General features: G+C 55.5%; 232 protein-coding genes, 1 other RNA gene and 2 pseudogenes (1 of these 235 cut by a window edge). 99 read left to right on the top strand and 136 right to left on the bottom strand.

Features of this window, described 5'->3' with window-relative positions; all coding sequences use genetic code 11:
- Window positions 1-25, top strand: the 3' end of a protein-coding gene (locus FHI25_RS08710; RefSeq protein WP_210516866.1) for a glycosyltransferase family 41 protein. Its footprint begins 2048 nt before the window's first position; the window shows 25 of its 2073 coding nt (coding positions 2049-2073); the start codon falls outside the window, past its left edge; its stop codon occupies window positions 23-25.
- Between the two features lie 23 nt (window positions 26-48).
- On the opposite strand, the gene FHI25_RS08705 is transcribed toward FHI25_RS08710, so the two are convergent.
- Window positions 49-684, bottom strand: a complete 636-nt coding sequence (locus tag FHI25_RS08705) for an HAD family hydrolase (protein ID WP_210516864.1) — start codon at window positions 682-684, stop codon at window positions 49-51.
- A gap of 203 nt (window positions 685-887) precedes the next feature.
- Here FHI25_RS08705 and FHI25_RS08700 point away from each other — a divergent pair, with 203 nt between their 5' ends.
- Entirely contained in the window at window positions 888-1763 is an 876-nt protein-coding gene (locus FHI25_RS08700) for an AEC family transporter (protein ID WP_064790184.1), read from the top strand.
- A 24-nt stretch (window positions 1764-1787) separates the two neighbouring features.
- Here FHI25_RS08700 and FHI25_RS08695 read toward each other — a convergent pair whose 3' ends face one another.
- Genes FHI25_RS08695 through glmM form a run of 4 tightly spaced genes read right to left on the bottom strand, consistent with a single transcriptional unit; the run spans window position 1788 to window position 4937 of the window.
- Window positions 1788-2138, bottom strand: coding sequence for a hypothetical protein (locus FHI25_RS08695; protein WP_210516862.1), 351 nt, complete (start codon window positions 2136-2138; stop codon window positions 1788-1790).
- 9 nt (window positions 2139-2147) lie between these two features.
- The gene (locus tag FHI25_RS08690; protein ID WP_210516860.1) at window positions 2148-2690 is read right to left on the bottom strand and encodes a DinB family protein; all 543 of its coding nucleotides are present in this window, start codon (window positions 2688-2690) and stop codon (window positions 2148-2150) included.
- Window positions 2691-2740: 50 nt separating this feature from the next.
- Window positions 2741-3538, bottom strand: a complete 798-nt coding sequence (gene thiD, locus FHI25_RS08685; protein ID WP_210516858.1) for a bifunctional hydroxymethylpyrimidine kinase/phosphomethylpyrimidine kinase — start codon at window positions 3536-3538, stop codon at window positions 2741-2743.
- 49 nt (window positions 3539-3587) lie between these two features.
- Window positions 3588-4937, bottom strand: a complete 1350-nt coding sequence (glmM, locus tag FHI25_RS08680; RefSeq protein ID WP_210516856.1) for a phosphoglucosamine mutase — start codon at window positions 4935-4937, stop codon at window positions 3588-3590.
- Window positions 4938-5194: 257 nt separating this feature from the next.
- Here glmM and FHI25_RS08675 point away from each other — a divergent pair, with 257 nt between their 5' ends.
- Together FHI25_RS08675 and FHI25_RS08670 are read left to right on the top strand one after the other, a co-directional pair.
- The gene (locus FHI25_RS08675; RefSeq protein WP_246879068.1) at window positions 5195-7216 is read left to right on the top strand and encodes a sensor histidine kinase; all 2022 of its coding nucleotides are present in this window, start codon (window positions 5195-5197) and stop codon (window positions 7214-7216) included.
- 50 nt (window positions 7217-7266) lie between these two features.
- Complete coding sequence (locus FHI25_RS08670) at window positions 7267-9210, top strand: 7TM-DISM domain-containing protein (protein ID WP_210516852.1); 1944 nt, start codon at window positions 7267-7269, stop codon at window positions 9208-9210.
- Window positions 9211-9244: 34 nt separating this feature from the next.
- Here the strand turns inward: FHI25_RS08670 and FHI25_RS08665 are convergent, their stop codons facing one another.
- The 15 genes from FHI25_RS08665 to FHI25_RS08595 all read right to left on the bottom strand — a co-directional run bounded on the left by FHI25_RS08665 (window position 9245) and on the right by FHI25_RS08595 (window position 23851).
- Window positions 9245-10033, bottom strand: a complete 789-nt coding sequence (locus tag FHI25_RS08665; protein WP_008891387.1) for a response regulator transcription factor — start codon at window positions 10031-10033, stop codon at window positions 9245-9247.
- 262 nt (window positions 10034-10295) lie between these two features.
- Entirely contained in the window at window positions 10296-11411 is a 1116-nt protein-coding gene (folP, locus tag FHI25_RS08660; RefSeq protein ID WP_210516850.1) for a dihydropteroate synthase, read from the bottom strand.
- A gap of 13 nt (window positions 11412-11424) precedes the next feature.
- On the bottom strand, window positions 11425-13368 hold the full coding sequence (gene ftsH, locus FHI25_RS08655; RefSeq protein ID WP_210516848.1) for an ATP-dependent zinc metalloprotease FtsH: 1944 nt from the start codon (window positions 13366-13368) through the stop codon (window positions 11425-11427).
- Between the two features lie 85 nt (window positions 13369-13453).
- Window positions 13454-14824 carry a tRNA lysidine(34) synthetase TilS gene (tilS, locus tag FHI25_RS08650; protein WP_210516846.1) on the bottom strand — a complete coding sequence of 457 codons (1371 nt, stop codon included), beginning with the start codon at window positions 14822-14824 and terminating at the stop codon, window positions 13454-13456.
- Window positions 14825-14928: 104 nt separating this feature from the next.
- Entirely contained in the window at window positions 14929-15984 is a 1056-nt protein-coding gene (ybgF, locus tag FHI25_RS08645) for a tol-pal system protein YbgF (RefSeq protein WP_210516844.1), read from the bottom strand.
- Window positions 15985-16137: 153 nt separating this feature from the next.
- Window positions 16138-16632: a peptidoglycan-associated lipoprotein Pal gene (gene pal / locus FHI25_RS08640; protein WP_008891382.1), complete on the bottom strand. Its 495-nt coding sequence runs from the start codon at window positions 16630-16632 to the stop codon at window positions 16138-16140.
- 129 nt (window positions 16633-16761) lie between these two features.
- Window positions 16762-18132: a Tol-Pal system beta propeller repeat protein TolB gene (tolB, locus tag FHI25_RS08635; RefSeq protein WP_063087186.1), complete on the bottom strand. Its 1371-nt coding sequence runs from the start codon at window positions 18130-18132 to the stop codon at window positions 16762-16764.
- A gap of 41 nt (window positions 18133-18173) precedes the next feature.
- Window positions 18174-19082: an energy transducer TonB gene (locus FHI25_RS08630; RefSeq protein WP_210516842.1), complete on the bottom strand. Its 909-nt coding sequence runs from the start codon at window positions 19080-19082 to the stop codon at window positions 18174-18176.
- Window positions 19083-19089: 7 nt separating this feature from the next.
- The gene (gene tolR / locus FHI25_RS08625; protein ID WP_040824151.1) at window positions 19090-19542 is read right to left on the bottom strand and encodes a protein TolR; all 453 of its coding nucleotides are present in this window, start codon (window positions 19540-19542) and stop codon (window positions 19090-19092) included.
- A 2-nt stretch (window positions 19543-19544) separates the two neighbouring features.
- Window positions 19545-20276, bottom strand: a complete 732-nt coding sequence (tolQ, locus tag FHI25_RS08620) for a protein TolQ (RefSeq protein ID WP_008891378.1) — start codon at window positions 20274-20276, stop codon at window positions 19545-19547.
- A 7-nt stretch (window positions 20277-20283) separates the two neighbouring features.
- The gene (locus tag FHI25_RS08615) at window positions 20284-20745 is read right to left on the bottom strand and encodes a YbgC/FadM family acyl-CoA thioesterase (protein ID WP_246879015.1); all 462 of its coding nucleotides are present in this window, start codon (window positions 20743-20745) and stop codon (window positions 20284-20286) included.
- On the bottom strand, window positions 20745-21806 hold the full coding sequence (gene ruvB / locus FHI25_RS08610; protein WP_008891376.1) for a Holliday junction branch migration DNA helicase RuvB: 1062 nt from the start codon (window positions 21804-21806) through the stop codon (window positions 20745-20747). Before ruvB ends, FHI25_RS08615 begins: the two co-directional genes overlap by 1 nt.
- A complete protein-coding gene (gene ruvA / locus FHI25_RS08605) occupies window positions 21803-22498 on the bottom strand; it encodes a Holliday junction branch migration protein RuvA (RefSeq protein WP_210516840.1) in 696 nt (231 codons plus the stop codon). Before ruvA ends, ruvB begins: the two co-directional genes overlap by 4 nt.
- Window positions 22495-23070 carry a crossover junction endodeoxyribonuclease RuvC gene (gene ruvC, locus FHI25_RS08600; protein ID WP_051007649.1) on the bottom strand — a complete coding sequence of 192 codons (576 nt, stop codon included), beginning with the start codon at window positions 23068-23070 and terminating at the stop codon, window positions 22495-22497. Before ruvC ends, ruvA begins: the two co-directional genes overlap by 4 nt.
- 34 nt (window positions 23071-23104) lie before the next feature.
- The gene (locus FHI25_RS08595) at window positions 23105-23851 is read right to left on the bottom strand and encodes a YebC/PmpR family DNA-binding transcriptional regulator (RefSeq protein ID WP_120225029.1); all 747 of its coding nucleotides are present in this window, start codon (window positions 23849-23851) and stop codon (window positions 23105-23107) included.
- 483 nt (window positions 23852-24334) lie between these two features.
- On the opposite strand from FHI25_RS08595, the gene FHI25_RS08590 reads away from it, so the two are divergent.
- Together FHI25_RS08590 and FHI25_RS08585 are read left to right on the top strand one after the other, a co-directional pair.
- Window positions 24335-26509, top strand: coding sequence for a methyl-accepting chemotaxis protein (locus FHI25_RS08590; RefSeq protein ID WP_210516838.1), 2175 nt, complete (start codon window positions 24335-24337; stop codon window positions 26507-26509).
- A 374-nt stretch (window positions 26510-26883) separates the two neighbouring features.
- The gene (locus FHI25_RS08585; RefSeq protein WP_210516836.1) at window positions 26884-29121 is read left to right on the top strand and encodes a methyl-accepting chemotaxis protein; all 2238 of its coding nucleotides are present in this window, start codon (window positions 26884-26886) and stop codon (window positions 29119-29121) included.
- An 81-nt stretch (window positions 29122-29202) separates the two neighbouring features.
- Here the strand turns inward: FHI25_RS08585 and FHI25_RS08580 are convergent, their stop codons facing one another.
- The 4 genes from FHI25_RS08580 to FHI25_RS08565 all read right to left on the bottom strand — a co-directional run bounded on the left by FHI25_RS08580 (window position 29203) and on the right by FHI25_RS08565 (window position 31062).
- Window positions 29203-30018, bottom strand: coding sequence for a TIGR00282 family metallophosphoesterase (locus FHI25_RS08580; protein WP_210516834.1), 816 nt, complete (start codon window positions 30016-30018; stop codon window positions 29203-29205).
- A 127-nt stretch (window positions 30019-30145) separates the two neighbouring features.
- A non-coding RNA gene (gene ssrS / locus FHI25_RS08575) (6S RNA) lies at window positions 30146-30306 on the bottom strand.
- Between the two features lie 144 nt (window positions 30307-30450).
- Window positions 30451-30792, bottom strand: a complete 342-nt coding sequence (locus FHI25_RS08570) for a cell division protein ZapA (RefSeq protein ID WP_210516832.1) — start codon at window positions 30790-30792, stop codon at window positions 30451-30453.
- 3 nt (window positions 30793-30795) lie between these two features.
- The gene (locus FHI25_RS08565) at window positions 30796-31062 is read right to left on the bottom strand and encodes a hypothetical protein (protein WP_210516830.1); all 267 of its coding nucleotides are present in this window, start codon (window positions 31060-31062) and stop codon (window positions 30796-30798) included.
- 676 nt (window positions 31063-31738) lie between these two features.
- Here FHI25_RS08565 and tkt point away from each other — a divergent pair.
- The 11 genes from tkt (at window position 31739) to FHI25_RS08510 (ending at window position 43008) form a co-directional block, all read left to right on the top strand.
- Entirely contained in the window at window positions 31739-33721 is a 1983-nt protein-coding gene (gene tkt, locus FHI25_RS08560; RefSeq protein WP_210516828.1) for a transketolase, read from the top strand.
- Between the two features lie 113 nt (window positions 33722-33834).
- Window positions 33835-34842 carry a type I glyceraldehyde-3-phosphate dehydrogenase gene (gap, locus tag FHI25_RS08555; protein WP_210516824.1) on the top strand — a complete coding sequence of 336 codons (1008 nt, stop codon included), beginning with the start codon at window positions 33835-33837 and terminating at the stop codon, window positions 34840-34842.
- Window positions 34843-34969: 127 nt separating this feature from the next.
- Entirely contained in the window at window positions 34970-35692 is a 723-nt protein-coding gene (locus FHI25_RS08550) for a spermidine synthase (RefSeq protein ID WP_210516821.1), read from the top strand.
- Window positions 35693-35703: 11 nt separating this feature from the next.
- Entirely contained in the window at window positions 35704-36135 is a 432-nt protein-coding gene (locus FHI25_RS08545; protein WP_210516819.1) for a hypothetical protein, read from the top strand.
- A 68-nt stretch (window positions 36136-36203) separates the two neighbouring features.
- The gene (gene thiE / locus FHI25_RS08540) at window positions 36204-36845 is read left to right on the top strand and encodes a thiamine phosphate synthase (protein WP_210516817.1); all 642 of its coding nucleotides are present in this window, start codon (window positions 36204-36206) and stop codon (window positions 36843-36845) included.
- A 166-nt stretch (window positions 36846-37011) separates the two neighbouring features.
- On the top strand, window positions 37012-37578 hold the full coding sequence (gene efp, locus FHI25_RS08535) for an elongation factor P (protein ID WP_008891362.1): 567 nt from the start codon (window positions 37012-37014) through the stop codon (window positions 37576-37578).
- A gap of 54 nt (window positions 37579-37632) precedes the next feature.
- The gene (locus FHI25_RS08530) at window positions 37633-38442 is read left to right on the top strand and encodes an inositol monophosphatase family protein (protein WP_210516815.1); all 810 of its coding nucleotides are present in this window, start codon (window positions 37633-37635) and stop codon (window positions 38440-38442) included.
- Between the two features lie 267 nt (window positions 38443-38709).
- Complete coding sequence (locus FHI25_RS08525; protein WP_210516813.1) at window positions 38710-39924, top strand: OmpA family protein; 1215 nt, start codon at window positions 38710-38712, stop codon at window positions 39922-39924.
- A gap of 12 nt (window positions 39925-39936) precedes the next feature.
- Window positions 39937-41121 (top strand): hypothetical protein, encoded by a 1185-nt coding sequence (locus tag FHI25_RS08520; RefSeq protein WP_008891359.1) that lies wholly within the window; start codon window positions 39937-39939, stop codon window positions 41119-41121.
- A 4-nt stretch (window positions 41122-41125) separates the two neighbouring features.
- Entirely contained in the window at window positions 41126-42289 is a 1164-nt protein-coding gene (locus tag FHI25_RS08515) for a peptidoglycan -binding protein (RefSeq protein WP_210516811.1), read from the top strand.
- 146 nt (window positions 42290-42435) lie between these two features.
- The gene (locus FHI25_RS08510) at window positions 42436-43008 is read left to right on the top strand and encodes a hypothetical protein (RefSeq protein WP_210516809.1); all 573 of its coding nucleotides are present in this window, start codon (window positions 42436-42438) and stop codon (window positions 43006-43008) included.
- Window positions 43009-43184: 176 nt separating this feature from the next.
- Here the strand turns inward: FHI25_RS08510 and FHI25_RS08505 are convergent, their stop codons facing one another.
- Window positions 43185-43838: a peroxiredoxin gene (locus FHI25_RS08505; RefSeq protein WP_210516806.1), complete on the bottom strand. Its 654-nt coding sequence runs from the start codon at window positions 43836-43838 to the stop codon at window positions 43185-43187.
- 329 nt (window positions 43839-44167) lie between these two features.
- Between FHI25_RS08505 and FHI25_RS08500 the strand changes: the two genes are divergently transcribed.
- The gene (locus FHI25_RS08500; RefSeq protein ID WP_210516804.1) at window positions 44168-45358 is read left to right on the top strand and encodes a benzoate/H(+) symporter BenE family transporter; all 1191 of its coding nucleotides are present in this window, start codon (window positions 44168-44170) and stop codon (window positions 45356-45358) included.
- A gap of 28 nt (window positions 45359-45386) precedes the next feature.
- On the opposite strand, the gene sulP is transcribed toward FHI25_RS08500, so the two are convergent.
- The 5 genes from sulP to FHI25_RS08475 all read right to left on the bottom strand — a co-directional run bounded on the left by sulP (window position 45387) and on the right by FHI25_RS08475 (window position 51291).
- Window positions 45387-47153, bottom strand: coding sequence for a sulfate permease (gene sulP, locus FHI25_RS08495; RefSeq protein ID WP_210516802.1), 1767 nt, complete (start codon window positions 47151-47153; stop codon window positions 45387-45389).
- Between the two features lie 65 nt (window positions 47154-47218).
- Window positions 47219-48892 (bottom strand): bifunctional protein tyrosine phosphatase family protein/NAD(P)/FAD-dependent oxidoreductase, encoded by a 1674-nt coding sequence (locus tag FHI25_RS08490; protein ID WP_210516799.1) that lies wholly within the window; start codon window positions 48890-48892, stop codon window positions 47219-47221.
- A gap of 24 nt (window positions 48893-48916) precedes the next feature.
- Window positions 48917-49801, bottom strand: a complete 885-nt coding sequence (locus FHI25_RS08485; protein ID WP_210516790.1) for an MBL fold metallo-hydrolase — start codon at window positions 49799-49801, stop codon at window positions 48917-48919.
- Window positions 49802-50023: 222 nt separating this feature from the next.
- Window positions 50024-50677, bottom strand: a complete 654-nt coding sequence (locus FHI25_RS08480) for a Crp/Fnr family transcriptional regulator (RefSeq protein WP_210516787.1) — start codon at window positions 50675-50677, stop codon at window positions 50024-50026.
- 167 nt (window positions 50678-50844) lie between these two features.
- Complete coding sequence (locus FHI25_RS08475; protein ID WP_210516784.1) at window positions 50845-51291, bottom strand: VOC family protein; 447 nt, start codon at window positions 51289-51291, stop codon at window positions 50845-50847.
- 392 nt (window positions 51292-51683) lie between these two features.
- Here FHI25_RS08475 and FHI25_RS08470 point away from each other — a divergent pair, with 392 nt between their 5' ends.
- Window positions 51684-55169, top strand: coding sequence for an indolepyruvate ferredoxin oxidoreductase family protein (locus FHI25_RS08470; RefSeq protein ID WP_210516782.1), 3486 nt, complete (start codon window positions 51684-51686; stop codon window positions 55167-55169).
- Between the two features lie 45 nt (window positions 55170-55214).
- Here FHI25_RS08470 and FHI25_RS08465 read toward each other — a convergent pair whose 3' ends face one another.
- The 8 genes from FHI25_RS08465 to FHI25_RS08430 all read right to left on the bottom strand — a co-directional run bounded on the left by FHI25_RS08465 (window position 55215) and on the right by FHI25_RS08430 (window position 62671).
- Window positions 55215-56393, bottom strand: coding sequence for a patatin-like phospholipase family protein (locus FHI25_RS08465; protein WP_040824236.1), 1179 nt, complete (start codon window positions 56391-56393; stop codon window positions 55215-55217).
- 402 nt (window positions 56394-56795) lie between these two features.
- Complete coding sequence (locus FHI25_RS08460) at window positions 56796-57266, bottom strand: cache domain-containing protein (protein ID WP_008891347.1); 471 nt, start codon at window positions 57264-57266, stop codon at window positions 56796-56798.
- A gap of 79 nt (window positions 57267-57345) precedes the next feature.
- The gene (locus FHI25_RS08455; RefSeq protein ID WP_210516775.1) at window positions 57346-59046 is read right to left on the bottom strand and encodes a HAMP domain-containing methyl-accepting chemotaxis protein; all 1701 of its coding nucleotides are present in this window, start codon (window positions 59044-59046) and stop codon (window positions 57346-57348) included.
- A 36-nt stretch (window positions 59047-59082) separates the two neighbouring features.
- Complete coding sequence (locus tag FHI25_RS08450; protein ID WP_210516772.1) at window positions 59083-59520, bottom strand: hypothetical protein; 438 nt, start codon at window positions 59518-59520, stop codon at window positions 59083-59085.
- Between the two features lie 296 nt (window positions 59521-59816).
- Entirely contained in the window at window positions 59817-60263 is a 447-nt protein-coding gene (locus tag FHI25_RS08445) for an MmcB family DNA repair protein (protein ID WP_064780616.1), read from the bottom strand.
- Between the two features lie 78 nt (window positions 60264-60341).
- Complete coding sequence (locus FHI25_RS08440) at window positions 60342-60587, bottom strand: DUF2312 domain-containing protein (RefSeq protein WP_007090950.1); 246 nt, start codon at window positions 60585-60587, stop codon at window positions 60342-60344.
- Between the two features lie 112 nt (window positions 60588-60699).
- A complete protein-coding gene (locus FHI25_RS08435) occupies window positions 60700-61869 on the bottom strand; it encodes a carboxylate-amine ligase (protein ID WP_210516770.1) in 1170 nt (389 codons plus the stop codon).
- 1 nt (window position 61870) lies between these two features.
- Window positions 61871-62671 carry an N-formylglutamate amidohydrolase gene (locus tag FHI25_RS08430; RefSeq protein WP_064790113.1) on the bottom strand — a complete coding sequence of 267 codons (801 nt, stop codon included), beginning with the start codon at window positions 62669-62671 and terminating at the stop codon, window positions 61871-61873.
- A gap of 294 nt (window positions 62672-62965) precedes the next feature.
- Here FHI25_RS08430 and FHI25_RS08425 point away from each other — a divergent pair, with 294 nt between their 5' ends.
- Window positions 62966-63715 (top strand): FadR/GntR family transcriptional regulator, encoded by a 750-nt coding sequence (locus tag FHI25_RS08425; protein WP_064780615.1) that lies wholly within the window; start codon window positions 62966-62968, stop codon window positions 63713-63715.
- Between the two features lie 44 nt (window positions 63716-63759).
- The gene (locus FHI25_RS08420) at window positions 63760-65022 is read left to right on the top strand and encodes a glycerate kinase (protein WP_210516768.1); all 1263 of its coding nucleotides are present in this window, start codon (window positions 63760-63762) and stop codon (window positions 65020-65022) included.
- A gap of 10 nt (window positions 65023-65032) precedes the next feature.
- Here the strand turns inward: FHI25_RS08420 and otnI are convergent, their stop codons facing one another.
- From otnI to gcvA, 3 genes are all read right to left on the bottom strand, one after another.
- The gene (gene otnI / locus FHI25_RS08415; RefSeq protein ID WP_210516766.1) at window positions 65033-65824 is read right to left on the bottom strand and encodes a 2-oxo-tetronate isomerase; all 792 of its coding nucleotides are present in this window, start codon (window positions 65822-65824) and stop codon (window positions 65033-65035) included.
- Between the two features lie 79 nt (window positions 65825-65903).
- Entirely contained in the window at window positions 65904-67163 is a 1260-nt protein-coding gene (locus FHI25_RS08410; protein WP_210516764.1) for an NAD(P)/FAD-dependent oxidoreductase, read from the bottom strand.
- Window positions 67164-67299: 136 nt separating this feature from the next.
- Complete coding sequence (gcvA, locus tag FHI25_RS08405; protein WP_210516762.1) at window positions 67300-68208, bottom strand: transcriptional regulator GcvA; 909 nt, start codon at window positions 68206-68208, stop codon at window positions 67300-67302.
- Between the two features lie 123 nt (window positions 68209-68331).
- Between gcvA and FHI25_RS08400 the strand changes: the two genes are divergently transcribed.
- The 4 genes from FHI25_RS08400 (at window position 68332) to hemN (ending at window position 71445) form a co-directional block, all read left to right on the top strand.
- Window positions 68332-69021, top strand: a complete 690-nt coding sequence (locus FHI25_RS08400) for an NAD(P)H-dependent oxidoreductase (RefSeq protein ID WP_210516760.1) — start codon at window positions 68332-68334, stop codon at window positions 69019-69021.
- Between the two features lie 153 nt (window positions 69022-69174).
- Window positions 69175-69603, top strand: coding sequence for an HIT family protein (locus FHI25_RS08395; RefSeq protein WP_210516758.1), 429 nt, complete (start codon window positions 69175-69177; stop codon window positions 69601-69603).
- A 60-nt stretch (window positions 69604-69663) separates the two neighbouring features.
- Window positions 69664-70020: a DUF3088 domain-containing protein gene (locus FHI25_RS08390; protein WP_064790101.1), complete on the top strand. Its 357-nt coding sequence runs from the start codon at window positions 69664-69666 to the stop codon at window positions 70018-70020.
- A gap of 69 nt (window positions 70021-70089) precedes the next feature.
- Window positions 70090-71445, top strand: coding sequence for an oxygen-independent coproporphyrinogen III oxidase (gene hemN / locus FHI25_RS08385; protein ID WP_210516756.1), 1356 nt, complete (start codon window positions 70090-70092; stop codon window positions 71443-71445).
- A 54-nt stretch (window positions 71446-71499) separates the two neighbouring features.
- On the opposite strand, the gene FHI25_RS08380 is transcribed toward hemN, so the two are convergent.
- Both FHI25_RS08380 and FHI25_RS08375 read right to left on the bottom strand, forming a co-directional pair.
- Window positions 71500-72450, bottom strand: coding sequence for a DMT family transporter (locus FHI25_RS08380; protein WP_210516753.1), 951 nt, complete (start codon window positions 72448-72450; stop codon window positions 71500-71502).
- Between the two features lie 82 nt (window positions 72451-72532).
- Entirely contained in the window at window positions 72533-73522 is a 990-nt protein-coding gene (locus FHI25_RS08375) for a mitochondrial fission ELM1 family protein (RefSeq protein WP_210516751.1), read from the bottom strand.
- 302 nt (window positions 73523-73824) lie between these two features.
- On the opposite strand from FHI25_RS08375, the gene FHI25_RS08370 reads away from it, so the two are divergent.
- The 8 genes from FHI25_RS08370 (at window position 73825) to FHI25_RS08335 (ending at window position 83190) form a co-directional block, all read left to right on the top strand.
- Window positions 73825-75777 (top strand): ATP-binding protein, encoded by a 1953-nt coding sequence (locus FHI25_RS08370; RefSeq protein ID WP_246879012.1) that lies wholly within the window; start codon window positions 73825-73827, stop codon window positions 75775-75777.
- A gap of 47 nt (window positions 75778-75824) precedes the next feature.
- Window positions 75825-77174, top strand: coding sequence for a sigma-54 dependent transcriptional regulator (locus tag FHI25_RS08365; RefSeq protein WP_210516747.1), 1350 nt, complete (start codon window positions 75825-75827; stop codon window positions 77172-77174).
- A gap of 322 nt (window positions 77175-77496) precedes the next feature.
- The gene (locus FHI25_RS08360; RefSeq protein ID WP_064790094.1) at window positions 77497-78489 is read left to right on the top strand and encodes a TRAP transporter substrate-binding protein; all 993 of its coding nucleotides are present in this window, start codon (window positions 77497-77499) and stop codon (window positions 78487-78489) included.
- A 43-nt stretch (window positions 78490-78532) separates the two neighbouring features.
- Entirely contained in the window at window positions 78533-79102 is a 570-nt protein-coding gene (locus FHI25_RS08355) for a TRAP transporter small permease (protein ID WP_008891328.1), read from the top strand.
- A gap of 22 nt (window positions 79103-79124) precedes the next feature.
- Window positions 79125-80534, top strand: a complete 1410-nt coding sequence (locus tag FHI25_RS08350; protein ID WP_008891327.1) for a TRAP transporter large permease subunit — start codon at window positions 79125-79127, stop codon at window positions 80532-80534.
- A gap of 165 nt (window positions 80535-80699) precedes the next feature.
- Window positions 80700-81212, top strand: coding sequence for a DinB family protein (locus tag FHI25_RS08345; protein ID WP_210516745.1), 513 nt, complete (start codon window positions 80700-80702; stop codon window positions 81210-81212).
- A 198-nt stretch (window positions 81213-81410) separates the two neighbouring features.
- Window positions 81411-82628, top strand: a complete 1218-nt coding sequence (locus FHI25_RS08340; RefSeq protein ID WP_210516743.1) for a Bcr/CflA family multidrug efflux MFS transporter — start codon at window positions 81411-81413, stop codon at window positions 82626-82628.
- Between the two features lie 52 nt (window positions 82629-82680).
- A complete protein-coding gene (locus tag FHI25_RS08335) occupies window positions 82681-83190 on the top strand; it encodes a DinB family protein (RefSeq protein ID WP_210516741.1) in 510 nt (169 codons plus the stop codon).
- Window positions 83191-83217: 27 nt separating this feature from the next.
- Here the strand turns inward: FHI25_RS08335 and FHI25_RS08330 are convergent, their stop codons facing one another.
- The 3 genes from FHI25_RS08330 to FHI25_RS08320 form a co-directional block, all read right to left on the bottom strand.
- Window positions 83218-84003, bottom strand: coding sequence for an enoyl-CoA hydratase-related protein (locus FHI25_RS08330; RefSeq protein ID WP_210516739.1), 786 nt, complete (start codon window positions 84001-84003; stop codon window positions 83218-83220).
- Window positions 84004-84119: 116 nt separating this feature from the next.
- Window positions 84120-85844 (bottom strand): SulP family inorganic anion transporter, encoded by a 1725-nt coding sequence (locus FHI25_RS08325; RefSeq protein WP_210516737.1) that lies wholly within the window; start codon window positions 85842-85844, stop codon window positions 84120-84122.
- A gap of 128 nt (window positions 85845-85972) precedes the next feature.
- On the bottom strand, window positions 85973-86245 hold the full coding sequence (locus FHI25_RS08320) for a helix-turn-helix transcriptional regulator (RefSeq protein ID WP_210516735.1): 273 nt from the start codon (window positions 86243-86245) through the stop codon (window positions 85973-85975).
- 262 nt (window positions 86246-86507) lie between these two features.
- Here FHI25_RS08320 and FHI25_RS08315 point away from each other — a divergent pair, with 262 nt between their 5' ends.
- Complete coding sequence (locus FHI25_RS08315; protein ID WP_210516733.1) at window positions 86508-87197, top strand: orotate phosphoribosyltransferase; 690 nt, start codon at window positions 86508-86510, stop codon at window positions 87195-87197.
- A gap of 86 nt (window positions 87198-87283) precedes the next feature.
- On the opposite strand, the gene FHI25_RS08310 is transcribed toward FHI25_RS08315, so the two are convergent.
- On the bottom strand, window positions 87284-87904 hold the full coding sequence (locus FHI25_RS08310) for an NAD(P)H-dependent oxidoreductase (RefSeq protein WP_210516731.1): 621 nt from the start codon (window positions 87902-87904) through the stop codon (window positions 87284-87286).
- Between the two features lie 93 nt (window positions 87905-87997).
- Between FHI25_RS08310 and FHI25_RS08305 the strand changes: the two genes are divergently transcribed.
- Window positions 87998-88630: a TetR/AcrR family transcriptional regulator gene (locus FHI25_RS08305; RefSeq protein WP_210516729.1), complete on the top strand. Its 633-nt coding sequence runs from the start codon at window positions 87998-88000 to the stop codon at window positions 88628-88630.
- Window positions 88631-88693: 63 nt separating this feature from the next.
- Here FHI25_RS08305 and FHI25_RS08300 read toward each other — a convergent pair whose 3' ends face one another.
- Both FHI25_RS08300 and FHI25_RS08295 read right to left on the bottom strand, forming a co-directional pair.
- Window positions 88694-89407 carry a glutathione S-transferase family protein gene (locus tag FHI25_RS08300; protein WP_210516727.1) on the bottom strand — a complete coding sequence of 238 codons (714 nt, stop codon included), beginning with the start codon at window positions 89405-89407 and terminating at the stop codon, window positions 88694-88696.
- A 39-nt stretch (window positions 89408-89446) separates the two neighbouring features.
- Window positions 89447-89818 carry a VOC family protein gene (locus tag FHI25_RS08295; RefSeq protein ID WP_210516725.1) on the bottom strand — a complete coding sequence of 124 codons (372 nt, stop codon included), beginning with the start codon at window positions 89816-89818 and terminating at the stop codon, window positions 89447-89449.
- 119 nt (window positions 89819-89937) lie between these two features.
- On the opposite strand from FHI25_RS08295, the gene FHI25_RS08290 reads away from it, so the two are divergent.
- From FHI25_RS08290 to FHI25_RS08265, 6 genes are all read left to right on the top strand, one after another.
- Window positions 89938-90813, top strand: coding sequence for a LysR family transcriptional regulator (locus FHI25_RS08290; protein ID WP_210516723.1), 876 nt, complete (start codon window positions 89938-89940; stop codon window positions 90811-90813).
- A gap of 192 nt (window positions 90814-91005) precedes the next feature.
- Window positions 91006-91614: a hypothetical protein gene (locus FHI25_RS08285; RefSeq protein ID WP_210516721.1), complete on the top strand. Its 609-nt coding sequence runs from the start codon at window positions 91006-91008 to the stop codon at window positions 91612-91614.
- Between the two features lie 157 nt (window positions 91615-91771).
- Window positions 91772-92614 carry a universal stress protein gene (locus FHI25_RS08280; RefSeq protein WP_210516719.1) on the top strand — a complete coding sequence of 281 codons (843 nt, stop codon included), beginning with the start codon at window positions 91772-91774 and terminating at the stop codon, window positions 92612-92614.
- A gap of 608 nt (window positions 92615-93222) precedes the next feature.
- Window positions 93223-94440, top strand: coding sequence for a 5-aminolevulinate synthase (gene hemA / locus FHI25_RS08275; RefSeq protein ID WP_210516717.1), 1218 nt, complete (start codon window positions 93223-93225; stop codon window positions 94438-94440).
- 233 nt (window positions 94441-94673) lie between these two features.
- Complete coding sequence (locus FHI25_RS08270; RefSeq protein ID WP_008891313.1) at window positions 94674-95213, top strand: hypothetical protein; 540 nt, start codon at window positions 94674-94676, stop codon at window positions 95211-95213.
- Window positions 95214-95285: 72 nt separating this feature from the next.
- Complete coding sequence (locus tag FHI25_RS08265; RefSeq protein ID WP_210516715.1) at window positions 95286-95792, top strand: N-acetyltransferase; 507 nt, start codon at window positions 95286-95288, stop codon at window positions 95790-95792.
- A gap of 26 nt (window positions 95793-95818) precedes the next feature.
- Here FHI25_RS08265 and FHI25_RS08260 read toward each other — a convergent pair whose 3' ends face one another.
- Window positions 95819-96562: an SDR family oxidoreductase gene (locus tag FHI25_RS08260; protein WP_008891311.1), complete on the bottom strand. Its 744-nt coding sequence runs from the start codon at window positions 96560-96562 to the stop codon at window positions 95819-95821.
- 190 nt (window positions 96563-96752) lie between these two features.
- Between FHI25_RS08260 and FHI25_RS08255 the strand changes: the two genes are divergently transcribed.
- Entirely contained in the window at window positions 96753-97460 is a 708-nt protein-coding gene (locus FHI25_RS08255) for an SOS response-associated peptidase (RefSeq protein WP_246879010.1), read from the top strand.
- Between the two features lie 61 nt (window positions 97461-97521).
- On the opposite strand, the gene FHI25_RS08250 is transcribed toward FHI25_RS08255, so the two are convergent.
- Both FHI25_RS08250 and FHI25_RS08245 read right to left on the bottom strand, forming a co-directional pair.
- Entirely contained in the window at window positions 97522-97701 is a 180-nt protein-coding gene (locus FHI25_RS08250; RefSeq protein ID WP_210516713.1) for a hypothetical protein, read from the bottom strand.
- A 225-nt stretch (window positions 97702-97926) separates the two neighbouring features.
- Window positions 97927-98784: a universal stress protein gene (locus FHI25_RS08245; protein WP_064790082.1), complete on the bottom strand. Its 858-nt coding sequence runs from the start codon at window positions 98782-98784 to the stop codon at window positions 97927-97929.
- 602 nt (window positions 98785-99386) lie between these two features.
- On the opposite strand from FHI25_RS08245, the gene FHI25_RS08240 reads away from it, so the two are divergent.
- On the top strand, window positions 99387-99695 hold the full coding sequence (locus FHI25_RS08240) for a metalloregulator ArsR/SmtB family transcription factor (RefSeq protein WP_008891308.1): 309 nt from the start codon (window positions 99387-99389) through the stop codon (window positions 99693-99695).
- Between the two features lie 81 nt (window positions 99696-99776).
- On the opposite strand, the gene pdxH is transcribed toward FHI25_RS08240, so the two are convergent.
- Entirely contained in the window at window positions 99777-100397 is a 621-nt protein-coding gene (pdxH, locus tag FHI25_RS08235) for a pyridoxamine 5'-phosphate oxidase (RefSeq protein ID WP_008891307.1), read from the bottom strand.
- A 146-nt stretch (window positions 100398-100543) separates the two neighbouring features.
- Between pdxH and FHI25_RS08230 the strand changes: the two genes are divergently transcribed.
- From FHI25_RS08230 to FHI25_RS08220, 3 genes are all read left to right on the top strand, one after another.
- A complete protein-coding gene (locus FHI25_RS08230; protein ID WP_008891306.1) occupies window positions 100544-101020 on the top strand; it encodes an RT0821/Lpp0805 family surface protein in 477 nt (158 codons plus the stop codon).
- 216 nt (window positions 101021-101236) lie between these two features.
- Complete coding sequence (locus tag FHI25_RS08225; protein WP_210516711.1) at window positions 101237-102166, top strand: J domain-containing protein; 930 nt, start codon at window positions 101237-101239, stop codon at window positions 102164-102166.
- 171 nt (window positions 102167-102337) lie between these two features.
- The gene (locus FHI25_RS08220) at window positions 102338-103681 is read left to right on the top strand and encodes a mechanosensitive ion channel domain-containing protein (protein ID WP_210516709.1); all 1344 of its coding nucleotides are present in this window, start codon (window positions 102338-102340) and stop codon (window positions 103679-103681) included.
- Here the strand turns inward: FHI25_RS08220 and FHI25_RS08215 are convergent.
- Window positions 103678-105036 (bottom strand): YihY family inner membrane protein, encoded by a 1359-nt coding sequence (locus FHI25_RS08215; RefSeq protein ID WP_210516707.1) that lies wholly within the window; start codon window positions 105034-105036, stop codon window positions 103678-103680. The two genes, FHI25_RS08220 and FHI25_RS08215, sit on opposite strands and share 4 nt — an antisense overlap.
- Before the next feature lie 204 nt (window positions 105037-105240).
- On the opposite strand from FHI25_RS08215, the gene fabI reads away from it, so the two are divergent.
- From fabI to FHI25_RS08180, 7 genes are all read left to right on the top strand, one after another.
- Window positions 105241-106071: an enoyl-ACP reductase FabI gene (fabI, locus tag FHI25_RS08210; RefSeq protein ID WP_008891298.1), complete on the top strand. Its 831-nt coding sequence runs from the start codon at window positions 105241-105243 to the stop codon at window positions 106069-106071.
- 83 nt (window positions 106072-106154) lie between these two features.
- Window positions 106155-107258: a chorismate synthase gene (gene aroC / locus FHI25_RS08205; RefSeq protein WP_210516705.1), complete on the top strand. Its 1104-nt coding sequence runs from the start codon at window positions 106155-106157 to the stop codon at window positions 107256-107258.
- Between the two features lie 48 nt (window positions 107259-107306).
- Window positions 107307-108557, top strand: a complete 1251-nt coding sequence (locus tag FHI25_RS08200) for a hypothetical protein (protein WP_210516703.1) — start codon at window positions 107307-107309, stop codon at window positions 108555-108557.
- A gap of 182 nt (window positions 108558-108739) precedes the next feature.
- On the top strand, window positions 108740-109354 hold the full coding sequence (locus FHI25_RS08195) for an intradiol ring-cleavage dioxygenase (protein ID WP_210516701.1): 615 nt from the start codon (window positions 108740-108742) through the stop codon (window positions 109352-109354).
- A 143-nt stretch (window positions 109355-109497) separates the two neighbouring features.
- Entirely contained in the window at window positions 109498-110115 is a 618-nt protein-coding gene (locus tag FHI25_RS08190) for a TetR/AcrR family transcriptional regulator (protein ID WP_210516692.1), read from the top strand.
- Between the two features lie 40 nt (window positions 110116-110155).
- Window positions 110156-110632, top strand: a complete 477-nt coding sequence (locus tag FHI25_RS08185; RefSeq protein ID WP_210516690.1) for a DUF2269 family protein — start codon at window positions 110156-110158, stop codon at window positions 110630-110632.
- A gap of 130 nt (window positions 110633-110762) precedes the next feature.
- Complete coding sequence (locus FHI25_RS08180) at window positions 110763-111191, top strand: heme-binding protein (protein ID WP_210516688.1); 429 nt, start codon at window positions 110763-110765, stop codon at window positions 111189-111191.
- 34 nt (window positions 111192-111225) lie between these two features.
- Here the strand turns inward: FHI25_RS08180 and FHI25_RS08175 are convergent, their stop codons facing one another.
- Both FHI25_RS08175 and FHI25_RS08170 read right to left on the bottom strand, forming a co-directional pair.
- Window positions 111226-111966: a TlyA family RNA methyltransferase gene (locus FHI25_RS08175; protein WP_210516686.1), complete on the bottom strand. Its 741-nt coding sequence runs from the start codon at window positions 111964-111966 to the stop codon at window positions 111226-111228.
- 62 nt (window positions 111967-112028) lie between these two features.
- Window positions 112029-112706, bottom strand: a complete 678-nt coding sequence (locus FHI25_RS08170; RefSeq protein ID WP_008891290.1) for a GntR family transcriptional regulator — start codon at window positions 112704-112706, stop codon at window positions 112029-112031.
- 318 nt (window positions 112707-113024) lie between these two features.
- Between FHI25_RS08170 and dctP the strand changes: the two genes are divergently transcribed.
- The 7 genes from dctP to FHI25_RS08135 all read left to right on the top strand — a co-directional run bounded on the left by dctP (window position 113025) and on the right by FHI25_RS08135 (window position 120878).
- On the top strand, window positions 113025-114032 hold the full coding sequence (gene dctP, locus FHI25_RS08165) for a TRAP transporter substrate-binding protein DctP (RefSeq protein ID WP_063087123.1): 1008 nt from the start codon (window positions 113025-113027) through the stop codon (window positions 114030-114032).
- 107 nt (window positions 114033-114139) lie between these two features.
- Window positions 114140-114829 carry a TRAP transporter small permease gene (locus FHI25_RS08160; RefSeq protein ID WP_210516684.1) on the top strand — a complete coding sequence of 230 codons (690 nt, stop codon included), beginning with the start codon at window positions 114140-114142 and terminating at the stop codon, window positions 114827-114829.
- A gap of 12 nt (window positions 114830-114841) precedes the next feature.
- Window positions 114842-116158, top strand: a complete 1317-nt coding sequence (locus FHI25_RS08155) for a TRAP transporter large permease (RefSeq protein ID WP_008891287.1) — start codon at window positions 114842-114844, stop codon at window positions 116156-116158.
- Window positions 116158-117474, top strand: a complete 1317-nt coding sequence (locus FHI25_RS08150) for a malonyl-CoA decarboxylase (RefSeq protein WP_008891286.1) — start codon at window positions 116158-116160, stop codon at window positions 117472-117474. The genes FHI25_RS08155 and FHI25_RS08150 overlap by 1 nt, the downstream gene beginning before the upstream one ends.
- 12 nt (window positions 117475-117486) lie before the next feature.
- Window positions 117487-119013: a malonyl-CoA synthase gene (locus tag FHI25_RS08145; protein WP_246879009.1), complete on the top strand. Its 1527-nt coding sequence runs from the start codon at window positions 117487-117489 to the stop codon at window positions 119011-119013.
- 266 nt (window positions 119014-119279) lie between these two features.
- On the top strand, window positions 119280-119987 hold the full coding sequence (locus tag FHI25_RS08140) for a YkgJ family cysteine cluster protein (protein ID WP_210516680.1): 708 nt from the start codon (window positions 119280-119282) through the stop codon (window positions 119985-119987).
- 102 nt (window positions 119988-120089) lie between these two features.
- The gene (locus FHI25_RS08135; RefSeq protein WP_210516678.1) at window positions 120090-120878 is read left to right on the top strand and encodes an SDR family oxidoreductase; all 789 of its coding nucleotides are present in this window, start codon (window positions 120090-120092) and stop codon (window positions 120876-120878) included.
- Between the two features lie 77 nt (window positions 120879-120955).
- Here the strand turns inward: FHI25_RS08135 and dxs are convergent, their stop codons facing one another.
- From dxs to FHI25_RS08105, 6 genes are all read right to left on the bottom strand, one after another.
- Window positions 120956-122875: a 1-deoxy-D-xylulose-5-phosphate synthase gene (gene dxs, locus FHI25_RS08130; RefSeq protein WP_210516675.1), complete on the bottom strand. Its 1920-nt coding sequence runs from the start codon at window positions 122873-122875 to the stop codon at window positions 120956-120958.
- Between the two features lie 114 nt (window positions 122876-122989).
- Window positions 122990-123958 (bottom strand): alpha/beta fold hydrolase, encoded by a 969-nt coding sequence (locus FHI25_RS08125; protein WP_210516673.1) that lies wholly within the window; start codon window positions 123956-123958, stop codon window positions 122990-122992.
- 24 nt (window positions 123959-123982) lie between these two features.
- Window positions 123983-124864 carry a polyprenyl synthetase family protein gene (locus tag FHI25_RS08120; protein WP_210518229.1) on the bottom strand — a complete coding sequence of 294 codons (882 nt, stop codon included), beginning with the start codon at window positions 124862-124864 and terminating at the stop codon, window positions 123983-123985.
- Window positions 124865-124907: 43 nt separating this feature from the next.
- Entirely contained in the window at window positions 124908-125171 is a 264-nt protein-coding gene (locus FHI25_RS08115; protein WP_008891279.1) for an exodeoxyribonuclease VII small subunit, read from the bottom strand.
- A 139-nt stretch (window positions 125172-125310) separates the two neighbouring features.
- Window positions 125311-126243, bottom strand: a complete 933-nt coding sequence (locus tag FHI25_RS08110) for a histone deacetylase family protein (protein ID WP_210516671.1) — start codon at window positions 126241-126243, stop codon at window positions 125311-125313.
- 307 nt (window positions 126244-126550) lie between these two features.
- A complete protein-coding gene (locus FHI25_RS08105; protein WP_210516669.1) occupies window positions 126551-126799 on the bottom strand; it encodes a hypothetical protein in 249 nt (82 codons plus the stop codon).
- A gap of 133 nt (window positions 126800-126932) precedes the next feature.
- Between FHI25_RS08105 and FHI25_RS08100 the strand changes: the two genes are divergently transcribed.
- On the top strand, window positions 126933-127250 hold the full coding sequence (locus FHI25_RS08100) for a metalloregulator ArsR/SmtB family transcription factor (RefSeq protein WP_008891276.1): 318 nt from the start codon (window positions 126933-126935) through the stop codon (window positions 127248-127250).
- Between the two features lie 77 nt (window positions 127251-127327).
- Here FHI25_RS08100 and FHI25_RS08095 read toward each other — a convergent pair whose 3' ends face one another.
- The 4 genes from FHI25_RS08095 to FHI25_RS08080 all read right to left on the bottom strand — a co-directional run bounded on the left by FHI25_RS08095 (window position 127328) and on the right by FHI25_RS08080 (window position 131939).
- Window positions 127328-128182, bottom strand: a complete 855-nt coding sequence (locus tag FHI25_RS08095; RefSeq protein WP_210516667.1) for a DUF1849 family protein — start codon at window positions 128180-128182, stop codon at window positions 127328-127330.
- Window positions 128182-129114, bottom strand: a complete 933-nt coding sequence (locus FHI25_RS08090) for an SPOR domain-containing protein (RefSeq protein WP_246879008.1) — start codon at window positions 129112-129114, stop codon at window positions 128182-128184. The genes FHI25_RS08095 and FHI25_RS08090 overlap by 1 nt, the downstream gene beginning before the upstream one ends.
- A gap of 185 nt (window positions 129115-129299) precedes the next feature.
- Window positions 129300-131087 (bottom strand): aspartate--tRNA ligase, encoded by a 1788-nt coding sequence (gene aspS / locus FHI25_RS08085; RefSeq protein WP_210516665.1) that lies wholly within the window; start codon window positions 131085-131087, stop codon window positions 129300-129302.
- Window positions 131088-131402: 315 nt separating this feature from the next.
- Window positions 131403-131939, bottom strand: a complete 537-nt coding sequence (locus FHI25_RS08080; protein ID WP_246879007.1) for a histidine phosphatase family protein — start codon at window positions 131937-131939, stop codon at window positions 131403-131405.
- Between the two features lie 201 nt (window positions 131940-132140).
- Here FHI25_RS08080 and FHI25_RS08075 point away from each other — a divergent pair, with 201 nt between their 5' ends.
- The 4 genes from FHI25_RS08075 to FHI25_RS08060 all read left to right on the top strand — a co-directional run bounded on the left by FHI25_RS08075 (window position 132141) and on the right by FHI25_RS08060 (window position 137226).
- Window positions 132141-134288 (top strand): RNA degradosome polyphosphate kinase, encoded by a 2148-nt coding sequence (locus tag FHI25_RS08075; RefSeq protein ID WP_210516661.1) that lies wholly within the window; start codon window positions 132141-132143, stop codon window positions 134286-134288.
- 46 nt (window positions 134289-134334) lie between these two features.
- Window positions 134335-135816 (top strand): exopolyphosphatase, encoded by a 1482-nt coding sequence (ppx, locus tag FHI25_RS08070; RefSeq protein ID WP_210516659.1) that lies wholly within the window; start codon window positions 134335-134337, stop codon window positions 135814-135816.
- A gap of 97 nt (window positions 135817-135913) precedes the next feature.
- Window positions 135914-136255 (top strand): hypothetical protein, encoded by a 342-nt coding sequence (locus FHI25_RS20580; RefSeq protein WP_246879006.1) that lies wholly within the window; start codon window positions 135914-135916, stop codon window positions 136253-136255.
- Window positions 136255-137226 carry a DUF1835 domain-containing protein gene (locus FHI25_RS08060; RefSeq protein ID WP_210516656.1) on the top strand — a complete coding sequence of 324 codons (972 nt, stop codon included), beginning with the start codon at window positions 136255-136257 and terminating at the stop codon, window positions 137224-137226. Before FHI25_RS20580 ends, FHI25_RS08060 begins: the two co-directional genes overlap by 1 nt.
- A 23-nt stretch (window positions 137227-137249) precedes the next feature.
- Here FHI25_RS08060 and FHI25_RS08055 read toward each other — a convergent pair whose 3' ends face one another.
- Window positions 137250-138164 carry a LysR family transcriptional regulator gene (locus FHI25_RS08055; RefSeq protein ID WP_210516654.1) on the bottom strand — a complete coding sequence of 305 codons (915 nt, stop codon included), beginning with the start codon at window positions 138162-138164 and terminating at the stop codon, window positions 137250-137252.
- A gap of 101 nt (window positions 138165-138265) precedes the next feature.
- Here FHI25_RS08055 and FHI25_RS08050 point away from each other — a divergent pair, with 101 nt between their 5' ends.
- Window positions 138266-139132 carry an SDR family oxidoreductase gene (locus FHI25_RS08050; RefSeq protein WP_210516652.1) on the top strand — a complete coding sequence of 289 codons (867 nt, stop codon included), beginning with the start codon at window positions 138266-138268 and terminating at the stop codon, window positions 139130-139132.
- Between the two features lie 339 nt (window positions 139133-139471).
- Here FHI25_RS08050 and FHI25_RS08045 read toward each other — a convergent pair whose 3' ends face one another.
- A complete protein-coding gene (locus FHI25_RS08045) occupies window positions 139472-139936 on the bottom strand; it encodes a DUF1348 family protein (protein ID WP_210516649.1) in 465 nt (154 codons plus the stop codon).
- A gap of 106 nt (window positions 139937-140042) precedes the next feature.
- Window positions 140043-140591: a carboxymuconolactone decarboxylase family protein gene (locus FHI25_RS08040; protein WP_210516647.1), complete on the bottom strand. Its 549-nt coding sequence runs from the start codon at window positions 140589-140591 to the stop codon at window positions 140043-140045.
- Window positions 140592-140788: 197 nt separating this feature from the next.
- Between FHI25_RS08040 and FHI25_RS08035 the strand changes: the two genes are divergently transcribed.
- On the top strand, window positions 140789-141367 hold the full coding sequence (locus FHI25_RS08035) for a TetR/AcrR family transcriptional regulator (protein ID WP_210516645.1): 579 nt from the start codon (window positions 140789-140791) through the stop codon (window positions 141365-141367).
- Window positions 141368-141444: 77 nt separating this feature from the next.
- On the opposite strand, the gene rnd is transcribed toward FHI25_RS08035, so the two are convergent.
- The 7 genes from rnd to FHI25_RS08000 all read right to left on the bottom strand — a co-directional run bounded on the left by rnd (window position 141445) and on the right by FHI25_RS08000 (window position 148743).
- Complete coding sequence (gene rnd, locus FHI25_RS08030; RefSeq protein WP_040824125.1) at window positions 141445-142608, bottom strand: ribonuclease D; 1164 nt, start codon at window positions 142606-142608, stop codon at window positions 141445-141447.
- 115 nt (window positions 142609-142723) lie between these two features.
- Window positions 142724-143812 carry a succinylglutamate desuccinylase/aspartoacylase family protein gene (locus tag FHI25_RS08025; RefSeq protein ID WP_082923579.1) on the bottom strand — a complete coding sequence of 363 codons (1089 nt, stop codon included), beginning with the start codon at window positions 143810-143812 and terminating at the stop codon, window positions 142724-142726.
- 17 nt (window positions 143813-143829) lie between these two features.
- Entirely contained in the window at window positions 143830-144735 is a 906-nt protein-coding gene (gene rimK / locus FHI25_RS08020; RefSeq protein ID WP_120225095.1) for a 30S ribosomal protein S6--L-glutamate ligase, read from the bottom strand.
- Between the two features lie 399 nt (window positions 144736-145134).
- Entirely contained in the window at window positions 145135-145635 is a 501-nt protein-coding gene (locus FHI25_RS08015) for a RimK/LysX family protein (protein WP_210516643.1), read from the bottom strand.
- A gap of 90 nt (window positions 145636-145725) precedes the next feature.
- A complete protein-coding gene (locus tag FHI25_RS08010; protein WP_120225096.1) occupies window positions 145726-146448 on the bottom strand; it encodes a DnaA/Hda family protein in 723 nt (240 codons plus the stop codon).
- A 35-nt stretch (window positions 146449-146483) separates the two neighbouring features.
- Window positions 146484-147578, bottom strand: a complete 1095-nt coding sequence (locus tag FHI25_RS08005; protein WP_064780553.1) for an AI-2E family transporter — start codon at window positions 147576-147578, stop codon at window positions 146484-146486.
- A 40-nt stretch (window positions 147579-147618) separates the two neighbouring features.
- Complete coding sequence (locus FHI25_RS08000; protein ID WP_349237984.1) at window positions 147619-148743, bottom strand: DUF2066 domain-containing protein; 1125 nt, start codon at window positions 148741-148743, stop codon at window positions 147619-147621.
- A gap of 358 nt (window positions 148744-149101) precedes the next feature.
- Between FHI25_RS08000 and purM the strand changes: the two genes are divergently transcribed.
- The 4 genes from purM (at window position 149102) to FHI25_RS07980 (ending at window position 151686) form a co-directional block, all read left to right on the top strand.
- Window positions 149102-150175, top strand: a complete 1074-nt coding sequence (gene purM, locus FHI25_RS07995; protein WP_210516640.1) for a phosphoribosylformylglycinamidine cyclo-ligase — start codon at window positions 149102-149104, stop codon at window positions 150173-150175.
- Window positions 150163-150837, top strand: coding sequence for a phosphoribosylglycinamide formyltransferase (gene purN, locus FHI25_RS07990; protein WP_210516637.1), 675 nt, complete (start codon window positions 150163-150165; stop codon window positions 150835-150837). The genes purM and purN overlap by 13 nt, the downstream gene beginning before the upstream one ends.
- Before the next feature lie 178 nt (window positions 150838-151015).
- The gene (locus FHI25_RS07985) at window positions 151016-151414 is read left to right on the top strand and encodes a hypothetical protein (RefSeq protein WP_210516635.1); all 399 of its coding nucleotides are present in this window, start codon (window positions 151016-151018) and stop codon (window positions 151412-151414) included.
- Between the two features lie 143 nt (window positions 151415-151557).
- Window positions 151558-151686, top strand: coding sequence for an aa3-type cytochrome c oxidase subunit IV (locus tag FHI25_RS07980; RefSeq protein ID WP_210516633.1), 129 nt, complete (start codon window positions 151558-151560; stop codon window positions 151684-151686).
- 54 nt (window positions 151687-151740) lie between these two features.
- Here the strand turns inward: FHI25_RS07980 and FHI25_RS07975 are convergent, their stop codons facing one another.
- Window positions 151741-152295, bottom strand: coding sequence for an ATP-binding protein (locus FHI25_RS07975; protein ID WP_246879005.1), 555 nt, complete (start codon window positions 152293-152295; stop codon window positions 151741-151743).
- A 332-nt stretch (window positions 152296-152627) separates the two neighbouring features.
- Between FHI25_RS07975 and FHI25_RS07970 the strand changes: the two genes are divergently transcribed.
- Together FHI25_RS07970 and FHI25_RS07965 are read left to right on the top strand one after the other, a co-directional pair.
- Window positions 152628-152765 (top strand): aa3-type cytochrome c oxidase subunit IV, encoded by a 138-nt coding sequence (locus tag FHI25_RS07970; RefSeq protein WP_114129841.1) that lies wholly within the window; start codon window positions 152628-152630, stop codon window positions 152763-152765.
- 175 nt (window positions 152766-152940) lie between these two features.
- On the top strand, window positions 152941-154992 hold the full coding sequence (locus tag FHI25_RS07965) for a methyl-accepting chemotaxis protein (protein WP_210516631.1): 2052 nt from the start codon (window positions 152941-152943) through the stop codon (window positions 154990-154992).
- A gap of 109 nt (window positions 154993-155101) precedes the next feature.
- Here the strand turns inward: FHI25_RS07965 and ndk are convergent, their stop codons facing one another.
- Window positions 155102-155524: a nucleoside-diphosphate kinase gene (ndk, locus tag FHI25_RS07960; protein ID WP_008891250.1), complete on the bottom strand. Its 423-nt coding sequence runs from the start codon at window positions 155522-155524 to the stop codon at window positions 155102-155104.
- A 427-nt stretch (window positions 155525-155951) separates the two neighbouring features.
- On the opposite strand from ndk, the gene FHI25_RS07955 reads away from it, so the two are divergent.
- From FHI25_RS07955 to FHI25_RS07925, 7 genes are all read left to right on the top strand, one after another.
- The gene (locus FHI25_RS07955; protein ID WP_210516629.1) at window positions 155952-157853 is read left to right on the top strand and encodes an ABC-F family ATP-binding cassette domain-containing protein; all 1902 of its coding nucleotides are present in this window, start codon (window positions 155952-155954) and stop codon (window positions 157851-157853) included.
- 249 nt (window positions 157854-158102) lie between these two features.
- Complete coding sequence (locus tag FHI25_RS07950) at window positions 158103-158489, top strand: metalloregulator ArsR/SmtB family transcription factor (RefSeq protein WP_210516627.1); 387 nt, start codon at window positions 158103-158105, stop codon at window positions 158487-158489.
- Window positions 158489-159001 (top strand): SRPBCC domain-containing protein, encoded by a 513-nt coding sequence (locus FHI25_RS07945; RefSeq protein ID WP_210516625.1) that lies wholly within the window; start codon window positions 158489-158491, stop codon window positions 158999-159001. The genes FHI25_RS07950 and FHI25_RS07945 overlap by 1 nt, the downstream gene beginning before the upstream one ends.
- Window positions 159002-159251: 250 nt before the next feature.
- Window positions 159252-160901 carry an MFS transporter gene (locus tag FHI25_RS07940; RefSeq protein ID WP_210516623.1) on the top strand — a complete coding sequence of 550 codons (1650 nt, stop codon included), beginning with the start codon at window positions 159252-159254 and terminating at the stop codon, window positions 160899-160901.
- Window positions 160902-160996: 95 nt separating this feature from the next.
- Window positions 160997-161725 carry a thioredoxin family protein gene (locus FHI25_RS07935; protein WP_210516621.1) on the top strand — a complete coding sequence of 243 codons (729 nt, stop codon included), beginning with the start codon at window positions 160997-160999 and terminating at the stop codon, window positions 161723-161725.
- A 15-nt stretch (window positions 161726-161740) separates the two neighbouring features.
- Complete coding sequence (locus FHI25_RS07930; protein ID WP_210516619.1) at window positions 161741-161890, top strand: hypothetical protein; 150 nt, start codon at window positions 161741-161743, stop codon at window positions 161888-161890.
- A gap of 184 nt (window positions 161891-162074) precedes the next feature.
- Window positions 162075-163382 carry a calcium-binding protein gene (locus FHI25_RS07925; RefSeq protein WP_210516617.1) on the top strand — a complete coding sequence of 436 codons (1308 nt, stop codon included), beginning with the start codon at window positions 162075-162077 and terminating at the stop codon, window positions 163380-163382.
- Between the two features lie 121 nt (window positions 163383-163503).
- Here FHI25_RS07925 and FHI25_RS07920 read toward each other — a convergent pair whose 3' ends face one another.
- The 3 genes and pseudogenes from FHI25_RS07920 to FHI25_RS07910 form a co-directional block, all read right to left on the bottom strand.
- A complete protein-coding gene (locus tag FHI25_RS07920) occupies window positions 163504-164304 on the bottom strand; it encodes a MetQ/NlpA family ABC transporter substrate-binding protein (protein WP_210516615.1) in 801 nt (266 codons plus the stop codon).
- 88 nt (window positions 164305-164392) lie between these two features.
- Window positions 164393-165052 (bottom strand): methionine ABC transporter permease, encoded by a 660-nt coding sequence (locus FHI25_RS07915; protein WP_210516613.1) that lies wholly within the window; start codon window positions 165050-165052, stop codon window positions 164393-164395.
- A 108-nt stretch (window positions 165053-165160) separates the two neighbouring features.
- A pseudogene (locus FHI25_RS07910) lies at window positions 165161-165883 on the bottom strand (ATP-binding cassette domain-containing protein); the annotation flags it as partial.
- Window positions 165884-166382: 499 nt separating this feature from the next.
- Between FHI25_RS07910 and FHI25_RS20725 the strand changes: the two are divergent.
- From FHI25_RS20725 to FHI25_RS07895, 3 genes are all read left to right on the top strand, one after another.
- On the top strand, window positions 166383-167249 hold the full coding sequence (locus FHI25_RS20725) for a hypothetical protein (RefSeq protein ID WP_210516609.1): 867 nt from the start codon (window positions 166383-166385) through the stop codon (window positions 167247-167249).
- Window positions 167250-167361: 112 nt separating this feature from the next.
- Window positions 167362-169587 (top strand): protein-arginine deiminase family protein, encoded by a 2226-nt coding sequence (locus FHI25_RS07900; RefSeq protein WP_210516607.1) that lies wholly within the window; start codon window positions 167362-167364, stop codon window positions 169585-169587.
- Between the two features lie 30 nt (window positions 169588-169617).
- Window positions 169618-170235, top strand: a complete 618-nt coding sequence (locus FHI25_RS07895; RefSeq protein ID WP_210516605.1) for a hypothetical protein — start codon at window positions 169618-169620, stop codon at window positions 170233-170235.
- Between the two features lie 153 nt (window positions 170236-170388).
- Here FHI25_RS07895 and FHI25_RS07890 read toward each other — a convergent pair whose 3' ends face one another.
- Complete coding sequence (locus FHI25_RS07890; RefSeq protein ID WP_210516602.1) at window positions 170389-171051, bottom strand: TetR/AcrR family transcriptional regulator; 663 nt, start codon at window positions 171049-171051, stop codon at window positions 170389-170391.
- Window positions 171052-171286: 235 nt separating this feature from the next.
- On the opposite strand from FHI25_RS07890, the gene FHI25_RS07885 reads away from it, so the two are divergent.
- Together FHI25_RS07885 and FHI25_RS07880 are read left to right on the top strand one after the other, a co-directional pair.
- The gene (locus FHI25_RS07885; protein WP_210516600.1) at window positions 171287-172243 is read left to right on the top strand and encodes a homocysteine S-methyltransferase family protein; all 957 of its coding nucleotides are present in this window, start codon (window positions 171287-171289) and stop codon (window positions 172241-172243) included.
- Between the two features lie 49 nt (window positions 172244-172292).
- Complete coding sequence (locus tag FHI25_RS07880; protein ID WP_210516598.1) at window positions 172293-172898, top strand: GNAT family N-acetyltransferase; 606 nt, start codon at window positions 172293-172295, stop codon at window positions 172896-172898.
- A 34-nt stretch (window positions 172899-172932) separates the two neighbouring features.
- Here FHI25_RS07880 and FHI25_RS07875 read toward each other — a convergent pair whose 3' ends face one another.
- Both FHI25_RS07875 and FHI25_RS07870 read right to left on the bottom strand, forming a co-directional pair.
- A complete protein-coding gene (locus FHI25_RS07875) occupies window positions 172933-173388 on the bottom strand; it encodes a DNA polymerase III subunit chi (protein WP_062953774.1) in 456 nt (151 codons plus the stop codon).
- Window positions 173389-173473: 85 nt separating this feature from the next.
- On the bottom strand, window positions 173474-174943 hold the full coding sequence (locus FHI25_RS07870; protein WP_063087077.1) for a leucyl aminopeptidase: 1470 nt from the start codon (window positions 174941-174943) through the stop codon (window positions 173474-173476).
- 243 nt (window positions 174944-175186) lie between these two features.
- On the opposite strand from FHI25_RS07870, the gene FHI25_RS07865 reads away from it, so the two are divergent.
- Window positions 175187-176419, top strand: a complete 1233-nt coding sequence (locus FHI25_RS07865) for an NnrS family protein (protein WP_210516596.1) — start codon at window positions 175187-175189, stop codon at window positions 176417-176419.
- Between the two features lie 11 nt (window positions 176420-176430).
- On the opposite strand, the gene FHI25_RS07860 is transcribed toward FHI25_RS07865, so the two are convergent.
- From FHI25_RS07860 to FHI25_RS07845, 4 genes are all read right to left on the bottom strand, one after another.
- Complete coding sequence (locus tag FHI25_RS07860; protein WP_210516594.1) at window positions 176431-176895, bottom strand: GNAT family N-acetyltransferase; 465 nt, start codon at window positions 176893-176895, stop codon at window positions 176431-176433.
- A gap of 112 nt (window positions 176896-177007) precedes the next feature.
- Entirely contained in the window at window positions 177008-177406 is a 399-nt protein-coding gene (locus tag FHI25_RS07855) for a cupin domain-containing protein (RefSeq protein ID WP_210516592.1), read from the bottom strand.
- A 39-nt stretch (window positions 177407-177445) separates the two neighbouring features.
- Window positions 177446-178537 (bottom strand): AmmeMemoRadiSam system radical SAM enzyme, encoded by a 1092-nt coding sequence (gene amrS, locus FHI25_RS07850; RefSeq protein WP_246879004.1) that lies wholly within the window; start codon window positions 178535-178537, stop codon window positions 177446-177448.
- Between the two features lie 33 nt (window positions 178538-178570).
- Window positions 178571-179227: a hypothetical protein gene (locus FHI25_RS07845; RefSeq protein ID WP_210516587.1), complete on the bottom strand. Its 657-nt coding sequence runs from the start codon at window positions 179225-179227 to the stop codon at window positions 178571-178573.
- A gap of 83 nt (window positions 179228-179310) precedes the next feature.
- Between FHI25_RS07845 and amrB the strand changes: the two genes are divergently transcribed.
- The 3 genes from amrB to cysQ all read left to right on the top strand — a co-directional run bounded on the left by amrB (window position 179311) and on the right by cysQ (window position 182078).
- Window positions 179311-180771 carry an AmmeMemoRadiSam system protein B gene (gene amrB, locus FHI25_RS07840; RefSeq protein WP_210516585.1) on the top strand — a complete coding sequence of 487 codons (1461 nt, stop codon included), beginning with the start codon at window positions 179311-179313 and terminating at the stop codon, window positions 180769-180771.
- A 12-nt stretch (window positions 180772-180783) separates the two neighbouring features.
- Window positions 180784-181167: a DUF2750 domain-containing protein gene (locus tag FHI25_RS07835; RefSeq protein WP_008892232.1), complete on the top strand. Its 384-nt coding sequence runs from the start codon at window positions 180784-180786 to the stop codon at window positions 181165-181167.
- Between the two features lie 95 nt (window positions 181168-181262).
- Complete coding sequence (gene cysQ / locus FHI25_RS07830) at window positions 181263-182078, top strand: 3'(2'),5'-bisphosphate nucleotidase CysQ (protein ID WP_210516583.1); 816 nt, start codon at window positions 181263-181265, stop codon at window positions 182076-182078.
- Between the two features lie 28 nt (window positions 182079-182106).
- Here cysQ and FHI25_RS20720 read toward each other — a convergent pair whose 3' ends face one another.
- A complete protein-coding gene (locus tag FHI25_RS20720; protein ID WP_282597583.1) occupies window positions 182107-182235 on the bottom strand; it encodes a hypothetical protein in 129 nt (42 codons plus the stop codon).
- 270 nt (window positions 182236-182505) lie between these two features.
- On the opposite strand from FHI25_RS20720, the gene FHI25_RS07825 reads away from it, so the two are divergent.
- The 3 genes from FHI25_RS07825 to FHI25_RS07815 all read left to right on the top strand — a co-directional run bounded on the left by FHI25_RS07825 (window position 182506) and on the right by FHI25_RS07815 (window position 185738).
- Window positions 182506-183501 carry an L-threonylcarbamoyladenylate synthase gene (locus tag FHI25_RS07825; RefSeq protein ID WP_210516581.1) on the top strand — a complete coding sequence of 332 codons (996 nt, stop codon included), beginning with the start codon at window positions 182506-182508 and terminating at the stop codon, window positions 183499-183501.
- Between the two features lie 12 nt (window positions 183502-183513).
- Complete coding sequence (locus tag FHI25_RS07820; protein ID WP_210516579.1) at window positions 183514-184926, top strand: FAD-binding oxidoreductase; 1413 nt, start codon at window positions 183514-183516, stop codon at window positions 184924-184926.
- 62 nt (window positions 184927-184988) lie between these two features.
- The gene (locus FHI25_RS07815) at window positions 184989-185738 is read left to right on the top strand and encodes a DUF4336 domain-containing protein (protein ID WP_210516577.1); all 750 of its coding nucleotides are present in this window, start codon (window positions 184989-184991) and stop codon (window positions 185736-185738) included.
- A 15-nt stretch (window positions 185739-185753) separates the two neighbouring features.
- On the opposite strand, the gene FHI25_RS07810 is transcribed toward FHI25_RS07815, so the two are convergent.
- The 8 genes from FHI25_RS07810 to FHI25_RS07775 all read right to left on the bottom strand — a co-directional run bounded on the left by FHI25_RS07810 (window position 185754) and on the right by FHI25_RS07775 (window position 193908).
- Complete coding sequence (locus tag FHI25_RS07810) at window positions 185754-186665, bottom strand: DMT family transporter (RefSeq protein WP_210516575.1); 912 nt, start codon at window positions 186663-186665, stop codon at window positions 185754-185756.
- Between the two features lie 157 nt (window positions 186666-186822).
- Complete coding sequence (locus FHI25_RS07805; RefSeq protein ID WP_210516573.1) at window positions 186823-187674, bottom strand: HAD family acid phosphatase; 852 nt, start codon at window positions 187672-187674, stop codon at window positions 186823-186825.
- A 169-nt stretch (window positions 187675-187843) separates the two neighbouring features.
- On the bottom strand, window positions 187844-188158 hold the full coding sequence (locus FHI25_RS07800) for an acylphosphatase (protein WP_210516571.1): 315 nt from the start codon (window positions 188156-188158) through the stop codon (window positions 187844-187846).
- Between the two features lie 39 nt (window positions 188159-188197).
- Window positions 188198-188581 carry a DUF1244 domain-containing protein gene (locus tag FHI25_RS07795; RefSeq protein ID WP_210516569.1) on the bottom strand — a complete coding sequence of 128 codons (384 nt, stop codon included), beginning with the start codon at window positions 188579-188581 and terminating at the stop codon, window positions 188198-188200.
- Window positions 188574-189308 carry an HAD family hydrolase gene (locus FHI25_RS07790; protein WP_210516567.1) on the bottom strand — a complete coding sequence of 245 codons (735 nt, stop codon included), beginning with the start codon at window positions 189306-189308 and terminating at the stop codon, window positions 188574-188576. Before FHI25_RS07790 ends, FHI25_RS07795 begins: the two co-directional genes overlap by 8 nt.
- Window positions 189309-189589: 281 nt before the next feature.
- Window positions 189590-190273, bottom strand: coding sequence for a hypothetical protein (locus FHI25_RS07785; RefSeq protein WP_210516565.1), 684 nt, complete (start codon window positions 190271-190273; stop codon window positions 189590-189592).
- A gap of 80 nt (window positions 190274-190353) precedes the next feature.
- Window positions 190354-192354 (bottom strand): acetyl-CoA carboxylase biotin carboxylase subunit, encoded by a 2001-nt coding sequence (gene accC, locus FHI25_RS07780; protein WP_210516563.1) that lies wholly within the window; start codon window positions 192352-192354, stop codon window positions 190354-190356.
- A gap of 21 nt (window positions 192355-192375) precedes the next feature.
- Window positions 192376-193908 (bottom strand): acyl-CoA carboxylase subunit beta, encoded by a 1533-nt coding sequence (locus FHI25_RS07775; RefSeq protein ID WP_063087055.1) that lies wholly within the window; start codon window positions 193906-193908, stop codon window positions 192376-192378.
- Between the two features lie 349 nt (window positions 193909-194257).
- On the opposite strand from FHI25_RS07775, the gene FHI25_RS07770 reads away from it, so the two are divergent.
- A complete protein-coding gene (locus FHI25_RS07770) occupies window positions 194258-195223 on the top strand; it encodes an ABC transporter ATP-binding protein (RefSeq protein ID WP_210516561.1) in 966 nt (321 codons plus the stop codon).
- A 25-nt stretch (window positions 195224-195248) separates the two neighbouring features.
- Here FHI25_RS07770 and FHI25_RS07765 read toward each other — a convergent pair whose 3' ends face one another.
- Window positions 195249-197420 (bottom strand): diguanylate cyclase, encoded by a 2172-nt coding sequence (locus FHI25_RS07765; RefSeq protein ID WP_210516559.1) that lies wholly within the window; start codon window positions 197418-197420, stop codon window positions 195249-195251.
- Window positions 197421-197838: 418 nt separating this feature from the next.
- Window positions 197839-198552: an ATP12 family protein gene (locus FHI25_RS07760; RefSeq protein WP_246879003.1), complete on the bottom strand. Its 714-nt coding sequence runs from the start codon at window positions 198550-198552 to the stop codon at window positions 197839-197841.
- Window positions 198553-198835: 283 nt separating this feature from the next.
- Here FHI25_RS07760 and FHI25_RS07755 point away from each other — a divergent pair, with 283 nt between their 5' ends.
- From FHI25_RS07755 to FHI25_RS07745, 3 genes are all read left to right on the top strand, one after another.
- Window positions 198836-199858 carry an ABC transporter substrate-binding protein gene (locus tag FHI25_RS07755; RefSeq protein ID WP_064780519.1) on the top strand — a complete coding sequence of 341 codons (1023 nt, stop codon included), beginning with the start codon at window positions 198836-198838 and terminating at the stop codon, window positions 199856-199858.
- Window positions 199859-199956: 98 nt separating this feature from the next.
- Window positions 199957-200742 (top strand): ABC transporter ATP-binding protein, encoded by a 786-nt coding sequence (locus FHI25_RS07750; RefSeq protein WP_063087049.1) that lies wholly within the window; start codon window positions 199957-199959, stop codon window positions 200740-200742.
- An 18-nt stretch (window positions 200743-200760) separates the two neighbouring features.
- On the top strand, window positions 200761-201531 hold the full coding sequence (locus FHI25_RS07745) for an ABC transporter permease (protein WP_210516548.1): 771 nt from the start codon (window positions 200761-200763) through the stop codon (window positions 201529-201531).
- A gap of 82 nt (window positions 201532-201613) precedes the next feature.
- Here the strand turns inward: FHI25_RS07745 and FHI25_RS07740 are convergent, their stop codons facing one another.
- Entirely contained in the window at window positions 201614-202438 is an 825-nt protein-coding gene (locus tag FHI25_RS07740; RefSeq protein WP_210516546.1) for a dienelactone hydrolase family protein, read from the bottom strand.
- A 281-nt stretch (window positions 202439-202719) separates the two neighbouring features.
- On the opposite strand from FHI25_RS07740, the gene FHI25_RS07735 reads away from it, so the two are divergent.
- Window positions 202720-203334 (top strand): HAD family phosphatase, encoded by a 615-nt coding sequence (locus FHI25_RS07735; protein WP_210516544.1) that lies wholly within the window; start codon window positions 202720-202722, stop codon window positions 203332-203334.
- A gap of 26 nt (window positions 203335-203360) precedes the next feature.
- Here FHI25_RS07735 and FHI25_RS07730 read toward each other — a convergent pair whose 3' ends face one another.
- Both FHI25_RS07730 and FHI25_RS07725 read right to left on the bottom strand, forming a co-directional pair.
- Window positions 203361-203834, bottom strand: a complete 474-nt coding sequence (locus FHI25_RS07730; protein WP_197145335.1) for an SRPBCC domain-containing protein — start codon at window positions 203832-203834, stop codon at window positions 203361-203363.
- Window positions 203821-204519 (bottom strand): HAD-IA family hydrolase, encoded by a 699-nt coding sequence (locus FHI25_RS07725; RefSeq protein ID WP_008892208.1) that lies wholly within the window; start codon window positions 204517-204519, stop codon window positions 203821-203823. The genes FHI25_RS07730 and FHI25_RS07725 overlap by 14 nt, the downstream gene beginning before the upstream one ends.
- A gap of 230 nt (window positions 204520-204749) precedes the next feature.
- Here FHI25_RS07725 and FHI25_RS07720 point away from each other — a divergent pair, with 230 nt between their 5' ends.
- Complete coding sequence (locus FHI25_RS07720) at window positions 204750-205016, top strand: hypothetical protein (protein ID WP_063087045.1); 267 nt, start codon at window positions 204750-204752, stop codon at window positions 205014-205016.
- Window positions 205017-205110: 94 nt separating this feature from the next.
- Here the strand turns inward: FHI25_RS07720 and FHI25_RS07715 are convergent, their stop codons facing one another.
- The 5 genes from FHI25_RS07715 to FHI25_RS07695 form a co-directional block, all read right to left on the bottom strand.
- On the bottom strand, window positions 205111-206214 hold the full coding sequence (locus FHI25_RS07715; RefSeq protein ID WP_210516543.1) for an RluA family pseudouridine synthase: 1104 nt from the start codon (window positions 206212-206214) through the stop codon (window positions 205111-205113).
- Window positions 206211-206603, bottom strand: coding sequence for a fluoride efflux transporter CrcB (gene crcB / locus FHI25_RS07710; protein ID WP_063087043.1), 393 nt, complete (start codon window positions 206601-206603; stop codon window positions 206211-206213). The genes FHI25_RS07715 and crcB overlap by 4 nt, the downstream gene beginning before the upstream one ends.
- A gap of 131 nt (window positions 206604-206734) precedes the next feature.
- The gene (locus FHI25_RS07705) at window positions 206735-207256 is read right to left on the bottom strand and encodes a DUF1499 domain-containing protein (protein ID WP_210516541.1); all 522 of its coding nucleotides are present in this window, start codon (window positions 207254-207256) and stop codon (window positions 206735-206737) included.
- 200 nt (window positions 207257-207456) lie between these two features.
- A complete protein-coding gene (locus FHI25_RS07700; RefSeq protein WP_063087040.1) occupies window positions 207457-208062 on the bottom strand; it encodes an NAD(P)H-dependent oxidoreductase in 606 nt (201 codons plus the stop codon).
- Between the two features lie 118 nt (window positions 208063-208180).
- Window positions 208181-209494: a replication-associated recombination protein A gene (locus tag FHI25_RS07695; RefSeq protein WP_008892202.1), complete on the bottom strand. Its 1314-nt coding sequence runs from the start codon at window positions 209492-209494 to the stop codon at window positions 208181-208183.
- Between the two features lie 469 nt (window positions 209495-209963).
- Between FHI25_RS07695 and FHI25_RS07690 the strand changes: the two genes are divergently transcribed.
- Window positions 209964-211193 carry an MFS transporter gene (locus FHI25_RS07690; RefSeq protein ID WP_246879001.1) on the top strand — a complete coding sequence of 410 codons (1230 nt, stop codon included), beginning with the start codon at window positions 209964-209966 and terminating at the stop codon, window positions 211191-211193.
- A 66-nt stretch (window positions 211194-211259) separates the two neighbouring features.
- Here the strand turns inward: FHI25_RS07690 and FHI25_RS07685 are convergent, their stop codons facing one another.
- From FHI25_RS07685 to tuf, 29 genes and pseudogenes are all read right to left on the bottom strand, one after another.
- Complete coding sequence (locus FHI25_RS07685; RefSeq protein WP_210516539.1) at window positions 211260-212717, bottom strand: DegQ family serine endoprotease; 1458 nt, start codon at window positions 212715-212717, stop codon at window positions 211260-211262.
- Window positions 212718-212905: 188 nt separating this feature from the next.
- On the bottom strand, window positions 212906-213337 hold the full coding sequence (gene rplQ, locus FHI25_RS07680; RefSeq protein ID WP_008892198.1) for a 50S ribosomal protein L17: 432 nt from the start codon (window positions 213335-213337) through the stop codon (window positions 212906-212908).
- 197 nt (window positions 213338-213534) lie between these two features.
- The gene (locus FHI25_RS07675) at window positions 213535-214551 is read right to left on the bottom strand and encodes a DNA-directed RNA polymerase subunit alpha (RefSeq protein ID WP_008892197.1); all 1017 of its coding nucleotides are present in this window, start codon (window positions 214549-214551) and stop codon (window positions 213535-213537) included.
- A 123-nt stretch (window positions 214552-214674) separates the two neighbouring features.
- Window positions 214675-215067: a 30S ribosomal protein S11 gene (gene rpsK, locus FHI25_RS07670; protein ID WP_008892196.1), complete on the bottom strand. Its 393-nt coding sequence runs from the start codon at window positions 215065-215067 to the stop codon at window positions 214675-214677.
- Between the two features lie 15 nt (window positions 215068-215082).
- Complete coding sequence (rpsM, locus tag FHI25_RS07665; protein ID WP_008892195.1) at window positions 215083-215451, bottom strand: 30S ribosomal protein S13; 369 nt, start codon at window positions 215449-215451, stop codon at window positions 215083-215085.
- A gap of 119 nt (window positions 215452-215570) precedes the next feature.
- Complete coding sequence (locus FHI25_RS07660; protein ID WP_008892194.1) at window positions 215571-216215, bottom strand: adenylate kinase; 645 nt, start codon at window positions 216213-216215, stop codon at window positions 215571-215573.
- Between the two features lie 29 nt (window positions 216216-216244).
- A complete protein-coding gene (gene secY / locus FHI25_RS07655) occupies window positions 216245-217591 on the bottom strand; it encodes a preprotein translocase subunit SecY (protein WP_120225141.1) in 1347 nt (448 codons plus the stop codon).
- Window positions 217592-217671: 80 nt separating this feature from the next.
- Window positions 217672-218157: a 50S ribosomal protein L15 gene (gene rplO / locus FHI25_RS07650; protein ID WP_008892192.1), complete on the bottom strand. Its 486-nt coding sequence runs from the start codon at window positions 218155-218157 to the stop codon at window positions 217672-217674.
- Window positions 218158-218186: 29 nt separating this feature from the next.
- Window positions 218187-218381, bottom strand: coding sequence for a 50S ribosomal protein L30 (rpmD, locus tag FHI25_RS07645; protein WP_007091489.1), 195 nt, complete (start codon window positions 218379-218381; stop codon window positions 218187-218189).
- A 6-nt stretch (window positions 218382-218387) separates the two neighbouring features.
- Complete coding sequence (gene rpsE / locus FHI25_RS07640; RefSeq protein WP_008892191.1) at window positions 218388-218963, bottom strand: 30S ribosomal protein S5; 576 nt, start codon at window positions 218961-218963, stop codon at window positions 218388-218390.
- An 11-nt stretch (window positions 218964-218974) separates the two neighbouring features.
- Window positions 218975-219328 carry a 50S ribosomal protein L18 gene (gene rplR, locus FHI25_RS07635; RefSeq protein ID WP_008892190.1) on the bottom strand — a complete coding sequence of 118 codons (354 nt, stop codon included), beginning with the start codon at window positions 219326-219328 and terminating at the stop codon, window positions 218975-218977.
- 11 nt (window positions 219329-219339) lie between these two features.
- Entirely contained in the window at window positions 219340-219873 is a 534-nt protein-coding gene (gene rplF, locus FHI25_RS07630; protein ID WP_008892189.1) for a 50S ribosomal protein L6, read from the bottom strand.
- A gap of 12 nt (window positions 219874-219885) precedes the next feature.
- Complete coding sequence (gene rpsH / locus FHI25_RS07625) at window positions 219886-220284, bottom strand: 30S ribosomal protein S8 (RefSeq protein WP_008892188.1); 399 nt, start codon at window positions 220282-220284, stop codon at window positions 219886-219888.
- 12 nt (window positions 220285-220296) lie between these two features.
- Window positions 220297-220602, bottom strand: a complete 306-nt coding sequence (gene rpsN, locus FHI25_RS07620; protein WP_008892187.1) for a 30S ribosomal protein S14 — start codon at window positions 220600-220602, stop codon at window positions 220297-220299.
- 13 nt (window positions 220603-220615) lie between these two features.
- Entirely contained in the window at window positions 220616-221155 is a 540-nt protein-coding gene (gene rplE, locus FHI25_RS07615) for a 50S ribosomal protein L5 (protein WP_008892186.1), read from the bottom strand.
- A gap of 11 nt (window positions 221156-221166) precedes the next feature.
- On the bottom strand, window positions 221167-221484 hold the full coding sequence (gene rplX, locus FHI25_RS07610; RefSeq protein ID WP_008892185.1) for a 50S ribosomal protein L24: 318 nt from the start codon (window positions 221482-221484) through the stop codon (window positions 221167-221169).
- Complete coding sequence (gene rplN, locus FHI25_RS07605) at window positions 221484-221852, bottom strand: 50S ribosomal protein L14 (RefSeq protein WP_008892184.1); 369 nt, start codon at window positions 221850-221852, stop codon at window positions 221484-221486. The genes rplX and rplN overlap by 1 nt, the downstream gene beginning before the upstream one ends.
- A gap of 34 nt (window positions 221853-221886) precedes the next feature.
- A complete protein-coding gene (rpsQ, locus tag FHI25_RS07600) occupies window positions 221887-222120 on the bottom strand; it encodes a 30S ribosomal protein S17 (RefSeq protein ID WP_008892183.1) in 234 nt (77 codons plus the stop codon).
- Between the two features lie 26 nt (window positions 222121-222146).
- A complete protein-coding gene (rpmC, locus tag FHI25_RS07595; RefSeq protein WP_008892182.1) occupies window positions 222147-222347 on the bottom strand; it encodes a 50S ribosomal protein L29 in 201 nt (66 codons plus the stop codon).
- 6 nt (window positions 222348-222353) lie between these two features.
- Window positions 222354-222773, bottom strand: a complete 420-nt coding sequence (rplP, locus tag FHI25_RS07590; protein WP_008892181.1) for a 50S ribosomal protein L16 — start codon at window positions 222771-222773, stop codon at window positions 222354-222356.
- 12 nt (window positions 222774-222785) lie between these two features.
- Entirely contained in the window at window positions 222786-223472 is a 687-nt protein-coding gene (gene rpsC, locus FHI25_RS07585) for a 30S ribosomal protein S3 (protein WP_008892180.1), read from the bottom strand.
- Window positions 223472-223852, bottom strand: a complete 381-nt coding sequence (rplV, locus tag FHI25_RS07580; RefSeq protein WP_008892179.1) for a 50S ribosomal protein L22 — start codon at window positions 223850-223852, stop codon at window positions 223472-223474. The genes rpsC and rplV overlap by 1 nt, the downstream gene beginning before the upstream one ends.
- A gap of 2 nt (window positions 223853-223854) precedes the next feature.
- Window positions 223855-224133, bottom strand: coding sequence for a 30S ribosomal protein S19 (gene rpsS, locus FHI25_RS07575; RefSeq protein WP_008892178.1), 279 nt, complete (start codon window positions 224131-224133; stop codon window positions 223855-223857).
- A 16-nt stretch (window positions 224134-224149) separates the two neighbouring features.
- The gene (gene rplB, locus FHI25_RS07570) at window positions 224150-224977 is read right to left on the bottom strand and encodes a 50S ribosomal protein L2 (RefSeq protein ID WP_008892177.1); all 828 of its coding nucleotides are present in this window, start codon (window positions 224975-224977) and stop codon (window positions 224150-224152) included.
- Between the two features lie 4 nt (window positions 224978-224981).
- Window positions 224982-225284, bottom strand: coding sequence for a 50S ribosomal protein L23 (locus FHI25_RS07565; RefSeq protein ID WP_008892176.1), 303 nt, complete (start codon window positions 225282-225284; stop codon window positions 224982-224984).
- Complete coding sequence (rplD, locus tag FHI25_RS07560; RefSeq protein WP_008892175.1) at window positions 225281-225901, bottom strand: 50S ribosomal protein L4; 621 nt, start codon at window positions 225899-225901, stop codon at window positions 225281-225283. The genes FHI25_RS07565 and rplD overlap by 4 nt, the downstream gene beginning before the upstream one ends.
- 5 nt (window positions 225902-225906) lie before the next feature.
- Window positions 225907-226623 carry a 50S ribosomal protein L3 gene (gene rplC, locus FHI25_RS07555; RefSeq protein WP_008892174.1) on the bottom strand — a complete coding sequence of 239 codons (717 nt, stop codon included), beginning with the start codon at window positions 226621-226623 and terminating at the stop codon, window positions 225907-225909.
- Window positions 226624-226639: 16 nt separating this feature from the next.
- Window positions 226640-226948, bottom strand: a complete 309-nt coding sequence (rpsJ, locus tag FHI25_RS07550; RefSeq protein ID WP_008892173.1) for a 30S ribosomal protein S10 — start codon at window positions 226946-226948, stop codon at window positions 226640-226642.
- A gap of 120 nt (window positions 226949-227068) precedes the next feature.
- Window positions 227069-227248, bottom strand: a pseudogene (gene tuf / locus FHI25_RS07545) (elongation factor Tu); the annotation flags it as partial.

Genomic DNA, 227248 nt, shown 5'->3' with positions numbered 1-227248 from the left:
GAACTTTTGTCTTGGCAACGGTTAGACACGGACGGCGTGAAACGCGCCCTATTGCCGCGTTGTGAGGATGTGATCAACCGCCATTGCCAGATCATCGGCAATAAAATCGGCTTCCTGGGCTTCGGGCAGGATGGCTTCCTTTGCGCCGTGGCCGGTTCTGACCATGATGGCCTTTGTGCCCGCCGCGTGCCCGGCACGGATATCGTTGATGCGATCACCGATCAGGACGCTTTCCGAGAGGTTGATGGCGAACTCGTCACTTGCAGCCAGAAGCATGCCGGGTTCTGGTTTGCGGCACGTACTTTCGCGGCGGTAATCGCCCTGCCCGCTTGGATGATAGGGCGAATAATAGATGCCCTGCACCGATGCCTTGTGATCAGACAGCATGGAAACCAGTGCCTTGTGGATTTCAAAAAGCTGGTCTTCGGTGAGATAGCCCCGCGCCACACCGGACTGGTTGGTGACGACAATCACCGGGATGCCCGCGTCATTGAGGCGTTTGATCGCCTCTGCCGTGCCGTTGATCAGTTTAAGATCGGCAACGTCTGACAGGTAGTGGACTTCCTCGTTAATCACCCCGTCCCGATCCAGAAAGACAGCCGGAACCGGGTTGCGTTGATCGCGAAAGCGCGGCGCCGGATCAATCAGGTGACGTTTGACAGTGTCGTGGATGGAGCCGTTCATCACAGGCCTTTTGCATGGTCAAGTTTGGCCAACAATGGCGCAAAGGCCTTTGCAAAAGCAAGTCTTCGCAAGCCACAACCGACTTTTGCACAGTGCGGAAAAGAAATTGGTATTACCATTATTCACTTGCAGAGCAACCGGGGGACGTGCAATTTCGGTTCAAGTTCACGCCCCATAAAAGAACTATCAAGGAAAAGCGTCTGATGTTTGCCGATATTTTTGCGATTTTGGCCCCGGTTTTCATCACCACCGGACTGGGATATTTCTGGGCCCGTGCTGGCAAACATTTTGACACCAACCTTGTCACATCCATTGTCACCTATTTCGCGACACCCTGTCTGACCTTTGCCGCCCTTGCGACGGTGGAGCTTGGCGGTGATACGCTGGTTCTGATGGGAACGGCCGCGCTTGCGGCCAATGTGATCTTTGCCCTGATCGGCTGGCCGGTGCTTAAGGTCTTTAACCTGTCGCCGCGCACTTATCTGCAATCACTGACATGGCCAAATGTCGGCAATGTTGGCTTGCCGCTTTGTATGCTGGCCTATGGGCAGGAAGGCTTGGCGCTTTCGGTGGCGTTCTTTGCCGCCTATGTCGTGATCCAACTGACCATCGGGGTTGCGTTCGTATCGGGCAGCTTTTCGATCAAGTCGCTGGCCAAGATGCCGATCATTCCGGCAACCCTGATTGCCACGGGCTTTCTTGCCACTGAAACGCCGGTGCCCGAATGGCTATACAACACTACCAACCTGATCGGGCAACTGACCATTCCGTTGATGCTGTTTACCCTTGGTGTGTCGCTGGCGAAGCTGCGCCCGGTCAGCCTTGCACGCAGCACGGCACTGAGTGTGCTGCGTCTGGGCATGGGCTTCGGGGTTGGTTTGGGTCTGTCGGAAGTCATGGGACTGACCGGCATGGAACGCGGGGTTGTGATCCTGCAATGTTCGATGCCGGTTGCGGTGTTCTGCTATCTGTTTGCGCAGCTTTATAACCGCGAGCCGGAAGAAGTGGCTGGCGTTGTCATCAGTTCAAGCTTCCTGGCTGCCATCGCCCTGCCCGCATTGCTTTGGTACGTGCTGTAGCCTTCGACCGCACAGGACAACTGATTACTTGACTATCAGGCGGTATTCACCGCCGGTGCCATCATCCTTGTCGGCATAAAATCCGATGGCGCATTCAAAGCGACCCTTTTCAAGGTTGGGGTCGCCCTGCGCGGCCGCCTGTTCCATGACGTGATCGCGGCAGGCCGTGAGATCGTCAAAGGTCGCCTCGGATATCTTGACCCGGGTCGGTTGACTGATATCGGGGACATAGACCGCAGTCACATGTTCCCAAGGTGCGGCATCATCGGGCCAAAAAAGATCGGCAACATGACGGTGCGGGTTGCCGAAACTGACGACGGCCAGAACGGCGATCCCGCCAGCCAGAATCGCACGGCGCAGCATTCTTGTATTCATCGGTATCCTTTATGCGCCTTTGCGACCAAGGGCCGAAAAATCGAAACTTGGCATCGGCGCATCATATTCAAGATGGTAATCATCAAGGATTGGTGGTGCCTGACCGGTGACGGCCAGAAGCGCATGCACCTGCCCGCGTTGATGGGTTTGATAGACAAACAGATGTGACAGGATATCAGCCACGGTTTCAAGCGTCTTGCTGCCGTCTTCGCGGACCAGTTCGACCGCCCGGATGGCATCCTTGTCATTGAGCTGTTCACAATACGCCATCAAGCGCATATCCGCATCACGCTGGGCAGAGGCCAGTTTATCGATGGCACCGAACGGCATTTCGGTATCAAGGCATGCCCGACCCCGCCTGCCATCGACCAGCGCATCAAGATAATACAAGTCATTGGTCAGGATATGGTTCAGCGTTTCAAGAATAGAGGCGGAAAAAGGCGTTCGTTTGGAGGCGAGCTCGCCATCTGTCAATTTCTGACAGGCTCCATACAAACGGTGATTTGACCAGGCGTTGTTACGCGCCTGATGGAAAAACGATGTGCCCGGCATAGCTTAAGTGTCCCAACTTTCAGCGCCCTGTCACATTCGTGTTGAATTATTCAACCGGTCACAGGATGCGCATGGTTTAGCGGACCGTTTCCTTTGCCAAAGTCCGGTGCGGTTCGGATGGCTTCACGGACATATGCCCGCGCACGGGCAACGGAATCACTTAATCCCATGCCCTGAGCCAGCCCGGTTGCAATGGCACTTGCAAGCGAGCAGCCCGTACCATGATTATTCTCGGACGGAATGCGCGTATCTTCGAAACCTTCGATATCGCCATCCCGGCGCCACAAGATATCGACGATTTTGTCCCCGTCGGCGTGACCACCTTTTATCAGGACGGCCTCGCAACCGAGATCACCAATTTTGTGCGCTGCAGCAATCATATCAGCTTCGCTGGTGATTTTCATACCTGATAACACTTCGGCCTCTGGAATATTTGGTGTCAGCACGGTGGCAAGCGGGACCATATGGGTGATAAGGGCCTCGACCGCGTCTTCCTGAAGCAGGCGCGAACCGCTTTGCGATACCATCACCGGGTCTACAACGACCGGAATACCAGCAGACTTTGATTTGATAAATTCCGCCACAGCGGTAATGACCGGGACCGAATGCAGCATCCCGGTTTTAAGCGCATCCGCGCCAATATCATCAATCGTCACGGTGGCCTGATGAACGATCATGTCCGGATCGATGCCAAGAACATCGAAGACTCCGGTGGTGTTTTGCACCGTGAGGGCCGTTATCGCAGTTGCAGCATAGCCACCAAGAGCCGTCACCGATTTGATATCGGCCTGAATTCCGGCCCCACCGGAACAATCCGACCCGGCAATAATCAAGACACGACCCTTCATACGACCCTTCCTTATCCTGCAGATATCAGGTTTTCGTCAAAATGACCGGTTAACCGGCAACGGCGGTGATTTCGGCAACGATGCCATCAACGATCTGTTCGACCTTAATCGCGTCATCACCTTCGGCCATGACACGGATCAGCGGCTCGGTGCCAGATTTACGGATCAGGATACGACCATCACCGTTAAAGGCGCGCTCGGCCGAGGAAATGGCTTCAATCACGCTGCTTTGTGCCAGCGGATCGGAACCCGCACTGTAACGAACGTTTTTAAGGATCTGTGGCAGCGGTTCAAACACACGGCTCAGTTCGGATACCGGGCCCTCGCGGCTGGCAAGAACGGCCAGCACCTGAAGGGCTGCCAACAGGCCATCGCCGGTCGATGCGAAGTCCGACAGCACGATATGGCCGGACTGTTCACCGCCGACATTGCAATCAAGGGCGCGCATCTGTTCGACAACATAGCGGTCCCCGACCTTGGTGCGGATCAGACGGACATCATTGCTTTCAAGATAACGTTCAAGACCAAGGTTCGACATCACAGTCGCTACCAGCGCGTTGCCGCGCAGCTGACCGGTGCGTTTCCAGTGGGTTACGACAAGGCCCATCAACTGATCACCATCGATCAGATGGCCTTTTTCATCACACATCTGAACTCGGTCAGCATCGCCATCAAGGGCGATCCCGACATCGGCCTTTTCGGCCAGAACCCGGTCACACATGGTTTTGGTGTAGGTTGAACCACACTGATCATTGATGTTCAGACCATTCGGGCTAGTGCCGATTTCAATGACGTCGGCCCCAAGTTCACGCAGAACCTTGGGCGCGACGGAGTAACCGGCCCCATGGGCGCAATCAAGCACGATGCGCAGACCTTCAAGCGTGACCGTGCCCGGCAGGGATGATTTGACGGCCTCGATATAGCGGCCCGGCGCATCATCGATGCGTTTGGCACGGCCCAGCGCGTTGGCAGGTACCAGTTTGCCCGAAAGGTCGCTTTCCATCAGGGCTTCGATTTCAAGTTCGACCTCGTCCGACAGTTTGAAGCCATCCGGGCCAAACAGCTTGATGCCGTTATCCTGGAACGGGTTATGGGAGGCAGAGATCATCACACCGATATCAGCACGCATCGATTTGGTCAGCATGGCGACCGCCGGGGTCGGCATCGGACCGACCAGCATGACATCCATCCCCATCGAGGTAAAACCGGCAACAAGGGCCGGTTCAAGCATGTAGCCCGACAGTCGGGTATCCTTGCCAATCACGACCTTGTGGCGGTGATCACCACGGGTGAAATAATGGCCAGCAGCCATCCCGACTTTCAGGGCGACTTCTGCGGTCATCGGCGCTGTATTGGCAGTTCCGCGAATGCCATCGGTGCCAAAATACTTGCGGCTCATATTCTGTGTCTCTGCTTGCTTTGCGGGCATTATGCCCGGTCAATTCATTCTGACTGCCGGTTATATCAAAGTAGCGGCGCAATGCCACCGGCAATCGGCATATTTCAGCGCCTATTCTAGTGCCAAACTGGCAATCAATCCGTTAACAGGCAAACACGGCGATATTCGGATAAAAGCGATGACCTTCGGTCAAAAACCCGCTATCACAAGATGAAGGGGCTGAAACCGGGGGAATTTTGCGCAGCATCCGCTTGAATATGTTTCTTTTTGCGATGTTGATTGTGACCGCGTCCGGCATTTTTGCCGTTTACGGACCCAAAATCGCTGCGCATGAGATTGCCAAAACACTCGTCCTGCCACCCAGCGGACCTGCGGAAGTTATCAATCTGAACCGCTATCTGACGCGTTTGGTGACAGACCGCAAAGTGGAAAGCGCATTTAAAATCCCGTCGATTGCCGAATCTGAATTCGCCTCTGTCCTTGAGGCACGCGGTCCGGGCTATACAGACCGCACCATCTGGTATCGCGCGCTGGTCAAAATCGTTGATCAACCCGGACGAACGGGAAGAAGCGCCTTTATCGATATCGGACAGGTGTATCTGAATGATATCGAGATCAGCATCCTGTCGAATGACGCGCGTCAGATCATCTGGCAGGAGCACCTCGGCGACCGAATTCCAAGAGCCAAGGGCGGCCAGCATAATCTTTCGCACGTTGCAGAATGGCCGAAACTGTCACTTGGCGAGTATTGGCTGGTTATCGAGGTCAATACCAACAGCGCCCATGTCTTTGAGGCCGAACTCCTGCCCGATACTGCGCTGATCACCAAATCGGGCAGCAACAGCTTCATCAAGGGAGCAACCCTTGGTGTTCTGCTTCTTGCATTCGGGATTTATTTCGCGTTCGGCGTGATGTCGGGGGATCGTTCCGTTCTTTGGTATTCGGGCTATATCTTCGCGCTGTTTCTGATTTCGTTCGGGGTGACGGGCTACGCCCAACTGATTTTCAAACCGTTCTGGTCGCTGGCCTCGGACTTCGTGACGGGAACCGGAACGGCGTTTGCGCTTGGCACAAGCATCATGATGTGGAGCTATATGACCCGTCTTGATCGCGAGAACCGACCGCTGTTTCGGATCATGGTCGGGTATTCGGTTCTGGCGATGGCAGGTTTTCTGACCGCCACATCGGACTGGTATATCCTGTATGCCAAAGTGTTTTTCGGGCCACAGATATTCCTGCTTGCGGTTTTGCTGATCAATCTGATGTATCGCGGATATCGCCAGAAGCACACATTCCAGATGAGTTATTTGATGGTCGCGCTTGGTGTTCCGACCATCGGGGCGATGGCGCATTTGCTGTTGCTGATCGGTTGGTTGCCGGTCAACGGATTTACCACAAGCATCTTTGCCCTCAGTTCGTTTATTCAGCTTGTACTGGTGGCCATCGCCATGGCCTATCGCACCTATGGTGTGATCAACCGACGTGTTGATGCCCTTGCATCCGGCCAGCGGGCCGACCAGCTTGCCAGTGAACAGCGCACCTTTATCACCATGCTGTCACATGAATTCCGCACCCCGCTTGCGATTATTCAGCGCTCTGCTGAAATCCTCGGACTACATTTGCAAAAGGAACCTGAAAGCGTTCTGAATCGGCTGTCGACGATCCAGTCCAATGCCCGGCAGCTTTCGGGCCTTGTCGATGCGTTCCTGACCAAGGAAACCCTTGATAGCGCGACATTCACCACCACGCGGGAAGCGGTTGCCTTCGATGCGTTTCTGCGCGATTTGATTGCACAGCGCCAACGTGAGGTCCCCGGTCAGAATATCAGCCTGATCCAAAGCGACGTGGTGATCGTCGAAATTGACCGGATCCTGATGGAACGTGCGCTAATCAACCTGATCGAGAATGCGCGAAAATATGCGCCGGGTGCCGCCGTCTGGATTTCAGCCGAACGGGCGGCCAATGGTTATGTCTATATCCGGGTTGTCGACGAGGGCCCGGGCATCGCCTCCGACGATTTGCAGAATGTTTTGAACGCCTTTTACCGCGGACGGGATTCGGTCAAAATCCAAGGTGTCGGGCTTGGTTTGCATCTGACCAAACGCATTATCGAGGCCCATGACGGGTCCCTGTCGATCAGCGTCGGTGAAGAAGGCGGGACAACAATCCTGATCAAACTTCCTTATGACCGCGACATGACGGTGCTTAGGAACAGTGAAAGCAGGGCGGGCTTCCCACTTGGTTATACCGAGACGTTACATGACGGGGAGCGGCCATGACGCTCAGATCGCGTCGTTTCATTGCGTCAAAGACACATTCTAGGTCTGCCATGGCTGCAGCGTCGGCATTGGCGTTGCTCTTCATAGCAACCATGGTTTTGATGCCATGGCATATTGCAAACGCGCAACCTTCGGTGACGCCGGAGGGTGATCAGGATCATTTGATTCTGCCGGGCAATGTCACAGAACCGATTGAGATCACCCGGTTTGTTGCGTCCTTTGCCGACACCACACGCAAGCTTGGCCTTAAAGAAATCCAGGCTCTGCCAGATACGGCCTTTCAGCGGTCAAGTGCCATACCGTCCTTTGGTTATACCCGCGATGTGATCTGGCATCAGCTTGATCTCACCATCACCAATGACATGACGAAACGTGCCCTGCTTGAAATCGGCCCGAACTATCTGAATTTTATTGATGTATTTTTGACTCCCGATGGACTGGGTGATCCGGTCTGGCATACCCGTCTTGGCGATCATGTACCTGCCAGCGCGCGCCAATATGGCGGACGAACACATATTGCCGCCCTGCCCCTGATGAAGCCGGGTAATTATCGCCTTTATGTCCGGTCGCAAAGCAATAGCGCCAATCTGATCTGGGTGACACTTTGGCCGGCAACCGACCTTGTTTCCTCGCTGTCCTTTCGTGATCTGGCATCGAATGTTTTCTTTGGCTTCGTTCTAGCATTGGGGTTGGCCTATCTGGCGCTTGGTCTGATTGCGCGGGATCAGATGGTCGTTCTGTACAGCATCTGGGTCGTGGCAATCGGTATCACAGCGGCCGTCGTCAATGGCGTGGTCTTAAGCGAGCTAAGACCGGAAACACCGTGGCTTAATGACTTTTTATTGGGAACATCCAACATCATTACCTATGGCGTGGCGGTGTTCCTTTGGCTCTACATCATCGACGCCCAAAAGAAGTATCCTTTGGCCTACAAGATATGTTGCGCGTACGGTTTTTTCGTTCTGGCCTTTGCGGCCGGGGCCACGACCGATCTGTACACAATCTTTGGCACCTATATCGTGCCAAGCCATTCAGTCTTTATGGCCATCATGTGTGCAATTCTGATCAAACGTGCGTTTGAGGATGCCCACAACCCGCGCTACTGGGCGCTCCTTGTGGTTCTGGCGCTCCCGACCGGGGCGGCAATCATGATCCAGCTTGCCCTTTCTGGGGTGATCGAAGCGACCAGATTGCGTCTGGAGCTGCACAGCTACACCTTGATGTTCCACCTTGTCGGGATGGGCATCATCATGACGGTGCGGTTGTCCCGCATGGACAAGGAACGCGTCACTGTCGTGCGCAAGGCAGAAGAAACCACCTCGCTGGTCGAGGAACAACGCAAACTGATTTCGATGCTGTCGCACGAATTCCGAACGCCGCTTGCGGTTATCCAGCGATCATCGGAAATGCTGATGCTGCGTCTTACAAGCCACAAGGATGACGTTCTTGAACGCTTGCGCCGCATCCAACTTCAGGCTCAGAAATTGGCGCGTCTTGTCGATATTTTCCTGACCAAGGACGGTATTGATACCCAGGAACTGTCACTTGCGCGCAAGACGGTTCCGATCAACCGTTTTCTTCAGGAATTTGTTGCCCAGACCACACGCGAAGGTGCTGAAGTTCAGGCCGTATTGAACAGGACCGCAGGTCTCGAGATCTTTATCGACGAAACCTTGATGGGACTTGCGATCACGAATCTGGTCGAAACATCACGCCGCTTTGCACACGGGGCACCAATTCACATAAATGCACACCGGCATTCCGAGATGCGGGTCGAAATCAACATCCCCTGCCGTGGCGAAGAACTTGATGAAGAGGAGATCGTCATGATTTCCGATGCCCTTTTCAGGCGCGATATGGAATCCCAGTCATTGCAGCGCGCACTCGGGCTGCATATTTCTCAACGTATTGTCGTTGCCCATGGAGGATCGCTCACCCTGCGCCGGAATAGCACACGTAGCATCGAGCTTTGTCTGCTTTTACCGTGCGAGTAGCTGGAAGTATTGATTCAGGTGGGAAGCAAACGGATCAGGAAGCCTCGGCCTCGCCAGCAATGGCAGCGGGTGACGTAAAGGCATAGCCACGACCGTAAGCCGTTCGCACAGGCAGTTCTTCACCGATTTCCTTGATGATTTTCTGACGCACGCGACGGATTGCCGTATCCAGATTACGACAGTTTTCGGCCGTGTCGGCCTTACCCAAGGCTTCGACGATTTCAGGGCGCGTCAGCCACGCCCCATTGGCATCAATCAGGATCTTGACGATGGTGCGTTCCGTCGCCGTCAATTTGGCCTCATTGCCTTGGGGATTGCACAGGGTCCAGTTAAGCATATCAAGAACCCAGCTATCCTCGGGAATTGCCGTTTCAGCCGCCGCTTCGTTATCTGAGCGTGACGCGCGGCGCAGAAGCGGTTTGAGGGCGGCTTCGATCACCGATAGCGGACTGTCCTTCGTCAAATAGACATCGGCACCGGATTTATAGCCGGTCAGATGATTGTCCATTCCCGAAAGCGAGGTCAGCATCATGATGCCGCAGTCAACGGTTTTGCGGACATGCTGAGCCAGCTCATAGCCATCCGCGTCGGGCAGCATAATATCAAGAATGACCGCATCAGGTTTACGCGCAGCAAGTGCGCGGTAAAATGCAGCACCGGTTTCACAACCGACCACATCGAAACCGCACATCTCAAGATACTCACACAGATCCTTGTTCAGATCGGTGTTATCTTCCACGACATATACACAGTGCGTCATAGCATTCCAGCCAGACCTGACATCAGCAGGGAACGGCTGCGTCAGACCGCCAATCTCGTTCATCTAAAGACCTTCGCGTTCGCTTGTTGTCCAACCATCAACTGTGACTTTGATGTCACTTTTGTTTGATACCTATTGGTATGTGGTCAAAGGACCGATTCTGCAAGTATCAACCTTAAATGGTCAGAAAATGCCAGAATCGAACTTGCCGCAAAAAAGCTCGCAATCGATCAGAAGCCAAGCCTGCTTGCGATTGCGAGCCATGTTTTAAACGATGTCGATAAAATTACAAGCTATACGTGCATACGATGCGCCAAACACACCGTCAGACAATAGATGTGGAACTGGCCACAGAAATCGCCTGCACGGTTTCGGGCACATCATGCACGCGGATCATCTGAACCCCGTGACGCCATCCATTGACCGCAGACGCGATTGAACCACCCAGGCGCTGCTTCGGGTCGGCCTTGGGATCAATCTTGCCGATGAATGACTTGCGCGAGGTTCCCAGCAGGATCGGGCAGCCCAATCCATGGAAAATGGCCAAGCGCGACAGCAGTTCAAGATTGTGCGACAACGTCTTGCCAAAGCCGATGCCCGGATCGATGCAGATGCGATCGCGTGAAATACCCGCCCGCTCGCAGCTTTCGATGCGATCGAGCAGATAGTCATAGATATCAAGCACCGCGCAATCATATTTCGGGTCGGCCTGCATGGTGCCCGGTTCACCCTGCATATGCATCAGCATCACAGGGTTGCCAGACGCGGCTGCAACTTCCATCGAGCGTTCATCGCCCTCAAGGCCCGTCACGTCATTAATGATCGCTGCACCGGCCTCAATCGCGGCTTCCATCACGCCCGCGTGGCGGGTGTCGATCGAAACGACGTGCCCCTTGGATGCCAGTTCGCTGATTACCGGCACCACACGATTGATTTCCTCGTCCTCGGACACGGTATCGGCACCCGGGCGGGTTGATTCGCCGCCAACATCAATGATTGATGCGCCCTGCTCTATCATCGCCATGGCGCGGGCCACAGACTGATCGGTGGTGTTGTAATCGCCGCCATCGGAAAAGCTGTCCGGTGTGACATTGATGATGCCCATCACATGGCAGGACGCCATATCAAGCCCGGCATAGTCCGGGCGTTTGGCCATCAGGCGGTCCAGCACGGCATTGATTTCATCAACCCGGCCACTGTTTTGCACCCAGCCTTCAAGGGCGAGGAGCGGCAAGATCATGCTTTCAGCACCACCACCTTCGCGGCGGCGGATGATTTCAAGTGCCGAGAACCCCCGGCGTGATCCGGCGAGTGGCAAGGTATTGGGATCATCGGCATGGTCGATGAAACCGGTCGGTGCGTAGTAAAGCGGTCCTTCAAAATCGGCAAAGCCCCGCACATCGGCGGGGCTTCGCAGGACCGATCGTTTGATCTCGTCCATCAGTCTCTTTCTGTTAGCTTCCCGGTTGCGGTTCCGGGGAAAGGTCCCCGCCGCCGTCACCAGGGTTATCCTTGCGGGTACCGCCGGTGCTTGGCACCGTGGAGCGACGTCCGCCACCTGCATCCTTGCCGCCACCGGAAGAATGGCCCGGACGGTTGATTTCCTCGCCGCGCAGCAGCGCGTCGATTTCCTTGCCCGACAGGGTTTCATATTCCAGAAGACCTTTTGCAAGCTTGTGCAGGTCATCAAGATGTTCGGTCAGAACGCGCTTGGCGAATTCATAAGCCTCGTCAGAGTAACGACGGACTTCTTCGTCAATGAGTTGTGCTGTTTTTTCCGAAACGTTTTTGTGCTGGGCAACGCTGTGACCAAGGAACACTTCTTCCTGGTTATCAACGTATTTGACATTCCCAAGCTTGTCGGAGAAGCCCCACTCGGTCACCATCTTGCGCGCATATTGCGTCACCATGTTGATGTCCGAAGATGCCCCCGTGGTGACCTTGTCCTTGCCAAAGATGATTTCCTCGGCAACGCGGCCACCCATGGCAACCGCGAGGTCGGAAATCAGCTGTTCGTAGGACTTGGACACCTGATCACGTTCCGGCAGACGCATCACCATACCCAGTGCGCGACCGCGCGGGATGATGGTGGCCTTGTGGATCGGATCAGACGCAGGCGTATGAAGTGCGACCAGTGCGTGACCACCTTCGTGATAGGCGGTCAGCTTCTTCTCGTCATCGGTCATGATCATGGAGCGACGTTCAGCCCCCATCATGACCTTGTCCTTGGCGTTTTCGAAATCAGCCATGGTGACAACGCGCTTGCCAAGACGGGCAGCAAGCAGAGCTGCCTCGTTAACAAGGTTTGCCAGATCCGCACCTGAGAAGCCCGGGGTACCACGTGCAACAGTGCGCAGATCGACATCCGGGCCCAATGGAACTTTACGCGCATGAACACCAAGAATACGTTCACGGCCTTCCAGATCCGGGTTCGGCACGACGACCTGACGGTCGAAACGCCCCGGACGCAGCAATGCGGGGTCCAGAACGTCCGGACGGTTGGTAGCAGCTACCAGGATCACACCTTCGTTGGCTTCGAAACCATCCATCTCGACAAGGAGCTGGTTCAAGGTCTGTTCGCGTTCATCGTTACCGCCGCCAAGACCGGCACCACGATGGCGGCCCACAGCGTCGATTTCATCGATGAAGATGATGCAAGGTGCGTTTTTCTTGCCCTGTTCGAACATGTCACGCACACGCGATGCACCGACACCAACGAACATTTCAACGAAGTCAGAACCCGAGATGGTGAAGAAAGGAACGTTTGCTTCGCCGGCAATCGCACGCGCCAGCAGCGTTTTACCGGTACCCGGAGGACCGACAAGCAGCATGCCTTTGGGGATTTTACCGCCAAGGCGCTGGAACTTCTGCGGATCGCGCAGGAAGTCGACGACTTCTTCAAGCTCGCTTTTGGCTTCTTCAATACCGGCGACATCTTCGAAGGTCACGCGGCCGGACTTCTCGGTCAGCATCTTGGCCTTGGACTTGCCAAAGCCCATGGCCTTGCCGCCGCCGCCCTGCATCTGGCGCATGAAGAAGATCCAGACACCGATGATCAGAAGCATCGGGAACCAGCTGATCAAAGCGCTCATCAACGGAGACAGGCTTTCTTCAGGCTGTGCGATGATGCGCACGCCCTTGTCGTTCAGCTTTTCAACGAGGTTCGGATAATCCGGGGTGTAAACATTAACAGAGCGACCGTCGCGCGTTTCTGCAGTCAGGTTGTTGCCCTGGATGGTGACTTCGGAAATCTGACCTGAATCCACTTCGGCCAGGAAGTCCGAAAATGCCAGCGACGACTGACCGGACCGTCCGGAGGGCGACTGAAACAGGTTAAACAGCGCCACCAAAAGGATGGCGATAATAACCCACAGTGCGAGATTTTTTCCCATATTCATTCCAAGCTACTGGTCGCAATTTGTGTGTGCCGTGACGCAAAACTTCCTGCGCAGGGTCTGACAATCAAATAGTCATAAGCCCCGCTTACGCAAGTAGGTTGTCGGGTTTCGGTGACGATTTGAAACCACTTTCCCACAAAGGTACTTGCGGCGCAAACTGCCAACTGCCACCAGACGCAATCAGGCCCCTGCCCAGAGGCCGTCTGCAACCGGCGGCGGATAGTACGTCGGAAAGCTCCGAAACCTCAAGCCCGCCAACAGATAACAAGCCTTCTTTATCGTAGAGTGCAGGCATGGATGCAAGGGCCGCGCGCGGTAAATTACCAATAAATGGTGCAATTTCGCCCAATGCGGCGCGAAAAGACTTCGTGTGAAACACATCACAAAGGCCAAGCGGGGCGATCCAACGTCCAGTTTGCCCCGACAGATCAGCGTCATCTGCCTGCCATTCGAAGCGATTATCAAACCGCACAACCAAAGATCGTGTGAGTGATTCGGCATCCAACGCAATCGGATCCTGCGCCATTCGACCAAATTCGCGATAAACGCAAATCCCGCCTTTCCGACCGTGCAAGACGCAGCCGCCCAGACTGATGCGGGCTGTTTTATCCGCACCACGGCGATCAAGCGCACCGCGTAATTTATCAAGTGCAGGCATATATCCTGCGCCCCCCACCGTACGCACCACCTGCCCCAGTGCATGGATCGCAGCGTTGCGATCCGTTTTCGGATCCAGCAGCACATCCGGATTAAGGATCGCAACCCCGTTCGCGTGCAGGGTCACCGCCCCGGCCAGCAATCGACCAATGCCCGTTTCAATATCGCGGCGCGCCGATGCGTCGGCGGTTATATCGGGCGGGTGTGATGCCCCCGCCTCAAACGCCTTGCGCACGCGCACACGCTCGAACTTTTCGTCGATGTTGGAAGGATCTTCGATCCACGCCTGTCCGCGTGTCTTCAGGGTCGCCACCAAGTCGGCCTTGGCAACGGCCAAAAGCGGTCGCAGCACCCGGCCATGTCGCAGGTAGCGCCGCGCAGACATTCCCGCCTGCCCAATCGGGGTCGTGCCGCGATCGCGGCGCATGGCAATGGTTTCGCGTTGGTCGCCTGCATGATGGGCAACCAATAGATGAAAAATGCCGGTATCACGCATCAGGTCATCAAAAATCTGATAGCGGGCCTGGCGCGCCTTTTCCTGCACGGCACCTTTTGGCTTTTCACCCTGCCAGTGTTTGGTGATGTGTTCGATGTTATGGCGGGCAAGTTCGGTAGCAACCCAGCGGGCCTCGTCAGAGGCGGCCTTGCGGAGACCATGGTCAACCGTAACGGCGACCACCCGCCCGCCTTGTGCCTGACACCAGTCATGGGCCAAAAGGGCCAGCGCCATGCTGTCAGCCCCGCCCGAGACACCAACAAGGATTTCAGGGGCGGTTTCAAACGGGGCGAACGCCATCATCAGTCTATCAAAGGCAACGGCGTCCAGTGGAGATCCTCCGGACGCCGTGTTTTGATTTTGTGATGTCGTAAGGTTGCCGATCATCGGTCTGTCATACGCAGGGTTTACTGCGGACATCCACGGTTCTGGCGTTCCTGACGGGCGCGATCCAGAACGACGTTCGAGGCGTTCGGGAAGTTGTCGATCAGGTGACCAAAGGCCGTGCAGGCATCTTCATTCTTGCCGAGATTGGCCAGCGACATGCCAAGCTTCAGAAGGTTGTCTGGTGCCTTGGTGCTGTCCGGGTAGGTCTGGAAACCTTCGGTAAAGGCGATGGCAGCATTTTCATACTGGCCGCGCACGTAATAGGTTTCACCCAGCCAGTATTGCGCATTGCCCGCCAGCGGATCGTTGGGATGGTTGCTGACGAAATTGCCCAGCGCCTGTTCGGCGGCCTGGAAATCCTGTTTGCGCAGAAGACCAAAGGCCTCGCGGTACTGTTCTTCAGGTGTGCCGGTGGTTGCCGACGCACTCTGGGTTGGCGCGGATGCGTTGGAGGCAGCAGCCCCGCTTGGGATTTGCGGCGGCTGGCCTTCGCTTTCAATCACGCCAAACAGCTGGGTGCCACGGTCATTCAGGGGCTCACCCGAACCGGCAGCCCCCGGTGCGGCGCTGTTGGCGGCAGAGTTATTGGCGCCCTGTGTGGCCGTGCCCGCTGCAAGCGGTGCATTTGCCCCACCGGCATTTGCGCCACCGGTCGCAACGCCGCCGCTTTCAAGCTGGTTGAGGCGGAAATCAATATCGGCCACCAGACGTTCCAGGCGGTCTTCCATCTTGCGAATGCGGTAGTCGAATTCTTCAAGCTGACCGGTCAGCTGGGTGGTCGTGCGTTCCAGTGCGCTGATCTGGACCTGTTGGCGTGCGGCAGCCGGGGTTGCAGCCCCGCCGCCATCACCAGACGAGACAGCGACCTGTGCGGCGTCACCGGTGCCTTCGCGATAGACATAACGCTGCAAAAGATCGAGGTCCTTGCGCAGTTGTTCTAACTGACGCGACATGTTGGCGTCTTGCGCGCGAACCGGTTGGGACCCGAGTGATGTCATGCCAAACACAGCTCCGACGGCAAGGGCCATCAAGATATTGCGGTTCTTTGGCGAAATGGCGGATCGAACGCGGATCATTTTCGGGTCCTTTTTCGTCAATTCAGTCTTTGAAGGTTCACTATGGAAATACCTGTCGTGACTTTCAAACATTTTCAGGCGGCAAAAATAAGGCGCCTGCCCCAAACGGGACAGGCGCCTTGATCGTCAAGTCAGGCTTTCACCTGCACGCGCTTAACGGATAACCGATACAGAGCGGCGGTTTTTAGCCCAGCTTTCTTCGTCATGGCCAAGAGCAACCGGGCGCTCTTTACCATAAGAAATGGTCTCGATGCGCGACGGGTCGATGCCCAGAGCGATCAGGTAATCTTTGACCGAGTTCGCGCGACGTTCGCCGAGTGCAAGGTTGTATTCACGGGTGCCGCGCTCGTCGGCATGACCTTCAACAACAACTTTGTACTGCGGATATTTCTTCAGCCAAGCAGCCTGCAGTTCGAGGGTGCGACGTGCTTCACCGGCAAGATCGTATTTGTCGAAACCAAAGAAGACGCGGTCACCAACGTTGACAGCGAACCACTCAGGGCTGCTTTCAGCCAAAGAAGTCGAAGTCGATGCGCTGGAAGAAGTGCTTGCACCGTCGCCACCAGTGGTTGCCGTGCTATCAGGTGCAGTTTCACAAGCAGCCAGAAGAGCGGCAGCAGCAAAAACGCTCAGAATACGAAGTTTCATTTAAGTTTTCCCCTTAACACCGGACGCATTCGCCCGAGGTTGGTGTTTTCCATGTCTCGCGACACCGAAAATGCCCGCGATTAAAGCGAATCGCATTCAGTGCTTCGCGATGACTATACTCTTGAGATATCAGGGAATCAAGGGCGACCATGCAGGATCCGACCCATCCGCCGGTGTAACGATCTCTCGCTCGTTATAACCGGTAAGATCAATCGAATACAAACGATAGCGATCCTTGGTCCCGTCCCTGGACGGGTGCTGGCGGTAGTACATCAAAACTCGACCGTTCGGTGCCCATGTTGGTCCCTCAACGAGGTAACCCTCGGCCAGCAGCCTTTCTCCACTGCCGTCTGGCCGCATGACGCCGATATAATAACGACCTCCTTCGGATTTGGTGAATGCGATCAGGTCTCCGCGCGGCGACCAGACCGGTGTGGCATAACGTCCACCACCGAAGCTGATGCGCTGTACGCCCCCACCATCGGCATTCATCACATAAAGTTGTTGTGCCCCACTGCGGTCGGAGTTGAACGCAATGCGAGACCCGTCCGGAGAATAGGAAGGCGAGGTATCCACGGCCGGATGGCGCGTCAGTTGACGCTTTTCACGCGTGCGCAGGTCCAGTCCATAGATTTCACTGTTCCCGTCAAGCGCTTGTGACATCACAACCGAGTTCCCGTCTGGCGCGAATCGGGGCGCAAAGGTCATCCCCGGAAAATCGCCCAGCAATTCCAACTCACCGGTATCAATATCCAAAACATAAACGCGCGGCTTGTCGTTGAAGTACGACATATAAACCACTTCCTGTGCCGTCGGCGAGAAGCGCGGGTTCAGCACGAGGAACCGTCCATCGGAAAGGAACCGGTGGTTTGCACCGTCCTGATCCATGATGGCCAGTCGTTTGGTCCGGTTATCGGCCGGACCGGATTCCGAGACGTAGACAACGCGCGTATCGAAATAGCCGGTTTCACCGGTAATACGTTTGTAAATCTCGTCCGCAATCTTGTGAGCAATCCGACGCCAGTTGTTTGGCTGCGTACGATACGCAACGCCAGACATCTGGGTTTCAGCCAAAACATCCCACAGGCGGAATTCGACACGCAGAAGACCATTTGGTTCGGTCACAACACGACCGTTCACCAGGGCCTGCGCATTGATGGCCCGCCATTCGGCAAAGTTCGGGTTCACCGCCAATGATGCAGCACTCTGAATGAATGCCTTTTCATCAATCGGTGCAAACAGGCCCGAACGTTCGAGATCTGCGGCAATCACCTGGGTCATGTTCTGACCGATCTCGGTTTCGGCAACGCCCTCGCCCGGGAAGCGGGTGACGGCAATTGGCATCGGTTTCAGTTCGCCCCGGGTAATATCAATCCGGAGTTCCGCCTTTGCCGGCGACATGAACCCGACATTCAGGCCAGCGACAACGGCAAGGGCGCACAGTGCCGCGACACTGCCTTTAGCCCAAAATCGTTTTATTGCGTTGGTCTTGATCGTCATCCTGCCTCGCTATTTTCCACGCGTGTTCAAGAACTTGGTCGTTAAAGGCCCAGCATTTCACGCATGTCAAAATTGAACGTGAATGTGCGCCACATTTCGTATTTATCCAGCGGCAGTTTTAGAGGACTGCATTGCGGATTTAGCACTGCTCGAAGCGCACTTTCTGCAATCGTACGGCGGGAAGTGTCACCCTGGATTTCGTTCAGATTGCTAATCCGCGCCAAACGGACGGTTCCGTCCGGGTTTGCGCTGACATGAATTTCAACTGCAAAGTTGCCCGCTTCCTTGGCCCCGGCCGGGGGGCTCCAGCATTTTTCGATCTGACGTTTTACGGCATCAAGCTCGCTCATGGTCAGATTGGCATCAAGCCTGGTCGCCACAACCTCGCTGGCATTTTCTTCCGGCGTTTCGTCTGGCTGTTGTTCTGGTGTGGCTTCTGCCGTTTCCTTAAGTTTGCTGACATCCTTAAGAACGCTCATGAGATCGCGTTTCTTCGGCTCTTCCTTTTTCGGCTCCGGCTTTTTGACCGGTTCCGGTTTCGGCGGGGTCGGCTTGGATTCCGGCTTTACTGCGGCAAGCTCAGTCGGCTCCGGTTTCGGCTCCGGCTCTTTTTTAACGTCTGGCGTCGGAACCGGTTCCGGCTTTGGTGTCGGTTTTGGCTCAGGCTTCGGCTCTGGCTTGGGCTCCGGTTTTGGTTCGGGCTTCGGCTCAGGCTTGGGTTCCGGCTTTGGCTCCGGTTTCGGGGTCGGCTTTGGTTTCGGTTCCTCTTTGGGTTCCGGTTTTGGCAAAGCCTTGGTCGGGGCCGCGGAAAATTCGTCCACTGTCACGACTTCAACCGAAATGGACTGCAATTCCAACGGTGTTTCATCAAACAGATCGGGCAGCCCAAGCCACGCCACCAGAAACAGGACAGCGTGCAGACCAAGCGATATGAGAGCGTAACGCAGCATGATTCGTTTACGAACCCTTTGCCGGCAATTCGGCGATCAGGGCGACTTTGGTGAAACCGGCATCCTTGATCAGGCCCATGACTTCCATCACACGGCCATAATCAATTGTCTTGTCCCCGCGGACAAAGATGCGGGTATCGGCCTTGTTGTCGGTAATGGCGGCAAGCTTTTCGGTCAGGGTGTCCTGCGCGATTTCGCTATCCATGATGTAGATCGTGCCCTCGGCAGAAACCGACACCACCAGCGGCTCATCCTGACCGGTCATCGGTGCGGCACTGGTTTCCGGCAGATCAACTTCGACCCCGACCGTCATCAGGGGTGCAGCAACCATGAAGATCACCAGCAACACCAGCATGACGTCGACCATCGGAGTGACGTTGATGTCACTCATCGCCGCCCGCCGGTTACTCCGGCGACCTCGACGGCGTCCTCCGCCTGATTTGGCAAGCTGTGCGCCCATAATCAGTCTCTCGTGTCGTCAAGTTGGCGCGAAAGGATCGAGGAGAACTCGTCCACGAAAGCTTCGAGGCGGTTGCTGTAACGGTTCAGGTCGCTGGAAATCTTGTTATAGGCAACCACAGCCGGGATCGCAGCAACAAGGCCCATGGCCGTTGCAAAAAGGGCCTCGGCAATACCCGGTGCGACAACCGCAAGCGAGGTATTTTTTGATGCCGCGATCGACTGGAACGAAACCATGATGCCCCAGACCGTGCCGAACAGACCAACAAACGGTGCGGTCGAACCAACAGATGCCAGGAAGGTCATATACCGTTCCACCCGGTCCATTTCACGACCAAGGGTAATTTCCATCGATTTTTCAAGGCGTTGCTGAAGGCGGGCACGCATGGTGTCACCATGGACACCCTTTGCGTTCGAACGACGCCATTCACGCATGGCCGAAACAAAGATGGCTGACATCGGATCGCGCGGCTTGTCAGCGATGCGATCATACAGATCTTCAAGTGATCCACCCGACCAGAAGGCTTCTTCGAAGGTATTTGCCTGGGCGCGCAGTTTGCGCAGTCGCAGGATTTTCTCGAAGACAATCGCCCAAACCCAGACAGAAGCCAGCAAAAGACCGATCATCACTGTTTTGACGACCAGCCCAGCCTGCATGAAAAGTCCCCAAAGAGACATATCATGTGCCATGACCGACTGCCCCAGCGTTACCGCGTCGACCACTTGATTTTCCATATTCCCGTCAGTCCTTTGTCACATCAAGACAACTATTAAATACTGTTCTTAGTTCGTCGGGCAGACGTTGTGCCCGAAGTTCTTCCAACGACATGCAGGCGAGATAAATCTCGATCACCACCAGTTCGTCGTCGCCCCGCATAATCTTTTGTTCAAAACCAAGCGATGCGCCCCCAACCTTGATCACCCGGCTTTCGACCGTAATACGGTCTTCCAAAAGTGCCGGACGTCGAAAGTCGAGCGTACACTGTCGAACGGCTATGGCAACTTTGTGGCGTTCTGCAATATTTCGATTGGTAAAGCCCAACAGGTTAAGCATCGCTGAACGTGCCCGTTCGGCGAATGCCAAATAGTTGGCGTGATAGACAACGCCACCGGCATCGGTGTTCTCGTAATAGACAATCAGCGGATAGATATGCCGCTTGCCTTCGAAGCGGCCAAGAATGGCGTCGTGATCATGTTGGGCCATCAGGATTCTTCCCCCGCCTGCCCGTCAAACAGATCGGAAAGCGGCATCCCGCCCGCCTGGCGTGGCGGGGTCAGACCAAGGTGCTTAAAGCCCTTAACACCCAGCATGCGCCCGCGCGGGGTGCGCTGGATCAGGCCCTGTTGCAGTAGATAAGGTTCGATTACGTCTTCGATGGTATCGCGTTCTTCGGACAGGGCGGCGGCCAATGTGTCGACACCGACCGGACCACCGCCATAGTTGCTGGCGATACAATTAAGGTAACGGCGATCCTGGCTATCGAGGCCAAGGTTATCGACCTCAAGCCGGGTCAGGGCCGCGTCGGCAATGAATTTGTCGACCGGCGATTTTTCAGCCACGGCGGCAAAGTCACGCACACGGCGCAACAGACGACCGGCGATACGCGGGGTGCCGCGTGACCGACGGGCAATTTCCATCGCGCCTTCTTCGGTCATGTCGAAATTCAAAAGCCGCGCACCACGGGCAACGATGCTGACCAGTTCTTCGGGCTCATAAAAACGCAACCTAAGCGGAATACCGAAACGATCACGGAGCGGCGTGGTCAAAAGACCCGAACGCGTGGTGGCACCCACAAGCGTAAAGGGCGGCAAATCAATCCGCACAGAGCGCGCAGCAGGACCTTCACCGATGATCAGATCAAGCTGGAAGTCTTCCATTGCCGGATAGAGGATTTCCTCCACCGCCGGGTTCAGGCGATGGATTTCATCAATGAACAAAACATCGCGCGGCTGAAGATTGGTCAGAAGGGCTGCAAGGTCACCGGCCTTGGCAATCACCGGGCCGGATGTTGCGCGAAAGCCAACACCGAGTTCACTGGCAACGATTTGCGAAAGCGTGGTTTTGCCAAGTCCCGGTGGGCCAAAGAACAGGACATGGTCCATGGCTTCTTCGCGCGCACTGGCAGCCTTGATGAAGACATCAAGGTTTTCACGGACTTCTTTCTGGCCGGTAAAATCGTCAAGCCGACGGGGACGCAGCGATCCATCCTGATGATCTTCTTCGCGGCGTTCACCACTGAGCAGACGGTCTTCTTCTTCGCTCACGCGCTAAGCTCCTTTAGTCCCAGACGGATCAGGGTATCGATCGACTTGTCGTCGCCCGCCTGCTGGGCGGCCTTGCCCACCGCACCAAATGCCTCGGACCGGCCATAGCCAAGATTGACCAATGCCGATACCGCGTCTGCCAAAACGACGCTATCATCTACAACCGGTTCGGCTGGCGCTGTGTCGATGCTCACATCTTTGGTGGCCTTGGCTGATTTCTTTGATTTTGCGGCTGGTTTTGCATCTTCGACGGCGGGAGCCGCCGGGGCCGCAACCGGGCCAAGGTTCAGTTTTGCGGCCTTGTCTTTCAGTTCGCCAACAATACGGGTTGCGACCTTGGGGCCGATTCCCGGTGCGCGGCAAAGGGCCGTGGTATCCTGGGCGGCCAATGCGCGCAAAAGATCAGTGGGCGTCAGAACCGACAACAGGGCAAGTGCAACCTTGGCGCCAACACCCTGAACGGTGGTGAGCAACGCAAACCATTGCTTTTCGGCGTTATCGGCAAAGCCATAGAGATTAATGTGATCTTCGCGAACGTGGGTTTCGATCATCAGGCCGGCATCGCCGCCCTTGGGCGGCAGCATCGAAAGCGTGCGGCGCGAGGCAAAAACCAGATAGCCCACGCCGTTGACATCGATAATGACGCTGTCTTCGCCGATGAAATCCACAATTCCGCGCAGTTTGGCGATCACCTGTATTTTCTCCCGTTTCGTGTTGGGTGTGCTGCCATCGAATTGGCCAGCGACCGGTTCCCGGCATGTTGCGCGTGGCATATGGCAACCGCAAGAGCATCTGCGGCGTCCGGCCCGGCAATGTCACATCCCGGCAGCAGGGTTGAAACCATCATTTCGACCTGCTGTTTGGCAGCATGACCGGCACCAACCACAGTCTTTTTGACGGCATTGGGTGTATATTCCGTTACCGGAATGCCACTGCGCGCCGGTGCAAGCAGTGCAACACCACGCGCCTGCCCCAGTTTCAGGGTCGAAACCGGGTTTTTATTGACGAACGTTTCTTCAACTGCGGCCTCGTCGGGTGTCCAGATCCGGATCACTTCGATCAGGCCGGTGTGCAGTTGATCAAGGCGTTCGGCAAGGGTCAATGACTGGGTGGACGTCACCACGCCATTGGCAACATGGCGCATACGATTGTTATCGAGGTCAATGACGCCCCAACCGGTTCGTTGCAGACCGGGATCAATCCCGAGCACTCTGACCACTACATCCCCCAAAAAAGCGGGTTCCAGATACAAAACACCCGCCATTCAAAAGCGAAAGGCGGGTGTTGGCAAATATTAATTAGTTATCGAGACCAGCGACGATTTCGTCGGTCCAGTTAACGTTGGTCCAGACATTCTGGACGTCGTCGTTATCTTCAAGCACATCGACAAGTTTCATGATGCTTTGCGCCTGTTCGACCGAAATGTCGGCTTCGGTGGTGGCACGGAAGACCAGCTTTGCGCTTTCCGGATCGCCGAATTTCTCGGTCAGGGCTTCGCGCACAGCGTTAAGGTCTTCGATCTCGGTATCGATGACGTGGTTCTGATCATCGGACTCCGCATTCGCAGCACCTGCTTCAAGGGCTGCTTCGAAGATTTCGTCAGCATCGGCCTTGTCGATCGGATAGACGATTTCGCCGACACGGTTGAACATGAAGCCGACTGAACCGGTTTCACCCAGGTTGCCGCCATGCTTGGTGAAGGCAGCACGCACTTCGGATGCGGTACGGTTACGGTTGTCGGTCAGTGCTTCGACGATGACGGCAACACCAGCGGTGCCATAACCCTCGTAGCGAACTTCTTCGTAGTTGTCGCCCTCGCCTGCACCGGTCGCCTTTTTGATGGCACGATCGATGTTGTCCTTGGGCATGTTCTGGGCACGAGCCGCAGAAATCGCCGCACGCAGACGCGGGTTGCTGTCGATGTCTTCGCTGATTTTCGCGGCAACAGTGATTTCACGCGCGAGTTTGGTGAAGATCTTGGCGCGCTTTTTATCCTGCGCACCTTTGCGGTGCATGATGTTCTTAAATTGGGAATGGCCGGCCATAACCTGTAACCTGTCGTCAATGAATTCGAAGTGGAACGGTATCGGGTGATACCACGCCGGTCATACGGGCGTTCCCTGACAGACCAGCCCGTCCGGGCATGTGCAGGATGACACATTCATATCTGCGACATACGCGAACGAAAATTTCGACCGCTCCTATATCCTGTTTACCCAGCAAGGTCCAGCCATGCTTGGCGAGATCGCCAAATATCGGGCGTAAGGGTCAGGTTTTTGGGACTTAATGCACCGAAATCATGACCAACCTATCCGGGGATAGTCGTGCACTATACGCGGATAGATGTTGCAGACGTCTTGATATTCTTTCATTAATGTTCTCTGGTGTAGATATTAAACTAAAGCAGAATACTCTCAAGGGCCAAACTGTCGCCTAACGCAGGACTGCATATGATCCTGCGGTGCCAGAAACAACCGGAATGGACAAAGAAGCCATACGGAAACAGCCAGGAAAAAAGGTTAGATAGAATGGGAACTAAATTCGGGGTCCAAAGCAAACTTTTGATATCGTTTGCTGTGGTCGGATTGATGGCAGTGATTTCTGCCATTGTCGGTGCTATTTCCTTCAATCAGTTCGGTAGTGCGCTTAATACCATTACCGAAGAAAAGCTTCCGCCGATTGCCGCGGCTCAGTCACTGGCAACCGGAAGTGCCGAAATTGTCGCCATTGCGCCACGCATCGTGGCCGCTGCCAATCCGGAAGAAGAAACCGCGATTAACGACGAACTTGCGGTTCGTCTTGAAGAGCTTAATGTCCGCATCGCTGAAATTGAGGCGACCGGCTTTATGCCCGCGGTAATTGCAAGCATCAACGACAATCGCGCCCTGCTTGAGGATAACCTCAAACAGCTGCATGAAGTGACCCAGGAACGTTTCCAGATCAGCGACGAAAAAGCCGCGAAACTCGAAGAGTTCCAGAATCTGGCGAAACGGTATGGTGACACCCTGAAGCCGGTGCTGTCCTATACCCAGAACGACATCGCCCAAGGCAGCGAATACGCCTCGTCCTTTGAAGAAGACCCTTCAAAGAAATACAGCGCGGACAAAGAAGAAATTCTTGAGTCCTTCCAGAAGTTCGCATCAGCGATCGAGACGCGCACGCCGATCCTTGATATCGAGCGTCTGGGTTCTGCCGCATCAAACATGATCATTTCCAGCACCACGGAAACCCAGGCGGTGCGCCTGTCGATCATTCCGGTGCGTATTCGCGGAACGTACACCGATGCGCTGAGCAAGCTTGAAGAGCTTGATAATGATCGCCTCAAGGCATTCTATGTCGATCTGATCGACAAGATGCAGAAGCTTTCGGTTGGTGAAGGTAGCCTGCCTGAACTGCGCAAACGTGAACTTGAGGCCACCGAACAAAGCCAGGCGCTGGTTGTGCAGAGTGGCGAATATGCCAACGCAATGCGTAACAGCGTTGCCGAACTGGTTGCCGGTCTGAATGCAGAAGTCAATGATGCCGCCGCCCAGGCAAAAGTTGTCGAGAAACAGAGCCTGACTGCCCTGTTTGTTGTCGCCGTCGCAGCCATCATTATCTCGCTTGCGATTTATGTGCTGTATGTGCGTGGCAACGTTCTGCGCCGTCTTGGCGGTTTGCAGAAAACCATGGTTCAGCTTGCTGATGGCAACCTTGATGTCGTCGTGCCATCCAAGGGCAATGACGAAATCAGCGCCATGGGCCGTGCGGTTGATGTCTTTAAGGACAACGCCCTTAAGGTCCAGGCCATGCAGGCCGAGGAAGAACGCCTTAACCATGAACGCAACGAAGCACTTCGTGACGAGTTGCTGGCACTGGCCGATACCCTGCAGAACGAAGTTGAAAGTGCCGTGAACGAAATCGCGGCCCTTGGTGATCAGCTTCAAGGCGTTTCCGGTCAGATGACGTCAAGTGCGGAACTGGTTTCGGGTCAGACCGAAGAAGTTGCAAGCTCTGCACAGGAAGCGACCGGCAACGTTGAAACGGTTGCCGCTGCGACCGAACAGCTGTCGGCATCGAATGCGGAAATCAACCGTCAGATGGCGGAATCGACCCGTATCTCGAACGAAGCATCCAACCGTGCACAGGAAACCAACGAACTTGTGGTCAGCCTGTCGCAGTCTGCAGACCGCATTGGCGAAGTGATCGCACTGATCACCGACATTGCCGAGCAGACCAACCTTCTGGCACTGAACGCCACCATCGAGGCGGCACGTGCCGGGGATGCGGGCAAGGGCTTTGCGGTTGTTGCTGCCGAGGTCAAAAACCTTGCCAACCAGACGGAAAAAGCCACCGAGGAAATTTCTGGCCAGATTTCGGGCATTCAGAAAGCCACCGGTGAGTCCGTCAATGCCATCGGCGATATCGGCCGTATCATTGAAAACATCAATGAGATCGCGACCACCATCTCGGCCGCGGTCGAGGAACAGGGTGCCGCCACCGACGAGATCACGCGCAACGTGCGCGGGGCTGCGGATCGCACGCGTTCTGTATCGGCCTCGATCAACGAGGTTGCCAATGAAACCAGCAAGACAGGCGAACTGTCCAGTCAGGTTCTGGCAACTGCACAGGATGCATCGCAGAAGGTCGAAAACCTGCGTTCGCGGATCAACGGCATTCTGGATGATCTGCGCAAACAGGCACATGATCGCGCAGCATCCTGATCACAGGCAAAACTTGATGACAAAAGGCCCGCCATTGGCGGGCCTTTTTGTTTGACGGCAACACTGAAAAACATCGCCTTGCGGGCTGAAAAAGCACAGGCGTCGCAAAACTCCTTGCTGGCCTGCGCATGAAATCTATACGGCCTCACAGAATTGGCCGAAAATTCATGATCTCCCTGCGATTACTGTGCTACATTGGACAACAATAATAATAGTTCGAGCCCCAATTTTTTTCCCGAGATCCGCTAAGGGTCAGATATCGGGTATTCCCCAATGTGGCTTGGCAGGGAACAGACGTTCAGACGACGTACATGCATGCGTCGGCACCAGATGTGGCGACGCTTGTCTCTTTGGTCTACGGGGTAGGTTTAATTATGGGTTTAAGTTTCAAGCGCGGCGCAAAGCCGTCATCGTCAAAAAAGAAGAACACAACAAAGACGAACAAAGCAGGGCTTGGCGTACGTGAAAAGTTGGCGGGTGCCTTCTTTCTTGTCGGTCTGATTGCAATCTTGGCTGCGGCCGTATCGGTCTTCTCTTTTACCAAATTCGGCAACCAGCTTGACACGATTGCCTACGAGCAACTTCCGCCAATGTTTGCTGCCCAGCAGCTCGCAACAACCAGTGCGAAAATTGTGGCCTCCGCACCACGCATTATCGCGGCATCCACCGTTGAAGAAGAACAGGCGGTCAAGGCTGACCTTGATGTGATGCTTGCAAACTTGCAGGAAAATCTTGCGGTGCTGAGCCAGTCGGGCCTTCCAGAAGAAACGCTGTCGGTGATCGAAACCAATGGCCAAAGCCTTGCTGAGTCGCTTCAGGAACTTCATGACACGACGATTGAACGTTTCGAGGTCGCAGGCCAACTTTCGGATTCCCTTGCGAAGTTCCAGCAACTGACCGGCAAATACAACTCGATGATCCAGCCGATCCTGTCGGCATCCCAAACCAAAATCACCGAAGTTACCAGCCAGGTTCATGACTTGCGTCAGGCTGGCGCCTTCTTGACCGATGAACAGGAAGCCTCAACCAAGGGACTTCTGTTTAAACTCGATGAATTGATGGCAGCCCAGGCCCCTATCCTGCAGCTTGCGAATAGTGGTGCTGAAATCAGCAACACCGTTCTGTCCGCCGCGTCATCAGACGATCGCATGCAGCTTCGCATCATGGGCGTTCAGGTTCGTGGGGCGGTTGGTGTCGTTGCCAATACCATTGCTGAACTTGAGAACGAGAAGCTCAAGAAATTCTATGAAGGCCTGCTTGGCGACATCAAAAAGCTGTCGATGGGCCGCAAAAGCATTTCATCCCTGCGCAGCGAAGAACTTAAACTGGCCGACGACCAGATCGACATCGTTGAAGACAGCGCCGAATTTGCCGCCGCGATGGAAGATGGTGTGAACGCGCTTGTCGCCGATCTTCAATCCGGCGTCGACAAATCAGCCGACACCGCAAGCACCCTGACCCAGCAAAGCTCGCTGGTGATGTACGGCGTTGGTGCCGCGGCGATCATTATTCCGCTTCTGATCTATCTGGTTTATGTGCGTGGCAACCTGTTGCGTCGCCTTGCCGGTCTTCAGAAATCGATGATTTCGCTGGCTGATGGCGATCTTGATGCGGCCGTTCCATCAGGTGGCAGTGACGAAATTTCTGCCATGGGCCGTGCGGTTGATGTGTTCAAGGCAAACGCGATCAAGGTCCGCGACATGCAGGCCGAGGAAGAACGCCTGAACCGTGAACGCAACGAGGCACTGCGCGACGAATTGCTGTCACTTGCTGATACCCTGCAGGGTGAAGTCGAAAGTGCGGTGACTGAAATCGCCACCCTTGCCGAACAGCTTCAAGGCGTATCAGGTCAGATGACCGACAGTGCCGAACTGGTGTCAGGTCAGAGTGACGAGGTCTCGAAATCGGCCGATGAAGCCACCGGCAATGTCGAAACCGTTGCCTCCGCCACCGAGCAGCTTTCAAGCTCGAACGCGGAGATTAACCGTCAGATGGCGGAAACCACGCGTATTTCGAACGAAGCCGCGCAACGCGCGCAACACACCAACGAACTGGTCAACAGCCTGTCGCAGTCGGCAAGCCGCATTGGCGAGGTGATCGCACTGATCACCGACATTGCGGAGCAGACCAACCTTCTGGCGCTGAACGCCACCATCGAGGCGGCACGCGCCGGCGATGCTGGCAAGGGCTTTGCTGTTGTCGCGGCAGAGGTCAAAAACCTTGCCAACCAGACCGAAAAGGCGACCGAGGAAATCTCGGGACAGATTTCCGGCATTCAGAAAGCAACCGGTGAATCTGTCACCGCCATTGGCGAAATCGGCTCGATCATTGATAGCCTCAACGAGATTGCCACGACGATTTCGGCCGCGGTTGAACAGCAAGGGGCCGCAACCGACGAAATCACGCGTAACGTGCGTGGTGCGGCGGACCGAACGCGCGCTGTGTCGGCATCGATTGCCGAGGTTGCCAATGAAACCGGCCGCACCGGCCAGTTGTCTGGTGAAGTGCTTAACACGTCGCGTTCGGCATCCGAGAAAGTCAGTGAACTGCGCACGCGCATTACTGTCATCCTTGATGATTTGCGTCAGCAGGCCCGTGATCGCGCGGCGTAATTTGCAACGAACATCTGAAACGACAAAGGCCCGTCATCCGGCGGGCCTTTTTCTTTGATCGTTTGACTGTCGCCTTGGGCGTCAGGCGCTGGGCCAGCTGCCTTTAAGGCGGCCACCGATGCGCACCGCTTCAATCCGCTTTGCCAAGCCGGTATTGTCGTCAGTCTCAACATAGACGCCACACACCGTTGCCGGGCCTTCTGCCGGTTCGAACCGGCCGGACGGCATCTTGGTGATGAATTTGCGAACCGAGTTTTCTTTTTTCATGCCAATGACGGAATCAAAATCGCCGCACATGCCAACGTCGGTCTGGTAGCCGGTACCATTTGGCAGGATCTGGGCATCGGCCGTCGGCACGTGGGTGTGCGTGCCCAGCACAAGCGACGCCCGCCCATCGCAATGATGGCCAAACGCCATTTTTTCCGACGTGGTTTCGGCGTGGAAATCGACGATCACGGCATCGACATTCTTGCCAAGCTTATGCTTGTTAAACAGCTTGTCTGCGCCTTGGAACGGGCAGGACAACGGATCCATGAACAGACGGCCCATCATGTTAATCACGCAGACCTTCTTGCCCGACTTGGTCTTGAAGACATAATCACCGTTGCCGGGCGTCCCGTCGGGGAAGTTCCAGGGACGCAGCAGTTTTTCATCTTCGTCGATATAGGCGATGATTTCGCGCTGATCCCAGACGTGATTGCCCGTGGTCAGGACATCGGCACCGGCATCATAGAATTCCTTGCAGATTTTTGCCGTGACGCCAAAGCCGTGTGCTGCGTTTTCGACATTCACCACCGCGATATCAACCGACAACCGATCACGTAGCATCGGGAGCGCTTCAAGCGCTGCCCTGCGACCGGACTGCCCCAGAACGTCGCCAAGATGAAGTAAACGCATTGTGCTTCCTGTATTGCGTCAGCCAGCAGGCAGACATGTTTCGTTTAATGCACCCTGCCCCGGGACGCATGACCGGCATCACGAAATGGAAAAGGGAGTTTTAGGGTCATGACCCTAAGCAAAATAAGCGGGAGCCACCACTGCCGTTGGCCATTTGGTAATTCCTCGTGACCTGCGAGTGCAGGTGGGCGCCGTATAACGAGACCACGGCCTCGACAGGGACAGCTCCCTAGAGAAATGAGCATCGGCCCCGGGAATTAGCGAACCTGACGAACAGGGCAGCCCCCTTGTGCTGGGTTCTTGATCGCCGCGAACGACGCATCGCAAACTGTCAGCGACCGGAACTTAGTCCTCGACCAGCTGAATTTCAAGTAGATTGCATGAATTCGGCCCGTGATCAGACCAGCCATGCGGCAGACTACAGTCGCCTGATCAGCCTTTGCAAAGACGATCGGCAAGCACCTCGACCCGTTCGGCCATGCTTTCGATATTTTCTGCCAGTGCGTCACCTTCGGCGGCGGACAGGCTACCGACCTCTGCAACCGCCGGAATTTGGCCGGTATTGAGTTTTTCCTGTGCCATGCTCAGTTCGTCGGCAATCAGAAGGCTTGTCATGACCAGCAGACGTTGTTCACCGATCTGACCCACCGCATCGGAGATTTCCTTGACCCGCTCGTCGACATAGCTGGCAAGCGCGTGAATGCGTTCTTCCTGGCCGTCGTCACATGCGATGTCGTAGCTACGACCGTTAATACGAATGGAAACCTGTGCCATGAATTATGCCTGTTTCTTTGCGGGTTCTTCATCAAGGACGAGTTTGAGCTGATCAACAGCGCCATCAAGGCGGTTTGAAACCGTTTCGGTGGTGCGACAAAGCCTGTCGTAATCTTCACGGAGTGCCGAAAGTTGACCACGCAGGGTTTCGACCTCTGCCGTGTCAGCGTCTGTAGCCTGGCTTTTGGCGTCGATTGCCGACTCCGCAGCCGTTTCCAGACGTTCCAATGCTGCTTTCAGCCGATCACTTGCCTGTTGCAACCGCGACATAACCCTACCCGAATGTTTGCTGTTTACCCAAAGAACGCAGACGTTGATTGTCTGCGGCGACTCATCGAAAACCGATCTGACCTGTCGAAGATGTCATGATCATGGCTGATTTTAGGTTCAGGACCCATTAATTTGATTTGAATGGTTCACCGGATTTGTGCGGATACGCGAAGCAAAACCGCAGGAAGATGTACATCTTTCAAGGCTTTGCGACAAAGTAGCCCGTGCAAATCCGGTGAATCCGAAGGACAGACGTTATATTTGCAAACTCCTGCGTCAAAGCCCTTGGCCGGGATACCAGCCCGCCCGGCGGACTTTTCCTTGAATTTCACAAATATATCGTCTGCCATTTAAACCAAATTAATGGATCCTGAACCTAACATCACAGATTCCGATCAACAACCGTTTTGCCCCGGCGAAGTCAAACCGCATCAACGATGCCCGATCCCCTGCCCGTGTTCAAAACATAGAACTGGCGCGCTAAACTGGTCAACAGTACGGCCAATCTGCGATGGCGAAGGGCGGCGTGGTTAATCTGAATCAAGATAACATGGCAGATTTTCGATAGAAGCGGTTGACGTATGCCCCCTGTAAGGGCATCTTCCGCGCGAATTCCGTTAATAAATGGAAAAGTGTTTTCATCGCCCGACCGCGAAACCCCCAGGAACCGCATCACATGACGACGCAAGTAGAACACAACCGCATGGCCAATGCCATTCGCTTCCTCTCGGCCGACGCTGTCGAGAAGGCCAAATCCGGTCATCCGGGCATGCCGATGGGCATGGCAGACGTTGCGACTGTTCTTTATACCAAATTCTTGAAATTCGATCCGAAGCACCCGAACTGGCCGGACCGCGACCGTTTCATCCTGTCCGCAGGTCACGGTTCGATGCTTCTTTATTCGCTTCTGCACCTGACCGGGTATGAAGACTTCGATCTTGATCAGATCAAGAATTTCCGTCAGATGGGCTACCGCACCGCGGGCCACCCGGAATACGGCCACGGCGAAGGCATTGAAACCACCACCGGCCCGCTGGGTCAGGGTATTGCGACCTCGGTCGGTTTCGCCCTTGGCGAGCGCATCATGAATGCCCGTTTCGGTGACAGCGTTGTTGACCACTACACCTATGTGATTGCCGGTGATGGTTGCCTGATGGAAGGTATTTCCCAGGAAGCCATTTCGATGGCAGGTCACATGAAACTGTCGAAACTCATCGTTCTGTTCGATGACAACGGCATTTCGATTGATGGCCCGACCTCGCTTTCGACTTCGGAAGATCACAAGAAGCGCTTTGAAGCTGCTGGCTGGGACGTTCAGCAGATCGACGGCCACGATCCGGCAGCAATCGAAGCAGCCATTGCCAAAGCCAAAACCACCAGCACGCCGTCGATGATTGCCTGCAAAACCGAAATCGGTTTTGGCGCACCGACCAAGGGTGGCACCTCGGCAACGCATGGCTCCCCGCTTGGTGCTGAAGAACTTGCTGGTGCACGCAAAAAACTCGGCTGGGATTCCGAGCCGTTTGAAATCCCGGCAGATGTCCGTGACGCATGGCTTTCTGCGGGCGCACGCGGTGCCGAGGACTTCAATGCCTGGGGTTCGCGTTTCGAAGGTCTGGAAGCAGCCCTGAAAGACGAGTTCGAGCGCCGCATCGAAGGCAAGCTTCCGGAAAACTGGATCGAAGCCTTCAACGACTACAAAAAACAGATCACCGAAGACAAGCCGAAGGTCGCAACCCGCAAGGCATCCGAGAATGTTCTCGAAGTGCTGACCAAGGCGATCCCGGAAATGATCGGCGGTTCTGCCGACCTGACCGGGTCGAACAACACCAAGACCAGTGTTCAGGCACCGATCACCGCCGATGGCGGTTATGAAGGTGGTTATATCTATTACGGTATCCGTGAGCACGGCATGGCAGCAGCCATGAACGGTCTGGCACTGCATGGTGGCGTTCTGCCTTATGGCGGTACCTTCTTGGTGTTCACCGACTATTGCCGCCCGGCGATCCGTCTTTCGGCGCTGATGAACCAGCGCGTTGTTTACGTCATGACTCATGATTCCATCGGTCTTGGCGAAGACGGCCCGACCCACCAGCCGGTCGAACATGTCGCATCGCTTCGCGCCATGCCGAATGTGACCGTGATCCGCCCGGCCGATGCGGTTGAAACTGCCGAAGCATGGGCAATGTCGATCACCAACGAAACCGGCCCGACCGTTCTGGCACTGACCCGTCAGAACCTTCCGGTTCTGCGCACCGAATACCGCGAAGACAACCTTGTCGCACGCGGCGGTTATGTGATTTCCGATTGCGACGGTGATCGTCAGGTCACCCTGATCGCGACCGGTTCGGAAGTCGAGATCGCGATGGACGCACAGGCGAAACTCAAAGCAGACGGCATCAATGCTGCTGTTGTTTCGCTGCCGAGCTGGGAACTGTTTGACGCCCAGTCGCCGGAATACCGCAAGGACGTTCTGGGCAGCGCACCGCGCGTTGCCATCGAAGCGCTATCGGTCTTCGGCTGGGAAAAATATGTTGGCGATAACGGTAAGGTTATCGGTATGCACGGATTTGGTGCCTCGGCACCGGCCCCGGTCCTTTACGAGCATTTCGGCATCACCGCCGACGCGCTGGTCAAAGCGGCCAAGGAACTGGTTTAATTTACAGGGCCGGATCGGTAACATGCCGATCCGGCCTTTTTTCTATGGGTTCTTTACCCTAAGCCGTGATTGATACTCCCCAGGTACCAATCATTATAATTTTGGAGGGATGAATGGCTATTCGCGTAGCGATTAATGGTTTTGGCCGTATCGGCCGTCTGGTTCTGCGTTCTATCGTTGAAAGCGGCCGCACCGACGTTGAAGTTGTTGCCATCAACGACCTGGGTGACGTCAACACCAACGCACATCTTCTGAAATACGATTCCGTTCATGGCGTTCTGGCCAATGACGTCAAAGCCGAAGGCGAAAACCTCGTCATCGACGGCAAGACGATCAAGGTTTGCTCCGAACGTGACCCGGCGAACCTGCCGTGGGCTGACCTCAAAGTTGACATCGCGTTTGAGTGCACCGGTATCTTCCTTGACGAAGCTGGTGCTGGCAAACACCTGACCGCAGGTGCCAAGCGCGTTCTGATTTCCGCCCCGGCAAAGGGCGACATCAAGACCGTTGTTTACGGTGTTAACTCCGACACCCTGACCGCTGATGACGTCATTGTTTCGAACGCATCCTGCACCACCAACTGCCTTGCACCGGTTGCAGATGTTCTCAACAAGACCGTTGGCATCACCAAGGGCTTCATGACCACTGTTCACGCCTTCACCGGCGACCAGAACACCGTGGACAGCCTGCATAAAGACCTGCGTCGTGCGCGTGCGGCATCGCTTTCGATGATCCCGACCTCGACCGGTGCGGCCAAGGCTGTTGGCCTTGTTCTTCCGGAACTCAAAGGCAAGCTCGACGGTACCGCGATCCGCGTCCCGACCCCGAACGTTTCCATGGTTGACCTGACCTTCGTTGCAGGCCGTGACACCACGGTTGACGAAGTCAACGCAGCCATCAAAGAAGCAGCAAACGGCCTGCTCAAAGGCGTTCTTGGCGTTTGCGAAGCACCGCTGGTTTCGGTTGATTTCAACCACAACCCGAACAGCTCGACCTTTGATGCGACCCAGACCCAGGTCATGGACGGCAACTTCGTTCGTATCCTGTCCTGGTATGACAACGAGTGGGGCTTCTCCAACCGTATGAGCGACACCGCTGTCGCCATGGCGAAGTTCCTCTAAGCATCGCTTAGCAGGTCCTGACCCTGGATTTTCGAAGTGCCCGAAGTTCTGCTTCGGGCACTTTTCTTTTGCCCGTCTTTCCGTCACTGTTGAGCCAACGAACAGAAAAGACAAACAGGAGAAGGCCGTGAGCCTTTTATTCAAGGAACTTGATTACCGCCCGACACCGATGGGGGTGCTGAGTCTGCGTCGCCGACGTGAGCTGAGCCTTGATATCGATGTCTACGAAATCAAGCTTGATGAAGAATATCTGATGTCGAGCCTGTTTACCGATGCCGAGATCGCGCTGGCCGACCTTGGTTTGGCGGAGCTTGATCGCGACAACCTTGATGTCGTGGTTGGCGGGCTTGGACTTGGTTATACCGCCAAGGCTGCGCTTGATAATCCCAAGACCGGCAAGCTGACCGTGCTTGATACCCTGCCCGAGGTAATTGAATGGCATCAGCAAGGGTTGCTGCCGCTGGGTGAGCAGCTTTCAAATGATCCGCGCTGCGCACTGATGCATGGCGATTTCTTTGGTGCGTCGCTTTCCGGCACACCGGGGATGAACCCGGATGCGCCCGAGAAACGGCATGACGCGATCCTTTTGGATGTTGATCATTCGCCGGGCAATGTCCTGCATGAAGACCACAAGCGCCTTTACACCAAGGATGGTCTGGCCAAGCTTGCCGCCCATCTGGTGCCCGGCGGGATTTTTGCCCTGTGGTCGACCGAGATGCCCGAACCGTGGTTTGAAGAAAACCTCAAATCCGCGTTCGAGACCATCCGGGCCGATGTCATTAAATTCAAACATCCGCTGATTGACCGTGAAGATATCAACACGGTCTATGTCGCGCGCACCAAAGCATAAGAACCACCGAAATGAGCCCCCTGCCCGATCCTGTCATTCGCATTCATGGCATCACCGGCGCCAGATCGGCCTGCCGGGTGATGGGCGATCGCGCCTTTGGGTTGCTGTCGCCGGAACATGCCGCACAAACGCACGGGGCACAGTGGTTTGCCGATCTGGTGATGCTGGTGCGTGAAGACTTCCCGGCATGTGATTTCAAGGCGATCCTTGATTGTCGTGGGCGGGTTTCTGGCACCTTGGCAGGCATTGAGCAGGGCCTGGATGCGGTCATGGTCGATCCGATGCCCGAGCCGCAGTTGGAAAACCTTCGGGATATGGCAGGCCAGACAAACTGTCTAGTCATGACAGAGTTCCCGGCCAAAGATGTGATTTATCAGATGGCCGATGACCTGTTGCCCGATCATGAACTCGACAAGCGGTTGCTTGCACATATTGCCGCGTAGCCTTGGCAATTGCCAAAACCGGCATCAAAGGTTACATAACACGCAGGAAATCATCAGGAATTATCATCGTGAATTCAGACGAACTTGCCGGTCTTTATCTTCTGACCCCGCCGAAAATCGACCTTGCACCCTTTGGCGAGAAGCTGAAATCTGTGCTGGATACCGGTGCGGTTGATTGCCTGCAATTGCGTCTGAAGGATGTCAGCGATGATGAAATCCGCAAGGCGATTGATACCATCCTTCCGATGTGTGCGGATCGTGATATTCCGCTGATCCTCAATGACCGTCCCGACATTGCCAAGAAATCGGGCTGTGACGGCGTGCATGTCGGCGAAGAAGACGCAAGTTACGACGAAGCACGCGCCATCATGGGCGAGGAACATATTGTCGGTGTGTCGTGCTATGACAGCCGCCACAAGGCGATGATCGTTGGAGACAAAGGGGCCGATTACGTCGCATTCGGCGCGTTTTATCCGACCGAAACCAAAGAAGCAAAAACCAGCGTCACCCCGGAAATCCTTGAAATCTGGACGACCTTTACCACGGTGCCATGTGTGGCGATTGGTGGCATCACGGCCGATAATGTTGCACCGCTTGTTCTGGCAGGTGCGGACTTCATTGCTGTCACCGGTGGTGTCTGGAACCATCCGGACGGGCCAGAGGCCGGTGCGAAGGCCATCAAGGCGGCAATTGCGGCAACCGACATCTGATTTCATTCATTGGTCCAGCCATGCGCGAATGATGGGGCGTTATGCGCGCAAACCCGGATCAATCTGCTTGCAGCAAAACAGCCAAACTGGTAGGTAGAGCGCCTGAAATGGGGCGCTTGCCCCTTATTGCATTGTGAATCTGTGATCTGAAAGAACGGTTTGTGCCATGAAAATCAACGGCAACGAAATCCGTCCGGGTAACCTTATCGAACATAAAGGTGCCCTGTGGCGTGCAGTAAAATGCCAGGCTGTGAAGCCGGGTAAAGGCGGTGCTTTTAACCAGGTTGAACTCAAAGACATTCGTACCGGCACCAAGCTGAACGAGCGTTTCCGCGCTTCGGAAACCGTCGAAAAGGTTCGTCTTGAACAGAAAGAATACACCTATCTGTTCGCCGATGGTGACATGATCACCTTCATGGACAGCGAAACCTATGAACAGATCACAGTAAATGCCGACCTTGTTGGCGAAGCGGCTGTCTATCTTCAGGATGGTATGGTTGTGACCATCGAATCCTTCGAAGGTGAGCCGCTTGGTGTGACCCTTCCCGAGCATGTCGTCTTCCAGATTGTCGAAGCCGATGCGGTTGTCAAAGGTCAAACCCAGTCTTCTTCTTTCAAACCGGCTGTTCTTGAGAACGGTGTCCGTGTGATGGTGCCCCCGCATATTGAATCGGGTACGCGCATTGTCGTGAACACTGTTGAAGGCACCTATATCGAGCGTGCCAAGGACTAAGGGCGAACCCCGCCCTCTGGTTTTCATTTTAATTCAAACACCGGGAGATATGCCGTGCGAGGCGCCGCCCGTCGTTCTGCGAACATCAATGTGATGTACAAGGCTGTCGAAAAGGCAGCCTACGGACTGAAACGCGACTTCGGTGAAGTCGAAAACCTTCAGGTTTCGATGAAAGGCCCGGCAGATTTCGTATCTGCGGCTGATCACCGTGCCGAAAAACGCCTGCGTGAAGAGCTTGAGCGTTCCCGCCCCGGTTATGGCTTCCTTATGGAAGAAGGTGGCGAGATCAAGGGCACCGATCCTGAGCACCGCTGGATCATTGATCCGCTTGATGGCACCACCAACTTCCTGCATGGCATTCCGCATTTTGCGATTTCGGTTGCCCTGCAGAAGGGTGATGAAATCATTGCCGGCATGATCTATGACGTCGCCAAGGACGAATGCTTCTGGGCGGAAAAGGGCGTTGGTGCGTTTCTTGATAACCGCCGCCTGCGCGTTTCGGGCCGTCGTCGTCTGAACGAATGCGTTCTGGCATGCGGTGTTCCGCATCTTGGTCATGGCGATCACGCGACATTTGAAAAGCAGCTGCACTCGGTCATGGATCGTTGTGCCGGTGTGCGTCGCATGGGGGCTGCGGCCCTTGATATGGCCTATGTCGCGGCCGGTCGTTATGACGGTTATTGGGAATCCCACCTTAATGCGTGGGATATTGCAGCCGGGATCATCCTGATCTCCGAAGCTGGCGGTTATATCCGCGATGACAAAGGCGGCACCAACATGCTTGGTACCGGCAGCGTCGTTGCAGCCAATGACTATATCCAGCCGGTGCTGGCCAAAACGCTTAAAAAGGCAATCACGGGCTAACACCCGGCTTTTGTTACTGTTTTTTGAAAGGGGCGCTTCGCAATTTGCCGAAGCGCCCCTTTTGCGTTTTCGGTCAAAGCGGTTGTCCATCATCTGTCTCTAAGCTATGGTGCTTGGGACTGTGCGGTCTGATTGCGGGCCCACGGACACCAAGGGGGGGCATTCGGAAAGTTTTGCGGGTGCCTAATGATCGACACAAAACTGTGTGAAATAGAACAACGTTACCAAACGATTTCAAACACAGGGTATTAAGGGGCCTGCGATTTGATGATGGGGTATTCCAAGATTTCGGTGCTTGCGATGACGGCTGCACTGGGCACAACCGTGTTCTTTGCGCCAGATGCATCGGCGCAACAATACTCCCCCGTTTCGAATGACAGCAGCGTTCAGGTAAACTGGGACGTTGCAGATGGCTATGGCGGACAGCCGACCGTTCCGCAATATCTGTCTCCCACCGTTTCACGCGATCATATCGTCATGCCGGGCGGTGATCTGATTTTCCCGGAAACCCGACCGAAATCGACATTCCTTGCCGCTGAACAGTTTGCCAGTGCCACAGGCAACGCTGGCTATGACGGCGGGTTTGAAACCGTTGTCATCGACGGGTCAAGTGGCGGCGGCAATGCCTTCCCGACCCAATCAGAATTTTATGGCGTTCCCGGCGTCGTCCCAAATGCAAACCAGCGTGTCGCGGACATGGATGATGGCGCAAACCAGACCATTGCGCTGACCCAGCCGGAACCGACCGCCGCACCGCGCAGCAAACCGGTTGCACCACCTGTGACCGAAAGCAGCGCATCGAACGCACCGACGCCGCTGACCAAGCCAACTCCGGCACCGGAGCCTGCGCCGACTGTCGCACCGGCGGCACCAGAGCCAACCCCGGCCCCGACATCTTCCCCGGCGACCGAAACGGCAGAAGTATCTGATGCCCCTGTAGCACCCCCTGCCCCGGTCGAACAAAACAACGCAGCACCCGCACCGGCAGCACCGGAAGTCGCACCGATTTCCGACACTCCTGCGCCCCCGGCAGCCCCTGCACCAGACACCACCCAGCCCGCGACCGAGATGGCAGAACCGGCGCCAGCGCCGACTGTGCCACCGGCACCGGCTGAAGAAGCATCCATCCCGCCAGAGACCTCTGCACCGGCTGCAATGCCGGCCACCGGTGGCGATGAATACAGCCTTGGCTTTGCCGCTGAGAGCTTCGAGCTGAGTGCAGCTGCCAGAAGCCAGCTCGACAGCGTGATCGCAACGATGGGGCAGGATGAAGATCTTCGAATTCAGTTGCAGGCCTACGCGCAGGGTGACGGGGCGAACGCCTCCAAGGCGCGTCGTCTGTCGCTGTCACGCGCGCTTCAGGTGCGTTCCTATCTGATTGACAGGGGTGTGCGCTCCACGCGCATTGATGTTCGTGCCCTGGGTGCGAATGTTCCGTCCGGCCCCGCAGATCGCGTCGATATCAAAACCGTTCAACGCTAGGATTAATCCGCTATGAGCAGCAATTCGGCCAGTGGTACGGGATCCCTCCCGCCTATTACCAAACCCGGTAGTTATCTGACACGCATGGCAATCTTTGTTGCCATCATCGCCGGGGTTGGCGCCCTGCTGTTCCCGGCGCTGTCTGATGCCTTTATGGCCAATGCTGTTCTTAATGGCCTGATCCTTGGCGTGTTTGTGGTTGGGGTTATTTACACCTTCCGCATGGCCGCAAGCCTGTCGCCCGAAGTGACATGGATCGAGGACTTTCGTCGCTCCCGCCCGGGCCTGACATCGCAGGTTCCGCCGAAACTTCTGGCCCCGATGGCCAGCATGATGGCCGAACAGCGGCGCGACCGCCCACAGCTTTCGACCACCTCGACCCGGACCATCCTTGACTCGATCCGCTCCCGTCTCGATGAAAGCCGCGAATTGTCGCGCTATGTCGTTGGCCTTTTGGTGTTCCTGGGTCTGCTCGGCACCTTCTGGGGCCTGCTTCAGACCGTGAACTCGGTTGCCGGTGTGATTAGCAACGTCAATGTCGGCAGCGGGTCCAACATGGATCTTTGGTTCTCTGAACTCAAAGACGGCCTGTCCGAACCGTTAAGCGGCATGGGCACGGCGTTTTCGTCCTCGCTGTTTGGTCTTGCAGGATCGCTTGCCCTTGGTCTTCTGGACATGCAGGCCGGTCAGGCGCAGAACCGGTTCTTCAATGATCTTGAAGAATGGCTTTCGAGCTTTACCCGCCTTGGTTCGGGTGGTGGCATTTCCGATGGTGAACAGTCTGTTCCGGCCTATCTTTCGGCCCTGATCGAACAGATGGCCGACAATATGGAAGGGTTGCAAAACTCCATCCAGCGGTCGGAAAGTTCACAGATCAAATCGCATAATACGTTGATTGATCTGGCGGATAAGCTGTCGACCCTGACTGATCAGATGAAGGCCGAGCAGCAATTGATGGTCAAGCTGGCGGAAAACCAGATGCACCTCAAACCGGTCCTCGATCAGCTGGCGGATTCTATGAAAATGGGCAGCTTCGGGATTGATGATAACACCCGTGCGCATATCCGTTCGCTTGACAATACGCTTGGCCGTATTGGCGAAGAACTGACCATGGGCCGCCAGCAATCCACACAGGAAATCAGAAGCGAGATCAAGCTCCTCGCCCGGACCATCGCCGCCATCGCCGAGGAGGGCTGATCGAATGATCGGGCTTTCGCGCCGTCGTAACCGCGATGTAAATACCTGGCCGGGCTTTGTTGATGCGCTTGCCACACTTTTGATGGTGATCATCTTTCTTCTGATGATCTTTGTCATTGCGCAGGTGTATCTGGGTGCGGCCCTTTCCGGGCGTGACGAGGCGCTAAGCGATCTGACCGCCCAGGTTAACGAGCTGACCAACTTGCTGTCACTTGAACGTGGCAACAACCAGCGTATGGAACTCGAACTCACCCAGTTAACGACCGAGCTTTCCAATACCGCTGATCAGCGTGATGAACTGCGTGCGCGTGCTGCCACCCTTGCCGATCAGTTGGCGGCAGCCGAACTTTCAACTGACGAAATCGAACAGAAACTTCTGGCAGCCCTTGCGTCGCTTGAAGACAAGGAAGCCGAACTGACCGAGCTTCGCGAAACCACGGGCGAAAAGATCACTGATCAGGAAACCCGTATTGACGAGCTTTCGGCCCTTCTGGCATCGCGCGCAGCCGAGTTGGAAGAACAAAAGAACCTGAGTGACGAAGCCAAGGCACAGGTTGCGGCCCTTAATCAGCAGATGTTGGCCCTGCGCCAACAACTGGCCCGGATCGAAGCCGCGCTTGAAACGTCCGAACGCGAGAACGAGGAAAAAGACGCCCAGATCGTCAATCTTGGCAATCGCCTGAATGCGGCCCTTGCCACCAAGGTTGCCGAGTTGCAGCGGTATCGTTCTGAATTCTTTGGCCGCCTGCGCGAAGTTTTGGGTGATCGTCAGGATATCCGCGTTGTCGGGGACCGCTTTGTCTTCCAGTCCGAAGTGTTATTTGGATCGGGTGAGGCCGAACTTGGCGAAGAAGGCAAGGATCAGTTGGCCAAACTGGGCGAAACGCTGACCACGATTGCCGCCGACATTCCCGATGATATCGACTGGGTGATGCGCGTTGATGGCCATACCGACAAGGTGCCGATCCGAAACCTTCAGTTCGCCTCGAACTGGGAACTTTCGGCTGCCCGTGCGATTTCGGTCGTCAAGTTCCTGATCGATCAGGGCGTCCCGCCGAACCGGCTTGTTGCCGCAGGCTTTGGCGAGTATCAGCCACTTGATAACCGCGATGATGAAATCGCCTATCGCCGCAACCGCCGCATCGAGTTCAAGATTACCGAGCGATAAGTTAAGGCACAAGAATACAGCTTTTAACGGCACCCTTTAGGGGTGCCGTTTTCGTTTGGGCGCATTGAAATCCAATAAAAATGGAACCAATCCGCGTTGTGTTACGTTCAATAAAGATGAGCCTTTCAACAAAAAAGGAGGCCCAAATGACCAAAACACATCGCGAGACCGTTGGTGTTTTTGACGACATCAACATACTCCAACAGGCGGCGGATGATCTGGCGCAAGCCGGGTTTGATCAGCAAAAGGAGCTTAGCCTTCTTGCGAGCGAGAAAACCGTCGAAGACAAGCTTGGCCATATTTATCGCAAGGCCGAGGATGTCGACAACGATCCTGATATGCCGCCACTGGCCTATACAACGCCGACACCGATCGGCAATGCCGAGGGCGCACTGATCGGTGCCCCGATGTATGCGGCGGCATTTGGTGCAGCTGGTGCGGTGATTGCGGCGGGTGGCCCGATTGCCCTGACAATTTCGGCAATCCTCGGTGCGGGCGGCGTTGGTGCCGCGGCAGGCGGGGTGATTGCCGCAATGGTTGGCAAAAAGTACTCCACCAAACTTCAAGAAGAGCTTGATCAAGGCGGCTTGTTGCTGTGGGTCAGAACACCTGATCCGCAGACCGAGGAACGCGCCAAGGATGTGCTTGGTCGTCACGACGCACGCCTGATTGAAACCCATGACGTATCAAATGCCACGACCAAGCGTGACGTGGTCTGATACGCGTTCACCACCAACAGTTTGAGCGCGGCATTCCAGATGGGCGCAATTGCAGGCGCTCCCAAACTGATGTCGCGTGATGCCTGACGAACGAAACAAAACCCCGCCGGATTGCTCTGGCGGGGTTTTGCCTTTGCACGGTCCCTTGCCCCCGGGACCGCACATCGGGGTTTTGATCAGAGGGACTTTGTGCAGAAATAGAAGTCCACATAATCATAGGCAGGATTGGATGCACGTTCTGCGGCAGCCTTGGCGGTATGGGCAGGCGGAACAATAACCTTGTCGCCCGGTTGCCACCCTTCGGGCGTGGCAACGCCGTTCTTGTCACTGGTCTGCATGGCGTCGATCATGCGCAGGCATTCGGTAATGGAGCGCCCGTTACTCATCGGGTAATAGACCATGGCGCGCAACATGCCATCCGGGTCAATGATGAAGGTCGCACGCACAGCAGACGTGTCACCCGCCCCCGGATGGATCATGCCATAGGCCTGGGCGACTTCCATTTTCAGGTCTGAAATAATCGGAAACGGGATTTCCACACCGAAATTCTGCTGGATGTTGCGCATCCAGGCGATGTGCGAATGGGTGCTGTCAATCGACAGGCCCAGCAATTCGCAATTGCGCTTGGCGAATTGGTCCGCATGTTTGGCAAAGGCGATAAATTCGGTTGTGCAAACCGGGGTGAAATCAGCAGGATGGGAAAACAGGACAAGCCATTTGCCGCGATAGTCCGACAGGGCTTTGACACCATCGGTGGTCGGGGCCGTAAAATCCGGTGCAGGTTCATTGATCCGCGGCAGACCGACACGAATCTGGGGGGATACAGTCATTGTCAGGCTCCTTGGTCAGGAAATATCGTCCACTCCATTTGAATACATTATAATTATTTAATTCTTCGTCTTGTACGATGATGTAAATCAATCATCTGTTGGTTTTTTTACGCAGAACATCGCCAAGGAACGCCGTTTCTGGTTCGTGCAACTATGTTGGCTGGCCTCCCTGACATCCCGCCTGTGCACTACCGCGCTGCGACCGCCGATGACAGCTGGGCTCCGCCGTTGCACCTTGTGCTTTTTCACTGGCCTGCCTTCTTGCTTCTGGTTAAGGTCAGCGCGCTTGCCACCATACTTTCAACGACTTGCAACCCTGCGGAGCTCCCATGCTGCGTGATATTTCGCCCCAAAGTATTTTCATGGGCCTGTTGGCCGGTTTTGTTGGCTCTGCCAGTTCGTTTGCGGTTGTGCTGCAAGGCCTTACCGGCGTTGGTGCCAGCCCGGAACAGGCGGCATCGGGCCTGATGGCGCTTTCCATTTCCATGGGCCTGTGCGCGATTGTTTTATCGCTTAAAACCCGCCTTCCGATCAGCATCGCCTGGTCCACCCCAGGTGCGGCTCTTCTGGCGACATCAGGTGCGATTGAGGGCGGCTTTGCGGTTGCTGTTGGCGCGTTCATCGTTTGCGCCATCCTGATTATCATCAGTGGCGTCTGGAAGCCGCTGGGCCGTGCGGTTGCTGGTATCCCGGCCCCCTTGGCAAACGCGATGCTGGCCGGTGTTTTGCTGGGTCTGTGCCTTGCGCCGGTCAAGGCAGTTGCCTTTGATCCGTTGCTTGGTCTTCCCATCGTGATTGCGTGGATTGTCATGGGCCGGTTCAACCGGTTGCTTGCCATCCCGGCCGCTTTGTTGGCCTTTATTGTCGTGATGGTGTTCGGCATCGAGTTCCCTGAAAATGCGCTTGCCGATCTGGGTGGGGCAATTGCGCCGCCGGTTGAATTCGTCATGCCGGAATTCACAGTGGCCGGACTGGTTGGTATTGCCTTGCCGCTTTTCATCGTCACCATGGCATCACAAAACATTCCGGGCACCGCGGTTCTGCGCGCCAATGATTATGACACCCCACCGGGGCCGCTGTTTACCGTGACCGGGATCTTCTCGTTACTCTCAGCCCCGTTTGGTGGCCATGCGGTAAACCTTGCCGCCATCACCGCCGCCCTTTGTGCGGGCAAGGATGCCCATCCTGATCCGGCCAAACGGTATTGGGCCGCTGTTTCAGGCGGGGTTTTCTATATCGTGTTTGGCCTTTTGGCCGGGTTGGTGACCGCGTTTATCAGTCTGGCACCGGGCATCCTGATCGAGGCGGTTGCAGGCCTTGCCCTGATTGGGGCGTTTGCGGGATCCGCCGTTGCGGCCTTCAAGGACGAAGACGGACGTGAAGCAGCCGCCGTGACCTTTATCGTCACCGCAGCTGGCCTGACATTCTATGGGATTTCGGGTGCTTTCTGGGGCTTGCTGGCTGGCGGGCTGATTTACTTCCTGACCCATCTGCGCAATGGCAAAAAGAAACCGGACTGAAAAATCAATCCGGTTTCGATCTTCGGCCTTAGACCAATTTGATTTTGGGTTCGGTGCTTGGTGGTGTTTCTGCCACCTGCCCGTCTGTCAGTTTCGAAACAGCTTCGAACTGGGACAGGAAAACATCGCCGGTCAGTTCATCCAGGAAATGGGTCTTTTTCAGGCGGTCCATAACCGGGCCTTTGACCTCGGACATGTGAAGGGAAATACCCATTTCCTCAAGCCGGTGATTGATCGCCTCAAGCGATTCAAGCGCGCTTAAGTCAATCTCGTTCACGGCCGAGCACATCAGAACCACATGTTTGAGGTTCTTGCACCCGACCACCCGGTCATAGAGGTAATCCTCCAGATACCGCGCATTGGCGAAATAAAGGCTTTCGTCAATCCGGATCGTCAGGACCGATGGATGGGTGATGACCTTATGACGCAGGATGTTGCGGAAATGCTGGGTGTCGGGCACAAGGCCGACCTCGGCAATATGCGGGCGTGATGTTTTGTACAAAAACAGCCCGATCGAAAGCACCACACCGGCGGTCACCCCGACCTCGACCCCAAGACCAAGGGTCAGAAGGATGGTGGCCAGAACCGCAATGAAATCCGCCTTGGAATATTGCCAGCTGGTTTTAAGGATCGAAAAATCAACCAGCGACAGCACCGCAACAATGATGGTCGCGGCAAGGGTTGCCTTTGGCAGGAAATACACCAGCGGCGTCAGCGCCACGGCGGCAATCGCCAGACCAACAGCGGTAAAGGCCCCGGCCGCAGGTGTTTGCGCCCCGGCATCAAAGTTCACGACCGAGCGGGCAAAACCACCCGTCACCGGATAACCGCCCGTAAAGGCCGCCCCGATATTGGCCGCCCCCAGACCAATCAGTTCCTGATCCGGGTTGATGCGTTGACGGCGTTTGGCCGCCAGCGTCTGCGCGACAGAGATCGATTCAACAAATCCGATCACAGAAATGAGGATCGCCGGTACCAGAAGATCGGCCATCAGCCTTGGGCTGAAGTCCGGCATGGTGAGCGGCGGCAGGCTTTGCGGTACCTCGCCCACGATCTTGACCCCTTTATCAGCCAGACCAAGATACCAGGTCGCCGCCGTAGTCGCGAACACAGCAAAGACCGGGCCCGCCTTGGTCAAGACATCAGCCATCCGCACGCCAAGGCCAAGTTTACTTAAAGTGGGTTTAAGGCCCTTGCGCACCCAGAACAGGAAGCCCGTGGCGCAAATGCCAATGATCAGGGTCGTCTGATTGGTTTCAGGAATATGCGCAATCAGGGAGGTGACAATTTCCCAAAGGTTATGGCCGCTGGCATCCACACCAAGGATGTGTTTGAGCTGACTGGCGGCAATGATCATGCCCGATGCAGTGATGAAACCGGCAATCACCGGGTGTGAGAGGAAGTTGGCCAAAAAGCCCAGCTTGAACACCCCCATCGCAAGCAGGATCGCCCCGGACAGGGCCGCAAGCGTCAGGGCGGCCAGTGCATAGCCCATGGTGCCGGTTTCAGCAATATTGCCCACCGCCGCCGCCGTCATCAGTGAAACAACCGCAACCGGACCGACCGCAAGGGCGCGGCTGGTGCCAAAGATGGCATAAAGAATGATCGGCGCGATGGAGGCATAAAGCCCCGCTTCGGGTGGCAGACCGGCCAGCAACGCATAGGCAAGCGATTGCGGGATCAGCATGATCGTCACGATCACGGCTGCAATCATATCATTGCCAAAGGCCGTCCTGTCATAGGTCTGTCCCCAATCAAAAATCGGGACATATTTCCGAAGCATTTTGAAACGCATTGATCGATCTCTTAGATCAGAGTTGGCCCAAGGCAGCGTTCATGCCGCCTTGGGCAAAGAGTGTTTTAGGCACCGGTGACTTTTTCAGGCTTGGCCAGCCATTCCTTGCCACGCAGCATCGCCTTCCAATAGATCGGCGGCAGGAGCTTTTCCTTAAGCAACCATGCAAGGTGCGAAGGTTTGGTGCCATCGATCAGCCATTTCGGGAAGGACGGTAAAAGCGTTCCGCCATAACCGAATTCGGCCAGAACGATGCGCCCACGTTCCACGGTCAGCGGGCAGGACCCATAACCGTCATATTGCGCAACCGGTGATTTGCCATCAATGTCGGCAACCACGTTTTCGGCAACTACCGGCGCCTGTTTGCGGGCCGCAGCAGCTGTTTTGGCATTGGGCGCATTCATCACATCGCCCAGCGACCAGATGTTGCTAAATGACTTGTGGCGAAGGGTTGCCTGATCGACATCCACCCATCCGGCGGCATCTGCCAGCGGGGACACACGAATGAAGTCCGGTGCGACCTGCGGCGGGCAGACATGGATCATGTCAAAGGACTTCTCGACGCGTTCAACCTTGGTGTCGGGCTTGGCGACATCGAACCAGGCCTTTTTCGCCTGCCCGTCAATCGCCACCAGATTGTGGAAGAAATCGAGATGTGCATCGTATTTCTTCACATAGCTTTCAAGGGCCGGGACATAGTCCTTTACCCCGAACAGAACCCCACCGGCATTGCAGAAATCGATATCAATGTTCTTCAAAACACCCGTGCGATGCCAGTGATCGGCCGAGAGATACATCGCCTTTTGCGGGGCACCGGCACATTTGATTGGCATGGGCGGCTGGGTAAAGATCGCCTTGCCTTGGCGCATCGAGGAAACCAGTTCCCACGTGTAAGGGGCTAGGTCATAACGATAGTTTGACGTCACACCATTGCGACCAAGCGTTTCAACCAGACCTTCAACGCGGTTCCAGTCAAGCTTCAGCCCCGGACAAACGATCAGACGGTCATATTTGACCACCCGGCACCCATCAAGGATGACAGCATCGTCTTGCGGCTCGAACGCGGCAACGGCGGCCTTGATCCAGTGCACGCCCTTGGGGATCAGAGATCCCATGGTCTGGGCTGTGGTGCTGGCTTCAAACACGCCACCGCCAACCATGGTCCAGCCCGGCTGGTAATAGTGGATATCGGCCGGATCGATGACCGCAATCTCAAGGCCCGAACGGCGTGCGATCAGGCTGGATGCCACCGAAATGCCGGCCGCACCGCCACCGATGATCACGACGTCATATTTCGCATCACCCTGATCGGTCGGCGTTTTACCGCCATTGACAATCCGGCGAACAACCCCGCCCATGTCATAACCGGCCGCCTTGGTGGCGCGAAGGATTTCGCTGGTATCAAGATGCGCAGCCTGGCTTAGCGACCAAAGTGTGGTTGAACGGGTGCCGGTGCGGCAATAGGCAAAGACCGGCTTGGGTAATTCATCATAAAGGCGGCCAAAATCACGGGCATCATCATCGCTGACCTTGCCCGAAACAATCGGCTGATAGCGCACCTCAAGCCCGGATTCCTTTGCCGCGTTTGAAATCTCTTCAAAGGTTGGCTGATCGGCACCCTCGCCGTCAGGACGGTTACAGACGATGGACCGGAAGCCGTGCTTGGCGATTTCCTTGACATCGTCTGCCACGATTTGGGGACTGACTGAGAACCCGTTACTTATTGTTTTGATTTCCATGGCTTTTCCTCACCTGAGTGTTGATCAGAGCCCGTTTACCGGGACTTTCAGCATTTTTTTGCCGCTGCTGTCGGTCGGCACCTGACCGGCGCGCATATTGACCTGAAGCGACGGGATGATCAGACGCGGCATATCAAGCTGGGCATCACGTTCGGTCCGGAACTTGATGAAGTCTTCGCGGGTTTTGCCTTCCCCAACGTGGATGTTGTGCTTTTTCTCTTCGCCGACGGTGGTTTCCCACTTGATATCACGGCCATTGGGGCCGTAGTCGTGGCACATGAACAGGCGCATATCTTCCGGGAGTGCGAGGAGCTTCTGGATGCTGTCATAAAGCGTCCCGGCGTCACCGCCTGGGAAGTCCGCACGGGCCGATCCGCCATCAGGCATGAACAGGGTATCGCCAACGAAGGCGGCATCGCCCATGACATGCACCATGCAGGCGGGGGTATGACCCGGGGTATAGATGGCAAAGCAGGTCATGGAACCGACCTGATAGGTATCACCATCTTCAAACAGGCGATCAAACTGGCTGCCATCACGCTGGAATTCGGTGCCTTCGTTAAACACCTTGCCGAACGTGTCCTGCACAACCGTAATCTTGCTGCCGATGCCAAGCTTGCCGCCGAGCTTTTGCTGAATATAGGGTGCTGCCGACAGGTGGTCGGCATGGACATGGGTCTCGATGATCCATTCCAGTTTCAGGCCATTATCCTTGATAAAGGCAATGATGTTATCGGCGTGGGTAAAGGTGATCCGACCCGCCGCATAATCGATATCCATCACGGAATCGACAACCGCACAGGCGTTGCTTCCCGGGTCCTTGACCACATAGCTGATCGTGTTGGTGTCTTCGTCGAAAAAGGCCGTAACTTCGGGTTTTACGGACATATTGACCGAGTATGCAGACATGGAGTCCTCCTAAACAACTGCCTCCGTGCCGCCTTATGACTGGCGCGCACCGGATGGATTTGCGATGTCCCTTGCCCGCCTTGTTTGCGGACAAAACATCTGGCTATGGTCTTTGTTTTAGGAGTTCGCGATGTGCACTTCAGTGATGAAGTCACCAAACATCGCAACATTAACACCTAATAATTCTAAAGTCGCAGGGCAGCCGTGCGTCCGGCTGCAAATCTAGCTCTGTGCCAGTTTTTCCAACGCCGCGCGATCAATCAGCCGGATGGTGCCGCGCGATTGTTCGATCCAGCCCCGACGCTGAAATTCCTGAAGCTGGCGCGAAATCACTTCACGGGCAGAGCCCAGTTCGACAGCCAGTTTCTGATGGGTTGCTGACACCGTATCATTGTCCCCTGCCAATTCGATCAGCTTGTGGGCCAGACGAATATCAAGCTTCTGGAACGCGATTTCTTCGATCACCATGAACAGGTCGGTGATGCGTTTGGAATAGGCAGTAAAAACGAACTGGCGGAACTCGATTGAGTCCGAGACAAGCTTGTCAAACACCTTGCGCGGGATCGCCACTGCGCGGGTTTCAGTTTCGGCAATCCCCTCTGCCGAGTAATCCTCGTAGGCCAGAAGGCAGGCCGTCGTCAGAACGCAGCTTTCACCCGCATGAACCCGATAAAGAACGATTTCACGACCGGTATCGGATGTCTGCTGCACACGCACTGTGCCATCGAGTAGCAACAACAGGTGCTCCGGCGATTTGCCCGGTCCGAAAATGACTGTATTGGCTGGAACGGTGACGATCTTGCTTTCTTCGACAAGGTAGGATCGGATGGCATCGGGCAAGCGTGACAGACCCGGAAACTGCTCGATCCAACTCAAAACCTTATCCCCCTTGAAAGCGTGGATTAAAACTACATCCCGTTCGATGTAAAAGTAAATTATCCCCGATGCAACTGTACTTTGGAATATCTACGAAAACGGGCAGCAAATTGCTGCCCGTGCTGTGAAAGTATGCAGCGATGCCGTGATGGCGCGATGAATGCGCCCTACTCGGTTTTCTGTGGCGGGATGTGCAGATTGCCCTTCCCGTCAATTTCCCAGAACGGATTAAACGCCACTTCCCACGCATGGCCATCCGGATCACGGAAATAACCGGAATACCCACCCCAAAAGACCTTCTCGGCAGGCTTCTGGATTTTGGCCCCGGCCTTCTCAGCCTCTGCCATCACCTGATCGACTTCTTCTTCGCTGCGCGCGTTATAAGCCAGCGTCAATCCGGCAAAGCTGGCACCTGTGTCGTCATCAAAGTGCCCGTCTTCCTTAAGCGCTTCGCGCCCGAACAGACCAAGGGCCAAACCGTTGGAGAGCTGGTAAAATACCACCTGCCCTTCAACCATTTCGGTCATCTGCCAACCAAGGCCACCTTCGTAAAAACGCCGCGACCGATCCAGATCCGCAACACCCAGAGTAATCAGCGAAACACGCTGTTCCATTTCACGCTCCTTGCTGTGCGCACCCGAAACCCGACTAAACTTAACACGCCAGATTTTCACCGCCGAGCATAGACTCGGCCCTATTCGCAATTTCGCAGCGCAACAGTGCCGCAATTTTATTGCGCGTAAATCGGTACCGGAATAAGTAAATAATAAGTTGACCTTACGTCAACAGATGCAATCAGGCGTTTTGCATAGTGCGATGCGACTTCGCTTTGAAAAAAGGTCAGTCTTTATTACCATTTCAAGGTCAGGCACAGGTCCCGCACACCAGACCTGACAGATAAATTAAAGGTCATACCGAAACACTGCACAAACACCCATATCAATAAAAGCAGTGCATTGGGCCCGAAATGACCCCGCATATCAGAGAGATCCCAGGGAGACCGGTCATGGCACAACAATTGGCGGCAGTCCAACTCGACGACAAATACACGCTTGAGGAAGGCCGGGTTTACCTTACAGGTATTCAGGCACTGGTCCGTTTGCCCCTGATGCAGCGCCAGCTAGATGCGCGCGCAGGGCTGAATACCGCCGGGTGCATTTCGGGTTATCGCGGATCGCCGCTGGGCGGACTTGATCAGCAACTATGGCGCGCCCAAAAATTCCTGACCAAGCAGCAGATCGAATTTCAGCCGGGCGTGAACGAAGACCTTGCCGCCACCGTCGTCTGGGGCAGTCAGCAGGTCAATATGTACAAGGACGCCAAATATGATGGCGTCTTTGGCATGTGGTATGGCAAGGGCCCGGGTGTTGACCGGTCCGGTGACGTTTTCAAACACGCCAACCATGCCGGCACGTCCAAGCATGGCGGCGTTCTGGTTCTGGCCGGTGATGACCACAGTTGCAAATCATCCACCCTGCCCCATCAGACCGAATATGCCTTTATCGATGCGCAGATCCCGGTTCTGAACCCGTCCGGTGTTCAGGACATTCTGGATTACGGCCTGCATGGATGGGCCATGAGCCGTTATTCCGGTTGCTGGGTGGCGATGAAAACCATTGCCGAAACGGTGGAAAGTTCAGCCGCGGCCGATGTCGCCCCGGATCGCATCACCCCCGTCATCCCGACCGACTTCCCCATGCCCGAGGGCGGCCTGCATATCCGTTGGCCCGACACGCCCAAGGAGCAGGAACATCGCCTGATGAAATACAAGCTCTATGCCGCACTGGCATATGCGCGGGCGAACAAGCTGAATAAAACGGTGATCGACAGCCCGAATGCGCGGCTTGGCATCATCACCACCGGCAAGGCCTATCTCGATGTCATGCAGGCATTCGATGACCTTGGCATTTCCGAAGAAGACGCCGCCAAGATCGGCATTCGCGTGCTTAAGGTCGGCATGAGCTGGCCGCTCAACCGCGAGGATGTCCGTGAATTCGCCCTTGGGCTTGAGGAAATCATCGTCGTCGAAGAAAAACGCGCGGTGATGGAAAATCAGGTCAAGGAACAGCTTTATAACTGGCGCGAAGATGTCCGCCCGACCGTGATCGGCAAGTTCGATGCAAAGGGCGAATGGATCCTGCCATCGATGGACGAACTGACCCCGGCTCGTGTTGCTGTGGTTCTGGCCGAACGGATCAAGCGGTTCTATGACAGCCCGGCCATTCATGAACGCATCGACTGGCTTGCCGAAAAAGAAAAGGAAATTGCCGAACCGCGCCCGGATGTTGCACGCATTCCGTGGTTCTGCCCGGGTTGCCCGCATAACAGTTCGACCAAGGTCCCCGAAGGCAGCCGTGCCATGGCCGGTATCGGGTGCCATTACATGGTCAACTGGATGGATCGATCCACCGAGACCTTTACCCATATGGGCGGCGAAGGGGCGACATGGATTGGACAGGCACCGTTCACCCATACCAAGCACGTTTTCCAGAACCTGGGTGATGGCACCTACTATCATTCAGGCTCCCTTGCCGTTCGGGCCGCCGTCGCATCGGGCGTGAACATCACCTATAAAATCCTGTTTAACGACGCGGTTGCCATGACTGGCGGACAGCCGGTTGACGGGCCACTGACAGTGCCGCAAATCACGCGCCAGATGTTTGACGAAGGTGCCAAACGCATCATTGTTTTGTCGGACGAGCCTGAAAAATATCCGATGGGCGCGGACTTTGCGCCGGGCGTTGATATCCGCCATCGCGATACGCTGGAAGACACCCAGAAAGAACTGCGTGAAATCGAAGGCGTTTCGATCCTGATCTTTGATCAGACCTGTGCGGCCGAAAAACGCCGCCGTCGCAAACGCAAACTGATGGTGGATCCGCCCAAACGCGTGTTTATCAATGATCTGGTCTGCGAAGGTTGCGGTGATTGTGGCGAACAATCCAACTGCCTTGCCGTCGTGCCGGTCGAGACCGAGTTTGGCCGCAAACGCGCGATTGACCAATCAGCCTGCAACAAGGATTTCTCCTGCCTCAAGGGCTTCTGCCCAAGCTTTGTCACCATCGAAGGCGGCGAGCTTCGCAAACCTGATGCCGCAGCAAAGGGTGATACCGGTACCGACGCAGTCTTTGCCAGCCTGCCACGCCCGACCCTGCCTGAAATTGACGAACCATGGTCGGTTCTTGTCACGGGTGTTGGCGGCACCGGCGTTGTCACCATCGGAGCACTCCTTGGAATGGCTGCCCACATCGAGGGCAAGGGTATTGTCGGCCTTGATATGGCGGGCTTGGCACAAAAAGGCGGCGCTGTTGTCAGCCACATCCGCTTTGCCAATGACCAAAACAAGCTGCATGCCGCACGCATTCCGGCCGGTGAAGCCAATGTGGTTCTGGGTTGTGACCTTCTGGTTGCGGCAAGCTATGAAGGGCTTGCCAAAATGCGTCGCAACTTTACCCAGGCTGTGATCAACACCCATGAAACCGTTACCGGTGCCTTCACCCATAACCCGGACTTTGAGCTTAAGACCAACGAGCACATGAAGGTCATCAGTGATGCCTGCGGATCTGATGCGGTTCATTTCGTGGAAGGCAGCGACATTGCGACCCGCCTGATGGGTAATTCGATTGCCACCAACCTGTTCATGCTGGGCGTTGCCTGGCAGCGCGGTCTGATCCCGATCAGTGAAGAGGCGCTTATGCAGGCGATTGAGCTTAATGGCGTGTCGATTGACATGAACAAGCAGTCCTTCCACTGGGGACGCCTTTATGCCCATGATCGCGACCGCGTCATCGCGGTTGTCGGCCCGAATGAGGCAGAAGCCCATCCGATTGCGACCGAGCTTTCCGATATCGTTGCCAAGCGCCGCGCCTTCCTGACCGATTATCAGAACGCGGCCTATGCCGATCGTTTCACCGACCTTGTTGATAAGGTTTCAGCGGCCGAGAAACGCCTTGGTGACGAAGATGATCTGGCCCGGACAGTGGCGAAATACTACTTCAAACTGCTGGCCTATAAGGACGAGTATGAGGTTGCCCGTCTTTACACCGATCCGGCGTTCATGAGGAAGGTCACCCAGACCTTTACCGGGGACTACAAGATCAACTTCCATCTTGCGCCGCCGTCGCTTGCCAATGCCGATCCCGAAAGCGGCAAGCCACAAAAGTCGGTTTACGGTCCGTGGATGATGTCGGCGTTCCGCGTGCTGGCGAAACTGAAGTTCCTGCGCGGCACCAAACTTGATCCGTTTGGCCGCAACCCGGAACGCAAGATCGAACGCCAGTTGATCACGGATTACGAGAAACTGGTAACCGAGGTCCTTGATGGCCTTAACCACGAAAATGCCCGCATCGCCAAGGCGTTGCTGGCCCTGCCCGAACACATCCGCGGTTACGGCCACGTCAAGGAACAACACATCGCCAAGGTCAAGGCTCGCGAAGCCGAACTGCTTGAACAGTTCCGCAACCCGCCAGAACATCTCAAGGCGGCGGAATAAGCCCAAAATCAAAAGGGCCGCATGATGCGGCCCTTTTTTTGTTACTCAGACAAAGCGCGGAAACCGGCTTTGGAATTCAGGCAGAATGCGCATCGCCCCTTCGCGCAAACTCTTAACAGACTTTTCCTGACGTTTGCGCTGGCGGTAATCCGCAATCATGTGATCGGTTGACTCAAAGCCGTCCTCGATCCCGCGATCAAGGTTTTCCCAAGTCCAGTCATAGTTGATGTGCGGGGAAACCGGGATTTCAACGATATCGATCTTGCGGCCACTTTCGGCGACTTCACGTTTGAAAGCTGCAACAGCGTCTTCGCTGGCCGATGCGGCAAACAGCATGATCAGGTTATTCAGTGCGTCATACAGGTTTTCAGGCTGACGCACCTGCTTAAGATCAAGAATACGGCTGACCCAGACCTCATCAACATCCGGATGCAGGCGCAAGAAATCAAAGAAGTTGACCGTATCAACAGTCGCCCCCTCGCAATAGGTATCGCCGTTGATTTCGACCGGCTCTTCGATAAATGGCAAGGCAGAACAGGCACACAGCGTCTGCGCGTTCATCTGTGGCAGGTCGTAGTGATCGGGTTTGTTGGTGAAAAGTTCAAGTCGCTGCTTGGAAAGATTATAGGCGTTGTGGAACATGGCCGGCTTGTCGGGCTGATACAGCCGATCAAAGTTCAGCCGGTCTAAGAACATGCTGTCGGGTGAATAGATCTTGGCCAGTCCCTTGGTCTGGGTCTGATAGATCGATCCGACCAGAAGACGTGACAGGGGATTTGCCGCCAGAAAACCGTTTAGCAAAACATCGTTGAAATTGTGCGGCGTCCAGTATTTCGGATTGCCCATGAAATGCTGCACATGTTCAACGGCCTCGCCGATGGCGTCTGGCACGATCAGCCCCTGATAGCTGTTAGGGTTAAAGAAGTAATTGAGTTTGTTGGTGAAATCAGAAAAGAAGTCCGGTGCAAAGGCCGATGCAATCGGGAACCGTTCATAGACACTTGCGGGCCGGAAAATTTTACGAAAGAAGGCGATGGTCTGGTCAAGTTCCTGACCCTCGTCGGCCTGATGCCAGGCAACCGAGAGCCAAGCGCCGATACAGGCAGACGACCAGATATCAAATTTTATATCCGGTTCCTGCTGCAGACGCTTAAGCACCCCGATGCTTAAGCCAACAGCAGGCCCGCCGCCTGACAGAAAGATAGCTCGTTTGATCTTTTCCACGTCGCGATCTCCTTGTTGAAAACCGAATGGTTCGGTCCAAACAACATGGCGCAAACGATAAAATGCCATCGCGTGCACCACCGCTCACCCCCAGGAGATACCAGTCCGTCTTTGCGGACCTGTAGATACAGCCATCATTATAATGATTTTAAGCCGCTACATTTGAGACAATTCTTCAATAGTGATGTGACAAAACACGCGATTACTTATACTTAGATATATTAAATCTATTGATTCATATACTAAATCGCACTTTTGATCAGAATGATGTTAAGTATTTTCTAAACTATATACCCGAAACACACCCCATTAACTTAACAAATATTTTACAAATCGATCCATTTTACTTGAAACACAAAAACCGCCCGAAGGCGGTTTTTGCTTTTTGGATATTATTACTTCTTAGTCGTAATAACCCACCATGAAAATCTTGCCGTCATGGGCTTTCACCCAGGTTTTCTTTTCGGCAAGCTTTTTGGTCTGCGGATGAGTCCAGGTGTAGTTGGACCAACCACCATCCGGCGATGCCTTTCCGGTTTCGACCATGTCACGAATGATGAACTTGCTGTTCACATCCTGAAGGTCCCAAAGACCCGGGTTGTTAACAAGCTTCGGGTTGATCGCATGTGTCAGGAACGTGCCTTTTTCGCCATCAGCAACAATGACGTAAAACTCGTCAAAGACGAATTCACCGGACTTGTCGTTGAACATATCAAAGGATTTCTCCTGCCCGACGTCGTCATAAAGGGCGATTGCCTTATCCACCAGATCCTTGGCAGTTGCTTCCTTATCCTGGGCCATGGCCGACGATACACTCAAAACCATCAGCAACGACGCCAGAGCCGCACCGAAAGAACGCAAAACCTTATTCATCCTGAATTTCCCTTGTTGATCATAGATAGATGTCGTGATTGACGATTGATTGGTTGAAACAAATGAACACAAAGGTCCGTCAGACGGCGCGCAGCCGTGCAACAAGACCATCAACCGAACTGCTTAGCCCTGCCATTTCGCGGCTAAGCTCAGCGGTTGCCTCGCCCACACTTCCCGCAGAATCACGGGTCGCCCGGGCAATGTCGCGCACATCACCAATGCCGCCTGACACGGTTTCCGCATAACCGGCAGCCTCGGTGATACTGGTGCTGATCTGGCCTGTCGCATTGCCTTGCTCCATGACAGATTCAGCCGTCAGTCTCAGAATTTCGTTGATACCCTGAACGCTTTCGACAATCGTTCGGATCGCCTCGACCGCCTGCCCGGTTTCGGCACGGACATTGGCAATTTCAGATGCAATTTCTTCGGTCGATTTCGCCGTCTGGCTCGCAAGGTTTTTGACCTCGTTGGCAACAACGGCGAACCCTTTGCCGGCCTCACCGGCACGGGCCGATTCAATCGTGGCATTAAGGGCCAGAAGGTTGGTCTGTTCGGCAATATTGCCAATCAGGGCAGCGACATCCTCGATACGGATGCTGGCTTCTTCAAGACGGCGGATTTTCTCATCCGCGTCGCGGGCCTGTTCGCTGGCTTCCTGTGCCTGTCGGCTACTTTTCTGGATTTCCTCGCTGATATTGGCAATCGCCGAAGCCAGGCCGGACGCCGCCTGGGCGATCTCGCCCATGTTGTGGCTGGATTTGCCGGATGCATCAAAGGCGTTCTCGCTCTGATGGTCGGTGCGTTCGGCATTGTCGAGAAGGGCCGATGCGGATGCGCCGATCTCCTCGATCGCGGCACTGACCGCTGTTGCTGTGCCCTGTACCGACGTTTCAATATCGCGCGCCAGTTCCTGCATGATCTGGCGTTTTTCCTCGACCGCGCGGGCTTCATCCTGCAGGCGCTGTTCTTCGGCGGCTTCAAGGCTTTCGGCGTTCTGGCGGAACACCTCAACCGCATCAGCCATCTTGCCCATCTCATCCTTGCGGACGGTATAGGGAACCGATATGTCGGTTTTGCCTTCGGCAATTTCGCGCATCACATGCGTCAGCTTCTTGACCGGCGCCCCGATCAGGCTTGCGATGACAAAACTGATCACTGCCATGGCGATCGATGCCGACACAGCCGCGATAATTGTCTGATCCTGTGCAGAACTGCCAACCGCCATGGCCGCACCGCTTGCACTGTCCATTCTGAGCTCTGCGGTTCCGCGCAGCTTGGAAAGAATGTCCATCAGTGCTTCATAGTCGGACTGTGCCGACCAGGAAAAGCTCAGCGCCCCGGTATAGTCGATGTCGAGCATGCCAAGGACCTGATTGACCTTGCCAAGATAGCCGTCAAAGCGTTCCTGCGCATCAACTGACATCTGGCGACCGGATTCCGGGAGACTTTCGTTTTCAAGCAACGTCACAAAGGACTGACGCGCTTCTTCGATCTGGGTTTCAAGATCCTGGGAAACGGCTTCCATCCGGTCGCCTTCAACACCGGCGGCAGACCAGGACAGCATGCGATAAAGGGTCTGGTGCACCCGGGTCACATTGCGATCAATCTCGCCAATATCCTTGACCTCGGGATATGCCTTGCTGACAGCGAATTCCAGACCATCAGAAAGTGACATGATGGCCCGCCCGCCAATCAGGCTGACAGCGATGATCGCAATAACCGCAATCACCGGCAAAATGGAAAGTTTGGTCCCGATATTCAGATTCGCAAAAGTCTTCATTCTTTGGATATCCAAAATTGACATTCACAGATGACATCAGGCGGCGTCGTTACTTGCCGCCAGAAGTTTGGCAACAGTCACGTCGCCGGTGGTATTTCGATATGCAGAAAGAACACTGTTGGCCGCGCGATTGCCGTCCTCGATGCTTTGATCGAGGTTTTCCCACGTCCAGTCGTAGCTGATGTTGGCTTCAACCGGGATTTCGATGCCCCGGATATCGCGCCCGCTTTCGGCGACCTTGCAAGTGAAGAGCTTGACGTCATCTTCGCTGGTGGTTGCCGCAAACAGCATCACCTGATCGTTCAGCGCGTCATAAAGATTTTCGGGTTGGCGGATCTGTTTGATGTCAAGGATGCGACTGCCCCACACCTCGTCGAAATCGGGGTTCAAGCGCACCCTTTTTAAGGCGCCGATGCGCAAACCAACTGCTGGTCCACCACCAGCCAAAGCGATCGCACGTTTCTTTTCCGCCATGTCGTCGTCCCCCGATGAAGGAACCGGGTATTACACCCAACACGGGCCAGTCGACACAAAGGTCAAAGACAGAAATCGAAAACTGCTCAGTCTGGCCCAAACGTTCTCGCAATGCTTATATTGCATCGCACAAACACAACCCTTAGACCAGTGCGCTTCGTCACACCTAAACCTATACGTTTTGATGCTATTCAGGTGTATATCTAAAGTTGAAATCTATATTTTTAATTAAATATCAATAGCTTAAGCACATTCATAAATATGAAATAATAACAGGAAACTATCCTTTCGAGAGCCTATCCCAATACATTTTCCTTTGAAGAAAACTTGTTTACTCGCCCTGCTGCGGTCTGTCCGAAGGAGATCAGGAGCTTTTTTCGACGCGCTGCAGAAAGCTTTTTTTCCGCACTTGCACGGATGATCGCAGCCTCGAACCGGTCGGCAACGATCAGCCCGACATCATCAGGAATCAGATCCTTGGGAAAGTGCATCGGAACTGCAAAAAAGAACCGGTCACAATAATCCAGATAGCTTTGCCATTTTTGGTCGACACGGAAATCCTCGACCGATGACTTGACCTCGACCGCCCAAAGCTCCCCTTTGGGGCCAAGCGCCAGCACATCAAGCCTGCGCCCATTGCCCAGACGAAGCTCCGTCAGGCAGGCCATTTCATGATGATATAACAGCCGACAGACACCTTCGGTGACCTCGGCGGTGATTTCGGGGCGGGATGCGGTTGTCATGTGCCAAGATTACAAAAGCAAAAGCCCGCTTGAAAGCGGGCTTTTGGTAATCTCGGCAGGTCTGCTGACAGGATGGTGTCAGCTCATACCCAGCGCACGTTTGTAGACTTCCAGGATTTCTTCCTGTTCGGTGCGCTCGTGGTCTTCCATTTTGCGCAGACGAATAATCTGGCGCAGGATTTTCACGTCATAGCCAAGCGCCTTGGCTTCGCCATAGACTTCCTTGATGTCAGCCATCAGGTTGGCTTTTTCTTCTTCAAGACGTTCGATACGCTCGACATAACTCGCAAGCTGATCGGCTGCGATACCACCGACTTCGGTCATCAATTCTTCTCCGATGATGGATTGCACAGCGGATATCCGATGCGCGGAATTCAAAGGGCCCAAACCCGTTTCGGCGCGACGATACTCAATGCACCGTTCGCTGACAAGCCCGTTAGGTGTCCGATCTTGCGTTGGGATACGTCCGTTCAATCAGCACATCAGCAACCGCGATCAATGCGTCCTTTGGCGAGGCGCCGAGTTCGATTGCTGCGTCATATATTTCGCGCTGTCTGCGCGCACTGGTGCCGCGTTTTATGATGGTGCGCGCATGTTCGACTTCATCAACACAACCAAAGAATTCGGCGTCGGGTCGGATCAGCTCCAAGATTTCTTCAAGCAGATCTGCGTAGGGCACGATTTCACCCCGGCCAAAGTCGATCAGCCCAGCCTTTTCACCCGGATCGCTGCCGTAACGGCATGCCCGCCAGCGGTTTTCACGCACCAGCATGTTGGCATAAATCCGCCAACGTTGATTGTTGCGCCTCAAACGATACAGCATCCGCATCAGGCATCGCGTAATCGATGCAACACAGACCGCGTCTTCCAGATCGGTACAAACATCGGCGATCCGCATTTCAAGCGTCGGCCAACGATCAGAGGGCCGCAAATCCCACCAAAGCTTTGTACCATCCTCGATCACACCGGCATTGATCAGCATATCGACATGGCGGCGATATTCTGCCCACGAGCCAAATACTTCCGGAAGGCCGGTGCGCGGCAGGTTATCGAACACAGACAAACGAAATGTCTGAAGTCCGGTTTCCTTGCCGCGCCAGAACGGCGAGCTGGTGGTGAGTGCAAGAAGATGGGGCAAAAAATAGCTCGCCTGCGCCATCAGTTCGATGCGCAGATCGTCATCCTCGATCCCGACATGGACATGCATGCCGCAAATCAGCAAACGGTCGACCACCGTGCGCAGATCGCGCGCGATGGTGTTGTACCGTTCGCCATCGGTATGCTTCTGATCGTCCCATTGGGCAAAGGGATGGGTCGATGCCGCCAGCAGCGCAATATCGTATTTCGCCGCCACCTCGGAAAGCGTGCTGCGCATTTCAATAAGCTGCTCGCGCGCCTCAAGTGCGCTGTTGCAAACCTTGCTTCCGGTTTCGACCTGACAGCGCATGAACTCGCTTGAAACCTGATCGCCAAGCTTTGCCTTGGCGTCCTTCAGGAATTCGGCAGGCGGGTCTTTGGCAAGATCGCGGGTTTCACGATCCACGAGCCAGAATTCTTCTTCTATGCCGATGGAAAATCCCGGCTCGCGCGCGTTGGCCCCTGCCAAATCAGTCTCTCCTGATCTTGTATAGGTTCGGATCCGCAAGGATGTCGGCAAAGGCATCGCCAAGGATTTTTGCCCATTTTTCACATCCCGCATCAGTATCAATCAGATCCTGACGGATTTCAATCGACACACAGGGAAGACCAGCCGCCTCGCCGTGATGGTCAATCGTGTAATCGGCCAAATGACGCCCGGAATAAGGTTCGTTATCGCCGATGGTCAAATCCGGGTTTTGCGCCCGAAGAGTCTCAAGCAACGGCACCGGAATGCGATCATCCTGATCCCACAAAACACCGATTTCCCACGGGCGTTCAAAGCCCTGAAACACGGGTGTAAAACTGTGAATGGCGATCAGCGCCGGGGCAATTTTATGGGCGTGGAAATTGGCAATCTGCTCTTCGATCGCCCAGTGATAAGGCAGGAAAATCTCGCGGATGCGCTGCATATGTTCGCTGGGCGAGACGTTCTTGTTGCCCGGCACCACGGTCTGATCGGCGATTTCCGGCATCCCGGTCGGATCCCAAAGCTGGCGATTGCAATCAATGACAAGGCGGGAAAATCCGCCCAAAACTGCGCGGCAATCAAACCGTTCGACCAGAATTTCGGTCACCTTGCGCGCACCGATATCCCAACCGATATGGCGTTTGCGCTCTTCCTCAGGCAGGCCAAGCGTGCCAAGGCTTTTGGGGATTTCCCGGGACGCGTGGTCACAGACAAAAAGCGAATGACCCTTGCCGTTTTCGTTCAATACCTCAAACGGGGCGGGATCATCATGGCCCAAAAGGGTCCCGGCTTGGTTCGGCACGCGAGTTCTCCTGAAATCTGGTGGTCTTTGGGTATCTGCAAGGTCCGATGGCGGCATCCCTCGGTATCACTGCCGCCGAAGCGCCAGTGAAAGTGGGGCGGATACGCCACTCATCCCATGTTGAACTATCAATTTATCCCTACCGAAACAAGATTGCACTGCAATAAGCGCGAGTGGTGCATATCGACACTTTGCGTCGCCGCCAAACATCCCGTAAACTGGTATGACCATTGCGCAAACCAATGTCGACATCGCTGCATTGGCGGAGAAAAACACGATTGGAGACAACCCAACATGCCGTCTGCCAAGACGCTTCAGGCACAAGACGACGCGGAAACCAGGCGTCCTAAAAGGATTGCGGATCAGGTTGCCGATCAAATTCTTGAAAAAATCTCGGATGGCATTTTTCTGCCCGGTGATCGCCTGCCCGGCGAACGCCAGCTTGCCGAAAGCATGTCGGTCAGCCGCGTGTCGGTGCGCGCCGCCCTGCAAAAGCTTAAGACCCGCGGGTACTTGCGCGCGGTTCAGGGTGGCGGCACGGAAATCCTGTCATCCACCGGGATCGACATGGACACTGCAATGACCGATCTGGTGCGCGATTCGATCAGTAATCTGCGCGATCTTCAGGAAATTCGCTGCACACTTGAAACGTGGGCCGCACGGCGGGCTGCGATCAACGCCAGTGACGAGGATATCAAACTTCTGCGCATGGCCTATCGTCAGGCCCATGACCCACGGCGGGCCGCCAAATATCGCGCGGACGATGACCACCGCCTGCACATGATGATCGGGCGGGCGACGGGGTCGATCATCTACTATCACGTGATGAAAATGCTGCATGATGTGTTGCAGGCAGCACTCAATGAAATCCGCTTCAATGGCATGGTCGGTCCGACCTTTGATCGCATGGTGCAGGAACATCACCGCGACATTATCGAAGCCATCGCGGCCCACGACCCGGACGCCGCCGAAAAGGCGATGTCCAACCATCTTCAGGCCGTGATCGATTTCTTCAAGACCGCATCTGACAAGCAGGCGACCTAAAAACCCGGACCAAACCGGACACAATCCAATCAGGGAAACCCGATATGACGACTTCGCGCGAAAAACTTCTGGCTTTGATGGATGCGGCGCTAAAGGCCGCCGACCCCGGGGTTCAGATCCCGCGCAATCTGCCCGAACCGCCAAAGGGCAAAACCATCGTCATTGGTGCGGGCAAGGCATCGGCCAATATGGCGCGTGCGTTCGAGAAAGCCTGGAAAGGTAACGTCGAAGGTCTGGTTGTGACCCGCTATGGCCATGCGGTTGAATGCGATCAGATCGAAATTGTCGAGGCATCCCACCCGGTCCCCGATGCTGCGGGTGAAAAGGCGGCCAAACGCATCCTTGATATTGTTTCTGAAGCCGGCCCTGATGATCTGGTGGTCTGCATGATTTCCGGGGGTGGTTCAGCCCTTCTGGCCCTGCCCGGTCCGGGTTTGACCCTTGAAGACAAACAGGCCATCAGCAAGGCGCTTTTGCGCAGCGGTGCGACGATCTCGGAAATGAACTGCGTGCGCAAACACCTGTCCGCCATCAAGGGTGGCCGGCTGGCCAAGGCATCGGCACCGGCGCGCATGGTGACCTATCTTGTATCTGATGTGCCGGGTGATGATCCGGCGATCATTGCATCCGGGCCGACGGTGTCTGATCCGACGACCGGACAGGATGCACTTGATATCATCCGACATTATCAGATCGATATCCCGCAAGCCGCCAAGGACCTTCTGCAAAGTGCAGAGGACGAGACAATCAAACCCGATGATCCCTGCTTTGACGGCCATGAAACCATCATGCTGGCCCGCCCGCAGGATAGCCTCGAGGCCGCAGCATCGGTTGCACGTGATATGGGGCTTAATGCCGTCATCCTTGGTGATGCCATCGAGGGTGAGGCACGCGAAGTCGCCATCGTTCACGCCGGGATCGCCCATCAGGTTGCCAATCATGGCCAACCGGCGACAAAGCCCTGTGTCCTGCTGTCGGGCGGTGAAACGACCGTCACCGTGCGCGGCAAGGGTGGCCGCGGTGGTCGCAATAGCGAGTTCTTGCTGTCACTTTTGCTGCAACTTCGTGATCAGCCGGGTTTCACGGCACTGGCAATTGATACCGATGGCATTGATGGCAGCGAGGACAACGCCGGGGCAATCATTGACGCCAAAAGTTGGCAAACCGCCCAGAAGGCCGGTATCGACCTTCGCGAATATCTGGCCAACAACGATGCCTATAGCGCGTTTGCCAAGATCGATGATCTTCTGGTAACCGGCCCGACCCTGACCAATGTGAATGATTTTCGTGCCATCCTGATCGAATAAATCCGGGGGATCAGGCGCCGGGTTTTGGCATCCATGGCCGGACCCAGCCAAGCCCGTCTTCGGTCTTGCCGTGCGGCTTGTATTCGCAGCCGATCCAACCTTCATAGCCAATGCGATCCAGCATATAGAACAGGAAGGGGTAATTCAGTTCCCCGCTGTCGGGTTCATGCCGTCCCGGCGCTCCCGCGACCTGCACATGGGCGATGCTGTCGATATGCTTGTCCAATCTTGCGGCGATGTTCCCGCCAACAATCTGGGCATGATAAATATCGAACTGCAGTTTCAGGCGCGGGTGATCAAGCTGTTCAAGGATCACGGCCGCCTGTTCGATGGAATTAAGCAGATAGCCCGGCATATCGAGCGGATTGATCGGCTCGATCAGGATATCGACGCCGGCCTGATCGGCAAGGTCCGCAGCATAAAGCAGATTGTCGCAATAAAGCCGTGCAAGTTCGCCGGGATCTTCACCCTTGCCCATCAGCCCCGCCATGCAATGGAGCATCTTGCAATCGGTTGCCGCCGCGTAATCAAGCGCCTGCACGACAGAGTCGCGAAAAGCTTCCTCCCGCCCGGGACGACAGGCTAGACCGCGGTCACCCGCCTCCCAGTTACCGGCGGGCAGGTTAAACAAAACCTGTTCCAGACCGTTGTCATTCAAAAGCGATTTGACGGTCGATAACGGCATGTCATAGGCGCCGATATATTCCACTCCGACAAAGCCGGCATCTGCCGCCGCGGCGAACCGTTTTTCAAACGGCAAGTCGGCAAACAGAAACGAAAGGTTGGCGGCAAAGCGGGGCATGGGTCACCTGATGGGAGTTGCTGAAAACGCGTCGATGGTTTCGCATCCACACAATGAGGTCAACGATATTCGGTTAACCTCACGGTTTTGATTGCACGTCAGAACCTGTGATCAATCGCGCGCCCTTTTTACGGAACAGGTAACTCCAGACCCACTGCACCATCACAAGTGCGGGGGCCCGAATGCCAATCAGGAAGTAAATATGGGCCAAGCCCCATATCCACCAAGCCAGCCAGCCCTTGATCTTGAACCCGTTCAGATCAATCACAGCACGGTGGCGACCAATGGTCGCAAGGTTGCCTGCATGGCTGTATTTGAACGGCGGCGTGCTTTGTCCTTTCAAAACATCAAGGATACGACCGGCAACATATTTGCCTTGCTGCTTGGCCGCAGGGGCAATACCCGGAACGGTCTGATCGTTGCCCCACTTCACATGCGCCGCATCGCCAATGACAAAGACATTGTCATACCCCGGCAAAGACAGATCGCTTTCGACAATAACCCGCCCGCCACGATCAACTGGCTTTTCCGTCCAGTCCTTAAGGTCGGGCACCTCGACGCCCGCGGCCCAGATGACATTCGCACTGGGGATGAAATCATCGCCAATCTTGGCACCTTCCACTGTAATATCGGAAACTTGCTGCCCCAGACGGACATCGACACCCATCGTCTCAAGCGACTTTTGGGTATAGTCCGATAAATCATCCGGAAAGGCTGCCAGAAGCTTCGGTCCGCCTTCTGCCAAGATGATATTGGCATCGCGCGGGTCGATACGGCGGAAATCATGGGAAAGGGCCTGCTTGGCGAGCTCTGCAATCGCGCCTGCCATTTCAACACCCGTCGGCCCGCCGCCAACCACGACGAAATTCAACAGTTTGCGTTTTTCTGCCTCGTCCTCGCTGTTTTCAGCGCGCTCGAACGCAAGCAAAAGCCTTTTTCGGATATCGGTGGCCTCGGAGATGTTTTTCAATCCCGGCGCCGACCGCGCCCAGTGATTTTTGCCAAAGTAGGAGGTCACCGCCCCGGTCGCGAGAACGAGAAAGTCATATCCCAATTCCCGATCACCGCCGATGATCCGTTTGCCGTCAAGGTCAATGCCGGTCACTTCCCCCATAAAAACAGAAACATTTGCAGACCGGCTGAAAATGCTGCGGACCGGCCAGGCGATTTCCGCTGGCGAGAGATCGGCTGTTGCCACCTGATAGAGCAAGGGCTGAAACAGGTGATGATTGCGCTTGTCGATCAAAACGACGTCGACATCTTTGCCCGCCAGTTTTTTGGCGACACTCATACCAGCAAAACCGGCTCCAACAACAACGACCCGTTTGCGTTCTGACATGAGTTTTGTGCTCCTGCTGTGCTGACAAACCTTATGCGAAAACACCGTTGTTACGCATGTCGCAAAAGGGCGTCGATTAACTGCCTCTAAACAGAACGCGAAACATCCCAATGCGTTCCATCCACACGGTCAATCGTCAATCACTGGACTGATCGGTAACCGGGACCGAAGCGGAAACCTCGCTTTTAATCCAGGCACCGAATGCTTCAACTTCGCGGAGGTTATCGCCCCGGCCGGTATGCACATAGTGATAACAATGACCTTTGATTTCCGGGCCAAATGGCATCACCAGCAATCCTGCATCAATTTCTGCGCGTGCCATCACCGGACTGGCCAAAACAACGCCTTGGCCTGCAATCGCCGCCTGAATGGCGTGACTGTCATCAGAAAAACTGATCCCGGCGGACGGCAAGTGATCGGCAGCGCCTGCCACCTGCCCCCATCTTTGCCATGTCGGAGTCGCATCATCGGGGCGTAACCAGTCAAAATGCAGTAAGGTCGCATTGCGCAAGTCTTCCGGCTTTTTCAGGCCCAGTGCCGGACTGGAAAGTGGCACGAACTGTTCACGAAACATCGTGTGTGCAACCAGTCCCGGATAGGGTCCGACACCATATCGAATGGCAGCATCCGCCACACCACGGGCAAGGTCGACGGCCTCTGGCGAGGTGTGAAGTCGCAAGTTGATATCGGGGTATTCTGCCTGAAACCCAGACAGGCGTGGCAACAGCCATTTTGCCGCAAAGGATGGAATGACCGAAACCGTCATGCTGCGCGATACCGGGCGGTTCCGCACCCGATCAACTGCCTTGGCAAAGGCGGCAAAGCCATCACGCAAAACCGGATACAACTCCTGCCCGACATCGGTCAGAACAACCTGCCGTGGCTTGCGGTCAAACAACCGGACACCCAGCGTGCCTTCAAGAAGGCGCACTTGATGGCTGATCGCGGTCGGCGTGACGCCAAGCTCGGATGCGGCATTCTTGAAACTTTGATGGCGTGCTGCGGCTTCAAAGGCGCGCAGCGTCGCAAGCGGAGGCAACGACATATGAATGAATTCAACTCATCTGTTGGCTGAGGAATTCGATTTTGCCGTGTGAATGAAATTCCGTCAATCCTTGGTCATCAAACCAAAACACAGATGAACCATTTTCATCACATGGAGAACATGATGACCAGAATTCTTCATATCGACAGCAGCGCCCGGCCCGGCAGGTCCGATCAGAAACAACATGGTTCGCACAGCCGCCGCTTGACGGCCAAGTTCATCGAACACTGGCTGGCCAAGCGACCGGAAACCGAAATCATCTATCGCGATGTCGGCGCAAATCCGCCAAGCCCGGTGACCGGAGATTGGGTTCATGCAGCATTCACCAAACCCGAAGACCGCGAAGAATGGATGCGTCACACCTTGCGCGAAAGCGATCAACTGGTCGACGAACTGCTTGCCACCGACATCATCGTTGCCGGGGTACCAATGTATAATTTCGGCATGCCGTCACAGATGAAGGCCTGGGTCGATAACATTGTCCGCGTTGGCCGGACATTCGGCTTTGACCGTACGCGTGGCGACATTCCCTATTGGCCAATGGTGACCGGCAACAAATCGATTGTCGCCCTGTCATCACGTGGCGACTATGGCTATGGGCCCGATGGTCGTATTGCGCACCTGAACTTTGTCGAAGGCGGGCTGTTTACCCCGCTGCAATATATCGGCATCACTGATCAGTTTGGTGCGGCCATTGAATATGACGAATTTGCCGACGAACGAACCGATGCCTCCATTCACGCAGCCGAACAAGAAGTCATCGGTCTTGTTGATCAGCTTCTTGCCAAACATCGCGATGTAAAGGTCGCATGACTTCCCTGGCGGGAGGGCCCGACCTTCCCGCCAATTTTCGCACATACCCGCACAGCTATCTGACGGATTTCACACCACAGACCAAGACAGAGAAAGCACGGCAGGTTATAAGCAGGGTCATTGATCGGGCTATCACGATAACAAGGACTGACCATGAATAACGCATTCACCCTTCATCCCCAGCTTGCCGCCGATACCACCCTTGTCACCGACGGGCCGTTATCGCATGTGCTTTTGATGAATGATGCACGTTATCCTTGGCTCATTCTGGTGCCCAGACGCCCCGACCTTGTCGATTACGACGACCTGAGTGCGGAGGACCGCAAAACCCTTGGTGACGAAGTCGCGGCGGTTTCAAGCGTCATCAAGCGTCGCTTTGATGCCTTCAAAACCAATGTCGCGATGCTTGGCAATATGGTGCCGCAGCTTCATTGCCACGTCATCGGCCGCTTCAAGGACGATGACGCATGGCCGGGCCCGGTTTGGGGTGTTGGCACCGCCAAACCCTATGACGAAGACGAAGGTCGTGACCGTCTGGCCGCCCTTCGTGCCGATCTGATATCGGCCTTCAAGCATCTTTGAAGGCCGTCAGTAATATCGCTACGGCGTAATAAGACGCCACCATCAAAAAGGCCACACCCCATGCCGGATCTGGAACGCGATACGATATTCCTGCTCAAACCCGACTTTGAAGATCCTGCATGGCCAAACCAACGCTTTTACTGCTGGCATTGTGCGTTGATTGATGGGGTTTTGGGATCTTTCCCGGACTTGCTTGCCGGACTCGATATTCGTCATATCAATTGGCCCCGTCCCCGGCATGATGTGATTGCGCTTTTGGGCGAAGATCATCAATCACTTCCGGTAATGATCCTGAAATCCGGCGATACATCATCGCTTCAAACCGGCACCGCAAATGGTCATGCCTTCATTGATGGCAAGGACAACATTTTGCTGGCTTTGAGCGAACGACACGGCTTCCCTGTGCCCCACCCTTGACGCATATCAAGGAAGGCAAGTTTGGAATAATGCAAAAGACGGACAGAACGAATTATCGGGATGTCCGTCATGCAGCTTGCCCTTTACGAAAAATACGACCTGCGACTGCCGCGCTATACCAGCTATCCGACCGCGCCGCATTTCCATGCCGATGTGAATGGCGAGGTGTTTGAAGGCTGGCTTGGCGATCTTGATCCCGCACAGCCGCTTTCGCTTTATCTGCATGTCCCCTATTGCGAGGAAATGTGCTGGTTCTGCGGCTGCAACACCAAGATCACCAAAACTTACAAACCGGTGAATGGCTATGTCACAGCCCTTCTGACAGAGATCGAAGGCACCCTTGGCAAACTGCCCACAGATCAGAAATTCACGGTGTCGCACATTCACTTTGGCGGCGGCAGCCCGACCATCCTCAAGGCCGACGATCTGCGCGCCATCATGGCCGCAATTCGTTCTCGCCTTGATATCCTTGATGATGCCGAAATTGCCATTGAAATGGATCCGCGCACCGCGACCGATGATTTCATGGAATCCATGGTCGAATGCGGCTTTAACCGTGCCAGTATCGGCATTCAGGATTTCAACCAACAGGTCCAGACAGCGGTTAACCGCATTCAAAGCATGCAGCTTGTCCGTGATGTGATTGCCAAATTGCGCTCGCACGGGATTGCCGGCATCAATGTCGATCTGATGTATGGCCTGCCGTTTCAGACCGTCGACTCACTGCGCGAAACGGTTGATCAGACTGTGGAGCTTTGCCCCGATCGCCTGTCGGTCTTTGGCTATGCCCATGTGCCATGGATGAAAAAGCATCAACAGCTTATCCCGACCGAGGCCCTGCCAGATACCGGGGAACGCTGGGCACAGTATGAGGAAATCCAGAACCGCCTTGCCAAGCATGGCTTTGTTGCCATCGGCCTTGATCACTTCGCCCATCAGGCCGACAGCATGGCGCGCGCCCTGTCTGACGGCCTGCTTCACCGGAACTTTCAGGGCTACACCACCGACCGGGCAGAAGCCCTGATCGGGTTTGGCCCGTCTGCGATTTCGTCCCTGCCGCAGGGTTATGCGCAAAATGACCCGGCGCTGGCCCGCTGGCAGCGCGCGGTCGAAGGTGGCAAATGCGCCATTGAAAAGGGTGTTGCCCTGACCAATGAGGACAAATTGCGCCGCGACATCATTAATGAGTTGATGTGCAATCTTGCCGTCGACCTTGACCCGGTTTGCGCCAGCCACGGCATTTCGGCTGATCGCTTCGCGCCGGAGCTTGAACGCATCAAGGCAATGACCCGGGATGGCATTGTCGAAGTTCAAGGGAATTACATCAAACTGAGCGAGTTGGGCCGTCCGCTGGTCCGCGCCGTTTGTGCCGCATTTGATACCTATCTTAACCACGCGCACGGGCGTCATTCACAAGCCGTTTGATAAGACAACCGCGCAGCAAGAAGGGAGCCTAAATGGCTCCCTTTTTTTATCTTATCAGGCCCCTTTGCGCAGGGTCAGAATGACAATACCGCTGACCACGACCAGACCGCCCAACATCTGGATCGGGCTGATCATCTGCCCCAGAATGATCCAGCCAAACAGCAATGTCGCGATTGGCTCCATATTCATTACTGGCGCATTGCGCGCCATATCAAGACGCGGCACATTGATGAACAGAACCGCGAACGCCCCGCCATAAAGCAGCATCAAGGCCAAAAGCCCCATCCATCCGGGCGTGGCATTCGGAAGCCCCATGCCACCCGGCACAACATCGCCGATCCCGGCAATGATCATCGAAACAAAAACAACCAGCATGGTAAACATCGAGCGCACCGGCCCGCTGATCCCGGCAAGCTTGTGATCGGTCACCCAGAAGGCCACCGAAAGAACGGTCGCTGCCATCAGCGCAAAGCCGATACCCAGCCACCAGCTTGATGTCACCTCTGCCCCGCCGCCGAGAATACCCGGAAGATCAAGCGCCAGCACAAGGCCCGACAGGATAAACAACATCAAACCTGCTGCGCGCAACGTCGGGCGTGGACCGCCAAGCCCCCATGTCAGCAACGCAAGAATGATCGGAAACGTATTGGCCGTCAGCAACGCCAGGGCGACCGGCACACGGGCAACTGCGGAATAAAGACACAGGCTCTGGATCGTGATCATCAGGCCAAGCACCAATTGCCAGCGCACCAGACCACGCGGCAAACGAATGGAATGACGTTTGAAATAGACAATCGCAATCAGGATCGAAAGCGCAACAGCCGAGCGGCATAAAACAGCCAGAAGCAGCCCAGTCCCGTTTTCAAATGTCAGACGTGCGGCAACATGGTTTGCCGCAAAAAAGCAGGCAACAGCAGCCAAAATCGCAACCGCAATGTGGCGTGGAAACAATTGCGGTGCGTTTAACGCACGCACAGCGGTGGGATCGGTCGGGGACGAAGACATCGGGGCGATATTCCTTGGTGGTGGTGCCCGGCGAATAGACCCGATACACCACAACAAAACAAGGTGTTATCGACCTTTCAGGTCAGGGAGCCCCCAAAAGCTCCAGACAGCGCTGTGCAACCATGCGGGCTGGCTGCAAGGACGGATGCTTGAATGGCACCAGTTCGGTGTCGGGCAAAAGCGGTCGGGCGTAGCCGCCTTCATAAAGGCTTTGATGCAGGCGCTTGTGCCGCTTGTTGGCCAGACCATCGGGATCAAAGATATAGACACCACCCGGTGCCGCCGCCGCCTCGCAGCACATCGAAACGGAATCACTTGTCACGATCTTCACATCGGCAAGCGCGAGATAGCCGAAATACGGGTTTTCGGCCTGGGATGTCCAGTCATGCAGGTGATAAGGCACGCCAGATGTCGCCAACCGCTCTGCAATCAGGGCTTCGTTTTCCACACCCGTACGGCGGCTGGTGGTGACAAGCAAAGACCCGTTGACCGCACTTGCAGCCTCAACCGCCTTATCGATCAGTTGTTCTGCCATTTCCTTTGTAAAGGTCGTGCGCTTGGTACTTCCGCCAATGATCAGGGCGAACTTTGGCTCCGGAAGGCCTTTGAAATGTGGGCGCCATTTGTCGGCCTCGATCAAAAGCCTGCTTTCGGTCACACGGTGCGGCGCACCCGGAATTTCGACGATATTTTCACGAATGACAGAACGGTCATGTGCCGGCACGGCAATCAGGTCAAAGGCACTTTCGAAGCCATCCGGTCGCATGATGATGCAAATGCGAGTATGGCCGCGACTTTGCTTTTTGATCCAGCGTGCCACGGGTGCAGAACGCCGCCCGCAACAGATGACAAGATCCGGCCAGGGCGCCACCAGTCGCCTGCGCGATGCCTCATCAATCCCGATCAGACTGGTTCGGCGGATAAAGTTCGGAAGACGCACAAATTTCGTAAACCCGATATCAATGCGCTTGAAAGGCTGTGCCAATGCCTCGGCAACCCCCAAACACTGATTGACATTGCCGGTCCGGTCATCGGCCAGAACCCAGATCAGGTGTGTGTCTTCGTCGTTCATGCAGGGAACTTTCCTGACAGGTTTGTTCGGGCTTGATCAACCGTGCATAAATATGGTCTGAAAATCCCGCGGATGCTTTCCTGATAGGTACAGCCTGATCCAACGATTATCAAGCATGAGAAACATCGGTAAAATTTGCGCTGGGCTTTGAAATCTTTTTGTAATCTAATCCCGACGCCCCACCTTTAAGGGAAGACTTCCCACCCTTAAGAAGGGGTCGATCAAAGACCAACGCCAACGTGGACAGAATGCTGAACTCTTCGGTTTCAATCAAAAGAATATCCCGGATCGTATTATGCGGTTTGCTTGCACTGCTGCCGGTAACCGTGTGGTTGGTCACGGCGTTCTGGCATGAGGCAAAGCTGATCGACATCACGGAAGATGGGCGCAACAAGCTTGAACTGTATCGATCCAACCTTCAGGGCGCGATCAAGGAACACGAATATCTGCCCATTACGCTGGCATCGGATAAACGCATCATCGATCTTGCAATTCATGCCGATCCGGTGATCGCCAAGGCCGTCAACATTTACCTTGAAAAACTGGCCGCCGACAGCGGCGCCTCAGACATCTATTTCATGGATCAAAATGGCGACACCCTGGCTGCCAGCAACTGGAACAGCGATGCGTCCTTTATCGGGCGCAACTTTTCCTTCCGCCCCTATTTCCAGCAGGCCAAAAGCGGCCTGACCGGTCATTACTTTGCCTTCGGGATTACCTCGAACGTACCGGGTTATTATATCTCCCACCCGGTGCGCCCGGACGGGACGCGTTTTGCTGGGGCCGTGGTGGTCAAGACCCACCTTGAAACCCTTGTGCAACGTTGGGCGCGCGGCAGCGAAAGCGTTCTGGTCACCGATCAGAACGGCGTCGTTATCATTTCATCCAACCTCGATTGGCGGTTTCGCGACCTTGCCGGGCTCGGTAACAATGACCGTCCCCGCCTGATCGCGTCGCGCAAATATGGTGACTATCCGCTTGAACCCATGCCGTTGCTGGATGGGGCATGGCCGGTTGACGATAACCCGGCAATTCTCAGCCTCGGCCCGGTTGCCAGCGAAGACGAGGCACGAACCGCCAACGAACAAGCAACCGGCAAACCGCAAACGCGCCAGACCACGCCAGACAAGACAACCTATCTGGTCACGGCTAGCACACTTCCCAAGCAGGGCTGGCGGATGTTTCTTTTGACCGATAAATCCGTGCTGGATCGATCCGTGATCAGTGCGGGTGCAATGGGCGGGGCTGCGCATATCATTCTGACCGGTCTGATTTTCATCATCCTGCAACGCCGGCGCGCGATGCTTGAACAGCTTGAAATCCGCGACTGGTCGCAACGCGAACTGGAACGTCAGGTTCGCCTGCGCACGACCGATCTTATGAACACCAACCAGCGCCTGGCAGAGGAAATTACCGAGCGATCCCGTACCGAAGACGCGCTTCGCACAGCCCAGGCCGAACTGGTCCAAACCAGCAAGCTTGCCGCCCTTGGTCAGATGTCCGCCGGGATCGCCCATGAAATCAACCAGCCCCTGACCGCCATTCGGAACTATGCGGAAAACGCGATGAAGTTCATCGCACGCGACAATAAGGAAACGGCAAACCGCAACCTGCAACGGATTTCAGAACTGACCGATCGTATGGGGCGCATTACCGGCAACCTCAAAACATTTTCGCGCCGCCCGGAACAGGATAATCATCCGGTCGATGTCCCGGCCCAGATGCAGATGGCAATTGATCTTGCGATTGAAAGCGGACGTGCGGGCGTCGAAAACATTACCCTGCAACAGCACGGCGATGTCAAACACGTCATTGCCGAGGCCAATCAGCTGACCCAGGTCTTTACCAATCTCATCAATAACGCGGCGGATGCCTGCCAGAATATGGCCAACCCCGAAATTGATATCGCGATCACCGGCGGCGAAGACCGTGTGATTGTGAAGGTTAATGACAACGGGCATGGCATTTTGCCAGACAACCTGCCCAAGCTTTTTGATCCCTTCTTTACCACCAAACCGTTTGGTGATGGCCTGGGGCTTGGCCTTTCAATCTGTTATGGCATCATTCGAAGCTTTGGCGGAACGCTCCGTGCGGAAAACCGCCCGCAAGGCGGCGCTTCTTTCATTGTCGAGCTCCGCTATGATGGCCCCGGCGATACGGAACCGAAAAACAGCATCTCGACGCCCGCCTTCACGGCTGCTAAAACACCCTCAGAAACCCGCACATACCTTGCAAACCATCACGATCAGGGCTGACACGCAAATTGTCCTCTGATCCTGTTATCGGGTCAAAGGATAAGCCAGTGCCAACCAGTGCCGAATGCGTTCTGTTTGTTGACGATGACGAAGATGTGCGTGAAGCCGCACACCAAACGCTGGAGCTTGCCGACATCCCTGTCGAGGTGTTCTCGGACGCCGCGTCTGCGGTTGAACGCCTGAAAAAAGGCTGGCCGGGCATTGTGATTTCCGACATTCGCATGCCGAAAATGGACGGCCTTGATCTGCTGACAGAGATCAAAAAGATCGATCCGGAAATGCCGGTAATTCTGGTCACCGGGCATGGTGATGTCGCAACCGCCGTTCAGGCCATGCATGACGGGGCATTTGATTTTATCGAAAAGCCATATGCCCCGGATCTGTTCATCGACATTACCCGCCGCGCGATGAGCCACCGCGCCCTTGTGCTTGAGAACCGCACACTCAAGATCGAACTCGCGCGCCATTCCAAAAACGCATCGGACTTCATTGGTCGTAATCCGGCGATGGAAAAGCTGCGCACCCTCATCGGCAATGTCGCGGCCACCAACGCCCATGTCCTGATCAACGGCGAAACCGGATCGGGCAAGGAAGTAATCGCACGAAATCTGCATGAAATGTCGGGGCGCCCCGGCCCGTTTGTGGCGGTGAATTGCGGCGGCATGCCCGAACATCTGATTGAATCAGAACTGTTTGGCCACGAAGCCGGCGCCTTTACCGGGGCCGATCACAAACGCATCGGCAAGTTCGAATTTGCTGACAAGGGCACACTGTTCCTTGATGAGATCGAAAGCATGCCGCTTGCGCTGCAAATCAAATTGCTGCGGGTTTTGCAAGAACGCGCGGTTGAACGGCTTGGATCAAACCGGGTCCTGCCGATCGACTTGCGGGTTATTGCTGCAACCAAGGTCGATCTTCGGTCGGCCTCGGCACGTGGTGCGTTTCGCGAAGATCTTTATTATCGCCTGAATGTCGTGCAACTGCATATCCCGCCACTTCGTGATCGCAAGGATGACATCGCGCTGTTGTTTGAATATTTCACCCGTGACGCTGCCAAGCGGTTTGAGCGTACCGTCACCGCCTTGAGTGCGGCGGAACTGGCACGGTTCAATGCCTATGACTGGCCGGGCAATGTGCGCGAGCTCCGCAATGCCGCCGAACGCCGTGTTCTTGGTCTTGATCCCCTGACAAACAACGAGGATGGCGAAGACAATTATGCCGTCCCCCTGCCCCAGCAAGTCGAGGCATTTGAAAAAAGCCTGATTACCGAAGCCCTGCGCGAACATGGCGGCAATGTTACGGCCACGGTCAGTGCGCTTGGCGTGCCGCGCAAGACGTTTTACGACAAGCTGACCAAATACAACATTGTCCCGGCCGAATTCCGACGCCCGCGCTAATCAATCGATCAGGAGCCCGTCAGTTAGACGGGCTTTTTTTATTGTCTCGCCCCGTCAAATCCGCGCCCGGCATCGTGTGCGGCGTTCCGCACACTGCCGCGAAATACGTGTGCGCCTTCACGCACGAAATAGCTAAAATTTGTTGCGCCGCAGCAACATGAAATCCACCTTATTTCATTGATATAATTATATAAATCCAACTGATTTCGAACTGGCCCGGTGCTTGCTGATTACGGCACAGCGCCAAACGGCGTTTTAGAACGACGCCAAAAATGGCGCGCTAACGGGAAAACAGATTTAATTCATCAAGGGAGACGTTTTGATGCGTCCTATCAGCAAAAGCATTCTTGCTGCTGGCGTTGCTGCCGCAGCACTTCTGGGGTCCAACTTTGCCGCCTCGGCGCAGGAAGTGATCAAGTTCGCGCACGTTGTTGCACCGAACACCCCGAAAGGCCAGGGTGCCGACTTCTTCAAAAAACGCGCCGAAGAAATTCTTGGCGACAAGGTCCAGATCGAAATCTATCCGAACTCGCAGCTGTTTGATGACGACAAGGTTCTTGCCGCTATCCTGCGTGGTGACGTTCAGTTCGGTGCACCGTCGCTTGCAAAATTCGGCAAATGGACCAAGAAACTTCAGGTCTATGATCTTCCGTTCTTGTTCAAGGACATGGATGCGGTTTCCTGCTTCCAGAATGGCGAAAAAGGTCAGGAATTGCTGAACGCAATGTCGTCCAAAGGCCTGACCGGTGTTGGTTACTGGCACAACGGCCTGAAACAGCTTTCGGCCAACAAGCCGCTGCGCGCACCGGAAGATGCTGCTGGTCAGAAATTCCGTATTCAGTCGTCTGACGTGATCGCCGCCCAGTTCGAAGCTGTTGATGCGGTTCCGCAGAAAATGGCCTTCTCGGAAACCTATTCGGCCCTTCAGACCGGCGTTGTTGACGGTCAGGAAAACACCTGGTCGAACATCTATTCCAAAAAGTTCTTCGAAGTTCAGGATTACATCACCGAATCCAACCACGGTCTGCTTGACTACATGGTCGTTACCTCGACCAAGTGGTGGGAAGGTCTGGATCCGGAAATCCGCGACGGCCTCGCGCAGGCGATGAAAGAAGCCAGCGATTACGCAAACGGCCTGTCGGCGGAACTAACCGCAGAACAGCGTCAGGCAGTTATTGACTCCGGCGAAACCGAAATCCTGCAGCTTTCCGGCGAAGAATTCGCCAAATGGCAGACTGCAATGAAACCGGTTTGGGATGAGTTCTCTGGCGATATCGGCCAGGACATCATCGACGCCGCTGCTGCGTGCAACTGATCCGTACTTTTTTCCCAACATCATCGGAAAAGGGCCGTTCAAGATGATCTCAACGGTCGTTAACCGGCTGGAGGAGGGCATTATTGCCCTCCTGCTCGCCGCTATGACGTCGCTTACCTTTGTAAACGTCGTCATGCGTTACGTGTTCAATTCCGGCCTGACCTGGGCCTTGGAAACCACGGAATTTCTTTTTGCCTGGCTGATCCTGTTTGGCATGTCCTATGGGGTCAAGGTTGGGTCGCACATCGGGGTGGACGCCCTCGTTCGCCTGTTCCCCAAGAATGCCCAGCGCGTCATCGGTCTGATCGTCGTCGCAGCAGGCATTCTGTATTCAAGCTGGCTGATTATTGGCGGCTGGGAGCTGGTCAGCTTCAACCACATGCTTGAAATGGAAGCCGAAGACAGCCCGATCATGCTGTGGATCGTCTATCTGATCATGCCGGTGGGTGCCGCTTTGCTGGCATTCCGTCTGGCACAGGTTGGCTGGCGCATCATTACCGGCCAACAGGTTGGCTTCAATCTGGCTGACGAAGCGCGCGAAGCGATTGATCAGCTTGGCGCAAGCACCGTGGAGGACGACAAGTCCGCCACCGCTTCGACGCCAAAGTCGTAAGCCGGACAGGGGGAACATTCAAATGACTATCGCATTCCTGTTTATCCTGCTGTTTGGCTTGATGGCGCTTGGCGCACCGATTGCCATTTCGCTGGGTGTTGCGTCGCTTTCGACCATCCTTCTTTTTGGCGACGACAGCCTTGCCACCCTGGCAGAAAAGCTTTTTGGCGGGATGGAGCACTACACCCTTCTTGCCATTCCCTACTTCATTCTGGCATCGGCCTTCCTGTCGACCGGCGGGGTTGCCCGCCGTCTGATTCGCTTTGCCATTGATACCGTGGGCTGGTTCCCCGGTGGTCTTGCCATGGCATCGGTTCTGGCCTGCATGCTGTTTGCGGCTGTTTCGGGCTCAAGCCCGGCAACCGTCGTTGCCATCGGCTCCATCGTAATTGCCGGTATGGTGCGCGCAGGTTACCCGCAAAGCTTTGCGGCTGGTGTGATCTGCAATGCCGGTACGCTTGGCATTCTGATCCCGCCATCCATCGTGATGGTTGTTTACGCCGCCGCGACCGAGGTTTCGGTTGGTCGTATGTTCCTTGCTGGCGTTATTCCGGGGATCATGGTCGGCCTGATGTTGATGATTGCGATCTATATCGTTGCACGCATCAAGAAACTGCCAAGCCAGCCCCGCCCGACCCTTGGTGAATGGGGCGGTGCGCTGTTTTCGGCATCGGGTGGCCTGTTGCTGGTTCTGCTGATCATGGGTGGCATTTATGGCGGGGTCTTCACCCCGACCGAGGCCGCGGCAGTTGCCGCGTTCTATGCCATGTTTGTTGCCGTGCTGTTTTACCGTGATATGGGCCCGATCAAGGAACTTTCGTGGGTGCCTGAAAACGGCAATACCGGCATTGGCAGCCTGATGGCGCACAACCTTCCGAAAATGGGCAAGGCACTGGTCCTGATCCCGTTTGACAAGGAAGTCCGTCACGTCCTGCTTGATGCCGGTAAAGTCACTATCATGCTGATGTTCATCATCGCCAACGCGATGCTGTTTGCCCATGTTCTGACCTCTGAACGTATCCCGCACACCATTGCCGAAACCATCATTGGATGGGGCCTGCCGGCATGGGGCTTCCTGATTGTTGTCAACATCGTTTTGCTGATTGCCGGCAACTTCATGGAACCATCGGCGATCCTTCTGATCATGGCGCCGATCCTGTTCCCGATTGCCATGCAGTTGGGCATTGATCCGATCCATCTGGGCATCATCATGGTGGTCAATATGGAAATCGGCATGATCACGCCGCCGGTCGGATTGAACCTGTTTGTGACATCCGGGATTACCGGCATGCCGTTGCTCAAGGTCGTGAAGGCTGCCTTCCCGTGGCTTCTGATCCTGCTGGGCTTCCTGATCCTGATCACCTATGTCCCGGTGATATCGACCTGGCTTCCGACCACCCTGATGGGCCCGGAACGGATCATGACCCACTAACCGGGTTTGATCGCAAACACACAAAAAGCAAGGGCGGCATTCAATCGGATGCCGCCCTTGATGTATTTCAGTGCCACGGCCCGCGACATGCGGTAGTATTGGTTAAACCCATGACAACCAAGAAAAACTAGGCCTGTTTGCGCCTCTGGAAGGAGCGGTTTCAAAATGTCCAAGATGAATTTCAACGACTATGGCCGCTGCATGGCGACCTATAACAGCTGGCAGAACGGCGTGCTGTTTGACCTCTGCGATCAGATTGGCGATGTCGAACGGCGGTTGGATCGCAATATGTTCTTTAGCTGTATCCACAATACCCTAAACCACATCCTGTATGTTGATCTGCGCATTCTGACCGTCCTGCGCACCGGTGAAGCCGGTCCGTTCGAGCCGACCACCATCGTTGCCGACGATTTCGAAACGCTCAAGGCCATGCGGGCCGAAGTCGATGCCGACATAACCGAATTCGTCGAAGGCACCGATCACAGTTGGCAGGATGAAATCCGCGAACTGCCCTTCCCCGATGGCGTCACCCGCAAACTCCCCCGACAGCTGTTTCTGGTGCAACTGTTCAATCATCAAACCCATCATCGTTCCCAGATCACAAGCGAACTGCACAAGATGGGCCTTGATTACGGCAACACGGACGTGCCCTACACGCCCGATCTGCCAATAAGCTAGGAAGCAATCCAAGCAACCGCTGGCAGAAGCCTGAATATTATGGATAATACAGGGCTCGGGATTATCACACCCGACGCCCCACATTGCTGCGCCTTGGTCACTTTGCTTACCTGCGCGTGCTTGCATACTCCGCGCAACGCGTTCCCTCTGCCCGGGGAATCTGACCCGCCGCCAAACACTGAACGGAATTGATTGCGCATGTCCACGCCCCTGCCCAGCGCATCGCTTGACCCGAAAAAGCTTGCCATCTTGCTTGCCGCACTGGTTGCGACGGCACCATTTGCCATTGATACCTATCTGCCGGCGATCCCGGCAATGGCGCGCGACTTTGGCGAGGCCACCCATGCTGTTGAAGTTTCCGTCAGTACCTTCTTGATCGGATTTGCCTTGGGACAACTGATCGGCGGACCTTTGTCTGACCGGATTGGTCGACGGCCCATCGCCTTGGTCGGGTTGGTAATCTATATCGTCACCAGCGCGATTATCACCACCGTCGACAGCGCCTTTTCGCTGAATGTCATGCGCTTTTTCCAGGCGATTGGCGGCGGATTTTCGATTGTGATTGTCGGTGCGTCGGTGCGCGATCTGTTTGAAGGCAAGGAAGCCGCGCGCATGTTTGCGCTGATTGCGGTGATCATGATGATTGCACCGCTTGTCGCACCAACCATCGGCTCGTTACTGCTGGCCTGGTCAACATGGCAATCGATCTTCGTGCTGCTGATTGTCTATGGCAGCCTGATGCTTGCCATCGTTTACCTGAAACTGCCCGAAACAAGCTTGATGCGCCGACGCCATCCCGGCCCGGTACGCCGGGTTTGGTGGACCTATCTGGAAGTCCTGCGCACGCGCAAGGCGGTTGGCTTTATGCTGACCCATGCCGGGGCCAGTGCGGTGATGTTCAGTTTCGTCACCGACAGCCCGTTTATGTATATCGATTTCTTTGGCGTGCCGCAGGCATACTTCCCCTATCTGTTCGGGGCCAATGTTGCGGTGATTATCATCTGTAACCGGCTCAACAATCCGTTGCTCAAACGCCTCGAATGCCATCAGATTCTAAAAATCGGTACCGGCATTCAACTTGTCGCGACCATCGGCTTGTTCATTGCGACAAATGTCTTTGAGCCAAGCTTGTGGACGGTGGTGCCGTTCATCATGTTCTCGGTCGGACTGATCGGTCTGACGGCCCCGAATGCCACGGCGTCCTTCATGCAATACTTCCCGTATATCGGCGGTACGGCGACGGCCCTTTTGGGGACGATCCAGTTCGCCACCGGCGCGGTTGCAGGCATCGTCATCGGTCATTTTCATGACAACACATTGTTGCCACTGACCGTATCGATGCTGGGCTTTGCGATTTTTGCCAATCTGATGGTCCATTTTATGGCCGACGCCAAACAGACAGAATCCCCCACCTGATCAAGTTGCTGATCACACCGCCCCCGCCACCACTCATTTCAGGATATCCTCAATGGCCCGAATGACATTTGACGATTATGGCTGCGTAATGGCCAAATACAACACGTGGCAGAACAGTGTGCTTTATGATCTTTGCGATCAGATTGGCGACGAAGAACGCCGTCGTGATCGCAGCATGTTCTTTAAGTCGATCAATGCCACCCTTAATCATCTGGTGCATATCGACCGTCGTATTCTCAGCATCATGAAAACCGGAAACGCCCCGGTCTATGATGCCCACACGCAGGTCGCCGATGATTTTGATGAGTTGCGCCAAATCCGCCGCAACCTTGATGCCGAGATCGAGGCGTTTGTCGCCGCGGACGATCGTGACTGGCAGGATGGATATCGGGAATTCACCGGTGTCGACGGCATCACGCGCAACCTGCCCCGCCCGCTATTTTTGGTGCAATTTTTCAATCACCAAACCCATCACCGTTCCCAAATCACCAGCGAATTGCACAAGATGGGCATGGATTACGGCATCACCGACGTGCCGTTGACACCGGATTTGGGACTTTAACAGACCGACGGTCAAAGCACTCTATGCCTATTTCCCGGTGAAGACCGGTTTGCGTTTTTCGAGAAACGCGGTGTAGCCTTCCTTGAAATCGGCACTTTCAAAGGCGCGGTAGCCTTCATCAAATTCATGCATATCAATTGAGCCGCCCTGACGCAGGCGGTTCAGCATGCTTTTGTGCGCTCGCTGCGTCAGCGGCGCGCCACCGGCAATGCGTTTGCCGGTCTTGGCAACTTCCTCGTCAAACACTTCAAGTGCAACATGGCGGGCGATAAAGCCGATCTCGCGCGCCCGGACGACGTCAAACACCTGCCCTTCAAGCAGGATTTCAAACAAAGCCGCCTCGCCCAGCAGATCAAGCATGATTTCAAGCTCGGGATAGCCAAGTGTTGCACCAAGCTTCATCGGCGGCACGGCGAATTTTGCGTTATCGGCGGCAATGCGCATGTCGCACGCTGCCGCCAGCACGAATGACGCCCCCATACACGGGCCATCAATCGCGGCAATTACCGGATGGGTGCAGTTCTGAATGGTCTGAAGCGCCTCGGCATGCAGCATGCCGTAATCGCGAGCCTTTTCGAACCCGGACCGTTCACGCACGAACTCATGAATGTCTGCCCCTGCGCCAAAACCAGCCCCTTCGCCACCGCGAATAATCACACAACGCAGATCAAGATCATCCGACAATTCGTGGACAATCGTCGCCAACGCGCCCCACATCGGTTTGGTCAGGGCGTTCTTGCGTTCCGGCTGACAGATCGTGATGGAGGCAACGCGATCATTAATGGTGACATTCAGTCCGGTCTGATCAGTCATGGCATTTCCTTTTGGGGCTTGCTGTTTGGGCACAGCTTAAATCGGCATAACGATACCGAATAAACCCAAAATGCGGTTTTGCCAACAAAAGACCAGTTGGCTGCGCCCGACTTCGGTTAGTCCCGCAATGTGCCAAGCTTCTCGCCCAGCCATTTGACAGCCTGCTCAACATCCGCCTCGTAATGGATTGTCGGCGGCTTCATCCCGTGCACAAACAAATCGCGCCGGATATCATGTTTCGTGCCACTAAAGACAATCAGCCCGCCCCGGCTGCGCACTTTGTGAACGAGGCTTGCCAGCGTATTGGCAGCCGTCGAATCAAGAAAAGGCACGGCTGAAAAATCAACAACCAGCGCACGGCGCGTATCACCGATACGATCCAGCACCGATCCGAAGGCCGCCGTCGCCCCAAAGAAAAAGACGCCGGAAATTCGGTAAACAACGATGTCGGGATCACCGGCCGATACAGGATCCGATGCCATCAAGACGACCTGATTATCCGCCCGGTCTTCGGCAACAAAAGGTGTGGCACTTTCGATATCGGCCATGCGTGACATACGCCGGATAAACAGAACCGATCCCAACGCAAACCCGACAACAATCGCCTCAAGCAGATCGCGAAACACGGTCAGAAGCAACGTTGTCAGCAAAACCGCCGCATCACCACGCGATGATCGCAGCAAAGTAACGATGGCGTGCTTTTCGATCATGTTCCAGGCAACGGTTGCCAACAGACCGGCAAGGCATGCCAGGGGAATGAACCCCGCCAAGGGGGCCGCAATCAGAATGAACAGCAACAGAAATACGCCGTGCAAAATTCCGGCGATCGGACCGTGTGCCTTGGACCGCACATTGGTTGCTGTGCGCGCGATTGTGCCGGTGACGCAAATGCCCCCGAACAGGCCCGATGCAACGTTTGCAACGCCCTGTGCTACCAGTTCGCAGTTTGATCTGTGCCGACGTCCGGTCATGCCATCGGCCACCACAGCAGACAGCAGCGACTCAATCGCCCCCAAAAGTGCGAAGGCAATGGCGTTTGGCAGGACGGCCTGCGCCTTGGCAAAATCGATATCGGGCAAGGACGGCATTGGAAAACTGCTTGGAATGCCGCCGTAAATACTGCCGATCGTTGCAACCGGAAGATCAAAAACAGCCGTTATCAACGCGGCACCGACCACGGCAATCAGCATGCCTGGCCAATGCGGGCGAAGATGTTTAAGCCCGACAATCACCAGAATAGTCGACCCGGACAGCATCACGGTCGCAAGATCCATACTCGGCAAGGCGGCCCAGATAACCGGCAGCTTTTCAAGAAACGGTCCCGGCTCCGGACCACCAAGATCAAGTCCAAGCAGATCCTTGATCTGGCTGGCAAAGATGATGAAGGCAATTCCGGCGGTAAATCCAACCGTCACAGGATAGGGAATAAACTTGATATAGGTGCCCAGCCTGAACAGGCCGATTAAAACCAGAAGCCCACCCGCCATGATCGTTGCCAGCAACAGGCCATCCATGCCGTGCGCCTGAACGGTGGCGGCGACGAGTACAATAAAGGCGCCCGCCGGCCCCCCGATCTGAAACCGGCTCCCGCCCAGAAGCGAGACCAGTATCCCGCCAATAATCGCGGTATAAAGGCCTTGTGCGGGTGTCGCCCCGGATGCAATTGCAATCGCCATCGACAACGGCAAGGCAACGATGGCAACCGTCAGCCCGGCAATTGCATCTGCACGCAGTTGGGCAAGACCGTACCCTTCACGCAAAACGGTGATCAGTTTCGGTGTAAACAGTTCGACAAAATCCGGTTTTGGATACCGGCTTTTCTCTGGATTTTCTGGCTTCATTTTGCTTGGCACCCTCATTGGGTGATTGCACACATCAGTTTCCCGGCGGGGCCGGGATGACACTGGCTCTTACCGATCAGCAGTCACCAAGTTTGGCGACTACACGAACTGGCATTTTTGACTGCACGCTAATCGTTACCCGAATGTCGGGTTTCCGCTTCCTTCAGCCGAACACCCCGACCCGCCCCCATACTCGGAACCTGGTCGCCAATAAGCTCGATACCTGCACGGTCAAGCGCCTCAACCACCTTTGAAAGGGTATCTACGACTCCTCGTACATTGCCCTGACTGGCTTCCATGCGCTGAATGGTCGGAACCGAGACGCCTGACATTTCTGCCAGCATTTTCTGGTCAATCCCCAAAAGGGCCCGCGCGGCCCGCATCTGTCCGGCTGTAATCATCAAGTCACCCTTCCAACAGGCAGATCATCAAACTCCAGATGTAACAAATTCACCTTATAACTTCAATTATGATATCTCAGATATCATTACTGGCGCATTATGTATCATCTCAATGACGGCAGCCCCCCACTTGCATCCCCTTGCTCGGGCAACAGAAACCTCAAAGAAACCTGACCAACTGGTCAGCGGCTTTTCTTTGCGCTTTTCGGCCAAAAGCGCTAAGAGGTCGGCAAATAGTCGATCCGGAGAAGGTATAGCCGCCATGACCACTGAAAAACCGACCGCGCATTGCACCTATGCTGCCAAAACTGTCGCCAAGATTTTGCTGGATATCGGGGCTGTGAATTTCCGCCCGGAAGAGGCCTATATCCTGACATCCGGCTGGGCCAGCCCGGTTTACATCGATTGCCGCAAACTGATTTCCTTCCCGCGCGCACGCCGCAAGGTTATTGAACTCGCCGCCCGTCAGGTATCCGATGCGGCTGGCTACGAGGCCTTTGACGCGGTTGCTGGTGGTGAAACAGCTGGTATTCCCTATTCCGCATGGCTCGCCGATGCGCTTGACCTGCCGATGCAGTATGTCCGCAAAAAGCCCAAGGGCTTTGGCCGCAAGGCCCGTATCGAAGGCGACATCCACGAAGGACAGCGCGTTCTTCTGGTCGAAGACCTTGCCACGGACGGCGCATCAAAGGTCAACTTCGTCAACGCCATCCGCGAAGCCGGTGCCGAGTGCAAACATGCCTTTGTCGTCTTCTTCTATGACATCTTCGAAGGCGCGCTTGACGAACTGCGCAAGGACGACATCGAAATGCATTACCTTGCAACCTGGGCCGATGTCCTCGCCGTTGCCGAAGAAGGCGAATATTTCAGCAAGGATGCCGTCGAAGGTGTGCGCTCCTTCCTGAACGACCCGATCGGCTGGTCAAAGGCCAATGGCGGCAAGCACGACTAAGCCGAAATGCTAAACGTCGGAAACACAAAAACGCCCGCAGATTTCCCCTGCGGGCGTTTTGCTTTACTTGACCGATCTGCCGGTAATTATCCCACCATATCCAATTCGCGCTTTGTCGTCTTTGCCGGGATCGCAGCCCCGATCTCGCGTGCTTTCTTTACATGCTCCTCCGGGTCATTCCCATCGGCCAGCAACAGCAACTCCGACGTTGCAACCTCCACACCGCAATAATCAAAAATGCCCTGATGAATTTGCAGCTTCATCGCCCCGAAATAGCCATGCCGAGCAAAGGTGCCAATTCCTGCACCACCAATCGCGACAAGGTGAACCTTTAGATGGTTCAGTTTTTTGATCACCTTCTCACCGTCGATATCCTTGTAAGCCCAGCCATTTGAGAACACCCGGTCGATCCAGCCTTTCATGATCGCGGGCATTGACCACCAGTAAATAGGAAAAACCAGAACGAGTGTATCAGCGGCTTCAATTCGTTTCTGCTCTGCAAGCACATCGTCTGGAAAAGGTGCCTTCATCTCGAAGGCGTCAATATCATCCTGACTGAAACGCGGATCAAATCCCTGGGCAAACAGATCGGCCAACTCGAAACTGTTTTCGGAACCGCTATCCGCAATACCATTGCCGATTTCATTCGCAATCGCGTGTGTGAGCGAACCGGCATTGGGGTGTCCAACAACAATAAGCGCATGCATGATTGATCTCCTTGTCAACAGATTGCCATAAGCTGGCAGTCTGTATATACTTTTAGTAAGTTACTTTCCGTAAGTTACCTTTGGTATATAAACATGTCAAGCAGCGACATCGCGAATTCACGTCACAGCAAACCACGCAAACGCTTATCTCGAGAAGAACGCGGCCGACAACTTATTGAAATAGCTTGGCAAATGATTCATGCCGACGGTACGGAAGCACTAAGCCTTGGCAATCTGGCAGTACAAGCTGGTGTGACCAAGCCTGTCGTCTACGATCACTTCGGCACTCGCTCAGGATTGTTGATCGCGCTTTACAAAGACTACGATGAGCGCCAAAACGCCCTGCTCGATGAGGCGCTCAAGGCGAGTGCCGCAACCCTCCACGACAGGGCATGGGTTATTGCGTCGGCCTATGTCGATTGTATCGTTTTACAGGGGCGCGAAATGTCTGGTGTGATTGCTGCACTTGCCGGTTCCCCGGAACTCGAAGAGTTTAAGCGCGATTACAATGTTCTCTATATCGAAAAATGCCGCAACATACTGAGCCCCTTCAGCCCGAGCGGAACAATTCCCAAAGTTCGGCTTTGGGGTTACCTTGGTGCAGCAGAGTCACTTTCTTACGCTGCTGCCACCAAAGAGATTTCTGTGAGCCAAGCCAAGCAGGAATTGTTTGAAACGGTTATTAACATGGTTATGCGCGACGAACGTAGTGAAGCAAAGTCTTAGTTAACGGTGGATGCCATCACCTGCGCGACGAATTCCTCTTTGACGAGTTTATCGCCAGCGAAATCACATCACCGACTTGCTGGTCGCAACCATCATGCTGTCTCGCGGTATCATGCGTAAACGGTTTGCCAGATACCCGTCCTTGCACGTGATGAATTCGTGCAGTTCCCGATAATAGGTGGCCGGCACTGCGTTTCGGACCGTCTCGTGCTTGGCCAAATCGCTTGCCCAGCCTCGTAATCCGGGAAAACCGGCAAACAGATCCCGGTTCAGCCCGACCGCGATCAGGGCAAACGGCCGAAAAACCGTCGCAAAAACGATATCAAGCATCGAAAGGTCTGTGTCCGCGTCCACGGCCTGTGGCGACATCAGATCCGACACAATCGACATCTGTTTGTTAATCTGATGGATCGTCGCATCCACACTGCTTTCAGACAGATCGCGATAAATCAGATCTGCGGTAAGCGATAATAACTTATCGCCAATCGCAACCACCGCCTGCGCCAACGCATGGTCATAGGCATCCGCCCCACACGGTTTTTTACCCGTTATTGCCTCAAGGTACTGACAGATGGCGGCGGCCTCAAACAAGGTCCGCTCATCATCAACCACCAGAACGGGAACATTGCCGGTCGGGCTTAGCGCCAGAAACCAGTCCGGCTTGGCATCAAGGGCAATGTCGGTGCGTTTATGGGCTATCCCATTTTGCGCCAGAACCATCGCCACACGCTGGACATAGGGGCAAAGCCGGTGACCGATCAAATGATATGATGACATCAGCTCCACTCCCGCGCCGCATCACAACCAATCATCGCCTTAGCCCATATGATGGATGTTGAGTTTGTTACCATCGGGATCGCGGAAGTAGGCCGCGTAAAACCCGTTCTCATGGCGCTGTCCCGGCTCACCTTCCGACGATGCACCAAGCGAGATCGCCTTTTTATAAAGCGCATCGACCTGGTCACGTGACACGGCTGAAAGTGCGATCATCGTGCCATTTCCAACCGTTGCCGCATTCCCGTCAAACGGAACATGCACCGAAAATGCCGGGCTGTTTTCTCCAGCACTCCAGACGATAAAGTCCGGCTGTTCAAAGACGCGCTGCGCACCAAATCCGGCAAGCAATGCGTCATAAAACGCGCCCGAACGGGATAGATCGTTGGTGCCGAGTGATGTGTATCCGATCATGTTTTCTTTCCTGACATATGACGGTGAATTCCGTATGCCGATCACCGTAAGGAATTTCAATTTTGCAATACATAGGCAATTTTGTAGTATCTGATTGCAAATTTGAAACGGAGCACCAATTGGACTGGAACTATATCAAGTCGTTTCTCGCCATCGCAGAAACAGGGTCACTTGAATTGGCCGCGCAGAAAATCCGGGTTAGCAACACCACGGTGTTTCGCCATATTCATGCGCTTGAAGAACAGGCTGGCACCCGGCTTTTTGATCGCATTCGCGGCCAATACAGCCTGACCGATGCCGGGACAGAAATGCTTGTGCCCGCCCGTCAAATCATGAACAGCTTTGATGTCATCAAAACTACCATTTCGGGGGCGGATGCCACACCGGCCGGGTTGGTGCGCATTACCGCCCCGACCAGTTTTTCCTATTTCTTTTTGCCAGACCATCTCGCCAGCTTTCAGGATCAATGGCCTGATATTCAGATCGACCTGCTTGCCAGCAACCTCGAATTCAATATGACGCAGCGATATGCCGATATTGCCGTGCGGGTTGCGCCCAACCCGCCCGAACATCTTGTTGGCAAGGAAATCCGCGCACTGGAATGGGGCATCTATGGTGCCGCAGACCGATATCAGCCGGCAAAGCTTGATGACCTGTTGGCGGAGCCCTTCATCGGTGCATCCGGAACACTGGCAAGTTACGCACCTTATAAATGGCTCGATGCGAACCGCCGCACGCCGCATAAACAGCAAACCGATGATCTGATCGCAATGGCACATCTGGTGGGCGCCGGATGCGGCCTGGCCTGTTTGCCATCCGATCTTGCCCTTCCGGGGTTGCGGTTGCTTGCGCCGTTACCGGAAATACCGGCAAACAAACTTTGGGTTTTAACCCATCCTGATCTGCGCAACATTTCGCGCATCCGCGAAACCATGCGATGGATCGCCAAATCATTGAAGGACGAACCGCGGCTTTCACCGGGCAAAGAACTTTGAATGTAAAGAACGCTCGATATTACCGTCTGATTGCATTCCTTGGCCACGCACTTGCCCGGACTGGACAGACTCCGTAACGACGTTCAATATGTTCGCAAGCAAAAGCAAAGTCATAGCAGTGACTGTGGCAGAGTTCGGGACAACAAACTGACGTGACCAAGGCGCGCTCGCCACCGGTCGGAGGAACAACGCATGTCGATGCGCAAGATTGTCAAATGCCTGCCCGCAATCGGACTGGGCCTTGCCCTGTCGGGGTGCATGGCCCCGGTCGAAGAACCGGTCACGATGTCCAACAGTTCCGACACCATTGTTACCCCGTGGGGTGCACCAGCCCAGAATACCCGCCCGGTATCATCCCCGGCCACCATGTCGGGATCTACGTCTGCGGGGGAAAATGACAATCTCGTCATGATGGACGATCCCAATCGCAAGGCGATGGATGAAATGCGCCAAAAGGAGATCGACGAAGCCCGTATTGCGCTCGGCATTCTTGATCGGATGGCGCAGCGCTGCGTTCAGTCCGGCGATGCCGCGGCCTGCACAACGCTTCAAACCAATTGGAGCACCCTGTCACAGCAATTGCACAAGACGCTTTCGATGATGTCAGGTGACACGATGCAGATGCCAACCAGTGTTCCGACCGATGATCCGGCGATGCCCGCCATGCCCGCGATGAACGACAGCGCACCGATGTCACCTGCCCCCGTCACGCCCCCCGCAACAACAGGCGTTCCGGCTGGCGGCGACATCCCGACCATGGAAAAAACCATCCCGATGACTGAACCGGGCGCTGACGGGTAATACTTGGCCCGAAATTACAACTTGGAATAATTTAATTTGAGATAGAGCAAAGAAACCATCCCGAGACGACGATAGGTTAGCCACAGACATTAAGGCCAAGGGCAATTTGACAGATTTCGGGTCAGCCCCATGCCACCTACCGAATGGAGATCGGATCATGTATCGGGATATTCTTGTTCATATCGACACCTCAGCTGCCTGCAAGGAACGCCTTTCTGTTGCGTTGAAAGTTGCCAAGGCGCAGGACGCGCACCTTACCGGTCTTTTTCTGCTGCCCTATCCTGAAATTCCGCGCTTCATGGAAGTCCAGATCACCGAGGAAATCATCAATCAGCAGCGATCTGCGATGGCTGAAACCGCAAAGGCCGCACGCACCCAGTTCGAAGAAACCTGCAATGCAGCCGGTGTTGCTTTCAGCTGGCAGGAAACCTCCTGCCCGGCGTCCGAAATTGCCGATACCACCGCGATGTATGCCCGCCATCATGATCTGACGGTTCTGGGCCAGCACGACCCGGAAAGTTCCGATCCGTGCTCTGTCTCGGAAATGCCGGACAAAGTCATCCTGACCGCAGGTGCACCGGTTCTGCTTGTCCCCTATGTCGGCAAGTTTGAGACCATCGGTGATCGCGTCATGGTCGCCTGGAAGCCTTATCGCGAAGCCGTGCGTGCGATGAATGACAGCATGCCGTTCCTTGAGGCCGCAAAATCCGTTCTGGTTCTTTGTGCCGACCCGAACAAGGGTGCCCGCGATACCATGCCGGTTCCGGGTGTCGATATTGGCGAACGCCTGAAATGCCATGGCGTGAATGCCAAGAAAGAAAGCATGAACGCATCTGGCATCAGCGTTGGCGACCTTATTTTGTCGCGCGCAGCCGATGAAAGCATCGATCTGATGGTGTGCGGTGCGTATGGCCGTCCGCGCCTGCGTGAACTGATGCTTGGTGGCGTCACCCAGCACCTTCTGCGTCACATGACCGTTCCGGTCCTGATGTCGCACTAGGCAACAACATTTCGCATTCCCAAAAACCGGCCGGAACTTTCGGCCGGTTTTTTATTGGCTATGTCGATTGCGAACTTGCAAACAGGCAATCGCACACGGACTAATCCCTTGTCTAGCCACAGAAAAATCAAGCAATCAGCTTCTATCTCCGTCACAAAATCCAAAAATTACCCGCAAATTTATCTGATCATCAACATTAATACATATTGAAAATCATATGTGATTTCTGTCATGATTGATTTTTCCGATGGATGAAAACGATTTAATTGTGGCGCAAAAGCTGTTCGAATCCTTGCCAAATGACGCCAACGAGGCCAAATTGGGTCTTAAGACAAAACGGAGCTTGCTCCGAAAAGAGATCGACACAAGAGAGATGGATCGCCTTCTCTGATCTGATGGTTCCAAACAAGACTGGAATCGCTTTAATTTTTGACAAGGGTCAATGCCGTATCTGCCTTCATGGTTGATAAGGGAACCATAAAGACCCGGTCGAACCGGAGGATATGTCCAGAATCAGGTCGCTGATCTGGACGAGACCAGAGCTTTGTGATGCCACGACCAGATACAAAGTCCGTGACACTGCAAAGAGACAGGCGAAAGAAACAAGTATGAATTACAACACCTTCTTCAAAGATGCGCTGTCCGGCCTCAAGGCTGAGGGCCGCTATCGTGTATTCGCCAATCTCGAACGTATTGTCGGAAAATTCCCCAAGGCGCTTTATCACCCCGATAACGGCGAAGCCCCGCGTGAAATCACCGTGTGGTGCTCGAACGATTATCTTGGCATGGGCCAACACCCCAAGGTGCTTGAAGCCATGCAAAACGCCATCACCGGTCAGGGTGGCGGTGCGGGTGGCACGCGCAATATTTCCGGGTCCAACCACCTGCATGTCGCGCTTGAGCGGGAGCTCGCCGACCTGCATGGCAAGGAAGCCGCCCTTCTGATGACCTCGGGCTATGTCGCGAACTGGACGACGCTGTCAACGCTGGGGTCGAAGCTCCCGGATTGCGTAATCATTTCCGACTCCGAAAACCATAACTCCATGATCGAAGGCATGCGCCACTCCAAGGCAGAGCGCCGCATCTGGAAACATAACGACGTCGCCCATCTTGAAGAAATCCTCAAGGATCTCGGGCCGCAACGTGCCAAGATCGTCGCGTTCGAGTCTGTCTATTCGATGGATGGCGACATCGCGCCGATCAGTCAGATCCTTGATCTTTGCGAAAAATACAACGCGCTTTCCTATCTGGACGAAGTCCATGCGGTTGGCATGTATGGCCCGCGCGGCGGCGGTGTTGCCGAACGTGATGGCGTCATGCACCGCGTTGACATCATCCAGGGCACGCTTGCCAAGGCCTTTGGCGTGATTGGTGGCTATATCGCGGCCAAGCCTGAAATCGTCGATTTCGTGCGCAGCTTCGGCAATGGCTTCATCTTCACCAGTTCCCATCCGCCAAGCATTGCGGCGGGTGCACTGGCAGCCGTGCGTCACCTGAAAGAAAGCAATGTCGAACGCCTTGCCCAGAAGGAACGCGCCGATACCCTGCGTGCACGCATGCGCGCAGTCGACCTTCCGGTCATGGACGCGCCAAGTCATATCGTTCCCCTGATGGTGGGCGATCCGGCCATGTGCAAGGAAGCCAGCGACCGTCTGTTGTTCGAACATGATATCTATGTCCAGCCGATCAACTATCCGACCGTCCCGCGCGGCACCGAACGCCTGCGCTTTACGCCGGGCCCGCTGCATAATGACGAATTGATCGATCATCTGATCGACTCGCTCCTGTCGGTCTGGAGCAAACTGGGCATTTCCAAGGTTGCCTGACGCACTTGGCAATCAGAAACTCAAAAAGGCCGGTGGCAAATGCCCCGGCCTTTTTGCTAATCCGCCCTATCTAACGGCCCGCTGCCGGAATCAATGATGTTCCGCCATTTGCTTTCATCGGGCGGCGTCTTATATTGAGGCTGTCTTGCCGGTTTCGCGTCGGCAAAGATAATACTTTGCAATTAAGAACCGTTCGCGTTAATGTCGGACCTGTCATCAAACAGGGACCGCCCATGTATTCGGATAAAACCTTGCTCCCCAAAGAATGTCTCCGCCTGTGCGCACTTGGCACCCTCGCCCTTTCCGAAAAGCCGATCAGCTATGGCGATCTGGCCAACGAGGTGCGCCATTTCATGTCGCACATCATGGGGCCGTCCCTGGATATGATGGGAAGTTCGCTTCAACTGCTCAAGCTTGAAGGGCTGGTCAAGGAAGATACCTCAAGCGGCGGGTTGTCTGATGCGCAATTGAGCCTGACCGATGCCGGGCACAAGAAGTTCATTGAACTGATGCAGGGAAATGTGCGCGATACATCGGGCGAGCTTTCGCGCCTGATCATGGCGCTCAAGATGCGGTTCTTGCACCTGCTTGATCATGACATCCGCACCGAACAGATCGAAATCCTGCAAGACGTCTGCGAACTTGATCTCGAACGTGTGTTGGCCCTGCGAGATGAACACGCAAACGAGGCCGAAAACTTCACCAGTTGGCTTGAAATGGAAGTCAAACGCCTGGAGCAAAAACGCGACTGGCTTAAAAGCCTTTCAGCGTAAACCGTTTTCCCGTTATAGTCGTGATGGATGGCCCGCAGGAAGCAGGTCCAACGTCACAGGCAGGGACGGAAAATGTTGATACGTGAAGAAACCGAAAAAGATATCGCGGCGATTCACGCGTTGCTGGATGGTGCCTTCGCAACTGCACCCCACAGTCAGCAGACCGAACATTTGATCGTCGATGCGCTCCGAAAAAGTGGTCAACTCACCCTTTCCCTGATCGCGGAACAGGACGATGAAATTGTTGGCTGCATCGCGTTTTCACCGGTGAAAATTGATGGCAAAGCCTGCGGTTGGTTTGGCCTGGGGCCGGTTGCGGTCACGCCGGATCGCCAGGGCTTGGGTATTGGCTCCGAGCTGATCCAAAGCGGTATCCGCCATTTGCGCGCCGATGATGCCCACGGCTGCGTCGTGCTGGGCGAGCCGGATTATTATGGCCGGTTTGGCTTTGCGCCCCTGCCTGATCTGAAGCTTGAAGGCGTGCCCGATGAATATTTCATGGCTCGCCCATTGGTTGATGAAATCCCGGCTGGCTTCGTTGAATACGATCCGGCCTTTTACGTCAAACCTGACAGCTAAGAAGTCGTCCAGTCCAGATCGGCACGTCAGTACAGATGCTGCCCACCGGTGACAAAAATCTCTGTGCCGGTGACATAGGTACTATCATCCCCGACCAGATAATGCACCGCGGCCGCCACGTCTTCGGGCGTGCCCATGCGGTTCATCGGAATGCGTGGCACAAGCGCCTCATATTCCGGGGAAATCATATCGGTCTTGATTTCGCCCGGGGCCACCGCATTGACCCGCACCCCAAGCTCGGCAAATTCAACGGCCATTTCACGTGTTAGCCCCGAAAGCGCTGCCTTGGATGTCGAATAGGCCGATCCGGCAAACGGATGGACATAATGCCCCGCGATCGAGGTAATGTTGCAAATCGCCCCCTTGCCCCGGTGCAGTGCCGATGCAAACCCGCGCGAAAGTGTAAGCGGCGTAAAGAAGTTCAGCTCAAACACATCGCGCCAGGCAGCAATATCACCATTCAGGCAACCAAGCCGTTCCTTATAGGGGGTCTTGGGCGACACACCGGCATTGTTGATCAGGGCATGCAACGGATCATCGCCCAGAACTTCGTTCGCCTCGGCAATAAAGGCTTCGACCTCTGCCGGTTTGGAAAGATCGGCACGGATATGGATGCCCAGTGCCGGATCGCGCGGGCAGCTCGGCGGCGGGGCTTCGCGTGAACAGCAAATCACCCGCCAGCCGCGCTTGGCAAAATATCCAACCGTAACATGGCCGATGCCACGACTGGCACCTGTCAGAACGACTGTTTTCGGGGCATTGCTGCTCATTGGTGTACTCACTTCACAAGATATGCACGCAAACAGAATTTTGCTGACTTTCTTATAGCACCACAGGCCCCGCCATCGAAGGAAAAGCCTTGTACTGTAAGATTTTTCTGCAGTCACCGTCGCGATATAGGCTGCGCTACAGGCATTTGGCAAGGGATGCGAAACAGGCTATGTTTTTGCGATTGTATAGATGGGCAAGACCATGTGCAGCCGCTTTGATCTTAACAGCGATATCCGCGCCTTTCAGGTTCAGCTTGGCCTGGAAATGGAAGATATCATTCGCATGCCATTACCTGACGGGTTCAATCGCAACGGACCCGATGACGAGGACGAAGACGCCGCCTTCGACAGCCTGACCGGTACGCGTCGGCCGACCGATCCGATTGCCGTCATTCTGCCGCATCAAAAGGCCGCCATTCGATATTGGGGGCTGAGTATTCCGGGCATGAACAGCCCGATGATCAATGCGCGCGCCGAAACCCTGAGCGAAAAGCCAACCTTCCGGCCACTTTTAAACCGCCGCTGCCTGATCCCGGCAAGCGGTTGGTATGAATGGCGCAAGGACGGCACGGCAAAGCACAAGAACCGGATCACGCTACCCGATCATCAACCGTTTCTGTTTGCTGGTCTGGAAAACGGCCGTGAGGCCACCATCATCACCTGCGCCCCATCGGGCTCAATCGCCCATATTCACAACCGAATGCCGGCTGTGATCGGCCCGAACCATCTGGCGGTCTGGCTTGATCCGCACATGACGCTCGATGATCTGGCATACATGCTGGGTCCGCTTCCTGATCATGTTCTTTCATGGCAGGAAGAAAGGTCGGATCGCCCCAAAACAGATCAGAATACGGGTGCGGATGAGAAAACAAACCAGATTGATCTGTTTTCAAAATAGGCTGCTTGGGCAGGCACGCAGCCTGTCTGGCACAATCAGTCCGTAATTCCGAATAAGATGATTAGTCGCTGTCAACGTCGTTGGCGGCACATGGTGCCGCATTGCATGACTGCAACGCACAGCCAGCTTGACCAGACAACAACGCAGCAAGATCAGGCACACCAACATTCGGATTGTTAAGTTCCTGTGCCAGGTCTTCTGACATCGAAGCGAAATCGATGATATCGCGCAATGACAACATGGGTTTTCCCCTGTCAGACGTTGATTTCCCACAATGCGAAACACCTCGTTTAGGGGCAGGACTGCCCCTGATGGGGTTTCGTCACGTTCTTATTTCTGTAACCCTGTGCCTATTTATCCCGCAACGCAACAAAAAAAGGCGCATCAAAAATGCGCCTTTTCAGTCATATACCATCGGTTAGGTAATATAATTTCGCGATATCAGGCGCTTAAGCAGCCCCTTGGCTTAGTGCATTATCCAAAGCGGCAAGGCACATTTTGCCAACATATCCTGCGTCACACCGCCAAGGATCATCTCCTTGAAACGTGAATGGCTGTACGCCCCCAGAACAATGGTATCGGCACCGCATTTTTCTGCCTCGGAAATCAAGGTATTAGCAACCTGTCCGGTTTCCGTGCTCTCAACCACGGCCGCATCGACTCCGTGCCAGCTGAACTGTTCGGCCAGCGCCTTGGCGCATGCACGGCCATAGGGAACCTCGCCGACACTGACAATCGTGACTTCCTTGGCATTGCGCAACATCGGCATGGCGGATGTAACCGCGCGCGCGGCCTCAATCCCGCCATTCCAGGCGATCATGACTTTTTCACCGATGGTCGCCGGGGTTACTTCTGGGGCCACCAGGATCGGACGCCCGGTTTCCATCAGGGCTGCATCAAAGGTCAGCGATGCGGAGGCTTCCTTGGGATCCCGGCCAATCACCACCAAATCAAAAAGACGCCCGCGACGGGCCACTGTTTCGTCTTCGCGCCCGCTATCCTTGCGCCAGGCGCAGGTCGGCTTGGCGTCTGCGCTCGGTGTGTTGGACTCTTCAATGCCGGCCTCTTTAACGGCGGCGGCAAACGATGCCTTGCCGCTGGCTTCGCGCTTTTCGGTTTCGGTGGTGGCGGCCTGGATCATTTCTTCGATAATCAGGCCTGACATGCCTTCGCCAACAATCGGAATGGCGTCTTGTGGCTCGGCCGCAACAAAAAGCGCCTCAAGATGCGCGTTGAATGACTTGGCCAGTTTAAAGGCCGTCGCCATCACACGTTTGTCGATTGCCGTGCCTGCTACCGGTGCCAGAATGGTGCGAATTGCCATGTTAACTACTCCCGCCTGTCGAACAGGTCATTGAACCTGCCTGAAATACCGACTGATGATGCCTTTACTGCCAAGCAGTCTGAGATCTTTTGCCCCAGCTTTCTTTGTTCAAGATCAAAAATTTGCGAAAGTTATTATTATTCTTATACTTTGTTGGTGTCGGTGGTTGGTGCCAGATCGGTTTTTCTCAATCGACCATGCACAAAATGATTGTAACATGAATGCCAACGATTACGATGACGCTTTAAAGATCGAGATATAGGGTCCAAACTCATTCACATGACCGACCCGGCAACTGATATGAGAGAAAAAGCTGGGAAAAGCCCGCTGAGCGGGGTGATCCCCGGTCAAGGGATTTGACGCAGAAGCTTTCTCTCATATCAGTTGTCCTTTGGATCACCCGGATTTGCACGGGCTATTTTGTCGCAAAACCTTGAAAGATGTAAATCTTCCTGTGGTTTTGCTCTGCATATCCGCACAAATCCGGGTGACCGGGGCGATTATGTGAATGGGTTTGGACCCTACTCTCTTGGGTAGGATACCGGGCATTCAAAGCAAAAATGCAACCTGGTGTGCAGAGTTAAGAACGGGGTTACTCGCGGATGGACTATACGGCACTGCACGAGAATGCACGTGAAGCTGCAGAATTTCTCAAAACGCTCGGCAATGAGTGGCGTCTGCTTATTTTGTGCTCTCTCGGCGACACGGAAAAATCCGTTGGCACGCTGGAAAATGAACTGGGCATCAAACAATCCGCCCTGTCACAGCACCTTGCACGATTGCGCCGCGAAGGGCTTGTAAAAACCCGCCGCGATGCGCAAACGATCTATTATTCGCTGGCCAATCCCGACATCATGAAGATCATCGCTGTGCTGCAGGACACCTTCTGCCCGCCAGAACCCGCAGTCTAAAGCGCACCGATCCAGAATACAAAAACGCACAAGGCATGATCCCCTTGTGCGTTTTTTGCGTTTCGGAGTCTGTCGCCGTTATTACGGAAACAACTTTTGCGTATCCCAGCCGCTATCGGCGTCATCGCGGGTAAACAGCTTGCGGTCATGCAGTCGGAATTTGCCCTCCGCCCAGAACTCGATCCTGTCGGGCACAAGGCGATAACCGCCCCAATGTTCCGGGCGCGGCACTTTGCCAAGGCCAAATTTGGCGGTGAATTCCGCAACCCGTTTTTCAAGATCAAACCGGCCACTCATCGGGCGCGACTGAATGGATGCCCAGGCCCCCAACTGGCTGCCACGCGGGCGGGACGCAAAATATTCGTCTGACTCGGCCGCATCGACCTTGGCAACCTTGCCCTCGATGCGCACGCACTTTTCAAGCGTCTTCCAGTGGAAACAAAGGGCAGCAAAACCGTTCTCGGCCAACTGGTCGCCCTTGCGGCTTTCATAGTTGGTATAGAAAACAAATCCGCGCGGATCAAAACCCTTGAGCAGCACAATCCGCGCCGACGGGCGACCTTGCGCATCGGCAGTCGCAAGCGTCATCGCATCCGGATAGGCAGTCTCGACCTTTTTTGCGTCCGCAAACCAGGTTTCGAACATGTCGAACGGGGCATCGTGGGGTTCATGCCCAATTTTTGGCGCATTTTTCTCGTTCATTGCGAAAGGATTTCCTTTGGCTGATTAAATTTGTTGCCGTCAGGACGACATATTTCGGAACTACGGTGGCAGCAACAACGTTGGATCAATATATATACCCAAAGAATATCGGTTGGGACTGTAAAGACAAGATGGGCAAATTAAACATGAAATTCCGTCAAATCGTTATCCCGGTGGTCATGACCGCCTTTATCGCTGGCTGCGCCCAGGATCAGGGTCAGAAGCAAACGGCCGGCACACTTCTTGGTGCCGTCGGCGGTGCCGTCGCAGGCGCACAGTTTGGCAAGGGCAGTGGCCAGCTTGTCGGTGTTGCGCTTGGTACGCTTGCCGGCGCCTTTATCGGCAGCGAAGTCGGCAAGTCGCTTGACAATGCCGACCGCGCCATCATGGCAAAAAGCACCCAGCGCACGCTGGAAGCCACCCCGACAGGTCAAACCACCACTTGGAACAACCCCGATACCGGTGTTCAGGGTACGGTGACCCCGACCCGCACCTATCAGGAACCGAAAACCCAGGAATATTGCCGTGAATACCAGCAGACGGTGATGATTGGTGGCCAGGAAGAAACGGCTTATGGCACCGCCTGCCGCCAGCCGGATGGCAGCTGGAAAGTCGTCAACTAAGCCTTGCTAAAAATCTGAAATGACAGGCGGTGCGGTCCTTGCGATCTGCGCCGCCTTTTCATATCTGGTCATCGGTTCGGGCGACAAACCCGTCTTAATCTCATTGTTTCGGATCATATGCGGCAAAATGGTTCATCTTTTGCGGCGCATGATCTAATAATGAACACAACGTCCAAATCACATAACGTGCTTTTAGTTTCTGGAACCGGTCAGTAAATGCAGGATCCCTACAAGACACTTGGCGTTGCCAAAAACGCCAGTCAGGAAGAAATCAAAAAGGCCTATCGCAAACTGGCGCGTGAACTTCACCCCGATGTCAATCCGGGCGATGCCAAAATCGAAGAACGCTTCAAAAAGGTATCGAGCGCCTATCACCTTCTCGGTGATGCGGAGCGCCGCAAGAAATTCGACAATGGTGAAATCGACGCCGATGGTCACGAAACCAGCCCGTTTGCCCGTGGCGGCGGACATGCCGGTGGTGGCTTTGGCGGCGGCGATCCGTTCGGCGGCTTTTCCGGCGCCAATGCCGAGGACATCTTTGACGAAATTTTCGGCAAGGGACGCGCACGTTCTGGTGGCGGCGGCTTCGGTGGCTTTGGCGGGGAACGCAAACCCAGAAAGGTCAAAGGCCCGAACATCTCCTATGAGCTGAGCCTTGATTTCGCCGAGGCCATCCTTGGCACGACCAAGCGCATCAATCTCGCCAGCGGCAAAAGCCTTGAAGTCCGCATCCCCCCCGGAAGCGAGAACGAACAGACCCTGCGCCTTAAAGGCCAGGGGATGGCTGGCATGAATGGTGGCGAGGCCGGTGACGCGCTGATCAAGCTGCATGTTCATCCGGATAAGACCTTCCGACGCGAAGGCAATGACCTGCATTGTGATCTGGCAATCAGCCTGCCTGAAGCCATTCTGGGTGGCTCCATTGAAGTGCCGATTGTCGATGGCAAGGTCAATATGAAGCTGCCCGCCAACGCCAACAGCGGCACCAAGCTGCGCCTGCGCGGCAAAGGTGCGCCTTATGACCGGGGCAACAAGCGTGGTGATCAATATGTTCACCTGACGGTCAAACTGCCCGAAGAACGTGATGACGAATTGGTCGAGTTCATCAAGCACTGGTCTGAAAAGCACCCCTACAAGGCGCGCTGATAGATCACCTCGAAGCCGGCATTCGCCGGCTTTTTTCTTGGCCAGTTGGCACCCGGGGTCAGGCCGTGCAAAAGACCCCGCGTTGAAAGGTGCCTGTTAATCCGGTTCCGTGTTACCATATTGTTTTAACGGGCTTTGTCGCAAAGAACGAAACCGATCATAAGGGGCAATATGGAACAGCTCAGCAACCCGGACATCTATTTGCAATGGCTTGAACAGGCAATCGCCTGGATCTCTGCAAATGTCCTGCTGGTCCCGATCCTGATCCAGATTGCTGCCTGCCTGCTTGCCACAATCCCGGCCTTTTTGCTGCGTGGTCGTCTGGCGTCGCTTCTCGCACGCTTGCAGGATTGGAAGCCGCTTTTACCCTATGCCGGGTTTCGACGCTTTGCGCTGGTGCTGCCCAGTCTTGCCTTCCCTCTGATTTTTGTTACTGCCATCTGGGTGCTTGATGCCATCGCCATTCAGGCTGGCTACCGCCATAACATCATCCGGTTGGTGGCAAGCCTTCTGAATGCATGGATTGTCATTCGTCTGGCCGCCGCCATTGTCAATGATCCCGTCTGGTCACGCACCATTGCCACCGTCGCCTGGACGTTGGCGGCACTCAACATTGTCGGATGGCTGGAACCAAGTATCGCAATCCTCGACGGGCATGCGATTGAATTCGGCGAGTTCCGCATTTCGATCTATGGCATCATCAAAGCCGTTCTCTCGCTTGCGGTTTTGCTGTGGGTGGCATCCTTTGCCTCACGCCTGTTTGAACAACGCATCCGCAAGGTCCATCACCTGACCCCGTCGGTGCAGGTCCTGATGGCAAAGCTTCTCAAGCTTGTCTTGCTCTCGATCGCCGTTTTGTTTGCACTTTCGACCATGGGTGTCGATCTGACAGCACTCGCCGTATTCGGTGGTGCGGTTGGTGTCGGGATCGGCTTTGGTTTGCAACGCATTTTCGCCAACCTGATCAGCGGAGTGATCCTGTTGCTTGACCGGTCGATCAAGCCCGGCGATGTCATTGCGATTGGCGATACCTTTGGCTGGATTCAGTCACTGGGCGCGCGTTACACTGCCGTTCGAACCCGCGATGGCACGGAATTCCTGATTCCGAACGAAGACCTGATCACCAATCAGGTCGAAAACTGGAGCCACTCGGACGTCAAGCTGCGCCTGAAAGTCCCGGTCGGCATTTCCTATAACTGCGATCCCCATCTTGCGATCAAGCTGTGTAACGAGGCGGCGGCGAAATGCACACGCGTACAGGACAATCCGGGGCCCAATACCCTGATGCGCGGTTTTGGTGACAACTCTGTCGATCTTGAAATCCGTTTCTGGATCAACGACCCGCAAAACGGTCGCGGCAATATCATCAGCGAAGTTTTGCTCAATGTCTGGGACGCCTTCATCGAACACAATATCGAAATCCCGTTCCCGCAACGCGATCTGCACCTGCGTAGCAGCGATGTACCAATCCGCGTGGAAATGACCCACGCCAAAGCCTCCGGACGCAACGACTAACTTATGATGTCAGTCATGTCTTTCTGATTGATATCGTCTTGTTTTTCGTGGTCCTGATCTTTCTCGATCTGTTCGGGGATTTTGTCTTCGGGGCGCGGGGTATCAAGCAGATCGCCCACCTTCACATCCAGAACCGTTTTGCGTTTTTCTTCGAGCTCGATCAGGCGTTCGCGCATGGCAATCGGCCAGCCGCTATCGGTCTGCACAACCAGCAACCGGTCGTAATCCAGAAACAGACCAAGGCGGCTCATCAGATCCATCAACGAAATCCGCGACAGGTCCCCCGAAAGCAGCCAGCGATGATTTTCGGAACGATCAATCAGCTTTTCGCGCCGCAACGCTGCCAACGCCCAGTTCAGATCACGGCCGCCCAGTTTGACGTCGCGCATCATCTTGCGATAGGTCGGCGGTTTGGCAGCCTCGTGGAAACGATTTTGCAAATATTCCAGAACGCGCAGCACCGCGATGATCCGTTCCATATGCCCCGGCACCGCACCGCGCGGATCGGGAACGATGCCCGCCGCCCGTGCAGCGCGCCATTCGGAACGGCCCGCTGCCACCTGTGCCCCCAGAAGGATCACGATCCAGGTCAGATACATCCACAACAGAAAGATCGGCACAATCGCAACCGCGCCATAAATCGTCTGATAGGTCGGAAACGTCGTGACATAATACGCAAACCCCTTTTTCAGGGTTTCGAACAAAACGGCGGCCACAACGCCACCAACCACACCATCAATAATCACGACCGAGCGGTTCGGCATGCCGATAAACAGCAATGAAAAAGCCACCGCCGACAGAACAAACGGCGCAAGAAACGTCAGTTGACCGATATGCTCGGCAACCGCGTCGCCGCCCACCAAATATCGCATGGCAAAGAAATAGGACGCCAGTGACAGGCTAAGCCCCAGCAACATCGGCCCAACCGTCAAAAGTGTCCAGAACACCACCAGACGCGCCAGAAGTTTACGCGGGCTGGTCACGCGAAAAACATCGTTCATCGCCCCTTCGATGGCGCTGAGCAACATCACCGCCGTCAGGCCAAGCACGATTGTGCCAATCGCTGTCATCTGTCCGGTATTCTGCAAGAAATTGCCAAGATAGTCTGTGACCTGCGCGCCGGTTTCTGGCAGGAAATTGCTCAGGACCACGGTCATGATCTGGTCCTTGAACTGATCAAAAACCGGAAAGGCCGACAATACCGTCAGGGCAATCGCCAGAAACGGCACCATCGCCAAAAGCGTCGTATAAGACAAACCGGCGGCACGCTGTATGGATTTGTCATGGACAAAACGCATACCGGCATAGCGCCAGAATGCGGTTCGATCAGCGAGCAATTTCTGAATTTCGGCCATTAAACGCTTATCCCCACGCATTTTCCGGTTATACTGCACCTGATCGACAAGATAGCGTGCCTGCACACGTTATGACAGGTCAGATTGACCTTGGCCGCGCTTTGTGTAGGATGCGCAAAATGTCTAATGCCTTCTGGGCCGGTCGCGGCTTTTCTTGAATGCCTCTACCTGCCAGAGAAAGAGATCGTGGGAACGAGAGGAAATATGAGCCTGTCCACCGACAATATTTCGGGCCTTATGGCCGGTAAACGCGGCCTGATTATGGGTGTCGCCAACGATAAATCGATTGCCTGGGGCATTGCACGTGCGGCTGCTGCGGCCGGTGCCGAAGTGGCCTTTACCTTCCAGGGCGAAGCCCTTGAAAAACGTGTGCGCCCGCTCGCAGAGTCCGTTGGCAGCAACATCGTTCTGCCATGTGACGTGACCGATGCGGCCAGCATGGATGCCGTGTTCGAGACGCTTAAGGAAAAATGGGGCAAGCTTGACTTTGTTGTGCATGCCATCGGTTTCTCCGACAAGAACGAACTGCGTGGTCGCTATGTCGATACCTCGCCGGAAAACTTTGCGCTTTCGATGAACATCTCGGTCTATTCCTTTACCGCGATCGCACAGCGCGCGGAAAAACTGATGACAGATGGTGGTTCGCTTCTAACACTCTCCTATTACGGCGCAGAAAAGGTCATGCCGCACTACAACGTCATGGGCGTTGCCAAGGCGGCCCTTGAAGCCAGCGTCAAATACCTTGCCAATGACCTTGGCCCGGATCGCATTCGCGTCAACGCCATTTCGGCAGGCCCGATGAAGACCCTTGCCGCATCCGGGATTGGCGATTTCCGCTATATCCTGAAATGGAACGAATACAATTCGCCGATGCGCCGCAACGTCACGCTTGATGATGTTGGTGGATCAGGTCTGTATTTCCTCTCGGATCTTTCGACCGGTGTTACGGGCGAAACCCATCATGTCGATTGCGGTTACCACACCGTTGGCATGAAACAGGCAGACGCACCTGACATCACTGTCCAGAAATCCTGATCTGGGCCTGATACGATTTTGCGGGCTGCCCTGATGGGCGGCCCGTTTTGTCTCTTAAATATTTGAATTCTGGATAATCGGTTATGGCTGGCAACAGTTTTGGAACACTTTTCCGCTTCACCACCTTTGGCGAAAGCCACGGCCCGGCCATTGGCTGTGTCGTTGATGGTGTGCCGCCCCTGCTTGAACTCACCGAGTCCGATATTCAGAATTATCTCGAAAAACGCAAACCCGGTCAGTCGCGCTTTACCACTCAGCGCCGCGAACCTGATCAGGTCAAAATCCTTTCGGGCGTGTTCGAAGGCAAAACCACCGGCACCCCGATCGGGCTTCTGATCGAAAACGTCGATCAGCGTTCCAAGGATTATGGCGAGATCAAAAACCAGTTCCGCCCGGGCCATGCCGATTACACCTATTGGGAAAAATACGGCACGCGCGATTATCGCGGCGGCGGTCGTTCGTCGGCCCGCGAAACCGCCATGCGTGTTGCCGCCGGTGCAATTGCCCGCAAGGTGCTGGGCGATGACATCAAAATCCGTGCGGCCCTGGTCAAAATGGGCACCAAGGAAATCAACCGTGCGAACTGGGACTGGGCTGAAGTTGATAACAACCCGTTCTTCTGCCCCGACCCCGAAGCCGTTCCGGTGTTCGAGGAGTATCTTGATGGCCTGCGCAAGGATGGATCATCCGTCGGTGCGGTGATCGAAGTCGTCTGTTCCGGCGTCCCGGTTGGTCTGGGTGACCCGGTTTATGACAAGCTTGATGCCGATCTGGCCAAGGCGATGATGACCATCAATGCCGTCAAGGGTGTCGAGATCGGCAATGGCTTTGAGGCCGCCGAACTCACCGGCATCGAAAATGCAGATGAAATGCGCTTGGGCAATGATGGCAAGCCTGTCTTTGGCTCCAACCATGCCGGTGGCATTCTCGGCGGGATTTCATCAGGTCAGGACATTGTCGTACGCTTTGCAGTCAAACCGACCAGCTCGATCCTCACACCTCGTAAAAGCCTTGATATCTATGGCAAGGAAGTCGATGTCGTCACCAAGGGTCGCCATGATCCCTGTGTTGGCATCCGCGGCGTTCCGGTGGGCGAAGCCATGGCTGCAATCACGCTTGCCGACCACTTTCTGCGCCACCGTGCACAGTGCGAAGGCTGGAACACCAACAAACATTTCCCGAGCTAGTTTTCGGGCGATATCCTAACGGGCGAATATCGCATCACAACTGGTTTCATGCCGCGTCTAAGTGGCATGAACCCGATATTGCTCAAAACCCTGATCCAACTTGCTGCATCCAACAAAAAACCGGCTCCCAGCGGAACGGTTGGCAGTGACGCGCAGCTCAAAAATCGCATCGTCCTGTTTGCGGACGAAGCAGTCGCCCTGCCCGACTGGGGGATTTCAGGACTGCCCTCCATGATCCTCGGCGCGGCACCGCAAACCTGCCTGTTTGTCAGCGACCTCACTGTCGATGATGACAGCGAGGATAAGAACGACCCGGGCAGTTCCGATAGCAGCAGTGATGACGCGTCCGATGCAACGGCCAGCGGATCGGTATCTTTCTCCCTGACCATCAAGGCCCCGCCTGCCGCCGACAGCAGCCTTAAGTCGCGCACCATTGTCTGGAAGCTGACCTTGCCAGTCGCGGGCTTTCGCGATGTGCAAACCGGCGCCAGCACCCCGCCCGTGCACGCCCCTGTGATCAAAACCCGCATCAAGCTGGGCGGCGTTATCCGTGATGTCGAAATCGGCCTTCTGGAAATGGGCCCACTGGATCAACCGCTTCTGATCGGCAAGGACACGCTCTCGAATAAATTCCTGATCCGCCCCGACCGGCCCGAAGATCAGAAGACACCAACCGCCCCCACGGTTGACCTGACACCGGCACCCGCCGAGACGCCAAAGCCTGACGACAGCAAGACCGGGGCAAGCACGGATAAAGATACCGCCGCAACCCCATCGGATAAGGACACGGAAACTACGCCTGCGGCCACAGATGCCAAGGCATCTGAGGACACCAAACCAGATCCTGACAACAAGGCATCTGACGCTGCCGCCAAGCCAGACACCACCCCGGCGTCTGAAACACCAAATGCGGCACAGGCAAATGAACAGCCAAAGCCCGAGCCAGATGCGGAGGCAAGCGACACTGCCAAACCCGCCCCGGATGCGCAGCAATCCTCAGACGGCACACAGTCGTCCGATGCGTCCGAAACCACTGCGTCGCAGGACACCCAGGCTGCGGCACCCGAAGATGACGGGAAAACGGCCAATGCTGATCCGGCCCAAGACAGCACGTCATCAGAAGACAGCGATAAAACTGAAAACGCGACGGAAGCCGATCCAAACGACAGTTCGAGCAAGTCCGAGGAAGACACCACTACACCAGCGACCCCCGACACACCAACCGCACCAGAAGCGGCAGCAACCAGCGCAGACACCCCGAAAACTCAACCGGCAGAGCAGGAAAACAACTCCGCCTGAAGCAGACCCGAACCCTGAAGCGCCAGACTTCCCTCGCGCCATCCCCTCACGGATGGCGCATTTTTTTTGTCGATCAAAGTAATTTTCGACCAACCTCGACTTGTAGTTTCGCGCTGCGACCACATCTGTACCTCATAACAAAAAAACACGGTCCCAAACGCGGTTGGGAAAAGGCAAAACCAATGACCATCGATCTGGACTTGGCCGGTCTGTCGCGCAGGTCTGCGCTTAAGGGCTGGTTTGCTGCAGGCTCGGCACTTATCGGCAATTCCATTCTTTCACCGGTTTCCTACGCCAGTGACAGAACCCTTCCGGCGACCCCTGCCTGCGGGGAGGATATCGGCCCGACACGCGCCATGACCGAAGGCCCGTTCTATAGCGAAAATCCGCCTGAAAAGCGCAACTTCCGAACCGATACCGGCGGCACGCCAGTAACCCTGCTGGGCTATGTGCTAAACTCGGCCTGCACGCCGATTGCCAATGCGATTGTCGATCTGTGGCATGCGGATGCCGATGGCCGTTATGACAATCAGGGCTATAACATGCGCGGCTATCAGCGCACTGACGGCCAGGGGCGCTATTACTTCGATACCATCCGCCCGGCCGAATATGCCGGACGAACCCCGCATTACCACGTCAAAATCACACCGCCCAATGGCCGAACCCTGACCACACAGCTCTATTTCCCGGATGAACCGCTCAACGAGCTTGATCACCTGTTTGACAGCGCACTTCTGATGAACATGCATCCGGCAAGTGACGGCGAAATCGGCCGGTTTGATTTCGTTCTGGGCTGATTGGCCAGCGCCCACGCATCACGATAACCCGCAGCCTTCCGCGATCAGATCCGTATGAAAAAACGTGATTTTTGGTCTTGCGCCCTCGTGTGTCACGCTTTAATGTTAACAAAGTTAACATAAGAAAATCGAGATACGTGCAAATGGTAAAGTATCACCACGGTGATGTCCGCAACGTCCTTCTGCAACAAGCTGAAAACATCCTGATCGAAGAAGGCCCGGCTGGTTTGTCGCTACGCCGTCTGGCGCGGCTGACCGGTGTGTCGGAAGCCGCCCCCTATCGCCATTTTGACGGCAAGGATGGCATTTTGGCGGCAGTCGCAATTGCCGCCTTTGAAAGATTTGCCGAACAACTTGAAAGTGCTGCGGAAAGTCACCCCGATCACGAAGAACGCATCATGGCACTGGGGGCGGCCTATGTGCAGTTCGCGGTCGAAAACCCGCAGCATTTCCGTCTGATCTTTGGTCGCGAACGCCCGCCACTTGATCAATATCCGGAATTGCGCGATGCCGCCGACAACGCCTTTGATGTCTTGCAGCGCGCCGTCACATCAGTTGATCGCAAGGCCGAAATGACCCTGGCCGAGGCCGCCAGCGCCTATAACCGCGCCCTTGCCGCCTGGAGCCGCGCACACGGCATCGCCATGCTGGTGATTGACGGCATGATCGTGCCGCCCGCCGATCAGGATCTTTCAAGTTTTGTTCTGGGCCTTCTGGCCGAAGACCTGACCATGCCGGTCAACACCACCAAAGCCCCTTAACCCTTAACGGGCAGCCGCCTGTTACCAAACGGAAAATCAGATGGAATACGCAACCGTCAAACTCATACACGTCATTGGCGCCATTCTGTTTTTGGGCAATATCATCGTATCAGCCGTCTGGAAAATACAGGCGGACCGGACCAACAACCCGGTCGTTATCGCCTTTGCCTGTCGCCTGATCAATGTCACCGATCTTGCCTTTACCGCGCTTGGTTCGGCCCTGATTGTGATTGGTGGCATCGGTCTTTTCCACGCGACCGGCATCGCGCTTTCGGATGCCCCCTATCTGATCTATGGCATTGGTCTGTTTGGCATGGCGGCGATGCTGTGGTTGGTGGGCTTGCTCCCGCTTCAGATCTACATGTCAAAGATCGCGGCCAAGACCGTCGCAAACGGCGAAACTGAAATGCCCGTGAGCTACGAGAAATGCCGCAGGCTGTGGAACATGGTCGGGCGGATTGCCATCCTGTTTCCGCTGGGCGCCCTTTACCTGATGATCATGCGTCCCGACTTTTAAGTGGTGGGCGCAACATGCTGCGCCTTCCACCATACGGAAAGCCGTTTTATCTGATTGATCGGCTTTTGGCGCAGACCCTAAGATGCCGCCTAGTTAATAGCATCAAAGAAAACGTCCCGGGAGAAGTCCAATGCTGACCATCAAACGCCTGTCCATTGAGGATGCCTATATCCTGATCGAAGGCGCACGCATCCGCGCCAATGAAATCGGGGTTCCGATGTGCATCGCGATTACCGACGAATCCGGTGTACTGATCGCATTTGAACGCATGGATGGCGGCAAGGTCACCAGCACCACCATCGCCCAGGACAAATCCTTTACCGCATCGGGCGCACGCAAGGGCACGCATGAATATGCCGCGGCCGCCCAACCGGGCAAACCGGCCTATGGCATCGATTCCGAAATTGGCGGTCGCCTGTCGATTGTCGCGGGCGGCCTGCCAGTGTTCGTTGATGGTGAATGCGTGGGCGGTATCGGCGTCAGTTCCGGCACCCCGCCGCAGGATCAGGATTGCGCCCAGGCCGGTATTGATTTCTTCATGAAGAAAATCGGCAAGTAATCTGGTGATGGCGGGTGGAAACCGGGCCTGTTGATCAGGCCGTTTTCCGCCCGCAAATCAGGAATTCAACATTGCCTTCGGGGCCGGTGATCGGGCTTTTGGTGATGCCAAGCACTTCCCAGCCCGGAAGATTTGCCAGCCAGTCGGAAATCGTGTCGCAGACTTCCTGATGCAATTCGGGTTCGCGCACGACACCCTTTTTGCCAACCCGTTCCTTGCCGACTTCAAATTGCGGCTTGATCAGCGCAATCAGATAACCGCCCGCCTTTACCCGCTCCATACTGGCCGGAAGCACGGTACGAAGCCCGATAAAGCTGGCATCGCAAACGACAATATCAATGGCATCGGGGATCTGTTCTTCGGTCAGGTGGCGCGCATTGGTCTTTTCCATGACCACAACGCGGTCATCATTGCGCAGCTTCCAATCAAGCTGCCCCTGCCCGACATCAACGGCATAAACCTTGGCCGCCCCGTTCTGAAGCAGAACATCGGTAAAGCCGCCGGTGGATGCCCCGACATCAACCGCGATAAAACCGGTCACGTCGATCTCGAACTCGGCCAACCCTTTTTCAAGCTTGAGCCCGCCGCGCGACACCCACGGATGGGGCTGTCCGCGCAGCGTAATGGAAATGTCTTCCTTGCACGGCATGCCCGGCTTATCGAGCCGTTGCTCGCCGCTAAAGACATTGCCTGCCATGATATAAGCCTGCGCCTTGGACCGGCTTTCCACCAATCCACGTTCCACAAGCAACTGATCCAAACGTTTCTTTGCCATGAGCGCGTTTTAACGTACCCGCCCAAAAAGGTCACGCATTTGGTGTCGATTTTAAACCGGAATCAGCTGGCCAGCGGTTCGAGGTATCCGCGCGGCACAATCGCCAGAAGATCATTAAGCGACTCACCCTGAACCGCCACATGCTGCTGCATCAGTTTGCCGGCCGTCTCGGCCTCGCCATTGGAAATGGCACTGAGGATATCGGCATGTTCATTGTTGGATTTCTTCACACGCCCCGGACGGTGCAATTGCAGTCGACGATAAGGTGCCAGGCGGTTGCGCACATTCTTGGTCTGGCGTTCAAGGAAACTGTTGCGGCATCCGGCATAGATCGCCTCGTGGAAGCGCACATTGGCCTCGTAATAGGCGTCCGCATCTGCATGATCCTTAAGCCCGTTGCACTCTTCGGACAGTGCAATCAGGTTTTCGATATCCACACGCGGCATACGTCGCGCGGCGAGGCGTGCACACATCGCTTCAAGTTCTGCCATGACTTCGAACATTTCAATCAGTTCGGCAACCGTGATCGAGGCAACAATGGTGCCGCGGCGAGGCATGGTCGCAACCAGTCCCGAACCGGCAAGTGTCTGAAGCGCTTCACGCACCGGCGTGCGTGACACACCGAACCGTTCGCTTAAAGAACGCTCGTCAAGTTTGTCGCCAGGCTTGAGCACACCGGTCACGATATCGCGTTCAAGTTTCTGGACCAGATCGGTGGCAAGCTTTCCGTTTTGCGACATGTGGGACCTCGTTTTTCGTCACTTACTGGTATACCAGAACACATATTCTGGTACCAATCAAAGCCTTTTCGATGCTGCTTTGCGATGATTTCCTGCTGCATTGCAAAAGTTCGGCCCCGGTTTTCCTAAATCCCCCGGCAAATACTAGGGCGCGGATTTGTGGCACTGCAAAATGACGTTCTGGTATACAAAATTGCATGGACAGCATGCCAGAAATCTGTAACGCTTTCTTCCAATGCGAAAACCGCATCAATAATAAGACGCGCAAAAAGCCGTCAAAATGCATTCAAAACGCATGCTTCATCCGGGAGGATAAAGATGAAGATTTTCAAGAAGACTCTTACGGCGTCTGTTGCCGCCATCTCCATGTCTGTTGCTGCCTTTGGCATGTCCGCATCTGCTGGTGCCGAGACGCTCAAACTGTCTCACCAGTGGTCGACCAGCGATATCCGTCACAAGGTTGCACAGATCGTCGCCGATGAAGTCAAAGCCGCAAACGTTGATCTGGAAATCCAGATCTTCCCGTCCGGCTCCCTGTTCAAGGCAAAAGAACAGTGGACCCCGATGACACGCGGGCAGCTCGACATGATCGTTTATCCGCTGGCCTATGCTGGTGGTCGCGTTCCGGCAACCAACCTGACCCTGATGCCGGCACTGGTCAAAAACCACGATCATGCCAACCGCATCAACGAATCCCCGTTCATGGCTAAAATCGAAGAACTCCTGAACGAAGATGGTGTTGTAACCGTTGCCAAGGGTTGGCTGGCCGGTGGCTTTGCCTCGACCAAGGGCTGCATCCGCAAGCCGGAAGACGTAAAAGGCCTTCAGATTCGTGCCGCTGGCAAATCGTTCGAGCAGATGCTTGAAGGTGCCGGTGCATCCATCGCCGCCATGCCGAGCTCGGAAATCTATCCGGCCATGCAGACCGGCGTTCTTGATGCCACCAACACCAGCTCCTCGAGCTTCGTTTCCTATCGTATCTACGAGCAGGTCAGCTGCTACACCCCGGCCGCAGGCAACGCACTGTGGTTCATGTATCAGCCGGTCCTGATGTCGAAGAAAAGCTACGACAACCTCAATGATGCGCAGAAAGAAGCCCTGGCTGCTGCTGCGAAAAAGGCTGAGGAATACTACACCACCGAAGGCCGCAAGCAGGACTCTGACAGCATCGACGTCTTCAAGGAAAACGGCGTTGAAATCGCCGAACTGACCGATGAAGACTTTGCCGCATGGCAGGCTCTGGCCAAGGAAACCTCCTACAAGAAGTTCGTTGAAGAGACCCCGAACGGTCAGGAACTTCTTGATATGGCACTTGCAGTCGAGTGATCGGTTCTTGACGTGAAGTGATGGTGGTGCCGGTCCGTCCGGCACCACCGCATTCCTCAAAATACAAAAAATATAGACCAATACGGTTCCGTCAGAGGAGAACGCGCGTGTCGAACGCCATGTCCCCGCACCCACTTCCGATTGATCTGCCAGACGATTTCACGCAGACACAAAGTGCGTCGCATTCCGTTAAATCAGATATGCCTCCCCCGCCTGATGTCGAGCCGATCGACCATCAAAACGCCATGGCCGCAAACCGGTCCCAGGCGCCAAAGGGCCCGCTTGATGGCGTCATTTCTGCCATCCATTTCCTATCGCGCATTTGCGGGATCGCATCGGCAAGCATGTTTGCCATTGCGATGCTGATCATCTGCCAGCTGGTCTTCATGCGTTATGTGCTCAATGAATCCACCGTCTGGCAGACCGAAGCCGTCATCTTCCTGATGATCGGCGCAACACTGGTCGGCCTGCCCTATGTTCAATTGCTGCGCGGTCACGTCAATGTTGACCTGTTCCCGATGTACCTCAAACGCGGCGCCCGCATGACCCTTGCCATCCTGACCCTGTCATGTGGCATGGCAATCAGTGCCCTGTTTGGCTTCTATGGTCTGGAACTGGTGATCGAGGCCTATGAAGGCGGCTGGTTGTCTGAAACCATCTGGGCCGTCGCACTCTGGAAACCCTACACCGCGCTGCCGATCGGCTTTGGCTTGCTGTTCCTGCAATTCTTTGCCGATTTCCTGTCGCTTATCACCCGCAGATCGACACCGTTCGATATTCGCGACGACATTTCCTAAGGAGGCCGCATCATGGATCCCTTGCTTCTTGCGGCCGTTGTCGGCATCGCAACCACCCTTGTTCTTTTCTCCGGCATTCCGGTCGGTATTGGCCTGCTTCTGGTCAGTGTCGGCTTCATCATCACCTTTGATGGCACCGGATCACTGCCGCTGTTGCCGGAAATCCTGTTCGGCAAGCTCGAAAGTTTCGAAGTTCTCGCCATCCCGATGTTTATCCTGATGGGGGCGGTTGTTGCCTCGTCTCGGGCCGGTGGTGACTTGTATTCCGTTCTCGATCGCTGGCTGACCCGTATTCCGGGCGGACTTGTGATTTCAAACCTTGGCGCCTGCGCGATCTTTTCCGCCCTGTCTGGTTCATCGCCTGCCACCTGTGCCGCAATCGGCAAGATGGGCATCCCGGCGATGCGCGAACGCGGCTTCCCCGATACGGTCGCAGCCGGCTCGATTGCCGCTGGCGGTACGCTGGGCATCCTGATTCCGCCAAGTGTCACCATGATTGTTTATGGCATCTCGACCGAAACCTCGATCGGGCGCCTGTTCCTTGCCGGTCTTCTGCCGGGTCTTCTGGTCACCGCCCTGTTCATGGCCTGGTCGCTCTATTCGACCTGGCGTCAGGGCAACGCCCAGGCCGCCCTTGGTGTTGTCAAATACACATGGAAGGAAAAGTTTGAAATCCTTCCGCGTGTTCTGCCCTTCCTTGTCATCATCGGTGCGGTTCTGTTCGCCCTTTATGGCGGTGTTGCGACACCTTCGGAAACGGCTGGCGTTGGTGCACTGTTCTGCCTGATCACCGCGATGATCGTTTATCGCATGTGGAAACCGGGTCAGCTTTGGAATGTCATGCGTGACACCACCAAGGAATCCGTGATGATCCTGCTGATCATCGGGGCTGCCGGCCTGTTTAGCTACATGCTGTCATCGCTGTTCATCACCCAGTCGATTGCACAGTGGATTTCCGCGCTTGAGGTCAACCGTTGGGTTCTGATGGGCTTCATCAACGTGTTCCTGCTGATCAGTGGCTTCTTCCTGCCGCCGGTCGCAGTCATCCTGATGAGCGCACCGATCCTGCTGCCGGTGATCATCAATGCCGGTTTCGATCCTTACTGGTTTGCCGTGATCCTGACGATCAACATGGAAATCGGCCTGATCACCCCGCCGGTTGGTTTGAACCTGTATGTCATCAATGGCATTGCACCCGATATCCGCCTGCAGAGCATCCTTAAGGGCGCCTTCCCTTACGTGATGTGCATGATCGCAGCGATCATCATTCTGTGCTTCTTCCCGCAGATCGCCACCTGGCTTCCGGAAACCATCATCGGAGGACGCTAATGTCAGGCATGTCTGTCAAAAGCTGGCTTTCAAGCATTGCCGACCGTGGTCGCGAACTGCTTGATCTGCCACTCTCGACCCCGCAGGACCCGCTCAAGCAGCTTGGCGCCATGTGCAAGGACCTTGTTTCGCAAAAGGGCGAGGCACGTGGCACCGCGGCGGCACGCGAAGTGGTGCGGCTTTGGGAAAACCTTCCCGAAGAAGACCATCTGGCCTTCTTCCGGATGATGCAAAATGACTTTAGTGCTGATCGCGCCAAGGTCACCAAGGCCGCCGAGGCCTTTGCCAAGGACCCGTCCGAGGCAAACCTCGCCGTCCTGACCCAAACGTCCGAGCCGATCCGTCAGGAACTGCTGCGCAAGATCAACATGGCGCCGGGTGGTACGCGGGCCATTGTCGATATGCGTGAAACCCTGATTGCGCTTCTGAAAAACAACCGCGACCTTGAACCGCTCAATGCCGATATGCAGCACCTGCTGACAAGCTGGTTCAACCGTGGCTTCCTTGAGTTGCGCCACATTGATTGGGATACCTCGGCGGCCATCCTTGAAAAACTGATCCGCTATGAGGCAGTCCATGAAATTCAGGGCTGGGAAGATCTGCGTCGTCGTCTGGCAACCGACCGGAAATGCTTTGCCTTCTTCCATCCGGCCATCCCCGACGATCCGCTGATCTTTGTTGAAGTCGCCCTCGTGCATGGCTTGGCTGATAGCGTTCAGGCGCTTCTGGCCCCGGAAATCGATGAAAAGGCGCCGGAAACTGCCAACACTGCGATCTTCTATTCGATCAGCAACTGTCAGGCAGGCCTTAAGGGCATTTCGTTTGGCAACTTCCTGATCAAACAGGTGGTCGAGGAACTCAAACGCGAATTCCCGCAGCTCAAGCAATTCGCCACCCTGTCGCCCATTCCGGGCTTCATGGGCTGGCTGCGCACCCGCCAGAAAAGCAAGGCCGACGACGCCGAGCTTGCCGGTCAGGTGCTTGACGGGCTTAGCGAAGACGACTGGATCAACGATCCGATCAAGGTCGCCAAGCTGCAAAAACCGACTTTGGCGCTGTGTGCCACCTATCTTGCCACCTGCAAACGTGGCAAGTCCCCGCTTGATCCCACTGCCCGCTTCCATCTGGGCAATGGTGCACAGCTTGAACGCCTGAACTGGCTTGGCGACACCTCCGAAAAGGGTCTGCGTCAGGCGGGCGGCATGATGGTGAACTACGCCTATCACCTCAATGATATCGAGAAAAACCACGAAGCACTGATGAATGACGGAAAGATCGCCACATCGAAATCCGTCGCACAGCTTGCCGGAATTTAAACAGGTATGACCATGTCAGATAATCTTCTTCAAACATTTCTGGACCGTTTTCCGGCCGACAAATCCCGCACGTTTCTGATTGAACGCGACGGCACCGAACGCAGTTTTTCGTGGCTGCTTGATCGCACTGGTCGTTATGCGTCGGTGCTGACATCCCATGGTGTGGTCAAGGGTGACCGCGTTGCCGCCCAGGTTGACAAATCATCCGATGTGATCGCGCTCTATCTGGCTTGCCTGCAACTTGGCGCCATTCACTTGCCGCTCAACACTGCCTATACCGGTGATGAAATCGCCTATTTCCTGGGTGATGCCGCTCCGCGTGTCTTCGTCTGCCGTCCGGGCCATATTGATGCGGCCAAGGAACTGGGTGACAAGAATGACGTCGCGGCTGTCCTGTCGCTTGGTTCAAACGCCGATGGCAGCCTCAATGACGAGGCCGCAAACGCCACCGCCATGACCGACATCGTCGCCGCCGACAAGGATGACGTTGCCGCCATCCTGTACACATCGGGCACCACCGGCCGGTCTAAGGGCGCGATGCTGACCCATAATAATCTGGGTTCGAACGCCAAAACCCTGCATCAGGCATGGGGCTTCAAGCCGGGTGATACTTTGCTGCATGCCCTGCCGCTGTTTCATACCCACGGGCTGTTTGTTGCGATCAACATCATGCTGATGAATGGCGGCAAGGTGATCCTGCTTCCGAAATTCGATGCCGATGACGTGATCGAACGCCTGCCGCAATCAACCGTCTTGATGGGCGTTCCGACCTTCTATACCCGCCTGCTCGCACATCCGAAATTCACCAAGGATGTTACCGCCAACATGCGTCTGTTCGTCTCGGGCTCGGCGCCGCTTCTGGCTGAAACCCATGACGCATTCTTTGAACGCACCGGTCACAAGATCCTTGAACGCTATGGCATGACCGAAACCTGCATGAACACGTCCAACCCGTTGGATGGCGAACGCCGTCCGGGTGCGGTTGGTCCGACCCTTCCGGGGATCGAGGCCCGCGTTTGTGACAAGGATGGCAATGTTCTGGGGGCTGGTGAAATCGGCGTGCTTGAAGTCCGTGGTCCGAACGTCTTCAAGGGTTACTGGCAGATGCCGGAAAAAACCGCGTCAGAGTTCCGCTCCGACGGCTTCTTTATCACCGGCGATCTCGCCACCATCGGCGAAGACGGCTATGTCACCATCGTTGGCCGCGACAAGGACCTGATCATTTCCGGTGGCTTTAACGTCTATCCCAAGGAAGTCGAAGAAGTCATCGCCGAATATGACGAGGTCGATGAAGTCGCGATCTTTGGCCTGCCCCATCCCGACTTCGGCGAAGCCGTTGCCGGTGTGATTGTCGCTGCCAATGGCGATAAGGCCGACCCCGAAGCCATCATCAAACGCACCCAGGACAAGCTGGCCAAATTCAAGGTGCCCAAGCGCATCTGGGTGATCAAGGAACTGCCGCGCAACACCATGGGCAAAATCCAGAAGGCCCAGCTGCGCAAACAATACGAAGACACCTTTACCTCCCCTGCAGCATAAGCGTTGCAGTCTTATACTCCCGCTGCCCGGAGCCTTTCCTGCTAACAGAAAGCTCTTTCCCGCAGCACCCATCGGGTCTCTGACCCTACCTCCCCGGCCGGATTTATCTGGCCGGTTTTTTTTGTCTGCCCCCAAAACCCGAACGTCACAAATTCCGCCGTTATGCAATTTTTAGGGAATAACGCCAAACAATGCTAAATTAGACAACGACCAACAACCAATCTGAAGGCCTTTCGTAGGGACCAGCACGAAAGTAACTGGGATTGATGACCAAGCTTGATGACGCAATAGACCGGGTTTCGCGCAACATCGCACAAACCGGCGCCCTGACGACCGAGGCCTCGCGGCGCTACGAACAGATGTTTGCCGATTTCCGCACCGAACTGGACCGCGCCCTTGATGCGGCCGATACGCTTGCCGATGCCGCCGGGGCCACCATGGCGATACTTGAACAGGCCGCCACCCTTTTGCGCCAAAGCTTCCCCAACCCTTACCCGCGCGCCTGTCGCGATCAATGCAGCGCCTGCTGCCACCTGTTTGTCAGTGTCCCGCCCGGTGTGACCGACCTGATCGCTGCCCACATCTCGGCAACTTTCACCACGCCACAGATCGACGCCCTGAAAGATCGCCTGCGCAGTGCCGCAACCGATATCGAACAATATACAACAACCGCGGACGTCCGGGTGCGTTGCCCGTTGCTTGATGAACAGGATCGCTGCAGCATTTACGCCATCCGCCCGCTGACCTGTCGCGCCTTTACCTCGGCCAATGCCGGCCTGTGTCATGCCATGGTGTTTGGCGACAGTGCGCAACAATCCAGCCGCATTGATCAGGATCCCGGCCATTACCGCCTGCATATCGCAGCAACCGAGGCGCTGCAAAATCTCGCAACCCGTCGCGGCCTTAACGGGCGTCAGGAAGGCTTCGTTCACGCCCTGCTCGATCGGCTTGAAAACGGGTCAGTATCCGCCTGATACAAACGCCTTGCAATTTCGCGCAAACAGGACCATTTCCCCAGAGTTCCTCAAGGGCTGCGCATCCGCCCGGCCTTGCCATCACAATCAAATGGGGCAGACATGGATAACCCGTCCGCAAAATCACCACGCGTGGCCTTTGTCACCGGTGGCGCCCAGGGCTTGGGCCTTGGCATCTCAAAGCATCTTCTGGGCCTTGGCTGGAAGGTCGCGATGTTTGATCTTGATGCCGATGCGGGCGAGGACGCGCTTGATAGCCTGAAGGATGCTGAACGCGACCGCACATTGTTCCTGCAGGGCGATGTCGCCCATGAGCCCGACATCAAACTTTGCATCCAGCAATGTGTTGACCGGTTTGGCCGCATCGATGGCCTGATCAACAATGCCGGGATCGCCAATCCCCATGTCCCCAACATCGAAGACCTTGAATGGGATCAATGGCAACGCGTGATCAATGTCAATCTGGGTGGTGCGTTTCTGGCAACCAAACACGCGACACAGCATCTGCGCGATACCAAGGGCGCGATTGTCAATATCGCCTCCACCCGCGCCTTCCAGTCAGAGGCCAACACTGAACCCTATGCCGCGTCCAAGGGCGGCATTGTTGCCCTGACTCATGCGCTGGCGGTCAGCCTTGCGGGTGACATTCGCGTCAACGCCATCGCACCGGGTTGGATCGAAGTTGGCGACTGGCAGAAAAACGCCAACAAAACCGAACCCGATCACAGCGAAGCCGACAAGGCCCAACACCCGGTTGGCCGTGTTGGTAAACCCGAAGACATCGCACAGGCTGTCTCCTTCCTCTTGGATGGCGATAAATCCGGCTTCATGACCGGCGAAACCATCCGCATTGATGGCGGCATGACGCACAAGATGATTTACGTCGACTGACACACGCCAAGAACGAAAAAGGCCGGTCTGTCATTTCCGACAACCGGCCTTTTTTAACTCGAAATTCTTTGACCTGATCAGGCGCGTGCCTTGCTTTCGCTCATGCCAAGCGCACCAAGCGCGGTCTTGACGATGGCCTTGGCATCAAGCCCGGCCTTCTCGTACTGGATTTCCGGCTTGTCATGATCAATCAGCGCATCTGGCAGTGCCATGGTGCGAATCTTAAGCCCGTTATCAAGCAATCCCTGACCTGCCATATGCTGCAGCACCATCGCGCCAAAGCCGTTGATCGATCCTTCTTCGATGGTGATCAGGACTTCATGGTTGCGTGCAAGGTCCGCAATCAGTTGATGGTCGAGCGGTTTGGCAAAGCGCGCATCGGCAACCGTCGCCGGAAGACCACGCGCAGCCAAATCCTCAGCCGCAATAAGCGCCTCGGCCAGTCGCGTACCATAAGACAGGATGGCAATCTTGCCCCCCTCGCGCAGGATACGGCCCTTGCCGATTTCAAGGACTTTCCCCTCGGCCGGCATTTCAACGCCAACACCCTCACCGCGCGGATAGCGGAACGCACTTGGTCGATCATCAATCGCCCAGGCGGTCGTGGTCATATGGACAAGCTCGGCTTCATCGGCGGCCGCCATCAGAACGAAGTTCGGCAAACAGCCAAGATAGGCAATGTCATAGGCCCCGGCATGGGTCGCGCCGTCCGCGCCGACCAGTCCGGCACGGTCCATCGCGAAACGCACCGGCAGGTTCTGGATCGCGACATCATGGACAACCTGATCATAACCGCGCTGCAGGAAGGTCGAATACAGCGTGCAAAACGGCTTGTACCCTTCGCACGCCATCCCGGCGGCAAAGGTCACCGCATGCTGTTCGGCAATCCCGACGTCAAAGGCACGATCGGGGAAATGATCGGCAAAGATATTCACACCCGTGCCCGATGGCATTGCGGCCGTGATCGCGGTAACTTTCTCGTCCTTCTCGGCAAGCTTGACCAGCGTTTCGCCATACACCTTGGTGTAGCTCGGCGCATTCGGGGTCGGCTTGGCCTGCTTGCCGGTGACAACGTCAAACTTGGCAACGCCATGATATTTATCAGCCGCATTTTCCGCCGGGCCATAGCCCTTGCCCTTTTGCGTAACGGCATGGATCAGGATCGGGCCATCAACATCGGCATCGCGGACGTTTTTCAAAACCGGCAACAGATGATCCATGTTGTGACCATCAATCGGCCCGACATAGAAAAAGCCCATTTCTTCAAACAGGGTGCCGCCCGTAACCATGCCACGGGTATATTCTTCAAGCTTGCGCGCGGCCTCTTCGATCTGGCGCGGCAGATGTTTGGTCAGGCCCTTGGCCGCATTGCGCAGCCCCTGATATCCCTTGCCCGAAATCAGGCGCGACAAATAGCCCGACATCGATCCCACCGGCGGGGCAATCGACATGTCGTTATCGTTCAGGATGACGATCAAACGCTGATCGGTGGCGGCGGCATTGTTCATCGCCTCATAGGCCATGCCCGCACTCATCGATCCGTCGCCGATCACGGCAATCACGTTCTTGCGCTTGTCATCCGATAGCTGGTTGGCCACCGCCATACCGAGGCCTGCCGAGATCGAGGTAGAGCTATGCCCCGCCCCGAACGGATCATATTCGGATTCGGATCGTTTGGTGAAACCTGACAAACCACCACCCTGACGAATGGTGCGGATACGATCACGCCGCCCGGTCAGGATTTTATGCGGATAGCACTGATGACCGACATCCCAGATCAAACGGTCATAGGGCGTATCAAACAGGTAATGGATCGCAACCGTCAGCTCGACCACACCAAGCCCAGCGCCCAGATGCCCGCCGGTCACCGATACCGCATCAATCACCTCGGCGCGCAATTCGTCGGCAACCTGCTTCATCTGGGCAGGCTGCAACTTGCGCAGCTCTTCGGGGGTGTTGATGGTATCCAGCAGCGGGGTCTTGGAGGTCGTGCTCATTCCGATCTCGATTTCAATTTTTTATATGGCGTTGGTTCGGGTCAGGACCCAGCAACAGGGTGACTGTTATAGCGCCATGTTGCAAGCTGCGTAAAATAGCGAGGTTCGACCGAATTAGCGACCCTGAATTTCACCGGTTTTTACCTTATCGAGGAAACGGTGGATCACTTGCTCGACCGTGCGGTGAATGGTGTCGCGATCCTGACCAAAATCGCGGCATAAATAGCCAAAATTCTCTGCAATATATGGGGTGCATTTCGGCAAGAATGAATAGTGCCCGGCCCCCTTGACCTTCACAAACTTTGCCCGCCCGCGCAACAGCTTGCGGAAGTGTGCGGCGTTAACATGGTCATGCAGGATTTCGTCCTTATCGGCTTCGACAAACAGCATCGGGATATCAATATCGCCAAGTCCCGCATCGGTCGCTGCCACGCCAAAGGCTGGCGCAATCGCGATGATGGCCGCAATCCGGTCATCGCGCTCGGACACCACCGGCCCGCCATACACATTGTTCAACCGGTCAAGGTGATCATCGCTTGGCGCGTGCTGGCAAATCACGTGGTCATTATCGGCATTGATTTCGCAGTAATCCTGCCAGGCCTTGGCATCGAAATCCCAACCCGCCAGCTTAAGGACCGTCGCCCCGCCCGCCGAATGGCCAAGGGCATAGATTTTATCCTGATCAATCTGCGGCCCGATCTCGTCATGCGCCAACAACAAATCAAGCGCCAGACGCATTTCCTGCGGGCGGCGCTCGATAATCGCCAATTGCCGCGCTTCGGACGCATCGAGGTAATTATCGCCATGATGCTGCGGGGCGGCGACGATATAGCCCCGCCGCGCCAGGTATTCCGCCAACCAGAACTGATTGAACCGATGCCCTTCCGACCCATGCGAAAACAGCACGATGGGAAACGGGCCATCATCGGCAAAGGCGGCCCCGCGCGCAGCACTGGAAACCACGCCCATATGGCGCACGGAACTTTCAGGTGCCGTCGCCGGATACCAGATCGCTAACGGAAACGGATCCTTGTCAAACAGCCGGTCACGAAAACCGGCTGTATATGGCGCATGATCGGTCATGGTGATGATCTAGGACCACAGCCGCTAACGGCCGCGTTCAACTACAAAACGTGCCACCGCACGCAGCGGTTCGGCCTCGTCGTCAAAGCAGTTCAGATGATTGATCGCCTGATCACACAGCATTCTGGCCTGTTCGCGGGCCTGATCAAGACCGAGCAATTTGACGAAGGTCGATTTTTCCTGATCGACATCCTTACCAGCCGTCTTGCCCAGTTCTTCCGAACTTGCCTCGACATCAAGGATGTCATCCTTGATCTGGAAGGCCAGCCCCATGTCATGCGCATAGGACCGAAGCGCCAAACGAATGCTTTTCGGTGCCTTGCCAAGGATCGCCCCGGCTTCGCAGGCAAAGGCAAACATCCGTCCGGTTTTAAGCAAATGCAGATGGGTTACCTGCGCCTGATCAAAACTCTGTCCTTCGCCCGCCAGATCAATCATTTGCCCACCAACCATGCCATGTGGTCCCGCCGCACGGGCAAGGGCACGGACAAGATCGGTGCAAACGCGCGGATCAGGATGAGTATCTTCATCGGCCAGCACTTCAAACGCCTGGGTCAGCAATGCATCACCGGCCAAAATCGCTGTCGCCTCGTCAAACTGCTTGTGGCAGCTGGGCTTGCCGCGACGCAGATCGTCGTCATCCATCGCCGGCAGATCATCATGGATCAGCGAATAGCTGTGCACCATCTCGACCGCGGCGGCCACGCGAAGGGCCGAGCGACGCGATACCTTGAATAACCCGGCAGAGCTCAGCACCAGAAACGGGCGTAAGCGTTTGCCATCGCCCAGCGTCGAATAGCGCATCGCCTGATACAGGCGTTGCTCGATCTGGCCATTGGCGCGGGGCAGGATCCCGTCAAGCGTCTCGCCCAGATCAGCAGACGCCGCACTCAGTTCGGCAATCATGTCGTAACTCACGACGGTCTCCGAAAGTTAAGGGGCAATCGCCCTATTCAATTTCAGTTGGGGTTGCCGACGGGCGGCCATCCGCATTCAGGGTGATTTTTTCGATGCGCTCTTCAGCCGCGCGCAGTTTGTCCGCGCAATGGCGTTTCAGCGCCGCACCGCGTTCATAGGACGCAATGGCGTCATCAAGCCCGACCTGACCCTGTTCAAGCTGACGCACAAGGGTTTCAAGCTGCCCAAGCGCCTCTTCGAAACTCAGTTTCGCGATATCTTCAGGAAGTGCGGGAGATGCAGTAGCCTCGGACATGTAAGCTCCATTTCTTAGATCGGCGCGGAGTTTACGCGCAAGTCACGATCAGGGCAACCGAACAGAACGCAATTTCGTCTGACTGAAACGCTTTTGTCGGGCAACAGCCGGGTGATCTTTGGCTGATCTTGGACTGCCCTTAATGGGCCCCCATCAATGTCCGCACATGTTGCACGGCACTGGTCGCAAGCGACGGCAAATCATACCCTCCCTCAAGCAGCGATACCACACGTCCACCACACTGTTCCTCGGCAAGATCCATCAACTGCTTGGTCATCCAGACAAAATCATCCGCCACATAGCAAAGCCCTGCCAGCGGATCATTCTTGTGCCCGTCAAAGCCCGCCGAAATGATCAGAAGTTCCGGCTTGAACGCGGCAATACCGGGCAAGACCGTCGAATTGAACGCTTCCTGTACTTCGGCGGTGCCCGATCCGGCTACCATGCCGACATTGAGGATATTATTGGCACATCCGCGTTCGCTTTCGGCCCCGGTGCCGGGGTAAAGCGGCCATTGATGGGTCGAGCAATAAAACAGGTCCGCATCATTATAAAACAGGTCCTGCGTGCCATTGCCGTGATGGACATCGAAATCCATCACCGCCACCCGCTTGATGCCGAATTTGTTGCGTGCATGGTGGGCGGCAATGGCCGCATTGTTAAACAGGCAAAATCCCATCGCCCTGTCATATTCGGCGTGATGTCCCGGCGGCCGGGTGGCGACAAAGGCATTCCTTTCATGCCCCTCCATGACCGCATCAACCGCGACACAGGCCCCACCAACCGATCGCAATGCCGCCCTGCCCGACCCCGGCGAAACATACGTATCGCCATCAAGCGGCTCGATGCCGTGGTCGGGGATGCTTGCCATCACCTTGTCGACATAGGCTGGATCATGCACTTTCTTGATCAGGTCGATATCGCCCAGCGGCGCTTCTTCGCGGTGAAGGAACATGAATTCCTCGGCCTCGAAAACGCGCTGGATCACGCGCAGACGATCGGCACATTCCGGGTGTCCCGGGCCGGTATCATGTTCAATACAATCGTGATGGGTCACGAACAAAGTCGCCATTTTTCTGGGTCGCCTTCCTGAATGGTCCGATATGGTGCGGCGCCGGGACCAAGCCCGGGTCACAGGATCGCGTTGACCGCGTCCGTTGTTTTTATCCTGCTTTGCTTGTTCTAGCGCAAAACCGGATGCTTCTCTTTGTTCTAAATCAGCACATCACCGAACGACAAGGCAAGCTCTTTGGCCTTCGATCTTCGCATCATTTGGCGCGTGTCACGTCTGCTACTAATACTTTCACAGTTTTGCCGTTTTCTCGGGTTTGTATATGCTGGTATCGATTATGTTTCAAACCGAGCAAACGGGAACATAATCAAATAAAAACAGGTCCTGTCGGAATCGGTGCAAAGGTTTCATTCGCCCGCACACCGCCCAGGGGATCAAATTCGCGATCGCCAGAGAAAAATCTGGCGCATGGAAGGAAGTTCGACAGGCCGGATTCCGGCACAAACACCATCAGCAGCAGGACAGACCCGAGTAAACACTCTCTTGACAGATTTGTAATATACTTGAGAATAAGTTTACCGATGAATTCCTGTAATTTGTTGGTGGCAGAAGTCACTATCCTTTAGGTATTATTACCGCAGTGACTTCGCGCCAGTCGGATCAGAAGCCACCCGATGGCTCCGTCTGGTGATTTGTCGAATTTTCATTGGGACAATGGCCGCTTGCGGTCAGGCTCATAAGGAAGCCAAATGGAACTTAACAACTTAGAAGAAAAGGCCGAACAGGCTAGCACCCTGTTAAAGGCCATGAGCAATCAGAGCAGACTGCTTATCCTTTGCCAACTCAACGAAGGCGAAAAGTCGGTTGGCGAACTCGAACGCATTGTCGGGCTAAGCCAGTCCGCCCTCTCGCAGCATCTTGCACGCCTGCGTCGTGACAAGCTCGTCCAGACTCGTCGCGAAGCACAGACCATCTACTATTCGCTGAATGGTAACGATGCTCTGCGCGTGATCGAGACCCTCTACGGGCTTTATTGCAACGCCTCACGCAATTCTGCTGCTGCGTAAAACACCCGGGCACTCCCCACTAAAAAAGCCTGCCTTTTTTGGGCAGGCTTTTTTACGTCCGAAACAGGCGATCTGTCTTACTTCGCGCCGCATTCCGGCAGCGGCAGCTTGGTGACCTTGTCAAGGGTGCCGAGAACTTCAAACTCGCCATAATCAAAGCGCATACCATGCGCGACACCGTTATCGCCAAAATCAACCGCCATCTCGGTTGACGGGCCGTTTTCCGCAGCCCCGATCGGATAAAATGCCAGGTTCATGCGATGGAACGCACCGCGCGCAATCGCGTCGGGATCGTTGGCGGCGTTATCGGCATCCTTGCTGCCTGAAATCACCACAGCAACCCGGTTGGTCGGGGTATCGCCGCTGCCATCAAACACCAGATCATTGGCAAACCGCACCCCGTCTTTCGCACGTTTCAGCAACACCAGCGAATGCTGGGTCGGGAACATGGCATCGGCCGGAAGTTCTTCCTCGACCTCGACCGGGATTTCGTAACTGACCTTGACCATATCGTCCTTGCGCACCGCCTTGCCGACGATCTCGTCGACCTTGGTGCCGTCAAGATAATCACGCATGCGGAAACGATATTCCGTCCCGTCGAAATCTTCCCACTGGGTCATGGAATAGGCTGAATTGATCGGCGTGCCTTCACTGCCCTGAAGGATCATGATCTGCTGCATTTCCGTGACCCAGCCATCGCACATCTTTTCAAAGCGATAGCCAAGCACACCGGATGCATCAACGATTGAACTGCCCTGTTCGGCATGGCTCAGCTTGAAGTGATATTCCGCCACATGCGGCACGATGGCATCTTCGATGCCCGTCACATTGCCAGCCTGCGCGGCACAGCCACCAAGACCCAAACAAAAGATCAGCGTTCCTTTAAGGGAACGCTGACGTTGCTTAATCTCTGAAAAAAATCCAGACAACATCACTCTCCGGTGGCGCCAACTCCGACAATCCAGGGATCTTTAACCCCCTTTTTGGCAGCAAGAAGGCGCAAATCATGTGCGTGTTCTGCCGAAAGCGGCCCGACCGCAACACGAAGATACGGCTTGCCCTTCACCTCGGCATTCAAAAGGCGCGGCTGGTATTCCTTATAAAGGCCCAGCGCCCTATTGGCACGCGCTTCATCTGCAAAGCTTGCCAATACCACATAATCACCGGGCAGCGGCGCGGCAAGGTCATCCCCTGCAAGGGCTTCCCCGTCAAGCGCGGCATCGACCGGTTTGACCACCACATCATCGCCGTCACCCATAACAGCCGGGTCGACCAATGCGGCAGTAACGGTTTCCTGTGGCGCGGCAATTTCGGCTGCCGGTTCGTCACTGACATAGCCCGCAACCGCGGCATCCGCCTCGACCTGCGGGTCGATCGGGCCAAGGTCACTGCGATCAACGGCAACGTCTTCGACTTCGATCTGATCACGTGCAGAGGCAACCTCAACCGCATCATCCGCGGTCTTTTTCGGGGTCAGTGGCGGCAGGTTGGTGGTGACAATCGCGTTGGATTTAAGCGCCGTCGCGCTCGGTCGTGACCAATCTTCGGCCGGGGCATTCACCGCATAGATTTCCGGGCGGGCAACGCGCAGTTCCTGTTTAATCTCAGGTTCGCCCATCACGGCAAGGGCTGCGGCCTCTTCGGCCAGGATGGTTTCGTCGTCCTTGCAGATGGTCTGTTCCAAAAGCGGGCGATGCAACGCGCAATCACGCTCGGCAACGAAAGAAACCGCATGGTCAGTTGTGCTTTTGCCGGTCGACACATAGCTGATCAAATCACCGGCAAGCTTTGCCACCGTCAACTCAATCGGACCACCGCACGCGCCAAGCGCCAAAGGTGCCGCCACCACAAGAATTTTTCTCAACAGGCCATCCCCCGAAGGATCGAATTTTCTTTTCCTCCGCTACAGTGGCCCAATGCCGGTTAATATTAGGTAACGATTGCCAATAGATTTACCCAAAAGAACCAATAGATTTACCCAAAAGAAAACGGCCCGGAAAGCTCCGGGCCGCTTGTATCTTCAGTATTTCGGGCAAGGCCCAAAACACATCAGTCTTTTTTCGCTTTCGGCGGCAACTGCACACGCAGGTGCAGTTCTTTAAGCTGCCTGTCATCGACTTCTGCCGGCGCATTCATCATCAGATCCTGTGCCTGCTGGTTCAGCGGGAAGGCAATGACTTCACGAATGTTCGGCTCATCGGCCAGCAACATGACGATACGGTCAACACCCGGGGCCGAACCACCGTGCGGCGGGGCGCCGAATTTGAACGCGTTGATCATGCCGCCAAAGCGGTCATCGACAACGTCCTTGCCATAACCGGCAATCTCGAACGCCTTGTACATGATGTCCGGGCGATGGTTACGAATGGCACCCGATGACAGCTCGATACCGTTACAAACGATGTCATACTGCCACGCCTTGATATCAAGCGGGTTCATGTTTTCAAGTGCGTCCAGACCGCCTTGCGGCATCGAGAACGGGTTGTGGCTGAATTCGATCTTGCCGTCGTCGTCTTCCTCATACATCGGGAAGTCAACGATCCAGCAGAACTTGAACATGCCCTCTTCGCGCAGTTCCAGCTCGTCACAAACCTTGTCACGGACCTTACCGGCGAACTTGGCAGCGGCCAGCTCCTCGTCACAGGCAAAGAACACCGCATCGCCATTGGCAACGCCGGTGATTTCCTTGATCTGTGCAATACGATCAGCATCAAGGTTCTTGGCAATCGGGCCTTTTGCTTCGCCGTCTTCGCCGTAAACGATGTAACCAAGACCAGCCGCACCTTCATCACGTGCCCAGTTATTGAGCTTGTCAAAGAAGCTGCGCGGGCGCGATGCGGCACCGGTTGCCGGGATCGCACGAACAACCGAACCTTTTTCGATGTTCGAGGCAAAGATGCCAAAGCTCGATCCGCGGAACGGCTCGGTGACATCCGAAATGATCAGCGGGTTACGCAGGTCCGGCTTGTCGGATCCGTATTTCGCCATCGATTCATCAAACGGAATGCGCGGGAACGGATACGGGGTCACATCACGACCACCGCCGAACTCGACGAAGATGTCATGCAGAACCGGCTCGATTGCGGCAAACACGTCATCCTGGGTGGCAAAGGCCATCTCGAAGTCGAGCTGGTAAAACTCACCCGGCGAACGGTCGGCACGTGCGTCTTCATCGCGGAAGCACGGTGCAATCTGGAAATATTTGTCAAAGCCCGAAACCATCAGCAGCTGTTTGAACTGCTGCGGCGCCTGCGGCAGGGCATAAAACTTGCCCGGATGCATACGCGACGGCACCAGGAAGTCGCGTGCGCCTTCCGGCGAGCTCGCGGTCAGGATCGGCGTCTGGATTTCAAGGAAGCCCTGTGCGGTCATTTTCTGACGCATGGCCGAAATCACCTGCGACCGCAGAACGATGTTCTTGTGCACGCTCTCGCGACGCAGATCGAGATAACGGTGACGCAGGCGAACCTCTTCACCGTATTCGACATCGCCAAACACCGGCATCGGCAGAACTTCGGCCGAAGACTGAACTTCGATGTTCGATGCATAAACTTCGATCTCGCCGGTCGGCAAGTTGGGGTTGATGGTCTCGGCCGTACGTTTGACAACCTTGCCATCGACCGTGATCACGCTTTCAGCGCGCGCTTTATCAAGCGTCTCGAACAGCGGGCTCGAAATATCGATCACGACCTGGGTGATGCCGTAATGGTCGCGCAGGTCAACGAACAGAAGGTTGCCGTGGTCACGTTTACGGTGAATCCAGCCAGACAGGCGAACTTCCGCATCGGCGTCAGTCGCGCGCAGCGCATTACAGTTATGAGAGCGAAAAGGATGCATTGTCATTCCAGGTTGCTTTGTATTTTGGGCCGCAAATTTGGCCGCAAAGGTGCATGCCAGACCCGCGCTGTCAAACAAAAAACGCACCACAACATGCCCGCCAACCAGTGATCCATGGCGCTTATGTGTGATGTTCCCCTGCCCAACCGGCGCGGTATATAGGGTCTGCTCCCCATTTCAAGCATTCAATGGGGGTCAGACCCTAACAAATTTCAGCGGTATAAAACGCGCAGACAGGCCCTTCGTCAAGTGCCAGTAATGCACACCAGCTAACGCAGATCAGCTAACACACATCAGTCAACGCAGATCAGCAAATCATTCCGCGCTGATCTTGATCGCCTGAAGATCCTTGACCTTGATAAAGTCGATCAGCCGTCCGCTGCCCGGTGTGATTTCGCCCCAGTGATCAACATCGAATTCGAAATGCGCAAGCCCGCAGGTCGGATATTTGCGCGCCATGATCTCGCGGGCCTCAATATTGCCACCGCCATAAAGCGACTGGGCAAAAATCTCGATCCCGGGATTATGGCCGATGAACATCACATGCTTGGCGTCTTCATGCGTGTGATGCAGGTTTTCAAGCAACACCCGCTCGCTGGCCATATACAGATCTTCGTTATAGATCACATCGGCATCAATTGCGAAATCCCGCCCCAAAAGGCCAAGGGTCTGCACCGCGCGCGCTGCCGTCGAACACCAGATCAGGTCCGGCACCAGTTCATGCTGACGCAGATAGCGGCCCATAAAGGGTGCTGCCTTTTCACCACGACGGTTCAGTTCGCGGTCATGGTCGGCCCGACCCGGATCCGCCCAGCTTGATTTGGCATGCCGAAGCAACAACAGCGTTTTCATGTCTTCGTGTCTTAAGCAGTCGCGAACGATGATCAAACGGTGTTCTTCCATGCCATATCACACGCCGTGACGCCATTATAAAAACTGACACATAAATTTAAGAAAATTGCACCCACCCAAGCAGTTATCCTATACTCCATTTGCAACCGGGAACTGTCGCATAAGTTCAAGGACGTTCCCTCAATCCGCAGGAGGCATAGCGTGACACACGCCGCTGCAGTTCAGTCAAGCGCGATCACCATTGATTCGGAAAGCCGCTTCATTAACCGCGAATTATCGTGGCTGGCATTCAACAATCGCGTTCTTGAAGAGGCCCAGAATACCGGCCACCCGCTGCTTGAAAGACTGCGTTTCCTGTCTATTTCGGCCAGCAACCTTGATGAATTCTATATGGTCCGCGTCGCCGGCCTCGTCGGGCAGGTCCGCGCTGGCATGACCAAGGTCAGTCAGGATGGCATGAGCCCGTCCGAACAGCTGCGCGCCATTACCTTTGATGCCAACCAGTTGATGCAGGACCAGCAACGCGTCTGGCGCCAGCTAAGCAGCGAGATGGAAAAACAGGGCATCTCGGTCATCGATCAGGGCGACCTGACCCAGACCGACCGCAAATGGCTTGATGGCTATTTCACGCGCGAAATCTTCCCGACGCTGACCCCGCTTGCCATTGATCCGTCGCACCCCTTCCCGTTCATCCCGAACCTTGGCTTTGCCATCGTCATGCAGCTGTTTGATCCGGCAGACGGGCACAATATGCGCGGGCTTATTCCGGTACCGCAAAAGATCGGCCGTTTCCTGCGCCTGCCGGGCCGCAATGAACGTTATCTTCCGGTCGAACAGGCGATCTTGCTCTATCTTGGCAAGCTGTTCCCGGGATTTGATATGATCGAACACGGTTTCTTCCGCGTCATCCGGGACTCGGACGTTGAAATCGAAGAAGAAGCCGAAGATCTGGTGCGCGTTTTTAAAACCGCACTGAAACGTCGCCGTCGCGGCAGCATCATACGTCTTAAGGTCAACGCGGCGATGCCCGAAGACCTGCTTGATTTCGTCATTGATGAACTTGATGTCGCACTGGAAGAAGTCGTCAAGGTTGATGGCCTGCTCGGCGTTGTTGATGTCAAACAGCTGATCGATTCCGATCTGCATCATGACTTGCTGTTTTCGCCCTATGCCGCACGTTATCCGGAACGGGTGCGTGACTTTGGCGGCGACTGCTTTGCCGCGATCAGCAAAAAGGATCTGGTCGTTCATCACCCGTTCGAAGATTTCGACGTGGTGGTTCAGTTCCTGCTCCAGGCTGCCCGTGACCCGGATGTGGTCACCATCAAACAGACGCTGTATCGCACCTCGGAAAACAGCCCGATCGTCAAGGCGCTGATCGCCGCGGCCGAGGCTGGCAAATCCGTCACCGCCATGGTCGAGCTCAAGGCCCGCTTTGACGAAGAAGCCAACCTGCGCTGGGCGGCTGACCTTGAACGTGCGGGCTGTCAGGTGGTCTATGGCTTCCTGGATTGGAAAACGCACGCCAAGGTATCGCTGGTGGTCCGCCGTGAAACCCACGGCCTTAAGACCTATACCCACTTCGGGACCGGTAACTATCATCCGATCACCGCCAAGTTCTATACCGACATCTCGTTCTTCTCGTGTGATCCGGCACTCGGGCGTGATGCGGCCAGCATCTTTAACTTCATGACCGGTTATGCCACCCCGCGCTCGCTTGAAAAAATCGCGATTGCACCGCATACCCTGCGTCCGACGCTTCTGACCCACATCGATCAGGAGATCGAGAACTGCAAGGCCGGCAAGCCATCTGGCATCTGGGCCAAGATGAACAGTCTGGTCGACCCGGTGGTGATTGATGCGCTTTATCGCGCAAGTCAGGTTGGCGTTCATATCGAATTGATCGTGCGGGGTATTTGCTGCCTGCGTCCTGGGGTTCCGGGCCTGTCGGAAAACATTCGCGTCAAATCGATTGTCGGCCGGTTCCTTGAACATTCGCGCATTGTGGTTTTTGCCAACGGCGCAAAGCTTCCGTCGCGCAAGGCCAAGGCGTTTATCTCATCTGCCGACTGGATGCCGCGTAACCTGAACCGCCGGGTTGAAACCCTGGTTCCGGTTGAAAATCCGACCTGTCAGCAACAGATTGTTGAACAGATCATGATTGCCAACCTGAAAGACACTGCACAGGCATGGCATCTGCAGCCGGACGGGTCCTATGAACGCTGCGAGGCCGGTGAAAACGCATTCTCGTCGCACCAGTATTTCATGACCAATCCGTCACTTTCGGGCCGCGGAAGTGCGCTGGATCAAGCCGACCCGAATGTTCCCGTGCTACAGCTAGACGACTAAAGACGGCTAAAGACGACCAAAGACGACCAACAGGTGCCAACATCTTATGCTGACTGACCAACGGGCTTCCAACCGCATCGCGATCATTGATGTTGGCTCCAACTCTGTGCGGCTTGTCATTTTTGATGGCATGACCCGCGCACCGATGCCGATCTTCAATGAAAAGGTCATGTGCGGCCTTGGCCGTGACCCGGAAAACACCGGCCGCCTCAACCCCGAGGGGGTGGAGCTTGCCGTGGTCGCCATGCACCGCTTTGCGACGCTGTTGCGTGCGATGAAGGTCACCCATGTCGATGTACTGGCAACCGCTGCTGTGCGGGCTGCCAGCGACGGCAAGGAATTCTGTGATCGCGTGGCATCGGAAACCGGTCTTACGGTCAAGGTGATTGACGGCCTTGAAGAAGCCCGCCTGTCGGCCCTTGGCATCATATCGGGCGACCCGCTGGCATCGGGCATCATGGGCGATATCGGCGGCGGATCACTTGAACTGGTTTTGCTTGATCAGGGTGAGATCAAAAAACGTGTCAGCCTGCCTTTGGGCGCCATGCGCCTGCAAACGGTGTTTGGCTCTGACCGGGCCCGTCTGACGGCTGAAATCAATCAGCACCTTGATACGGTCGATTGGCTGGCAGAGGGCAAAGGCCAACAGCTTTATGCCGTTGGCGGCTCCTGGCGATCAATTGCCAAGCTGTTCATTGCCCAGGAAAACTATCCGATTTCGGTGGTGCATAATCTTGCCATGCCGCAATCGGAAATGGCCGAACTGACCCACATCATTTCCCAACAAAGCCGGGTATCGCTTGAAAAGATCGGCGGTGTCTCCAAACGCCGTATCGACAGCCTGCCGCATGCATCACTTGTCATGAACATGCTGATGACCCGTATGAAGCCAAAGGAAGTTGTCTTTTCCGGCCACGGGCTTCGCGAAGGCTGGATGTATGAAGTCCTGCCCGAAGATCTGCGTCAACGCGATCCGGTGCTTGAAGCCTGCTTCAGCTTTGCCGAAGACGGCGAACGTTTCCATCAGCACGGCGAAGAAGTTGCGCAATGGTGCGCGCCGATCTTTTCCGAACTGCCGGTCAATATCGAACGGCTGCGTTTGGCGGCCTGCATCATCGGTGATATCGGCTGGAACGAACATCCCGATTACCGCGCAGAGCAAAGCTATAACCGTATTCTGCGCCATCCCTATATCGACCTTAATCACCATGACCGCGTGTTCCTCGCATACACCATCGGCTCGCGCTATACCGGCAATTTCAAGGGCGATGAAGCCAGTGACCGCATCCTCAGCGACGAGGACCGCCTGACGGGTCGTCTGTTTGGTCATGTCATTCGCCTGGGCCATACGCTTTCTGGCGGGGTCGAAGGCATCCTGCCGCAAACGCAATTGCTGCTCGAAGAAGGCAAGCTTATCTTGCAATTCGAAAAGCAGGCATCGGCCCTGTATGGCGAAGTCGTTGAGCAGCGCCTCTCGAAACTGGCCAAGCTTATGAACCGCGAAAGTGTTGTCCGCCTCGCCGAATAGCGCCCAAACACGTACAATCAGACCGCGCATTTTATTGACGCCCCACACCAAAACCGGCACGATCATCGATCTCTTTTCTGATCAGGAGTGCCGTGTCATGACCGACACCAAACAGCCATCCGATCACACCGCGCGTGACATCGTCGGCGCACTGGCGCACATGTCCTTTCAAACGCTTTGTCAGGAAATAACCGTTCTGCCAGATACCGACGACGACATTGAAAAGCTTCGCGCTGCGGCCCGCGATGATGAGAAATCACTGATTGACCTTCTGATTGCGCTGCGGTCTGCCCGACTTGGTGACATTGCCCCATTATTTGCCAATCCGGACGACGATCCGGCCAATGCCAAAATCGCCGCATCCGATGTGCCCGACACCATGCTCTCATTGCTAAGTGCCCTTCGGGCGAGCACAGGCGTCCCGGTCCCAGGCGAATAATGAAACCACTCGACACCCAAGCCACGCTGCATGTCCGTTGCGGATCCGATATCCGCGATGGCCTCAAGCAGGCAGGCTTCATCGGCGATTTTCTGGAATTCTCCGATCCGTTTTGTCAGGGCCCGGTGCCCGATCTGCCACGCGATGCCTTCATCGAAACCCGTGCGGCCTTTATTTCTGGCGCTTACGACCTGCCCGGTGACGCGGCACTCGTGCGCCTCAGGCGCGAATATGATGCGCTGGGTCGTCTTGGGCAGTATGACCATGTCGTGCTCTGGTTCGAACATGACAGCTACGATCAACTGATCCTGGCCTTCCTGATGGATGCCATCGCCACCATTCAGCCCGAAACGAATATCGACGTCATCTCCGTCAATCACGCGCCCGCGTCCGAAGCCATCGACCGCTTCATCGGCCTTGGTCAACTCTCCACCGATGGTCTGATCTGGTGCTGGAACACTCATCGCCAGCCACTTAACAGCGACATGCTGACATTTGGCAGCAAAGTCTGGAAGGCAGTCCGCAAAGACACCCCGAACGACCTCAAAACGCTTTCGGAAACCGGCAATGCGCCCCTGCCCCACATGCCGGAGGCCCTCAAACGCCACCTCGCCGAACTGCCCGACCCGCAAACTGGTTTAAGCCTGACCCAAAAACTCACCCAGCAAATCATCAAGGACCACGGCCCGCTTCCGGTCGGCAAGGTCTTCGGCCACCTGATGCAAAGCGTTGATCCGCTGCCCTATCTCGGCGATCTGATGTTCTGGTCAGAAATTCAGTGGATGATGGACTGCCAAGCCCCGCTCTTCACCCTCACGCCCGCCGCGCCCAAAACCAACTGGGCCGAACGCACCATCACACTCACCACCACCGGCCACGAAACCCTGACCGGCAAACGCAATTTCCTTGATAACTTTACCGGCGTTCGTTGGGTTGGAGGTATCCAGATCACTCCGTCGGATGCGGTGTAACAGACACAATTTATCGCCTGCTGTTAGCCCAACCCGCGCGACGCTCGGAAAATCTCGCTTCGCAGCCATTTATGTGCGGCGTTGGCGGCGTTGCGGACGTGCCAGTATTGGGCGAAGCCATATTCGCGGAACGCGAGCGGCAGATCGAACTGGCCAAAATCCTGCATCATGGAGCCTGCCAGGCGCGATGGCAGGGTGGCGATGATGTCGGTGCCGCGGATCAGGTTGGCGACACTGGCAAAGGTTGGCACCTGAAGCACTGTGCGGCGTGATCGGCCAATCCCGCGCAGGATGTCATCAATTTCCGAACTGTCATTGGCCCCGATCATCACCCGCGCATGACTTGCTGCACAATACCGATCCAGCGTATCGGGCGGCCCGTCGTGAAATGCCGGATCGTAAAAACAGCGCATCCGTTCGCGAAACAGGCCCTGGCGGGCAATATCGCCATACTTGCCCGATTGATCAATCGTGATCGCATGATCAATCGTGCCATCGCGCAGCCATTTGACCATGCGGTCTACCCCCGGCACCGATACGACCTTAAGCCGCACATCGGCAGAACATGTTTGCAACCGCTTCATCAGGGCCGGCAGGATCACCGCCACCTCGTAATCATTGGCACCAAGCACAAAGCGCGCAGAATGATCGGCATTATCGGGATCAAACGCCACCACGCGGGTCAGGCCGCGCATCCCCTGCAACAGCACACGCACCTGTGGCGCAATTTCATCAGCATGGGCGGTTGGCGCAACCGATCTGCCTGACCGGACAAACAACGGATCGCCAATAATCTGGCGCAACCGATCCAGCCCGTGACTGACCGTCGGCTGCCCCACATCAAGGCGGTGTGCCGCTGCCGTCACCGATCCCTCGTCATAAATCGTCAGGAACAGCCGAAGCAGGCGATAATCAAGATCCAATTCATCGATTTTCATGCATAAGTATTATCATACCCATCGAATTGATCATATGCATTATTGGGTCCAGATTTCTCCCATGAACAGGCGATGCCTGACCCCTTATCGGAGAAACTGACATGACCATCCTCATCACCGGCGCGACCGGCCAACTCGGAAGCCTTGTTGTCAAACATTTGCTAGATCACATCCCGGCAAGCGACATCGCGGTAAGTGTGCGCAAGCCGGAAAAGGCCGCAGACCTGAGCGCCAAGGGCGTTGATGTCCGCAAAGGCGATTTCAATGATCTTGCCCTGATGACCAAGGCATTTGCCGGTATTGACACAGCCCTCATCATCTCGGCCGAGGACGACAACGAAACCCGCATCAAACAACACCGCACCGCGGTCGATGCTGCCAAGGCCGCAGGCGTCAAACACATCGTCTATACCGGTATTGTCGATCCCAAGGCGGATGCCGATTTCACCTATTCGGCCATTCACCTTGATACCGAAAATTACATCCGCCAAAGCGGCCTCGCCTTCACCATTTTGCGCAACAGCTTCTATGCCGATCTTCTGCTGGCCGGCGTCCCGCACGCGCTTGAAACCGGCGATTACGGTGCACCGGCCGGGGATGGCAAAATCACCTATATCCCGCGCAATGACCTGGCAGAAGCCGCCGCTGCGGTTCTTGCCAAGCCGTCTGACCACGTCAATAAAATCTATGACCTGACCGGGACCAAGGGCGTGACGCACGCCGAAATCGCAGGCTACATCGCAGATGCCACCGGCAAGCCGGTCAAGTTCGTCGATCTGCCGGCTGAAGTCCATACCGGCATACTCAAAAGCCTCGGCCTGCCCGATCACCTGATCGAAGCCCTTTCGGGTCTTTATGTCGGTGCGAAAAAAGGCGACTACGAAACTGTCAGCAATGATTTCGAAACCGTGGTGGGTCGCAAACCGCAATCGGTTGAAGCATTCATCAAATCCGCACTGGCAAGCTAAGCGAACCGCCCCCTCACCAGACACTAAAAAAAACGGGCCCCGAAAGGGGCCCGGCAAGTTTTCAGGGAGGCATCAGAAACGGACCAAACGGTCCCTGACCTTCAGGGGGCAAAGGTCAGCAGAGAAGAAACAAAAAGCACGGCGGTCGAGGTAATCGAAAAAGCGATATATTTGATAATCATGTTCAGGCTCCTTTGCGGGGGGCGGGGGGACAGGCAAGACAGCACCGGGGACGCACCATCTTGCCTGCATGGGGTCAGGCCCCAAGTAGAACGCGTTTCCGCCGAACTTTCCTTTCCCTCAGGGAACCGGAACATGGCGGGGTGATCTAAATCGGGACTAAAGTCCCAGGTCTGACAGCCCCGGATGATCATCCGGACGCCGTCCAAGCGGCCAATGGAACAGCCGTTCTTCAGCCGAAATCGGCTTGTCATTGATTGATGCCACGCGATGGCGCATCAGGCCGTCTTCATCAAATTCCCAGTTCTCGTTGCCATAGGCCCGAAACCAGTTGCCGCTGTCATCGCGATATTCATAGGCAAAGCGCACAGCGATGCGGTTTTCATGAAACGCCCAGAGTTCCTTGATCAAACGGTACTCCAGCTCCTTGGCCCATTTGCGGGTCAGGAATTCAACGATGTTTTCCCGGCCCTCAAAAATCTCGGCGCGGTTCCGCCAACGGCTGTCTGGCGTATAAGCCAGCGACACCTTTTCGGGATCGCGACTGTTCCAGCCATCCTCGGCCATGCGGACCTTCTGTTTGGCGGTTTCGACGTTAAAAGGCGGAAGAGGTGGCCGTGACATCATCTGATCCTTTGGTGTTTGGTCGATAAAGGGACCCCGGTCGGCGCGCAGCAACATGCGGAGGGGGGAATGCCGACCGGGGGAGTCGCCGGAAGTGGACCCTGCCTTAGGCAGCAGAGGCATTCACCACCGGAAAATCAATCGGGGTATCAAAGGCTTCGTTGAGGTAATTGGTCAGAGTATTGAGCGCGACATGCGCCACGATCTCGACCAGTTCGGCCTCGCTGTAACCGGCAAGTTTGGCCGCACTGACATCACCTTCGCTGACCTGGCCACGGTTTTTGACCAAAGCGACGGCAAAGCGCACAGCCGCATCCGCCTTCTGATCGCTCGACGTGCCATTGCGGTTTGCCGCGATCTCGGCGTCATCAAGTTTGGCGATATTTTTGCCCAGATAAGTATGCGCCGACAGGCAATAGTCACAGCCGTTAAGCTGTGCGACTGCAAGGGCAATGCGTTCGCGGGTCTGCGGATCAAGCGCCCCTTTGGCAAGCGCCCCATTCAGACCAAGATAGCCCTCAAGTGCGGCCGGGCTGTTTGCCGTCAGACGAAACAGGTTCGGAACCGAACCGAGCATCTTGTTCACACCTTCAAGAAGCGGCTGAGAAGCCTCTGGTGCAGCATTGATCGAAGCAGGCAGGGAAATACGGGTCATGGAAACTCTCCTAAAACAAGTTTGGGTTGATCAGCGTTGAGAACATATATACAGACAGGTCTGTCTACTTGTCAAACATATTTTTAAAACGATCATTCTATTATTTGTAACGCTTGCATTTCTGCGGTTTTCTCGCCACAATAATACAGACCGGTCTGACTATCCCGGTAAAAAATCCGCCTACTGGAGTGAAAAAGTTGAATTCAAAACGCGACGTACTCGTTGATACGGCTCTGCGGCTTTTCTATACACAGGGCTTCAATGCCACCGGCATAGACAAGATTCTTGCCGAATCCGGCGTCGCCAAAATGACGATGTACAAACACTTCAAGTCGAAGGATGAGCTGATCCTGGCCGCCCTTACGCGCCGCGATGAACAGTTCCGTGACTGGCTGACCGCTGAAATGCAAAAGGCATCAACCAATCCGCGCGATCAGTTGCTTGCGATGTTTGACGCGCTCGAAGAATGGTTTCATGGCCGCGCCTTCAAGGGCATGGGCTTTTCCGGCTGCGCGTTTATCAACGCCTCAAGCGAGTTCGCCAAGCTTGATCATCCGGCCCACCAGATCGCCGCCGAACACAAACGCTGCGTGCTCGAACATATTGCCGATCTGTGCACAAAGGCCGGCGCGTCCGATCCCAGACAACTGGCCGAACAACTCGCCCTGCTTAAGGAAGGGGCAATTGTCACAGCCCAGGTACGCGGCATGCCCGAATCGGCCCGGATCGCCAAAACCATGGCAACCGCCCTGCTTGATGCCGCCCTGCCCGCCTGATCGTTTGGTCAAACCGGTTCAAAAACAAAAACGGGGCCAGACGGCCCCGTTTTTTGTTCAGCACAGCAATAAGCAACCTAGTCATCAAGCTCGACAAAGACCACTTCGCCGTCTTTGAGCTTAAGGCCAAGCTGGCCGTGTTTCAGGCGCAGCGCGTATTGCCCGAAAAGCTCGCGCCGCCAGCCACGCATGGCCGGAACGTCTGCATTGTCATCAGCCGCGATGTTCTGAAGATCGTCGCTTGATGCCACCAGACGCTGGGCAACGCCCTTTTCCTCGGCACAGAGTTTAAGCAACACCTTCAGAAGCTCCACCGTCGGGCCGATCCCGGCCGGCAGCTCAATGCGTTCCTTTGGCTTCGGCCACTGATCCTGCGGGCTATCAAGGGCCGCCTTGATCGCCTCGATAATCGCCTGCCCCGGTTTGGAGGTGCCAAAGTTGCGGCCAACGCCCCGGGTTTTATCCAAATCCTTGTCGGTCATCGGCTGACGGGCCGCGATATCAAGCAAGGTATCATCGCGCAAAACCCGGTTGCGCGGCAGGTTCTTGCGCTGTGCCTCGGTTTCGCGCCATTCGCCAAGCGCGCGCGCCACCGCCAGGAATTTCGGGCTGTTGGATCGGGTTTTAAGCCGCTTCCATGCTTCGGCCGGATCAATCGAATAGATAGACGGATCGGTCAGGCGTTCCATTTCCTCAAACAGCCACACCGCACGGCCATTGGCCTCAAGGCGTTCATGAAACGCTTCATAGATCACGCGCAGATGGGTGACATCCGAAAGCGCGTAACTGATCTGTTTGGTCGAAAGAGGACGGCGCGACCAGTCGGTAAAGCGCATCGACTTATCAATGCTCTTGCGTGCCACCTTGTTGACCAGCGTTTCATAGCCGACCTGATCACCATAGCCCAGCACCATCGCCGCCACCTGGGTATCAAACACCGGATGGGGGACCTTGCCCGACAGATGGACGAAAATCTCGATATCCTGGCGGGCGGCGTGAAACACCTTGACCACCGCCTCGTCCTGCATCAGCTCGAACAGCGGCGTCAGGTCAATGCCCTCGGCAAGCGGATCGACCGCAGCCCCGTTGTCGGACGGCTCCGGACTTGCCAGCTGCACCAGACACAGTTGCGGCCAATAGGTCGAGTCCCGCATGAATTCGGTATCGACAGTGACATATTCGAACTTGCGCAATCTTTCACAGAGACTGCGAAGTTCTTCTGTAGTTGTAATTGGTTCCATGCCGACTGCTATAGCATTGCCTGCCACAATTCGCCAGTGGCTTCGATGCAGGGCTGATCTTCGCCGTATTCGGGCAACATATGGCCCAAGGCTCTCCAGAGAATAGGTCCTGACCCTAGATAATCTCGTCCTCATCCAGAAGCGGATCAGATTGAAGATGGGTTTCGATGGCATCCATGCGTTCCTGGACTTCCGACGGACGCTTGATCGACGCGATATGAAACAGCGCATCCCCCTGATTGACAATCGGGTGGTTGGTCCGCCCGATAATCAAGCCTTCCTCGCGCACGATGACTTCTTCATCACGTTGCCCGAACGGATCGGATACCGCCGCGGCCACGTCCCCGGCCCGGACAAACTCCCCGGCCAGTTTGAACGTCCGCAAAATGCCGCCCGCCGGTGCGCGCAGCCAATGGCTGTTGGAGGATTTGAACGACGGCACGCGTGGTTCGCGCACGGTGCGTTGCGATGTCATGCCCAGTTTGCGCATCACGCGCAAAACGCCCGACACACCGGCACGGATCGACATTTCGTCAAAACGAAGCCCCTCGCCCGCCTCAAACAGCAGGATCGGCACGCCAAGCTCGCGCGCGGCTTCGCGAAGTGATCCGTCGCGCAGCGGACTGGTCAGGATGATCGGCGCACCAAACGCCTCGGCATATTCCATGATATTCGGGTCATCTTCATTGACCCGGATCTGCGGCAAGTTAACCCGGTGAACCGCCGCCGAATGCAAATCGATACCGAAATCGGATCTTTCGACAATTTCATGCAAAAACAAATGCGCCAGCTGTGCGGCCAGGGATCCACGCGAATGCCCCGGGAAGCAGCGGTTCAAATCGCGCCTATCGGGAAGATAGCGGGTGTTGTTAAGAAACCCGAACGCATTGACCACGGGCACGGCCAGCAACGTGCCACGCATGCCGCGCAATGCGGTTGATTTCAAAACGCGGCGGATGACCTCCACCCCGACAATCTCGTCGCCATGGACAGCACCACTGACGAAAATCACCGGGCCCGGTCGTTTGCCATGCACGACATTGACCGTCAGATTGACCGGCGTGTGGTTGGACAAAAGCGAGATCGGGATATCAACAATCTGGCGCGTGCCCGGAGCGACCTTTTTCCCAGCGATTTCAAAATCAGGGTTCTTGGGGGTTCTGGGCGCTTTGCCTTTCCCCTTGGGTGATCCGGTTTCGCTCATTGTGATATCCCTTGTTCTTATCCCTTGCCTTTGGTCCGCACCTTACCGGGTTTGAAATCTTTTTCCATGAATTCAATGATCATGCCGGCAATGTCCTTGCCGGTTGCATTCTCAATGCCTTCCAGTCCCGGTGACGAATTCACTTCCATCACCACCGGCCCGTGATTGGATCGCAGGATATCAACACCACAAACATTTAGCCCCATCGCCTTGGCGGCTTCAACGGCGGTTGAACGCTCCTGCGGCGTGATGCGGATTGCACGCGACGAGCCACCACGATGGATGTTCGATCGGAAATCGCCCTCCGCCCCTTTGCGCTCCATGCTGGCAACCACCTTGCCACCAATCACAAAGCAACGGATATCGCTGTTACCGGCTTCCTTGATGAATTCCTGCACCATGATTGCAACATTGGCGCCACGGAATGCCTCGATCACGGATTTGGCGGATTTTTCGGTTTCGCCCAGAACCACACCGATACCCTGTGTGCCTTCCAGAAGCTTGATCACCACCGGCGCGCCCCCCACAATCGACAGAACTTCATCGGTCTTTTTCGGGTCATGGGCAAAGGCCGTCACCGGCAGGCCAATGCCACGGCGTGCGAGGATCTGCAGCGAACGCAACTTGTCGCGCGACCGGCCAATGGCAACGGACTCGTTTAACGGATAAACACCCATCATTTCAAACTGGCGCAGAACTGCCAGACCGAACTGGGTCACCGAGACACCGATACGCGGGATCACCGCGTCATAACCGGTCAGTTTCGATCCGCCGTAATAGATTTCCGGTTTCAGCGACGTGATGTTCATCGACACCCTGAGCGTGTTGATGATGTCCATCTCATGCCCGCGTGCTTCGGCCGCCTCGACCAACCGTTTGTGGGAGTAAAGGTTTGGATTGCGTGCAAGCATCGCGATTTTCATAAGATGTCCCCCAAAGGTCGGCAAAACGAAGCGCGCCCGGTATAATACCGGTGGCTGGCGAATGCGGAATTGTCAGAAAGAGAGAGCATGTTAAATCAAATCTGCCTCGCTTTGCCGCGGACATCCTTCTGTCCAGCAAGAAAAGGTCTGAAGAGCGTAGCGGAGCTACGGTCCAGGACCTTGACGCTGCGGGGCAGAAGGATGTCCCGGCCCACAGGGTTTGATTTTGGCAGTCTTTCGCGACGTTACACCGCTTGACCGATGCGCCGCATCGCTCTGCACGCTGTGCCTTGCCAGAAGACAAGCCAAAAACAAACAAAGCGTGGCAGATTTGATGTAACATGCTCTGTACGACCCTGTCGGGATCTTGTTCCGGCAATGGGTCGTTCTTCTGCGCGTCTATCTCTGTTCCGGCTTCCCTGCAAGATAAGATTTCGATGGCAGCACCAAAAATCTTCCTGCTTTCATCGCGGTCCTGCCCAAAAGCATGGGAAAGCCCATGATTGACCGGTTTGCCAGCGATACTTCAACTTTCAATTTGTGATGCCCAACCTGGATATGGGTGGCAATCACAAACCGTTCTTCGGCATTTCCGTTCGAAGAGCGAATCTCGCGCATTTCAATCAGCGGCGCCAGACAATCGATCCGTCCATGCCCGTCCCCGCGATAATGCGGCAGGGTAAATGATACAAAATCCTGCCCGTCACGCACCACCTTCTTTGGATTAAGCGCATGCAGCGACGATGTTCGGGCCCCGGTATCAACCTTGGCCTTGATTACCGGCACGCCAAGATCAGGAAGGCCGATCCATTCCCGCCACCCCAAAACATGTCCATCGGAAATCAGGGTATCGGTCTGGCTCTTAAGCGACGGTTTTGCTTTTACGCGTTGCGGGCTCACATGCAGCTTCCGGTTATTGAATGCAATCTGTTAGGTGGTGGTGATGATAACCTGTAACAACCTGATCGGCTTACGAAATTCGTTTCGATGTTACGATTCCGTGGTCATGTCATCCATGACACTGCGCACCAGCGGCAAGGTCACCGCCCGCTTTTCGGCCAATGCCCGACGATCAATTGCTGCCACCAATTGACTTAACGCCGCAAAGGACCGTTCGATCCTTGGCAAAACATAACTGATGATTTGCGGGCTGGCCGGGATCTGCCGGTCGGCAAACAGCTTGATCAGCAAACCGACAATCAAGTCATCATCCGGCGGCGAAATCTCGCACACCAGGGCTGCGCCCAGCCGTGATTTCAGATCGGGTAAATCAATCTGCCAGCGCGATGGCGGCTGGCTTGCGGTCAACAACAAATGGCCACCGCGTTCTTTCAGCATATTGTAAATATGGAAACACACGGTTTCATCAAGGCCCGCGCCGGCAACAAGGTCCGCATCCTCGATCACAAGACCGGTGGCATCGCCCAGAAGCTCATCGGGATTGATCCCGTTCAAATCCGATGCTGCGACCTGTAACGCACCAGATCGTGCCCGCCACACTTCCGCCAGATGACTTTTCCCACACCCCTTTGGCCCATAAAGACACAAGGCCGGGGCGGGCCATTTCGGCCACTGGTCGATCCACGCCACCGCTTCGCTATTGCAATCGGCGACCATGAAATCATCACGGCCAAGTGCCGGACGCATTTCAAGCGCCAGCGGCAATTGCTGCGGGTCGTTATCTTTGTCCGGCTTGGATGTCACCCGGGTCACAGTAAACTCAATTTGCTGATCTCGATCTCTGGGGGCTATTTCTCGGTCTCGGTCGTGGCATTGTTGCCAGCGTCCGGCCCGTGATCATAAAGCCTGCTATCGAGATACTGCCTTAAGCCATAACGTACAAGCACGCCGATCACGGCGGCCACCGGCACGGCCAGCATCACGCCAAGAAGGCCGAACACCGCACCCCCGGCAAGCAAGGCGAACATCACCCAAACGGCATGCAGCCCGACCTTGTCGCCCACAAGCTTGGGTGTCAGGAAATTGCCCTCAAGCACCTGACCGATCAAAAACACCAGCGCCACCAGCCCAAGATCAAGGCCAAAGCCAAACTGTGCCAGCGCGACCCCCATGCCAACCGCAAAGCCGGCAATCATCCCGAAATAGGGCACAAACGATACAAGCCCGGTCATCAAGCCAATGACAAAGCCGAACTCAAGCCCCGCCAGCGTCAGGCCAAGCCCGTAAAACAGGCCAAGCAGAATGCACACTGTCGCCTGCCCGCGGACAAAGCCTGCAAGGGTTTCGTCAATCTCGCTGACACACTGGCGGATATCCTTGGCCGAACGCCTGGGCAGGTAACTGTCCACCTTGGCAACGATCTTGTCCCAGTCACGCAGCAGATAAAACGACACCACCGGCGTAATGAACAGCAAGCTCAGGAAGTTCAAAAGTGCCAACCCGCCCGAAAGCACATTGGTCAGAACATTACCAACCCATTTAAGGGCATTGGCACTCTGCCCCTTGATCGCATCAGATACACTTTGCAGTGTTTCGGGTGCCACTCGATCCAGAACATTTTGCAAATACGGCGCGACATTGGTGCGCAACGTATCGACATAGCCCGGAAACCGTTCAAGAAAGCCTGCCAACTGGCTGCCGATCATCGGCACGACAATCAACATCACCAGAATGAACACAAGGAAGAAAAGGAACGTGATGATGCTCGTCGCAATCACACGGCTGGCCCCGCGTTCCTCAAGCCGATCGGCAAGTGGATCAAGGAAATAGGCAATCGCCATCCCCGCCACAAACGGCAACAGGATGCCCGAAAACAGCCAGATCAGGAAAAAGAATCCAACAACAAAGATCAGCCAGAAACGTGCTTGCTGTCGTAATGTCATTCCCCGGCCCCTGTTAAACTGTCCCTGTCATGCAAAAGGCTTATCCGCCTAACGACAGCCCCTGCAAACGATCCGCCCCGCTCGGCTGGATGAACCAAAGTTCCCCCATCCGCGACAGGCTAAGGTTCTGCTGATTAAGCGCTGTCTGCAACTGGTTGGTCGATCCGACATATTCAATCGACAGCTGCACTTCGCGCTTGGACATCGCAATCACCCGCGCATTGCGCACCACCGGAAGCCCGATCAGCTTGTCCTCGATCCCGGCCCAGTCTCCAAGACCGGTAATGGGGATAAACACCATAAGGCTGCCGCCCGTGCTGTAATTAATCAGGTTGGCCCGTTTCCAGCCATCGGCCAATTGCTCCTGCACCGATTTGGCGGCGCGCACCAGCGTCTCGTCAAGCGTCTCACCGGCTTGCGTCTTTTCCTGCACACCAAAAATCTGCGGCGCGCCATTGGGCTCATAGCGGGTAACAGATACATCAACCGTCTCGCCGCCCTCCGGCCCGCTGACCTCTGCACTGGCGACCACGGCAACATCCGCGCCATAACGCTTGGCAAGCTGGGACAGACGTTCCATCGATCCGCTTTCGGCCTGCTCGGCTGAGACGGTGCTGATATCGGTCAGATCGCCAATCGGTGCCTTGATCGGCACCAGTCCCGATGTCGCGATATTACGCGCCCAGACATCGCGCCACGGATTGGGATCATCCCACAGATTGACGTAATTATTCGTGCGATAGACCGGCACGATCATCACCGGTTTGGACTGCAATTCGGCAAATGAAATATCGCGGAACCGCAAGAACCGGCGAAGCTCGTCATCCTTGAAGCGCACGGTCATGTCCGCGATATAGCGCACGGACGATGTCTTTTCGTTCGACACCCCAAAATCGCGCACCATGTTCGTGATCACCGATGTTTCCGGTGTCGCAAGCCCAGCGCGATCTTCGGGCAGGGTCAAGCGGGCAACCACTTCTTCAAATGCCTTGCGCTGACCGATTTCAAGTGCACGCTCGCGCGCAGCAGCCGCGGTTTCGGCGCGCTCGTCAACATGAACACCGCTGACGGTGAAAATGTCCTGTGCCGCTGCCGGAAAGGCCATAATGGCTGCTACGGTGGCCGCACCCGCCCACATCTTGATGTTTTTCAATGAAGTAAGCACGTATGCCTCTTTGCCCTAATCGTGTCTTGTTGCATTATTCTATAACGCTCTTTGTGGCATGTTGAACGCATTCTGCAAAGAAAACTCTGTCATGCGCAGGTGATCATTGCATATTGCCCGCGTTTGAGTATTTTCGGCCCAGCGGAAATTATCAAGCCCGCGTTTTTTATCAGCAGGATCGCTTTGTCCTCTATATCTGATTAAAGGCGTCAGTAAGGCGGATTGGTCAAACAGCAGGTTCCCTGCGACCCGGACCGCAATGCGACAGTTGCCCGTCGATTGGACGTCGATACGTGCTGATGAAAAACGCGGTTTTGCCGCCTTTTATTCATGCATGTTTGATGCCAGGGACCCCGAAATGACCACCTCTAACGGCCTTACCTATAAGGACTCCGGTGTCGATATCGATGCCGGGAATGACCTTGTCGAACGAATCAAACCGCTTGCAAAAGCAACAACCCGTTCCGGTGTTGCCGGTGGTCTTGGCGGCTTTGGCGCCCTTTTTGATCTGAAGGCTGCCGGATATAACGATCCGGTTCTGGTATCCTGCACCGATGGTGTCGGCACCAAGCTGAAAGTCGCCTTTTTGGCCGACAAGCATGACACGGTCGGCATTGACCTTGTCGCCATGAGCGTCAATGACCTCGTCGTTCAGGGCGCAGAACCGCTTCTGTTCCTCGATTACTTCGCAACCGGCAAGCTGTCGGTCGATAACGCTGCAAGTGTTGTTGGCGGCATTGCCGAGGGCTGCAAACAGGCGGGCTGTGCGCTGATCGGTGGCGAAACCGCTGAAATGCCCGGCATGTATGCCGACGGTGAATATGACCTTGCCGGTTTCGCGGTCGGTGCGGCCGAACGCGGCGAACTGCTTGATGGTTCGAACGTTGCCGAGGGCGACGTTATCCTTGGCCTCGCATCCAGCGGCGTTCATTCCAACGGTTATTCGCTGGTCCGCAAGGTTGTCGATATGGCGGGTCTTGGCTACGGCGACGAAGCCCCGTTCGCACCGGGAAAGACCGTTGGCGAAGCCCTGCTTGAACCGACCAAGGTTTATGTCAAAAGCTGCCTGGCGGCCCACAAGGCTGGCTTGGTCAAGGCACTTGCCCACATCACCGGTGGTGGCCTGACCGAAAACGTTCCGCGCGTTCTGCCCGAAAACCTGACCGCTGTGTTTGATGCCAGCACCTGGGAATATCTTCCGGTGTTTAAATGGCTCGCCAAGCAGGGCGGCATTCCGGCAACCGAAATGGCACGTACCTTTAACTGCGGTATTGGCATGTGCGTCGTTGTTCCGGCCGACAAAGCTGACGCGGCCGAAGCCATCCTGCGCGAAAACGGCGAAACCGTCAGTCAGATCGGTGTCATCGGCCCGCGCGCTGGCGATGGCCCGCAGGTCGTGATCAAAAACATGGGCCCTTCATGGGAAAAGTAAACAAGTTGAAGCTCGCCGTTCTGATTTCAGGCGGCGGGTCCAACCTGCAAGCCATCATCGATGCCTGTAATGCGCCCGACTACCCGGCCGAAATCGTGCTGGTCTTTTCCAACCAGCTCGATGCGGGCGGGCTTGAACGCGGCCGCAAGGCTGGCATCCGGTCGGAAGCCATCTCGCACAAGGGTTATCCCGGCGGGCGCGAAGCCTATGACAATGCCGTCAGTGCCCTGATCGAAGAAAGCGGTGCCGACCTTGTCGTTCTGGCCGGTTACCTGCGTCTGGTCAGTGAAAGCTTTGTCACCCGCTGGAAAGACAAGCTGATCAACATCCACCCGTCGCTTCTGCCAAGCTTCAAGGGTCTTGGTGTGCATCAGGCTGCCCTTGATGCCGGCGTGAAGTTTGCCGGTTGTACCGTGCATTACGTCGTCCCCGAAGTCGATAGCGGCCCGATCATCGCCCAGGCCGTTGTTCCGGTCCTGCCGGGCGATGACGCTGGCAAACTGGCCCAGCGCATCCTGAGGCAAGAACACCGCATTTACCCACAGGTCATCCGCTGGATCGCCGAAGGCCGCGTTTCGGTCGATGCCAAGGGCATTGTGACTGTGGCCGACGCACCGCAAGCCGATTTCGCTGAAATCAACCCGGCGCTCGAGCCCGGATGAAAGAACCTTTGGCGCTGGCTGCGCAGGTTTCTGAACGCATAAAAGGCGGGGCATAATCATGTGTCCCGCCTTTTTCGTGGCCTGCTGCCAGATCCGCAAACCGGGGTCATAATCTTTGCGCATTCTGATGCTGTTATGGGATCAACGAATGCCACCACCGCCGCGGAAAACCGATATCATGATGCGCAAGCTCTTAGGACTGATCATCCCCCTCGCCCTTTTGGCCATGCTCGTAAGTCCTGCACTCACCAGTCCCGCACTGGCCGATTCCGATCCAGAACTGGATTCTTACAAGGCCGATATGCAAACAGGTGAGAAATCCTGGCGGGCGCAGAAATGCGCTGTCTATCAGGAAACCCGGGCTGAAATGCTTGATGAAATTCCGCGCGGTGCGCTCAGCCCCGAATTTGCCAAGGCCGAAGAAGACTATATCGAAAATGGCTGTGCGGGCCGCGCCTATGCCTGCCCGAAATCCAAGACGGAACTCGACTACGCCAACAAGATGTCGTTTGCGATGATGAGCCACGGGCTTTCGGGCACCTTCCTGCCCTATGGCTGCAAATCCAGCATCCAATAAGCCTTTGGGATCAAAGGTGAACCACAACAGGTGTGAAGTCGGTCAAACGTATAATATCCAAGGTTAATCTTGCACTTGCCCAAGCTCAACTCAGTGGATATACATTTGAACAATCCCAAAATATCCAATCCCAGGAGGCAAATTTGCAGGGTAACGATTACGAACTGACTGAAACCCATGTCAGCATCTATCACGGCTACACCAACTTCGTGAAATGGGGCACCATCTCGATCATTGCCCTTCTGGGGTTGATGGCAATTTTCCTTCTGTGATTTGCCTGTTGCGAAAAACTAAAAGCTGCCGTTTTCCGGCAGCTTTTTTTATGCTCAAAGCGTATCTGTCTCATAGCGAACGATATTAAACCCCTCCTCCACACTCGGCGGGACGAAGGCCGCATTGATCTGATGGAACTGCGCGTCACTGGCGGCGAACTGATGGCTTCCGGCCCGGTTGCGCACCCGAAGACGGTTGATGCACACATCATCGTCCATATCAAGATAATGCAAAACATGATCGGCCCCGGCATCCTCAAGGATCCCGCGCATCCAGCCCCGCAAACCAACCGTATTGGCCGGAAAATCCAGCACCACCGAAACACCCGCGCGCAGCACCATCGCCACATGCGGCCCCATCACGCTGCGCAATTTGTCCGATACCCGGACATAATCCGCAACCGAGCACATCTGATCGCCAAATAGCGTCGAGAGCCATTCATCCTCGGCAATCAGAACCGTGCCGGGCTTGCGCGCCAGTTCGGCGGCAAGGGTTGATTTGCCCGCGGCAATCTTGCCACACAGCAAATGAAGGGTGCCGACCTTGGCACCATCTTGCGGCATCAAGGATCGATCACTTGGTTGTAACGCTGATAGGGGCTTGGTCATTGTCATCTCCCGGATTGCACATCGCTGGTCTGGCCGGGAGACAGCCACAAAAAAACCCGCCTCGCCGGCGGGTGGGGCTCATTTGGTCAAAACGTCGCTACCCCGCCACTCTATGAGAGGCGGTAAAAATTCGTACCGATTTCTGGGTCACAACGTTTTCCATGCGCAAATACTGCCACACGCAACACCACCTTGTCCATCCGGTTGAACAGATGAAAACAGTCAACAACATCAAAGCAATTCACCCCTGAGTTGATTTGCGCTACCATCGCCTTGTTGTCTTGCGTGATAACAGCAAACCAAACAATGGTCCCAACAACAGGGAGGAAACAATGCAAGGAAGCGATTACGACGAAGGCCTGGTGCACCACCACGAGGAAGGCTGGCACCACTGGACAAAATTCATGCTCTGGAGCGTGATCTCGATCGGGGTTCTCCTGCTGCTGATGGCCGCATTCCTGATCGACTAAACTCGCCTCAATTCCCTTTTATGCCTTAATAGAGCTGCCCGCTTTGCACGCCGCAAACGGGCAGCTTTTCTATGTTTTTACCGCAAAACATTGAAAAGAACGCCCCCCGGCCCAACCTCAAGACCTAACGCGCCACCAAATTGGAACAGTTCAAAAAACGTCTGGGGTGGAATGTATGCTCGACCGTTTTCGCATCAGCACAAGATTGATGATGGCCTTCATCACAATGGCACTCGTCACCACGCTTACCGGTGTTGCGGGCATTGTGTTCACCAAACTGCTGTCATCTGAAAGCAAAACCGTCGCGGTCGATCTTGCGCCGCTGGGCGACGCCGCGATGGAAATCAAGCTCACCGCCACCAACGCCCATTTGCTGCTTGAAGAAATCATGGGCGGTGATACCTCCGAAGACATTAACGAGGTCTGGGCCCTTCTCGATGAATCGCGCTGGTACGCCAATGCGATCCTTGAAGGCGGCACCAATGACGAAGGAACCTTTGTCGCCACCCAAAGTCCCGCTGTCCGCGCCCAGATCGAAGAGGTCCTTGTCGCCCTTGATACCCTGATCGCGGTCAGCGAACGCCGCTATGCCCGCATCGCCTCTCAGGAGGGTGTCGGCACCGGTGCCGATCAGCAATTCGACAGTCTCTATGAAAACCTGCAAACCGACCTTGGTAAGCTCCTCCCGCCGCTCCGCCAAGGCACTGATCCTGCTGCCCTTGCCGCCATCGAAAACGTTGGCGAGGCCCGCTATCGTCTGGCCAACGGCCACCTGTTTCTCGAAGAACTTCTAAGTGGTGATCCCGAACTGACCTATGACGGGGTTGCCGAAAACTTCACCGAAGCCCGCAACCGCATTACCGCGATCAACATCCCGGCGCTGTCCGATCAGACCACCAAGCTTGCCAATGATATCAACGCGCTTGCCAACACCGCCAAGACGCGCGCGGACAATACCCTTGCCAATCTGAGTGCTGATGCCGAGGCCGATGTCGAATTTAATGCCAGCTTCGAACGTTTCATCAGCCTTGCCGACGCGGCTGAGGAAATCGTTCATGACGACATGGATGCCGGCCTGTCGGACATGGAAAGGCAAATCATCCTGTCCGAAGCCACGATGATCACAGTCACCATTGTCGGCTTTGTTCTGGCCATCCTGTTTACCATCGGTGCACGCCGCGGGATTGTCTATCCGATCACGCGTCTTGCCGATGACATGGGCAAACTGGCCGGGCGCGACATCAATGTCGACATCCCCTATGTCCGTGCCCAAACCGAAATCGGCGACATGGCCCGCTCCGTTCAGGTTTTCAAGGACAATATGATTGCCTCTGACAAAATGACCGCCGAAAAGGAGCAGGAACAAAAGGCCCTTGATGCCGCCAATACCGCCCGCCTCGCATCGATCAAGAAATTCGATGGTGAAATCAGCCGCATTCTTGGCTCTGTGACCGGATCGGTCGGCACCGTCAAGGATACCTCCGACAATCTCAACGAAACCGCGGATATCAACGCCGCCATGGCAAACGACGTCAATCAGGCATCGTCGGAGGCCAACCGTAACGTCCAAACCGTTGCATCGGCGGCTGAAGAACTCAGTGCCTCGATCAATGAAATTCGTGCCCAGGTCGACCGCTCGCTTGAGATTTCCGGCAGTGCAGTTTCCCAGGCCGAACACACCAACCAGTTGGTCGAAGGTTTGGCCGTATCTGCCACCAAGATCGGCGAGGTACTTGGGCTTATTTCCGATATTGCCGAACAGACCAACCTGCTGGCCCTTAATGCCACGATCGAGGCGGCCCGCGCAGGCGACGCTGGCAAGGGCTTTGCCGTTGTCGCATCCGAGGTCAAAAACCTCGCCAATCAGACCGGCAAGGCCACCGATGAAATCGGATCACAGATCACCGGCATTCAGGATGCCACCAAACAATCGGTCGATGCCATCAAGGGCATCACCACCGTTATTTCCGATATGAGTGAAATCGCATCATCAATTGCCGCTGCCATCGAACAACAGGGTGTCGCCACCGCCGAAATTGCCGCCCGGGTCCTTGATGCCTCGGACGCAACCAGCAAGGCGTCCGATCAGTCTGACAGCATTCAGTCCGCGGCCGAGCAAAACCGCGCACGCGCATCCGAACTGGCCAAGGCCGCCCACGAACTCGCCTCTGGGTCAAACGCGCTGCGCCAGTCGGTCGATACCTTCCTCGATGATGTGCGCCAATGACCCATCGCGTTTCGCACAATCACCAAACATTTCCGTAAAACAAAAAACGCCCCGCAACTTGCGGGGCGTTTTTGCATCCGGTTGGACCGGAGAATTCTGTATTCTTGGCTTAGCCGACGATTTCGGTCTGAGCGAAGAAATATGCAATTTCGATTGCAGCGTTTTCGAGCGAGTCCGAACCGTGGACCGAGTTCGCTTCGATGGATTCTGCAAACTGTTTGCGGATGGTGCCTTCCTCGGCATTTGCCGGGTTGGTTGCGCCCATTACTTCGCGGTACTTAACGACGGCATCTTCGCCTTCGAGAACCTGGACAACAACCGGGCCAGAGACCATGAAGTCTACCAGCTCGCCAAAGAACGAACGTTCTTTGTGAACTGCATAGAAACCTTCAGCCTGAGCGCGGGTCAAAGCGACGCGCTTCTGTGCGACAATGCGCAGGCCAGCTTCTTCGATGACGGCATTGATTTTGCCAGTCAGGTTGCGGCGCGTTGCGTCCGGCTTGATGATCGAAAGAGTGCGTTCGACAGCCATTGGTTTCACCTAAGCTTTGTAAAAATTCGTTACCCCCAAAGAGGGCCCCCAAGAAGCCCCCCGAGTACAAAGGGCCTGCGGAAGATAAAGGCGGTACCAAAGACCGCCCTTATCATCCACAGACCCGAAGGTTGGCGCTATATAAACGGGGTTGGATCGCAACGCAACACATAGTTCTACCGCTGCAAACCAGACCTGCAGCCGTTGCATTCACCCGTTTCGCCTGCAAAACGCCCCCAAAAGGCATGAAACTGCGATTTAGCGCCGGTTTTGCCCGGATCTGTCATCGAAATCACACCGGCCATGACAATTTGAAGAATCCTTGCGTCAAACACGCTCCTGCCCTATTGAAAGCACAGAAATCCTTGCGATTCCCCCTAAACTGCGCCCAAAGCGCCCGCAAACCAGTTCAAGAGACCAACCGAAAATGCTGCAAATTACCGACCTCACCTATCGCATTGGCGGACGTGTCATTCTTGACCGGGTATCGCTGACCATCCCTGATGGCCACAAGGTCGGCCTGATCGGGCGCAATGGTGCGGGGAAATCGACCCTTCTTAAACTGATCTCGGGCGACCTGCCCGGCGATGGCGGCGATATTGTGCTGTCCAAGCGGGCCCGCATGGGTGTCGTATCGCAAGAAGCCCCGGCAGGTTCGCGATCCCTGCTTGAAACCGTTTTGGCGGCCGATACCGAACGCGCCGATTTGCTGGCAGAGGCCGAAACCACCACCGACCCGCACCGCATTGCCGAGGTCCATACACGTCTGGCCGATATCGAAGCCCATACCGCCGAGGCGCGCGCTGCCGCCATTTTGTCCGGCCTTGGTTTTGACGGCGAGGCCCAGCAACGCCCGTGCGATGATTTCTCGGGCGGCTGGCGCATGCGTGTGGCCCTGGCGGCAACCCTTTTCCTGCGCCCGGATCTGCTGCTGCTTGACGAGCCGACCAACCACCTTGATCTCGAAGCCACCATCTGGCTTGAAAACTATCTGATCAACTATCCCGGCACGATCATCCTGATCAGTCACGATCGCGATCTTCTCAACCGGGTGGTCAAATCGATTGCCCATCTGCATGACGGCACCGTCACCCTTTATGGCGGCAACTACGACAAATTCGCCAAGACCCGCCGCGAACAGATGGAACTCGCCTCCAAGCATTATGAAAAACAGATCGCCCAGCAAAAGCATCTGCAATCCTTCATCGACCGTTTCCGCGCCAAGGCCAGCAAGGCCAAGCAGGCGCAAAGCCGTGTCAAAATGCTTGAAAAAATGGGCCCGGCCATCCCGGTGGTCGAGGATCGCGGCATTTCCTTTGACTTCCCAAGCCCCAAGGAACTGCCACCGCCCCTGATTAACATCCATGATGGCGATGTCGGCTACGAAGAAGGCAAACCGATCCTGCGCAATATCAGCCTGCGCATTGATATGGATGACCGCATTGCCCTTTTGGGTGCCAATGGTAACGGTAAATCGACGCTGGCAAAGCTTCTGGCCGATCGCTTGCAACTGATGTCAGGCGAAAAGCATGCGTCGAACAAGTTGCGCATCGGCTATTTCGCGCAGCACCAGACCGACGAGCTGCGCGGCGATGAAACCCCCTATCAGCACATGGCATCCCTGATGCCCGATGTGATCGAACACAAGGTCCGCGCCCAGCTTGGCCGCTTTGCCTTCGAAGGCCAGAAAGGCGACACCAAGGTCAAGGATCTGTCTGGTGGCGAAAAGGCCCGTTTGCTGTTTGCGCTCATGACGCTTGATGCCCCGCATATGCTCATCCTCGATGAGCCAACCAACCACCTTGATATCGACAGCCGCGATGCGCTGAACCATGCGCTCAACGCCTATGAGGGTGCAGTCATCATCATCAGCCACGATCCCTATCTGATCGAAGCCTGTGCCGATCGTCTGGTTCTGGTCGCGGATGGCACGGTCACATCGTTTGACGGCGACGTTGCCGAATACCGCCAGTATCTTCTGGATCGCGCGCGCATGGAACGCCGTGCCAACAAGAATGGCGGCGAAGAGGGCAACGGCAAACCCGCCAAACGCGACCGCAAGGCCGAACGCCAGCAGGCCGCCGAAAAGCGCAAAATAGCCGCCCCCATCAAGCGCGAAGTCGAAAAGCTCGAAAAACAGATGGAAAAGCTTTCCGAACGCAAAGCCGGCATCGAAGAAAAAATGGCCGACCCGACGCTCTATGAAGACGCCAACGCCCAGAAACTGGCCGACATCCAAAAGGAACTCGGCCAGATCGAAAACGAACTCGCCATGGTCGAACAAAAATGGCTCGACAAGCAGGAAGAATACGACGCGATGGTGGCGTAAGCCACCACCGCCCACCTATTCCCCGCGCCTTGAAAGCCCGTCATTCCCGCGCAAGCGGAAATCCATCTATGCCATACGCGCCCGCCCGATGATCTCTCCGATTACGGCGCAACGCTCCCTTCCCGCCTGCCTGAAAAACCTGGGTCCCACACTGCTCCTGACACCAGCTTGTCAGGAGCGATATGTTTTTATCCCGCCGCAAACAACCCATGATTGACTCAGTCGATTTTTTCCTCAATACTTAACCTCATGGTTAAGTATCAAGAAGCCGAACTGAACGACATTTTTGCCGCCCTCGCCGATCCGACGCGCCGGGCCCTCCTTGCCCGGCTGGAGCAAGACGAAGACGCGCTTTCGGTCAGCGAACTGGCAGAGCCGTTTGATGTGTCATTGCCTGCGGTGATGAAGCATCTCAACGTGCTGTCAGGTGCAGGGTTGATTGCCCGGCAAAAAACCGGGCGCACGGTGCGCGTCCGGCTTCAACCCGAAAAGATGGCGCACGCCATGGAATGGCTGAAGCGCTATGAACGGTTCTGGACGGATCGGCTTGATCGGCTGGCCGCCTTTGTCGAGAACGCGGCAAAGAACGAGACACCGACACATCCCGCCGCCCCGCAGGATCAGGAGGACCGGTAATGCAACCGCAACCGCAACCGCAACCGCAACCGCAACAGCCCCCGCGAAAGCAAACATCCCCGCAAGACGAAAACCCAAGTCTGACCATCCGGCGACGTATTGCCGCCCCGCCCGCAATGGTCTTTGCCTCCTGGACCGATCCGCAAAAACTTGCGCAATGGTGGGGACCGCATGAGTGCCAGACGCTGGACGCCACCGTTGATGCCCGCGTCGGCGGCACGTTTCGCATCCGCTTCAAGGAACCCGGACCGGATGGTGAAATTCACGATGTCAGCGGCACCTATGACGCGGTTGAAATTAACCAAAAGCTGTCCTTTAGCTGGCAATGGATCACCATGCCAGAACGCAAATCGCACGTCACACTGACCCTTGCGCCGGACGATAACGGCAAGGCCACCATCCTTGTCCTGCATCACGAACAATTCGCCGACGAGGCCGCCCGCGACGGTCACAATGGCGGCTGGAACAGCGCGCTAGACAAACTCGAAACCCTCTTCGCGGCGGCCTCATAAAGCCCTTGACCTCAATCACGGTTGAGGCCCGAGCATTGCCGTGAATGGAAACCGCAGCACCACCGCTGCACCATAGACTCCCGCCTGCGCGGGAGTGACGAGCATAAAGAACACCCGGTTCCGTCATGCCCGCAAAGCCTGCCGTCACGAAGGCGGGGGGCGGGCATCCAGACAGCACCGCAAAACAACACACAATAAAATACAAGGCGGCCACCCATACGCCACCACCAAGGAAACACAGGAACAAGATATGAGCGCCCCAAGCCACCTCGAAACTGCCGCGCAAGGCACCGACACCAAGGCTACCCACCGCGAATGGATCGGCCTTCTGGTTTTGGCCCTGCCCTGCCTTTTGATCGCCATGGACATGACCGTCCTGCATCTTGCCGTGCCGCATCTGACCGCAAGCCTCAACCCGACCAGTGACCAGTTGCTGTGGATTGTTGATATCTATGGCTTTTTCATTGCCGGATCGCTGATCACAATGGGCACGCTTGGCGACCGCATCGGGCGGCGCAAGCTTCTGATGATCGGGGCTGCTTGTTTCGGGGCGGCATCGGTGCTGGCCGCCTTTGCCGACACCTCGGAAATGCTGATTTTCGCGCGCGGGGTTCTGGGTGTGGCCGGGGCCACGCTGATGCCCTCGACGCTATCGCTGATCCGCAACATGTTTCTTAATGAAAAGGAACGCTCCTTTGCCATTGCCGCCTGGATGACGACCTTCATGGTCGGCACGGCGGCCGGTCCGTTGCTTGGCGGGCTGGTGCTAAGCTATTTCTGGTGGGGGGCGGTCTTCCTGCTTAATGTGCCGGTGATGGTGCTGCTATTGCTTGCTGCACCCGTCCTACTGCCCGAACACAGGGCGGAAAAATTCGGGCGGATCGACCTGCCAAGTGCTGCACTTTCGCTCACCTCGATCCTTGCAATCATTTACGGCGTAAAGGTTATGGCCGCCTATGGCGTTGGCACCGAAGCATTCGCCGCCGTCGTGCTTGGCCTTCTTGGCATGTGGGCGTTCATCCGCCGTCAGCGCAACCTCGACGACCCGCTGCTGGATCTCGGCCTTTTGTATCGCCGGACGATTTCGGTTCCGATTGTCATTCAGACGGCCGCGATCTTTGTCGGGATGGCCTATTTCATGTTCCTGTCCCAGTCCCTGCAACTGGTGATTGGCCTGTCGCCAATTCAGGCCGGCCTGGCCATGCTGCCCGCCACCGTTTCGGGCATTGTCGGATCGCTCGGGGCCCCGGTTTTGCTGGGCCGGTTTCGCCCCGGCTCGGTCATGACGGGCGCCCTTGTCCTGACCGCGTTCGGGTTTTGCCTGCTGTCACTGCCTGGCGCCGTCGGCAGTCTTTATATTCTTGCCACCGGGGCGGCGATCTTTTCACTGGGCATCACACCGGTTGCAATGATCTGTACCGATATGGTGGTCACGGCCGCCCCGACCGACCGCACCGGATCGGCTGCGGCCATGTCCGAAACCAGCGCCGAACTGGGCGGGGCATTGGGCATTGCCGTTCTGGGCAGTGTCGGCACCGCAATCTATCGCGACGCCATGCTTGATACCGACCTCCCCGCCAATCTCACAGCCGGGGCGATTGATGCGCTCCGCAGTACGCTGGGTGGTGCCGTCCATGCGCTGGCTGACGCCCGGTCCGGCTTGGCCGGTGACGTCTTGTTACAGGCCCGCACAGCCTTCTCCGACGGCTTGCAGGTGATTTCAATCATCTGTGCGCTTCTGATGGTTTTGTCTGCGATTGGCACCGTCATCGTCTTGCGCAATGCCAAGGCAGAGACCGATGCAGGATCTGACGCCGATTCCAATGACAGCCCGGATGGCGATACGGAAATCGACCCTGCCCTGCAACCGGCAGCCTGTGCGGCTGGTCGCGTCGACTAAAAACACGAGGCACGGGCACTGCGTCGATCTCGGCGGTGCCCGACACACGGGAAACATTCCCCCCCCGACGAACCCGACGGAAAAGGAGAACCGATATGACCCGTCCCCAAATCGTCTCCCGCGCAGAATGGCTCGAAGCCCGCAAGGCGCACCTGAAACGTGAAAAAGACCATATGCGTGCGTGGGACCGTCTGTGTGAAGAACGCCGTGCCTTGCCCTGGGTCAAGGTCGACAAGGAATATATGTTCGACACGCCAGACGGCAAAAAATCGCTCGGCGATCTGTTTGACGGTCGCAGTCAGATGATCGTCTATCACTTCATGTTCGGTCCCGGCTGGAAAGAAGGCTGTGACGGCTGTTCCTTCCTTGCCGATCATTTTGACGGAGCCAATCTGCATCTGCGTCATCATGACGTGACCCTGATGGTGGTCTCGCGTGCCCCGCTGGCGGAATTCCTGCCCTTCAAGAAACGGATGAACTGGCATTTCCCATGGGTGTCCTCGCATGGCAGCGATTTCAATTATGATTTTGATGCCTCCTTCCGCCCCGATGATGTCGCGGCGGGCAAGACGACCTACAATTTCGCGCCCTATAGCGGCAAGATGGAAGACTTGCACGGCATCAGCGTGTTTTACCGCGATCCCGACACGAACGAGATTTTCCATACCTATTCGTCCTACAGCCGTGGGGGCGATCCGCTGATCGGAGCGCATGCCTTTCTTGATCTCACGCCCTTTGGCCGCAACGAAAACGGCACGATGGATTGGGTAAAGCTGCACGATCAGTATGAAGACCAGAAATCTGCGGGCGCATGCTGCCATTGATCAGCACAAACTCCGATGATCCATGATCCGTCGCTTTACGAAGACGCCAACGCCCAAAAACTGGCCGACATCCAAAAGGAACTTGGCCAGATCGAAAACGAACTTGCCATGGTCGAACAGAAATGGCGCGACAAGCAGGAAGAATACGACGCGATGGTCGCCTGACACCCTCATCTCAATCTGATCAACATACGGGCCCGCAATACATGATTGCGGGCCTGTGTTGTTTCTGCCATTTGCCCAGAAATTCCTCTCGGAACAAGCCCGTCGGCAACCAGTCATCAAGTCGCCAAAATTCCGACGCAACCTTGGATTGCCGGGGTAAAGGCACTTCATGCAGGAGACTGGCATGGCTAATTACATCGTAGGAACCGAGGGTGACGACAATCTGATTGGAACAGAACAGGATGACCGGATATCCGGGCTTGAGGGTGACGATTACATTCGTGCCCTTGGCGGGAATGATTCTCTTTCCGGCGGCTATCGCGGGCCTGGCAACGATACGCTCGATGGCGGGGCCGGGCATGACGAACTTGATGGCGGTGACGGCAACGACACGCTGATTGGCGGGCCGGGCAATGATGAACTGACCGGTGGCCCGGGGGCCGATGTGATTGATGGCGGCCCGGGCCGCGATGAAATCAGCTTCGGATATAGTAGCAATCCCGAAAACGAAGGCGTCTATGTCAATCTGGAAACCGGTATTGGGCGGGGCAGTGATGCCGAAGGTGACCGCTACTCCAATATCGAAGATATCCGCGATACGACCTATGGCGATGTGTTGATCGGAGATGACGGCAACAATGCCTTCTATCAACATTACAACCGCACTGATACCGGCGACGTCATGCAAGGACAAGGCGGTGACGATACGTTCTATGCCGCTGCCAGCACCGACTTTTCAGAAGACCGGGTGAACACCTTTGATGGCGGCGACGGCAATGACACCATCAGTTACATTGCCGGATGGGGCAATGATGCGCCTTACGGCGAGTATGGACCGCAACCGGTCATCAATCTTGAAACCGGCATGGGCCGCACCGGTGATCATTTCATCGACATCGAGAACGTCGATGGCAGCAATCAGGGCGACCTGATCATTGGCGATGACGAGGACAACCGCCTCATCGGCAACAAGGGCGAGGATACGATCTATGGCCGCGATGGTGATGACTTCATTGTCGGCGAAAACATCCATGGCGAAGCCGGAAATGATACGCTCACCGGTGATTGGTATGACGTCTCGCTTTATGGTGGCGATGGGCATGATACGCTGCGCGCCGGTCCCGTTGGTGATCCGATTTTCAGTGACAACCTTTTATCGGGCGGGGCCGGCAATGACTGGCTTGAAGGCAATAGCGGCAATGATACCTTTGTTTTCGATGCCGAGGCCTCAAGTCGTGACCGGGTTGTCGGGTTTGAAACCGGTGACCGGGACGAAACCGGCAATCACCCCGATACGCTGCTTCTGACACACGATCTTCAGGAACGCTCCGGCATCACGGATTTCGACAGCTTCCTCGATCACACCACCCAGACCGGCGATGATCTCTATGTCGATTTCAGCAACGGCGATCCATGGACATTTGGCGTGATTATCGAAGATACCAACAAGGATGATCTGACCGCCGATCATGTCCTGTTTGCCGATGTCTAAATCGGGCGAACTCAAATCCTCATACAATTGGATTTTGGGCGCTGTTTGATCCGGACATAAAAAAGTCCCGCAGGACGTGTTTCCGGCGGGACTTTTCAATTATTTTGAATAATCGCGATGATTATTCAGGAAGTTTGAATACCGGCAGGACCGATCCTTCATACTTGGTTTCGATGAATTTGCGGACCGCCTCATCGTGGTAAGCTTCAACCAGCGTCTTGACCCACGGCTCGTCCTTGCGCGCCGTTTGGGTAACAATAACATTGGCATACGGGCTGTCATTGCCTTCGATCGCGATCGAATCCTTGATCGGGTTCAGACCGGCTTCGAGCGCATAGTTGGTGTTAATCGCCGAGGCATCCAGATCATCAAGCGACCGCGGCAGCTGTGCAGCGTCAAGCTCTACAAAGCTGATATTCTTCGGGTTTTCGATGATATCAAGCGGGCTGACCACGAGGCCCGCTGCCGGATCAACCTTGATCAGGCCATGGGATTGCAGGACCAGCAACGCACGACCACCATTGGTCGGATCGTTCGGAATGCCGACTTCGGCGCCATCGGCCAGCTCATCCAGGCTTTTGATTTTGTTGGAATAAATGCCCATCGGTGTCAGGATGTTATAGCCGACCACCGAAAGCTCATACCCGCGATCCTTGATCTGGTTATCAAGATACGGCACATGCTGGAAGCTGTTGGCATCAAGATCGCCATCATCCAGCGCCTGGTTCGGAATGACATAGTCCGAGAAGCTGACCAGTTCGATGTCCAGGCCCTTGGTGGCCGCGACCTTGACGACTTCTTCCATGACTTCTTCATGCGCACCCGGGGTAACGCCGATTTTGATCGCATCGTTGGCCAGTGCCTGACCGGTGAGTGCGGATGCCAGAACGGCAGCCGCCGTCAGTTTAAGGAAAAACCGCATTGTAAAACTCCTTGATTTCATTTGGGTTTGTGCGGGAATTTGACAAATGTGAGCAATCCTCACATTCGGATTTTGGTCGATGAGATGCTCAGATGTTGCGCTTGTCGGCCTTGCGCGCCAGATAGTCGCCAAAGCTTTGCACGACCTGCACGACGACAATCAGCGTGATGACAACAGCCGCCATGACATCCGGGCGGAAACGCTGATAGCCATAACGAATACCAAGATCACCAAGCCCACCGGCCCCAACGGCGCCAACCATTGCGGAATAGCCAATCAGGGTCACCGCGGTCAGAGTCAGACCGTGAATGATGCCCGGCAATGCTTCGGGTAACAGCACCTTGGTCACGACCTGTACCGGACGCGCACCCATGGCCTGGGCCGCCTCGATCAGGCCGCCATCCACTTCGCGCATGGCACCTTCGATGATCCGCGCAATGAACGGAATGGCCGCGACGGTCAGTGGCACGATGGCAGCAGACGTGCCGATTGAGGTGCCGACGACAAAGCGGGTAAACGGAATGATCGCCACCGCCAGAATGATGAACGGGACCGAGCGGGTTGCGTTGACCAGCGGGCCAAAAACGCGCTGGAACCAGAGGGCTTCAAACAGCTCCCCCCGGCCAGAGGTTGCCAGCAACACACCAAGCGGCAAGCCAAAGGCGGTCGCAATCGAAAGCGAGACGGCCACCATATAAAGGGTTTCACCGGTCGCCTGCAGCAGAATGGGTGCAAGGGTAGAAAACATGACTTAGCCCTCCTGCCCGGCGGCAACGCCGCTGGTATTTGTGTTGACTTTGGCGGTGCTGTTCGCATCCGATCCGGCGCGGAAATCCATGAATTCATCGGCCAGAAGTGACTGGGTCGTCGCGTGTTTCGGATCGGCAAAGATGCCTTCAACCGCGCCCTCTTCGACAATCACACCAGCATCCATCACCGCCACACGGTCACACAGCGCCTTGACCACCGCCATTTCGTGGGTGATCACCACCATGGTCAGACCAAGGCGTTTGTTGATGTCCTTAAGGAGTGTGAGGATCTGACGGGTGGTTTCCGGATCAAGCGCCGAGGTCACCTCGTCACACAGCAAAACCTTGGGGTTGGATGACAGCGCGCGCGCAATGCCGACACGCTGTTTCTGACCGCCCGACAGTTCGGCCGGATAACGATCACGTTTGTCTTCAAGCCCAACCAGCGGCAAAAGCGGATCAACCGCCTTGGCGATCTCGGCCTTGGTCGCACCGGCAAGTTCAAGCGGCAGCGCGATATTATCGAACACAGTGCGCGAGGAGAGAAGATTGAAATGCTGAAACACCATGCCGAGCTGACGGCGGAACAGTGGCAAGTCGCGTTTGGAGAGTGTGGTGACATCGGTGCCATCAACCGTCACCGAACCCGAGGTCGGGGTTTCAAGCAGGTTGATGCAGCGGATCAGGGTTGATTTACCCGCACCAGAGCGGCCAATGACGCCGACGATTTCGCCAGCAGCGATATCAAGATTGATGCCGCGCAGCGCAACATGTTCGTCGCTGCCACGCCGGGCTGCATATGTTTTCTGGACGTTCGAGAGCCGGATCATGGATCCCAACCTTTCCGTAGATACAAAAAAAACCGCCACGGCTTTACCGAGGCGGTCGTACATACGGAGCATATACGCCCTCTCGCTTTAGCCGCATTTTTAGCGCGCCCGCAAGCTGAGGAGCAAATCGGCGCGTTCAACACCCCTTGTCTATCTGACCCGGTGTCATTGTTCAATGGCTAAAATCATGCATTTCACGCATGGCATGTATGATTCCCAAAAATACAACACAAAACTTTTGTTTATTGAGTGTGCATTAGCCCGACATCACAAAGCCCCACCCTGTTCGTCTATTAGGGTCTGAACCCAACTGGATGTTTAAAATGGCATCAGAACAATCAAGATATGCCAGGAAATCGCCGCAGTGCGGGGCGATCCCCGCGCAAGGAGATTGACGAAGCAGATCGCAGATCGTCCTGATGTCCTTCGGATCGGCGGCATTTCAAGCATCCAGTTGGGTTCAGACCCTAGTCATCAATATCAATGCGGGATTGAACAGATGGCCTTTGCCAACCGGATCAACGACCTTGCCCGAACACTCGCGCAATACCCGACTTTTGTCACGGTCATGGACAATAAGGTGGATGTGCGCACCAAGGAGCAATTGGCCACCCTTTCGGCCGAGACAGCCAAGCTCGAGGCACTGGCGGCCGAGGGAGATACCGCCATCGCAGATGGTACCTGCAAGGATCCCGCCGGGCTTTCATCCCGGCTGGACTTCAACGCATCGCAGATTTCATCCCTGCTGACCGCCTTTGCCGCCCAGGATTCCGAGCGTCTGAAATCGATGAGCATCATCAGCAAACAGAAGTTTGATGCCTATGCAACAACCCGTTTGTCTGCAGAGAAGCGCTTTGCCGAAGAGGTTTCCCAACTGCTCACCCAAGAATCTCAGGCTGTCGGACAACTTGAAAAACCACAACAGCCCAAACCTGCCCCTGACCCTAACCCCCAGCCAAAGCCCGAGCCTCGGCCACAACCTGCTCCGAAACCGGGTCCTAAGCCGAAGCCCGTCATGTCCTTACAAGAGGTCATTGCATCCTTGCCCGGATATATGCAGGTAAACCATCCAGAAGCTATTTCCGACTTTGATGCAGATAGTCTGAAAGTGGCCTGCGACACCGCCGGGGAGGCCGCAATCAAGCTTGGCGTTAAAACACCGGATGGGATCGTTGATTACGCCACGGTGCAATTCACGGGTGGCGCACACGTCACCAGCCAAGCTTGGGCAAGCGCAATCCTGAAAGATAAGGCCCTGGGCACCATTGATGACCGTGTCGCAGTCCTGAACAACGCCCTGCAGGCAAGGCTTTCACTTGCCAGTGTTTTGGGCGCTGACACATCCCCCGAACCGATCAACAGCTGAGGACGTTATGGCACAATACATCGTACAGCTAACCGCCCCTGCCGGCGCTTATCCGTTTGATGAGGTGCGGGTATCATTGACCTGCGACAATCAACCACAGCAAACGCAGAACATGACCCTGACGCCCGGCGTGGCCGAATCCCATGAGTTCACCATCGACAACGGAACCTGGCGTTTACGGGTCAATGGTGCCGGTTTTGTGCCGATTGACGAACAGAATATTGTGGTCAATGGCGATGGACTAAATGCCAAGGATCTCACCGTCATTTACTACACGCTTCACACGGATCGCAATCGCGACGGTGCCCTTGACGGGGCGGGCATCATCAAGCAACTCACACCGCCCGCGATCACTTTTGGCGTGCATGGTCAAGGTGCCATTATCCCGGTCAATTGTAACCGTGATGACAATACAATCACCGCCGGTTACGCCGACAATCAGGACGACAAGGTCAATGGCAACAATGATCTTGCGAGCGGGACGGGCCGCATTGAGATACGCCGCACCATTGCCGGTCCTGTTGTCGGCGTGCCCGCAGCGTGGGAGCTTAAGCTTAAGGTCATACGCGAAACCTTGGCCGATGACGAACCTGAGAAGCATATCCGGATCTTTGATGGTGTGCGGCAAGACAGCGACGAGATGATCGGCCCTGAAACCGACAGCTTCGCCCGCCCGACCACCGCTGATGTCGGAGCGAGCAAAATCTATGCAATCGAAGCCGTGCGCTTTGCCGGGCGCAACTTTGCCAACGGTGAATGTGGCCTTGTCCTCAGCGTTATTCAGCCCGAAGTCACCGGACCGGACACCACCACCTATTGGTTTGCAGATAGACTTATGGTTGCACGCTGGATCGGCAATCATCATTTGCAAACCGTTAGTGATCTTTACGTTGCCATTGCAACCAATGATGACGGGTCAGACAATCAACTGTTCAGAGCCGCACTTGGTAATGCCGCCGGTGCTGATAATCCGGCGATCACGGTTACGCCCGGCGATCCGGAAAATGCACAGGAAATCGATATCCCGTATCTTAACGGCAATGTCTGGGACGATTACGGCCCGGCGGGTCAGACCGCACCCGAGCCGGCTGGCGATGACCGATGGATGCGCGACACTGTGGTTGCGGGTTACAGCAGCTGGCCGGGAAACAATAATGCCGCGCTGTCGAAGAACGCTTTCATGAAAACCCACCGTTGGGGTGCATTGCAGAACTGGGTTTTCGAAAGTCTCCTGAGTGCCGATGTCGGCGTGTTCTACCCGGCAGCCGGAAGTACTGATGCCATTGCCTCGGCAAATTCGGGCGGCAATATTGCCGTAACACCGCCGGTCAAAAAGACCACCCTTGCCGGGACGACCAGTTATCGGTTTGGACGGATCTATTACGGGCATAACCAGGAGCATCAGGTAGACCGAAGCAGCCGCGACTTCATGGCTGCACAAAACATGCAAGCGCCCATCGTTCTTGATACTGATTGGCTTTATGTCGGCCATGTTGATGAAATGATGACCTTTGTGCCAGATCCGAACCCGGCCGATCCATTTAAGAAATGGAAGCTACTCGTCGCAAGCCCAGCCGAGGCATACCGTCTGCTGACAGCCGCGCAGGGTGCACATGGGGCGGCCAACATGCTTAAACGTCCGGCTTGGAACGGCGGCAATAATCAGTTTGATTATACGGATCTTGAGATTGACGGCACGCCAGTTGGCGCAACCATCAATGCCTTTCTTGGCAATGGTAATGCGCCGTTAGATCATCCGGAAACCGGTGCGTCCTATACCTATGAGCAACTGCGCAACTGGAACATCCGGGGCGTAGAGGCCGTCATTGCGCAGAATATTGACCGATTAAAAATGGCGTTCGATCTGGCCGATGTTGATATCATCAAGGTCCCGGTCATTTTCTATCCAGAAGATTACATCGACGAACCCTATGCGCTTTTGGACATGCTAGATCCCACAGCACTGGATGATGATGACGGGTTCAACATCTATCCGGGGGTTGATGGCGGTTTCCAATGCGGCGCATTGACCGGCGACATGCCCAACATGTTTGTTGGCAACACGCGCTTGATGATTCCCAAGCCATATGGCCCTTGGATTGTCGATCTGACAGACAACGTCAATCACGGGTACGATCTGTTTGAACGCGATTTACAGCAAAAGCTTGCAGCCATCGTTAATGGTCCAACTTGCGTCTTTATCGACGATTGGGTCGATTATCATACGATGCTTGGCGAAATTCACTGCGGCACCAACGAGGTCCGCAGCCCATATGATGGCCAAACGGCATTTGGCAATGCGCGGTATGGCCAATGGTGGACTGCGGTTGATGCCTGATATCAATGCACATGAAATGGGAGCGCCCCGATGAGCGCAGAAAGCGACTATCAACAAGCCCTGAAAGATATCGCAAGCCTTGCCAAGCGCGAAGCAGCCCGCGTCACAAGACGCCCGGCAGCAAAGGCCATTGATCAGCTATTTCGCAAATATGGCGGAACCATCGCCGCCCCGCTGATTGCTGATTTAAGGGCCGGTGCGTGGAAGAAATGGGAAAGCTGGCAACTGGGCGGTGCCATGTCCTACCTGAGAAGTTTCGCCACATCAGATGCTGTTGCGCCGTTGCGTGACATCGAACAGAACTATCCGGTTGCCGACATTCAGACACAGGCAAAGGAATTGGCAGACCTTCTGGCGACACTTGACGTTGCCGTATCGGAAGCCAAACAACTTGCGCAAGTTCAGGACGCCATAAAAGGCGGCAATACCGACGAGATGGCTCGCGCAATGCTATTGGCGCTAGCAAAAATTGACCCTGATTGGCCGGTGCGGGCCTCAGCCATTCAGAAGGATCTTTATAAACTGTCGGCAGACAGTTTTCCGGCGATCAATGAATTGGCTGCGGGCAAATTGTCGCAAGCCGACGTGACGAAGGCGTTAGTTGAAATTCTGTTCCGGCAGTTCCTCGGAAAGACCGCGTCGCCGTGATCCGACACGAAACCAGGGTAATCAGCTTTCGACATTTTTCACATGCGTTTTGCAGGATTTTCCACCATCACGACAGCTTCTGACCGGCGTATTTCGGCTCTTTCCAGTCGGTTCTGACAACGCCCTACCCAAACCATAAAGCAAAGCGGCAGGTTAACGCGCGTCCGGTCGCCGGGTAAAAAGCAGCTTGATGAAGCTTCTGAGCAGCATAACCTGTTCGGCGAGTTTGCGCGGTTCGTTGAGTGCCTTTGACATGACGATGCCGCCTTCAAGCACGGTTGAAATCATGTCAGCGACCTGTTCGAGGTCGACTGGCTCGGTCGTCTGATATTGGTCGGCGATATCATCAAGGATCGCGCGGAACCGGATGCGCCAGGCCAGAACCGCATGCCGGTTGAGATCGCGGACTTCCTGGTCAAACAGGCGTTCCTGATAGCAATAGACCGCAACGATGCAGCCCGGATGGCCATTGGGCAGATCTTCAAGCACCTCGGCCAGCATTTTAAGCGCTGCCAGCAATTGATGCAGGGGATCGTCGACCAATTCGCGGGCACGATCAAATACCTGATCGAGGATTTCGTCATCCTGTTCGATATAGCGTTGCAGCAAAGCCCGCGCGAGCTCGTTCTTGTCCGAAAAATGATAGAAGAACCCGCTTTTGGTCAGCCCGGCTTCGCAAATGATTTCCTCGATCGAGGTCGCGCCAAAGCCCTTTTCCAAAATCGACTGTGACGCGATTTCCATAATGCGTTCACGCGTGCGTTCGCCCTTGCGTTTGGGGCCGCCGAACGTCTCGGTGATTGTCAGTTTTTCCATCGTACTCATCCGTTACCCTACCGTCGGTACGGTTTTTCGTCGCCAAAGACCGATATGGCCGCGCCGAAAAGCACCGAACCCTTCGTAAACAATTGTTTTGAATATGTTTTTGGAAATCTGAAAAACCAGACCGTGTGCCCACTAGAAGCAAAACCCAATCAGGGCGAGATTTCCGACCCGCGTTTACATACCCCCGCGATCCAAAATTTAAAACCCAAAACTGAAATTCGGACACATGAGCACACGCACTTCACACCTGCCGCCACACGGGCAGACAAAATTCATCACCGATGGCGGCCTTGAGACCACATTGATCTTTCATGACGGGATCGACCTGCCGCATTTTGCATCCTTTGACCTTTTGAAAACGGATGAGGGCTGCGCGCATATCACCGCCTATTACGAGCGTTACCTTGAACTGGCCAAGGACGCGCAGGCGGGTTTTATCCTTGAAAGCCCGACATGGCGGGCCAATCGCGACTGGGCAGAAAAGATCGGCTATGGCGAAGCTGAACTGGCCGAGCTGAACCGCAAGGCCATTGATTTGATGGCCGACCTTCGTGATCGGTACCATAGCGAGACAACGCCCTGCCTGATCAGTGGCAATATCGGCCCACGCGGTGATGGTTACGTTCCGTCGCTTTGCATGACGGTTAATCAGGCACGCGCCTATCACGCACCACAGATCGTCACATTTGCCAAGGCGGGTGTCGACATGGTTTCGGTCGTCACCATCAACTATCCCAACGAGGCCGTCGGCATTGCACTTGCCTGCCGGGATGTCGATATGCCGTGCGTCATTTCGTTTACGGTTGAAACGGACGGACATTTGCCAAGTGGCGAGCCCCTCTGTGATGCCATCGCGATGGTCGATGACATGACAGCAGGCTATCCGGCCTATTACATGATCAATTGCGCCCATCCGGACCATTTCCGCGACAAGCTTGAAGATGATGGCGCGTGGAAAAACCGCATCTGCGGCATCCGGGCCAATGCATCACGCCAAAGCCATGCGGAACTGGATGCCTCGAAACATCTTGATGATGGCAATCCGGATGAACTGGGACGCCTGTATCGTGATCTTGCCGATCTGCTGCCAAACCTGTCGGTTCTTGGCGGTTGCTGCGGGACCGACCATCGACATGTCAACGCCATGGCCGAACATGCCTTGGCACACCTGCGCAGCGCCTAAAACGCACGACACACACTGATAAAAAAACACCGGGAAACGGACAATGAATATGAGTTTCAAACCAACACACGCCGCCGATATCGAACTGCGGAAGGCCACAAGAAATGACGCTGATCACATGGCCAAGCTGATCAACCTCGCGGGCGAAGGCCTGCCGGTTTATCTGTGGCAGGAAATGATCGAAGGCAACGAGACCGCCTGGGACGTTGGCCGCCGCCGCGCCCTGCGCGAAGAAGGCGGGTTTTCGTACCACAACACCCGATTTGCGTTTGGTGAAAACCAGATCATGGGGGCGATCATTGCCTACGCCCAGCCGGATCAATTTGACCCAATTGACCCGGCGGAACTTCCGGCGATGTTTGTCCCGATCCTTGAGCTTGAAAGTCTGGCACCGGGCAGTTGGTACATCAATGTTCTGGCGGTCTATCCACCGTTTCACAATCGCGGTATCGGATCATTTCTGGTCCGCGCCGCAGAGGAAGACGCCCGCAAAGCCGGAAAGACATCGGTCAGCATCATCGCATCCGATGGCAATCCCGGTGCCGTGCGCCTTTATGAACGCCTTGGTTATACCGCCTGCGCATCGCGCAAGATGGTCAAGGAAGGTTGGGAAAATCCCGGTGAAAACTGGATCTTGCTGATCAAGGAAATCTGAAAACAGATCCAAAAACATCAAAGGCCGATTGCGCTCAGCTTTCGGCCTTTTTCTCCCACGCGCCTTGCGGGGTTTGTTGCCAGTAGGACAGTTTGTGTCCGGCGTCTTTCCAGTCTTTCCAGCGCGTGCGGGCTTCTGCCACCGCATCGCGATCGCGATCATCAAACAGCATGATGACGCGTTCATAGTCGCCGACCTTGTCGCTCATGGCACGGTCGGTCAGAAACAGGAACTGGGCATTATTGGGATTTTCATCCTCGGCCGTCAGCCAGACCGGCTGCATTTCCGCATCACCATCGGACTTGGAACCATGGGGCAACCAGCTTGCAGGGTCGTAGGTCCAAAGCAGGGTATTGATGGCCTCGACCCGTTCTTCGACACCGGTCATCACCACGGCACGCTTTTCGCGCTCCAGCGTTTTGGAGAGCAGAGTGGGCAAGGCCCGTTCCAGCGGCATGCTGGTGAGATGGTAAAACCAGATATCAGCCATAGCCAATTGAGTATCGCGAAAGCAAAAACGGGGCAAGATGATCATCACCCTGCCCCGTCTTTTATTCAGTTATGCGTTCCTGAAATCAGGACTCGTAGTTGTCGGCAACAAAGCGATCAAGCAGACGTACGCCAAAGCCGGTGCCGCCTTTTGGCACGACTTCCTTGTCCGCCGTCGACCAGGCCATGGCCGCGATATCAAGATGCGCCCACGGGCGATCCTTGGTGATAAAGCGTTTGAGGAACTGGGCGGCGGTGATCGAACCGGCCGGGCGACCGCCGACGTTTTTCATATCGGCAATGTCGGATTTAAGCTGCTTGTCATAGGCCGGTGACAGCGGCAAACGCCAGACGCCTTCATCCACCGAAAGACCGGCTGTGGTGATCTGGGTGGCGAGATCATCATTGTTGGAAAACAGACCAGCATTTTCATGACCCAATGCGATGATGACCGCACCGGTCAGGGTCGCAAGATCAACGATCAAACGCGGATCGTATTTTTCCTGCACATAGGTCAGCGCGTCACACAGAACCAAGCGGCCTTCGGCGTCGGTATTGATGACTTCGATCGTCTGACCCGACATCGAGGTCACAACATCGCCCGGACGCTGTGCGGTTGAGGACGGCATGTTTTCAACAAGGCCAAGCACCGCAACCACGTTGCATTTCGCCTTACGACCGGCAAGTGCCTTCATCAAGCCCGATACCACACCGGCACCGCCCATATCCCACTTCATGTCTTCCATACCGGCAGCCGGCTTGATCGAAATACCGCCGGTATCAAAGGTCACACCCTTGCCCACGAAGGCAATCGGTGCGTCCTTTTTCTTGCCACCGTTCCAGCGCATGACGACCATGGCCGGTTTGCGGGCCGAACCCATGGCAACACCCAAAAGCGCGCCCATGCCGAGTTTCTTCATTTCCTTTTCGTCAAGGACGTCAATCTCGACCCCGAGTTTTTCAAGGGCAGAGACTTCCTTGGCGAAGCTTTCCGGATAGAGAATGTTGGCCGGCTCAGACACCAGATCGCGGGTGAAGAACACGCCTTCGACGACCTTTTTGGCGGACTCAAACTGTTTCTTGGCGTCCTTGTGATCGCGGGTGGCGATATCGAACGCCTTGAGGACCGGTTTGTCTTCCTTGGTCTCGGTGGTGCGGTATTTATCGAAACGATAATCGCGCAGCATCGCACCGGTTGCGAAATCACAGGCGAGGTTTTCCATATCAAACAGAACGGAAAGCTCTTTCTCGCCAGTGGAAAGCGCACGTGCGGTGACGGAGCCACCAAGTTTCTGGGCGGCAATCACGTCAAATTCGGCTTCCTTGCCGATCCCGAAAATGATCACGCGCGACAGATCGACATTGGCCGGTGCAAGAACCTGCAGGCTTTGGCCGGATTTGCCCTTGAAGGTCGACGCCTTGATCGCCTTGGTGATCGCACCCCCGGTTGCCTCATCAAGTGCGACGGCACTGGGCATCAGATCGGCACCCTCGGTCGCAAAGGCGATAACGGCACCGGTTTTCGGAATGGCGAGATCGGAAAACGTGATCTTCATGGTGAACAGGACTCCTGTCATGTTTCGGGGCGCAGTCCTTGATCAAGCAACTGCAAAGAAATTGATGCTCCTAATCTAGCGCGTTAAACGCGGTTGAAAAGGCTTATCGTTCAAAAAGGTGCGGGATTTCACGCAAAGGCAACACCAGCCCGCCAAAACGCCGTCCCGGTGAATTGCGCAACATCAAGGCGCGATCAGGTTTGATCGCTACTATGACGCATTCCAACATTCTGGAGGTATGTCATGGCTGGCAGAACCGCACCGATTTCGATTACCGAACCACAACGCGCCACACATCCGTTCTGGACGGGGGCTTTTCGCCCGCTTTTCCTGCTGGCCGGGCTTCTGGCCATCGTGGCTGTTGTTTGGTGGGTTGCGGGCTTTGTGCATGGCATTGCAACACCCAGTCTGGGAACAGGTTCATGGTGGCATGCCCATGAAATGATTTTCGGATTTGGCGGGGCGGCCATCGGGGGATTCTTGCTGACCGCGATTGCCAACTGGACAAGTCGCCCACCGATTTCAGGAACCATGTTAATGGCGTTAACCGCAAGCTGGCTGATCGGGCGGCTGGCGATTGGTTTTGGCGAGAATTTAGACCCGGCTTTGACGATTGTCGGGGCGCTGATCTATTTCATCTTTTTGCTGGCTCTTGGTGTGCGGGAACTGGTTGCCGCCCGCAATTACCGCAATATGCGGGTTCTGGCCGTCATTTCCCTGATCGCGCTATTTGATGGACTGTTTGTCGCCGCCTGCCTTGATGTCATAGCCCTTGATCCGGCCATGCTGTATCAAACGGCGATTCTGGCGATCATATTGCTGATCGGCTTGATTGGCGGGCGGGTCATCCCGGCCTTTACACGAAACTGGATGCAGCGCGAACAGATCAATGCCCCCATGCCTGCCATGTTCGGACGGTTTGACATGGTGTGCCTGGCCAGCATTGCGCTTGGCATTGTTGCCGTGATCCTTGATCCGGCGGGCGTGGTTGCCGGGTCTGTGTTGCTGTTTGCCGGGATTGTGCATGCCATCCGTTTGATGCGATGGCGCGGTGTGCATAGCTGGCGCGAACCCATCGTGATCATGCTGCATCTTGGCTATTTCTGGGTGCCCGCCGGACTTATTCTGCTTGGTATTGCGATCCTTTGGCCCGATGTCATGAGCAGCCGCGATGCCCTGCATGCGCTGACCGGCGGGGCAATGGCCTGCATGGTACTGGCCATTGCCGGGCGGGCCGCCCTTGGCCATACCGGGCGGGAATTGCGCGCCGGGTGGGCCTTGAACAGTGCCTTTGGGCTTATATGGGTTTCGACCCTGTTGCGCGTCATGGTCGGTTTTGCCGGATCGGGGTATGTCACCATTCTGGCGATTGCGACCCTGATGTGGATTGGCGGATGGCTGGCGTTCCTGATTGGTTATGCGCCCGTATTGCTGGGGCCAAGCCAAAAGAAAACGCGTGGCATTCCGGTGCGGTAAAGCAAGGCAAGCTAGCCAAAATCAAACAGCGAAAGCGACGGGTTGGATTTGATGTATTCCACCTCGTCGTTTTCGACATCACCCGTGGAATGCCAGCCGTGGCTTTCATAAAAACCGTGCGCGCGGTTTTCCGGATTGGCCCCGGTGGTGAGCGAGATGTCATTACATCCTTGGGCAAACAGCCAGTCTTCGGCGGTGCGCAGCAATGCCGCCCCCACCCCGCGGCCTTCAAATTCCGGATCGACAAACAGCGCCCAAAGCGTTGCTTCCCTGGGGATGGCAATGGCGAAGCCTGCGGCAGAGCCATCAAGATCGGCAAGCCAGATGCCGTATCCCTGTTCCAGCCATTTGCCAAAGGCGGCCTTGGTGATGCCGCGTTCGGCCAGCTCAGATGCCGAAAGATGGTTTTCACGCACTCGGCTTCGGATGGCAAAGATTGCCCCGACATCGCCCAAACGGGCTTTGCGAATTTTCATCCCGGCCACTGCGTGTGCTTTCTTTCCAACCGCGTCAAACTGTGCGGCAATTTAGCGATATGACGCCCCAGTGCCAGTAAAAAATGCCAGCAAAAACGATCACCCCGCACACTTATTGGCCGAGATACTCCGCATCCGTCACGGGTTCCAACCAATCAACCGGGGAGCCATTGAGCTTTTCCTGAATGGCGATATGGGTCATGGCGGTTTCGGGACCGGCCCCGTGCCAGTGTTTTTCGCCTGGTTCAAACCAGACGATATCGCCGGGACGGATTTCCTCTATCGGGCCGCCTTCGCGCTGCGCGCGACCAAAACCTGCGGTGACGATGATGGTCTGGCCCAGCGGATGGGTGTGCCATGTGGTGCGTGCGCCGGGCTCGAACGTCACATTGGCGGCGGCCACCCGGGCGGGATCAGCCGCACTGATGATCGGTTCGATGCGAACCTGTCCGGTGAAATATTCCGGGGATCCGACGGTTGAGGCCTGCGATCCGGCGCGTTTGATTTCCATGACGTTCTCCCTGTTGGTTTATTGGATTTCGTTTCAGTTTCAGGCCATCAGGCGGACCGGTTGGCGTTTCGGGCCCCATGTCCCGGGTTTGGCCTGAAACACACCGGCACAATGTGTGCCACAGCTTTTGCAGGCGCCATGGGCATCAAGGTTCCAGTCAGAAAGCTGATACCAGTCACGGCCAATCAGGATCTCGCCGCAGCCATGGCAGAAAGTGCTGCTGTGCGTTTTATCATGAACGTTGCCGACATAGGCATAGCGAATGCCGTTATCCATGGCGATCTTGCGCGCACGCACCAAGGTCTCGGGCGGGGTGCGTGGTGTATCCATCATTTTCCAGTCGGGATGAAAGGCCGAAAAATGCATCGGCACATCCGGACCAAGTTCATCATGGATCCAAGCTGTCATTTCATGGAACTCGGCATCGCCATCATTTTCGCCGGGAATGACAAGATTGGTCAGTTCCACCCAGACGCCAGTTTCATGGCGCAGGTATTTAAGCGTTTCCAGCACGTCATCGAGATGCGCCGAGCATAGCTGATGATAAAAGCGATCCGTGAAGCCCTTCAGATCGACATTGGCGGCATCCATGTGGCGGAAAAATTCCTCGCGCGCCTTATCACCAATATAGCCCGCCGTGACCGCGACGGTGCGAATGCCCATTTCGCGACAGGCAATGGCGACATCGACGGCATATTCAAGGAAGATCACCGGATCATTATAGGTAAAGGCCACGGCCGAGCAGCCATGCGCCTTGGCGGTTTTGGCGATCATTTCAGGGGTGGCGAGCGAGGAAAGCTTGTCCATCTCGCGCGCCTTCGATATCTCGTAATTCTGGCAGAACTTGCAGGTCAGATTACAGCCCGCCGTGCCAAAGGACAGGATCGGGGTGCCCGGCAGAAAATGATTGAGCGGCTTTTTCTCGATCGGGTCGATGCAAAAGCCCGAGGATCGACCCCACGTCGTCAGCACCATCTGATCGCCAAGGCGCGCGCGGACAAAACACAAGCCCCGCTGCCCGTCCTTGAGCTTGCAAAAGCGCGGGCAGACATCGCACTGGATGCGGCCATCGTCGAGATGGTGCCAGTAGCGGGCTGGCACGGTGTCGGTTTTGATTGCGGGATCAGTCAACAACTCGCCTTTGTCATGCATTAACTTCTTAGCTCAGAAGAACACCTTCTGAAAAACAAGCAACAGCCCCCCACCCACAAATGCCGAAATCACTCCAACAAAGATATTGTCTCGGTTACGTCGAACTATGCTTGTCCGCTCATCCCGGCGCTCACCTATTATTGTAACCTTTCTGAGGCCGTCACGGATCATGAGCAGAATTCCCGAAACAGGCATCAACACAAACCCAATAAAAGCCAAGCGACTCTCGCCGCTCTCAAACGAATGTTCATCAAAGAGTTGCTCAGAGAGTACGTCAGAAAAAACCATCAAGAACAAGCCTAGAAAGAATATAGACACAGAAGAAAATTTCCAAATCTCATTTCTAATAATTGGTTTGGAACTGCCCATTATTTCTTTCATTTTTAAATGAAAATAATCCTCACTTCTCCCACTGTAAACATGCACACTATCTTTATCAAAAGTAACACTCATATATGGATCACTTGAAGAAATATCCACCTTGTTCATAACAATTTTTCGCGATAATTCTTGAGAAAACTCGTCAAAATCATCAAACTCAAACCCATCTGCCTGAATAGTTACGTTTCCAGACATCGATTTCATCAAATCGTAAATTTCTTCTATTTCATCTAGATACAGCTTTACATACCTAAAGAAATTCGACTCATGTTGTTCAACTTTCTTCATGTTTACCCGTACCGCTTGCAAAACCTTCAAATTAACAAATATGTTTGAGAACATTCTAGCCATAGCTGAGACAATAGCAAAGTATGACCATCATCCGCCCGCCTGCTGTTGCCGGGACGTTTTATCCGGCCGATGCCGAACTCTTGCGCAGCGAGATTGACGGGCTGTTGGATGCGGCCCTGCATTCAGACGCCGTATCGGGACCTGCGATCCCAAAGGCGATCATTGTGCCGCATGCGGGATTGATGTTTTCGGGTAGTCTGGCGGCCCTTGGCTTTGCCACGGTGCGGGCGCTTAAGGATACCATTAAACGCATTGTGATCATTGGTCCGGCGCATCGTATGGCGTTTCAGGGGATTGCGCTGGCGCGTGCTGATGGGTTTGCCACGCCGCTTGGGGCGATGCGCTGTGACCTTCCGGCGCTGCAATCTGCGTTGGCGTTGCCGCATGTTCAGATGCTGGACGACGCACACACACTTGAGCACGGACTTGAGATTGAATTGCCGTTTATTCAGCGACTGTTTGGCGAGGGGGCGGAGATCGGCATTGTTCCGCTTCTGGTCAGCCGGTGCAGCCCGCGTCAGGTGCATGAGGTGATCGAGAAGCTTTGGGGCGGGCCGGAAACATTGATCGTGATTTCATCGGATCTGTCGCATTTCCATGATTATGACACCGCGCAAAGGATGGATCACCGCACGCGGACGATGATCGAGAATTTCGATGCCGAGAATATCGATACCAGCGATGCCTGCGGCGCGTTGCCGGTGGCCGGGATGCTTATGGCGGCGCGCAATCGCGGCATGAAGATCAAGACCCTTGGCATGCGCAATTCCGGCGATGTGACGGGCGATAAATCGCGCGTGGTCGGCTATGGTGCCTGGGCGATTTATGAGGCGGATGCATCAGATATGGGTGATGATGGCGAACAGGATTTCACCACAGCGACCGAGGAGCTGATCAAGACGCACGGCGAAGAGATGCTGGGCCTGTGTCGGCAATCGATCCTGCATGGGCTTGCGAGCGGTGCGCCATTGTCGCTTTCACCCAATGAAGTTGGTCCGGCGTTGGGGGCGCCGGGGGCGTGTTTTGTCACACTCAAGAAAGCCGGGCAGTTGCGCGGCTGTATTGGGTCGATCATGGCGCATGCGCCACTTGCCACCGATCTGTGCGAGAATGCATTCAAGGCGGCGTTTCGCGATCCGCGCTTTGCCGGGTTGTCGCGGGCGGAGATTGGCGATGATCTGGAGCTTTCGATTTCAGTGCTTTCCCCACCCGCCCCGTTCGGGTTTGACAGCGAGGCCGATCTGATTGCCAAGCTGACACCGTTTGAGGACGGGATCATTTTATCGGATGGCAATCGGCGGGGCTTGTTCCTGCCGCAAGTCTGGGATCAATTGCCCGATCCGAAAGACTTTCTGGCCCATCTTAAACGCAAGGCGGGGTTGCCGATGAATTACTGGTCCCCACATATGCGCGCAGAGCGGTTTATTGCCCGCGGGATTTCATCCAAAGACGTCCGCCCCAGCGGGTTCTGGGATCAGTAGGGTTAAGAGATTATGGCAAGCAGCACACAGATTGACACGCGCTACGCCGACTTCATTCACGAAGTCGCCGAATGGGAAGGCGTCTGGGCGCTTTATCATAATGGCTGGTTGCTGCAAACAACCGCGACCGGCGAGAAATACTGCCCGATCTTTGCCACCCGCGAAGAGGCACAAAGCTTTGCCGCCAGCATCCAGAGCGACCATGTGCCAAGTGCGATCACGCTGGTTGAACTGACCGAAAGCGTGATGATGCAATGGCGCGCCGAAGAGGTCATGGCCGGCATCTGCCCGACCCCGGCCAAACCCGCCATCGTCGTCACCCTTGATCAGCTAAGCGATGATATCATGGCCGCACTCAAGGACGTCATGGACGAACGGTTTGGCACGCAAAGCTGAAAACACGTAAGCGTTTTAAGGCCGGACTGGACGTTGCGGGCAAAACTCCTTATTCCCGTGGGATAGTTGATTTTATCCCTTGAAACGAGATTGCCATGACCGTTGCCCTGCCCGCCAATGCCGATGCCCTTGAAAACGGACTGATTGAAATTGCCCGCAAGGCAGGCGCTGCGATGATGGAAATCTATCAGACCGATTTCGAAGTCCGTTCCAAGGATGACGCCAGCCCCGTGACCGAGGCCGATGAAGCGGCAGAGGCCGTGATCCTGCCCGGGCTTCGCGCACTCACCCCCGATATCAAAATCGTGTCCGAGGAAAGTGCCGCCAAGGGCGATGTGCCCGATGTGAACGCGCAGACCGATTTCTTCTGGCTGGTTGATCCGCTTGATGGCACCAAGGAATTCATCAAACGCAATGGCGAGTTCACCGTCAATGTGGCCCTGATTGCCAAAGGAAAGCCGGTTCTGGGCGTGGTTTATGCCCCGGCAATCGACAAGCTTTATTACGGTGGCCCGGATGGCGCGAAACTGATCGAAGGCGACGTTGCCCCCAAAACCACCGCGATTTCGGTGCGCGAGATGCCCCAAGACGGCGTTGTCGTTGTCGGATCGCGATCACACGGCGATCCCGAGGCGATGAAGGCGTTTCTGGGTGACCTTGCGGTCAAGGAACTGCGCCCGGCGGGAAGTTCATTGAAGCTTTGTCTGGTTGCGGCCGGTGAAGCCGATCTTTATCCCCGCCTCGGTCCAACCATGGAATGGGATATCGGGGCCGGTCATGCGGTTCTGCTTGCTGCCGGCGGTGTGGTTGAAAATATGGACGGATCGGGATTCGTTTATGGCAAGGCCGATTTCCGCAACCCGTTCTTCATCGCGCGCAGCCCGTCCGTTCCGGTCAAGTACGAGAACTGATCCTTCGCACAGCGGGATCAAAAGCGAATTACAAAGCCGCATCAGCAGCTTGCCGATCCCGCGTTGCAACAGTGATCAGATCGGTATTTTTCGGGAAAGCTTGAAACTGCTCCACCCCGCAGTTTTCTTGACTTTCAGGACGTTTTGCGCTATCCATTCCTTATCGCCACACAGAGTGTAGGTGACGTAAATAGCCGCCGGAATCACGGCGACGCGGTCCGATTTCACCACCGCGGGGCGAAACCGGGCTAGAGCGTAAATTGGAGCCGCCATTTTTATGGCGGCTCTGCGCTGTTTGGGGCGTATTTCTCACCAGATCATCGTTGATTTTTCACATTCGATTGCCGGCTTTGCACGCGATCTTCCTTGTCATGGCACTGCATCATAGTTAGGTATTTGAGTAGCTTGTGTTTTCAGAGATTATTGCATGTCGCCAGCCCTTACCATTCGACCCTATTCCGAAGGTGCCCTTAGTCAGGCAGCAGCGAAGCTGCGCGCCGGTGAGCTGGTGGCCTTTCCGACCGAGACGGTCTACGGGCTTGGGGCGGATGCAACCAATGCCGATGCGGTGGCGGGGATTTATGCCGCCAAGAAACGGCCGAGCTTCAATCCGCTGATCAGCCATTTTCCCGACCGCGATGCGGCGGCCAAGCATGCGGTGTTTGATGCGCGGGCCGATAAGCTGGCCGCGGCATTTTGGCCGGGTGCCCTGACACTTGTGTTGCCGCGCCAAGCCGATAGTGATGTTTGTGATCTGGTCACAGCAGGCCTTCCCAGCATTGCCGTGCGGGTTCCGGCCCATCCGATGGCGCGTGAATTGTTGCGCGCGGTGGGCCGCCCGGTCGCCGCCCCGTCCGCCAACCGATCAGGCAAGATCAGCCCGACCACGGCCGCCCACGTTGCGCAATCGCTGGGTAATGCGATTGGCATGATCCTCGATGGTGGGCCGTGTGGTGTCGGGCTTGAAAGTACGGTGATTGACCTGACCACGGATCGGGTGGTGATGCTGCGCCCCGGTGGCGTGACAGCCGATCAGGTATCAGAACTGCTGGGTACGGATGTTGTCATGGCGGAAAGCGATGATACCGCGCCCAAAAGCCCCGGCATGATGACCAGCCATTATGCGCCGGGCCTTCCCGTGCGGCTTGAGGCCACCACCGCCGATCCGGCGAAATATGGCCATGAGGTCCTGCTCGGCTTTGGCGATTGCAATACCAAGGGGTTTGATGCGGTGCTTTGGCTCTCGAAATCGGGGAATGATATCGAGGCCGCCGCCAATCTGTTTGCCAAGCTGCATGAAGCCGATCAGAGCCACTTTGCCGGGATTGCGATTGCACCAATCCCCGATAAGGGACTAGGCATTGCGATCAATGACCGCCTGAAACGCGCGAGCGCCCCGCGCGCGCCGCATGATGCCAAGTAAGGGAACAGCGCCATGTCGTTCCTGCCAGAAACCGCGATTACCGAATTAAAGGACCTGCTGGGCCCCAAAGGTTTCAGCATGGAAAGCGACGTTCTGGCCGCCCACAACGCCGAGGCGCGCGGCAAGTTTGAAGGCCATGCCGAGATCATCCTGTTTCCCGCCAGCACCGAGGAAGTCGCCAAGGCGGTTGCGATCTGTGCCGCGCATGACATCGCGGTTGTGCCACAGGGCGGCAATACCGGGCGCTGTGGCGGGGCGGTTGCCGATAGCAAACAGGTTCTGATCAACCTCAAGCGCATGAACAGCGTGATCGAGATTGATGCGCGGGACTTTACCGCCACCGTGGAAGCCGGTGCGATCCTGCAAAGCATTCAGGAAGCCGCCGAGAAGCAGGATCTGCTTTTCCCGCTGTCACTCGGCGCCGAGGGCACATGCCAGATTGGTGGCAACCTTGCGACCAATGCCGGGGGATTGAACGTTATTCGCTATGGCAATGCGCGCGATCTTTGCCTTGGGCTTGAGGTCGTGTTGCCCGATGGCACAGTGTGGAACGGGCTCTCAAAGCTTCGCAAGGACAATACCGGCTATGACCTGCGCGATTTGTTTATCGGGGCGGAAGGCACGCTTGGCATTATCACCAAGGCGACGCTAAAACTTTTTGCCCGGCCAAAACACGTTGCCACCGCCTGGATTGCCGTGCCGTCGCCGGAATGCGCGATTGATCTTTTGGCCCTTGCACGTCGCCATACCGGTGATGCGATAGCCGCCTTCGAGCTGATCAGCAGTTTTGCCCATGATCTGTCGGTGACCTATCTTAAGGGCCTGACGCGTCCGCTTGCGACCAAGACGAACTGGCATGTCTTGATCGAGCTGACATCGTCGCGCCCGAAGGATGATCTGGAAACACTTCTGGTCGATCTGTTGGCGCAGGCGGTTGAGATCGGGCTTGCGACGGATGCGACCCTTGCCCAGTCCGAGGCCCAGCGTAAAAACCTGTGGGCGATCCGCGAAGGCATCCCCGAGGCGCAAGGCTATGAAGGCGGATCGATCAAGCATGATGTATCCGTACCGGTTTCAAAGGTTGCCGAGCTTTTGAAACGCGGCATGGCGAGTGCGGATGCGCTGATACCCGGCATTCGCCCCTGCCCGTTTGGCCATGTTGGTGATGGCAATATCCATTTCAACTTCACCCAGCCCGCCACCATGGACAAGCAAGCCTATCTTGCGCAGTGGGAAAGCCTGAACAGCGTCATTCACGACATTGTCACCGAGCTTGGCGGATCGATCAGTGCCGAACACGGCATCGGACAGCTTAAGCGCGACGAACTTGCGCATTATGCCAGTGTGGAAAAACTGAAATTGCTGCACGCGATCAAGGCGGCAATTGATCCAGATGGCAGGCTTAATCCGGGCAAGGTTGTATAATCGCCGCTGTTGCCACCCCGCCCGTACCTGCGTCCCCCGCCTAAAAGATGGAAGATCGCCCCATGTTCTCTGTCGAGACCTATGCCCCGCTTGATCACGCCAAACCGATTGCCGAGAATGTCTGGATCTTTGATGGTCCGGTGATCGGGTTTCAGTATGCCGGGCTTAAGCTGCCCTTCCCGACCCGGATGACAATCATCCGCCTCCAAAGCGGCAAACTGTTTGTCCACTCGCCGATCCGGCTCAATGAAACGCTTAAGGCCGAGGTCGATGCGCTGGGCGAAGTTGCCTATCTGATTGCACCCAATACCATCCATTATGCCGGTGTGCCCGATTGGCAAAAGGCCTATCCGGATGCAAAGGCGTTCTGTGCGCCCGGTGTGATCAAACGCGCCCAGTCGGTCGGGATTACGGTCAATTTTGATGCGGAACTTGCCGATACGCCGGAGTCTGAGTGGGCCGATGAGATCGAACAGGTTCTGGTGCGGGGCAGTTATTTGAACGAGGCGGTGTTTTTCCATGACGCATCCAAAACCCTGATCCTGACCGACCTGATCGAAAACTTCGAAGCCCCTAAAATCAAAAGCCCGATCTGGCGGTTTATGGTCAGGCTGTTTGGCACCATGGACCCGCATGGCAGCACGCCACGCGACATGCGCCTGACCTTTGCCGGGTATAAGGACAGCGTGCGCAAGGCCGTCCTGACCATGATTGACTGGAACCCGGACTATGTCGTTCTGGCGCATGGGCGGTGTTACGACACCAATGCGGTGGCGGAGCTTGAGCGTGCCTTTTCCTGGGTTTTGAAGTAACTGGCGATATCCCGGTTACTGGCGAAGCGCCATCACCCCTGCCCCGACAATCAGGACAATGCCGATCAGAGACAGGGCATCGGGGGTTTCGGCAAAGAAGACCACACCCCAGACAAACGAAAACCCGACATAGGCAAAATCAAACGTACCGATCATGGCGGGCGGGCCGTTTTGATAGGCAATGGCTGCCCCGATGCTGCCGATCAGGATGGATGCCGCCAGAATCGCCATCGTGCCCAAGCCGGTTAGGGTCATGGTGCTCCAGGGGGCAAGAAGGAAGCCATCGCGCATATCACCAGACAGCAGGCTGATCACCAGCGCAGCAATCGCCCCGACCGCAACAAAGGCGATGTTCAGCGCAAGCGAGAGCTTGATCGGATGTTCGTCCCGGCATTTGGTGCGGGTCAAGATCATCGCCACCGCATACAGCATGGCCGCAAACAGCGGCAGCAATGCATAACCATTAAAGTTTCCGGCATCCGGACGCAGAATAAACAGCACCCCCGCAAAGCCGATGACGACGGCAAACCAGCCTGTTTTGCTGATTTTGGTTCGGGTCGTGATGGCGCTAAACAGCGTGATGAAAATCGGCAAGGTGTAATAGGTTGCCGCCGCCACCGACAGGGTCAGATGCGGCAGGGACAGATAATAGCAAATCCACATCACGACCAGCAAAAGGCTGCGCAACGTGGTCCAGCCAAAAGCGTGACCAAGGCGCAAGGCCGACGGGACACGAATTGCCAGATAGCCCACCAGAAAGGGAATGGCGATTGCGGATCTGATGACGAATATCTGCCAGATGACGAACTGGCCGCTCGATTGTTTGATCAACGCATCGCCCAGTGACAGGGCGAAAACGGTAAAAATGATCGTCCCGACAGCCAGTAGGACACGATCACGGTGTTTGGGGGCGACAGTCGTGTTCATAATATCCTGCTTGGTGGCGCGCAAAGCAGTTAATGCCTCTTTTGGGGACCCTAACACCATTGCGCTGCAAAGATGAACCCCGGAGGTTGCGCAGAAGGTTAGATATAAAAAAGGGCGCCCCATCGGGACGCCCTTGAATGTGGTCCTAAGCCACAGCTTATTCAGCCGGCCCCGCCCACGGGGTCATGGCATTGAGTTTGTCCTGGCGGCGTTCGTCGCCAGACTTGCCCCAATCGCCACCGAAGGCTGCTTCTTCCCATGAGCCGTAGCTCGGGTTCGGGAGCATGAACCAGCGTTCGCCCCAGTAATTGCCGTATTTTTCCATGACTTCGAGACGCTCAGTGATGGAGCCATCAATCTCGTCAGTGAAGTCACCGAAATTGTCGCCAAACTGCATGATCACACGATAATCCTCAGCAACAGCAGCACGGCGCGGGGTTTTGTTGGAGCCCCATTCTTCGACCTCGCCACGCAGCATGACATGCTTTTCATCGGCATAGGGGAAGCCATATTTCTTGAGGTTTTCGATGGTGGGTTCTTCTTCCGGGGCCTTGCGGTTCGAGACATAGAAGACTTCCACACCGCGGGCGGCAGCCGCCTTGGTGAATTCCAGCGCGCCCGGGGTCGGGGTGGAAATCATGTCGTGCACAAAGGCCGCCCAGGTTTTGGAGCTGTAATGGGTTTTGTCGGTGACAACCCAAGCCTGATAGGCGGAGTTATCCAGAACGGTTTCATCAACGTCCAGAATGACTGCCGGCGGCTTGGTCATATAGTTGCCGTCCTGCTCGAGCGCTGCGGTCCAGCTGTGATCGCCAATGGCGGCATCCAGCAAACGGGTCGCACCGGCATAGACCGACATGGCGGTCGTTTTGTATTCGACCGAGGTCTGCAGCCACAGCGTGCCGTTCAGGCCGTCATTCTGTTCCGGCTCTGCCTGTGCGCCGAATGCGCAAAGCGCACTGGTCGCAACAATGGCAGCAACGCCAAATGATTTTGCGATAAAGGTCATGTGTAGTCTCCCTGTTGATTTCCCGACGCACTGCGTCTGACCATGCAGTCAGGATTTCATAACCATGCCACCGCAGTGCGATAAAGAAAAAGCCTTTTTCCAGAATCAACTGGAAAAAGGCTTTTGCAATCGGTTTAACAAAGCCGCCAACGCCTTGACGCACACTGTTTCAGGCGGTTGGGCGCTTCTCGAACGTGGTAAACCCGTCTTCGAGTGCTGGTTCTTCGTGGATGCGATCAACGCGCGCATGGGTCGGGCCATCGTGACAGGCGGTGATCATGGATTGCACCACCTTGGCCGGACCGCAAAACACCGCCTCCACCGAGCCATCATTGCGATTGCGCACCCAGCCGGTGAGATCGCGCTTGCAGGCTTCTTCGACGGTCCAGGCGCGATACCACACGCCCTGCACCCGGCCTTCGATCCGGGCATGGACGGCAATGTTGCCATCCCCCGTTGACGGGTCGGGGCTTGTATCGGTCATGATCGGGCCTCCTCCCTTGTCGATGGTTTTATCGGCGGCTTATTTCGCGCCGGGGATCTTGGCATGGAGATGGGCGGTGTCCTGAAACTTCTGCTTCTGTTCATCCGATGCCGGCGCCTGATGGTTATCCTTCCAGGCGTCATAGGTCATGCCATAGACGACTTCGCGCGCCCCATCATAATCCATCGCAACACCGCGTTCGCGGGCAGCTGCCAGATACCATTTGGCCAGACAGTTGCGGCAGAACCCGGCAAGGTTCATCAGATCGATATTCTGAACATCCTTGCGGTCCTGAAGGTGCGTGACAAGGCCACGAAAGGCAGCGGCTTCGAGTTCGAGCTTGGTTTGCGGATCAAGATCGGCGGCCGGGCCGTTGGCGAGAACCGCCTCGGTGGACATTTCAGAACCGGCGCAATCAGACATTTTCCATTCTCCCACTCGCCATTTGCTGTTCGAGTTTTTCGATGATCCCGGGTACATCGGCAATGCTTTCAGCCGTGATGACCTTGTCATTGTCGATCTCTGTCTGATCGACCATTTCATGGACCCAGGTGATTTCATAGGGAATGTGGATCGCGGTCGCCCCGCACGCAAGGACCGGCAGAATATCGGATTTCATCGAGTTGCCGATCATGATCGCATCTTCGGGATCGACGCCATAGCGGCCAAAGATGTTGCGATAGGTCAGCGGATCCTTTTCCGAGACAATCTCGATCCCGTCAAACAGGTCCTCGAACCCGGAGCGATCAATCTTGAGCTGCTGGGCGATCAGATCGCCCTTGGTGATCAGGACAACCTTGTAATTCGGGTGCTTGGCATACTGTTTCAGCACGGCCTCTGCCCCGTCAATGATACGGGTGGGCGCGCGCAGCATGGATTTGCCGGTTTCGGCCAGTTTGTGGATGTCTTCGGCACTGATTTTACGATCAGACAATTCGATCGCGGTTTCAATCATCGACAGGGTAAAGCCCGTCACGCCATAGCCATAGATGGACAGGTTGGCCAACTCGGCCTGATAGAGACGATCATCAACCTGTTCGGGATCAACATAATGTCCCAGCATTTCGCGCAGCTGCACATGGGCTTGGCGGAAAAGTGGCTCGTTGTGCCACAGGGTATCGTCGCCATCAAAAGCAATCAGCTTGTACATTCTTAAGCCTCGTTTCTTGTTATTGGATGGCCGCAGGCACGTTCAATGCGTTGGCAGTCAACCTCGATGTTCACAGGGTATTACGGCCTCAATTCACGACCATATGGCAGTGCAAACGCCCCGTAAAGCCCCGTTATCTGTATTTAATATGCGTGAAACGGATCGGAAAGGCCTTGAAAACACAAGTGTTTGAACAGGTTAAAGAAAAGGCGCTGTCCAATTCCTCGAACAGCGCTTTTCTCAATCTCTTTCTTAACTGAGCCAATCCTTCGCCTACGGAGTTAAGAAAGAGAAATCGGATTAGTTAGACAATTTGGCCCAACTGAAAACTCATAGTTTTCATTTACAGACACAACTCTGATCAAAGTCAGCAAGCTCGGCCAACGAGACGGTACTCCTCCCCTTCGTGGCACCCCTGTTACGTCCCATGCCCGAGGATGGCACCAGAAGTGAGCAGCATGTATGCCCTCGCTCAAAGCGACATCAAGGGCGTTCTGTACAAGAGCAATATGCGTCTCTTGGGTGACACCCTCTTTCTCCGGCACCCTCGGCATTACGAACGTCAGGCTTGCTCGGATATCTGCCGCCTCGTTACAGGCAGCATCGTTGTCGCCCTCTTTAAGCCAGCTTCGAATTTGATCGTCGCTCGTCCGTGAAACGAGAAGGCGCTCCTTTGCCTCAAATTCTATATTTCTGTCGCCGCGTTTTTGACTAACATACAAGTCACACCGACCATTCTTTAAGTCTTCGCCTTTGCGCTTCTTCGTTACGTACTCTTCGAAAGAGACTAACTTTGCCTGCCAACAAGCAGCTTGAAGAAGGGAGATAGTTGCACGTTCATTAAAGTAGTGAGGAAGCTCACTCCATTGAACGGTTTGCCCATACTGGCTCAAGTTTTTTGAAAACTGCTCAAAAGCGGGTTTCAAAAAACTCAATTCGTTTGAAAAACGCGATACCTGTTGCACAACTTCCCTCCTAAATAGAAATGCCACGACACATTTAAATCATGTCGTGGCACCAGTGTCTTGTATTTATGAGGATATTCTTATTCGTCTTTTTCGAACTCGATGATGATGGCATCGACCGAGAGGTTAGCCCCCTGCTCGGCGTGGATCTTTTTGACCACACCTTTGCTTTCGCACTTCAGGACGTTTTCCATTTTCATCGCTTCAAGGATGCAGAGCTCCTCGCCCGGCTGGACGGTCTGGCCTTCCTCGACCGAGACCTTGACGAGCAAGCCCGGCATTGGCGAGAGCAGGAAGTTCGACATATCCGGCGGGGCCTTGAACGGCATCAGTTTCTGCAGTTCCGCGACGCGCGGCAGCATCACCTTGAAGTGGCGCTGAATGCCGTTGGCGGCCAGTTTATACCCGACGCCTTCGACGTCGATCTGCACACAAACCGGGGCACCGTCGATTTCGCCGACAAACAGCGGATCGCCGATCTTCCAGTCCGAGACCACGCCATAGCTGCGATCCCCGATGGCGACGATGTAATCGCCGTTAACACCGTCGAACTCGATATCGAACTGGGTATGGTCATCCCCGCAAACCGCGACCCAGCTTTCGGCGATTTCAAGCGGATGGTCACTGACCTGACCGGTAATGCCGGCATTGCGTTCAGCAACGCGCTGATTGATGTAGGCCGCGACCACGATCAGGGTTGCCGGATCGTCGTTGGGCAGATCATCGGCCGAGAAACCATCAGGATATTCTTCAGCGATGAAGTTGGTGGTGATGTTGCCATTCTGGAAGCGTTTGTTTGCCATCACGGCCGCAAGGAACGGGATGTTGTGCGAAATGCCACGGATGTAATAGGCATCAAGCGCACGGCGCATTTCGCCAATCGCCTGATCGCGGTTTTCACCATAGGTGATCAGTTTCGCGACCATCGGATCATAGAACATCGAAATCTCGCCGCCTTCATAGACGCCGGTATCGACACGTACGGTGTCTGATTCTGCTGGCGGCTGATAACGCACCAGGCGCCCGGTCGAGGGCAGGAATTCGCGGAAGGGATCCTCGGCATAGACGCGGGTTTCCATGGCCCAGCCGGTCAGTTTGACGTCTTCCTGTTTAAGCGTCAGTTTTTCACCATCGGCGATCTTGATCATCCATTCGACAAGATCCTGACCGGTGACAAGTTCGGTCACCGGATGTTCGACCTGCAGGCGAGTGTTCATTTCAAGGAAGTAGAAGTTCTTGTCCTTATCGACAATGAATTCCACCGTACCGGCAGAGCAGTAATCCACCGCACGCGCCAATGCCACGGCCTGTTCGCCCATGGCCTTGCGGGTGGCAGGATCGATAAAGGGTGACGGGGCTTCTTCGACGACCTTTTGGTGGCGGCGCTGAATGGAGCATTCACGTTCGCCAAGATAGATCGCGTTGCCGTGTTTATCGGCCAGCACCTGAATTTCGATATGGCGTGGTTCTTCGACGAACTTTTCGACAAAGACGCGGTCATCGCCAAAGGAACTTGCGGCCTCGGACGTTGCACGTTCGAACCCTTCGCGGCATTCGGCATCGTTTCGGGCAATACGCATGCCCTTGCCGCCGCCACCAGCGGATGCCTTGAGCATCACAGGATAGCCGATATCATTGGCGATCTTGATCGCCTCGGCGGTGTCCTTGATCACCCCCATATAGCCCGGCACGGTCGAAACACCGGCGTCGGCCGCGATTTTCTTGGAGGTGATCTTGTCGCCCATCGCGGCAATCGCACCATTCGGCGGGCCGATAAAGGCAATACCGGCGGCATCAAGCGCCTTGGCAAAAGCCTGGTTTTCCGACAGGAAGCCATAGCCGGGATGGACAGCCTCGGCCCCGGTGGATTTGCAGGCCTCGATAATGTTTTCGATAATCAGATAGGACTGATTACTGGGTGCCGGGCCAATACGAATGGCCTCATCGGCCATCTGAACATGAAGGGCGGCCTTGTCGGCATCGGAATAGACCGCAACGGTTTTGATGCCCATTTTGCGGGCTGATTTGATCACACGGCAGGCGATTTCACCGCGGTTGGCAATCAGGATCTTGCTGAACATTTTTCTGTCTCCCAATTTGTCTTACAGCGGAATGTTGCCGTGTTTCTTTTCAGGGTTCTTGATGTCCTTGTTACGCAGCATGCCGAGCGCCTTGCAGACGCGGCGGCGTGTACCATGCGGCATGATGACATCGTCAATGAACCCCTTGCGGCCCGCGACAAACGGGTTGGCGAATTTTTCGCGGTATTCCTCGGTGCGGGCTTCGATCTTTGCCGGATTGTCCATATCCGCGCGGAAGATGATTTCCACAGCCCCTTTGGGCCCCATCACCGCAATTTCGGCGGTCGGCCAGGCATAGTTGACATCACCGCGCAGATGTTTTGATGACATCACGTCATAGGCGCCGCCGTAAGCCTTACGCGTGATCACCGTTACCTTGGGCACAGTGGCCTCGGCATAGGCATAAAGCAGTTTGGCGCCATGTTTGATGATGCCGCCATATTCCTGTGCGGTACCCGGCATGAAGCCCGGCACATCAACAAAGGTAACAATCGGAATGTTGTAGGCATCGCAGAAGCGCACGAAGCGCGCGGCCTTTTTGGAGCTGTCGATATCAAGGCAGCCGGCAAGCACCATCGGCTGGTTGGCGACGACACCGACCGTGCGACCATCCATGCGCGCCATGCCGATAATGATGTTTTTGGCGTAGTCGGCCTGAATTTCAAAGAAGTCGCCCTCGTCGACGATCTTGGTGATCAGTTCCTTCATGTCATAGGGCATGTTGGGGTTTTCAGGCACCAGGGTATCGAGCGAGAAGTCATCACGGTTGATCGGATCTTCGCACAGGCGTGCGGGCGGGTCTTCCTTGTTACACAGCGGCAGGAAGTCCATGAAACGCCGGGTCTGAAGCAACAGATCGACATCATTGTCAAAGGCGAGATCAGCAACACCGGAAACACTGGTATGGGTCGATGCCCCGCCGAGCTGTTCATGGGTGACTTCTTCGTGGGTGACGGTTTTGACCACATCGGGCCCCGTCACGAACATATAGGAGCTGTCCTTGACCATGAAGATGAAGTCGGTCATGGCCGGGCTGTAAACAGCCCCACCCGCACATGGGCCCATGATCAGCGAGATTTGCGGGATGACGCCAGAGGCCTCAACATTGCGCTGGAAAACATCGGCATAGCCAGCAAGGCTTTCGACACCTTCCTGAATACGCGCCCCGCCCGAATCATTCAGGCCAATCACCGGTGCGCCAACCTTCATCGCCTGATCCATGATCTTGGCGATCTTGCGCGCATGCGCACCCGAAAGGGCACCGCCAAACACGGTGAAATCCTGTGAGAATACAAACACCAGACGGCCGTTGATCGTGCCATGGCCGGTGACAACACCGTCGCCCGGAATGCGGTTTTCGGTCATGCCGAAATCGACGCAATCATGTTCGACAAACATGTCCCATTCTTCGAAGGAGCCCTCGTCAAGCAGCACATCAAGGCGTTCACGCGCGGTGAGCTTGCCCTTGGCATGCTGATTATCAATGCGGCGCTGGCCGCCGCCCATGGCAGCTTCGGCGCGCTTCGCTTCGAGTTTGGCGACAATATCCTGCATGTTGCGTTTTCCTTGCTGTGGTCGGCCTTCTGGCACTTTTCGGCCCGGTATGCGCGTCTGGAGAATGAAATAGCATTATTCGGTACTGGAATGCCAATTATTTTTACTGTTCTGACAGAGCTCCAGAATAGTCCCTAAACGCATGATTTCCCTAACGTCATTTCGATATATCTGCGCGGGCTGAACTAAAGTCTAGAGCAGCATATCCACCCGCCACCGACGCCGGATCATTTTGATGCGCAAGACGTTGGCATTATGGTGCACACTGTAATCGCCCCTGATCCGGGGCACCCAGAACACGTACACCAACATACCTTTATCGCCTTCGTCACCACAATCGATTGAGCTCATGTTTAAATTCAGCCCGCGCAATCCGGAAAAAACCGGCGACGACCGCCCTGCCAGCTCCCTATGGGGGTATGTCTGGCGCATGAGTGGCTGGCATCAAGTTGTGGTATGCAGCCTTGCGGTGCTGGTGGCCGCCCTCGGCATTGCACCGATCGAGCTGCAACGCCGGATTGTCGATAACGCCATCACGCCACAGGACTTTGATCTCTTGATCACGCTGGCCGCGCTTTATCTGGGGCTGATTATCGTCCATGGCGGGATCAAGTTCGTGCTTCGGATTTACGAAGGGTGGCTGAGTGAAAGTGCCATCCAGTATAACCGCAAGCACCTGACCCGCCTGCACGCCCATAACGAGGCCGGCAGCCAGGATGAAAGCAACGGGCGCGCGGTTTCAATCATCGGGTCCGAGATCGAAAAGCTTGGCGGGTTTGTGGGCGATGGTCTGTCACAGCCGGTGGTCAATAGCGGCATGCTGATCTTTGGTCTTGGCTATATGATCAGTGTGGAGCCGATGATTGGCCTGATCGGGGTGATCGCCCTGATCCCGCAGGTCGCCCTTGTCCCGGTCATTCAGAAACGCATCAATGCGCTTATTGAAGCACGGGTTGAGAAGATGCGCGATGTCAGTGACAAACTTTCGGAAATGTCGACCGACAAGGATGACGACGAACAGCTTCGTCCGATCAACAAGGGCATGACGGCATTGTTTGACAACCGCATGCAGCTTTTTGTTTTGAAGTTCGGCATGAAGTCGCTGATCAATCTTTTGAATGCGCTGGCACCAATTTGCGTGCTGTTTGTCGGCGGTTACCTTGTGATCCAGGGGCAGACATCGGTCGGTATTATCGTTGCATTTATTTCAGGGTTTGATCGGATGTCATCGCCGATGCGTGAATTGCTATCCTATTACCGGGTGGCGGCACAGGCAGCCGTGCAGCACAAAATGATCGCAAAGTGGATGCAGTAACCCTGCGAACGGCCGCCAACCTTAGCTAGTTATCCTGACTTTGCGGGTTCAGGGCGTATCGACCGCACAGTTCCCGATCAAGGGCACCGCATTCGTTGCAACCGCCTTCGACATAGAAGCAAAAACGGTTGCGCCCACAATTTTTGGCGCGATAGAGCGCCTTGTCGGCATCACGATAGATTGAGTCCGGCGTTCCGTTCTGATCGGCACAGGTCGAAATGCCGATACTGATGCCAACGTGAACTTCGTTGCCATCAATGATCAGGGGACGCGACACTTCCTCGATAATCCGTTGGGCCGGAATGGCGGCATCACGGACATCATCCATCAATGGCAGGACCACGGCGAACTCATCGCCGCCAAGACGGGCAACGACGTCGGCTTCGCGGCAATTGCGTTTGATGATTTCGGCGACTTCGACCAGAAGCTTGTCCCCGACCGGATGGCCAAACGTGTCATTCACTTGCTTGAAGCGATCAAGATCAAGCAGCAGCAAAACGATGCTTTTTTCAAAGCGCCGGTTGATCTGAATGATCTGGGACAGCATTGAATTGAACTGATAACGATTGGAAAGACCGGTCAATTGATCGGTCTGGGCAAGCCTGCGAATTTCGGCTTCAACCGCCTTGGTCGGTGTGATATCGGCATGGGTGCCCGACATGCGCAGCGGATTGCCATCCGCATCCCATTCCACGACCTTGCCGCGATCAAGAACCCACACCCAACTGCCGTCCTTGTGGCGCATCCGGCATTCGCACTGATAGTGATCGGTTTCACCCCGGAAGGTGCTTTGCAAGGCAGCCTCGGACTTTCCGAGGTCATCGGGATGGCAATATGCCAACCATGTGTCGATGCTTACGGGACCAAGTTCTTCGAGCGTGTAGCCAATGATTTCGGCCCAGCGTTCGTTAAACCGGGTTTCGCCGGTCTGAACATTCCATTCCCATGTGCCCGCACTGGTGCCCCAGATAATTTCATCAAGACGCTGGCGTTCCTCGGCCAGTTTGCGGTTGGCATCCTTGAGCATGCGTTCGTAATGTTCGCGCTCGGTAATATCGACATTGGTGGTGTGAATGTATTTGCGTTCATGCAGCTCTATCAGACCGGCATGTACCTGCATCTTGCGGATTTCGCCATTCCCCAGGCGATGCTGAACAACAAATGACACCGCACCATGTTCGAAAACAGCACTGACATGCCTGTGCATGGACGGCGCGCCATCGATATCAAGTTCCGGGATCGTCCGACCAACAAGACCGCCATCCTCAAAACCATAAAGTTCTTCTGCTGCACGACTGGCATCAACAATCCGGCCATCTGCCGGATCGACCAGAATGTTGACCGCGGTTGTGTTGCTAAACATCTGGCGATACAGCAATTCACGTTCGCGGAAGGCGACTTCGGCCTGTTTGACATCGTTAATATCGGCGAATGAAACGATGACGCCGTCAAAGGTGCCGGTCTGTTCATTATGCAGGGGTTCTGCATTAACCCGGATCCAGGCAAATTCACCATTGGGACGATTGACCCCCAGCACAACGCCATATTCGCGTTCGCCAGTTGCAAGCACCCTTGTGCCTGGAAGCTCAGCACGGTTCAGCGGCACGCCATCTTCGCGCACAAAGGTGCACGGTGTTTCGGGCACGGTCTTTCGGCAAAGTTCGTCGCCCGTGAGGCCAAGAATCTCAAGCGCGGTGTTATTGAATTCTACTACGGTACCGGCGGCGTCATAGACAACCACCCCCTCGGCCAGGGAGTTAAGAAGGCGCTTGTGCAGATTGCCGCCTTTTTGCAGCGTGTGACTGGTGCCATCCGATGAGGAAAGGATTTGCGCCGCGTCAAGGCGGGTCAAGCATCCCGACGTCACAACATCGCCACTGGCCAATTCGCTGATCGTCGCGCAATCTTCGACCGTGATCCAATTACCATCTTTATGGCGCAAGCGGAAGGTTAGCCGCCGGTTGGCATCATTTGTGGTCTGTGGATTGCGGTGCTGCGCGAACATCACCGCATCATCGGGATGAAGCAAAGAACCCCAACCCTGTGTGCGATCAAACTCGCTGTCGGCCGGGTCGTAGCCAAGCAGTGCAAAAACGCCTGCGCCGAAATAGTTCCGTGACGGGGTATTGCGGAAAAACTCATAGAGAACCGGTGCCGCACCCGCAGCACAAGCGTCAGTTCCTGTCTGTTTGGTCAAGTTTACCGACAAATTCATCCCGTCGCCGTACTGGCGTCTCCTTGAAAAACCGGCTTGGCTTGAGTTCGAAACTGCCTACTCCGGTTGACCTTGAGAAATTATGACCTTTCCAGATCAATGGCGGACGTCACACGCTCCCAAACGCCCGTACTCAGAAAACCACAACTTACAATACTAATGTATAGACGCCGTTTTATACCTATTGAAAATTGATGCAAAGCAGATTCTGCCGCAAGAACGTGAAATCGCTTACCCCGGTCGAGCTAACTTATTGAACTCACTCTCCGGATCAGCAATCCCTTCAAAAGTAGAACACCGATAAACAGGATCCAACATGCACAGGAAACGAGCATAAAAAAAAAGGAGCAGCTTCCTACTCCTTTGTATGGGTCATGGCATTTGCGCGACCAGTTGCGGGTTAGCCCAGCAACTCAAGATAACGTCCGGCGGCCAAAAACTCTGCCCGGTGACGGTCGAGACGGGCGATGGCCTCGGCATCGTCGCCCCACTTTTCCATCGCATAGCCTTCGTCAAGCATAGATGCTTCGAATGCCGTTGTGGTGTCCATCTGGCGTTTCATCACCGCAAGACCGATGATCACGGAGCCGGAAATCGTCGTCAGACTGTGCAGGGCCGTCAGGTAATAGTCGTCAAAACCTTCGACATGATCCTGCAAACGCAGCAGTGCATGATCATCCTGGGTGATCGGCATCACACCTTCGGTGACCGTCAGCACCACGCCCAGATCGTTCTTTGACCAATCAAGCAACGGTTGCCATGTCTTGGCCTGACGTTCGATCAGGTCTTCGGGGAAGGATGCGCGGTAGCAGAGCAAATCAGATCGGCCATAGCCGGTCAGTTCAGCAATCACCGCATCACGGTTGGGCCGCACCCGGTCAATCGCGGTCGCGGCAAGCTGCATGATCGGCATGGTGGAAGGCTGGACTTTCTCGCCTTGCGCGTCCCATTCCGCCGCGATTTCACGCGCAAGCACTTCGGACGGCAGCAGGAAATCGGCCTTGGCCGGTGTTTTCACCGCACGACCATCGAGAAGCACGCGCCAGCCAGCCCCGGTTTCATCGGCGCTCGCATCGGCCTTTTTATAGAAACGTTTGATCGATTGTGTAAGCATGACCGCCATATGCCCAAAAGCAGCGGATTGCGCAAGTGATTTGCCACATAATTTGCCAGATAAAGAGCGCCAATTGAGCGATTATCAAGAATTTCTGTATAATTTTTGATCAAATTGCCCCATTGACCAAATAATAAACACCCTTACTCTGCTGGGCGAAGGTTACAAAACCGCGACAAAGCGGGCGCACAGGCGACATGGCATGACCATTGCTAAGTGCGCATTGGATTTATCAGGTGGCTGGATTGTTTCATCGATCCGCATTCAGGAGGCTTCTTTAGACATGACCACGTTTACGAACCGACTTTTGGGGGCTGCTATCGGGGCGGCTGTTGCCCTTGGCGCGCATGCGGCCCTGGCAGATATGGCGATCAAATTCTCGCTCGACTGGAAATACGAAGGTCCGGCGGCACCGTATCTTCTGGCCAAGAAGAACGGCTATTTTGACGAAGAAGGCCTTGATGTCACGATTGACTCGGGCAACGGTTCGGTCGGTGCGATCACCCGCGTTGCCAGCGGCGCTTATGACCTTTCGCTTGCTGACATCAACTCGCTGGTGGAATTCAACGCATCCAACCCGGATCGCGCCATGAAGTCGATCTTCATGGTGTATGATCGCCCGCCATTTGCGCTGTTCATGCTGAAAAGCTCCGGCATTACCAAGCCGGAAGATCTGGTTGGCAAAACCCTTGGCGCCCCGGTCTTTGATGCATCACGCAAACTGTATCCGGCATTTGCATCGGCCACCGGTCTCGACCTTGATGCTGTGACCTGGGAAAGCATGGACCCGCCGCTGCGTGAGCCGATGCTGGTGCGTGGCGATGTGGATGCGATTTCCGGTCACTATTTCACCTCGATCCTGAACCTGCAGGCGCAGGGTGTTGCCAAGGATGACCTGACCGTCTTTATGTACAAAGACTTTGGCATGGACTTCTATGGCAACGGCATCCTGGCATCGCCGGACATGATGGAAAACCATCCGGAAGAAGTTAAAGGCTTCCTGCGTGGTGTTGTCAAAGGCTGGGCGGCGGCGATTGCCGATCCGCAGTCCGCAATTGATGCCCTTAAGGAAGTTGATCCGCTGATCAACCCGGATCTTGAGCTGCAGCGTCTGCAGATGGCGATTGATGAAAACGTCGTCACCCCGGCAACCCTTGAAGAAGGCATGGGCCTTGTCAAAGCCGACCGTATGGCCAAGGCCATCGATCAGGTTGCGCTGGCCTTCGGGTTTGAGAACAAGCCGTCTGTTGACGACATCTATACCGATGAATTCATGCCGTCTGCTGAAGACCGCATGCTGAAATAATCATCTTATGAAGCGGGGCAGTCGGATTTTCTGACTGCCCCGTTTTCCATGACAGAGAAACAAGAACACGAACAGGCCAAGCAGGGGGAATAACTGCAGTGTCCAAAAGCTTCGTCGAACTCAACGACGTCAAACTTCGCTATAGCGAAGGCGATGAACTGGCGCTTGAAACCACCAACATGAAGATCGACAAGGGCGAATTTATCGCCGTTGTCGGCCCGTCTGGCTGTGGCAAGTCATCCTTGCTGAAACTGGTGTCCGGCCTGATGCCGCCATCAGAGGGCAATGTCATTGTCGATGGCAAGGAAGTTTCAGGGCCGCTCAAGATTGTTGGCATGGCGTTTCAGAACCCGACCCTTTTGCCGTGGCGCACGACCCTTGATAACGTTCTGTTGCCGATGGAAATCGTCAAGCCGCACCGCAACCGCCTGCGCAAACATCGCGCGGAATATGAGGAACGCGCACGCAAGCTTTTGGCGACCGTCGGGCTTGAAGGCCACGAAGACAAATACCCATGGGAATTGTCAGGCGGCATGCAGCAGCGCGCATCGCTGTGCCGGTCATTGATCCATGAGCCCGACCTTCTGATGCTCGACGAGCCGTTTGGTGCGCTCGATGCCTTCACCCGTGAAGAGCTTTGGGACATCTTGCAGAACCTTTGGATGATCAAGCCGTTCACGGTTATTCTGGTCACCCATGATTTGCGTGAGGCGGCCTATCTGGCCGATACCATTTATGTGATGTCCAAACGCCCGGGCAAGATCCTGGTGGAGCGTGAAAACACCCTGCCCCGCCCCCGCGATCAGGAAACCACCTTTACCCAGCCTTTCACCGATCTTGTCCACGAATTGCGCAGTCACATTCGTGACGTGCGAGAAGCATAAGGAAGGGCGGGAAAAGTCATGAAAAAGAAATTGAACCTTCGCAAAGCAACGCCGTGGCTCAGTGCCATCGGGCTTTTCGTACTGTGGGAATTGATTGTGCGGATTTTCAACATTCCGCCCTATGTCCTGCCGACCCCGTCTGAAAGCATTATTGTCGGCTGGCAGTTCCATGAAGCGATCTGGATGCATGCCTATCACACACTTTATACAACACTGGCGGGCTTTGCCATTGCGGTGGTGTTCGGGGTTGTGCTGGGTGCGCTGGTCGGATCCAGCCGGGCGATTTATGACGCGGCCAACCCGCTTTTGGTCGGGTTTAACTCTGTGCCCAAGGTGGCCCTTGTCCCGGTTCTGGTGATGTGGTTTGGCATCGGCACGGTACCCGCAATCATCACGGCATTTTTGATTTCGTTCTTCCCGATTGTGGTCAACGTTGCCACCGGCCTTGCCACCCTTGAGCCGGAATTGCGCGATGTGTTGCGGTCGCTTGGCGCGACACGGCGTGACATCCTGATCAAGGTCGGCTTCCCTCGGGCGATGCCGTACTTCTTTGCATCCCTTAAGGTTGCGATCACGCTGGCCTTTGTCGGCTCGGTGATTTCGGAAACTGTCGCATCGAACGTTGGTGTTGGCTATTTGATGTTGTCGGCGTCGTCGAAATTCAACATGCCGCTGGTGTTTGCCGGATTGCTGGTGATCGCGGTGATGGGGATTGCGATGTATGAGATCTTTAACGTCATCGAACGCCGGTCAACCAAATGGGCAAACCGCGGAAATCCAGCGAATTAAGCCCACAAAACCCAATCATCAGACAAATAAAAAGGCCGGGAAAACCCGGCCTTTTTTCATCGTACCATTGGCGATGAGATGATTAGCTGAGATGTTCGTCAAAGAAGGCCATGGTGCGCTCCCAGGCAAGCATGGCATCTTCGCCGTCATAGCGCCCACCCGTCGGGTTGGCAAAGGCGTGATCGGCGTCATACCAGAAGAATTGGTAATCGGTCTTGCCAGCAATACGCAGCGATTCTTCGAAGCCTTCGACCATTTCCCGGTTGATGTTTTTATCAAGGGTGCCGAAATGGCCCATGATCGGCGCATTGAGTGTTGCGACCTGTTCAGGGGTCTTTTTGACGTTACCGTAATAGATCACGGCTGCGTCAATATTAGTGGCAAGTGCTGTATTGAGCGACCAGCCACCACCAAAGCACCAACCGACCGAACCAACCTTGCCGGTCGAATCCTTGTGATTACGCAGGAATTCGACCGAGGCCTGCAATTTGCGGGTCGCAACCGCCGGATCCATCGACGACATCAGGGAACGCGCCCCATCCGGCGTGGTGGCAGGCGGTTTGCCATAAAGATCAACCGCAAGCGCGATATAGCCCTGCTTGGCATATTCGGCCGCCACTGCGCGAATATGATCATTAAGCCCCCACCATTCATGGATCAGAATGACCGTGGGTGCAGGCAGGGTAGCCGGCATGGCGACTTCGGCGACCATTTCATCGCCTTCTGGCGTGGTGATGGTCATTTTATCAAGGCCGTGGCCGGCCGCATGGGCCAGCATCGGGTCGGCAAGAATAACAGCCAAAGGCAGGGCAACTGCGCCCTTCAGAAACAGTCGGCGTTCTTCATCGGTTGCCTTGGGCGGCGGACCGAGATGTTCGTGGGAGCCACATCCGTCTAGCGTACACATGTTCTAGCCTCCTCTGATTCCTGTTTTCGGGTTTTCCCGTATCACCATCATTTGCGACAGCACGCCCGGTTGGCAAATGACATTCCTGTCATCTGGCCTGTCATCTAGCCTGTCAGCCACATTCAGACGCGACCGCATTTCATTCAGGTTTGTTTACGGTGCCAATCGCAACAAGGATCATGATAGCACAGCGTTCAGCACCTTAACTGCTGCTTGCACCAATGGACGCCACCTGCTTAAAAGGGGCACCCAACAGCCACAACCCGCCAGATGGAGAAGACATGCGCGATATTGAAACAGTTTTGTTCGACCTTGGCGGCGTTCTTGTCGATTGGGATCCGCGCTATCTGTATCGCAAGATGTTCAAGGACGACGCGGAGATGGAGCGTTTTCTGGCCGAGGTTTGCCATCCGCACTGGAACCATCTGCATGATCAGGGGATGTTGAGTTTTGCCAATTCCATCCCTGATCTTCAGCACCGCTATCCGCAGCATCGTGACGAGATCGCCGCATGGCAGGAACGCTGGCCGGAGATGCTAAAAGGCGCGATTGATCGCACGGTCGGGATTCTTGAAGACCTTAAAAAACGCAAAAAGGTGCGGCTGTTTGCACTGACCAACTGGTCGGCAGAAACATGGCCGCATGCGTTGGAACGCTTTGAGTTCCTTGATAACTTCGAAGACATTCTGGTGTCTGGCCAGGAAAAACTCGCCAAGCCCGATCCGCGCATTTTTGATCTGGCGATTTCACGTTTCAAGCTTAACCCGCGCGAAACCCTGTTTATCGATGACAGCGAGCGCAATATTCAGCAGGCGCGTGAACTGGGCTTTAACACCCACTGGTTCCGCGATCCGGTGAAATTGCAGCGTGAATTGATCGAGTATCAGCTGTACTGATCAGCGGACCGATATCAAAGCCGCCGCTAGCGGCGCTGGCGCAGGTAATTGCCGAAGCATTCGCCAAAGGCAAATTCCCAGCCCTTGAGGTAGCCTTCACGAAGGGCTGGTGCGATTTCGCCGACATTTTCCCATGCCTTGTGCTCCAACCGGATGACACAGCGACCAAACTCGTTAAGGTCAAAGGACACCTCAACCAGCGTAAAGTCGCCGGCATTCCAGCCCGGATGCCAGGTAAAGGACACATGTTCGCCCGGTTGCCAGCTTCTTACCCGACCCCACGGGATATCATCCTGCCCCTTGGCGCGTTCGATGATTTCGCCGCCGACACCGTCATTGAATTCGACCGTGATGCAGTCCTTTTTCGAGATCGAATGGGTGTCGGTCGGCCACCAGTCGCCAAAGCCCGACGTGAAGGCGTTGAACGCATCATCAGGATCGACGGCCAGGGTCAGTTCAAAGCGGATCGGGGCAAGGTCGGGGTTCTTAAGCGGCGTCACGGTCAATTTCCCAAATCGTATCAAGGGCAGCGGTCAGTTCATCAAAGTGGCTGATGACAGCGTGCGCACCTGATTTATGCAGCGTATCGACATCATGATAGCCCCAGTCAACGCCGATGGCGATCATGCCAGCCGCCCGGCCCATTTCGATGTCATAGCTGGTATCGCCAACAATCACCGCATTGGGCGCATCCACCCCGGTTTCTTCAAGGGCTGCCATCAGCATCGCGGGATTGGGCTTTGACGGGTGATTGTCACAGGTCTGAAGGGTGACAAAGCGGCCTTCAAGTTCGTTGCGGGCAAGCACCGCATCAAGGCCCCGGCGGGCCTTGCCGGTTGCCACACCGCTTAGCCATTTGCGGCCATCGATTTCCATCAGAACTTCGTGCACACCGGGGAACAGCGGCTCGTGGAAATCGGGGGTCTGGCGCAGGGTGAAGAACGCGGTTTTATAGGCGGCCGTCACCGCCGCGATGATGTCCTCATCCACCCGTGCCGGGCTTGCCAGCTTTGTGATGGCTTCGGGCAGGCTCAGACCAATGATGGTGCGCGTGTTTTCAAGTCCTGGGCAGTCCAGACCGTGCTGCGCAAAGGCATGATCCATGCAATGCGCAATGGCGTGCTGGCTGTCAACAAGGGTGCCGTCGCAATCAAAAATCACAAGTCTAAGCGGATCAGTGGTCATGTGGGGTCTTTCATCAAAAATTTGAAACGCGGAGACTAATCGAAAGCGTTTCAAAGATCGAGTCTCCCGCGGTTGTATTGCCGTGCATTTTTTGTGCTGTGCGGGAAGCAACAGAAACCACAAGTGAATTTTGTATTACTGTCTAAGCGGCGCAATGCGCGCTACAATTGAATTCTGGCCCACAGGGCCCTGCCCGACAGAGGCAGGCTCTCTGCGACAGGAGGCAGATCATGCTTACACTTCGCGACTGCATCGACTTCAGCGACCTCACCGAGGAGGAAGTGCTGGCTATTGCCGAGTGCGAGCATATTCCATTGGTCACCGCCCTTGAGGAGGGTGAGTGCATGGTGCATACCAAAAACGGCCGCAAACAGCTTGCCGTGATGATCAAGGGCCAGGCCGAAATGTGTGAACGCATGGGCAATACGGTTCATGCCCAACACCTGAACCGGGTCTATGACGCCTTCATGAGACGTTTCGACAGCAAAAATACCTAGTACAGACTGTGTCCCAACGCCGTTTGATCAGGAGGACGAAAAAGCCGACGCAGTGCGTCGGCTTTTCGGTGTCTGGTGCAGTTTCGACAACACCTTATTTCTTGCGCGCGCGCGACGGTTTTGCCTTTGGCTTGGGCTTTTCTTCCTTCTCGCGGTGAATTTCCGGGGTCAGGAATTTGGTCGGCGTTTTCGGATCGAAGTTCAGCTTTTTGAGCGTTTCGGCGAAATGTTCCGGCACGGGTGCCTCGATCACGACGCGATGGCCGGTCACGGGATGCGGGAAATCAATCGCACGCGCATGCAGATGCATCTGATTGGACAGACCATCAATAAACGCCTTGGGCCCACCATATTTGCCGTCGCCGAGGATCGGGCATTCGATGGCCTCGCAATGAACACGCAACTGGTGAGTACGACCGGTCAGCGGTGACAGGGCAAGCCATGCGGCCTTGCGCCCGGCGCGATGAAGCTGACGGAAGACTGATTGTGCCGATTTTCCGAGCTTTTCGTCGATGACCATTTTCTCCCCGCCCTTGCCTGCTATTTTGGCAAGCGGGGCATCAATCATGCCTTCGCGTTCCGCAGGCGCACCGGTGACAATCGCCCAGTAAAGCTTGCGGGTCGATTTATCCTTGAATGCCTTGGTCAGCGCATGGGCCGCACTGGCCGAACGGGCCAACAGCAAAACGCCACTGGTGTCCTTATCCAGACGGTGGACCAGCTTCGGGCGTTCCTTGCTGTCGAGTTTCAGCGCATCAAGCATGCCATCGACATGAACATTGGTGTTGGTCCCTCCCTGCACGGCAAGGCCGGCGGGCTTGTTGATCGCCAAAACCAACTCGTCATAGAAAATAACGGAATCGCGCAGTGCCTGCAGCTCTGCCTCGGTCGCATCGGACTTGGCGGGGCCGGCCTGTTTGCGTTGCTGGACTTCCGACGGGTTATAACCCGAACCGTCTTCGGCCCATGGGCCGGTACCACCACCGGACATGACGGGTACGGGTGGCACACGGATTTCCTGGCCCGGCTCAACACGCTGATTGGCCTTGGCACGTTTGCCATCGACACGGATCTGACCGCCACGCAGGAATTTCTGGACCTGACCAAATGTGAATTCGGGACAGTTGCGCTTGAACCAGCGATCGAGCCGAATGTCGGCTTCGTCTGCCTTGACCTTGCGCAGAGTGACACCACTCATTGCAGAATACCCCTTACCAGCGCGATTGCGCCAAACAATGCCGAAATACCAACCACCACGGAAACACCAACATAAAGGGCGGCAAGCCCCATATTGCCCCGTTCATACAAGGTCGCGACATCCAGCGAGAACGTCGAAAAAGTTGTAAACGCCCCCAGAAAACCGGTCACAAGGAGTGCGCGCGTTTCAAGCCCCATGGATAGTTTCAGGGCGGAAACCTCGATCAGCACCCCCATCAGGAACGAACCGACGACATTGACCGTCAAGGTTCCCCAGGGAAATCCAGTACCCATCACAGAGCCCATCATGACGGAAACACTGTGACGCGCAACGGCACCAATGGCACCGCCCAAGGCAATGGATGCGATTAACAACGGTGAAAATTGCATGGCGCGGAACCTATTCCCTCAGTCCTGAAATGTCACGTGTGAATACGGCATGGGCCCATGCCAGCCAAGGGTATCAAACAGCATGGCCAACGGATAATCAATCGCATTGGCCTTGGCGGTTTAATCACGGTTTATTGATTTTGTCCCATGCGGGCTTCGACATCGGCAAGCCAGGCCCGTGTGCGTTTTTCATTTTGCCCGAAATCATCGCGGCCATAGACCGATTGGGCGAACAAACAGAAAGCCACATCATTGCCGGTTTCAGTATCGACCTCAGGCAGGATCAGCTCGATCTCGACCCAGTCGGGAAAACGAAATACTGCCGAGCGTGCCAGGAAATAAAGGCGACCGGCCTTGCCACCCGAAACATCGGTCATCAACGTCATGCCGTGATCCGGGGCGGTTTCGATCAAGACTTCGGTCAATGTCGCGACCGATGCTGCAAAAGACGGACTTTGCATCGCGCGGTCACTGTCAGGCAGGCGATCAGCCGGACAGGCTAGAAAGAAATTCGGCACATTCGGAAGGTTGGCATCGCGCCCGAAGGTCATATTGGGGGGATCGCCAGCAGGCAACATATGATCCATCAGCCCGGTAAAACGGACCGTTACGAAAATGCCTGCCAGTACCAGCAGCCCCCAGATTGCAAACATTGCCAGCCGTTTCAATGACACCACCTGCCCTTTTGCGAACTCCGATACATTAAACACAAAAGGTTAAGAATCAAAATGCCCGAACGGGAGGGAACCGTCGGGCATTTCGGGAAACACGCCCGTCAATCAGCAAACCAAGGGGGGGGATATGGAAATTCGCTGATCGGCGGGAATGTATCGGAGTTTTTGAACCGGGATGCTTAGGCAGCGGCCGGAAGCTTGGCCGCTTCGACATTGGCGATTGCCTTGGCCATGGCTTCTTCGGCGTTAACACCAAAGCCAGACGCTTCGACGACTTCGACATCGGTAATGCCGATAAAGGCCAGAACCTGTTTGAGGTACGGGGTCGCGAAATCAGCCGGGCTATTGACCGGAACGCCACCGGTTGCGGCAACGATATAGGCTTTTTTGCCTTCGACCAGACCAACCGGACCGTTTTCGGTGTAATTGAAGGTCACACCAACGCGGGCAATCAGATCAACCCAAGCCTTAAGGGTCGACGGGATGGAGAAGTTGTACATCGGCGCACCGATGACAAGAACATCTGCATCCATAATCTCAGCCACCATCTTGTCAGATGCGGCGATCACTTTTTTCTGAGCTTCCGAACGGTTTTCAGCCGGGGTGTAATAGGCACCAACGGTTTCGCCTGTGATCGCTGAAACGACTGCCTCGTTGGTGTCACGTTCGATAACGGTTGCCGATGAGTCAGCGGCCTTGATACGGTCGATCAGTTTGAGGGCGATCTGGCGGGAGTTCGAGTTCTCACCATTCACAGATGCGCTAACATGCAGAACTTTCGTCATTTTCAGTCTCCGAGTCCGGGTTTGTTTGTTACCCTGAACTTACGCCTGCCAAACCGATCTGTTTAGCCAGAGACTCTTCACCAGATTGTTTCCATTTTGGAACCTAAATAACCGTTGGTTATTTATTATCGCCTTTCTTTTGACGCTCTGCGCGCAGGCGATCGAAATATTCGACGCGTTTTTTAAGATCGCGTTCAAAGCCGCGTTCAACCGGCTCGTAGAAATTTTGACGACGCATGCCTTCGGGGAAGTAATTCTGGCCGGAAAAGCCATCTTCCTGATCATGGTCATAGGCATAGCCGGTGCCATAGCCGATATCCTTCATCAGCTTGGTCGGCGCATTAAGGATATGGGCGGGCGGCATCAGCGACCCGGTATCGCGCGCGATCTTGAGCGACTTTTTATAAGCCGCATAACCGGCATTGGATTTTGGCGCGAGGGCGAGGTAAATCACCGCCTGTGCCAGGGCCAGTTCGCCTTCGGGGCTGCCAAGGCGTTCGTATGATTCCCACGCCCCGATGCAGAATTGCTGGGCCTGCGGATCGGCAAGACCGATATCCTCAACCGCCATACGGGTCAGTCGGCGGGCGACGAATTTGGGATCCTCGCCCCCGGCCAGCATCCGATTAAACCAATAAAGGGCTGCATCCGGGTCGGAGCCGCGAATGGATTTATGCAGCGCACTGATCAGGTTGTAGTGGCTGTCATCGCCCTTGTCATAGATCGGCATGCGCTTTTGCACGGTGCGGGCAAGCTCCGCCACACCAAGCGGACCATCATCTTCGCTGGGCGGCAGGGAAAACAGTTCCTCTGCCAGATTAAGGCAATAACGCCCATCGCCATCGGCCATGGCGCGCAGGGTTTCGCGTGCCTCGGGCGTGACAGGCAACTCAAACCCCATTTCCTTTTCGGCACGTACCAAAAGTTCTTCAAGGCCCTGATCGTCAAGACGCTTGAGCACCAGTACCTGACAACGCGAAAGAAGCGCTGCGTTCAATTCAAAGGACGGGTTTTCTGTGGTCGCGCCGATCAGGGTGATGGTGCCGTCTTCGACATAGGGCAGGAAGCTGTCCTGCTGGGCCTTGTTGAAACGGTGTATTTCATCGATGAACAGCAAAGTCGCCCCACCGGTCGAACGGCGCGCACGGGCGCGTTCAAACACCTTGCGCAAATCCGCAACGCCAGAAAAGATCGCCGAGAGCGGTTCAAACGCCATATCGGCAACATCGGCCATCAGCCGGGCCAATGTCGTTTTGCCACAGCCCGGCGGCCCCCACAGGATCACTGACGGCACACGGCCAGTCTTGATCATACGGGTGATCGGGCCATCATCGCCAAACAGATGCCCCTGGCCCACCACTTCATCGAGTTTGGCGGGGCGCAGTCTGTCGGCCAAAGGGCGTGTGACCTGACTTTCAAACAGGGAAACCATACAGCGACATCATGATGTTGAGCGGGTTGGTGACTTTGGCGAAACCTAGGGTCCAAACTCATTCATATAACCGACCCGGCAACTGATATGAGAGAAAAAGCTAGGAAAATGCCGCAGAGCGGGGTGATCCCCGGTCAAGGGGTTTGACGCAGATGCTTTCTCTCATAGCAGTTGTCCTTCGGATCACCCGGATTTGCACGGGCTATTTTGTCGCAAAATCTTGAAAGATGCATATCTTCCTAAGATTTTGCTCCGCATATCCGCACAAATCCGGGCGACCGGGACGATTATGTGAATGAGTTTGGACCCTAGCACGCAGATGACATTGATGACAGACGAAACATCGCCGATTGACGCTGGCATATGTGCGGCATAGCTTTCAGGCTTGTTTCCATCCAAGCAACAAAAAGAACACGTTCGTGACGCTCGTTTTTGCCTGCCTGCCCGACCCTGACTTTCGGTGCCTGCCATGACGTCGACTTCGCATGGCACGCCCGCCAAACTGCCGATCGTGATCGGGTTGGGCACGGGACAGACCCTTGCATTTGGTACCACGCTGTATCTGCCGGCCATTCTGGCTGAGCCGATGGCAATTGAGCTTGGCATTCCCCCTGGTTGGGCGTTTGGCGCCTTTTCACTTGCGCTGGTGTTTGCAGCGTTGCTCGGCCCCAAGGCCGGGGCGCGGATTGATCAGTTTGGCGGGCGCACGGTGCTGGCGGTGTCCAGCCTGATCTTTGCCGCGGGTCTTGCGATGCTGGGCACGGCCGATAGCCTGACCATGATGTGTATAGCGTGGTGCGTCATTGGTGTTGGCATGTCGATGGGGCTTTATGAGTCGGCCTTTGCCACGCTGAGCTGGATTTATGGCCATGATGCGCGCGGTCCGATCACCGGCATTACCCTGATTGCCGGATTTGCCAGCACGATCTGCTGGCCGATTACCGCCGGGATTGAGGCCGAATTTGACTGGCGCACGGCGTGCTATTTCTGGGCGGCGATGCATATCGTGCTGGGCTTGCCGCTTAATCTGTTTCTGATCCCGCGTACCAAGACAGGCAACAGCACGTCGCCTGCTGCGGATACGGCCAAAGCATCCCCTGCCGCCATCCCTCCCCCAGCCAAGCTGTCGCGTTCGGATATTTTCAACATGCCGATGATCCTGCTGGCCATCGTGTTTGCCGCCAGCTGGTTTACCGCAACGGCCATGGCCGCCCATTTGCCACGCCTGTTACAAATTTCGGGGATGGATGCCGCCGGTGCGCTGATTGCGGCATCGCTGGTGGGACCGGCACAGGTTGCGGGCAGGTTGGCCGAATTCGGGTTGCTGAAAAAGATGCATCCACTGATTTCATCGAGGCTTTCGGCCCTGACCCATCCGGTGGGCGCTGTGTTGCTTTTGGTCTTTGGCGGACCGGTCGGGATGCTGTTTACCAGCCTGCACGGGATCGGCAATGGCATTCTGACCATCGCCAAGGGGACATTGCCATTGGCGACCTTTGGCCCGGTTGGGTATGGCGCCCGGCAGGGCTATATCATGGCACCATCACGCTTTGCACAGGCGGCAGCCCCGTTTGTCTTTGGGCTGTTGATCGATGATTACGGGCAGTATGCGATTTTGCTGACCATCGTGCTTGGCCTTGTGACCTTTGCCGCCCTGATGATGCTGCGTCATCGGCCCGTGCCCGGTAATGCCGGATGACCAAGATACAAAAAGGCGCGCACCACAGCGGTGCGCGCCTTTGCTTTTGGGTATCAGGCCTGACGGCTACAGGGTGAAATCACCGGTCAGGACCTTGCCATCGCGTTTGACGGAAATCTTCCAGTCTCGGCTGCGTTCACCGGCGCGGACGACTTCCTTGAAGCGCGCGACGGTATCAATCGGCTGTCCATTGACCTCGACAATATAGTCACCGGCCTGAAGACGCGTACGACGTGCCAGGCTATCGCGGGCAACGGCCAGGATCATCACGCCTTCGCTCAGTGTATCGATGCCAAGCTCATCGGCCAGTGCCGGGTTCATGTTGGCGATTTTGGTGCCGCTAAACGGATTGCGGCCATCAATGATGCTTTCGTCACGAGCGGGAATTTCCGGTGCGACTTCCAGCGGCATGGCAAGGATTGTTTCTGCCCCGCGCCGCAGGACTGACAGCTTTGCCTCGCCGTCCAGCTCAAGCGTTGCGATACGGAATTTGAGCTCGTTCGGGTTATCCACAGCCAAGCCGTTGACCGCGATGACAACGTCCCCTGATTGCAGGCCGCCGCGCTCAGCCGGGCTTCCGGCGCGAACCTTGTTGATGAGGACACCATGCGGGCGATCCAGTTCAAGCGAGGCCGCCAGATCGGCCGTCACCGATTGCCCGGCCGCGCCCAGCCAGGGGCGACGCAGATCGCCACTGATCAGACCACGCATCACAACCTTGACCATATTGGCCGGAACGGCAAAGCCGATGCCGTTCGACCCGCCAGACTTGGTAAAGATCGCCGAGTTGACCCCGATCAGGTTGCCATCAATATCGACCAATGCCCCGCCGGAGTTCCCCGGGTTAATCGCGGCATCGGTCTGGATGAAGGATTGATAATCCTGACCGGTGACACCGGCGCGCGCCAGTGCCGAGACAATACCGCTGGTGACGGTCTGCCCGACACCAAACGGGTTGCCGATGGCAAGCACAAGATCGCCGACCTCGACCGCATCAGAGTCGCCAAACGGAATGGCCGGCAGTTCGTTATCAACCCCGCGCAGTTTGAGGACGGCAAGATCGGTGCGTTCGTCCGATCCGACCAGATCGGCATCAAATTCGCGGTTGTCATGCAAGACGACGCGGATCTCGCTGGCGCCATCAATCACATGATGGTTGGTCACCACCGTGCCATTGCCCGAAACAATCACACCGGAACCGAGCGAACGTTCAACACGCTGGCGCGGGGCGCCAAAGGCACCGCCGAAACGATCGCCAAAGAACTGTTTGAAGAACGGATCATTGAAGAACGGCGTGCGCTGGCGTTGTTCGACGACCTTCTTGGTGTAAATGTTGACAACCGCCGGGGCGGTTTGTTTGACCAATGGCGAAAGCGACATCTTGATGTCCGCCTGGCTTGACGGCAAACGCCGATCCAGGGTGGCTTCATCGCTTTGGGCATGGGCCAGATTGCCTGTGCTGGAAATCGTCGTCAGTCCGATTATGGCAAAGGCGACAATCTTTGAAATCCATCTTGCCTGCACGTCACACTCTCTCTGTTGGTTTGCTTGTTCGCGGTCCTGTGACCGACAAAGACTTGTCATCAATTAGGGAAACTAGACCTTACGCGCAACCTTGTCGGAAATATGAACTTTATGTCATTTAGCAAAAAGAAAACGGGCGACACCAGATGGCATCGCCCGTTTCTGTTTCTTAAAGGCCGAAGCGTTGCTTATTCAGCAGCTGCTTCTTCGCCTTCGCCCTCTGCTTCGAGGCGAGCACGGTCTTCCGCGCCTTTTGCATCGGCGTTGCGATCGACAAGTTCAATCACAGCAACCGGAGCCGCATCGCCATAACGGAAGCCGGCCTTGAGAACACGGGTGTAACCACCAGCGCGCTCTTTGTAGCGGTCAGCGATTTCGCCGAACAGCTTGGCAACGACTTTGTCATCACGCAGGATCGAAATGGCCTGACGGCGTGCATGCAGGTCGCCCCGCTTGCCCAGCGTAATCAGTTTTTCGACATACGGGCGAAGATCCTTGGCCTTCGGAAGAGTGGTTTTGATCTGCTCGTGGGTGAGCAGTGAAACTGCCATGTTGGCAAACATCGCCTTACGATGGGACGAAGTACGATTAAGCTTACGGCCTTGCATACCGTGACGCATGGTAACTCTCCTTAATAGCCTGGCTTCGCTCACGAAACCGATTGTAAAACCGCGCCGCCACCCTGATCACTTTTACACAAAGGCCAGGTTATGCACGTGCGGTGTGGGCAACAAGCCCGCCGGATGCCCAAACAACTGGGGTCCCCGGTTTGGAACACGAATGTTCCGATCTCGGCCCGAAGGCCGAAGACCCGTTCTTAGAACGGATCTTCGAACTTGCGCGCAAGTTCTTCGATGTTTTCCGGCGGCCAACCGCCGACTTCCATACCGAGATGCAGACCCATCTGAGCCAGAACATCCTTGATTTCGTTCAGCGACTTACGGCCGAAGTTCGGCGTACGGAGCATTTCTGCTTCGGTCTTCTGAACAAGATCACCGATATAGATGATGTTGTCGTTCTTCAGGCAGTTTGCCGAACGTACCGACAGCTCAAGCTCGTCAACCTTACGAAGAAGGTTACGGTTGAACGGCAGTTCGTCTTCTTTCTTCTCTTCGACAACCGCTTCCGGCTCTTCGAAGTTGACGAACAGCGACAGCTGGTCCTGAAGGATACGGGCAGCAAGTGCAACCGAATCTTCCGGGGTCAGTGCACCGTTGGTTTCAACGGTCAGCGACAGCTTGTCAAAGTCGGTATCCTGACCAACACGGGTGTTTTCCACCTTGTAGGCCACTTTACGGATCGGGCTGAAGATCGCATCGATCGGAATAAGACCAATCGGCGCGTCCGACGAGCTGTGCGAGCTGGCTGCAACATAGCCTTTACCGTTATCAACGGTGAATTCGATGTTGAGCGTAGCACCATCGTCAAGATGGCAAAGCTCGAGATCCGGGTTAAGGATTTCGATATCCGCACCGGTTTCGATCTGACCTGCGGTGACGGCACCAGGGCCGGTCGCCTTCAGAGCCATTTTCTTCGGACCTTCAGCATGCATGCGCACGCCCATGGTCTTGATGTTCAGGATGATGTCGGTGACATCTTCACGCACACCCGGGATCGACGAAAATTCGTGCAATACACCATCGATCTGGATCGCGGTAACTGCCGAACCCTGGAGCGACGACAGCAGAATGCGACGCAGCGCGTTACCCAGAGTCTGACCAAAACCGCGCTCCAGCGGTTCTGCCACGATCGTACCAATACGGCTGGCATCAGTACCCGGAGTAACATCAAGCTTCGTCGGCTTAATCAGTTCCTGCCAGTTCTTTTGAATCACGAGACCCACCTTCGCAACTGGAGCCTATGGAAAGGAGGGCAATAAACTTGCCCCCACGAGAAACGCGAAGAGGCCCGGTCATCCCGGGCCCAAACGCGGGGTCGTCCGCAAGGATCGACGCGATTAGACGCGACGACGTTTACGCGGACGGCAACCGTTGTGCGGAATCGGCGTTACGTCTTTGATCGACGTAATGGTGAAACCGACAGCCTGAAGCGCACGCAGTGCAGATTCACGTCCCGAACCCGGGCCTTTAACCTGTACTTCGAGGGTTTTCATACCGTGTTCAGCAGCTTTTTTACCTGCGTCTTCGGCAGCCATCTGTGCAGCATACGGAGTCGATTTACGCGAACCGCGGAAACCCATACCACCAGCGGTCGACCAGGAAATGGTATTTCCCTGTACGTCGGTAATGGTGATCATGGTGTTGTTGAAGGTCGCGTTTACGTGCGCGATACCGTTCGTAATGTTCTTGCGCTCGCGGCGACGCACGCGAGTCTGAGGAGTCTTCGCCATTGTCGTTCCCCTACCTTACTTCTTCTTGCCAGCAATCGGCTTAGCCGGGCCCTTACGGGTGCGAGCGTTGGTGTGGGTACGCTGACCGCGTACCGGGAGACCGCGACGATGACGCAGGCCGCGATAGCTGCCCAGGTCCATCAGACGTTTAATGTTCATTGCGGTTTCACGACGGAGGTCGCCTTCGACGGTGTAATCAGCGTCGATGACTTCACGAACCTTCAGAACCTGGTCATCAGAAAGCTGATGAACGCGGGTTGCGGATTCGATACCAACCTTTGCGCAAATTTCTTTGGCTTTAGCCGGGCCAATACCGGTGATGTAGGTAAGCGCAATCACGACACGCTTAGCGGTCGGGATGTTTACGCCAGCAATACGAGCCACTATGTGAACTCCTGTTTCCTGTTAACAAACCCAGGGGCAGATCCGGTAGGGTAGGACGCTGCAAAAGCGGGCCAGCATTACTGCCAACCCGCCAGCAAAAAAACGCCCTGCCCGGGAAATTACCCCAGGATGGCTTCAATCTCGCGCGTAACTTGGTCGATTTCAGCCATCCCGTCAACTGTTTTCAGCTTACCGACCTTTTCATAGTAAGGAATGATCGGTGCTGTCTGCTTGTGATAAGCTTCCAGTCGCGAAGTGACCGTCTCGGCATTGTCGTCCGCACGGCGTTTAAATTCGGTGCTGCCACATACGTCACAGACACCTTCCTTGGCGGGTTTCTGGAACTCGTCGTGATAGCCCTGCCCGCATTTCGCGCAGGTATAGCGGCCAACAATACGGGCCACCAGTGCTGCATCGTCAACACGCAGTTCAATCACATAATCAAGTGCCAGTCCCTTGGATTCCAGCATCTCGTCCAAGGCTTCTGCCTGGGCGGTGGTGCGTGGGAACCCGTCCAGAATGAAACCACCCTTGGTATCATCCTGGTCAAGTCGTTCGGAAATCAGACCGATCATCAGATCGTCGGATACGAGCTGACCCGCATCCATGACTTCCTTTGCCTTCTGCCCCAGTTCCGTGCCAGCGGCAACCGCCGCGCGGAGCATGTCGCCCGTCGAGAGCTGGATCATGCCGCGTCCTGTTTCAAGACGCTTGGCCTGGGTACCTTTCCCTGCGCCGGGAGGGCCAAGAAGAATAATGTTCATCGTCTTCCCCCTGAATGCGGTGGTCGCCTTTAACGGCGGCGACCACGCAGTTTGGATTTCTTGATCAGGCCTTCATACTGATGAGCCAGCATATGAGACTGAATCTGCGCAACGGTATCCATGGTTACCGTGACAACGATCAGGAGGCTAGTCCCACCAAAGTAGAAGGGAACAGACCATTCCGCGATCAGCAGTTCCGGCAGGATACAGACGAATGCGAGATACGCTGCACCGATCACCGTCAGACGGGTCAGAATGAAATCCAGATAGTTGGCTGTATTTTTACCCGGACGAATGCCCGGAATAAAGCCACCATGTTTCTTCAGGTTGTCTGCCGTATCTTCCGGGTTGAAAACAACCGCAGTGTAGAAGAAGGCAAAGAAGACGATCAAACCGATATAAAGCGCAATATAAAGCGGTTGACCACGGCCAAGCAGTGCAGTTGCAGTCGTCAACCAGGCCGGGGCATCAACACCGGTGGTGAACTGGGCAACCGACAGCGGCATGAGCAGCAGCGAGCTTGCGAAGATCGGCGGAATAACACCGGCAGTGTTGATCTTGAGCGGCAGGTGCGAGCTCTGACCTTCCATGACCTTCATGCCGACCTGGCGTTTCGGGTACTGGATCAGAACGCGGCGCTGCGCACGTTCAACAAAGACGATGAAAGCGATAACTGCGATTGCCAGAACGATGATTGCAACGATAACCAGTGCAGAGATCGCACCGGTACGACCCAGTTCAAGGGTGCCTGCAATCGCGCTTGGCAGGCCGGCAACAATACCGGCAAAAATGATCAGCGAAATACCGTTACCAATGCCGCGCTGGGTGATCTGTTCACCAAGCCACATCAGGAACATAGTGCCACCGACAAGGGTGATCACAGCGGTAATGCGGAAGAACATGCCCGGATCCGGAACAGCAGCACCGGAAGAACCGGTCATGCTTTCAAGACCAACAGCAATGCCCCATGCCTGCACTGTTGCAATCAGTACCGTCAGATAGCGGGTATATTGATTAATCTTTTTACGACCCTGCTCGCCTTCCTTCTTGAGTTGCTCAAGCGTTGGCGAAACAGTCGTCATCAACTGAATAATAATCGAGGCCGAGATGTACGGCATGATATTCAGCGCGAAGATCGTCATACGACCCAGCGCACCACCGGCGAACATGTCAAACATGCCCAGAACGCCACCCGCATTCTGACGGAAAATGTCAGCAAGAATAGACGGGTCGACACCAGGAACCGGAATATAGGTTCCAAGACGGTAAACAATAAGCGCGCCCAAAGTGAACCAGATACGCTTTTTAAGCTCGGTTGACTTTGAAAAAGCGGACCAATTCAAGTTCGCGGCAAGCTGCTCGGCGGCCGATGCCATGCACTCATCTCCCAATACACATAAACTGGAGGGTCCGGTCCCGTGTACTGGAACCGGACCCTCTCGAAGTCAATTTAGGCTTATTCTGCGGATTCTGCAGCAGCGACCGGAGCAAGAACCTTCACCGAACCACCAGCTTTCTCGACAGCTTCAACAGCTGCTTTGGAAGCACCGGAGATTTCGATGTTCAGTTTCGCTTTCAGTTCGCCTTTGGCAAGAAGACGCAGACCGTCTTTCTGCGGACGAGCCAGACCTTTTTCCGCAAGAACAGCGACGGTGACATTTGCACCTTCTTCAAGAACGCCGTTATCAACAGCAGTCTGAAGGGTACCAAGGTTCACAACGCCGAACTGTTTCTTGAACGGGTTTTTGAAGCCGCGTTTCGGAAGACGGCGATAGATAGGCATCTGCCCACCTTCGAAGCCATTGATGGCTACACCCGAACGGGACTTCTGACCCTTCTGACCTGCGCCAGAAGTTTTGCCTTTGCCCGAACCGATGCCGCGACCGACGCGGGTGCGCGCCTTGCGGGCACCCGGGTTATCGGCGAGTTCGTTGAGTTTCATCGTTCAACACCTTTTCGATCTGGGGTCAATCAAGCCTCGTCCACACGGACGAGGTGTTTGACCTTTGCGATCATACCGCGAACAGCCGGAGTATCTTCCAGCTCACGAGTCCGGTGCAGTTTGTTCAGGCCAAGACCAACGAGGGTCTGGCGCTGATCAGCCGGACGTCCGATCGGCGAACCCGTCTGGGTAACGCGTACGGTCGCTTTTTTCTTAGCAGCCATATCGAATTACTCCTTTTCGAGAACGGCGGCAGCAGCCGAACCGCTATCGCGACGGGCAACGACGTCACCGACTTTCAGGCCACGCTTAGCAGCGACCTGACGCGGGGAAGCACCGTTGACCAGAGCGTCAAGGGTTGCGCGGATCACGTTGTGCGGATTGTTCGAACCGGTGCATTTGGACACAACGTCCTGAACGCCCATGGTTTCGAAAACCGCACGCATCGCACCGCCTGCGATGATACCGGTACCAGCCGGAGCGGAGCGAAGGATAACCTTGCCTGCACCGAAATGGCCCTGCGTATCATGGTGAAGGGTACGGCCTTCACGCAGCGGAACGCGGATCATGTTACGTTTAGCAGCTTCGGTGGCCTTACGGATCGCTTCCGGAACTTCACGGGCTTTACCCGTGCCGTATCCGACGCGACCGCGCTGGTCACCGACAACTACCATTGCGGAGAAAGCAAAGCGACGGCCGCCCTTAACGACTTTCGCGACGCGGTTGATACCAACCAGCTTGTCGACGAGTTCGTTTTCTTCACGGGCTTTCGGCGCCTGCTGCTGTTGATTCTGGTTACGTGCCATGGTCGTGCTCCTTAGAAGTCCAGACCGCCCTCACGGGCGGCATCGGCCAGAGCTTTCACCCGGCCATGGAACAGATACCCGCCACGATCGAAAACGACCGTTTTCACACCAGCTTTGACTGCGCGCTCGGCAATTGCCTTGCCAACCAGAGCAGCGGCGTCGGCATTGCTGCCTTTCGCCTTCAGATCTTTCTCCATCGTCGAAGCAGCCACCAGGGTGGTGCCTTTGACGTCGTCGATGATCTGAGCATAGATGTGGGCGTTCGAACGGTGCACGCTGAGGCGCGGGCGACCGGCCGCTTTCTGGCGGATCGCAAAACGAACGCGACGCTTGCGGCGTTCGAATAGGCTTCTCACGTTTTTCATCGTGCCTGTCCTTACTTCTTCTTGCCTTCTTTGCGCAAGATATACTCGCCTTCGTAGCGGACACCCTTGCCTTTGTAAGGCTCCGGACCGCGCCAGCCGCGTGCATTCGCAGCGAACTGACCAACGAGTTGTTTATCTGCGCCAGAAATGGCGACGAGGGTCGGCTTTTCAGCAACGACGTTAAGACCCGCAGGGATCTCCATTTCTACGTCATGTGAGAAGCCAAGCTGCAGAACCAGGTTTTTGCCCTGAACCTGCGCACGGTAACCAACACCGGTGATTTCCAGTTTCTTGGTGAACCCTTCCGAAACCCCGGTAACGAGGTTCGCGATATTGGCACGGGTGGTACCCCAAAGGGCACGAGCGCGCTTGCTATCGTTTTTAGGTTTCACGAAGATCTGGTTATCTTCCTGAGTGACGGATACGTCCGAGGTCAAAGCCAGGTTAAGCTCACCGAGCTTGCCTTTTGCGCTGATCTGCTCTTCGGTCAAGGTGATGGTAACGCCGTTAGGCACGACCACCGGGTTTTTTCCTACTCGCGACATCGTTGGCCCTCCTTAGAATACCTTGCAGAGGATTTCGCCGCCGACATTCTGCTCGCGAGCCTCCTGATCCGATAGAACCCCTCGCGGAGTGGACAGGACTGCGATGCCCAGACCGTTATATACCTTCGGAAGATCTTTGATCTTCGAATATACACGACGACCCGGGGTCGAGACGCGGTCGATCTGCTTAATCACGCCATCACCCTCAAAATATTTGAGTTCGATGGTGATTTCGCTGACGCCCTTGCGAATTTCATTAACATTGTAACCGCGGATATAACCTTCGCGCTGGAGAACATCCAGCACACCGGTACGCAGTTTCGAAGCCGGCGAAACGACGCTGGATTTACCAACGCGCTGGCCGTTACGGATACGCGTGAGCATATCACCGACTGGATCAGTCATCGACATGTGATGTCCTCCTTACCAGCTCGACTTCACCATGCCCGGGATCTGACCACGTGAAGCAAGTTCACGAAGCGCGATACGGGACAGGCGGAATTTGCGATAGACACCACGCGGACGACCGGTGATCTGGCAGCGAATACGCTGACGGATACGAGCCGAGTTACGCGGCAGCTGGGCGAGTTTCATCACAGCAACGATACGATCCTCAGGGGTCGTCTCGCGATTTGCGATAACCGCTTTAAGGGCGGCACGCTTGGCAGCATATTTTTTTGCCAGGCGTTCACGTTTGAGTTCACGCTCTACAGCGCTTTTCTTGGCCATGGGCCAACCTCCGTTAGTTTCCGAACGGAAGATCAAAGCCCTTAAGAAGGGCGAGAGCTTCATCGTCGGACTTAGCCGTGGTACAAATGATGATATCCATCCCGCGAACAGAGTCGACTTTGTCGTACTCTACCTCAGGAAAGACGAACTGTTCTTTCAAGCCCATGGCAAAGTTGCCACGGCCATCGAAAGATTTTTTGTTCAGGCCGCGGAAGTCACGAACGCGCGGCAGCGCGATGGTGACCAGGCGGTCCAAGAACTCAAACATACGGTCGCGACGCAAGGTCACTTTACAACCGATGTTCATACCTTCACGCAGCTTGAAAGCCGCAACGGACTTTTTCGCCTTGGTGAAGACAGGCTTCTGACCGGTGATAGCAGCGAGATCCGCAGCAGCACCTTCCAGCTTCTTACGATCCTGGGTGGCGTCGCCGACACCCATGTTGATCACGATTTTCTCGAGGCGCGGAATCTCCATGGTGTTCTCGTAGGAGAACTCCTTCTGGAGTGCGTCACGCACCACTTCTTTGTAATGTTCGCGCAGGCGCGTCATTTTTCCGTCCCTCAGTTGTCGATGACTTCGCCGCTGAGCTTCGCTACGCGAACCTTGCGACCATCATCGAGGGTCTTGAAACCGACGCGGGTCGGCTTGTTTTCTTTCGGGTCAACAATCGCGACGTTGGAAACAGCAATTTTTGCTTCCTTTTCGACGATGCCACCAGCATCAGCACCGGTCGGGCGCTGGTGACGTTTCACCAGGTTGATGCCCGAAACCAGAACTTTGTTCTCGGTCGGGAAAGCGGCGAGAACTTCGCCGGTTTTCCCTTTGTCTTTACCCGTCAGAACAACGACGCGATCGCCCTTTTTAATCTTGGCAGCCATTACAGCACCTCCGGAGCGAGCGAAATGATCTTCATGTAACCTTTAGAACGAAGTTCACGGGTTACCGGGCCAAAAATACGCGTGCCGATCGGCTCGCCGTTCGCATTAATGAGAACGGCAGCGTTGCGGTCAAAGCGGATCGCCGAGCCATCGGCACGACGAATTTCCTTTGCGGTGCGAACGATGACAGCTTTGTGAACTGCACCCTTCTTTACGCGACCGCGCGGAATGGCTTCCTTGACGGAAACCACGATAACATCACCAACGTTGGCGGTTTTGCGCTTCGAGCCGCCCAGCACCTTGATGCACTGGACGCGGCGAGCGCCGCTGTTGTCGGCGACGTCCAGATTGGACTGCATCTGGATCATGGGTTTACCCCTTGACTATGATTGGGCTGAGGACTCACTCCTCGACCACTACTTCCCAAGACTTCAACTTCGAGATCGGTTTGCATTCGCGAATGCGAACAACGTCACCCGTTTTGAAGCGGTTCTCTTCATCGTGCGCGTGGAATTTCTTCGACTTACGCACGTACTTTTTATACAGCGGGTGCATGACCTGGCGCTCCACTCGGACCACCACGGTCTTGTCGTTTTTGGTCGAAACGACTGTCCCCTGCAATACACGCCTCGGCATGTGTGTCTACTCCTCTGCGTGTCCAGTTAGGCCGCGGTTGCACCCTTCTCGTTACCGAGAAGGGTTTTAATGCGGGCAATATCACGACGGACCTGGCGGACCCGCGCAGTGTTCTCGAACTGCCCCGAAGCCTGCTGGAAACGCATATTGAACGATTCCTTACGCAGGTCCAGAAGCAGCTGCTTCAGTTCGTCAGCGCTTTTAGCGCGGAGATCAGCAATTTTCATCACTAATTACTCCCCTTCACCAAGACGGGTGACAAACTTGGTCTTGATCGGCAATTTTGCCGCTGCCAGCTCGAAAGCACGGCGTGCAAGATCCAACGGAACACCGTCGAGTTCAAACATGATCCGACCCGGTTTAACGCGTGCCGCCCAATATTCAGGCGAGCCTTTACCTTTACCCTGACGGACTTCGGCAGGCTTCTGCGAGACCGGGAGATCCGGGAAAACGCGAATCCACACACGGCCTTGACGGCGCATGTGGCGGGTGATCGCGCGGCGAGCCGCTTCGATCTGACGCGCCGTTATACGCTCCGGCTCCATGGCTTTCAAGCCATAAGCGCCGAAATTAAGTTCGGTACCACCCTTGGCTTCGCCTTTAAGGCGGCCTTTGTGGGCTTTACGGAACTTTGTACGTTTCGGAGAAAGCATATCGGGATCTCCTTACTTACGACCGGAACCAGCCGACTCGAGAGCGCGACGCTCAGAAGCCAACGGATCATGTGCCATGATTTCGCCCTTGAAGATCCAGACCTTCAGACCGCAAACACCGTAGGTGGTGTGTGCTTCCGAAGTGCCATAATCAACGTCCGCACGCAGGGTATGCAGCGGAACGCGACCTTCACGGTACCATTCGGTACGGGCGATTTCAGCGCCACCAAGACGACCAGCAGCATTAATACGAATGCCACCGGCACCGAGACGCATTGCGTTCTGAACCGAGCGCTTCATAGCGCGACGGAACGAAACACGGCGCTCAAGCTGCTGGGCGATGTTGTCAGCGACCAGCTTGGCATCGAGTTCCGGCTTGCGGATCTCGATGATGTTAACCTGCACTTCGGCATTTGCCAGTTTCTGCAGATCGTTCTTGAGCTTCTCGATGTCCTGGCCTTTTTTCCCGATCACAACGCCCGGACGAGCGGTGTGGATCGAAATGCGGGCTTTCTTCGCCGGACGTTCGATAATCACCTTCGATACACCCGCCTGTTTCAGACGGTCGAAGATGAAATTGCGGATCGCGAGATCTTCGTGAAGAAGACCAGCGAAATCGGCCTTGTTGGCGTACCAGCGGGAATCCCAGGTACGGTTAATGCCAACGCGCAGACCGATCGGATTAATTTTCTGACCCATTACTCGGCCTCCTCACGTTCGCAAACGACGATGCGCATGTTGGAGAACGGCTTAATGATTTTGCCAACACGACCGCGTGCACGGGCGCGCCAGCGCTTCATTACGAAGGCCTTACCAACAGATGCCTCTTTAATATAGAGACGGTCAACATCGAGCTGATGGTTGTTTTCGGCATTAGCAATTGCCGATTCCAGCAGCTTTTTGACGTCCTGCGAAATGCGTTTATTGGAGAAGGTCAGTTCTGCCAAAGCAGCTTCTGCCTTCATACCACGAATCGACTCGGCGACGAGGTTGAGCTTACGCGGGGAAATGCGTACTGCCCGGAGCGAAGCCGCGGCCTCGTTATCCGCCAGCCGACGGATGTCAGCTTTCTTACCCATCGTTACTTCCTCTTCGCCTTTTTGTCGGCCGCGTGACCATAGTAGGTACGGGTCGGCGAGAATTCACCGAACTTGTGACCAATCATATCTTCGGTCACGAGCACCGGCAGGAATTTCTGGCCATTGTAAACCCCAAAGGTGAGGCCTACGAATTGCGGCAGAATCGTCGAACGCCGCGACCAGGTCTTAATTACCTCATTCCGGCCTGAGGCACGGACAGTATCGGCTTTCTTAAGAAGGTATCCGTCAACAAACGGACCCTTCCAAACGGAACGCGCCATAGTCTAGCCTCCTCCGTTAGCTCTTGTGACGACGGCGCATGATGAGCGCGTCGGTCTTTTTGTTCGAGCGGGTACGTTTGCCCTTGGTAGGCTTGCCCCACGGCGTAACCGGGTGACGACCACCCGACGTACGACCTTCACCACCACCATGCGGGTGATCGATCGGGTTCATGGCAACGCCACGAACCGAAGGACGCTTGCCAAGCCAGCGATTACGGCCGGCTTTACCAAGGTTCGAGTTCTGATGGTCCGGGTTGGACACGGCACCGATGGTAGCCATGCATTCACCACGAACCAAACGTACCTCACCGGAGGACAGCTTAAGCTGGGCGTAACCCTGGTCCTTACCAACAAGCTGTACATACGAGCCTGCTGAACGTGCGACCTGACCACCTTTACCGGCTTTCAGTTCGACGTTATGGACAATGGTACCGACCGGAATGTTCTTCAGCGGTGCGGCGTTACCCGGCTTAATGTCTACGCGTTCAGCGGCAACAACGTTGTCGCCGACAGCGAGACGCTGCGGTGCGAGGATGTAGGCCAGCTCGTCGTCGGAATAGCGAACCAGTGCGATAAACGCGGTACGGTTCGGATCATATTCCAAACGCTCGACGGTACCGACGACGTCAAACTTGGTACGTTTGAAGTCGATGAGACGGTAACGACGTTTGTGACCACCACCAATACGGCGGGCGGTGATACGACCAGTGTTGTTACGGCCACCTTTCTTGCGAAGACCTTCGGTCAACGCTTTGATCGGCTTGCCCTTGTGGAGATCAGAACGATCCACGAGAACCAGCTGACGGCGACCAGGAGAGGTTGGTTTAAACTTCTTCAAAGCCATTGTCTTAGATTCCCGTAGTCACATCGATGGACTGGCCCTCTTCGAGGGTCACCATCGCTTTCTTGAAATCGCTCCGACGACCGGAAATACCGCGAAAACGCTTGGTCTTTCCTTTTACCACAGAGGTATTGACCGCCTTGACCTTCACCCCGAACAGACCTTCCACAGCAGCCTTGATCTCCGGCTTGGTGGCGTCGATCGCAACTTTGAACGCAACTGCGTTGTGTTCAGAAATCAGCGTCGACTTTTCAGTGATATGCGGGGCGCGGATGACTTCGTACATCCGCTCTTTGCTGATGATCGTCATTTGAGACGTGCCTCCAACGCTTCGACCGCACCCTTGGTCAGCACCAGGGTGTCACGGCGCAGGATGTCATAGACGTTAGCACCAATCTGCGGGAGCACATCAACCTGCGGGATGTTGCGCGCTGCGCGTGCAAAACCTTCGTTGACCTGCGCACCGTCGATGATCAGTGCAGACTTCCAGCCGAGTTTATTGAAAACTGCGACCAGATTCTTCGTTTTGGCGTCCGAGAATTCCGCATTATCAAGAACGATAAGCTTACCGTCTTTTGCCTTGGCCGACAGAGCGGTTTTCAGCGCGAGTTTACGGAACTTCTTGGTCAGATCGTGTGCGTGGTCGCGAACGCGCGGACCGTGCACGGTACCACCACCACGGAACTGTGCGGCTTTACGGGAACCGTGACGTGCACCGCCACTACCCTTCTGACGCACGAATTTTTTCGTGGTTGCGGAAACTTCGGACTTTTCCTTTACCTTGTGGGTACCGGCACGGCGTTTTGCCAGCTGCCAGTTCACCATGCGGTGCAGGACGTCACGACGTACTTCCAGACCAAAGATGTCTTCTGCAAGATCAATCTTACCGGACTTGGAAGCGTCAAGTTTGAGAATGTCGAGCTTCATGATGCTTATTCCTTATCCTCGGCGACAGCTTCTTCAGCGGCCGGGGCAGCACCCTTGAGCGCGGCCGGGAACGGCAGACCTTCCGGTGCAGCACGCTTCACGGCATCCTTGACAAGGACATAGGCACCCTTGTGACCCGGAACGGCACCATGCACCAGGATCAGGCCTTTGTCGGCGTCCGAAGACACGACTTTAAGGGACTGAACGGTTACACGTGCGGCACCGAGGTGACCAGCCATCTTCTTACCTTTGAAGACGCGGCCCGGGTCCTGGCACTGACCGGTGGAACCATGCGAACGGTGCGATACAGACACACCGTGCGACGCACGCAGACCACCGAAGTTGTGACGCTTCATCGCACCGGCAAAACCTTTACCGATGGACGTGCCGATTACGTCAACGTACTGGCCTTCGACGAAATGGGTTGCAGCAAGTTCTGCACCAACTTCGATCAGGCCATCTTCGCTCACGCGGAATTCAGCAAGTTTGGCTTTCGGCTCAACCTTGGCTTTGGCGAAGTGGCCACGCATCGGCTTGGATACGTTTTTCACTTTCGCTTTGCCATAACCAAGCTGAACAGCGACGTAGCCGTCGGTATCGTTGGTACGGTTGGCGACAACCTGAAGATCTTCGACCTTCAGAACGGTTACAGGAAGGTGGGAACCGTCGTCGTTGAAGACGCGGGTCATACCGACCTTCTGGGTAATAAGTCCACTACGCATTGCGGCTTACTCCCGATTAAAGTTTGATCTCGACATCGACACCGGACGCAAGGTCGAGCTTCATAAGAGCATCGACGGTTTGCGGGGTCGGGTCGACAATGTCGAGAAGACGCTTGTGCGTACGGATTTCAAGCTGTTCGCGTGACTTTTTGTTCACGTGCGGAGACCGCAGAACAGTGTACTTTTCGATGCGGGTCGGCAGCGGAATCGGGCCGCGGACCTCTGCGCCAGTGCGCTTCGCCGTATTGACGATCTCACGCGTGGACTGATCCAGCACGCGATGGTCAAACGCCTTGAGGCGAATGCGAATGTTCTGACTATCCATGTAATTATGTACCGGAGCCCTCAAAAGGACACCGGCCCCTCAACTGGAGTTGACGATTGCCGCAAAAGTGTTGCGGGCGGCTTACATAGCCGCCCGCTCCACAAAGATCAAGAGAAAAAATTATTCGATGATCTTGGCAACAACGCCCGCGCCGACGGTACGACCGCCTTCACGGATTGCGAAACGCAGACCTTCGTCCATTGCGATCGGTGCAATGAGAGTTGCGGTCATCTGAACGTTGTCGCCCGGCATAACCATTTCGGTGCCAGCCGGCAGCTCGATCGAACCGGTTACGTCAGT

Origin of the sequence: Thalassospira sp. ER-Se-21-Dark (genome assembly GCF_017922435.1) — a bacterium.
GTDB lineage: Bacteria > Pseudomonadota > Alphaproteobacteria > Rhodospirillales > Thalassospiraceae > Thalassospira.
Note: the sequence above shows the minus strand (reverse complement) of the source record. Positions and strands in the feature narration are given on the sequence as shown.

What these genes read in the sequence shown, in the direction of transcription:
- FHI25_RS08705 (WP_210516864.1), bottom strand. Translation starts at nt 684, where the DNA reads ATGAACGGCTCCATCCACGACACTGTCAAACGTCACCTGATTGATCCG.
- FHI25_RS08700 (WP_064790184.1), top strand. Translation starts at nt 888, where the DNA reads ATGTTTGCCGATATTTTTGCGATTTTGGCCCCGGTTTTCATCACCACC.
- FHI25_RS08695 (WP_210516862.1), bottom strand. Translation starts at nt 2,138, where the DNA reads ATGAATACAAGAATGCTGCGCCGTGCGATTCTGGCTGGCGGGATCGCC.
- FHI25_RS08690 (WP_210516860.1), bottom strand. Translation starts at nt 2,690, where the DNA reads ATGCCGGGCACATCGTTTTTCCATCAGGCGCGTAACAACGCCTGGTCA.
- thiD (WP_210516858.1), bottom strand. Translation starts at nt 3,538, where the DNA reads ATGAAGGGTCGTGTCTTGATTATTGCCGGGTCGGATTGTTCCGGTGGG.
- glmM (WP_210516856.1), bottom strand. Translation starts at nt 4,937, where the DNA reads ATGAGCCGCAAGTATTTTGGCACCGATGGCATTCGCGGAACTGCCAAT.
- FHI25_RS08675 (WP_246879068.1), top strand. Translation starts at nt 5,195, where the DNA reads ATGTTTCTTTTTGCGATGTTGATTGTGACCGCGTCCGGCATTTTTGCC.
- FHI25_RS08670 (WP_210516852.1), top strand. Translation starts at nt 7,267, where the DNA reads ATGGCTGCAGCGTCGGCATTGGCGTTGCTCTTCATAGCAACCATGGTT.
- FHI25_RS08665 (WP_008891387.1), bottom strand. Translation starts at nt 10,033, where the DNA reads ATGAACGAGATTGGCGGTCTGACGCAGCCGTTCCCTGCTGATGTCAGG.
- folP (WP_210516850.1), bottom strand. Translation starts at nt 11,411, where the DNA reads ATGGACGAGATCAAACGATCGGTCCTGCGAAGCCCCGCCGATGTGCGG.
- ftsH (WP_210516848.1), bottom strand. Translation starts at nt 13,368, where the DNA reads ATGAATATGGGAAAAAATCTCGCACTGTGGGTTATTATCGCCATCCTT.
- tilS (WP_210516846.1), bottom strand. Translation starts at nt 14,824, where the DNA reads ATGATGGCGTTCGCCCCGTTTGAAACCGCCCCTGAAATCCTTGTTGGT.
- ybgF (WP_210516844.1), bottom strand. Translation starts at nt 15,984, where the DNA reads ATGATCCGCGTTCGATCCGCCATTTCGCCAAAGAACCGCAATATCTTG.
- pal (WP_008891382.1), bottom strand. Translation starts at nt 16,632, where the DNA reads ATGAAACTTCGTATTCTGAGCGTTTTTGCTGCTGCCGCTCTTCTGGCT.
- tolB (WP_063087186.1), bottom strand. Translation starts at nt 18,132, where the DNA reads ATGACGATCAAGACCAACGCAATAAAACGATTTTGGGCTAAAGGCAGT.
- FHI25_RS08630 (WP_210516842.1), bottom strand. Translation starts at nt 19,082, where the DNA reads ATGCTGCGTTACGCTCTCATATCGCTTGGTCTGCACGCTGTCCTGTTT.
- tolR (WP_040824151.1), bottom strand. Translation starts at nt 19,542, where the DNA reads ATGGGCGCACAGCTTGCCAAATCAGGCGGAGGACGCCGTCGAGGTCGC.
- tolQ (WP_008891378.1), bottom strand. Translation starts at nt 20,276, where the DNA reads ATGGAAAATCAAGTGGTCGACGCGGTAACGCTGGGGCAGTCGGTCATG.
- FHI25_RS08615 (WP_246879015.1), bottom strand. Translation starts at nt 20,745, where the DNA reads ATGGCCCAACATGATCACGACGCCATTCTTGGCCGCTTCGAAGGCAAG.
- ruvC (WP_051007649.1), bottom strand. Translation starts at nt 23,070, where the DNA reads ATGGCGGGTGTTTTGTATCTGGAACCCGCTTTTTTGGGGGATGTAGTG.
- FHI25_RS08595 (WP_120225029.1), bottom strand. Translation starts at nt 23,851, where the DNA reads ATGGCCGGCCATTCCCAATTTAAGAACATCATGCACCGCAAAGGTGCG.
- FHI25_RS08590 (WP_210516838.1), top strand. Translation starts at nt 24,335, where the DNA reads ATGGGAACTAAATTCGGGGTCCAAAGCAAACTTTTGATATCGTTTGCT.
- FHI25_RS08585 (WP_210516836.1), top strand. Translation starts at nt 26,884, where the DNA reads ATGGGTTTAAGTTTCAAGCGCGGCGCAAAGCCGTCATCGTCAAAAAAG.
- FHI25_RS08580 (WP_210516834.1), bottom strand. Translation starts at nt 30,018, where the DNA reads ATGCGTTTACTTCATCTTGGCGACGTTCTGGGGCAGTCCGGTCGCAGG.
- FHI25_RS08570 (WP_210516832.1), bottom strand. Translation starts at nt 30,792, where the DNA reads ATGGCACAGGTTTCCATTCGTATTAACGGTCGTAGCTACGACATCGCA.
- FHI25_RS08565 (WP_210516830.1), bottom strand. Translation starts at nt 31,062, where the DNA reads ATGTCGCGGTTGCAACAGGCAAGTGATCGGCTGAAAGCAGCATTGGAA.
- tkt (WP_210516828.1), top strand. Translation starts at nt 31,739, where the DNA reads ATGACGACGCAAGTAGAACACAACCGCATGGCCAATGCCATTCGCTTC.
- gap (WP_210516824.1), top strand. Translation starts at nt 33,835, where the DNA reads ATGGCTATTCGCGTAGCGATTAATGGTTTTGGCCGTATCGGCCGTCTG.
- FHI25_RS08545 (WP_210516819.1), top strand. Translation starts at nt 35,704, where the DNA reads ATGAGCCCCCTGCCCGATCCTGTCATTCGCATTCATGGCATCACCGGC.
- efp (WP_008891362.1), top strand. Translation starts at nt 37,012, where the DNA reads ATGAAAATCAACGGCAACGAAATCCGTCCGGGTAACCTTATCGAACAT.
- FHI25_RS08525 (WP_210516813.1), top strand. Translation starts at nt 38,710, where the DNA reads ATGATGGGGTATTCCAAGATTTCGGTGCTTGCGATGACGGCTGCACTG.
- FHI25_RS08520 (WP_008891359.1), top strand. Translation starts at nt 39,937, where the DNA reads ATGAGCAGCAATTCGGCCAGTGGTACGGGATCCCTCCCGCCTATTACC.
- FHI25_RS08515 (WP_210516811.1), top strand. Translation starts at nt 41,126, where the DNA reads ATGATCGGGCTTTCGCGCCGTCGTAACCGCGATGTAAATACCTGGCCG.
- FHI25_RS08510 (WP_210516809.1), top strand. Translation starts at nt 42,436, where the DNA reads ATGACCAAAACACATCGCGAGACCGTTGGTGTTTTTGACGACATCAAC.
- FHI25_RS08505 (WP_210516806.1), bottom strand. Translation starts at nt 43,838, where the DNA reads ATGACTGTATCCCCCCAGATTCGTGTCGGTCTGCCGCGGATCAATGAA.
- FHI25_RS08500 (WP_210516804.1), top strand. Translation starts at nt 44,168, where the DNA reads ATGCTGCGTGATATTTCGCCCCAAAGTATTTTCATGGGCCTGTTGGCC.
- sulP (WP_210516802.1), bottom strand. Translation starts at nt 47,153, where the DNA reads ATGCGTTTCAAAATGCTTCGGAAATATGTCCCGATTTTTGATTGGGGA.
- FHI25_RS08490 (WP_210516799.1), bottom strand. Translation starts at nt 48,892, where the DNA reads ATGGAAATCAAAACAATAAGTAACGGGTTCTCAGTCAGTCCCCAAATC.
- FHI25_RS08485 (WP_210516790.1), bottom strand. Translation starts at nt 49,801, where the DNA reads ATGTCTGCATACTCGGTCAATATGTCCGTAAAACCCGAAGTTACGGCC.
- FHI25_RS08475 (WP_210516784.1), bottom strand. Translation starts at nt 51,291, where the DNA reads ATGGAACAGCGTGTTTCGCTGATTACTCTGGGTGTTGCGGATCTGGAT.
- FHI25_RS08470 (WP_210516782.1), top strand. Translation starts at nt 51,684, where the DNA reads ATGGCACAACAATTGGCGGCAGTCCAACTCGACGACAAATACACGCTT.
- FHI25_RS08460 (WP_008891347.1), bottom strand. Translation starts at nt 57,266, where the DNA reads ATGAATAAGGTTTTGCGTTCTTTCGGTGCGGCTCTGGCGTCGTTGCTG.
- FHI25_RS08455 (WP_210516775.1), bottom strand. Translation starts at nt 59,046, where the DNA reads ATGAAGACTTTTGCGAATCTGAATATCGGGACCAAACTTTCCATTTTG.
- FHI25_RS08450 (WP_210516772.1), bottom strand. Translation starts at nt 59,520, where the DNA reads ATGGCGGAAAAGAAACGTGCGATCGCTTTGGCTGGTGGTGGACCAGCA.
- FHI25_RS08445 (WP_064780616.1), bottom strand. Translation starts at nt 60,263, where the DNA reads ATGACAACCGCATCCCGCCCCGAAATCACCGCCGAGGTCACCGAAGGT.
- FHI25_RS08440 (WP_007090950.1), bottom strand. Translation starts at nt 60,587, where the DNA reads ATGACCGAAGTCGGTGGTATCGCAGCCGATCAGCTTGCGAGTTATGTC.
- FHI25_RS08425 (WP_064780615.1), top strand. Translation starts at nt 62,966, where the DNA reads ATGCCGTCTGCCAAGACGCTTCAGGCACAAGACGACGCGGAAACCAGG.
- FHI25_RS08420 (WP_210516768.1), top strand. Translation starts at nt 63,760, where the DNA reads ATGACGACTTCGCGCGAAAAACTTCTGGCTTTGATGGATGCGGCGCTA.
- otnI (WP_210516766.1), bottom strand. Translation starts at nt 65,824, where the DNA reads ATGCCCCGCTTTGCCGCCAACCTTTCGTTTCTGTTTGCCGACTTGCCG.
- FHI25_RS08410 (WP_210516764.1), bottom strand. Translation starts at nt 67,163, where the DNA reads ATGTCAGAACGCAAACGGGTCGTTGTTGTTGGAGCCGGTTTTGCTGGT.
- gcvA (WP_210516762.1), bottom strand. Translation starts at nt 68,208, where the DNA reads ATGTCGTTGCCTCCGCTTGCGACGCTGCGCGCCTTTGAAGCCGCAGCA.
- FHI25_RS08400 (WP_210516760.1), top strand. Translation starts at nt 68,332, where the DNA reads ATGACCAGAATTCTTCATATCGACAGCAGCGCCCGGCCCGGCAGGTCC.
- FHI25_RS08395 (WP_210516758.1), top strand. Translation starts at nt 69,175, where the DNA reads ATGAATAACGCATTCACCCTTCATCCCCAGCTTGCCGCCGATACCACC.
- FHI25_RS08390 (WP_064790101.1), top strand. Translation starts at nt 69,664, where the DNA reads ATGCCGGATCTGGAACGCGATACGATATTCCTGCTCAAACCCGACTTT.
- hemN (WP_210516756.1), top strand. Translation starts at nt 70,090, where the DNA reads ATGCAGCTTGCCCTTTACGAAAAATACGACCTGCGACTGCCGCGCTAT.
- FHI25_RS08380 (WP_210516753.1), bottom strand. Translation starts at nt 72,450, where the DNA reads ATGTCTTCGTCCCCGACCGATCCCACCGCTGTGCGTGCGTTAAACGCA.
- FHI25_RS08375 (WP_210516751.1), bottom strand. Translation starts at nt 73,522, where the DNA reads ATGAACGACGAAGACACACACCTGATCTGGGTTCTGGCCGATGACCGG.
- FHI25_RS08360 (WP_064790094.1), top strand. Translation starts at nt 77,497, where the DNA reads ATGCGTCCTATCAGCAAAAGCATTCTTGCTGCTGGCGTTGCTGCCGCA.
- FHI25_RS08355 (WP_008891328.1), top strand. Translation starts at nt 78,533, where the DNA reads ATGATCTCAACGGTCGTTAACCGGCTGGAGGAGGGCATTATTGCCCTC.
- FHI25_RS08350 (WP_008891327.1), top strand. Translation starts at nt 79,125, where the DNA reads ATGACTATCGCATTCCTGTTTATCCTGCTGTTTGGCTTGATGGCGCTT.
- FHI25_RS08345 (WP_210516745.1), top strand. Translation starts at nt 80,700, where the DNA reads ATGTCCAAGATGAATTTCAACGACTATGGCCGCTGCATGGCGACCTAT.
- FHI25_RS08340 (WP_210516743.1), top strand. Translation starts at nt 81,411, where the DNA reads ATGTCCACGCCCCTGCCCAGCGCATCGCTTGACCCGAAAAAGCTTGCC.
- FHI25_RS08335 (WP_210516741.1), top strand. Translation starts at nt 82,681, where the DNA reads ATGGCCCGAATGACATTTGACGATTATGGCTGCGTAATGGCCAAATAC.
- FHI25_RS08330 (WP_210516739.1), bottom strand. Translation starts at nt 84,003, where the DNA reads ATGACTGATCAGACCGGACTGAATGTCACCATTAATGATCGCGTTGCC.
- FHI25_RS08325 (WP_210516737.1), bottom strand. Translation starts at nt 85,844, where the DNA reads ATGAAGCCAGAAAATCCAGAGAAAAGCCGGTATCCAAAACCGGATTTT.
- FHI25_RS08320 (WP_210516735.1), bottom strand. Translation starts at nt 86,245, where the DNA reads ATGATTACAGCCGGACAGATGCGGGCCGCGCGGGCCCTTTTGGGGATT.
- FHI25_RS08315 (WP_210516733.1), top strand. Translation starts at nt 86,508, where the DNA reads ATGACCACTGAAAAACCGACCGCGCATTGCACCTATGCTGCCAAAACT.
- FHI25_RS08310 (WP_210516731.1), bottom strand. Translation starts at nt 87,904, where the DNA reads ATGCATGCGCTTATTGTTGTTGGACACCCCAATGCCGGTTCGCTCACA.
- FHI25_RS08305 (WP_210516729.1), top strand. Translation starts at nt 87,998, where the DNA reads ATGTCAAGCAGCGACATCGCGAATTCACGTCACAGCAAACCACGCAAA.
- FHI25_RS08300 (WP_210516727.1), bottom strand. Translation starts at nt 89,407, where the DNA reads ATGTCATCATATCATTTGATCGGTCACCGGCTTTGCCCCTATGTCCAG.
- FHI25_RS08295 (WP_210516725.1), bottom strand. Translation starts at nt 89,818, where the DNA reads ATGATCGGATACACATCACTCGGCACCAACGATCTATCCCGTTCGGGC.
- FHI25_RS08285 (WP_210516721.1), top strand. Translation starts at nt 91,006, where the DNA reads ATGTCGATGCGCAAGATTGTCAAATGCCTGCCCGCAATCGGACTGGGC.
- FHI25_RS08280 (WP_210516719.1), top strand. Translation starts at nt 91,772, where the DNA reads ATGTATCGGGATATTCTTGTTCATATCGACACCTCAGCTGCCTGCAAG.
- hemA (WP_210516717.1), top strand. Translation starts at nt 93,223, where the DNA reads ATGAATTACAACACCTTCTTCAAAGATGCGCTGTCCGGCCTCAAGGCT.
- FHI25_RS08270 (WP_008891313.1), top strand. Translation starts at nt 94,674, where the DNA reads ATGTATTCGGATAAAACCTTGCTCCCCAAAGAATGTCTCCGCCTGTGC.
- FHI25_RS08265 (WP_210516715.1), top strand. Translation starts at nt 95,286, where the DNA reads ATGTTGATACGTGAAGAAACCGAAAAAGATATCGCGGCGATTCACGCG.
- FHI25_RS08260 (WP_008891311.1), bottom strand. Translation starts at nt 96,562, where the DNA reads ATGAGCAGCAATGCCCCGAAAACAGTCGTTCTGACAGGTGCCAGTCGT.
- FHI25_RS08255 (WP_246879010.1), top strand. Translation starts at nt 96,753, where the DNA reads ATGGGCAAGACCATGTGCAGCCGCTTTGATCTTAACAGCGATATCCGC.
- FHI25_RS08250 (WP_210516713.1), bottom strand. Translation starts at nt 97,701, where the DNA reads ATGTTGTCATTGCGCGATATCATCGATTTCGCTTCGATGTCAGAAGAC.
- FHI25_RS08245 (WP_064790082.1), bottom strand. Translation starts at nt 98,784, where the DNA reads ATGGCAATTCGCACCATTCTGGCACCGGTAGCAGGCACGGCAATCGAC.
- FHI25_RS08240 (WP_008891308.1), top strand. Translation starts at nt 99,387, where the DNA reads ATGGACTATACGGCACTGCACGAGAATGCACGTGAAGCTGCAGAATTT.
- pdxH (WP_008891307.1), bottom strand. Translation starts at nt 100,397, where the DNA reads ATGAACGAGAAAAATGCGCCAAAAATTGGGCATGAACCCCACGATGCC.
- FHI25_RS08230 (WP_008891306.1), top strand. Translation starts at nt 100,544, where the DNA reads ATGAAATTCCGTCAAATCGTTATCCCGGTGGTCATGACCGCCTTTATC.
- FHI25_RS08225 (WP_210516711.1), top strand. Translation starts at nt 101,237, where the DNA reads ATGCAGGATCCCTACAAGACACTTGGCGTTGCCAAAAACGCCAGTCAG.
- FHI25_RS08220 (WP_210516709.1), top strand. Translation starts at nt 102,338, where the DNA reads ATGGAACAGCTCAGCAACCCGGACATCTATTTGCAATGGCTTGAACAG.
- FHI25_RS08215 (WP_210516707.1), bottom strand. Translation starts at nt 105,036, where the DNA reads ATGGCCGAAATTCAGAAATTGCTCGCTGATCGAACCGCATTCTGGCGC.
- fabI (WP_008891298.1), top strand. Translation starts at nt 105,241, where the DNA reads ATGAGCCTGTCCACCGACAATATTTCGGGCCTTATGGCCGGTAAACGC.
- aroC (WP_210516705.1), top strand. Translation starts at nt 106,155, where the DNA reads ATGGCTGGCAACAGTTTTGGAACACTTTTCCGCTTCACCACCTTTGGC.
- FHI25_RS08200 (WP_210516703.1), top strand. Translation starts at nt 107,307, where the DNA reads ATGCCGCGTCTAAGTGGCATGAACCCGATATTGCTCAAAACCCTGATC.
- FHI25_RS08195 (WP_210516701.1), top strand. Translation starts at nt 108,740, where the DNA reads ATGACCATCGATCTGGACTTGGCCGGTCTGTCGCGCAGGTCTGCGCTT.
- FHI25_RS08190 (WP_210516692.1), top strand. Translation starts at nt 109,498, where the DNA reads ATGGTAAAGTATCACCACGGTGATGTCCGCAACGTCCTTCTGCAACAA.
- FHI25_RS08185 (WP_210516690.1), top strand. Translation starts at nt 110,156, where the DNA reads ATGGAATACGCAACCGTCAAACTCATACACGTCATTGGCGCCATTCTG.
- FHI25_RS08180 (WP_210516688.1), top strand. Translation starts at nt 110,763, where the DNA reads ATGCTGACCATCAAACGCCTGTCCATTGAGGATGCCTATATCCTGATC.
- FHI25_RS08175 (WP_210516686.1), bottom strand. Translation starts at nt 111,966, where the DNA reads ATGGCAAAGAAACGTTTGGATCAGTTGCTTGTGGAACGTGGATTGGTG.
- FHI25_RS08170 (WP_008891290.1), bottom strand. Translation starts at nt 112,706, where the DNA reads ATGTCGCAAAACGGAAAGCTTGCCACCGATCTGGTCCAGAAACTTGAA.
- dctP (WP_063087123.1), top strand. Translation starts at nt 113,025, where the DNA reads ATGAAGATTTTCAAGAAGACTCTTACGGCGTCTGTTGCCGCCATCTCC.
- FHI25_RS08155 (WP_008891287.1), top strand. Translation starts at nt 114,842, where the DNA reads ATGGATCCCTTGCTTCTTGCGGCCGTTGTCGGCATCGCAACCACCCTT.
- FHI25_RS08150 (WP_008891286.1), top strand. Translation starts at nt 116,158, where the DNA reads ATGTCAGGCATGTCTGTCAAAAGCTGGCTTTCAAGCATTGCCGACCGT.
- FHI25_RS08145 (WP_246879009.1), top strand. Translation starts at nt 117,487, where the DNA reads ATGTCAGATAATCTTCTTCAAACATTTCTGGACCGTTTTCCGGCCGAC.
- FHI25_RS08140 (WP_210516680.1), top strand. Translation starts at nt 119,280, where the DNA reads ATGACCAAGCTTGATGACGCAATAGACCGGGTTTCGCGCAACATCGCA.
- FHI25_RS08135 (WP_210516678.1), top strand. Translation starts at nt 120,090, where the DNA reads ATGGATAACCCGTCCGCAAAATCACCACGCGTGGCCTTTGTCACCGGT.
- dxs (WP_210516675.1), bottom strand. Translation starts at nt 122,875, where the DNA reads ATGAGCACGACCTCCAAGACCCCGCTGCTGGATACCATCAACACCCCC.
- FHI25_RS08125 (WP_210516673.1), bottom strand. Translation starts at nt 123,958, where the DNA reads ATGACCGATCATGCGCCATATACAGCCGGTTTTCGTGACCGGCTGTTT.
- FHI25_RS08120 (WP_210518229.1), bottom strand. Translation starts at nt 124,864, where the DNA reads ATGATTGCCGAACTGAGTGCGGCGTCTGCTGATCTGGGCGAGACGCTT.
- FHI25_RS08115 (WP_008891279.1), bottom strand. Translation starts at nt 125,171, where the DNA reads ATGTCCGAGGCTACTGCATCTCCCGCACTTCCTGAAGATATCGCGAAA.
- FHI25_RS08110 (WP_210516671.1), bottom strand. Translation starts at nt 126,243, where the DNA reads ATGGCGACTTTGTTCGTGACCCATCACGATTGTATTGAACATGATACC.
- FHI25_RS08100 (WP_008891276.1), top strand. Translation starts at nt 126,933, where the DNA reads ATGGAACTTAACAACTTAGAAGAAAAGGCCGAACAGGCTAGCACCCTG.
- FHI25_RS08095 (WP_210516667.1), bottom strand. Translation starts at nt 128,182, where the DNA reads ATGTTGTCTGGATTTTTTTCAGAGATTAAGCAACGTCAGCGTTCCCTT.
- aspS (WP_210516665.1), bottom strand. Translation starts at nt 131,087, where the DNA reads ATGCATCCTTTTCGCTCTCATAACTGTAATGCGCTGCGCGCGACTGAC.
- FHI25_RS08080 (WP_246879007.1), bottom strand. Translation starts at nt 131,939, where the DNA reads ATGAAAACGCTGTTGTTGCTTCGGCATGCCAAATCAAGCTGGGCGGAT.
- ppx (WP_210516659.1), top strand. Translation starts at nt 134,335, where the DNA reads ATGCTGACTGACCAACGGGCTTCCAACCGCATCGCGATCATTGATGTT.
- FHI25_RS20580 (WP_246879006.1), top strand. Translation starts at nt 135,914, where the DNA reads ATGACCGACACCAAACAGCCATCCGATCACACCGCGCGTGACATCGTC.
- FHI25_RS08060 (WP_210516656.1), top strand. Translation starts at nt 136,255, where the DNA reads ATGAAACCACTCGACACCCAAGCCACGCTGCATGTCCGTTGCGGATCC.
- FHI25_RS08055 (WP_210516654.1), bottom strand. Translation starts at nt 138,164, where the DNA reads ATGAAAATCGATGAATTGGATCTTGATTATCGCCTGCTTCGGCTGTTC.
- FHI25_RS08050 (WP_210516652.1), top strand. Translation starts at nt 138,266, where the DNA reads ATGACCATCCTCATCACCGGCGCGACCGGCCAACTCGGAAGCCTTGTT.
- FHI25_RS08045 (WP_210516649.1), bottom strand. Translation starts at nt 139,936, where the DNA reads ATGTCACGGCCACCTCTTCCGCCTTTTAACGTCGAAACCGCCAAACAG.
- FHI25_RS08040 (WP_210516647.1), bottom strand. Translation starts at nt 140,591, where the DNA reads ATGACCCGTATTTCCCTGCCTGCTTCGATCAATGCTGCACCAGAGGCT.
- rnd (WP_040824125.1), bottom strand. Translation starts at nt 142,608, where the DNA reads ATGGAACCAATTACAACTACAGAAGAACTTCGCAGTCTCTGTGAAAGA.
- FHI25_RS08025 (WP_082923579.1), bottom strand. Translation starts at nt 143,812, where the DNA reads ATGAGCGAAACCGGATCACCCAAGGGGAAAGGCAAAGCGCCCAGAACC.
- rimK (WP_120225095.1), bottom strand. Translation starts at nt 144,735, where the DNA reads ATGAAAATCGCGATGCTTGCACGCAATCCAAACCTTTACTCCCACAAA.
- FHI25_RS08005 (WP_064780553.1), bottom strand. Translation starts at nt 147,578, where the DNA reads ATGACATTACGACAGCAAGCACGTTTCTGGCTGATCTTTGTTGTTGGA.
- purM (WP_210516640.1), top strand. Translation starts at nt 149,102, where the DNA reads ATGACCACCTCTAACGGCCTTACCTATAAGGACTCCGGTGTCGATATC.
- purN (WP_210516637.1), top strand. Translation starts at nt 150,163, where the DNA reads ATGGGAAAAGTAAACAAGTTGAAGCTCGCCGTTCTGATTTCAGGCGGC.
- FHI25_RS07985 (WP_210516635.1), top strand. Translation starts at nt 151,016, where the DNA reads ATGATGCGCAAGCTCTTAGGACTGATCATCCCCCTCGCCCTTTTGGCC.
- FHI25_RS07975 (WP_246879005.1), bottom strand. Translation starts at nt 152,295, where the DNA reads ATGACCAAGCCCCTATCAGCGTTACAACCAAGTGATCGATCCTTGATG.
- FHI25_RS07970 (WP_114129841.1), top strand. Translation starts at nt 152,628, where the DNA reads ATGCAAGGAAGCGATTACGACGAAGGCCTGGTGCACCACCACGAGGAA.
- FHI25_RS07965 (WP_210516631.1), top strand. Translation starts at nt 152,941, where the DNA reads ATGCTCGACCGTTTTCGCATCAGCACAAGATTGATGATGGCCTTCATC.
- ndk (WP_008891250.1), bottom strand. Translation starts at nt 155,524, where the DNA reads ATGGCTGTCGAACGCACTCTTTCGATCATCAAGCCGGACGCAACGCGC.
- FHI25_RS07955 (WP_210516629.1), top strand. Translation starts at nt 155,952, where the DNA reads ATGCTGCAAATTACCGACCTCACCTATCGCATTGGCGGACGTGTCATT.
- FHI25_RS07950 (WP_210516627.1), top strand. Translation starts at nt 158,103, where the DNA reads ATGGTTAAGTATCAAGAAGCCGAACTGAACGACATTTTTGCCGCCCTC.
- FHI25_RS07945 (WP_210516625.1), top strand. Translation starts at nt 158,489, where the DNA reads ATGCAACCGCAACCGCAACCGCAACCGCAACCGCAACAGCCCCCGCGA.
- FHI25_RS07940 (WP_210516623.1), top strand. Translation starts at nt 159,252, where the DNA reads ATGAGCGCCCCAAGCCACCTCGAAACTGCCGCGCAAGGCACCGACACC.
- FHI25_RS07935 (WP_210516621.1), top strand. Translation starts at nt 160,997, where the DNA reads ATGACCCGTCCCCAAATCGTCTCCCGCGCAGAATGGCTCGAAGCCCGC.
- FHI25_RS07930 (WP_210516619.1), top strand. Translation starts at nt 161,741, where the DNA reads ATGATCCATGATCCGTCGCTTTACGAAGACGCCAACGCCCAAAAACTG.
- FHI25_RS07925 (WP_210516617.1), top strand. Translation starts at nt 162,075, where the DNA reads ATGGCTAATTACATCGTAGGAACCGAGGGTGACGACAATCTGATTGGA.
- FHI25_RS07920 (WP_210516615.1), bottom strand. Translation starts at nt 164,304, where the DNA reads ATGCGGTTTTTCCTTAAACTGACGGCGGCTGCCGTTCTGGCATCCGCA.
- FHI25_RS07915 (WP_210516613.1), bottom strand. Translation starts at nt 165,052, where the DNA reads ATGTTTTCTACCCTTGCACCCATTCTGCTGCAGGCGACCGGTGAAACC.
- FHI25_RS20725 (WP_210516609.1), top strand. Translation starts at nt 166,383, where the DNA reads ATGGCCTTTGCCAACCGGATCAACGACCTTGCCCGAACACTCGCGCAA.
- FHI25_RS07900 (WP_210516607.1), top strand. Translation starts at nt 167,362, where the DNA reads ATGACCCTGACGCCCGGCGTGGCCGAATCCCATGAGTTCACCATCGAC.
- FHI25_RS07895 (WP_210516605.1), top strand. Translation starts at nt 169,618, where the DNA reads ATGAGCGCAGAAAGCGACTATCAACAAGCCCTGAAAGATATCGCAAGC.
- FHI25_RS07890 (WP_210516602.1), bottom strand. Translation starts at nt 171,051, where the DNA reads ATGGAAAAACTGACAATCACCGAGACGTTCGGCGGCCCCAAACGCAAG.
- FHI25_RS07885 (WP_210516600.1), top strand. Translation starts at nt 171,287, where the DNA reads ATGAGCACACGCACTTCACACCTGCCGCCACACGGGCAGACAAAATTC.
- FHI25_RS07880 (WP_210516598.1), top strand. Translation starts at nt 172,293, where the DNA reads ATGAGTTTCAAACCAACACACGCCGCCGATATCGAACTGCGGAAGGCC.
- FHI25_RS07875 (WP_062953774.1), bottom strand. Translation starts at nt 173,388, where the DNA reads ATGGCTGATATCTGGTTTTACCATCTCACCAGCATGCCGCTGGAACGG.
- FHI25_RS07870 (WP_063087077.1), bottom strand. Translation starts at nt 174,943, where the DNA reads ATGAAGATCACGTTTTCCGATCTCGCCATTCCGAAAACCGGTGCCGTT.
- FHI25_RS07865 (WP_210516596.1), top strand. Translation starts at nt 175,187, where the DNA reads ATGGCTGGCAGAACCGCACCGATTTCGATTACCGAACCACAACGCGCC.
- FHI25_RS07860 (WP_210516594.1), bottom strand. Translation starts at nt 176,895, where the DNA reads ATGAAAATTCGCAAAGCCCGTTTGGGCGATGTCGGGGCAATCTTTGCC.
- FHI25_RS07855 (WP_210516592.1), bottom strand. Translation starts at nt 177,406, where the DNA reads ATGGAAATCAAACGCGCCGGATCGCAGGCCTCAACCGTCGGATCCCCG.
- FHI25_RS07845 (WP_210516587.1), bottom strand. Translation starts at nt 179,227, where the DNA reads ATGAAGAAAGTTGAACAACATGAGTCGAATTTCTTTAGGTATGTAAAG.
- amrB (WP_210516585.1), top strand. Translation starts at nt 179,311, where the DNA reads ATGACCATCATCCGCCCGCCTGCTGTTGCCGGGACGTTTTATCCGGCC.
- FHI25_RS07835 (WP_008892232.1), top strand. Translation starts at nt 180,784, where the DNA reads ATGGCAAGCAGCACACAGATTGACACGCGCTACGCCGACTTCATTCAC.
- cysQ (WP_210516583.1), top strand. Translation starts at nt 181,263, where the DNA reads ATGACCGTTGCCCTGCCCGCCAATGCCGATGCCCTTGAAAACGGACTG.
- FHI25_RS20720 (WP_282597583.1), bottom strand. Translation starts at nt 182,235, where the DNA reads ATGGATAGCGCAAAACGTCCTGAAAGTCAAGAAAACTGCGGGGTGGAG.
- FHI25_RS07825 (WP_210516581.1), top strand. Translation starts at nt 182,506, where the DNA reads ATGTCGCCAGCCCTTACCATTCGACCCTATTCCGAAGGTGCCCTTAGT.
- FHI25_RS07820 (WP_210516579.1), top strand. Translation starts at nt 183,514, where the DNA reads ATGTCGTTCCTGCCAGAAACCGCGATTACCGAATTAAAGGACCTGCTG.
- FHI25_RS07815 (WP_210516577.1), top strand. Translation starts at nt 184,989, where the DNA reads ATGTTCTCTGTCGAGACCTATGCCCCGCTTGATCACGCCAAACCGATT.
- FHI25_RS07810 (WP_210516575.1), bottom strand. Translation starts at nt 186,665, where the DNA reads ATGAACACGACTGTCGCCCCCAAACACCGTGATCGTGTCCTACTGGCT.
- FHI25_RS07805 (WP_210516573.1), bottom strand. Translation starts at nt 187,674, where the DNA reads ATGACCTTTATCGCAAAATCATTTGGCGTTGCTGCCATTGTTGCGACC.
- FHI25_RS07800 (WP_210516571.1), bottom strand. Translation starts at nt 188,158, where the DNA reads ATGACCGATACAAGCCCCGACCCGTCAACGGGGGATGGCAACATTGCC.
- FHI25_RS07795 (WP_210516569.1), bottom strand. Translation starts at nt 188,581, where the DNA reads ATGTCTGATTGCGCCGGTTCTGAAATGTCCACCGAGGCGGTTCTCGCC.
- FHI25_RS07790 (WP_210516567.1), bottom strand. Translation starts at nt 189,308, where the DNA reads ATGTACAAGCTGATTGCTTTTGATGGCGACGATACCCTGTGGCACAAC.
- accC (WP_210516563.1), bottom strand. Translation starts at nt 192,354, where the DNA reads ATGTTCAGCAAGATCCTGATTGCCAACCGCGGTGAAATCGCCTGCCGT.
- FHI25_RS07775 (WP_063087055.1), bottom strand. Translation starts at nt 193,908, where the DNA reads ATGCAGGATATTGTCGCCAAACTCGAAGCGAAGCGCGCCGAAGCTGCC.
- FHI25_RS07770 (WP_210516561.1), top strand. Translation starts at nt 194,258, where the DNA reads ATGTTTAAATTCAGCCCGCGCAATCCGGAAAAAACCGGCGACGACCGC.
- FHI25_RS07760 (WP_246879003.1), bottom strand. Translation starts at nt 198,552, where the DNA reads ATGCTTACACAATCGATCAAACGTTTCTATAAAAAGGCCGATGCGAGC.
- FHI25_RS07755 (WP_064780519.1), top strand. Translation starts at nt 198,836, where the DNA reads ATGACCACGTTTACGAACCGACTTTTGGGGGCTGCTATCGGGGCGGCT.
- FHI25_RS07745 (WP_210516548.1), top strand. Translation starts at nt 200,761, where the DNA reads ATGAAAAAGAAATTGAACCTTCGCAAAGCAACGCCGTGGCTCAGTGCC.
- FHI25_RS07740 (WP_210516546.1), bottom strand. Translation starts at nt 202,438, where the DNA reads ATGTGTACGCTAGACGGATGTGGCTCCCACGAACATCTCGGTCCGCCG.
- FHI25_RS07735 (WP_210516544.1), top strand. Translation starts at nt 202,720, where the DNA reads ATGCGCGATATTGAAACAGTTTTGTTCGACCTTGGCGGCGTTCTTGTC.
- FHI25_RS07725 (WP_008892208.1), bottom strand. Translation starts at nt 204,519, where the DNA reads ATGACCACTGATCCGCTTAGACTTGTGATTTTTGATTGCGACGGCACC.
- FHI25_RS07720 (WP_063087045.1), top strand. Translation starts at nt 204,750, where the DNA reads ATGCTTACACTTCGCGACTGCATCGACTTCAGCGACCTCACCGAGGAG.
- FHI25_RS07715 (WP_210516543.1), bottom strand. Translation starts at nt 206,214, where the DNA reads ATGAGTGGTGTCACTCTGCGCAAGGTCAAGGCAGACGAAGCCGACATT.
- crcB (WP_063087043.1), bottom strand. Translation starts at nt 206,603, where the DNA reads ATGCAATTTTCACCGTTGTTAATCGCATCCATTGCCTTGGGCGGTGCC.
- FHI25_RS07705 (WP_210516541.1), bottom strand. Translation starts at nt 207,256, where the DNA reads ATGTTTGCAATCTGGGGGCTGCTGGTACTGGCAGGCATTTTCGTAACG.
- FHI25_RS07700 (WP_063087040.1), bottom strand. Translation starts at nt 208,062, where the DNA reads ATGACGAAAGTTCTGCATGTTAGCGCATCTGTGAATGGTGAGAACTCG.
- FHI25_RS07695 (WP_008892202.1), bottom strand. Translation starts at nt 209,494, where the DNA reads ATGGTTTCCCTGTTTGAAAGTCAGGTCACACGCCCTTTGGCCGACAGA.
- FHI25_RS07690 (WP_246879001.1), top strand. Translation starts at nt 209,964, where the DNA reads ATGACGTCGACTTCGCATGGCACGCCCGCCAAACTGCCGATCGTGATC.
- rplQ (WP_008892198.1), bottom strand. Translation starts at nt 213,337, where the DNA reads ATGCGTCACGGTATGCAAGGCCGTAAGCTTAATCGTACTTCGTCCCAT.
- rpsK (WP_008892196.1), bottom strand. Translation starts at nt 215,067, where the DNA reads ATGGCGAAGACTCCTCAGACTCGCGTGCGTCGCCGCGAGCGCAAGAAC.
- FHI25_RS07660 (WP_008892194.1), bottom strand. Translation starts at nt 216,215, where the DNA reads ATGAACATTATTCTTCTTGGCCCTCCCGGCGCAGGGAAAGGTACCCAG.
- secY (WP_120225141.1), bottom strand. Translation starts at nt 217,591, where the DNA reads ATGGCATCGGCCGCCGAGCAGCTTGCCGCGAACTTGAATTGGTCCGCT.
- rplO (WP_008892192.1), bottom strand. Translation starts at nt 218,157, where the DNA reads ATGAAACTCAACGAACTCGCCGATAACCCGGGTGCCCGCAAGGCGCGC.
- rpmD (WP_007091489.1), bottom strand. Translation starts at nt 218,381, where the DNA reads ATGGCTGCTAAGAAAAAAGCGACCGTACGCGTTACCCAGACGGGTTCG.
- rpsE (WP_008892191.1), bottom strand. Translation starts at nt 218,963, where the DNA reads ATGGCACGTAACCAGAATCAACAGCAGCAGGCGCCGAAAGCCCGTGAA.
- rplR (WP_008892190.1), bottom strand. Translation starts at nt 219,328, where the DNA reads ATGAAAAACGTGAGAAGCCTATTCGAACGCCGCAAGCGTCGCGTTCGT.
- rplF (WP_008892189.1), bottom strand. Translation starts at nt 219,873, where the DNA reads ATGTCGCGAGTAGGAAAAAACCCGGTGGTCGTGCCTAACGGCGTTACC.
- rpsH (WP_008892188.1), bottom strand. Translation starts at nt 220,284, where the DNA reads ATGTCGATGACTGATCCAGTCGGTGATATGCTCACGCGTATCCGTAAC.
- rpsN (WP_008892187.1), bottom strand. Translation starts at nt 220,602, where the DNA reads ATGGCCAAGAAAAGCGCTGTAGAGCGTGAACTCAAACGTGAACGCCTG.
- rplE (WP_008892186.1), bottom strand. Translation starts at nt 221,155, where the DNA reads ATGACGCGCCTGCGCGAACATTACAAAGAAGTGGTGCGTGACGCACTC.
- rplX (WP_008892185.1), bottom strand. Translation starts at nt 221,484, where the DNA reads ATGGCTGCCAAGATTAAAAAGGGCGATCGCGTCGTTGTTCTGACGGGT.
- rplN (WP_008892184.1), bottom strand. Translation starts at nt 221,852, where the DNA reads ATGATCCAGATGCAGTCCAATCTGGACGTCGCCGACAACAGCGGCGCT.
- rpsQ (WP_008892183.1), bottom strand. Translation starts at nt 222,120, where the DNA reads ATGCCGAGGCGTGTATTGCAGGGGACAGTCGTTTCGACCAAAAACGAC.
- rpmC (WP_008892182.1), bottom strand. Translation starts at nt 222,347, where the DNA reads ATGAAAATTGCTGATCTCCGCGCTAAAAGCGCTGACGAACTGAAGCAG.
- rplP (WP_008892181.1), bottom strand. Translation starts at nt 222,773, where the DNA reads ATGCTTTCTCCGAAACGTACAAAGTTCCGTAAAGCCCACAAAGGCCGC.
- rpsC (WP_008892180.1), bottom strand. Translation starts at nt 223,472, where the DNA reads ATGGGTCAGAAAATTAATCCGATCGGTCTGCGCGTTGGCATTAACCGT.
- rplV (WP_008892179.1), bottom strand. Translation starts at nt 223,852, where the DNA reads ATGGGTAAGAAAGCTGACATCCGTCGGCTGGCGGATAACGAGGCCGCG.
- rpsS (WP_008892178.1), bottom strand. Translation starts at nt 224,133, where the DNA reads ATGGCGCGTTCCGTTTGGAAGGGTCCGTTTGTTGACGGATACCTTCTT.
- rplB (WP_008892177.1), bottom strand. Translation starts at nt 224,977, where the DNA reads ATGGCTTTGAAGAAGTTTAAACCAACCTCTCCTGGTCGCCGTCAGCTG.
- FHI25_RS07565 (WP_008892176.1), bottom strand. Translation starts at nt 225,284, where the DNA reads ATGACGATCATCAGCAAAGAGCGGATGTACGAAGTCATCCGCGCCCCG.
- rplD (WP_008892175.1), bottom strand. Translation starts at nt 225,901, where the DNA reads ATGAAGCTCGACATTCTCAAACTTGACGCTTCCAAGTCCGGTAAGATT.
- rplC (WP_008892174.1), bottom strand. Translation starts at nt 226,623, where the DNA reads ATGCGTAGTGGACTTATTACCCAGAAGGTCGGTATGACCCGCGTCTTC.
- rpsJ (WP_008892173.1), bottom strand. Translation starts at nt 226,948, where the DNA reads ATGGATAGTCAGAACATTCGCATTCGCCTCAAGGCGTTTGACCATCGC.